The sequence below is a fragment of the Pseudomonas sp. 29 genome, from assembly GCF_002754355.1.
Taxonomy (GTDB): domain Bacteria; phylum Pseudomonadota; class Gammaproteobacteria; order Pseudomonadales; family Pseudomonadaceae; genus Aquipseudomonas; species Aquipseudomonas neuropathica.
In genome coordinates this window covers 3722501-3953186 of record NZ_PEEY01000001.1, presented here as the reverse complement: position 1 = coordinate 3953186, position 230686 = coordinate 3722501, and the positions used below count along the sequence as shown (strand labels likewise).

Genomic DNA, 230686 nt, shown 5'->3' with positions numbered 1-230686 from the left:
GCGTAAGCCAGCGTGCTCTTGCCCGCGCCCGACAGGCCGCTGAACAGCACGGTCGCCGGTTGCTGGCCGAAGCGCTGGGCACGTTCTTCAGTGGCCACGTGCGCCAGTTTGCCGTGATGCGTGGCAGTGCCATGCGTCACCGGTTGCGCGACGATCATGCCGGCGCCGACGGTGCCGTTGGTCAAGCGATCAATGACGATGAACGCGCCGGTGGTGCGGTTGCTTTCGTAACCGTCGAGGGCGATCGGCGCGTCCAGCGCGATCTTCACCTTGCCGATTTCGTTGAGCTGCAACGCGCTCGCCGGGCCTTCTTCCAACGTGTTCACGTCGACCTTGTTGACGATGCTGGCAATCGAACCCGGCACGTAACTGGTGGCGCGTTTGATGTCGTATTTCTTGCCCGGCAGCATCGGCTCTTCAGCCATCCACACCAGCATCGCTTCGAAGCTGTCGGTGACCGGCGGCACGTTGTCGGCATGCACCAACAGGTCGCCACGGGAGATGTCGATTTCGTCTTCCATGGTCAGCGTCACCGCTTGACCTGGACCGGCGTGCTCCAGCTCACCTTCGAAGGTGACGATGGATTTCACCCGGCTGCTTTTGCCCGACGGCAGCACCACGACTTCGTCACCCTTGTGCACGATGCCGCTGGCCAGGGTGCCGGCGAAACCACGGAAGTTCAGGTTCGGACGGTTGACGTACTGCACCGGGAAACGCAGATCGGTGAAGTTGCGATCGCCCGCGACTTCCACGGTCTCGAGGATTTCCATCAGCGACTGGCCGGTGTACCACGGCGAGCGCTCGGACTTGTTCACCACGTTGTCGCCCTTGAGGGCAGACATCGGCACGAAGTGCATGCTGGTCGGCTTCATCTTCAAGCCTTCGGCGAACTTCAGGTAGTCAGCCTTGATCGACTCGAACACGCCTTCATCGAAGTCTTTCAGGTCCATCTTGTTGATGGCGACGACGATGTGTTTGATCCCCAGCAAGGACGCAATGAAGCTGTGGCGACGGGTCTGGGTCTGCACGCCGTAACGCGCGTCGACCAGAATGATCGCCAGGTCACAGGTGGACGCACCGGTGGCCATGTTGCGGGTGTACTGCTCATGGCCGGGGGTGTCGGCGATGATGAATTTGCGTTTGGCGGTGGAGAAATAGCGGTAGGCGACATCGATGGTGATGCCCTGCTCACGCTCGGCCTGCAGACCGTCGACCAGCAATGCCAGATCGATGTCGTCACCGGTGGTGCCGACTTTCTTCGAGTCGCGGGTGATCGCTTCGAGGTGATCTTCGTAGATCATCTTCGAGTCGTGCAGCAGGCGCCCGATCAGGGTGCTCTTGCCGTCATCGACGTTACCGCAGGTCAAAAAGCGCAGCAGTTCTTTACGTTCGTGCTGGCCCAGGTAGGCGAGGATGTCCTCGCTGATCAAATCAGATGCGTGCGACATGACAGCCCCTTAGAAATAGCCTTGACGTTTTTTGTCTTCCATCGAGCCGGCGCCATCGTGGTCGATGACACGGCCCTGGCGCTCGGAAGTTCGCGTCAGGAGCATTTCCTGAATGATGTCCGTGAGGCTTTCTGCCTCGGACTCCACCGCGCCCGTCAACGGGTAGCAGCCAAGGGTACGGAAACGCACTTTCTTTTTGACGATGCGAGCCTTGTCCTCATCGGACAGGTGCTCGAGGATGCGCTCGTCGTCGATCATGATCAGCGTGCCGTTCTTCTCGATCACTTCGCGTTCAGCGGCGAAGTACAGCGGCACAATCGGGATGCCTTCGAGGTAGATGTACTGCCAGATGTCCAGTTCGGTCCAGTTCGACAGAGGGAATACGCGAATGGATTCACCCTTGTTGACCTTGCCGTTGTAGACGTTCCACAGCTCCGGGCGCTGGTTTTTCGGGTCCCAGCGGTGCTTGCTGTCGCGGAACGAGTACACGCGCTCTTTGGCGCGGGATTTCTCTTCATCGCGACGGGCGCCGCCGAACGCTGCGTCGAAACCATGTTTGTCGAGCGCCTGTTTCAGGCCTTCGGTTTTCATGATGTCGGTGTGCTTGGCGCTGCCGTGGGTGAACGGGTTGATGTTCTGCGCCACGCCATCGGGGTTGATATGGGTGATCAGGTCCAGGCCCAGTTCTTCGACCATCTTGTCGCGGAACTTGTACATTTCCTGGAATTTCCAGCGGGTGTCGACGTGCATCACCGGAAACGGCAGTTTGCCCGGGAAGAACGCCTTGCGTGCCAGGTGCAGCATCACGGCGGAGTCTTTACCGATGGAGTACAGCATCACCGGGTTATCGAACTCGGCGGCCACCTCGCGGATGATGTGGATGCTTTCCGCCTCCAGCTGTTTCAGATGCGTCAGTTTGTCGACCATGGCTACTCACGAAAACTTTCTTATGAACGGCCAGCGGGCCGTGTTCGAGCGAGGAATCCTAGCACAGCGACCTTCTTCTAATCAGGACGCCAGCTAGAACGAAAGGGCATATGAATATGCCCACCAGTTCGGCCGATGAGGGCCCATGTGGGAGCGAGCTTGCTCGCGAAAGCGGTGTGCCATTCAACAATGAAGGCGACTGATACGGCCTCTTCGCGAGCAAGCTCGCTCCCACAGGGATTTGCGGTGGTTTTCAGATCGGGTTAGGACAGTCGATGAAGATGTGTTCGACAGCAAAGCGCTTCGCCAGATAGTCGCCCAGGGCCTGTACGCCGTAGCGTTCGGTGGCGTGGTGGCCGGCGGCGATGAAGCTGATGTCGTTTTCGCGGGCGCTGTGGAAGGTCTGCTCGGACGCTTCACCGCTCAGGTACAGGTCGACGCCTGCCGCGACGGCCTGATCGATATAGCCCTGACCGCCACCGGTGCACCAGCCTACTCGGCGAATCATCGGGCTGCCCTCGATCAACAGCGGTTCGCGGCCCATGACTTCTTGCACCTTGCGGGCGAAATCGCGCGCGGTCATCGGATCCTTCAAAGACCCGACCAGACCGACAATTTTCAGATTGTCCGGATCCAGCGGACCTTCAACGGTGATGTCCAGTTGGCGAGCAAGCTGCACGTTATTGCCAACATCCGGATGCAGATCCAGCGGCAAATGGTAAGCGAGCAGACTGATGTCGTGCTTGAGCAATGTCTTCAGTCGACGCTGCTTCATGCCTGTGATGCACGGGTTCTCGCCCTTCCAGAAGTAACCGTGGTGCACCAGCACCAGATCCGCCTCGGCTTCGACGGCAGCATCCAGCAACGCCTGACTGGCGGTGACGCCGCTGACGATGCGCATCACTTGCGGCCGGCCTTCGACCTGCAAGCCGTTGGGGCAATAATCGGCAATTTTCGAGCTGCTGAGGTAACGGTCGGCTTCTTCGACGAGGGTGCTGAGGGCAACGGCCATGAAAGACTCCTAAATATCCCGTTCAGAGGCGCGCGCGGCCTCGTATAATGCGCGACATTATGGGCGGTCTGACCCCGCCTGCAACTTTTCCAGGACGTGCTTAATGCTCAAGGCGCTGCGTTTTTTCGGCTGGCCGTTGTTGGCCGGTGTGCTTATCGCTCTGTTGATTATTCAGCGTTACCCGCAGTGGGTCGGGCTTCCGAGCCTCGACGTCAACCTGCAACAGGCCCCGCAAACCACCAGCGTGCAACAGGGCCCGGTGTCCTATGCCGACGCGGTGACCATTGCCGCGCCTTCGGTGGTCAACCTCTACACCACCAAAGTCATCAACAAACCGGCGCATCCGCTGTTTGAGGATCCGCAGTTTCGGCGCTTCTTCGGTGACAACTCGCCAAAGCAGAAACGCATGGAATCGAGCCTCGGTTCAGGCGTGATCATGAGCCCGGAAGGCTACATTCTGACCAACAACCACGTGACCAGCGGCGCGGATCAGATTGTGGTCGCCCTGAAAGATGGCCGCGAAACCCTCGCGCGCGTCATCGGCAGCGACCCGGAAACCGATCTCGCGGTGTTGAAAATCGATCTGAAAACCCTGCCGGCCATCACTGTCGGCCGCTCCGACAACATTCGCATCGGCGACGTTGCATTGGCCATCGGCAACCCGTTCGGCGTTGGCCAGACCGTGACCATGGGCATCATCAGCGCCACCGGGCGTAACCAGTTGGGCCTGAACAACTACGAAGACTTCATCCAGACCGACGCGGCGATTAACCCGGGTAACTCCGGCGGAGCGCTGGTCGATGCCAACGGCAACCTTACCGGCATCAACACGGCGATCTTTTCCAAGTCCGGTGGCTCGCAGGGCATCGGCTTTGCGATTCCGGTGAAACTGGCAATGGAAGTGATGAAGTCGATCATCGAGCACGGTCAGGTAATTCGTGGCTGGCTCGGCATCGAGGTGCAGCCGCTGACCCAGGAACTGGCCGAGTCGTTCGGCTTGTCCGGGCGTCCGGGGATTGTCGTCGCGGGGATCTTCCGCGATGGCCCGGCGCAGAAGGCCGGCCTGCAACTGGGTGACATTATTTTGAGCATCGATGGCGAGCCGGCCGGAGATGGTCGCAAGTCGATGAACCAGGTCGCGCGGATCAAGCCGACTGACAAAGTGACGATCCAAGTGATGCGCAACGGTAAAGAGCTGAAGCTCACCGCGGAAATCGGCCTGCGTCCGCCACCGGCGCCGGTGAAAGAAAAAGAAGAATAAAACTTCGTTCGCGCCAAGCGCGCTAATAAAAGACATTCTCAACAGGCATGTTATATTGTTTCAATTCTAAGAGTTGGAACAACATAACATGTCGTCTCGAACAAAGGCTTCCCTGCTCGGCCTGAGCCTTGGTCTGCTGGTCGATCCAGCCTTCGCCGAAGAACCCAAGCCGCTTGAACTCGACGCCATCAGCGTCATCTCCGACTACGAATCGCCGACCGGCCCGGTCAAAGGCTACCGCGCCACGCGCTCGTCCAGCGCGACCAAAACCGACACGGCGATCCGTGATATCCCGCAGGCGATCAGCGTAGTGCCCGCCAGTGTGCTCAAGGATCTGGGCAGCACCAGTGTCGAGCGCGCGCTGGATTTCGCCGGCGGCGTATCCAAGCAAAACAACTTCGGCGGCCTGACGCTGTACGAATACAGCGTGCGCGGCTTCACCACATCGGAGTTCTACAAGGACGGTTTCAGCGCCAATCGTGGTTATCCGAGCACGCCGGACGCGGCGAATATCGAGCGCATCGAAGTGCTCAAAGGCCCGGCCGCCAGTCTGTATGGTCGAGGCGATCCCGGCGGCACGGTGAACATCGTCACCAAAAAACCGCAGGCCGAAGCCTTCACCACTCTGCAAACCAGCGCCGGCAGTTGGGATCGCTATCGCACCGCGCTGGACGTCAACACACCGCTGGATGATGAGGGTGATGTGCTGTCGCGAATCAACCTCGCGGTTGAGGACAACAACAGTTTTCGCGATCACGTCGACAGCCAGCGCGTATTCGTCGCGCCCTCGATCAGCTGGCAATTGAACCCGGACACGTCGCTGCTGGTGGAAAGCGAAATCGTTCGTCACAGCTCGACCTTTGATCGCGGCATCGTCGCGCCAAACAATAAATGGAGCGGTGTTTCGCGCTCGACTTTCCTTGGCGAACCCAACGACGGCAACATCGATAATCACAACAATCTGCTTCAGGCCACGCTGGAACATCACCTCAACGACAGCTGGAAGCTGCGTCTGGCCAGTCATTACAAGGAAGGAAAACTCTGGGGCGATGCTTCGGAAAGTCGTCCATTGAACGCCAACGGCCACACCATCAACCGCCGCTATCGCGAGCGCGACACCAATTGGCACGACAGCATCACCCAACTGGAACTGCGCGGTCTGTTCGATCTCGGCCCGTGGCAACACGAATTGCTGATTGGCACCGAATACGAAAACTTCCGCAAGAACGAGCGCGTCACCACTATTGCTGGCGGCCCCTACGCCATCGACATCTACAAGCCGATCTACGGCCAGCCGAAACCCAACGGCGCGCGGTCGGGCACTGACTTCTTCGAACAGATCGAAAGTCATGCACTGAACCTGCAGGACCAGATCGTCTTCACCGACAAACTGCGCGGAATGATCGGCGCACGCTTCGAGCATTTCGATCAGCACATCGACGATCACAGCCGCAACGCCACCAGCAACCAACGCCACGACGCGCTCACCCAGCGGGTCGGCCTGCTCTATCAATTGACGCCGGAAACCGGATTGTTCGCCAACGCCTCGACCTCGTTCAAACCGAACAATGGCCTCGACGCCGCCGGCAAATCCTTCGACCCGGAAGAAGGCGTCGGCTACGAAGTCGGGATCAAGAACGAGCTGTTCGACGAACGCCTGAGCAGCACCCTCGCCTTCTTCCACATCGACAAAGAAAACGTTCTCGCCCTCGACCCGGCCACCGACACCAGCCGCGCCATGGGCAAGGCACGCAGTCGCGGCTTCGATTGGCAGGTCACCGGGCAAGTCACCGATGCGGTGCGAGTCATCGGCGCCTTCGCCTACATCGACGCCGAAGTGACCCAGGGCGACGCGGTGATTCCCACCGGCAGCCGCATTCTCGGCGTGGCCAAACGCAGCGGCAGTCTGCTCGGGGTTTATGAGTTTCAGGATGGCCATTTGCGTGGCTCGGACATCGGTGCAGCGTTCACCTACGTCGGCGATCGCTCGGGAGAATCCGGCAGCGACTTCGAATTGCCGGCGTATCACACCGTCGACCTGCTCGCGCATTACAAGGCCAGCGATAACGTCACTGTCGGCCTGAACCTGAACAACCTCTTCGACGAGAAGTATTACGAGCGCTCCTACAGCAACTACTGGGTCAACCCCGGTGAGCCGCGCAATTTCACCGTCAGCCTGACTCTCAACCTGTAAAAGGACGTCACCATGCAATACGGCAAATCCCTTGTACTTATCGCCGCGCTGTTCGCCGGTCAGGTCTCGGCCCATGGCCTGTGGACTGAGCAACGGCGCGGCAATATCGAAGTGGTCTACGGTCATGGCGCTGAGGACAACGCGTTCAAGGCGCAGAAGATCAGCGGCGCGTGGGCTTACGACGCGAGCGGCAAGATGATTCCGGTGAGCGTCGAGCGCCTGACGGATCACGCACGACTGAAACCACTGAAAGCTCCGGCCGTCCTGGCCGTGGCGCTGAACAACGGCATGTGGTCGCAGACTGCTGACAAAAAGTGGGTCAACGAAGGCCGGAGCAAAGTGCCGGGCGCTGTCGAAGCGACGCAGACGTTCAAATACAGCCTGGCGATTTATCAGCCGGGAGCGACGTTGCCCAAGCTTGATCAGATCAAGTTGCTGATTCTTCCGGAGGTTGATCCGCTCACCGTGGGGCCAGGGAAATCATTACCGGTGCGGGTGCTGCTCGATGGCAAACCGGCGGTGGGGGTGAAGTTGATTGGCGATTATCGCAGTGCACCGAACACGTTGAGCACCGAGACTGACAAGGATGGTCGGGCGCAGGTGTTGGTGAGGAATGAAGGGTTGAATGTGATTGCGGCGCAGATTGAAGTGCCGGTGAAGGACAGCGCGGATGTGAACAGTCGCGGCTTGTTTAGCTCACTGACCTTCCTTGGCGAAGCGCATCACGAATAAGAGCAGACCCTCACCCCAGCCCTCTCCCGGAGGGAGAGGGCTGGGGTGAGGTGTGAGACTTCATGCATCGACCTGAAAGACCAGGTCGATTATGGATTCAATACAAATCGTGCACGTCGACGAAACTCTGCAATATCCCCCAATCAATCCCCTCTCCCTCTGGGCGGTCCGACGTTTCGGGAGGGCTAGGGTGAGGGGCTTTTGCTTTTATAGGTCGCCAAGCCCGTCGATCAACGCCTGATTCTGCTCCGGCGTGCCAATCGAAATCCGCAGGAACTGCGCAATCCGCTCCTGCTTGAAGTGCCGCACAATCACGCCCTGCTCACGCAGCTTGGCCGCCAGCCCCGCCGCATCATGCTGCGGGTGCCGAGCGAAAATGAAGTTCGCCGCCGACGGCAGCACTTCAAACCCCTTGGCCTGCAACTGTGCAATCACCCACTCACGGCTCTCGATGACCAGACGGCAAGTCTTGTCGAAATACTCACGATCTTCGAACGCCGCTGCCGCCCCGACAATCGCCAGACGATCCAACGGATAGGAGTTGAAGCTGTTCTTGATCCGCTCCAGCGCCTCGATCAGATCCGGATGCCCGACCGCGAAACCAACGCGCAAACCCGCCAGCGAACGCGACTTGGACAGGGTCTGCGTCACCAGCAGGTTCGGATAACGGTCCACCAGACTGATCGCCGTCTCGCCGCCGAAGTCGATGTACGCCTCATCCACAACCACTACCGAATCCGGGCTGGCCTTGAGTATCTGCTCAACCGCGTCCAGTGCCAGCAGGCAGCCGGTTGGCGCGTTCGGGTTAGGGAAGATGATCCCGCCATTCGGCTTGGCGTAGTCGGCCGGATCGATCTGGAACTGCGCGTCCAGCGGCACCGCATCAAACTCGATGCCGTACAAACCGCAGTAAACCGGATAGAAGCTGTAGCTGATGTCCGGGAACAGCAGTGGCTGATCGTGTTGCAGCAGACCGTGGAAGATGTGCGCGAGCACTTCGTCCGAACCGTTGCCGAGGAAAACCTGATTGCTCTGCACACCGTAATACTGGGCGACGGCGGTTTTCAGCAGGTCGCTGTTCGGGTCCGGGTACAGACGCAGGTTGTCATTCAGTTCGGTCTGCATCGCTGCCAAGGCTTTTGGCGACGGGCCGTACGGGTTTTCATTGGTGTTGAGCTTGACCAGTTTGGTCAGCTTCGGCTGTTCACCCGGCACGTACGGCACCAGATCCTTGACGAACGGGCTCCAGAATTTACTCATCGCTCAGTTCCCCTGCCCTTGTAGAAAGTCTTCGTCTTTGATGCGGTATTCAGCACTGCGCGCGTGGGCGCTCAGCGACTCGCCACGGGCCAATACCGACGCCGTTTTACCCAGCTCGGAAGCACCGGCCTCGGAGCAAAAGATGATCGACGAACGCTTCTGGAAGTCGTACACGCCCAGCGGCGAGGAGAACCGCGCGGTGCCCGAGGTCGGCAGCACGTGGTTCGGGCCTGCGCAGTAATCGCCCAGGGCTTCGGAGGTGTGACGGCCCATGAAGATCGCACCGGCGTGGCGGATCTGCGGCAGCCAGGCTTGCGGATCGGCGACCGACAATTCCAGGTGCTCAGGGGCAATGCGATTGGCGACTTCGATGGCTTGGGCCATGTCCTTCACGTGAATCAATGCACCACGGCCATTGATCGAGGTTTCGATGATGGTCGCGCGGTCCATGGTCGGCAGCAGTTTGTTGATGCTGGCGGCGACCTTGTCGAGGAACTCGGCATCCGGGCTGACCAGAACCGCCTGGGCGTCTTCGTCGTGCTCGGCTTGCGAGAACAGGTCCATGGCGATCCAGTCCGGATCGGTCTGGCCGTCGCACACCACGAGGATTTCCGAAGGCCCGGCGATCATGTCGATGCCGACCTGACCGAACACGTGGCGCTTGGCAGTGGCGACATAGATGTTGCCCGGGCCAACAACCTTGTCGACCTGCGGCACGCTTTCGGTGCCATAGGCCAACGCAGCGACGGCTTGCGCACCACCGATGGTGAACACCCGGTCGACGCCAGCGATGCATGCGGCCGCCAGCACCAGTTCGTTGATTTCACCGCGCGGGGTCGGCACGACCATGACCACTTCGGTCACGCCGGCGACCTTGGCCGGAATCGCGTTCATCAGCACCGACGACGGGTACGACGCCTTGCCACCCGGCACATACAGGCCTGCGCGATCCAGCGGCGTGACCTTCTGGCCCAGCACGGTGCCGTCGGCTTCGGTGTAGCTCCAGGAATCCTGCTTCTGTTTTTCGTGATAGCTGCGCACACGGGCCGCGGCTTTTTCCAGGGCTTCGCGCTGGGGCACGGTGATGCGGGTCAAAGCCAGTTCCAGACGCTCACGCGGCAGGATCAGGTCAGCCATCGAAGCGACTTCAAGGCCATCAAACTTCTGGGTGAACTCGACCAGCGCCGCGTCACCGCGTTCGCGCACAGCCTTGATGATGTCCAGCACGCGCTGATTGACCGAGTCGTCAGACACACTTTCCCAGCTCAGCAGATGATCCAGATGATGCGCGAAATCCGGGTCAGCAGCGTTGAGTCGGCGAATTGCAGTCGGTGCGGTCATAGCGAGAGCCTCATAGGAATGGCAAAAACTCAGGCGCCCTAACTTAGCAGTCGTTTCCGCTTGGGCACCTGAGATTCTGGCTATGAGGCGGATAGACGGGCGCGACTTAACGTCGCGCAGGTGAATCAGCCGCGGTGTCGCGATTCCACTGCGTTGCGCAGGGTATCGATCAACGCCTGGATTCGGGCGTGTTGCATTTTCATCGAAGCCTTGTTGACCACCAGGCGCGAGCTGATCGTGGCGATCAGTTCCTGAGGTTCCAGACCGTTGGCGCGCAGGGTGTTGCCGGTGTCGACCACGTCGATGATCTTGTCAGCGAGACCGATCAGTGGCGCCAGCTCCATCGAGCCGTACAGCTTGATGATGTCGACCTGACGGCCCTGCTCGGCGTAGTAACGCTTGGCCACATTGACGAATTTGGTCGCCACGCGCAGACGGCCTTTTGGCTCCGGCGCGCCGATCTTGCCGGCGGTCATCAGCTTGCACTGGGCGATCTGCAGATCCAGTGGCTCGTAGAGGCCCTGGCCGGTGTATTCCATCAACACGTCTTTGCCGGCAACGCCAAGGTCGGCCGCGCCATGCTCGACATAGGTCGGCACATCGGTGGCGCGCACGATCAGCAGACGAACGTCGTCCTGGGTCGTGGGAATGATCAGCTTGCGGCTCTTGTCCGGATTCTCGGTCGGCACGATGCCCGCTTCGGCAAGAAGCGGCAGGGTGTCGTCAAGGATGCGGCCCTTGGACAGTGCGATGGTCAACATGGGAAACGTCAGTCCTTATCAAGGTACTCATGTCCGGTCGCAATCGGCGCCGGACACACATCGAGCCGGAAACCGGCTCGACTCTTAAAATCAGTGGACACGTCCCTGTGTCCCAATGCAGCAATCAGCCCGGAACGCGACGGATCTTGGCGCCCAGCATCTGCAGTTTTTCTTCGATGCACTCGTAACCACGGTCGATGTGGTAGATGCGGTCGATCAAAGTATCGCCTTCGGCAACCAGTGCCGAGATTACCAGGCTGGCCGAAGCACGCAGGTCGGTCGCCATCACTGGCGCGCCTTTCAGAACTTCAGTACCGGTGACGATGGCGGTGTTGCCTTCGACCTGGATCTTTGCGCCCATGCGGTGCAGTTCGTACACGTGCATGAAACGGTTTTCGAAGATCGTCTCGATCACGGCACCGGTGCCTTCGGCAATGGCGTTGAGCGAGATGAACTGCGCTTGCATGTCAGTCGGGAACGCCGGGTATGGCGCGGTGCGCACGTTGACCGCTTTCGGACGCTTGCCGTGCATGTTCAGCTCGATCCAGTCTTCACCGCAGGTGATTTCTGCGCCGGCTTCACGGAGTTTTTCCAGAACGGCTTCGAGGATGGTCGGATCAGTGTCCTTGACCTTGACGCGACCGCCGGTCACGGCAGCGGCGACCAGATAGGTGCCGGTTTCGATACGGTCAGGCATGACCTTATAGAAAGCCGAACCCAGACGCTCGACGCCATCAATAGTGATGGTGTCAGTACCAGCGCCGGACACCTTGGCACCCATGGCGTTGAGGAAGTTCGCCAGGTCAACCACTTCAGGTTCACGGGCGGCGTTCTGCAACACGCTGCGGCCCTTGGCCAGTGCAGCGGCCATCATGATGTTCTCGGTACCGGTCACACTGACGGTGTCGAAGAAGAAGTGTGCACCGCGCAGGCCACCTTCAGGCGCCTTGGCCTTGATGTAGCCGCCTTCAACGTCGATCACCGCGCCCATGGCTTCGAGGCCACGGATGTGCAGGTCAACCGGACGCGAACCGATAGCGCAACCGCCAGGCAGTGCCACTTCGGCTTCACCGAAACGGGCAACCATCGGGCCCAGTACCAGGATCGACGCACGCATGGTTTTCACCAGTTCGTACGGCGCGATCAGGGTCTTGATGGTGCGCGGGTCGATTTCGACGCTGAGTTTTTCGTCGATCACCGGCTCGATGCCCATGCGACCGAACAGCTCGATCATGGTGGTGATGTCGTGTAGGTGCGGCAGGTTGCCAACGGTCACCGGGCCATCGCACAGCAGGGTGGCGGCCAGGATCGGCAGGGCGGAGTTTTTTGCGCCGGAAATGCGGATCTCGCCATCAAGACGAGCGCCACCGGTAATAATCAATTTATCCATAAGAATCTCGACGCCCTTAGGCTCAGGTGCGCTCGGCCCAGGCCGCGCTGCTGAAAAATTTCATAGTGACCGCATGGATGCTGCCATCGGTGATCCATGGGTTCAAATGGGCATAGACCTGCTGCTGACGCTTCACCGGGCTCAACGCCGCCAGTTCATCGCTAATCACGTTCAGCTGGAAATTGCAGCCTTCGCCCTCAACTTCTACCAACGTTCCGGGCAGCTTTCCTTCAAGGAAGCTCTTCACTTCTACGGCCTGCATGCTCAACCTCAATCGGCGCCCTGTGCGCACGGGTCGGACATCATACAAAAAAGCCCCGCGCCTGCGAACCCCGCATGGCAGGACTCTGACGGGGGGCTTCTTTAGAGATGTGGGTTCAGGGGTGCGCCAACAGTTCGGTCAGTTCACTGACCTGAGCAATTTCGCGCATATCTTCGGGCATCGCACGGATGCTGACAGCCTTGCCGGCCGCATTCGCATCGCGCATGAAGCACAGCAGCAACGATAAACCGACGCTGCTGGACTTCTTCACCGCCGAGCAATCGATCACCAGCGAAGAGGCCTTGCTGGACTTGATCAGCGCCTGGCCTTGCTTGCGCAGGTCAGCGCCGGTGCGATAGTCCAGCACTCCGCTAAGCAGAAGCTCGTCGACATCACTCATACGAACTGCGGCCTCATTCATTGCGCGGGGTTCTTTTCGGTGGCTTCTTTGGCCTTGGCCACTTCCCCGGCCCAACCATTGATGGTCTTGTCCAGATCGTTGCCATTGCGCTGCATCGCGTCGGCGAACTGATCGCGGAACAGTTTGCCGATGTTGATGCCGTTGATGATCACGTTGCGCAGTTTCCACTCGCCGTTGATCTTCTCCAGCGTGTACTGCACAGGATAGATTGCGCCGCTGCTGCCCTTGACGGTCATGTTTACGCTGGTGCGATCGCCCGATTCGTCCTTGGCAGGGTCAACGGTGATGCCCTGGTTGTTGTACTCAAGCAGAGCGTTGCCGTAGAACTGGAACAGGCCTTTCTTGAAGTTTTCCTGGAAGGTCTGCATCTGCGCAGGCGTGGCCTTGCGCGAGTACTTGACCGTCATGATGCTCTTGGAAATGCCTTCGGCATCCACCACGGGCCCGACGATATTGTTGAGCGCCGTGTAGAAATCCGTCGGGTCCTGCTTGTATTTCTCTTTGTTGGCAGCCAGGTCGGCCAGCAACCGGGTGGTGGTGTCCTGCACCAGATCATGTGCCGAAGTCGCAGCAGCCACGGCGTTACCCATCAACGGCAAGGCCGCCAACAGCACCAACAGGCTGCGTCGCAAGATAGAGATCATTCAAAAGCTCCTCATTTGGCGTCTTTGCTAACGGTATTGAGCAGGAATTTACCGATAAGGTCTTCCAGTACCAGTGACGACTGCGTGTCATGGATGGTTCCACCATCCTTCAGCGGTTTGTCTTCTCCGCCTACGCTGATACCGATGTACTTCTCGCCCAGCAGACCAGCGGTCAGGATAGACGCTGTGGAGTCGGTCGGCAGGTTGTCGACCTTTTTATCCACTTGCAGGGTGACCCGACCGGTGAAGCTGTCGCGATCCAGATCGATCGCCGTGACCTTGCCGATGGTCACACCGGCCATGGTCACTTTGGCTCTGACCGTCAAACCGGCGATATTGTCAAAGTAGGCATAAAGTTTATAGGTGTCGGTGGTCGACGTCGGAGACAGACCACTGACCCGCAAAGCAAGCAGCAACAAAGCCAGGATCCCTGCCAGCAGGAACAGGCCGACACCGATTTCCAGGGTGCGGTTTTGCATCAGAAATCTCCAAACATCAAAGCGGTCAGAATAAAGTCCAGGCCGAGCACTGCCAGCGAGGCAAACACCACGGTCTTGGTGGTAGCACGACTGATGCCCTCGGAAGTGGGCTCACAGTCATAGCCTTGGAATACGGCAATCCAGGTCACTACAAAGGCGAAAACAATACTTTTGATCACGCCATTGAGCACATCACTGGTGAAATTCACGCTGTTCTGCATGTTCGCCCAATAAGAGCCTTCATACACACCCAGCCAGTCGACAGCCACCCACGAGCCGCCCCAGATGCCTACCACGCTGAAAATCATCGCCAGCACCGGCAGAGAAATGAAGCCGGCCCACAGGCGCGGAGCAATGATGTACTTGAGCGGATCGACACCGATCATTTCCAGGCTGGACAGCTGTTCGGTGGACTTCATGTTGCCGATCTCGGCGGTCAGTGCCGAACCGGCACGACCGGCGAACAACAGCGCCGTCACCACCGGGCCGAGTTCACGCAGCAGGGTCAGCGCAACCATCTGCCCCACCGCCTGCTCCGAACCGTAGCTCGACAGAATGCTGAAACCCTGCAGCGCCAGCACCATGCCGATGAAGATCCCGGAAACAACAATGATCACCAGCGACATTACGCCGACCGAATGCAGTTGCTTGACCAGCAGGCCGAAGCCACCACTGATGCCACCGCGACCCAACAACGCGTGAAACAGAAACAGCGTCGCACGACCGAACACCGCGACGGCATCGATCGCCGCCTCGCCGAACCGGCGTACGCGTTCTATTAATGAAATTCTGCGCATCAGCGCTTCCCCAGAAGATCTGCGCGGTAATCCGTCGCTGGAAAATGGTACGGCACCGGGCCATCGGGATCGCCGGTCATGAACTGACGGATACGCGGCTCGTCCGAGTTCATCAACTCGTCCGGCGTACCCTGCCCCAGCACCTGACCATCACCGACGACATAGATGTAGTCGGCAATGCTCGCGGTTTCGGCCAGATCGTGGGACACCACGATACTGGTGATCCCCAGTGCATCGTTGAGCAGGCGGATCAGGCGGACCAGCACGCCCATGGCGATCGGGTCCTGCCCGACGAACGGTTCGTCGTACATGAGGATCTGCGGATCGAGCGCAATCGCTCGCGCCAGTGCGACGCGGCGCTTCATGCCACCGGACAGTTCGTCCGGCATCAGCTCGATGGCACCGCGCAGACCGACCGCCTGCAATTTGAGCAGGACGATGTCGCGGATCATTTCTTCCGGCAAATCAGTATGAACACGCAGGGGGAAAGCCACGTTCTCGAAAACATCGAGATCGGTGAACAGTGCGCCGCTTTGAAACAGCACACCCATGTGCTTTCGCGCATCGAACAGATCGCTGCGCGAAAGCGCAGGCAGGTTCTGGCCGTTGACCCAGACTTCGCCGCTGGCAGGGCGCAGTTGTGCCCCCATCAATCGCAGCAGCGTGGTCTTGCCACACCCGGAAGGTCCCATGATGCCGGTGACCTTGCCGCGCGGGATGCGAATATCGACGTTATTGAAAATGCTGCGCGCACCGCGCTTGAAGGAGACTCCCTTCAGCTCGACCGCGTAGGCGTTATCGGCACTCATCTAAACTCCTTGCGATGCAGCCTCTCACTCGGACGCCTGTCTTTACTTAAAAAGTACGTACATCCCGGGCAGGCCGAACTGGCGGCGAACTATATCACTGCAAAGGCTACGCGCCCAAGGCTTGTACCAGCCTGTGTTCGGCGATATGACAGGTGCGCAGGCTCTTTTCCCGGGTTTTGGTAACGAGTAATGACAAAGCACGACGAACTTGCGTGAGGCTTTGCAACATAACCGCTATAATCGCCGCCTTTTCATCGGGCTATACGATTTCTGACATGAGCCAATCCAGCGACCTGATTCAATCGGCACAACGCACCATCCAACTCGAAGTGGAAGCCGTACAAGGCTTGTTGCCCCATATCGACGCCGATTTCGTACGCGCTTGCGAGATGATTCTGGCCAGTAAAGGCCGTGTAGTCGTGGTTGGCATGGGCAAGTCCGGGCACATCGGCAACAAGATTGCAGCCACCCTGGCCAGCACCGGCACCCCGGCCTTTTTTGTCCACCCGGCCGAAGCCAGTCATGGCGACATGGGCATGATCACTCGTGACGATGTGATTCTGGCCCTGTCGAACTCCGGCTCGACCAATGAAATCGTAACCCTGCTGCCGTTGATCAAACGTCTGGGCATCCAGCTGATCAGCGTCACCGGCAACCCGCAATCGCCGCTGGCCAAGGCTGCCGAGGTCAATCTCAATGTTCATGTCGAGCATGAAGCCTGCCCGCTGAACCTGGCACCGACCTCGTCGACGACCGCAGCACTGGTCATGGGCGATGCGCTGGCCGTGGCACTGCTGGAAGCACGCGGCTTCACCGCCGAAGATTTCGCTTTCTCGCACCCGGGTGGCGCCCTCGGCCGTCGCCTGCTGCTGAAAGTGGAAAACGTCATGCACGCCGGACAAGAGTTGCCGCAAGTCCAACGCGGCACGCTGCTCAAGGACGCACTGATGGAAATGACCCGTAAAGGTCTGGGCATGACCGTCATCCTTGAAACCGACGGTAAACTCGCCGGGATCTTCACCGACGGCGACTTGCGCCGCACGCTGGATCGCAGCATCGACATCCGCAGCGCCACCATCGACCAGGTAATGACGGCCCACGGCAAGACTGCCCGCCCGGAAATGCTGGCCGCCGAAGCCCTGAAAATCATGGAAGATCACCGAATCAACGCATTGGTAGTCGTAGACGAGGAAGATCGCCCGGTCGGCGCCTTCAACCTCTCCGACCTGCTGCGCGCAGGAGTCATGTAATGAGCAACGATCTGCTGCAACGCGGCAAAGCGATCAAACTGGCGGTTTTCGACGTCGACGGCGTCCTCACCGACGGGCGCCTGTACTTCCTTGAAGACGGCAGCGAGTTCAAGACCTTCAACACCCTCGACGGTCAAGGCATCAAAATGCTGATGAACGCCGGCGTGCAGACCGCTATCATCAGCGGCCGCAAGACACCCGTCGTTGAACGTCGAGCGAAAAACCTGGGGATTCCCCACCTGTTTCAGGGCCGTGAAGACAAACTGGTCGTGCTCGACGGCCTGCTTGCGCAACTGGGCCTAAGCTATGAAGAAGTCGCCTACCTCGGTGACGACCTGCCTGACCTGCCGGTGATCCGCCGGGTAGGCTTGGGCATGGCCGTGGCCAACGCTGCCGATTTCGTCCGCGAACACGCCCATGGCGTTACCCACGCCCGTGGTGGCGAAGGTGCCGCCCGCGAATTCTGCGAATTGATCCTGCGCGCCCAGGGCCGCCTCGATGCGGCCAACGCCGCGTACCTGTGAGCCAAACCATGTTCAGCAAAAAATTTCGTAACTTCCTGCTGTTCGGCTGCATCGCTGCGATTTTCGCAGCGGTCGGCTATTGGAATATCAGCCCGGAACGCTTTCTCGACAAACCACCGGTCACCTCGGTTGAAACGCCTATCGACTGGTATGCAACCAACACGCATACCCTGCAATACCTGCCGGATGGCAAGGTGCAGTATGAGATGACGTCCGAAAAAGCCGAGCACGTGAAGGCAACCGACGTCACGCTCGTGACCAAACCCGACCTGAACATGTATCGCGGAACAGAATTTCCGTGGCACGTTACCAGTGAGCGCGGTGAAGTGAACTCAGGCGGCACCGAAGTCGAACTGATCGACTCGGTACGCGTTGCGCGCACCGATGAAAAGAAGCGTGACATCCTGATCACGTCCACTCGCATGACCGTGTTCCCGCAGCAGGAATATGCGCAGACCGAGCAACCCGTTAGAATCGACGGCGCTGGCGGTGTATCGACTGGCGTTGGAATGAAAGCGTACCTGAAGGAAAGCAGGATACACCTGCTATCGAACGTAAGAGGACAGTATGAGGCTCGTTAAAACCCTCCCTATTTTGCTCAGTCTGGGCGCAGCACTGGGAAGCGTGAGCGCCTGGGCTCTGCCGAACGATCAGCAGCAACCTATCCGCATTCAGGCCGACGACGCCCAACTGGACGACAAGAACGGCATCGCCACCTATAAAGGTGATGTGATCATCACCCAAGGTTCGATGATCGTTAAAGGCAACACCGTCACCATGACTCGCGCGCCGAATGGAGATATCGACGTGGTGACCTCCGTGGGCAACCTGGCTTATTTCGAGCAGTTGCAAACCCAGGGCGACACCAAACCGGTTCAAGGCTACGGCGTGACGATTCAATACCATGCCCAGCAAAACCGCGTCGTGCTGATCGACAAGGCCAAGGTCGTCGACAAAGACGGCAACGTCACTCAGGGCGAGAAAATCGTCTACGACACCGTGAAGAAACTGGCCAGCGCTGGTCGCGCTACCGGCAGCAAGGTCACCGAAACGCGTCCGCGCATCGACATGGTGATCCAGCCGAAGAAGAAAACCGACGAGAAAACCCAGTAATGGCAACTCTGAAAGCTCAGCACCTGGCCAAGGCCTATAAAAGCCGCCAGGTCGTGCGTGACGTCAGCCTGTCGATCGACAGCGGCCAGATCGTCGGCCTGCTCGGCCCGAACGGTGCCGGCAAGACCACGTGCTTCTACATGATCGTCGGCCTGGTACAGGCCGATCAGGGTCGCGTGCTGATCGACGATCTGGACGTCAGCCACCAGCCGATGCACGGTCGCGCCAAGGCCGGTATCGGCTATCTGCCGCAAGAAGCGTCGATCTTCCGCAAACTGTCGGTGGCCGACAACATCATGGCCATCCTCGAGACCCGTCAGGAGCTCGACAAGGCCGGCCGTCGCAAGGAGCTGGAAAGCCTGCTGCAGGAATTCCACATCAGCCACATCCGCGACAACCTTGGCATGAGCCTGTCCGGTGGTGAACGCCGCCGAGTGGAAATCGCTCGCGCGCTGGCAACGGCACCGAAATTCATCCTGCTCGACGAACCGTTCGCCGGTGTCGACCCGATCTCGGTCGGCGACATCAAGCAGATCATCCACCACCTCAAGGCCAAGGGCATCGGTGTATTGATCACCGACCACAACGTCCGTGAGACGCTGGACATCTGCGAAACCGCTTACATCGTCAACGATGGTCAACTGATCGCCGAAGGCGATGCAGAAACCATCCTGGCCAACGATCTGGTCAAGGAAGTGTATCTGGGCCACGAGTTCCGCTTGTAAGCGTAACAGTGCCCGGTGCGCCGCCCGGGCGCTGTATCGATTCAAGCAGGAATTAATACGCTTTAATTGTTACAGCGCTCTAGGCAAACACTTCAGTTTCAGGCATATAATTTGCTTAAGTTTGGCGCCCCGGCGCCCTGTAGTGGATGGCGCATAGCGCCGGCGAATAAGGTGTTAAGCCCCTGCCATGAAACCATCGCTAGTCTTGAGAATGGGCCAGCAGCTGACGATGACACCGCAGCTGCAACAGGCCATCCGCCTGCTCCAATTGTCGACCCTGGATCTGCAACAGGAAATCCAGGAGGCTCTGGAATCCAATCCGATGCTCGAACGCCAGGAAGAAGGCGAAGACTTCGACAATTCCGACCCTATGGCCGACAACGCCGAACAGAAGCCCAACACCGAGATCCAGGAACCCTCGTATCAGGAAACCGCGCCGACGGTGGACAACCTGGAGGAAGGTGACTGGAGCGAGCGTATCCCCAACGAACTGCCGGTCGATACCGCCTGGGAAGACGTCTATCAGACCAGCGCCAGCAGCCTGCCCAGCAGCGATGACGACGAATGGGACTTCACCACCCGCACGTCCGCCGGCGAGAGCCTGCAAAGCCACCTGCTGTGGCAACTGAACCTGGCACCGATGTCCGACACCGATCGCCTGATCGCCGTCACCCTGATCGATTGCATCAACAATCAGGGCTACCTGGACGAAACCCTCGAAGAAATCCTCGAGGCGTTCGATCCGGAACTCGACATCGAACTCGATGAAATCGAAGCCGTCCTGCACCGCATTCAGCAATTCGAACCTGCTGGTATCGGCGCGCGCAACCTTAGTGAATGCCTGCTGCTGCAATTGCGTCAGCTACCCGCCAAGACGCCTTGGCTGGCTGAAGCGAAACGTTTGGTCAGCGATTACATCGACCTGCTCGGCAGCCGCGATTACAGCCAGTTGATGCGCCGCATGAAGCTCAAGGAAGACGAGCTGCGCCAGGTCATCGAACTGGTGCAAAGCCTCAATCCGCGCCCTGGCTCGCAAATCGAATCCACTGAAGCCGAATACGTTGTCCCTGACGTCATCGTGCGCAAGGACAACGAGCGCTGGCTGGTCGAGCTGAATCAGGAATCGGTGCCGCGTCTGCGCGTCAACGCCCAGTACGCCGGTTTCGTCCGCCGTGCCGACACCAGCGCCGACAACACCTTCATGCGCAATCAGTTGCAGGAAGCCCGCTGGTTCATCAAGAGCCTGCAGAGCCGCAACGAAACCCTGATGAAAGTAGCCACCCAGATCGTCGAGCATCAGCGCGGTTTTCTGGAGTACGGCGACGAGGCCATGAAACCGTTGGTTCTGCACGACATCGCTGAAGCGGTCGGCATGCACGAATCGACCATTTCCCGGGTGACCACACAGAAATTCATGCATACCCCGCGCGGTATTTATGAACTGAAATACTTTTTCTCCAGCCACGTCAGCACCTCCGAAGGCGGCGAATGCTCGTCCACGGCGATCCGCGCGATCATCAAAAAACTGGTTGCCGCGGAAAATCAGAAAAAGCCGTTGAGTGACAGCAAGATCGCTGGTTTACTGGAGGCACAAGGCATTCAGGTGGCTCGCCGCACCGTCGCCAAGTACCGCGAATCCCTCGGGATCGCGCCTTCGAGCGAACGCAAGCGGTTGATGTAAGCCACGTTACAGCGTTCCAGTGGCAGGCTATCCAGCCTGCCGCTTTATGCACTGGCAACGAAGGAGAAGCTGTATGCAAGTCAACATCAGTGGACACCAACTGGAAGTGACCGAACCTCTGCGCACCTACATCAACGAAAAACTCGACCGATTAGAGCGCCATTTCGACAAGATCACCAACGTGCAAGTCACGATGTGCGTCGAAAAGCTGAAGCAGAAAATCGAAGCCACCTTGCATATTCCCGGCGGAGAAGTGGTTGCCAATGCCGAGCATGACGACATGTATGCCGCCATTGACCTGCTGACCGACAAGCTGGATCGCCAACTCAAAAAGCATAAGGAAAAGACCCAGAGCCTCCTCCAGGGCGCGACCGGTCGATAACCCCCCATTCCATGATCCGACTTGAAAGTATCCTGACCCCCGGCCGTTCCCTCGTGAACGTGCCGGGCGGCAGTAAAAAGAAAGCCCTCGAACAAATTGCCAACCTGATCGCCCGCGAAGTGGCGGATCTGGAGATGCAAGATGTCTACGAGGCACTGATTGCCCGTGAAAAACTCGGTTCCACCGGTTTTGGTAACGGCATCGCCATTCCCCATTGCCGCCTCAAGGGTTGCACAGCACCGATCAGTGCGCTGATGCACCTTGATGCTCCGATTGATTTCGACGCCATTGACGGCGCACCGGTTGACCTGCTGTTTGTTTTGCTGGTCCCGGAGGCTGCCACCGATGCGCACCTGGAGCTGCTGCGCCAGATCGCCAGCATGCTCGATCGCAAGGAAGTGCGTGAAAAACTGCGCAGCGCTCCAAGCAATGAAGCGTTGTATCAGGTTGTCCTGGACGAGCAGAACGGGCACTAATCATGCGCTTGATCATCGTCAGTGGCCGTTCCGGCTCGGGTAAAAGTACGGCTCTGGATGTCCTTGAGGACAACGGCTATTACTGCATCGACAACCTGCCCGCAGGCTTGCTGCCGGAACTGGCCGAACGCGCGCTGATTCACACGGAACTGGCGCAGCCGCTGGTAGCCGTGTCCATCGATGCGCGCAACCTGCCGAGCCACCTGACACGCTTTCCCGAACTGCTTGAAGATGTCCGGGCCAAACACATCCAGTGCGACGTCCTGTATCTGGACGCCGACGAAGAAACCCTGCTCAAGCGTTTCTCCGAAACCCGCCGTCGTCACCCGCTGAGCAACGCCAACCGCTCACTGGCCGAGGCGATCCAGGATGAAACCGCCCTGCTCGGCCCGATTGCCGACCTCGCGGACCTGAAGATCAACACCACCAATTTGAACCTGTACCAGTTGCGCGACTCCATCAAGCTGCGTCTGCTGAACCAGCCGGAGCCGGGGACCGCATTTCTGGTCGAGTCCTTCGGCTTCAAGCGCGGCATGCCGGTGGATGCGGATCTGGTGTTCGATGTGCGCTGCCTGCCCAATCCGTACTGGAAGCCGGAACTGCGCGCGCAATCGGGTCTCGATGCGCCGGTGGCTGAATACCTGGCGGCACAGCCGGAGGTCGAAGAAATGTTTCAGGACATCTTCACCTACCTGCACAAGTGGCTGCCGCGCTTCGCCGCGAGCAACCGCGCTTACGTCACCATTGCCATTGGCTGCACCGGCGGGCATCACCGCTCCGTCTACCTGACCGAACGTCTGGGTCAGGCCCTGCAGAAAACCCTGAAGAACGTCCAGGTTCGCCACCGCGACCTCACTTAAAGGATTCACACCGCGATGCCTGCTCTGGAAATCGAAATCATCAACAAGCTGGGCCTGCATGCCCGCGCATCGGCCAAGTTTGTCGGGGTGGCCGGGCAGTATCCGGATTGCACGATCAGAGTGGGCCGTACACCAGAGACCACGGTTGATGGCAAAAGCATCATGGCGATGATGATGCTAGCGGCTGGCAAGGGCACCAAGATCTATCTGAGCACCGAAGGGCATCAGGAACAGGAAGCGCTGGATGCGCTGGTGGCGTTGATCAACAACTACTTCGACGAAGGCGGCTGACAGCCAAAGTCAAAAGATCGCAGCCTGCGGCAGCTCCTGCATTGGAATACGTTCCCTGCAGGAACTGCCGCAGGCTGCGGTCTTTTGCTCTGCTTCAACCCAACGCCGTATCCATCACCATCATCAGACAAAACCCGATCAACAGGCCAAGACTGGCCAGTTTGTCATGACCATTGCGTCGCGACTCGGGAATCACTTCATGGGTCACCACCAGCAACATCGCCCCCGCCGCCAGAGCTAGTCCTAATGGCAACAACACCTGCGCCAGACTGACCAGCCACGCACATAACAACGCAAACACCGGTTCGACCAGACCTGACGCCGCACCGATCAGGAACGCCCTGACCCGCGACATCCCCGCCCCGGCCAACACCAACGCGATCACCAGACCTTCCGGGACATCCTGCAAAGCGATACCCATGGCCAGGCTGTCCGCATCCGGCATGCCGCCGCCAGCAGAAACGCCGACAGCCATGCCTTCAGGGATGTTATGGGCAATGATGGCGAACACGAACAGCCAGATCCGTGGTGGAATCACCGGATGCTCGACGGTGCCGACGAGCATTTCCGGGGACGCGCCGGAAACCTTGCGATCGACCAGATACAGCCCGAACGCACCCAGCATGATGCCGAAGCAGGTCAGGCCGCTGGCACCCCACGGTGTCAGTCCGAGGCTTTCGGCGGCAGCAATGCCCGGCACGATCAGCGAAAACGCCGTCGCCGCCAGCATCACCCCGGCACCAAAACCCAGCAAGGTATCACTGAGCGTCTGCGGCATCCGCCGGATCACCAGCACTGGCACAGCCCCGAGCGCCGTGCCGAGGGCGCAGATCGCGCCGCCCTGCAACGCGCGCAACAGCCTCGGCTCGAGATTCAGCCATTCCAGTCCGTGGGCGACCAGCAAAGTCATGCCCGCCAACAGCAACAGCGATCCCACTGCGTAACGAAACATACGCCCACTTCCGATCGCCAGCGTTTCAGTGCCCATAGTCAGCCTTGGATTGTTTTTATAGAAGACTTAAACCAGCGCAGCCTGATAACGCGCAGCGACTTCAGGCCAATTGATCACGCTGTAAAAGGCGTTGATGTATTCCGGCCGACGGTTCTGGTAGCGCAGGTAGTAGGCGTGCTCCCAGACATCGAGGCCGAGAATCGGCGTGTTGCCGTTCATCAAGGGGCTGTCCTGGTTGCCGCTGCTTTCCACCAGCAGTTTTTTCTCCGGGGTCACGCTCAGCCAGGCCCAGCCGCTGCCGAAACGGGTCAACGCGGCTTTGGTGAAGGCTTCCTTGAAGCTGTCGAGACCGCCCAATTGCTCATCGATGGCTTTGGCCAGCGCGCCGTCCGGTTTGCCGCCGCCGCTTGGCACCATCACTTCCCAGAACAGCGAGTGATTGGCGTGACCGCCGCCCTGATTGATCACTGCCGCACGAAGTTTTTCCGGCAGATCCTTGACGCTGGCGACCAGTTTTTCTACCGGCCATTCGGCGTATTCAGTGCCTTCTACGGCGGCGTTGAGGTTGTTGATGTAGGTCTGGTGATGCTTGGTGTAGTGGATCTCCATAGTCTGCGCATCGATGTGCGGTTCGAGCGCGTCGTAGGCGTAAGGCAAGGCAGGCAAGGTAAAAGCCATTTCAATGGACTCCATGGTGATGGGGGGCAGGTGCGCGGCGCGCATTGCCGGTATCCGGATGCAGCAGGCGTTGGGTGCGCGGGTATTCACCGTGCTCGCTGATGAAATTCAACAGCTCGACGTAAGTCTTGCTGCTCTGGCGCAGCGCCGCTTCACGCAAGGCGAGGCGCTGACGTTCGTCCTGCATGGTCTGCAACAAGCGTTGATGGATGGCGCAGAGGTATTCGGCGCTCTCCTCCGGCTGATTCAGGCGCAAGTGCAGATCGGCCAGGTTGTGGTGGGAGATGACGCAAGCCGCCACCGCTTCGTCGGCATCCGCCCAGCGTTCGAACAACACTTGCGCCAGGGCCAGGGCTTGCAGGTAAGCCTCACGGGCGTCGATCAGTTCGCCGAGCATGAAGCAGCGATTGGCCCGTTCGATCGTGCGTTTCCAGTGCTCCATGGTGAGCCTCCAAAGCGGTTGCGGGGTTTACACGCCGCCGGCGGTGAGTTTCTCGGGGTTGAGCAACTCTTCCAGTTGGCTGCGCGACAGGTCGGTGTGTTCCAGGGCGACGTCGATTACCGCACGGCCTTCCTTGTAGGCCTGCTTGGCGATTTCGGCGGCTTTCTGGTAACCGATGATCGGGTTGAGCGCGGTCACCAGAATCGGGTTGCGCGACAACGCTTCTTTAAGGCGCGACTCGTTCACCTTGAAGCTGGCGATGGCTTTGTCGCCGAGCAAGCGGCTGGAATTGGCCAGCAGCTCGATGCTGCTCAGCAGGTTCTGCGCGATGATCGGCAGCATCACGTTCAGTTCGAAATTGCCCGACTGACCGGCAATGGTGATCACCGAATCGTTGCCGATCACCTGCGCGGCAACCATGGCGGTGGCTTCCGGGATCACCGGATTGACTTTGCCCGGCATGATCGACGAGCCCGGTTGCAGGGCTTCGAGTTCGATTTCACCGAGGCCGGCAAGCGGGCCTGAGTTCATCCAGCGCAGGTCGTTGGCGATTTTCATCAGCGACACCGCAGTGGCCTTGAGCTGGCCGGAGACGGCGACGGCGGTGTCCTGCGAGCCGATCAGCGCGAACAGATCCTTGCCCGGGGTGAATTCCACGTCGGTCAATTGACTCAACTGGCGGCTGAAACGCGCGGCGAATTCAGGATGCGCGTTGATCCCGGTGCCGACCGCCGTGCCACCCTGCGCCAGGGATTGCAGGCTTGGCAGCAAATCCTGCAGATGACTGATGTTGGCCTTGAGCTGCTGCGCCCAACCGTTCAGCACCTGGCTCATGCGCACCGGCATCGCGTCCATCAAATGCGTGCGGCCGGTTTTGACGTGGTGATGTACGTGCGTGGCTTTGTGCTCGATCACTTGCACCAGGTGCAGCAGCGCCGGCAGCAGTTGTTCGTGCAGGGCCAGCGCAGCACTGACGTGAATGGTGGTCGGGATGATGTCGTTGCTGCTCTGGCCGCAGTTGACGTGATCGTTGGCGTTGACCGGCTCGCCGAGCAGACGGCTGGCCAGGGTGGCGATCACTTCGTTGGCGTTCATGTTGGAACTGGTGCCGGAACCGGTCTGGAAGATGTCCACCGGGAAATGCGGCATGAAGTCGCCTTCGAGCAAGCCTTGCGCGGCGTCGCTGATGGCTTTGCCCTGCGCGGCGCTGATCTGGTTGAGTTCAACGTTGGCGCGGGCGGCGGCGGCTTTGGCGAGGATCAGCGCGCGGATGAATTGCGTCGGCATCGGTTTGCCGCTAATCGGGAAGTTATCCACCGCGCGCTGGGTTTGCGCGCCGTAGAGAGCGTCCACCGGCACCTGCAGTTCGCCCATGCTGTCGCGCTCAATACGTGTCTTGGTCATCTGAAAATCCTTGCACCAGTTCAATAAGAGGAATCGAGGGCAGCAGTTCGCAGGTGGCGAGCTGCCAGGTATAGCGTTGCCAACGCTGGAGCCGGCATTTGCACAGGGACAGGCGCTCCATTTCACGCAGTGGACGCCAGGCTTGATCGAGACAGAAGCTGCGCCAATGCCACGGCAAGGCGATGTCGGTGGCCGTGTCGAGCAGCAGATGGAAGGAGGTTTCAGCGATGGTCCAGGGAGAAGTCGCCGTACAACAGGCCAGATACCGGCCCTCGGCCAGATAGTGTTCGATCAGGCGCGGTTCGTCGGGATCCATCGCGCAACGGATCTGGCGACTCATCCAGCGCCAGCTTTCGAGGTACGGCTGCTCGTGCAAGGCAGAACTCATGATCCGGGGCTCATCCGATAATGAGATTTATTATTAGATGATAATGAGAACCAAAACAAGAGCGTCGAACCATGCAGATCTCATTGTGAGAGCGAGCCTGCTCGCGAAGGCGTCGTGCCGGTCACCACTGCGGTCGGCCGTGAAATCGCTTTCGCGAGCAGGCTCGCTCCCACATTGGTTTTGTATGGAGCCAATAAAAAAGGCGCGCCACCCGATGAGGTGGCGCGCCTTTTGTGTGTGACGGCCGGGGTTTAGCTGCCCGCGACAGTCATCCGTTCGATCAACACCGAACCGGTCCGAATGTTGCTGCGCAGCTCCAGATCATTACCGACCGCGACGATCTGCTTGAACATGTCGCGCATGTTGCCGGCGATGGTCACCTCCTGCACGGCGAACTGGATTTCGCCATTCTCGACCCAGAAACCCGCCGCCCCGCGCGAATAGTCGCCGGTGACCATGTTCAAGCCATGGCCCATCAATTCGGTGACCAGCAAGCCACGGCCCATGCGCTTCAACAGTGCAGCCTGGTCTTCATCGCCATGGGTGACGAACAGGTTGTGTACGCCGCCTGCGTTGGCCGTGCTCGGCATACCGAGTTTACGTCCGGAGTACGTGCCAAGGATGTACGACACCAACTCGCCCTTTTCGACGAACGGTTTGGCATACGTCGCCAGACCATCACCGTCGTAGGAAGCACTGCCCATCGCGCGCATCAGGTGCGGACGCTCGTCGATGGTCAGCCATTCCGGGAACAGCTTCTGCCCCAGGGTGCCTTCAAGGAAGGACGACTTGCGATACAGGCTGCCACCGGACACCGCCGAGAGGAAACTGCCAAACAGACCACCCGCCAGTTCTGCGGAAAACAGCACCGGCACTTCGCAAGTCGGCACCGGACGTGCGCCCAGACGGCTCGCCGCCCGCTGCGCAGCACGCTGGCCGATGCTTACCGGATCCGCGAGCAAAGTGCCCTGACGGTTTACGTCATACCAGTAATCGCGCTGCATCTGGCCATTGGCCTCGGCAATCATCACGCAACTCAGGCTGTGCCGCGTCGATGCGTAGCCACCAATGAAACCGTGGCTGTTGCCGTACACGCGGCAGCCCTGATGAGTGCTGAGGGTGGTGCCGTCGGCATTCTTGATCCGCGCATCGGCGTCGAATGCTGCCGCTTCACAGAGCAAGGCCTTCTCGATGGCCTGCTCCGGGGTGATGTCCCACTCGTGGAACAGGTCGAAATCGTGCTGTTCCTTGGCCATCAACGCCGCATCGGCCAGGCCCGAGGCTTCGTCTTCGGAAGTGTGTTTGGCGATTGCCAGTGCGGCAGCGACGGTTTCGCGAATCGCATCCGGACCGGTCGCCGACGTGCTGGCCGAGCCTTTGCGCTGGCCCACATACAGGGTGATGCCAAAGCCCTGATCGCGGTTGAATTCGACCGTTTCGACTTCGCGCTGACGCACCGACGTCGACAGTCCCTGCTCCAGCGACACCGCGACTTCGCAGGCACTGGCGCCCTGACGCTTGGCTTCGGCGATGATCTGCTCGACTTGTTCCTGCAGTGCCGGCAATGCCTGCGGGCCGACGCTTTGAACTGCACTCATGCTCATCTCCACTCAAATTCTGCTTTCGGCTGGGGTCATCGAGCGACCGGGCCGGACAAGCGGCCCCCGACTGGTTATCATGGCGGCGTTTCTTTGCGGACTGCCACCATGGTTGATTCTTACGACGACTCCCTCGATACGGGAGAAAAAAGCAAATCTCAGGTCAAACGCGAGCTGCATGCTCTGGTTGACCTCGGCGAGCGCCTGACAACACTCAAGCCAGACTTGATCGCAAAACTGCCGCTGACCGACGCTATGCGCCGGGCGTTGGCCGATGCGCCCAAGCACACCGCGAACATCGCGCGTAAACGGCACTTGCAGTTCATCGGCAAACTGATGCGCGATCAGGACACTGACGCAATTCTGACCTTGCTCGATCAACTCGATGCCTCGACTCGTCAGTACAACGAGCGTTTCCACAATCTCGAACGCTGGCGTGATCGCCTGATCGCGGGCGACGATGCCGTGCTGGAAAAATTCGTCGTCGAGTATCCGGACGCCGATCGCCAGCAACTGCGTTCCCTGATCCGTCAGGCTCAGCACGAGGTTGCGCAAAACAAACCTCCTGCTTCCAGCCGCAAGATCTTCAAGTACATCCGTGAGCTGGACGAGACTCAACGCGGTCTGCGTTGATATTCGCCACCGGGTGGTCGCCCTGCGCGCCACCCGAAGCTCCACCTCCTCTTATGCGCCCGTGCCACCCACGGTGATCGCATCGATTTTCAGCGTCGGCTGACCGACACCTACCGGCACCGATTGCCCATCCTTGCCGCACGTGCCCACACCGCTGTCCAGCGCCAGATCGTTACCGACCATCGACACCCGGCTCATCGCCTCGGGGCCGTTGCCGATCAACGTCGCGCCTTTGACCGGCGCAGTGATCTTGCCGTCTTCGATCAGGTACGCCTCGCTGGTGGAGAACACAAACTTGCCGCTGGTGATATCGACCTGACCGCCGCCGAGGTTGGCGCAGTAGATGCCCTTCTTCACCGACGCGATGATTTCTGCCGGATCGCTTTCGCCACCGAGCATGTAGGTGTTGGTCATTCGCGGCATCGGCAGATGCGCATAGGACTCCCGGCGCCCGTTGCCGGTGCGGGCCACGCCCATCAGACGCGCATTGAGCTTGTCCTGCATGTAGCCCTTGAGTACGCCGTTTTCGATCAGCGTGGTGCACTCGGTCGGGGTGCCCTCGTCGTCGACGCTCAGCGAACCGCGACGGCCGCTCAAGGTGCCGTCATCGACAATGGTGCAAAGTTTCGAGGCAACCATTTCGCCCATGCGGCCGCTGTAGGCCGAACTGCCCTTGCGGTTGAAGTCGCCTTCGAGACCGTGGCCGACGGCTTCGTGCAACAGCACACCGGACCAGCCCGAACCCAACACCACCGGCAACGTACCGGCCGGTGCAGGAATCGCTTCCAGATTTACCAGCGCCTGACGCAGCGCTTCACGGGCATAGCCCATGGCGCGATCTTCGGCGAGGAAATAGCGGTAATCCGTACGCCCGCCGCCGCCATGCCCGCCACGCTCGCGACGGCCATTCTGTTCGACGATCACACTGACGTTGAAACGCACCAGTGGACGCACATCGGCGGCCAGACCGCCGTCGGTGGACGCCACCAGAATCCGCTCCCACACACCCGCCATGCTGACGCTGACCTGCTGGATACGCGGGTCAAGTGCGCGGGTGGCGACATCGATGCGCTTGAGCAGCTCGACTTTCTCGGCCCGGCTCAACACTTCCAGCGGGTTATCCGGCGCGTATAACTGTGCAACATCTTGAGTGGTAAACGCCTGGACTGTGCCGTTCTGCCCGGCCCGGGAGATCGAACGCGCGGCACGGGCCGCTGCGCCGAGGGCTTCGAGGGTGATCGCGTTGCTGTAGGCAAAACCGGTTTTCTCACCGGACTGCGCGCGCACGCCGACACCCTGATCAAGGTTGAAGCTGCCTTCCTTGACGATGCCGTCTTCCAGCGCCCAGGATTCGGAAATCTGGCCCTGGAAATACAGGTCGGCGGCGTCGATGCCGGGGCCGGCCAGGTCGCCGAGCACGCCTTGCAGGCTCTCGATCGTCACGCCGCCGGGCGCCAACAGGTGATCACTGACTGAGGACAACAACTCGCTCATAGGTTTACGCCTTAAATTCGTGTTCTGAGGCAGGCCGCTGTGCGCCCTGCGAGAAAAACCGCCGATGACGCGTCACCGGCATTCGCGCCCTGATGGACGCTTGTTCATTGCTATCGCGCTCGGCCAACAACACCGCTTCGCCTTGATCCTGACTCGCCAGCACCCGGCCCCACGGGTCGATGATTGCCGCATGGCCGAAGGTTTCTCGCGGTCCCGGATGGGTTCCGCCTTGTGCTGCGGCAAGCACATAACACTGTGTCTCGATGGCGCGTGCGCGAATCAGCACATCCCAATGCGCTGCGCCGGTCACCGCAGTAAAAGCTGACGGTGCGGTAATCAACTCTGCACCGGCGGCACGTAATTCGCTGTACAGCTCGGGAAAGCGCAAGTCATAACACACGGTCAGACCGACTCGCCCCACGGGCGTATCGGCAACGACAACGCCACTGCCATAAGCATAGTCATCGGATTCGCGATAACGGCCGCGATTGTCCGCCACATCCACATCGAACAGATGCAACTTGTCATAGCGTGCAACGATTTCGCCATGCTCATTGACCAGCAGCGAGCAGGCGTTGGCTTTGGCCGTCGGCTGATCCACTGGAGGCAACGGCAAGGTGCCGGCCACTATCCATAACTTGAGGTCGCGGGCGGTCTGTTTCAACCACGGCAGGATCGGCCCTTCGCCCAATGCTTCGGCGCGGCCGATATCAGCGATGTCGCGACGGCCCATGGCGGCGAAGTTTTCCGGCAGCACCGCCAGCTTCGCGCCACCGGCCGCTGCCTGTTCGAGCAGGCGCCGGGCCTGGGCCAGATTGGCCAGCACGTCGCTCTGGCTGACCATTTGAATCACCGCTAAAGACATGGCGAACTCCGCAAGAGATATGCGGCCATGCTACTCCATCGGTTCAGTGGCTGGCTGTTCAAAAAGGCTTGTCGAAGGTGATTTTCGGCTCTTTCCATGGGCCTTTGACGGTGTATTTCACACTGGCAAAGCGCGCCACGCGGTCACCGATCAGCTTGTCGATCAGGAACAACGCGCCGCCGACCGCCGGTGCGCCGACGATCAGCGCCGCAATCGGCAGGTTGTTGGTCACCGGCAAGGTCACCAGCAACTTGGCGTCCACCTGATCACCGACCAGATCCAGCGTACCGTCCAGCTCAATGTTGCTCGAAGGACCGGTCAGGCGAATCGGTTCACGGGTGACATACACACCGTTATTTGCCACCAACAGGCCTTTGACCCGGTCGTAGCTCAAGCCTTTGCCGAACAGATCGGAGAAGTCCAGACGCAGACGCCGGCCGATGGAGTTGAAGTTAAGCAGGCCAAACACTCGCAACGCCTGCGCACCGCCCTCCACTTCAACAAACTGACCTTTGTTCAACGACGCATCAAGAGTGCCGGAGAAGCGCTTGGTCGCCAGCCAGGCCGGCGAGCCCGGCCAACGGCCGTCGACGTCCATATGAAATTCTTCGCTGGTCACGCTCGGCGCAAAGCCCCAACCCTTGAGGACATCGGCGAGATTCTTGCCGCCAATCCGGCCCTTGAACCAGCTATTGGTCGCCCCCGGCGCACCTTCCCAGCCGCCGTTGCCCTGCAACAGGATGCCTTTGAGGCCCATATCGAGGTTGTTCAGGGCGATGCCTTTCGCGGTCGGTCGCACTTTGAGCGACCAGCCGCCGACCAGATCCGGCCCGAGAAACAGTTGATTGATGGTGATGTCCAGCGCCGGAATCTTCGTCGGATCGACCGACGCCAACGGGTCTGGCGAATTTTCGTCAGCCTGTACCGTCGGGTCCGGCGCTGGCAGTTTCACGTACTGCAAATTCACCGCAATCGGCACGCCCTTGGCGTCCGGCAGGCTCGCCGAGCCCTTGGCCTGCTGGCTGTCGAGAGCCAGATTCCATGCGCCCGGTTTGCGATTGACCTGCACTGAGGCCTGATCCAGCGTGGTCCCGAGTGCCGTGAGCTTGCCGACTTTGAAATCAGCACTGTTGAGCAATTGCTTGGCGCTGCCGCCCGGATCCTGCCCGGCGTATTTGTTCACCAGATCCTGCCACGGCGCGACGTCCAGTTCCGAGAGCACCCCGCGAACCCGCAAGCCTTTGGCGCCCGGCAGCACCGCTTCGCCGGCACCGAGAAACAATTCGCCACGGCCCTCGGCAAAATTGCTCGGAGGTGCCGCGAAGGTGAAATTGGCCAGTTGGTCGTAGTTGACCCAATAACGCCGCTCCTGCCCCTGCAAAGTCATGCGGAACACGGTATCGCGTCCGACATCTGCCGCCATACCGAACGGTGCCGGCAGATCCACCGCCACACCTTTCATGCTGGAGCTGACCATCAACTGGCTGTCGGCGCCGTCCAGATTCAATTGCAACTGATAAGGAATGGTCCCGGAAACCGGCAATGGTTGCGTCACGCCCAGCCAGTCGGTGAGTTTCTTCACTTCGACCTGACCGGATGCGGCAACCCGGGTCTTGAGCTTGCCGGGGCTGCCATCAGCGAAGATCTGCGCGGTCACCGGTTTGTCGAACGCCCGCGCGGCGATGTTCTGCCCGCTGAGTCCTTTGGCGCTGTCGAAGCGGAAATCACCCTTGAGTTGAGTCAGCTCAAGCTTCGGCTCGGCGAGTTTCAGGCGCGCATTGGCGGTTTTGAAGTCGACCAGAATCTTCGGCAGGTCGCCGCCCTTGTCCAGCGGGATGTCCAGTTTGAGCTTGCCTTGCAGATCACCCGCCCCTTCCCATCCGGCAAAGGTCTCACCGGTGCCGATCGGCGCTTCCTGAAGAATCTTCAAGCCATCCCCCAACCCACCGGCAAAGGCGCCATCGAGGAACATATGCGTATGTTGTCCGGCCGGCACATGGGGAATATTGACGAAGACATCGCTGACTTGAGTGTCGAGCAACTGGCCCTTGTCGGCCACGATCCGCACACCACTGTCTTCGATAAACACATCGCCACTGACCTTGCTTACGTGCGGCCAGCCCGGCTGGAACGCCAGTTCAGCGTCGTGCACTTTGAAGAACAGACTGATACTGCGATCGGCCTCCCCGGCATTTTTGCTCAGCGAACCCTGATACTGAAAGAAACCCTGATCGACTGCACCTTTGAGGATGGCCGTACGCAGCCACTCGTCGAGCGCCGGGCTGAGCACTTGAGGCAGGTACTTGGCCGTGTAGCGACCGTCGCCATCGACCAGACCGACCCGCAGGTCCATATAGTCTTCCTGACTATGGTCGAAATGCAGGCGTATCAGGAAATCGCCGGCAATCTTGCCTTCCTCGCCAAGCACCTTCAGGTACGGAGCGATCAGGGTGAAGCCGTCTTTGTCGAGCTTCCAGGTCAGCCGCGCATTGGCCTGAATGTACTGCCATGGCTTGGCGAAAATCGGGTCGAGGTGCAGGACAAAATCCTTGCTGTCCATGCGCAACTCGCCACCGTCCAGGTTGCCGCTGAGGCTACCACTGACGTTTCGTGCTGCCGGAGCGCCGTGATAGGCATCGAAACCAACATTGTCCAGATTGGTGGCGAAACTGAATTTGTTGCCATCGGTGGCATTGGGGCGAAAATCCAGCAGCACGTTGCGCAGCCCACCGGTGACTTTCAGATGGTCAACGGCCGTGGCGAAACCTTGCGGCAACGGCCCCAACGCATTGAGCAACGGAGTGATCGGAGTCAGATCGAGACGATCCGCCTGCAAGTGCCAGAGCTCGTCCACCTTGTCGGTCGCGCGCGTCTGCTTCAGTTGGACATGAGACTCCCAACGGTTTTCGCCAAAACTCATCGCCAGTGAATCGAGGGTAATGGTCGCACCCTCATCACTGTTCTCGTAGTAGGCATTAAGCGCCAGATTATTGATCTGGATCGGCTTGCGATCGGCATAGGCGCCGGTCAGTTGCGGAGCATTCAAGCGTAACGCGGCACTCTGCAGTGTGCCCTTGGCCCAATTGACCCAAAGTTCGCCACCGGCTTTGATCTCGGAAAAATTCCATTGTTGGGTAAGACGCTCTGGCAGCCACTTCGACCAGTCGCTTTGCGGCAGGCTGGCATAACCGTCCACCACACTGTCCTGCCATTGCTCCGGGCGAATCCGCGTGCGCAGGCTCAGTGCAACGGGCTGGCCATCCGGCAAGGTCAAACGCGCATCGAGCCGTTGACGGCTGGCGCCGGTTTTCAGATTGAGGCCGACATAGGTGAGGGTCAGCGGCGCGTGATCCAGCGGTTGCAGGGTCACCTGACTGTCGAGCACCGACAGTTGCTGAATCATTTGCGAGCGATTAAACAGTTGCTGCGGGTCGAGCGGCTGATCGTTCTGCACCGGCAGACCTTCCAGCGCCCAACTGCCGTCCTCGGCCTCCTTGAGGCTGATTTTCAGGCCGTTGAGTTCAAGATGGGCAATGCGCACTTCGCGCGCCAACAGGCTGGCCCAAAGATCCGGTACCGCGCGCACTCGATCCAGACGCAACGCATTGGCGCCAGCGCCGACCATTACATCATGGGCCAGCAGGATCGGCGCAAAACCGCTCCAGTTACCTTCAAGTTCGCCGATCTGCAACGGCATGCCAAGGGCGGCACTCGCCTTGTCTTCGATGTCGGCGCGATATTCGGCCACCAGCGGGGTCAGCTCACGACCGAGACTGACGTACAACGCCATCAACACCAGAACCAACGCGCACAGGCCCAGCCCCCAGCGGGTGAGTGTGGCCAGAATGCGTGTCAGACGCTCCATGTCAGTTGGCTCCCATGGCAAAAATACTGCGAAAAGCTGAGGCCAGCCGCGGTGGAATAAAAGTGACGCAGGGGATCAGAGCAGCACCACGTCATATTGTTCCTGGGAATACATGGTTTCCACCTGGAAGCGTATGGTGCGACCGATAAACCCTTCAAGCTCGGCGACGTTACCGGATTCTTCGTCAAGCAAGCGATCCACCACTTTCTGGTTTGCCAACACCCGGTAACCCTCAGCCTGATAGGCTCGCGCTTCACGGAGGATCTCGCGGAAGATCTCGTAACAGATGGTTTCCGCAGTCTTGAGTTTGCCGCGCCCCTGACAACTGCTGCACGGCTCGCACAGCACCTGTTCGAGACTTTCGCGGGTACGCTTGCGGGTCATCTGCACCAGGCCCAACTCGGTGATGCCGATGATGTTGGTCTTGGCGTGATCACGCTCCAGCTGTTTTTCCAGGGTGCGCAACACTTGGCGTTGATGCTCTTCATCTTCCATGTCGATGAAGTCGATGATGATGATCCCGCCCAGATTGCGCAGGCGCATTTGCCGGGCGATCGCGGTGGCCGCTTCGAGATTGGTCTTGAAGATGGTTTCTTCGAGGTTGCGATGGCCGACGAAAGCTCCGGTGTTCACGTCGATGGTGGTCATGGCTTCCGCCGGATCCACCACCAGATAGCCACCGGATTTCAGCGGCACCTTGCGTTCGAGGGCTTTCTGGATTTCGTCTTCGACGCCATACAGGTCGAAAATCGGTCGTTCACCCGGGTAGTGTTCCAGACGATCGGCGATTTCCGGCATCAGTTCGGCGACGAACTGCGTGGTTTTCTGGAAGGTTTCCCGGGAATCGATGCGAATCTTCTCGATCTTCGGGTTGACCAGGTCACGCAGCGTACGCAACGCCAGACCGAGGTCCTCGTAAATCACGCTAGGCGCGGAGATGGTTTTGATCTGCTCGTTGATCTGGTCCCACAGGCGCCGCAGGTAACGGATGTCCATGAGGATTTCATCGGCGCCAGCGCCTTCGGCGGCGGTGCGCAGAATGAAACCACCGGCCTCCTTGATGCCTTCTTTGGCCACGCAATCGCTGACCACCTGCTTGAGGCGTTCGCGCTCGGCTTCGTCTTCGATCTTCAACGAGATGCCGACGTGGGCGGTGCGCGGCATGTACACCAGATAACGCGAAGGTATCGACAGCTGCGTGGTCAAGCGCGCGCCTTTGGAACCAATCGGGTCCTTGGTGACTTGCACCACCAGGCTTTGACCTTCGTGCACCAGCGCGCTGATACTTTCGACCGCAGGACCTTCACGTAGAGAGATTTCGGCGGCGTGAATGAATGCCGCGCGGTCCAGGCCGATGTCGACAAACGCTGCCTGCATACCCGGCAGCACGCGGACGATCTTGCCTTTATAGATGTTGCCGACAATCCCGCGCTTTTGTGTGCGCTCAACGTGGACTTCTTGCAGCACACCGTTTTCGACCACCGCCACGCGCGACTCCATCGGCGTGATGTTGATCAGAATCTCTTCACTCATGGCAGGATCTCGTTCAGGCGTGTTCACGATAATGGCCGCATCTGGATTCGTACGACGCTTATTGCGCGTTCAGGTTTTGCCAACAGGGTATGCCGAAATGGCCTAACAGTTCTGCGGTTTCGCAAATCGGCAACCCGACCACCGCCGAGTAACTGCCATTGAGGCCCGCGACAAACACCGCGCCGAGCCCCTGAATGCCATAACCACCGGCCTTGTCCCGTGGCTCGCCACTGGCCCAGTAAGCGGCCGCTTCCTCAATGCTGATCGCGCGAAACCGCACCAGACTGCGCACCACCCGCGACTCGCAGCGCTCGTCTTCAAGCACGGCGATGGCGGTCAGCACTTCATGCTCCTTGCCGGACAACATCATCAGCATGGCGCATGCATCGGCTTCGTCCACCGGTTTGCCCAGAATTTTGCCGTCCAGCACCACGGCAGTGTCAGCACCCAGCACGCAGAATGGCTGAGTGGACACGACCGTGCGGCGTCCGGCCTCGGCTTTGCCGCGCGCCAAGCGATCGACATAGGCCGAGGGCGACTCTTCGGGTGATGGGGTTTCGTCGATATCCGCACTGATGGCGGAGAACGCAACGCCGATCTGCGTGAGCAATTCACGGCGACGCGGCGATCCGGAGGCGAGGTAAAGCGGCTTCATCAAAACATCTCCCTGTTCAGTGCCCAACTTCACCGGTTCAATTGATTTTGTAGCGTCGGCGCAATCCGCGTAGGGCAAAGCTGACCCAAGGCCAGAGCAAGGCGCTGACCAGCGCCGGAAGTACCAGCGCCAGGGTTGGTTGACGGTTACCGGTCAAGGCACTGAGCCACAGTTGCACCAGTTGCGCGAGGCCGAAGATCACCAGAATTACCAGGCATTGCTGCCACATCGGGAACATCCGCAGGCGTTGTTGCAATGACAATACGAGGAAGGTGATCAGTGTCAGGATCAGCGCGTTCTGACCGAGCAGATCGCCCTGCAGCACGTCTTCGGCCAGGCCCAGGCAAAACGCCGTGACCATGCCCACTGTGTGCGGCATATACAAAGCCCAGAATGTCAGGAGCAAGGCCAGCCATAGCGGGCGCAGGATTTCCATGAAAATCGGCAATGGCGACACGCTCAGGAGTATGCCGACAACAAACGTCAGCCAGACAATCCAGCCGTTACGCGATGCGGTAGCCCCGACCATTATTCTTGTCTCCCGGTTGTCGCTGGTGCGTTGACTGGCGGTTTGGCCGCAGGTCGCGCAGCCGGCTGGGCAGCTGGAGGTTTGGCAGCCGCTGGCGGTTTGCTTGCCGCGGGTTTGGCCGGTGTGGCGCTAGCGGCGGCGGTCGGTGCGGCAGGCGTCGCGGGCGTCGTAGCCGCTGCGGCAGGCGGGGTCACGGTTTTCGGTACAGTGGCCGGAATAATCGGGCCGCCGCCAAAAGCATCAAGATTTTCCTGCGCTTGCGCCGCATCGTTGGCACGCTCTTCGGCGGTGCGGTTGTCGCTGAACACCAGCAACATGTAACGGCTGCGATTCAGCGCGGCGGTCGGCACGGCGCGGACGATGGCGAACGGCTGACCGGAATCGTGGATCACTTCCTTCACGGTCGCGACCGGATAGCCTGCCGGGAAACGCTGGCCAAGGCCGGAACTGACCAACAGGTCGCCTTCCTTGATATCGGCAGTGTCGGCGACGTGGCGCAATTCCAGGCGTTCAGGGTTGCCGGTGCCGCTGGCAATGGCCCGCAGCCCGTTGCGATTGACCTGTACCGGAATGCTGTGTGTGCTGTCAGTGAGCAGCAAGACACGCGAGGTGTAAGGCATCAACTCGACCACCTGGCCCATCAGGCCACGCGCATCGAGCACCGGCTGACCGAGCACCACGCCGTCGCGCTCACCTTTATTGATGATGATGCGATGGGTGAACGGGTTGGGGTCCATACCGATCAACTCGGCCACTTCGACCTTTTCGTTGACCAGTGCAGAAGAATTGAGCAACTCGCGCAGCCGAACGTTCTGCTCGGTAAGGGCGGCAAGCTTTTGCATGCGGCCCTGCAACAGCAGGTTTTCGGTCTTGAGTTTTTCGTTTTCGGCGACAAGCTCGGTGCGGCTGCCGAACTGGCTGGCGACACCTTCCCACAAGCGACCCGGCAGGTCTGTGATCCAGTAGGCATCCATCAGCACCAGCGACGCTTGCTTGCGCGCAGGCTTGAGCAGGTCAAAGCGGGCATCGACCACCATCAGCGCGATCGATAGCACGGCCAGCACCAACAGGCGCACGCCCAACGAAGGGCCCTTGGCGAAAAGCGGTTTAATAAGCCGCTCCTCCCAAGCAAATGTTCTGTTTATTCATACGGCATCAAACCGGCCTGGATGAAGACTGACAGAAGATAAACGCCAACAGGCAGCACTGCAAAGTGCTGCCTGCGCGCTCACCCACGTATTGCACTCGGCGACTTATTCGCTCGAGAGCAGGTCCATGGTGTGCTTATCCATCATTTCCAATGCACGGCCACCGCCGCGAGCCACACAGGTCAGCGGATCTTCGGCAACGATCACTGGCAGACCGGTTTCCTGGGCCAGCAACTTGTCGAGATCACGCAGCAGCGCGCCACCACCGGTCAGCACCAGGCCACGCTCGGCGATGTCGGAAGCCAGTTCCGGCGGCGATTGCTCCAGAGCACTTTTCACAGCCTGAACGATGGTTGCCAGGGACTCTTGCAGAGCTTCCAGCACTTCGTTGGAGTTCAGGGTGAATGCGCGTGGAACGCCTTCGGCCAGGTTGCGACCGCGAACGTCGACTTCGCGAACTTCGCCGCCCGGGTAGGCCGTGCCGATTTCCTGTTTGATGCGCTCAGCGGTGGATTCACCGATCAGGCTGCCGTAGTTGCGACGCACGTAAGTGATGATCGCTTCGTCGAAGCGGTCGCCGCCAACGCGGACGGATTCGGCATACACCACACCGTTCAGGGAGATCAGCGCGATTTCAGTGGTACCACCACCGATATCCACGACCATCGAGCCGCGCGCTTCTTCTACCGGCAGGCCGGCACCGATCGCAGCGGCCATTGGCTCTTCGATCAGGAATACTTCACGGGCACCGGCACCAAGGGCCGATTCACGGATGGCGCGACGCTCAACCTGGGTGGATTTGCATGGAACGCAGATCAGCACACGAGGGCTAGGCTGCAGAAAGCTGTTTTCGTGAACCTTGTTAATAAAGTATTGCAGCATCTTTTCGCAGACGCTGAAGTCGGCGATCACGCCGTCTTTCATCGGACGAATGGCAGCAATGTTGCCCGGCGTACGGCCGAGCATGCGCTTGGCCTCGGTGCCGACAGCAACGACACTTTTCTGGTTACCGTGTGTCCGAATGGCCACAACCGATGGCTCATTCAGGACGATACCGCGCTCGCGCACGTAAATAAGGGTGTTGGCAGTGCCCAGGTCAATGGAAAGATCGCTGGAAAACATGCCACGCAGTTTCTTGAACATGGGAAAGGGACCCTAGGCAACGCGTGGGTAAAAAAGTGCGGCAAACTCTAACAACGACAGGGATTTTGGGCAAGGCGCCAATATGTTAAATTGGCCGCTTTTCTGTGCACCAAGCCCCACAATCGCGGCCTTATGACCGTAGAAGTGCGGTAGTGTTCCGACAATCTAACACACGGACGCCGTCCGTTCTGTTTTCCACAGGAGAATCCCGATGGCGCTAGAACGCTCCGACGTGGAAAAAATCGCTCATCTGGCCTGCCTTGGCCTCAATGATGCCGATCTTCCACACATTACTTCCGCTCTCAACAGCATTCTCGGTCTGGTCGACGAAATGCAGGCTGTTAATACCGACGGAATCGAGCCTCTGGCCCACCCGCTGGAAGCCAGTCAGCGCCTGCGCGCCGATGTTGTGACCGAGACCAATCACCGCGAGGCCTACCAGTCCATCGCACCAGCGGTCGAAAACGGCCTGTATCTGGTTCCGAAAGTCATCGACTAAAGGGAAAGAGCCTGCAATGCATCAAATGACTCTGGCCGAGATCGCCCGCGGTCTCGCCGATAAAAAGTTTTCCTCCGAAGAGCTGACCAAAGTCCTGCTGGCGCGCATCACCCAGCTCGATCCGCAGCTCAACAGTTTCATCAGCCTCACCGAAGAGCTGGCGCTCGAGCAGGCGAAAGCCGCCGATGCACGCCGCGCCAACGGTGAGAGCGGCGCCCTGCTCGGTGCGCCGATCGCTCACAAAGACCTGTTCTGCACCCAGGGCATTCGCACCAGCTGCGGCTCGAAGATGCTCGACAACTTCAAAGCCCCGTACGACGCCACCGTGGTCGCGAAGCTGGCGGCTGCCGGCGCGGTGACCCTGGGCAAGACCAACATGGACGAATTCGCCATGGGTTCGGCCAACGAGTCGAGCTGGTACGGCGCGGTGAAAAACCCGTGGAACCTGGAACACGTGCCGGGCGGTTCGTCCGGCGGTTCGGCGGCGGCAGTAGCCGCTCGTCTGTTGCCTGCGGCCACGGCCACCGACACTGGCGGTTCGATCCGTCAGCCGGCAGCCTTCACCAACCTCACCGGCCTGAAACCGACCTACGGTCGTGTTTCGCGCTGGGGCATGATCGCTTACGCCTCGAGCCTCGATCAGGGCGGGCCGTTGGCGCGCACCGCCGAAGACTGCGCAATTTTGTTGCAAGGTATGGCTGGCTTCGATCAGAACGACTCCACCAGCATCGATGAGCCGGTTCCGGATTACTCCGCCAGCCTGGGCGACTCGCTGCAAGGCCTGCGCATCGGCGTGCCGAAGGAATACTTCAGCGCCGGTCTCGACCCACGCATCGCCGAGCTGATCCAGAACAGCATCAAAGAGCTGCAGAAGCTCGGTGCGGTGATCAAGGAAATCAGCCTGCCGAACATGCAGCACGCAATTCCTGCGTACTACGTGATCGCCCCGGCAGAGGCTTCCTCGAACCTGTCGCGTTTCGACGGCGTGCGCTTCGGCCATCGCTGCGAGAACCCGGAAAACCTGATCGACCTGTACAAGCGTTCCCGTGGCGAAGGCTTCGGCGCGGAAGTGCAGCGCCGGATCATGGTCGGTGCCTACGCGCTGTCCGCCGGTTACTACGACGCCTACTACCTGAAAGCGCAGAAGATCCGTCGCCTGGTGAAGAACGACTTCATGGCTGCCTTTAATGAGGTCGACATCATCCTCGGCCCAACCACGCCGAACCCGGCCTGGAAACTCGGCGCCAAGAACAGCGACCCGGTCGCTGCCTATCTGGAAGACGTCTACACCATCACCGCCAACCTCGCGGGCCTGCCGGGCCTGTCGATGCCGGCCGGTTTTGTCGACGGTCTGCCGGTGGGCGTGCAGTTGCTCGCGCCGTATTTCCAGGAAGGTCGCCTGTTGAACGTTGCCCACCAGTATCAGCTCAACACTGACTGGCACACCCGCACCCCAACCGGCTTCTGAGGAGACACACATGCAATGGGAAGTCGTGATCGGGCTGGAGATTCACACTCAGCTCACTACCCGGTCGAAAATCTTTTCCGGTAGTTCCACCACGTTCGGTTCCGAGCCGAACACTCAGGCCAGCCTGATCGACCTGGGCATGCCCGGCGTTCTGCCGGTGCTGAACCAGGAAGCGGTGCGTATGGCGGTGATGTTCGGTCTGGCGATTGACGCCGAGATCGGTCAGCACAACGTGTTCGCCCGTAAAAACTACTTCTACCCGGACCTGCCGAAGGGCTACCAGATCAGCCAGATGGAGTTGCCGATCGTCGGCAAGGGCCACCTGGACATCGCCCTGGAAGACGGCACGGTCAAGCGTGTTGGCATCACCCGCGCGCACCTGGAAGAAGACGCCGGCAAGAGCCTGCACGAAGAATTCAACGGTGCCACCGGCATCGACCTGAACCGTGCCGGCACACCGCTGCTGGAAATCGTCTCCGAGCCGGACATGCGCAGCGCCAAGGAAGCCGTGGCTTACGTCAAGGCGATCCACGCACTGGTGCGTTACCTGGGTATTTGCGACGGCAACATGGCCGAAGGTTCGCTGCGTTGCGACTGCAACGTATCGGTACGCCCGAAAGGTCAGGTTGAGTTCGGCACGCGCTGCGAGATCAAGAACGTCAACTCGTTCCGCTTCATCGAGAAGGCGATCAACACCGAGATCCAGCGTCAGATCGAGCTGATCGAAGACGGCGGCAAAGTGATCCAGCAGACCCGTCTGTACGATCCAAACAAGGACGAGACCCGTCCGATGCGTTCGAAAGAGGAAGCCAACGACTACCGTTACTTCCCCGATCCGGACCTGCTACCCGTAGTCATCGAAGAGTCGTTCCTCGGCGAGGTGCGCGCCACCCTGCCGGAACTGCCACCGCAGAAACGCGAGCGCTTCCAGAGCCAGTTCGGTCTGTCGGCCTACGACGCCAACGTGCTGGCCACCAGCCGTGAGCAAGCGGACTACTTCGAGAAAGTTGCAGCTATCGGCGGCGACGCGAAACTGGCGGCGAACTGGGTGATGGTCGAGTTGGGCAGCCTGCTCAACAAGCAAGGCGTGGACATCGACGAGTCGCCGGTTTCCGCTGAACTGCTGGGCGGCATGCTGCAGCGCATCAAGGACAACACCATCTCCGGCAAGATCGCCAAAGTGGTGTTCGAAGCGATGGCCAACGGTGAAGGCAGCGCGGACGAAATCATCGAGAAACGTGGCCTGAAACAGGTTACCGACAGCGGCGCGATCTCTGCAGTGCTGGACGAAATGCTCGCGGCCAACGCCGAGCAGGTTGAACAGTATCGTGCGGCGGATGAAGCCAAACGCGGCAAGATGTTCGGCTTCTTTGTCGGTCAGGCGATGAAAGCGTCGAAAGGCAAAGCCAACCCGCAGCAAGTGAACGAACTGCTGAAAAGCAAGCTCGAAGGCTGATGAAAATGGAGCCAGACAAACAGCCTGGCTCCATCCCCTGTAGGAGTGAGCCTGCTCGCGATAGCGATTTGACAGTCACTTTTCCGGTGTCTGACATTGCGCTATCGCGAGCAGGCTCACTCCTACATTTGTTTTTGGGAAACCTTGAATGAAGCGTCTGCTCAGCCTTTTCGCCCTGCTCTCCTTGCTGGCCGGTTGCGCCAGTACCGATATCATCGACCCGCACGGTTACGACCAGACCGGTGTCGCCTCTTATTACGGTGCCAAGCACCACGGTAAACGGACCGCCAGTGGCGAGCCGTTCAACCAGAATTCCCTGACCGCCGCCCACCGCCAGCTACCCTTCGGCACACGGGTGAAGGTCACCAACCTGAAAAACGATGAATCCGTTGTGGTCCGCATCAACGACCGTGGCCCGCATACCCGTGGACGCCTGATCGATGTGTCCCGCGAGGCCGCCGAACAACTCGGCATGCTGCGCAGCGGCACCGCGCGGGTTCGCGTGCAGGCCCTCGACGACTGATGGAGCGCTGACCATTTTCGGATTAGCCGATTTACCCCTGATCAGCGTGATCGAACTGCTCGCTGGCCTGTGCCTGCTGATCTTCGGCGCCGAACTGATGGTGCGCGCAGCGGTACGTCTGGCAGCACGCCTGCATGTGCGACCGCTGATCATCGGCCTGACCATCGTCGCCCTCGGCAGCAGCGCACCGCAAATGGCCGTCAGCCTGCAAGCGGCGCTGGCGCATAACCCGGACATCGCCGTCGGCAGTGTGGTCGGCAGCAGCATCTTCAACATCCTTGTCACCCTAGGGCTTTCCGCGCTGATCATTCCTCTGCGCGTCTCGCGGCAACTGGTGCGCCTGGATATTCCGCTGATGATCGGTGCCAGCCTGCTGGTATTCGTGCTGGCATGGAATGAAGAGATCGGGCGCTTCGACGGCATCCTGTTGTTGGCGGCTTTGGCGCTGTATCTCGGTTTACTGCTGCGCCAGTCACGGCATTCGACGCGACCGCATTCGGAACATCCTGAAACGGCGCATGCCTCGTGGTTCAGCAGCCTGTTGATGATCGTTATCGGTCTGGCGATGCTGGTGTTTGCCGGGCATCTGCTGCTGGGCGCCGCTGTCGTGGTGGCCACCGACCTGGGATTCTCCGAGCGAGTGATTGGCCTGACTGTGGTCGCCGTCGGCACGTCGCTGCCGGAACTGGCTACGTCATTGATCGCAGCCTTGCGCGGACAACGCGACATCGCCGTCGGCAACGTGATCGGCGCCAACCTGTTCAACCTGCTCGGGGTGCTCGGCCTGACCGCATTGATCGCACCGACGCCGCTGTCGGTGTCCCCGAACGCGCTGGATTTCGACCTGCCGGTGATGCTCGGCGTCGCCGCACTGTGCCTGCCGGTGTTCTATTCCGGCTACCGCGTGACGCGCGCCGAAGGTTTGCTGTTGCTCGGTTTGTACCTGGCGTACGGGCTGCACGTGGTGTCGTTCACCACCGGCATGCCGCTGGCCGGCAAGCTTGAGCGGCTGATGCTGTTTTATGTCTTGCCGACGCTGTTGACGTTTCTGCTGTTCACGTCGATCCGCGCCTGGCGCCGCCAACACCACAAGAGTGATACGCCATGACCGAATCGAAGAAGTCCGGGGTAGAAGTACGTCGCCAGGTAATGGGCGATGCGTTTGTTGATCGCGCGCTGGGCAACGCCACCGAGTTCACCCAGCCGTTGCAGGATTTCGTCAATGAACATGCCTGGGGTGGCGTCTGGAATCGCGAAGGTCTGCCGCTGAAAACCCGCAGCCTGATCACCCTCGCCGCGCTGACCGCATTGAAGTGCCCGCAAGAGTTGAAAGGCCACGTGCGCGGCGCGCTGAACAATGGCTGCACGGTCGACGAGATTCGTGAGGCGCTGCTGCATTGCGCAGTGTATGCCGGCGTGCCGGCGGCGATCGATGCGTTTCGTGCAGCTCAGGAAGTGATCGATACCTACCAGAAGCCTGTGTGATTGAACTGACGCCTTCGCGAGCAAGCTCGCTCCCACATTGGAATGCATTTCAAATGTGGGAGCGAGCTTGCTCGCGAAGAGGCCCGGGAGAGCAACCCAAGATTCAGGCTAGATCCACCCACCCCATTGCAAAACAAAGATCCCGATATTGGTGGTAATCGCCGCCATCAACGTGGTCAACACAATGATCGCCGCCGCCAGCTCATGATTGCCCTGCGCCGCCCGGGCCATGACAAAACTCGCCGCCGCCGTCGGGCTGCCGAAGTACAGAAACAGAATCCCCAACTCCGCCCCACGAAAGCCCCACAACCACGCCCCCAGCGTCGCCAGCACCGGTAGACCGATCATCTTCACCAGGCTGGAACTGAGCGCCATGCTACCGCTCTTGCGCAATGCCGCCAGCGACAACGTGCCGCCAATGCAGATCAGCGCCAATGGCAAGGTGGTCTGCGCCAGATACTGGCCGGAAGTCTCCAGCCAGCCCGGCAAACCGATCTTGAAATAGGCAAACGGCGCCGCCGCAATCACGCTGATGATCAACGGATTGCTGAACACGCTTTTGCAGATGCTCCACGGATCGGATTTGATCACCGGGCTGTACACCGCCAGCACGATGGTCGACAGGGTGTTGTAGAAAAGGATCACCAGCGCCGCGAGAATCGCCCCGAGGGAAATCCCGTAATCGCCGTACATGCTTGCCGCCAACGCGAGACCAATCACGCCGTTGTTGCCGCGAAACGCGCCCTGGGTGTAGATGCCGCGATCTTCACGCGGGCATTTGAAAATCGCCCAGCCCCAGGCCACGGCGAAGCTCACCAGGGTGGCGAGGGAGAAGTAGATCAACAGGGACGGTTGCAACGCGGCGTGCAGGTCGGCGTGCAGAATGCCGAGGAACAGCAGCGCCGGCATGGTGACGTTGAACACCAGCGACGAGGCCGTGTGGATGAAGTTGTCGTTGATCCAGTCGATGCGCTTGAGCAGCACACCGAGAAACAGCATGGCAAACACCGGCGCGGTGATGTTCAGGGTTTCGAGGAAGATTGCCAGCATGCCGGGGAGCCTTGGGTGAGCGTCGTTAGGGGGCTAATGATAAGCCAAAAGCTTGAAAAGCCCCTCACCCTAACCCTCTCCCCGAGGGAGAGGGGACTGACCGAGGTGTCTTGTGTCATACATCGACCTGCAAGACCGAGTCGATTATGGATTCGGCAAAGCACTTTCAGGTCGATGTACTTCTTAAATATTCCCGGATCGGCCCCCTCTCCCTCCGGGAGAGGGCTGGGGTGAGGGTAACTTTTGCCCCCCCCAAAACCATCAAGTAATCGGCGCCGGATTGAACAACGTAATGTCGTTATGCAACTTGTGCTTCTCCGCCCACGTCTGCTGCTTGCCGCTCGCCACATCCAGGTAAAAGTGGAACAACTCCCAACCCAACTCCTCGATGGTCGCCCGCCCGGTAGCAATTCGCCCGGCGTCGATATCGATCAAATCAGGCCAACGCTGCGCCAGCTCCGTACGCGTAGAGACCTTCACCACTGGCGCCATCGCCAACCCATACGGCGTACCCCGCCCGGTGGTGAACACATGTAGGTTCATCCCCGCCGCCAACTGCAACGTCCCGCAGACAAAATCACTGGCCGGCGTCGCACAGAAAATCAAACCCTTCTGCTTGAACCGCTCGCCAGGGCCAAGCACGCCATTGATCGCGCTGCTGCCGGATTTGACGATCGACCCCAGCGACTTCTCGACAATGTTCGACAGCCCACCCTTCTTGTTACCGGGCGTGGTATTGGCGCTACGATCCGCTTCACCCTTGGCCAGATAACGGTCGTACCAGTCCATCTCACGCACCAATTCCTCGGCGACGGTTTTGCTATCGGCGCGCGATGTCAGCAGGTAAATCGCATCGCGCACTTCGGTGACTTCGGAAAACATCACCGTCGCCCCCGCCCGCAACAGCAAATCCGAGGCGTAGCCCAGCGCCGGGTTGGCGGTGATCCCGGAAAACGCATCGCTGCCGCCGCACTGCATGCCGAGGATCAACTCGGAGGCCGGCACGGTTTCGCGGCGGCGCTGGTCGAGTTTCTTCAAACGGACTTCGGCCAGCGCCATGATCTGCTCGATCATCTCGGTAAAACCGTGACTGGAATCCTGCAAGCGATACAGCCACGGATCGCTGAGATCCACCGACGCATCGTCCTCATGCATCACCTGCCCGGCCTGAAGTTTCTCGCAGCCCAGACTGATCACCAGCGCTTCACCACCGAGGTTCGGGTTGCGCGCCAGGTTGCGCACGGTACGAATCGGGATGTAGGCGTCAGTGGCAGTGATCGCCACGCCGCAGCCATAACTGTGAGTCAGCGCCACCACGTCATCGACATGCGGGTACTTCGGCAGCAGTTCTTCCTTGATGCGTTTCACCGCGTGATCGAGCACGCCGGTGACGCACTGCACCGTGGTGGTAATGCCGAGAATATTGCGCGTGCCGACGGTACCGTCAGCGTTGCGATAACCCTCGAACGTGAAGCCTTCCAGCGGTGCCTGCGCGTCCGGCACCTCGGTGGACAGCGGCAGGCTGTCCAGCGGCGGCGCGGTCGGCATGCGCAGTTGATCTTCCTTGACCCAACTGCCACGGCGAATCGGCTGCAACGCGTAGCCAATCACCTGACCGTAGCGAATCACCTGGCCGCCCTCGGGAATATCTTCGAGGGTGACCTTGTGGCTCTGCGGCACAAATTCCAGCGTCACCAGGCCATCGGCAAACTCAGTGCCGGCCGGTGCGCCCTGGTCGTTGACCACGACCACCACATTGTCCCGCTCGTGCAGGCGGATGTGGCGCGGCGAGTCGGAATGTTCAATCAACTGCATGACGCCGCTCCTCAGGAATGCGCTTGAGACAATTTACCGGTGGCTTCAGTACCGCCATTGGTTGGCGGCTCTTTGAGGACCACGCGTTTGATCGGGCCAACGATGACCAAGTAGCTGAACACCGCCACCAGTGCGTTGGCACCGACAAACACCAGCGCCCATTTGAACGAGCCAGTGGAGCTGATGATGTAGCCAATCACGATCGGCGTGGTGATCGATGCGATGTTGCCAAAGGTGTTGAACAGGCCTCCGCTCAGGCCGGCGATCTGTTTTGGCGAAGTGTCGGAGACCACTGCCCAACCGAGTGCGCCAACGCCTTTGCCGAAGAAGGCCAGAGCCATGAAGCCAACCACCATCCATTCCACATCAACATAGTTGCAGGCGACGATACTGCTGGAAACCAGCAGGCCAGCGATGATCGGTGCCTTGCGGGCGAAGGTCAGCGAGTGGCCTTTGCGCAACAAGTAATCGGAAATCACCCCGCCGAGCACGCCGCCGATGAAACCGCAGATCGCCGGTAGCGAGGCAATGAAACCGGCCTTGAGAATGGTCATCCCACGCTCTTGTACCAGGTACACCGGAAACCAGGTCAGGAAGAAATAGGTGATGCCGTTGATGCAGTATTGACCCAGATACACACCGAGCATCATGCGGTTGGTCAGCAACTGACGGATGTAATCCCATTTCGGACCATCAGCCTTTTTGCCTTGCTTGACGTCCATGTCGACCATGCCGCCGTTGTCGGCAATGAACTGCACTTCCGCTTCGTTGGCCAGCGGGTGTTGACGTGGGCTGTGGATAACCTTCAGCCAGATGCCAGAGAAGACGATGCCGAACACGCCCATGACGATAAACACGTGTTCCCAGCCGAAGGAGTAAACGATCCAGCCCATGAGCGGAGCGAACAACACGGTGGCAAAGTATTGCGCCGAGTTGAAGATCGCCGAAGCCGTACCGCGCTCGGCGGTCGGGAACCATGCCGCCACGATGCGCGCATTACCGGGGAACGACGGCGCTTCAGCCAGACCGACCAGAAAGCGCAGCATGAACAGCGCAACGATCGCCGTGGACATGCCGAACTCACCGACAAAGCCTTGCAGCACGGTGAACAGCGACCAGGTGAAAATGCTCAGGGCATAGACTTTTTTCGAGCCGAAGCGATCGAGCAGCCAGCCACCGGGGATTTGCCCGGCCACATAGGCCCAACCGAATGCGGAGAAGATATAGCCGAGGGTAACCGCGTCAATGCCCAGATCTTTTTGCAGGCTGGAGCCGGCGATGGCGATCGTGGCGCGGTCGGCGTAGTTGATCGTGGTCACCAGAAACAGCATGAGCAGGATCAAATAGCGGACGTGAGTCGGCTTGGACGATTGCATGTAGATGTACTCCCACTGATTATTTTTATGCGCGGGTGAATCTTCTTTGGTCTTCCCTGTAGGAGCTGCCGAAGACTGCTCCTACAGGGGTATTGCCTTATCAGGAACCGATGTAACTGGTCTTCACGACCGTGTAGAACTCTTGCGCATAACGGCCTTGCTCACGTGAGCCATAGGATGAACCTTTACGGCCACCGAACGGAACGTGGTAATCGACGCCAGCGGTCGGCAGGTTGACCATCACCATCCCGGCCTGCGAATGACGTTTGAAGTGGTTGGCGTACTTCAGCGAGGTGGTCGCAATACCCGCCGACAGACCGAACTCGGTGTCGTTGGCCATCGCCAGCGCCGCGTCGTAATCGGCCACGCGAACGATGTTGGCCACCGGGCCAAAGATTTCTTCGCGGCTGATGCGCATCGACGCTTCACTGTCGGCAAACAGCGTTGGCGCGAGGAAGTAGCCTTCGGTGTCGCAGGTCACCAGACCGCCGCCGCTGACCAGACGCGCACCTTCGGACTGGCCGATGTCGATGTACTTCATGTCCTGTTCCAGCTGCGCTTGCGAAACCACTGGACCAATATCGGTACCGGATTTCAGCGCGTGGCCGACCTTGATCGACTTCATGCGCTCGGCCATGGCTTCGACGAATTTGTCGTGGATCCCGGCAGTGACGATCAAGCGGCTGGAAGCCGTGCAACGCTGACCGGTGGAGTAGAACGCGCTCTGCACCGACAGCTCGACCGCTTGTTTGAGGTCGGCGTCGTCAAGAATGATCTGCGGGTTCTTGCCGCCCATTTCCAGCTGCACTTTCGCCTGACGCGACACGCAGTTAACGGCGATCTGACGACCCACGCCCACCGAACCGGTGAAGCTGATGCCGTCGACTTTCGGGCTCTGCACCAACGCATCGCCAACCACGCGACCGCTGCCCATCACCAGGTTGAACACGCCAGCCGGGAAGCCGGCGCGGGAGATGATTTCCGCCAATGCCCAGGCACAGCCCGGAACCAGATCGGCGGGTTTCAATACCACGCAGTTGCCGTAGGCCAGGGCTGGGGCGATTTTCCACGCAGGAATCGCGATCGGGAAGTTCCACGGGGTGATCAGACCGACCACGCCCAGCGCTTCGCGAGTCACTTCAACGTTGACGCCCGGGCGCACCGACGGCACGTAGTCGCCGGACAAGCGCAGGCATTCACCGGCGAAGAATTTGAAGATGTTGCCGGCGCGGGTCACTTCACCGATGGCTTCGGGCAGGGTCTTGCCCTCTTCCCGGGCCAGCAGGGTGCCGAGCTCTTCGCGACGGGCGAGAATTTCGCTGCCGACTTTATCCAGCGAATCGTGGCGGGCCTGAATGCCCGAAGTCGAGTACGCCGGGAACGCGGCGCGGGCGGCGTCGATGGCGGCGTGAACCTGAGTCAGATCAGCCTTGGCGTAGTCGCCGATGGTGTCACTCAGTTCCGAAGGGTTGATGTTGGCCGAGTAGTCGGCACCGGCAATCCATTCACCGTTGATGTAGTTGTCGTAGCGTTTTGCAGTTGTCACAGGGGCAGCCCTCACATCTCAAAGCCTTCACGCAAAAAGCCGCTGATTGCTCAGCGGCCTCGCTTTTATCGGGTGTTACTGCGCACCTTGCTTGTCGATCAGCGCGGCGAGCATTTCGTACTCTTCGCCAGTCAGATCGGTCAGCGGCGCCCGCACCGGGCCTGCGTCATAGCCGGCGATTTTCGCGCCTGCCTTGACGATGCTCACGGCGTAACCGGCCTTGCGGTTGCGGATGTCGAGGTAAGGCAGGAAGAAGTCGTCGATGATCTTACCGACAGTGGCGTGATCTTCACGGGCGATCGCGTGGTAGAAGTCCATCGCGGTTTTCGGGATGAAGTTGAACACCGCCGAGGAGTAAACCGGCACGCCCAGCGCCTTGTAGGCCGCGGCGTAGACTTCGGCGGTCGGCAGACCACCCAAGTAGCTGAAGCGATCACCGAGGCGGCGACGGATCGACACCATCAACTCGATATCGCCCAAGCCATCCTTGTAACCGATCAGGTTCGGGCAGCGCTCGGCCAGACGTTCCAGCAGCGGCGCGTTGAGGCGGCAAACGTTGCGGTTGTAGACGACCACGCCGATGTTGACCGATTTACACACGGCTTCAACGTGAGCGGCAACGCCGTCCTGGCTGGCTTCGGTCAGGTAGTGCGGCAGCAGCAACAAGCCTTTGGCGCCCAGACGCTCGGCTTCCTGAGCGTATTCGATGGCCTGGCGAGTCGAACCGCCGACGCCGGCCAGAATCGGCACGCTGGTTTCGCAGGTGTCGACGGCAGTCTTGATGATTTCCGAGTATTCGCTGGCGGCCAGGGAGAAGAACTCACCGGTGCCACCGGCGGCGAACAAGGCTGAAGCGCCATACGGAGCCAGCCATTCCAGGCGTTTGATGTAGCCCGCGCGGTTGAAATCGCCCTGCGCGTTGAAATCGGTCACCGGGAAGGACAGCAGGCCGGCAGAGAGGATGGACTTCAGTTCTTGTGGATTCATTATTCGAACACCCTGGTAGCAACGTTTTTTGTGAGTGGACCGTTCAGCCTTCGCTGAAGTTGTAGGTCATCGTACAACTTAAAAGATAACCGTCAACTGCATTTCATCGTTGTGGGTGGTTTTTTGTCGGACAAAAGTGTTTAAGCCAAATGGCGAATCAGCGTAAAGGCCCGTTTTTACTGGGCTACATTGCAGAAATGTCTGGTCAAGATTCGTTTACTGAGCGCAGCTACCACGCCGGGTAAGGTGCGACGACTGCCACGAAGGATCGTGGCGGACCACCGAAGGAAACCGAAATGTCCACGAATTACGCTGCCCCGACCCTTTCGCAAATCGCCGCTTCGTCCTCCGACATCCTCACGCTTCAGCTATCGACACTGCCCGATGTGTTGACCGCACTCGTCCCGGATTCCAGCGACTTCCCGGCGAACTGGAGCGTTTACCCGATTCTCGGCGACGACCCGGAAACGCCCCTGTGGGCAGGCGAAGAAGTGGATACCGGCACCTGGGACGATGCTGAAGACGAGATGGAGAAACTAATGGGGATCGAATTGCAGATCCCCAAAGAGGCACTGCGTCCGTACCTGAACACGGACGTCGAATTGCGCTACAAGTTTGTCGATGAGTCGAGTATGGAGCCGTTTTCGCAGGCGTTGACGTTGCGGATCGAGGCCTGACGGCTTAACCCCGCTGCGCCTGTGCCTCTTCATGAGCCTGGCGCAGTCTTTCACGGCTGTTGGTCAGGTGCAGACGCATCGCCGCACGCGCGGCATCTGAATCCTGGCGGGCAATCGCGTCGTAGATTTCTTCGTGCTCACGGCTCAGGCGGCTCATGTAGTGCTGCTGATCATCATGGGCCAGTCGTGCCGAATTCAGCCGCGTACGCGGAATGATGCTGGTGCCCAGGTGGGTCATGATGTCGGTGAAGTAACGGTTGCCGGTGGACAGGGCGATTTCCAGGTGGAAGGCAAAGTCCGAAGCAACAGCATCACTGGCATGGGCAGCGCTTTCGTTGAGCGCATCAAGGGCGGCGCGCATGGTCGCCAGTTGCTCGGCGCTGCGACGTTGCGCGGCAAGGCCGGCAGATTCGACTTCGAGGCTGATGCGCAATTCGAGAATCGCCAACACGTCACGCAGGGTGACGACGGTGGCCGGGTCGATACGGAAACCACTCGGGCTTGGCGTGTCGAGCACAAACGTGCCGATGCCGTGGCGGGTCTCCACTTGACCGGCCGCCTGCAAACGGGAAATCGCCTCGCGCACCACGGTGCGGCTGACGCCATGGGCTTCCATGATCGCCGACTCGGTAGGCAGTTTGTCACCGCGCTTGAGCAGGCCATCGCGGATCTGCTCGCTCAGCACCGTCACCAATTCCTGGGCCAGGCTGCGGCGCTTGCGCGGGAGACGCGGGGTGTCGATCAGGTTTTCCATGGTGTGCATCTTGTCTCGAAAATTCGGCTTGGGGGCATCATAGCTCAAGCGGGTTGTACGATCACTTTCCGGTTTACATCGCTTTATGTAGGAGTGAGCCTGCTCGCGATGACGTCCGCACATTCAGCATCAATGTGACTGACCCAACGCTATCGCGAGCAGGCTCACTCCTACAGGGGTTTAACGGTGATCAGGCAGTCACGGTCTGTTCAACCAAATGGCCGCTGTCGATCCGCACGTGCCGTGGATGGAAGCGTTTCAAGCTGCTGCGATGGCCAACGCTGACAATGCTCAGCCCCGGCAACTGATCGATCAGCGCCTGATAAAGCGTCGCTTCATCCTCTTCATCCATCGCCGAAGTCGCCTCATCCATGTACAGCCACTGCGGTGCGTAAAGCAACGCACGGGCGAAAGCCAGTCGTTGCTGCTCACCCGGCGAGAGCATGCGTTGCCAGTGATTGGCCTCGTCCAGTCGCCCAATCAGATGCGGCAAGCGGCAGGTTTCCAGCACTTGTGCATAACGCTCCGGCGCGTAACTGTCGCCCGGCTGTGGATAACTCAACGCCTCGCGCAGAGTGCCGATCGGCAGATACGGTTTCTGCGGCAGGAACAGATACCGCGCCGCCGGCAAACGAATGTTGCCGTGCCCCGCCGGCCACAAATGCCCCATCGCCCGCAGCAGCGTCGACTTGCCGCTGCCAGAACGGCCGCTGAGCATAACCCGCTCGCCGGGTTCCACAGTCATGTCGGCACTGGTCAACAGATGGCGACCATCGGCCAGATCCAGACCGAGGTTGTGCACCTTCAATTCGCTGCCCTGATTCTGCACATCGATGGCCGGGGTGCGTTCTTCGTTGTTGCTCATCGCATTGCGGAAACTCAGCAACCGGTCACACGTAGCGCGCCACTCTGCCAGTCCCTGATAAGCACTGATGAACCAGCTGAAGTTCTCTTGCACATTGCCGAAGGCCGAGTTGATTTGCATCAGCTCACCGAGTTCGATTTTGCCGCTGAAGTACCGTGGGGCAGCCACCATGAACGGAAAAATGATCGCGATCTGCTCATAACCCGAGGTAAAAAACGTCAGCCGCTTGGACACTCGCATGATGTCCCAGAAATTGTGCCAGACCAGCCCGAAACGGTTACTCAGGCGCCGGTTTTCATTCGGTTCGCCGTTGTACAAGGCGATACTCTCTGCATTCTCGCGAACCCGCACCATCGAGAAACGCAGGTCGGCTTCAAAACGTTGCTGGTTGTTGTTCAAACCGATCAGACGCCTGCCAATCAAATGCGTCAGCCAACTACCAATCACCGCGTACACCAATGCACACCAGAACATGTAACCGGGAACCGTGAAACCGAACACCTCAATGCTTCCGGAAACGCCCCACAGGATGATCGAGAACGACACCAGACTGACGACTGTGCGGATCAGACCCAAGCCAAGGGCCAGTGTGTTGGCCGTGAATTTATTAAGGTCTTCGGAGATCCGCTGGTCCGGGTTATCGGTATAGCCACCCTGCTCCAGTTGGTAGTAGTTCTTGTGCTCCAACCACCGGGTGAAATGCTTTTCGGTGAGCCAGGAACGCCAGCGGATGGTCAGCATTTGCGTCAGATACTGGCGATACACGGAGCCGAGAATCGCCACCGCCGCGATACCGCAGAAATACAGGATCAACTGCCAGAAGGCCGCCTCGTCCTTCTTCTGCAAGGCGTTGTAAAAATCCTTGTACCAACTGTTGAGCCACACCGCGATCCATACGCTGAACAGCGTAAGCGCGATCACGGCAATCAGCAGCGTCCAGGCCTTGCCCTTCTCTTCGCTGCGCCAGTAAGGCGTGATCATCGCCCAAACCTTGCGAAAAAACTGCCCGCGCACAGCATCGTTGACCGCGGAATATTCAGCGTTCTGATTCATGGATAAGGCTCGAAATAGGAAAGAACAGACACGCACCGATCATAGATGATCGGTGCGTTTTATCGCGAGGGCTGGCGATAGTCGTTCAGCGCAGGTTCAGCGACGAACCGGGCGCTTCTGCAGTTTGCGCTGCAGGGTGCGGCGGTGCATGCCCAAGGCGCGGGCAGTGGCGGAGATGTTGCCTTCGTGCTCGGTGAGCACGCGCTGGATGTGTTCCCACTGCAGGCGGTCGACCGACATCGGGTTTTCCGGCACCAGACTGTCGAGGTCGGCGTGTTCGGACAGCAGCGCGGCCAGCACGTCGTCGGCATCGGCGGGTTTGCACAGGTAATTGCAGGCGCCGCGCTTGATCGCTTCGACCGCGGTGGCAATGCTCGAGTAACCGGTGAGGATCACCACGCGCATTTCCGGGTCCAGCTCCAGCAGCTTGGGCAGCAGCACCAGACCGGAATCGCCGTCCATTTTCAGGTCGAGCGCGGCGTAATCAGGCAGATCGGCCTGGGCGATGGTCAGGCCTTCTTCGGCAGAACCTGCGGTGCTGACGCGAAAGCCACGGCGAGCCATGGCACGGGCCATTACTCGGGTGAACGTTGCGTCGTCATCGACCAGCAGCAAATGCGGCAGCTCTTCGCCTTCGACTTGGATTTCGTCACTCATGTTGGTCTCCTCGGGCGCCGTGGGGCAGGCGCAGCTCGGTGAGCGTGCCGCCTTCCTCATGACTATAGAGTTTCACTGAGCCGCCGGCGCGTGTCACGCTGGCCTTGCTCAAAAACAGGCCCAGGCCGAAACCTTTGCCCTTGGTGGTAAAAAACGGTTTGCCGATCTGTTCGGCGATGGCCAGCGGCACACCGGCGCCGTGGTCACGAATGCTGATGGTCACGGTTTCCGCGTCCCAGTCCAGGGTCACCTTGAGGTTTTCCGGGCAGGCGTCGGCGGCGTTGTTGAGCAGATTCAGCAAGGCCTGGGTCAGATCCGGCGGCGGCGCCATGCGCGGCACGGTGCCTTGGCCGAGACGGTGGAAGCGATAACTGGCCTCCGGACGCATCAGGTGCCAGCGGTTCAGCGCTTCGTCGAGCCAGTCGGTGACGTCCTGCATCTCGACAGCCAGACGCCGGTTGGCCTCGGCGGCCCGCACCAGTTGCTGCAAGGTCTCCTTGCAGAGTTTGACCTGATCCTGCAGCACCTTCAGATCATCCTGCAGCATCGGGTCGGGATGGTCCTGCTGCATTTCCTTGAGCAACACGCTCATGGTCGCCAACGGCGTGCCGAGTTCATGGGCAGCGCCAGCGGCTTGGGTGGCGACGGCGAGCAGTTGCTGATCGCGCAGGCCTTCTTCACGGCGAATCGCGCGTAATTCTTCCTGACGGCGCAGCTCCTCAGCCATGCGCGCGGCGAAGAAGGTGATCACCGCAGCGGCCAGCGCAAAGCTCAGCCACATGCCGTAGATCTGCAGGTTTTCACGGGCGACCGGCAAGGTTTCCAGCGGATAGAAACGCGTCAGCATCACGGTGTACAGCGCCAGCGCGATGCCGGACAGGATCACCGAATAGCGCCATGGCAGCGTCACGGCGGCGATGGTCAGCGGCACCAGGTAGTAGGAAACAAACGGATTGGTCGAACCGCCGGAGAAATACAGCAGCGCACTGTGGATCACCAGATCACAGGCCAGTTGCAGCGCATATTCGAGTTCGGTCACCGGCCACGAAGTGCGCAAACGCACGGCAGTGAACACGCAGAGCAGCGTCGAGCAGCCAAGGGTCATCGCCAGTTGCACCCACGGCAACGGCAACAATTGCAGCCAGTAGGCCAGGCCTACGGAGCCAGCCTGCGCGGCGAGCACCAGGGTGCGGATGAAAGTCAGCCGCCAGAGGTTCTGGCGAGTGGCGGAAGTCAGTTGTACGGGGGCGAGCATGAGCTCTCCTGATGAGCGCTCCAGGCGGATCGCACGGAGTATAACCAACGCGCGGCCTTGAGAGGCGAAAGTGCGGCAAACGACCACATGGCGGAAACATCTTCGGCGGCTATAAGGACGCCTTCGCGAGCAGGCTCGCTCCCACCTTTGAAATGCATTCCCCTGTGGGAGCGAGCCTGCTCGCGAAGGGCTGCGCAGCAGCCCCGGCCATCTGTATAGAAGTTGTAACTGGGCGAACCGGATCATAAAAGCTAGAGTCTGATGGTTTCACGCAGGCCCCCGAACCATCACCTGCGCCCTCATCAAGGAGCTTTCATGCACACATTTCGCCGCAGCGCCGCCCTTCTCGCCCTGACCGTCGGCAGCATCGCCAGCCTTCCGGCCCTGGCCGCCGATGAGCTGCACTACAACCAGATTTCCCTGCGCGCCGAAGTCAGCACGGAAGTCGCCCGCGACCTGATGATCGTCACCCTCTACACCGAAGAACAAAACACCGACCCGGCCAAACTCGCCGCCGACGTCAGCACCACCATGAACAAGGCCCTGGCCCAGGCCAAGCAAGTCAAAGACATCACCCTGCGCCAGGGTAGCCGCAACAGTTACCCGATCTACGACACCAAAGGCCAGAAAATCACCGGCTGGCGTGAGCGCGCGGAACTGCGTCTGGAAAGCGCCGACTTCGCCGCCCTGTCCAAACTCACCGGCGAACTGCTGGGCGACCTGAAAATGGGCGGCATGGACTTCGCCATCGCCGACCCGACCCGCAAATCCAGTGAAGACCAGTTGCTCAAAGAAGCAGTGACCGCCTTCAAGGCCCGCGCCCAACTGGCCACCGACGCACTGGGCGGCAAGGGCTACAAAATCGTCAACCTGAACCTCAACAGCAACGGTTATCCACAACCGTACCTGCGCGCACCGATGATGATGAAAGCGGCGGCGATGGATTCGGCGCCAGTGACGCCGGAAGTTGAAGCGGGCACTAGCCAGGTGAGCATGACGGCAGATGGCTCGATTGAAGTGTTGATGCAGTGATTTGATTTGCGCTGAATGAAAAACCGCCGATCGGTGAATGATCGGCGGTTTTTTTGTGCCTGGGATTTGCTGTGGATGAACCACCGTCTTCGCGAGCAAGCTCGCTCCCACAGTTTGAAATGCATTCCACCTGTGGGAGCGAGCTTGCTCGCGAAGAACGATAACGCGGTCTCAGGTCTGCGGGTCAACCCGATCCAGCGCCCGATTCACCGCCAGCTCGGCCAGCATGATGATCTGCTGAATCGCCAACGCCGTATTGCGCTCGGGCCGGCCCAGTTGATCGGCAAAGTTACCGGTTAACGTGTTCGCCGACGCCAGTGACTCACAGGCATGCGCCAGCAGGCTTTCGGTGTCGATGTTCGGCTGGATCAGGAACATCGTGCTGGGCTGCCGGGGTTTGACCGGGTCGGGGCTGAGGTAGAAATCCAGGGCGCGTTTGATGGCTTCGCGGGTTTTGATCTGGTCTTCGGCGCGGATGGCGTCTTCGAGTGGGGTATCGAGGGGTGGGTCAGGTATCAATTTATCCATGGAAAATTTCCTTATGAACTGACGCCATTCATTTCCGATCTCACTCGAGAAATGAGGTGGCAACTATGCACGGAGTGAGATTACCGGTAAGGAAACCAACCCGGCCGGACAAAAGTCCGCCCGTACATAGCCGCCATAAAAACTGCTGACAGCATGAGCTGGCGGCGATTATGGAGGGGCTTGTGCAGGTTTCCAAATTCAATAACCGGGAATCTCACCTCCCGATCGCTGAGTTTTCAGCGACACCCAGAGCCTAAAGAGCGCACGTCCGACGGACAACCTGAAAACCTTGTGGGAAGGTTCTGGTTATTTGCATCAGATTTAAACAGCCAAAAGCCAACCCTCACCCTAGCCCTCTCCCAGAGGGAGAGGGGGACTGACCGTGGTGTTTGGGAGAGTTACGCCGACGTGCAATACCGCGTCGAACTGAGGCTTTGAAAAACACACAAATCGGCCCCCTCTCCCTCCGGGAGAGGGCTGGGGTGAGGGGCAAATCCACCACAAAACCAAAGCCGAACACCCGCTTTTCACCACTCAATAGGCCGAGTGTCAGCTCGCCTGCTTTTGATCTTGACCCACCGGCGACGTCGGAAGGCTGAGCGGAGGGATTGATCCGGGCGTGGGAGCGCAGCGACCGTTTGGCGCAGCCAAACACAGCGGGAGTAGGTGCAGCGAAGCAAACCGGAGACGCTGCGCCCGGATCGATCCCGCAGCGAAGGAACCCCGAGCCCCAGCGAGCGGGCCGAACGTAGGAGCAAGCGTTTTTTGCTTACTTTTTTTGGCGTTTGAAAAAAAGTGAGTCGCCGTCAGGGCGAAACCCTAAGCAGCCGTTACCGCAGCAACGGATATGTACCCAAAAAAGCCCCTACATATACCGAGATAGACACTCCAACAGGAAAAACGATATTTCCGAACACCCCCAAATCCCCGCTACCCTCAAAAAACCACCACCTCCAATCTCCGCGGGGACTCCATGCCAAGATTCACTCTAAAACCACTATTAATCACCCTCGCACTAACAACCATAGCCCCGCTGGCAAACGCCGCCACAACCCTGGTCTACTGCTCCGAAGCCAGCCCCGCAGGCTTCGACCCCAGCCAATACACCAGCGGCACCGACTTCGACGCCTCCGCCGAAACCGTCTTCAACCGCCTCACCCAATTCAAACGCGGCGGCACCGACATCGAACCCGGCCTGGCGACAAAATGGGACGTCTCCAGCGACGGCCTGCAATACACCTTCCACCTACGCCAAAACGTAAAATTCCACACCACCGACTACTTCAAACCGACCCGAGACTTCAACGCCGACGACGTGCTCTTCACCTTCCAGCGCCTCCTCGACCCGGATAACGCCTTCCGCAAGGCCTACCCCGCCGAATCCCCCTACTTCACCGACATGGGCCTCAACACCACAATCAAATCGGTAGAAAAACTCGACGAGCAAACCGTGCGCTTCAACCTCAACAACGTCGACGCCGCGTTCGTGCAAAACCTCGCCATGAGCTTCGCCTCGGTGCAATCAGCCGAATACGCCGCGCAACTGTTGAAGGAAGGCAAAGCCGCCGACCTCAACCAGAAACCGATCGGCACCGGCCCGTTCGTGTTCAAGCGCTACCAAAAGGACTCGCAAATCCGCTACGCCGCCAACACGGCCTACTGGAAACCCGAAGACGTGAAAATCGACAACCTGATTTTCTCGATCACCCCGGACGCCGCCGTGCGCCTGCAAAAACTCAAGGCCGGCGAATGCCAGGTCAGCGGCTACCCACGCCCGGCCGACATCGAAGTGATGGAAAAAGACCCGAATCTGCGCGTGCTCAAACAGGCCGGTTTCAACCTCGGCTTCCTCGCCTACAACACCACCCACGCGCCACTCGACCAGCTCAAGGTGCGGCAGGCGCTGGACATGGCCATCGACAAACCGGCAATCATCAAAGCTGTCTACCAAAGCGCCGGCCAGTTGGCGCAAAACGCCTTGCCGCCGGCGCAATGGTCGTATGACCCGAATATCAAGGACGCTCCCTACGACCCGGTAAAAGCGCGGGTGCTACTGAAAGAAGCAGGGGTTGCGCCGGGTACAACCATCAACCTTTGGGCGATGACAGTGCAACGCGCCTCAAACCCGAATGCGCGGATGTCGGCGCAGATGATCCAGCAGGATTGGGAGAAAATCGGCATCAAGGCCAACATCGTCAGCTACGAATGGGGCGAGTACATCAAACGCGCGAAAAATGGCGAACACGACGCCATGATTTATGGTTGGACGGGTGACAACGGTGACCCGGACAACTGGCTGGGCGTGCTCTACAGCTGCGCGGCGGTAAAAGGCAGCAACTACGCCAAATGGTGCGATCCGGCCTACGACAAACTGGTGCAACAGGCCAAGTTGGCCACCGACAAAGATCAACGGGTAAAACTGTATCAACAGGCGCAACTGATCCTGAAACAGCAGGTGCCGATCACACCGATTGCCAACTCCACGGTGTTCCAGCCGCTGCGCAAGGAGGTCACTGACTTCCGGATCAGCCCGTTCGGTCTTACCCCCTTCTATGGCGTGGGTATAAATAAGTAACACCAAGCCCCAAGGCGGCGCGCACAACGTGACCAACGCACCGTTTTGGGGCTTCATTTGCACCGTAAAAACCACCCGCAAACGGTCAAATGCGTCAGAAGTTACACAGATGCGACATTAAGGTACGTTCGTGCCACGCTTTGTGGCCGGCAGTCGTTCTGGATCTTGCAATGGGTATGGCCCCTGCATAAGTATCCGCAGGCACGACTCACGAGGTCGTACCTCACAACTAAAAAATGACAACAAATCATGAGGCCAACATGCTTAAACACGCGGTCATTCCGTTTTTAGTCGGCGCAGGCTTGTTAGCCTCCGCACCTTTCGCATCCGCTGCGACTAACCTGGTGTTCTGCTCCGAAGGCAGCCCGGCCGGTTTCGACCCAGGCCAGTACACCACCGGAACCGACTTCGACGCCTCAGCCGAAACCATGTTCAACCGCCTGACCCAGTTCGAGCGCGGCGGCACCGCCGTGATTCCTGGTCTGGCGACCAAGTGGGACATCTCCGATGACGGCCTGACTTACACCTTCCACCTGCGTGAAGGCGTCAAGTTCCACACCACCCCGTATTTCAAGCCGACTCGTGAGTTCAACGCCGACGACGTGCTGTTCACCTTCAATCGCATGATTAACAAGGATGACCCGTTCCGTAGGGCGTACCCGACCGAATTCCCGTACTTCACCGACATGGGGATGGACACCAACATCACCAAGATCGATAAAGTCGACGACCACACCGTCAAGTTCACTCTGAAAGAAGTCGACGCGGCGTTCATCCAGAACATGGCCATGAGCTTCGCCTCGGTACAGTCCGCCGAGTACGCAGCGCAGCTGCTGAAAGAAGGCAAGGCTGCCGACATCAACCAGAAGCCGATCGGCACTGGTCCGTTCGTGTTCAAGAGCTATCAGAAAGACTCCAACATCCGTTACACCGGCAACAAGGATTACTGGAAGCCTGAGGATGTGAAGATCGACAACCTGATCTTCGCCATCACCACCGACCCGTCGGTGCGTATTCAGAAGCTGAAAAAGAACGAGTGCCAGGTCACCCTGTTCCCGCGTCCGGCCGATCTGAAAGCGCTGAAAGAAGACAAGACCCTGAAGATGCCTGACCAGGCCGGTTTCAACCTGGGTTACATCGCCTACAACGTGATGGACAAGGTCAAGGGCAGCAACGAAGCCAACCCGCTGGCCGACCTGCGCGTACGTCAGGCGCTGGACATGGCCGTCAACAAGCCACAGATCATCGACTCGGTTTACCAGGGCGCCGGCCAACTGGCTGTCAACGCCATGCCGCCGACCCAATGGTCTTACGACACCACCATCAAGGACGCCAAGTACGATCCTGAGAAAGCCAAGCAACTGCTGAAGGAAGCTGGCGTCAAGGAAGGTACCGAAATCGTTCTGTGGGCGATGCCGGTGCAGCGTCCGTACAACCCGAACGCCAAACTGATGGCTGAAATGCTCCAGTCCGACTGGGCCAAGATCGGCTTGAAAGTGAAGATCACCAGCTACGAATGGGGCGAGTACATCAAGCGTTCCAAAGGTGGCGAGAACCAGGCCATGATCATTGGCTGGAGCGGTGACAATGGTGATCCGGACAACTGGCTGAATGTGCTGTTCGGCTGCGACTCGCTCAGCGGCAACAACTTCTCCAAGTGGTGCGACAAGAAGTTCGACGGCCTCGTCAAAGAAGCCAAGCGTACAACCGACCAGGCCAAGCGCACCGAACTGTACAAAGAGGCGCAACACGTCCTGAAAGATGCAGTCCCGATGACACCTATCGCTCACTCGACGGTGTACCAACCCATGCGCGCCAACGTGCAGGATTTCAAGATCAGCCCATTCGGCTTGAACTCCTTCTACGGCGTCAGCGTCAGCAAATAAGGCACTGCAGCGGCGACGTTTATAACGTCGCCGTTGTTTTACCTGCCGAGAAGTTAGGAAATTACCTACAACCAATTCCGCTGCGGATTACCGCAGAGGTATAGGACGCGTCGCCTTTTCCTACGAGATTTAAGGCATTTACGCATTTACTGCCAGAACCGCGGCCCCTACCGTCGGGTACTGACCAGTGTCTGCGTGGGCCACCGGTTTGCCGTACGTACTGGATTGAGCTCGATGCAACCAAAACGTCTCTGGATGAGGTGACGGTGCATTGAACAACACTAAAAAAAGAGGGAGCGTCATGCGCCATACCTTGATTTATTCCGCATTGCTGGGTGCCGGCCTGTTGGCCGCCTCGTCCGCCAGTTTCGCCGCCAGCAAAAGCCTGGTGTTCTGCTCTGAAGGCAGCCCGGCCGGTTTCGATACCGCGCAGTACACAACAGCGACCGATAACGACGCCGCCGAACCGATCTACAACCGTCTCGTCGAGTTCGAAAAAGGCGCGACCAATGTCGTACCCGGTCTGGCGACCAAGTGGGACATTTCCGAGGATGGTCTCAAGTACACCTTTCACCTGCGTGAAGGTGTGAAATTTCATACAACGCCGTACTTCAAGCCAACTCGCGATTTCAACGCCGACGACGTGCTGTTCACGTTTAATCGCATGCTCGATGCGCAACAACCTTTCCGTAAGGCTTATCCAACCGAGTTCCCGTATTTCAACGGGATGAGCCTGAACAAGAACATCGCCAAGGTCGAGAAGACCGGGCCGCTGACCGTGGAGTTCACGCTCAACAGCGTCGACGCCGCGTTCATCCAGAACATCGCCATGAGCTTCGCCGCCATCCTGTCCGCCGAATACGCCGACAAGCTGCTGGCCGAAGGCAAGCCAAGCGACATCAACCAGAAACCGATCGGCACCGGGCCGTTCGTGTTCAAGAGTTATCAGAAAGACTCGAACATTCGTTACACCGGTAATCAACATTACTGGGATCCGAGCCGGGTCAAACTCGATAACCTGATCTTTGCGATCAACACCGACGCCTCGGTGCGCGTTCAGAAGCTCAAGGCTGGCGAATGCCAGATCACCCTGCACCCGCGCCCTGCCGATGTTGAAGCGCTGAAGGCCGATCCGAAACTGCAATTGATCTCCAAGCCGGGTTTCAACCTCGGCTACATCGCCTACAACGTTCGCCACAAGCCATTCGACCAGCTCGAAGTGCGCCAGGCGCTGGACATGGCGGTGAATAAACAAGGGATTCTCAACGCTGTTTATCAAGGCGCCGGCCAACTGGCCGTGAACGCCATGCCGCCGACCCAGTGGTCCTACGACGACAGCATCAAAGACGCCGCCTACAACCCGGAAAAAGCCAAAGAGCTGCTCAAGGCTGCCGGTGTCAAAGAGGGCACCGAGATCACCCTGTGGGCGATGCCGGTGCAGCGCCCGTACAACCCGAACGCCAAACTGATGGCCGAAATGCTCCAGGCGGACTGGGCCAAGATCGGTCTGAAAGTGAAAATCGTCAGCTACGAATGGGGCGAGTACATCAAGCGCACCAAGAACGGCGAGCACGACGTCAGCCTGATCGGCTGGACCGGTGACAACGGGGATCCGGACAACTGGCTCGGCACGCTGTACAGCTGCGATGCCATCGGCGGCAACAACTACTCCATGTGGTGCGATCCGGCTTACGACAAGCTGATCAAAGAGGCCAAGGTCGTCACCGACCGCGACCAACGCACCGTGCTCTACAAACAGGCTCAGCAATTGCTTAAACAGCAAGTGCCAATCACGCCTGTCGCCCACTCGACGGTCAACCAACCGTTAAGCGCCAGGATCGAGGGCTTCAAAGTCAGCCCGTTCGGTCGCAACGTGTTCTCGGGTGTCGGTATCGATTAAACCAAATGATTAGCCGCAATGCTGGGGGGCGCTGTCTAGCCCCTCACGCAAGCGCTTTGCCGAAATTCGCCAATCCGGCTTTTGGCAAACGTTTGCGATGTGTGAACGAGTTCTAAACCAATAACCGGCATACCAAAAAAAAGCCGGCATAAAAAGAAAGTAAAGGAGCTTCACCCATGAAACTGAGCAGCACCGCGATACTGGCCCTGGCCATTAGCAGCATCACCGCCACGGCGTACGCAGAACCTGCAAGTCAGGAGTTCGTCCCTACCACATTGGCCGGCAGTAGCGCCCAAAGCGAGGCCAAAGGCTTTATCGATGGACAAAGCCTGGGCGGCACAACCCGTAACTGGTACGCCAATGAACTGCGTCGTCGTGACGACAGCTTCAGCTACGTGAAAAACAGCGACAAATACACCTCGCCAACGGTAAGAACAAAGACCCCGCGTCGTATCAACTGGGTTCAGGGCACCATCGTCAACTACACCTCGGGCTTCACCCAAGGCACCGTTGGCGTGAGCACCGAAGTTGCCGCTTACAACGCCATCGTTCTCGACCGTGACCGCAAGGATATTGCTGGCGGCTCCAACCGCACCCTCGCCCATTCCGACGGTGATGCGGTCGACCAGTGGAGCAAACTGGGTCTGGCCAACGTCAAGTTCCGCGTGTCCAACACCACGTTGACCGCAGGTCGCCAGAACTTCAGCACGCCGATTGTCGATGTTATCGGCAACCGTCCGCTGCCTTCGAGCTTTGAAGGGATCAGTCTGCATAGCGAAGAGTTGAACAACCTGTCGTTCGACCTCGCCGGTTTCGACCGCGTCTCGCCACGTACCGAGCAGAGCCTGTCGAAATTCCGTTCCGAATACGGCGCCAACGGCGAAGAAACCGACAAGGTCTACACCGCGGGCGTGAACTATCAGCCGCTCAAAAGCCTGAAAACCAGCCTGTACGTCGCCAACGTCGAAGACTTCTGGAACCAGTACTACTTCGGCGGAACCCACGAATTGGGTGACAGCCAGGTATTGAGCCTGACCACCGGCCTGAACTACTACAAGACCGTCGACGAAGGCAAAAAGTTGATGGGCAACATCGACAACGATACCTACTCGCTGTCCTTGGGACTGACCCACCAGGCCCACAGCCTGACCTTCTCGTATCAGCAAGTGAACGGTAACGAGTACTTCGACTACCTGCACGAAACCAACGGCATCTACCTGGCCAACTCCCTGCTGTCGGACTTCAACGGCCCGAACGAGAAATCCTTCCAGATCGCCTACGGCATCAACATGGCCGAGTATGGCGTGCCAGGTCTGAAGTTCAACATCTACCAGGCTCGCGGCTGGGGCATCGACGGTACTCACTACCGTGGCACCGCTTACACCATTCCAGATGACAAGCGCGGCGATCTGAGTCTGATGGACGGCGAATCCCACTACGAATACGGCATCGGTGCTTCCTACGCCGTGCAGAGCGGTCCGCTCAAAGCCACCGCGATTCGCGCGACGTACACCACGCACCGCGCCAGCGAGCATCAGGCTGACGGCAACATCAACGAGTTCCGTCTCGTGACCACGATTCCATTCAACATCCTGTAAAAACGCCAGCCGACGGCTGACTCATGATGAGTCGGCCGTTCGGCTTTTTGTCTTCAACCGATTGCAGAGGGTTATCGATGAAAATGCTTCCCCTACGTGCGGCCATCGCGGCTGCGTTGCTGAGTGTCGCTGTCGGCGTCTCGGCCAAACCCTTGGTGGTCTGCACCGAAGCCAGTCCGGAAGGCTTCGATATGGTCCAGTACACAACTGCAGTCACGGCGGACGCTGTGGCCGAAACCATCTTCAACCGCCTGGCCGACTTCAAGCCCGGCACCACTGAAGTGATCCCGGCTCTCGCCGAGTCCTGGGACATCAGCGAAGACGGCCTGACCTACACGTTCCACCTGCGCAAAGGCGTCAAGTTTCACACCACCGAATATTTCAAGCCGACCCGCGACATGAACGCCGACGACGTGGTCTGGAGCTTCCAGCGTCAGCTGGACCCGAATCACCCATGGCACAAACTGTCGAGCGTGGGCTTCCCGTACTTTGAAAGCATGGGCTTCAAGGAACTGCTGAAAAACGTCGAAAAAGTCGACGACAACACCGTCAAGTTCACCCTGACCCGCCGCGAAGCGCCGTTCCTGGCCGACATCGCGATGGCGTTCTCCTCGATCTACCCGGCCGAATACGCCGACCAATTGCTCAAGGCCAACAAGACAGGTGACTTGAACAACAAGCCGATCGGCACCGGCCCGTTCATCTTCCAGCGTTATGCAAAAGACGCGCAGGTGCGTTTCAAGGCCAACCCAGATTACTTCCGTGGCAAGGCGCCGGCTGATGCGCTGATCCTGGCGATCGCCACCGACAACAACGTGCGCCTGCAGAAGCTCAAGGCCAACGAGTGCCAGATCGCCCTGTATCCGAAACCGGATGACATCCCGAGCATCAAGAAAGACAGCAACCTGAAAGTCGATGAGCTCGACGCGATGACCGTCTCGTACATCGCCATGAACACCCAGCACAAGTACATGAGTGACGTACGCGTGCGTAAGGCGATCGATATCGCCTTCGACAAAGAAGCCTATGTCAACGCGCTGTTCGGCAAAGGCAATGCGTCGGTCGCGGTCAACCCGTACCCGCCGACCCTGCTCGGCTACAACCACGACATGAAGAACCCGCCACGTGACCTCGACGCCGCCCGCAAGCTGCTCAAGGAAGCCGGGGTTCCGGAAGGCACCGTGTTTACCCTGTTCACCCGCAACGGTGGCGGTCCGACCAACCCCAACCCGATGCTCGGCGCGCAAATGATGCAGGCTGACCTGGCGAAAGTCGGGATCAAGATCGACATTCGCGTGATGGAATGGGGCGAAATGCTTAAACGCGCCAAGGCCGGCGAACACGATATGGTCTCGGCCGGATGGGCGGGCGACAACGGCGACCCGGATAACTTCCTGACGCCTATGCTCAGTTGCGAAGCGGCAAAAAATGGCGAGAACTACGCTCGCTGGTGCAACGAGAAATTCCAGGCACTGCTGGATGAAGCACGGGCTAAAGTAGATCCGGCCGAACGCGCAAAGCTCTACGAACAGGCGCAAGTGCTGTTTAATCAGGATCAGCCATGGATCAGCATGGCCCACACCAGGATGTTTACTGCAATGCGTAACAACGTAGAGGGCTATCACATCAGCCCTCTCACCACTAATAACTTCGCCACTACCCAGGTGAAGTAGATAAGAAACTCCCGGCGTCCCTGACCCCAGGGATGCCGGGCACGCCTAACCGGCTGATGAGGTACCACACACGATGTTTAGTTTTATTGCCCGCCGACTGGGGTTGTTGATCCCCACGTTTTTCGGCATCACCTTGCTGACTTTCGCGTTGATTCGCATGATTCCGGGCGACCCCGTGGAAGTGATGATGGGCGAACGTCGGGTCGACCCCGAAATGCACGCTCAGGCAATGGAACGCCTAGGTCTGAACAAGCCGCTGTATGCCCAGTATCTGGACTACATCGGCAAACTGGCTCACGGCGATCTCGGCGAATCCCTGCGCACACGTGAAAGCGTATGGACCGAGTTCACCTCCCTTTTCCCGGCGACCCTGGAACTGTCCATGGCCGCCCTGCTGTTCGCCGGCATTCTCGGGCTTCTGGCCGGGGTAATTGCGGCACTCAAGCGAGGATCCCTGTTCGACCACGGGGTGATGGGCATCTCCCTCGCGGGGTATTCGATGCCGATCTTCTGGTGGGGCCTGATCCTGATCATGTTCTTCTCGGTGAGCCTGGGCTGGACCCCGGTTTCCGGGCGCATCGACCTGCTCTATGACATCGAGCCGCGCACTGGTTTCATGCTGATCGACACGCTGCTGGCCGATGACGTCGGCGCCTTCTTCGATGCCCTGCATCACCTGATCCTGCCGGCCATCGTCCTCGGCACCATTCCGCTGGCGGTGATCGCGCGAATGACCCGTTCGTCGATGCTCGAAGTGCTGCGTGAAGACTACATCCGCACCGCCAGGGCCAAAGGCCTGTCGCCGTCGCGCGTGGTGTTCGTGCACGGTCTGCGTAACGCACTGATTCCGGTACTCACCGTGGTCGGCCTGCAAGTCGGCACCCTGCTCGCTGGTGCGGTTCTGACCGAAACGATTTTCTCCTGGCCCGGCATCGGTAAATGGCTGATCGAAGCCATCGGCGCCCGGGACTACCCGGTTGTGCAAAACGGCATCCTGTTAATCGCCTGCCTGGTGATTCTGGTCAACTTCGTAGTGGACATCCTCTACGGCTTTGCCAACCCACGCATCCGTCATCAGCGCTGAGGTCCATACCATGAGCACTCCAACATCCTCAGTAGACACGTCCGCCCCAAACGCGGATCAAAGCCTGCTGTACCCGTCTCCGTACAAAGAATTCTGGCAAGCCTTCTCGAAGAACAAGGGCGCAGTTGCCGGCCTCATGTTCATGCTGCTGATCATCTTCTGCGCGCTGTTCGCGCCGTGGGTTGCGCCGCATAACCCGAGCGAGCAATACCGCGACTTCCTGCTGACGCCGCCGGCGTGGCTGGAAGGCGGGCAGATGCAATTCCTGCTCGGCACCGATGAACTGGGGCGTGACCTGCTGTCGCGTCTGATCCAGGGCTCGCGTCTGTCGCTGCTGATCGGCTTGTCGTCGGTAGTGATGTCGCTGATTCCGGGGATCCTGCTCGGTCTGTTCGCCGGTTTCTTCCCGAAGATGATCGGCCCGACCATCATGCGTCTGATGGACATCATGCTGGCCCTGCCGTCGCTGCTGCTGGCGGTGGCGATTGTCGCCATCCTCGGCCCTGGCCTGATCAACACCGTGATCGCTATCGCTGTGGTTTCGCTGCCGTCCTATGTGCGTCTGACCCGTGCCGCGGTGATGGGCGAACTGAACCGCGACTACGTGACCGCCGCGCGCCTGGCCGGTGCCGGTCTGCCACGTCTGATGTTCATCACCGTGTTGCCCAACTGCATGGCGCCGCTGATCGTGCAGGCGACCCTGAGCTTCTCGTCGGCGATTCTCGATGCCGCAGCGTTGGGCTTCCTCGGCCTTGGCGTACAACCGCCAACCCCTGAGTGGGGCACCATGCTGGCCTCGGCCCGTGACTACATCGAACGCGCCTGGTGGGTGGTGAGCCTGCCTGGTTTGACCATTTTGCTCAGCGTGCTGGCAATCAACTTGATGGGCGACGGTCTGCGCGATGCGCTGGACCCGAAACTCAAGAACGCCGCCTGAGGAGATTCCCATGTCACTGCTAGAAATCAAGAATCTCAACGTTCGCTTCGGCGACAAGACCGCTACACCCGTGGTCGATGGCCTCGACCTGAAAGTCGACAAAGGCGAAGTACTGGCCATGGTTGGCGAGTCGGGTTCGGGTAAATCCGTGACCATGATGGCGCTGATGGGCCTGATCGAGCATCCCGGCATCGTCACCGCCGACTCGCTAAGCTTTGACGGCAAAGACATGCTCAAGCTGAGCAATCGTCAGCGTCGGCAAATTGTCGGCAAAGACCTGTCGATGGTCTTTCAGGACCCGATGACCGCACTGAACCCGAGCTACACCGTCGGTTTCCAGATCGAAGAAGTGCTGCGTCTGCACCTGAAAATGTCCGGCAAGCAAGCGCGCAAACGTGCGATCGAACTGCTGGAAAAAGTCGAAATCCCGGGCGCTGCCAGCCGTATGGACGCCTACCCGCATCAACTGTCCGGCGGTATGAGCCAGCGAGTTGCGATCGCCATGGCGATTGCCGGCGAGCCGAAACTGCTGATCGCCGACGAACCGACCACTGCTCTGGACGTAACGATTCAGGCGCAGATCATGGATCTGCTATTGGCGTTGCAGAAAGAACAGAACATGGGCCTGGTGCTGATCACCCACGACCTCGCGGTCGTGGCCGAAACAGCCCAGCGCGTCTGCGTGATGTACGCCGGCCAAGCCGTTGAAGTCGGTCAGGTGCCGCAACTGTTCGACATCCCGGCGCACCCGTACAGCGAAGCGCTGCTCAAGGCGATTCCCGAGCACAGCCTCGGCGCCGCACGCCTGTCGACCCTGCCGGGCATTGTCCCGGGCCGCTACGACCGTCCGCAGGGCTGCCTGCTGTCGCCGCGCTGCCCGTACGTGCAGGACAGCTGCCGCGCGCAGCGTCCAGGCCTTGATCCGAAAAGCCACAGCCTCGCCCGCTGCTTCTTCCCGCTGAACCAGGAGGTGGCGTAATGGCCGTCGTACTTACCGCCCGCGACCTGACCCGTCACTACGAAGTTTCCCGTGGCCTGTTCAAGGGCCATGCGACCGTGCGCGCCCTGAACGGCGTGTCGTTCGAACTGGAAGCCGGCAAGACCCTCGCCGTAGTAGGCGAGTCGGGCTGCGGCAAATCCACCCTCGCCCGCGCGTTGACGCTGATTGAAGACCCTTCTTCCGGCTCGCTGAAAATCGCCGGCCAGGAAGTCGCCGGCGCCGACAAGGCCCAGCGCAAGCAACTGCGCAAAGACGTGCAGATGGTCTTCCAAAGCCCATACGCGTCGTTGAACCCACGGCAGAAAGTCGGTGACCAGCTCGGCGAGCCGCTGCTGATCAACACCAACCTCTCCGCCGCTGAGCGTCGCGAGAAAGTCCAGGCGATGATGAAGCAGGTCGGCTTGCGCCCTGAGCACTATCAGCGCTATCCGCACATGTTCTCCGGCGGTCAGCGTCAGCGTATCGCCCTGGCTCGCGCCATGATGCTGCAACCGAAAGTGCTGGTGGCGGATGAGCCGACCTCGGCACTGGACGTGTCGATTCAGGCGCAGGTGCTGAACCTGTTCATGGATCTGCAGCAGGAGTTCAACACCGCTTACGTGTTCATCTCGCACAACCTTGCGGTGGTGCAGCATGTGGCCGATGACGTGATGGTGATGTACCTCGGTCGCCCGGTAGAACTGGGGCCGAAGAACGACATCTACGAGCGTCCGTTGCACCCATATACCCAGGCGCTGCTGTCGGCGACCCCGACCATTCACCCGGATCCGAACAAGCCGAAAATCAAGATCGTCGGCGAACTGCCTAACCCGCTGAACCCGCCGCCAGGTTGCGCTTTCCACAAGCGCTGCCCGTACGCGACCGAGCGTTGCAGCACCGAAGAGCCAGCGTTGCGCCAGCTCGACAGCCGGCAGGTGGCTTGCCACTACGCCGAGCAGTTCCTCGACGGCGCGGCGTAAGCAAATCTGGAGAGCGATACAAAACACTGTGGGAGCGAGCAAGCTCGCTCCCACAGTGATCGCATTTCAAAGAGAGTGACGTGTTAACCAAACCCCTCCCACCTCAATTGCGCATCAGTCGAGGCGGAAGGGGTTTTCTTTTGTCTGCAACTTACGTCTGGCTGTCGCCGTCGTCGTCATCAGTGTCCGGCTCGTCGGTGGTCGAGTCGTCATCGTCTTTACTGCCGCCCTGGTCCTGATCGCCCGGCTCGGACTCAGACTTGGCGAGCATCAAGCCGCTATGCCCGACCTGGCCGTTGAAGGCCTGGGAATCGTGATCCTCGCACTCGGCCCAGGCCGTCGCGGTGCCGAGGGACAGCATGACCATCACTTTCAACAGCAATAAAACCCGTAGCAACCTGCTTTTCATAGCTGACTCCATCCATTTTCAGGTGAGACATTCGTGCCTGACTGGCGCTGTGTGAAATCTAGTTCCGATCCATCGGGTTCACCAGATAGGACGCTAAGGAGCAGGCAGAAATGCCCCTCATGGAAAGACAGTTTTCGAATAATGCTCATAGCCGCAACAGCTAAGCGCCGCCGCGTGATCGCGTGGCCTGCCACGTCAACGGCATGGAAATCAACACCATCAGCGCACTCGCCAGCCACACACTGTGGCCGCCGAAATGACCGTACAACTGGCCACTGAGTACCGGTGACAACAGCGCACTGGCGCTCCAGCTCATAAAGAACAGGCCGAAGTACTGACCGCTTTTACCGCCTTGGGCAAAACGCATGGCCAGCACATTCAGCGGCGGCATGAAAAACGCCTCGCCCAGGGTCCAGATCAGCGTCGACAGGCAGACGTAAAACAGCCCGGAACCGAACGGCAGCATGCCCAACCCGCACGCCAGCAACACACTGCCGAGCAGCATTTGCCGACGCATGCCCCAACGTTCGCCCCAGTGCGACAGCGGAATCTGCAGGGCGATCACCAGCAACGCATTGAGGCCGAACTGCCAGCCGATCGCCTCGGTGCTCAAGTGATAGTAATCACGCAGGTAATTGCCCAGCGTGCTGTAGACCGTGTCGAACGCGATGCCGAGCACGGCCGTCGCTGCCAGCAACCAGAGAAACGGTTTGTCGCGATACGGCACACCCGGACCACCGGCGCCGACTATCGATGACTCTTCATTGATCAGCACCGGACGCTGCCACGTGGTGCGAACAAACCAGAGCAGCGCCAACAACGTCATCGCCGCACTGCCGAAAAACACCCAGCGAAAATCGGTCTGCGCCAACACCCCGCCCGCCACACCGGCGGCGGCCATCCCAAGGTTGCGCGCAACCCGACTCAACGCCTGCGCACGTGAGCGCTGTGTCACCTCGCAATACTCCATGATCAGCCGCTGATGCAGCGTGCGAATAGCCCCATCGATGGCCCCACTGAGCAACAACAATGCAGCGAGCAACGGCACCTGCGTCACCAGTCCCAGCAGAATCAGCACCCACACCGAAACAAAGAACAGCGCCGCCGTCAGCCGCGCCGTGCGCACATGATCACTGAGCCAGCCACCGAGCATCGACCCCAGCAGCAAACCCGCGCCGTACGCCGACAGCAACCAGCCAACCGTCTCGATCGCCAGCCCCAGTTCCTGACGCAGGTACAACGCCATGAACAGCTTGACCATGCTGCTCAAGCGATTGATGAACAACAGCGCCGCGAGCACCCAGGCCATCACGCCGAAATAGCCGTTCAGCCGTAGCAGGTGAGTCAGCCGACTCGTCATTCCATTGACCTCTCAAAGCGACGTGCGTGGAGCTGGAACACTAACGGTCAGCAGGCGGGTTGTCGCGTTCAAGAACATCGAGACCACAAAAAACCGAGTCGTCCTACAGCCATTGCGCGCGATAAAACCGTACCGAAGATCAAAAGCCCCTCACCCTAACCCTCCCGAAACGTCGGACCGCCCGGAGGGAGAGGGGACTGACCGCAGTGTTTGGGAGAGCTACGCCGACGTGCAATACCGAGTCGAATTCAGATTCTGAAACAGATCAAAAGCCCCTCACCCTAGCCCTCCCGAAACGTCGGACCGCCCGGAGGGAGAGGGGACTGACCGCAGTGTTTGGGAGAGCTACGCCGACGTGCAATACCGAGTCGAGCTCAGATTCTGAAACAGATCAAAAGCCCCTCACCCTAGCCCTCCCGAAACGTCGGACCGCCCGGAGGGAGAGGGGACTGACTGCAGTGTTTGGGAGAGCTACGCCGACGTGCGATACCGCGTCGAACTGAGGCTTTGAAAAACACACAAATCGGCCCCCTCTCCCTCGGGAGAGGGCTGGGGTGAGGGGCAAATCCAACACAAATCCAAAGCCGACCACGCCCCGCTCTTCACCACTCAACAGGATGAGCGTTAGCTCGGCTGCAGCTCTTGATCTGTAGGGCGACGTCGGAAGGCTGAGCGGAGGGATTGATCCGGGCGTGGGAGCGCAGCGACCGTTTGGCGCAGCCAAACACAGCGGGAGTAGGTGCAGCGAAGCAAACCGGAGACGCTGCGCCCGGATCGATCCCGGAGCGAAGGAACCCCGAGCCCCAGCGAGCGGGCCGTACGTAGGAGCAAGCGTTTTTGGTTACTTTTTAGGCGTTTGTAAAAAGTGACCCGCCGTAAGGGCGGAACCCTAAGCCGCCATCACCCAAAAACGGATATACCCCCAAAACCAAAGCAAAAAAAAGCCCCCTAGGCATACACCTAGAGGGCTTCGGACAAACCAATTCAGAACTTAATGATGCTCACGCGTCGCCCGGAATTTCACATCCGGCCAACGCTCTTCCATCAACGCCAGGTTAACCCGCGTCGGCGCAAGGTAAGTCAGGTGACCACCGCCATCGACCGCCAGGTTCTCCACAGCCTTGTTGGAAAACTCCTCAAGCTTCTTCTTGTCGCTGCAATCGATCCAGCGCGCGGAATACACAGTAATCGGCTCGTACGAGCACTCAACCTTGTATTCCTCCTTCAAACGGCTGGCGACCACATCAAACTGCAGCACACCGACGGCGCCCAGAATGATGTCGTTGCTGCGCTCCGGGAAAAACACCTGCGTCGCGCCCTCTTCAGCCAGTTGCTGCAGACCCTGACGCAACTGCTTGGACTTCAGCGGATCACGCAGACGCACACGACGGAACAGCTCCGGCGCAAAGTGCGGAATACCGGTAAAACCGAGGGTTTCACCTTCACTGAAGGTGTCGCCGATCTGGATCGTGCCGTGGTTGTGCAGACCGATGATGTCGCCGGCAAAAGCTTCTTCAAGCTGTTCACGCTCGGAGGAGAAAAACGTCAGGGCATCGCCGATGCGCACGTCCTTGCCGGTGCGCACGTGGCGCATCTTCATGCCTTTCTCGTACTTGCCGGAGCAAATGCGCATGAAGGCGATACGGTCGCGGTGTTTCGGGTCCATGTTCGCCTGGATCTTGAAGATGAAGCCCGAGAACTTCTCTTCCACCGGCTCAACGGTACGCTCGTTAGCGACACGGGCCAGCGGACGCGGCGCCCAATCAACAACGGCGTCAAGTACGTGGTCAACACCGAAGTTGCCCAGTGCCGTACCGAAGAACACCGGGGTCAGTTGACCGTCGAGGAATTCCTGCTGGTTGAATTCGTGGCAGGCGCCTTGAACCAGTTCCAGCTGTTCGATGAAGCGGTCGTACTCGTCGCCCAGATGCGCGCGGGCTTCGTCGGAATCGAGCTTCTCGATGATTTTGGTTTCGGTGCGTTCGTGACCGTGACCGGCGGTGTAGACAATGATGTAGTCGTCAGCCAGGTGGTACACGCCCTTGAAGTCACGGTAGCAACCGATCGGCCAGGTGATCGGCGCAGCCTTGATCTTCAGAACGGCTTCGATCTCGTCGAGCAGTTCGATCGGGTCGCGGATGTCACGGTCGAGTTTGTTGATGAAGCTGACGATCGGCGTGTCACGCAGACGGCAGACGTCCATCAGCGCAATGGTCCGTGGCTCGACACCTTTACCGCCGTCGAGGACCATCAATGCCGAGTCCACCGCCGTCAAGGTGCGGTAGGTATCTTCGGAGAAGTCTTCGTGGCCCGGGGTGTCGAGCAGGTTGATCATGTGCTCGCGATACGGGAACTGCATGACCGACGTGGTAATGGAAATACCCCGTTGCTTCTCCATCTCCATCCAGTCGGATGTCGCATGGCGATCGGATTTACGGGATTTCACCGTACCGGCCACTGCAATCGCCTTGCCCATCAACAGGAGCTTTTCGGTGATCGTGGTTTTACCGGCATCGGGGTGGGAAATAATGGCGAAAGTGCGGCGTTTCGCGACTTCGGCGGCCTGGTTGGTCATGGGAAATCGCCTGGCGGTGATTCAAAAAAGGGCCGCGATTATAGCCCAACTCGCCGCAATAACCGAACCGTTGAGCACATTAAGGGTGGCCAAATGCTGCCGCAGATGGGAACCTTTTAAAGCCCGGAGACGTCCATCCCCTGTTACGAATTTTCGTCAGGGGCTGAAAAATCAGCAAGTTAGCCTGACGAGGCTGCGCTCATGGCTCGCTTTCAGACCGCTTTTTTCCGGTGCTGAGGGAGCTGCTTCTCGCGAACGTTTATTCCCGGCAGCCATGTATGGCATGCCACACGGGAGGGCGTTCGCCGACTACAAAAAAAGGAGTCCGCCTGTGGCTATCCGCTATGGCAAAGGGCTGATGGGAGGTGCGGTGGTGATCGCGCTCCTGGCCCTGCTGGTCCACTGGATCGGCATCAACACGATCGAACACTACCGCGACGATTTGTTGTTTTACCTGCAAGCTCATCTGATTCTCGTCCTCGCTTCAATGCTGGCCGCCCTTGTCGTGGGCATCCCCGCCGGCATCTTCCTCAGTCGTCCGACCATGGTCGGCCGTGCTGAACGCTTCATGCAAATCTTCAATATCGGCAACACCGTGCCGCCGCTGGCCGTGCTCGCGATTGCTCTGGGCGTCCTCGGCATTGGCAGTGGCCCGGCGATCTTTGCTTTATTCCTCGCTTCGTTGCTGCCGATTGTGCGCAACACCTACGAAGGCCTGAAAAATGTCCAGGGCTCGCTGAAAGAAGCAGCCGTCGGCATCGGCATGACCCCGCGCCAGGTGCTGTGGAAAGTCGAATTGCCCAACGCCGTGCCGATCATTGTCGGCGGTGTGCGCGTGGCTTTGGCGATCAACGTCGGCACCGCGCCGCTGGCCTTCCTGATCGGTGCCAACAGCCTCGGCAGCCTGATCTTCCCTGGCATCGCCCTGAACAATCAGCCGCAACTGCTGCTCGGCGCCGCGTGCACCGCGCTGCTGGCCTTGCTGCTCGATGGCGTCGTCACCCTCGCCAGCCGTCTCTGGCTGGAACGCGGTTTGCGCCCGTCTTAAGGCTTTTGCGAAGGAATGAATATGAAACGACTTAGCTTGATGTTAGGCCTGATGTTGAGCAGTGCCCTGCTGTTTGCAGGCATCGCCCAAGCCGCTGAAAAACCGGTTATCCGCCTCGGCGCCCGAGTCTTCACTGAGCAAACCCTGCTCGCCGAAATCACCGCGCAATACCTGCGCAGCAAAGGTTACGACGCGCAGATTACCGGCGGTCTGGGCAGCAACCTCGCCCGCAGCGCCCACGAAAGCGGACAACTGGACATGCTTTGGGAATACACCGGCGTGTCGCTGGTGGCCTACAACCATGTCACTGAAAAACTCGACAGCGCCCAGTCCTACGCCCGGGTAAAAGAACTCGACGCGAAAAAAGGCCTGGTCTGGCTGACCCCGTCGAAATTCAGCAACACCTACGCCCTCGCCCTCCCTGAAAAGGTCGCCGAGGAATATCCGCAGATCAACAACATCAGCCAGTTGAACGAAGTGCTGCGCGCCGAGGCCAAGACCAATCATCTGGTGGCGCTGGACACCGAGTTTGCCAACCGCTCCGACGGTCTGATCGGCATGGTCGATCTCTACGGCATGAACCTGACCCGCAAAAATATCCGCCAGATGGATGCCGGGCTGGTTTACACGGCATTGCGCAACGGTCAGGTGTTCGCCGGTCTGGTCTACACCACCGACGGTCGCCTCAACGCCTTCGGCCTGAAACTGCTGGAAGACGACAAGCATTACTTCCCCGACTACACCGCCGCACCGGTGGTGCGTCAGGCTTACCTCGACGCGCACCCGCAACTGGCCGAGCAACTCAAGCCATTAGCCGAACTGTTCGATGACGAAACCATGCGCCAGCTCAACGCGCGGGTCGACGTCGATCACGAGAGCCCATCGAAAGTTGCCGCCGATTTTCTGCGCCAGCACCCACTTGATTAAGGAGGAAAAGTCATGGAATTTCTGAACGCCTTTTCCCACCTCGACTGGCAGCAGGTGATGCACCTGACCTGGCAGCACATCACCCTGGTCGGCATCGCCGTGACCCTGGCGATTGTCGTTGGCGTGCCGCTGGGCATTCTGATGACCCGCTTTCCGACCCTTGCCGGGCCGTTGCAGGCCAGCGCCACGGTGCTGCTGACCGTGCCGTCGATTGCCCTGTTCGGTCTGCTGTTGCCGTTCTACTCCAAGTTCGGCCAGGGCCTCGGGCCGATGCCGGCGATCACCGCCGTGTTCCTTTATTCACTGCTGCCGATCATGCGCAACACCTACCTCGCCCTCACTGGCGTGGAACCGGGCATCCGTGAAGCCGCACGCGGCATCGGCATGACCTTCGGCCAGCGCCTGCGCATGGTCGAATTGCCGATCGCCGTGCCCGTCATCCTCGCTGGCGTGCGCACCGCCGTGGTGATGAACATCGGCGTGATGACCATCGCCGCGACCATCGGCGCCGGCGGCCTCGGTGTGTTGATCCTCGCTTCCATCAGCCGCAGTGACATGTCGATGCTGATCGTCGGCGCGCTGCTGGTCAGTCTTCTGGCGATCTTCGCCGACCTGTTTTTGCAGTGGCTGCAACGCTCTTTGACTCCAAAAGGATTACTCAAATGATCGAACTTCAAAACCTCAGCAAAACTTTCCAAAGCAACGGCAAAGACGTCAAAGCCGTGGACTCGGTAAGCCTGACCGTCAATGAAGGCGAAATCTGTGTGTTCCTCGGGCCATCGGGTTGTGGCAAAAGCACCACGCTGAAGATGATCAACCGCCTGATCAAACCGACTTCGGGCAAGATACTCATCAACGGCGAAGACACCACCGATCTCGACGAAGTAACCCTGCGTCGCAACATCGGTTACGTGATCCAGCAGATCGGCCTGTTCCCGAACATGACCATCGAAGAAAACATTGTCGTCGTGCCGAAACTGCTCGGCTGGGACAAACAGAAATGCCACGACCGCGCCCGCGAGTTGATGAGCATGATCAAGCTGGAGCCCAAGCAGTATCTGCATCGTTATCCGCGCGAACTGTCTGGTGGCCAGCAACAGCGCATCGGCGTGATCCGCGCGCTGGCGGCGGATGCGCCGCTGCTGCTGATGGACGAGCCGTTCGGTGCGGTCGACCCGATCAACCGCGAGATGATCCAGAACGAGTTCTTCGAGATGCAGCGCGCGCTGAACAAGACCGTGATCATGGTCAGCCACGACATCGACGAAGCGATCAAACTCGGCGACAAGATCGCGATCTTCCGCGCCGGCAAACTGCTGCAGATCGATCACCCGGACACGCTGCTGGCGCATCCGGCGGACGATTTTGTCAGCAACTTCGTCGGCCAGGACAGCACGCTCAAGCGCCTGCTGTTGGTGAAGGCTGAAGATGCAGCGGACAACGCGCCATCGGTGAGCCCGGAAACCCCGGTGGCCGATGCGCTGGAATTGATGGATGAGCATGACCGTCGCTACGTGGTGGTCACCTGTGCCGAGAACAAGGCGCTGGGTTATGTGCGTCGTCGCGATCTGCACCGTCAGACCGGCACGTGCGCGCAGTTCCTGCGTGAGTTCAACGCCACCGCCGCGTACGACGAGCATTTGCGCATCCTCCTGTCGCGGATGTACGAGTTCAACCGTTCGTGGCTGCCGGTGATGGATGCCGAGCGGGTATTCCTTGGCGAGGTGACGCAGGAGTCGATTGCGGCTTATCTGAGTTCGGGTCGTTCGCGCGGGATGAAGACCAACATCGTCTCGCCGGCTGAAGCGGTAGTCGCCTAAAAATACACAACCTGTGGGAGCGAGCTTGCTCGCGAAAGCGCAATATCAGTCAACAACGATGTCGACTGTGAAAATGCCTTCGCGAGCAAGCTCGCTCCCACAGGATCCGGGTGATTTTTTCTTCACTCATCAGGCGGAAAAGAATCTCAACACCTGAGAACCAGGCAGCATGCTCTGGACAGCCTTCCAAACAACCAAAATCCCCCTCACTCCTTCCTCTCGCGGCCAACGTCGCCGAAGTTGCCGCCATCACACTTACCCACGACTTCGCCGACAAAATCCACGAACGTGCAGGTATTTTTAACACTGGAAAATTCCCGGGGAACATCTGCCCGTCATCTCGGTCGGCTACAAAGAGTGATGAACGCGACGTACGTCAGAAGCGTGCAAAAACGCGACATTTTTAGTTGATCTCAGGCCCCTCACGCCCTAAAGTTCGCGCCGAACGTCCATGCTGGAAACGATCCATCCGGCTCAAGTACTGACGACGAGACAGCAAGGCCAAGGGTAAAACCACCCGTGGCCTTTTTGCTTTCGGCGACATGCCTTGGGAAGTAGGCGAACCAAAGTGGGGATACGGAGGGCGTTCATTTGCACCCATTGTTTAACTTAGTTTGCCAGTAGGAGTTCCCAGCATGTCGATCCAGGTCGAAGACTATTTCGCGCGCGCTACATTCGACAAAATGAAGGCGTTCGCCGACAAACAGGAAACCCCGTTCGTGGTGATCGACACCGCGATGATCGCCCAGGCCTACGATGACCTGCGCGCCGGTTTCGAATTCGCCAAGGTCTACTACGCGGTCAAGGCCAACCCGGCCGTCGAGATCATCGACCTGCTCAAAGAAAAAGGTTCGAGCTTCGACATCGCCTCGATCTACGAGCTGGACAAGGTGATGGATCGTGGCGTCAGCCCGGACCGTATCAGCTACGGCAACACCATCAAGAAATCCAAGGACATCCGCTACTTCTACGAGAAGGGCGTGCGTCTGTTCTCCACCGACTCCGAAGCTGACCTGCGCAACATCGCCAAGGCGGCCCCGGGTTCGAAAGTCTATGTGCGCATCCTCACCGAAGGCTCGACCACGGCTGACTGGCCACTGTCGCGCAAATTCGGCTGCCAGACCGACATGGCCATGGACCTGCTGATCCTCGCTCGCGACCTCGGCTTGGTGCCTTACGGCATCTCCTTCCACGTCGGCTCGCAGCAACGCGATATCAGCGTTTGGGACGCCGCGATTGCCAAGGTCAAAGTGATCTTCGAACGCCTGAAAGAAGAAGACGGCATCCACCTGAAGCTGATCAACATGGGCGGTGGCTTCCCGGCCAACTACATCACCCGCACCAACAGCCTGGAAACCTACGCCGAAGAAATCATCCGCTTCCTGAAAGAAGACTTCGGTGATGACCTGCCGGAAATCATTCTCGAGCCGGGCCGTTCGCTGATTGCCAACGCCGGTATTCTGGTCAGCGAAGTGGTACTGGTTGCACGCAAGTCGCGCACCGCCGTCGAGCGTTGGGTGTATACCGATGTGGGCAAGTTCTCCGGCCTGATCGAAACCATGGACGAAGCGATCAAGTTCCCGATCTGGACCGAGAAAAAAGGCGAGATGGAAGAAGTGGTCATCGCCGGCCCGACTTGCGACAGCGCCGACATCATGTACGAGAACTACAAGTACGGTCTGCCGTTGAACCTGGCGATCGGTGATCGTCTGTACTGGCTGTCGACTGGTGCGTACACCACCAGTTACAGCGCGGTTGAGTTCAATGGCTTCCCGCCGCTGAAGTCGTTTTACGTGTAAGAGCAACTGCGAGTTTCAAGCTGCTAGCTGCAAGTGAAAAGCCCATGACGTGTCATGGGCTTTTTTGTGTCTGTGCGTTCGGCTTGAAGTTTTGCCGGGTACTTGAGACCGAGGCCCCTCACCCCAGCCCTCTCCCGAGGGAGAGGGAGCCGATGTGTAAGCTTTCAAAATTGAGTTCGACTGGATATCTCAGGTCGATGTATAGCGCCAGAACGACGCGGTCAGTCCCCTCTCCCCCAGGGAGAGGGTTAGGGTGAGGGCTTTGCGAATTCAGACGCGCTGCAAGTCTGTGCATCGAAGCGCGAACTGAGCAGCCATCCCCTGAATCCTGGGATCTGTCGCACCTGACAACGTCTGACTAGCCACCCGCAGAAAATTCAGATTGCCGCCGGCCAAAGCTTTCTCAAGCCAATCGACCGCCTCATCAATCCGCCCCTCATCCGCTAAAACTGCAGCGAAACTGAACTGCCCACGAAAATCCCCACCCTCAGCCGAGCGCCGATACCACTCACGCGCCGCAACTGGATCCGCCGGGCACACCCGCCCTTCTTCCAGATACCGCCCCAGCAGATTCATCGATTTCGCATGGCCCAGTTCAGCCGCGCGGCGATACAGCGCCAGCGCCTGCAGATGATCCACCTCCACTCCCCGCCCGGTCGCCAGCAGATTGGCGAGGTTGTACATCGCCCAATCCAGTCCAGCCTCCGCTGCAATCCGATAATGCTGCGCAGCAACCGACGCATCCGCCGCGCAACCCCAACCATGCTCATGACAACGCCCGAGCATGTTGCGCGCCATCAGATGACCTTGCCCGGCGGCGATACCGAACCAACGCAGTGCCAGCGTTTGATCCTGCGCGATCCCTTGGCCGTCGAGCAAAATCTGCCCAAGCAAGGCCTGCGCTTCAACCTCACCCTCACCGGCCGCGAGCAAAATCGCCTGCGCCGCACGGGCCGGGCTTTCTTCGAGCATGGCACTGAGTTGTTCGCCGCTGAGGGCCTCCTCGCGACGTATTTGAAAAGTCATACCTCGACCCAGCGCCGCAGCAAGTTGTGATACGTACCGGTGAGGCGGATCAGCGAAGGGTGCTCAGGCATGTCCTGGGTCAGTTGCTGAATCGCCCCGTCCATCTCGAACAACAGCGCGCGCTGGCTATCTTCACGCACCAGACTCTGTGTCCAGAAAAACGACGCATAGCGTGTGCCGCGAGTGACCGCGTTGACCTTGTGCAAACTGGTGCCGGGGTACAAGACCATGTCGCCGGCCGGCAACTTCACCCGCTGCGTACCGTAGGTGTCCTGGATTTCCAGTTCGCCGCCGTCGTAATCCTCAGGCTCGCTGAAGAACAGCGTCGCCGACAGATCGGTGCGCACCCGCTCGATGCTGCCCTTGGGCTGGCGCACGGCGTTGTCGATGTGGAAATCGAAGCTGCCACCGGCCGTGTAACAGTTCACTAACGGCGGGAAGACTTTGTGCGGCAGCGCGGCGGACATGAACAGCGGGTTTTTCCACAACCGTTCCAGCATCGCTGCGCCGATTTCCTTGGCCAGCGGATGACCTTCTGGCAGTTGCAGATTGTGCTTGGCCTTGGCCGATTGAAAGCCGGCGGTGATTTTGCCATCGGCCCAATCGGCCTGCTCCAGCGCCTCACGAATGCGCTGCACTTCGTCTTTTGCGAACAGTCCGGGGATGTGCAGCAGCATGGCGATGTCACCTGTTGGCAAAGAGGTGGTAATGGTATTGATTCTTATTGACCGTGTAAAACCCGAGAGACGAATGAACTGGCAAAAACCGTAAGGTTAAATTGTAAAGAATGTAAATTCAGTACGAATAACAATATTTCGCAATTGATACGAATACTTGTTTAACCTATATTCCGCGGCCTCAAATCCTTGGGGAGGGGAATAAAAATGGCACGTCAACACGCACAATTACCGGTCAGTTCACCACGTCTGCTCGCCTCTGCAATCGGTGTGGCAATCACCGCCGGTTCCGCTGGCCAGATGGTGTTCGCCGCTGAAAAAACCGACAGCAAAGCCTCCGGCAATGCCATCGCCCTGGACGCCACCGCCATCACCGGCGAAGCCCAGGATTCGACGTCCTATCAGGTCGAAAAAGCCTCCTCGCCCAAGTACACCGCGCCGCTGGTCGATACACCGCGCTCGGTCACCGTTATTCCGCAACAAGTGCTCAAAGACACCGGCGCCCTGAACATGCAGGACGCGCTGCGCACCGTGCCGGGCATCACCTTCGGCGCCGGTGAAGGCGGCAATCCACAGGGCGACCGTCCGTTCATTCGTGGTTTCGACGCGCAGGGCGACACCTACCTCGACGGCGTGCGCGACACCGGTTCGCAAAGCCGCGAAATCTTCGCCGTGGAAAACATTGAAGTCAGCAAGGGCCCGAACTCCGCCATCGGCGGTCGTGGCGCAGCGGGCGGCAGCATCAACCTGGTGAGCAAGAAAGCGCACCTGGGCAATTCGTTCGACGGCGGCTTCACCTGGGGCTCCGACCAGACTCAGCGCTATACCCTCGACGGCAACTACCAGTTCAGCGACACCGCCGCCGGCCGTCTGAACCTGATGAGCCACGAGAGCAATGTCGCCGGTCGCGACAAAGTCGATTACGACCGCTGGGGTATCGCCCCGTCCCTGGCGTTTGGCCTGGGCACCGACACCCGCGTCAACCTCGACTACTACCATCTCGAAAGCAACGACACCCCGGACTCGGGCGTGCCGTACACCATTCCGGCCGGCGGCTCCGCTGCACGCACCAAGTCCAATCCGGACAAGCCTTACGCTGGCGGTGACCACAGCAATTTCTACGGTCTGGATCGCGACTTCCGCAAGGGCCGCACCGACACCGCGACCTTCGCCATCGAGCATGACCTGAGCGATTCGCTGACGATCAAGAACACCCTGCGTCACGGCACCAGCATGCAGGATTACATCCTGACCCAACCTGACGACAGCAAGGGCAACGTCAACAACGGCACGGTCTGGCGTCGTGCCAACACTCGGGTGAGCAACACCGAGACCACCACCAACCAGACTGACCTGTTCGGCAATTTCTACGTCGCCGGCTTCAAGAACAGCTTCTCCACCGGCGTTGAATACACCCGTGAGGAAAGCCAGAAGTCTTCGTACAACGTCAACACCGACACCACGCCGCGCACCAGCGCAGTGACCACTAACTGCAACCCGGGCCTGATCGGCGCCGCCAGTGGCTACAACTGCACCTCGCTGTCGAACCCGAACCCGAACGATCCGTGGAACGGCGCGATTTCGCGTAACTACGCCGGCACCGACACCCAGGCCAACACCTACGCGCTGTATGTGTTCGATACCCTGGAGTTGAACGAGCAGTGGCTGGTGAACATGGGCCTGCGTTACGACCACTTCGACACCGACTACAAGACCTACAACGCCGCTGGCACCACCACGTCCAAGGGCGATGACACCAGCGAGTTCGTCACCGGTCAGTTCGGCGTCGTCTACAAGCCTGCGGAAAACGGCAGCATCTACGCCTCCTACGCCACCTCGGCCACGCCACCGGGCAACACCTTGGGCGAGGGTCAGGAAGGCAACCCGTTGGGCGGCACCCCGGATCGCAGCGGCAACCTGCTGAGCAGCGACATGGAGCCGGAAACCACCAAGAACTATGAAATCGGCACCAAGTGGGATCTGCTCAACGATCGCCTGTCGCTGACCGCTGACATCTTCCGCACCGAGAAAGAAAACGCTCGTGTGCAAGTCGACACCACGTCGTACGAAAACGCCGGTAAGACCCGTGTGCAAGGTGTCGAGCTCTCGGCCAGCGGCAAGATCACTGACAAGTGGCAAGTGTTCGCCGGTTACGCCTTCATGGACAGCGAACAAGTCGACGGCGGCCCGCTGGGCAAGGCCAACGACGGCAACGAACTGCCTAACACGCCGAAAAACAGCGCCAGCCTGTGGACCACTTACCAGGTCACGCCGAAGCTGACCATCGGTGGCGGCGCGTTCTACGTCGACGACGTGTACGGCAGCGTGGCCAACACCACCATGGTTGACTCGTATGTTCGCTACGACGCGATGGCTGCGTACAAACTGACCAAGAACGTCGACCTGCAACTCAACGTGCAGAACCTGACCAACGAAACCTACTACGACAAAGCCTTCTCGACCCACTTCGCCAACCAGGCGGCGGGCCGTACGGCACTGTTGAGCACCAACTTCCACTTCTGACCGATGTGGAAACCTGTGGGAGCGAGCTTGCTCGCGAAAGCGCTGGGTCAGTTAAGTCGAGGCTGACTGACACGACGCCTTCGCGAGCAGGCTCACTCCTACAGGGAATGCGCCGCCAGGCTTGGCCCCGTTCATTCCATTGAACGGGGCTTTTGTGCGTAATAAAGAACGCTTCTCGATAACCCACGGCATAATGCGCGCCGTGAAGACAATTTCCGAATGGACGGCGAGTGACGTGTTGAAGAAAACCCTGTTCCAGTTGCACTGGTTTTTTGGCATCAGCGCAGGCCTGGTGCTGGCGTTGATGGGCATCACCGGCGCGGCCTATTCGTTTCAGGACGAGATCCTGCGGGCGCTGAATCCGTCCGTCCTGCAAGTAGAGAAACAGGTGGCCGGTGTGCTGCCGCCCGTGGAACTGGTCGAGCGCATCGAAGCCACGTCCGGCAAAAAGGTTTCGATGCTCTGGGTCGAAACCGACAGCGGCAACGCGGCGAAAGTGTTCTTCACCCCGCCCAAGGGTGAACGTCGCGGCGAGATGCGCTACTTCAATCCGTACACCGCCGAGTTCATGGGCGACGCGGTCGGCCAGGATTTCTTCGGCCTGATGCTGCAACTGCACCGTTTCCTCGCCATGGGCGATACCGGGCGCAACATCACTGGCGCCTGCACGCTGACCCTGCTGTTTTTCTGCCTCTCTGGTTTGTATCTGCGCTGGCCACGGCAGTGGCACAGCTGGCGCGTGTGGCTAACGCTGGACTGGAAGAAAAAGGGCCGCGCCTTCAACTGGGACCTGCATTCGGTAGCCGGTACATGGTGCTTGTTGGTGTATCTGCTGCTGGCACTGACCGGGTTGTCGTGGTCGTACGAGTGGTACAACAAAGGCCTGACCAAATTGCTCTCCGATGCCCCGCAAAACGAACGCGTGCGCGGCGGTCGTGGCCCGGCACCGGAAGGCCCTGCGCCGACAGCCGATTACGCGGCGATGTGGAGCAGCATCTACAGCGCCGCCGGCCCGGGTCTGGCCGCCTACAACATCCGCATGCCGGCCGTCGCAGGCCAACCGGCGACCGTGTTTTACCTGCTCGACAGCTCGCCGCATGATCGCGCGTTGAACCAGATCACTCTCGACCCGGCCACGGGCGTGGTCAAACGCGTCGACCGTTACGCCGACAAGAGCTTCAAGGCGCAACTGCTGACCAGCATTTATGCGCTGCACGTCGGCAGCTATTTCGGCCTGGTCGGGCGGATCATCATTACCCTCGCGGCAGTGTGCATGCCGCTGTTCTTCATCACCGGCTGGCTGCTGTACCTCGACCGCCGCCGCAAGAAAAAGCAGATCAAGGATGCACGTAAAGGCCTCGTTCAACCGGCCGGCGATGCGTCGGCATGGCTGATCGGCTTCGCCAGCCAGAGCGGTTTCGCCGAGCAACTGGCATGGCAGACCGCCGGCCAATTGCAGGCTGCCGGACTGCCGGTGAAAGTGCAGCCGCTGGCGAATGTCAGCGAGCAGGATCTGCGTGAATCGAACAACGCGCTGTTTGTGGTGAGCACGTTCGGCGACGGCGAAGCGCCGGACAGCGCGCGCGGATTCGAGCGCAAAGTGCTGGGCAAAGCGGCAACGCTCGACAGTCTGAATTACTCGGTGCTCGGTCTCGGCGATCGTCAATATCAGCACTTCTGTGGTTTCGCCAAACGCCTGCACCAATGGTTGGCGGAGCACGGCGGCAAGACATTGTTCGCGCCGGTCGAAGTCGACAGCGGTGATCCCTATGCCCTGCGCCATTGGCAAACCCAACTTGGCCTGCTCACCGGGCAAGCGCCCGTGGATACCTGGCAAGCACCGAGTTACGACAACTGGACGCTGGTACGCCGCGAACTGATGAACCCGGACAGCAGCGGTGCGCCGGTTTACTTGTTGGGCCTGAGCGCACCGAACACCAGCAGTTGGCTGGCCGGTGATCTGGTCGAAGTGCTGCCGCGCAACTGCCCGTGGGCCATCGAACACTTCCTCGACGGCCTCGGCATTCGTGGCGAAACCACCGTGAAAATCAACGGCCTCGACGAGCCGCTGGAAGTCGCGCTGGCCTCGCGGCAATTGCCCGAGCACCGTGCACATCTGGTCGGTCTGCATGCGCAATCGCTGGTCGACGCGATGGTGCCGCTGGCCATGCGCGAATACTCAATCGCCTCGATTGCCGCCGACGGCGTGCTGGAGTTGATCGTGCGCCAGGAACAGCATGCCGACGGCACCCTTGGCATCGGTTCCGGCTGGCTGACTGAGCACGCGCCCGTGGGCGGAAGTATCAGTTTGCGGGTGCGACGCAACAGTGGTTTCCATCTGCCGAACGAACCGCTGCCGATGATTCTACTGGGCAACGGTACGGGTCTGGCCGGGTTGCGCAGCTTGCTCAAGGCGCGGATTGCCGATGGTCAGCAGCGCCAGTGGTTGCTGTTTGGCGAGCGCAATCGTGAGCACGATTTCCTCTGCCGCGCGGAGCTGGAAGAGTGGTTGATCAATGGTGATCTGGAACGGCTGGACCTGGCGTTTTCGCGGGATCAGGCTGAGAAGGTTTATGTGCAGGATCGCTTGCGTGAGTCGGCTGCAGAGTTGAAGAAATGGCTGGCGGACGGGGCGGTGATTTATATCTGCGGCAGCTTGCAGGGGATGGCTTCGGGGGTTGATCAGGTGCTTAACGACATTCTCGGCAGCGCCGAAGTCGAACGCCTGATCGAACAGGGCCGCTATCGCCGCGACGTCTATTAAAAGCCCCTCACCCTAACCCTCTCCCGGAGGGAGAGGGGACTGATTGGGGGAGATTCACGCAATACGCCGACCTGAACGTGCTTCACCGAATCCATAATCGAGAAAGGCTTTGTATCCAATCTCATAATCGATACGGTCTTTCAGGTCGACGTACCTCTTCAGACACCACGGTCGGCCCCCTCTCCCTCTGGGAGAGGGCTGGGCGGGCGGCGTTCCGATGAGGGTTAGCTTTTGATCTTCAAACCGGCTGCAACTTCTGTTCAAAAACCGCCACCCCATTCAAATCCCGCAACACCACGCTCATCTCCCCACTCCCCCCTTCAATATTCACCTCGCCAAAAAACTGAAACCCGGCAAACGGCGAAGTGTTTTGCGCCGGCGGCGCCTTCTCGAAAACAACCTCCGGGCCAAAGGTTTTATCCAGTGGATTAGGCCCGAAACTCCCGGCGTTCAGCGGCCCGGCGACAAACTCCCAGAACGGTTCGAAATCCTGAAACGCCGCGCGATCCGGGTGATAGTGATGCGCCGCGCAGTAATGCACATCTGCCGTGAGGAAGACAAAATTGCGCACCTGCTGCGCACGCAGATAGCCGAGCAATTCGGCAACTTCCAGCTCGCGCCCCTGCGCTGGTCCCGGATCACCGTTAGCCACCGCTTCCCAACGCGCCACACCCGGACTGACCTCACCATCCGGCACGCCCAGACCGATCGGCATGTCGGCGGCAATGACCTTCCACTGGGCTTTGGATTTCTTCAAGCCGCGCTTGAGCCAGTTCAGTTGCTCACGCCCCAGGAACGGTTTCGCCGCGCCGAGGTTGTCGTCATTGGCGCCGCGATAACTGCGCATGTCGAGCACGAACACATCGAGCATCGGCCCATAACTCAACTTGCGATAAATCCGCCCGCCACCGTCAGCGGCCTGCAAACGCATCGGTGAATATTCCAGCCACGCCTTGCGTGCACGCCCGACCAGGGTGTGGATATCTTTCTCCTGGTAGCGCTCATCAAGCTGCTTGCCCGGCGACCAGTTGTTGACCACTTCATGGTCGTCCCACTGCCAGATCTGCGGCACCTCGGCGTTGAAGCGGCGAATGTTTTCGTCCATCAGGTTGTAGCGGTAGTTGCCGCGATAATCGTCGAGGGTCTGCGCGACTTTGCTCTTGGCTTCGGTGGTGAGGTTGCGCCAGATGCGACCGTTTTCGGTGGTGAGCTGAGCGGGCACCGGGCCGTCGGCGTAGATGGTGTCGCCGCTGTGGATAAAGAAGTCCGGCAGGCGCAGACGCATGGCTTCATAGATGCGCATGCCGCCGATGTCCGGGTTGATGCCGAAGCCCTGGCCAACGGTGTCGCCGCTCCAGACGAAACGAATATTGCGCCGCGCCGTCGGAGCGCTGCGCAGGTGGCCGAGCCACGGTTCGCTGGCGACGCCGGTGCGCGCGTCCTTGAAATATACGCGATAGAAAATCGCCTGATCGGCGGGCAGCCCGGTGAGCTCAACGCGGGCGGTGAAGTCGCTGCGGGCATCGGCCAGCGCCGAGACCACCCGGCGCGGGTGGCGAAACTGGCTGCGGGTGTCCCACTCGACCACCATATGCGCGGGGCGATCGCTGCGGCTCCAGATCATCGCGCGGTCGCCTTGCAGGTCGCCGGACTGCACGCCGTCGGTCAACTGCGGGCGATCCTTGACCGACGCAATCACCGCCGGCGCCAGGCTTGGCATCAGCAGACCGGCACCAACGACTTGCATGACACGCCGGCGACCGGGGTTGAAATCGCTCATGGTGTTCTCCCTGAAAAAAGGAAAACTTAAGCACGCGATCATGAAACACACATGACACCAGACACACCGCAGAACCAATTGTAGGAGTGAGCCTGCTCGCGATATCGGTATATCTGCCAACATTCATGTCACTGACAGACCGCTATCGCGAGCAGGCTCACTCCTACAAGGGATTTGTGTTTTCAGTTAAGCCTTGGCGGGTTCCAGCGCCAGCTCGACGGCTTCCGGGCGTTTGACCGTCGCATAGACAACGGCGGTCAAGAGGCTCCCCGCGACAATCGCCAGCAAATACAGCAACGCATGATTGATCGCATTCGGAATCGCCAGCACAAACAAGCCACCGTGCGGCGCCATCAGTTTGCAGCCGAAGTACATCGACAACGCACCGGTCAGCGCGCCACCGGCGATGCTCGCCGGGATCACCCGCAACGGATCTTTCGCGGCAAACGGAATCGCCCCTTCGGAGATAAAGCACAGCCCCAGCACGAAGGCAGCCTTGCCGGCCTCGCGTTCAGTCTGGGCAAATTTGCGCCGCGCGATAAATGTGGCGATGCCCAGACCAATCGGCGGCACCATCCCTGCGGCCATGGTCGCGGCCATCGGTGCATAACTCTGCGACGCCAACAGACCTACCGAGAACGCGTACGCGGCTTTGTTGATCGGCCCGCCGAGGTCGACGCACATCATGCCACCGAGCAACACACCGAGCAGAATCGCGTTGGTGGTGCCCATGCTGTCGAGGAAATGCGTGAGCGCCCCGAGCATGCCGGCGACCGGTTTACCGACCACGTAAATCATCACCAGACCGGTGATCAGGCTGGCGAACAACGGGATGATCAGAATCGGTTTCAGCGCTTCGAGACTTTGCGGCAAGGCGACATATCGACTGATAGCCTTGGCCGCATAACCGGCGATAAACCCGGCGATGATGCCGCCGATAAACCCGGCGCCCAGCGTACTGGCAAGCAAACCACCAATCATCCCCGGCGCCAGGCCCGGACGGTCGGCGATCGAATAAGCGATGTAACCGGCCAACAACGGCACCATCAACTTGAACGCCGTCTCACCGCCGATCTGCATCAGCGCAGCGGCCAACGTGCCTTCTTCCTTGAACGCGGTGATGCCGAAGACGAACGACAGCGCGATCATCAAACCGCCGGCCACGACCATCGGCAACATGAATGACACGCCGGTCAGCAGGTGTTTATAGATGCCGGTTTTCTCTTGCCTGGCCGGTGCCTTGCCGTCACTCGCGGCGCTTTCCACTGCACCTTCGGCCAAGGCTTTTTTCAGCGTGGCTTCGGACTGCTTCAAGGCGATCCCGGTGCTGCAGCGATAGATCTTCTTGCCGGCAAAACGCTCGGTGGCGACTTCGATATCCGCCGCCAGCAACACCACGTCTGCGTCGGAAATCGCCGCTGCGCTCAACGGGGTTTTCGCGCCCACCGAGCCTTGGGTTTCGACTTGCAAGTCATAGCCCAGGCGCTTAGCGGTTTGCTGCAAGGCTTCGGCGGCCATGAAGGTGTGGGCGACACCGGTCGGGCAGGCAGTGATGGCGACGATGCGTGGTGCTCGCGGCGCATCAGTTACCGGTTCAGCCTCGCTGGCGACGTAAACGGCAGCCTCTTCAGCGCCCCGACGCAGCACCGCTTCGACATCTTGCAACGCCTGCGCCGGGGCGATCTGGAACACCCGTTTGCCGACAAAGCGGCTCATGTCCACCGTGCCGGTGGTGACCAGCAACACCCATTCCGCCGCCGCAATCGTCGCTGCCGACAATTCGCGTTCCGGGTGCGCCGCATCGACCACTTCCACGCTGGTGCTCCAGCCCTGACGCTGCGCCGCCGCATCGAGCAGACGCGCGCACAGCACACTGGTGACCATGCCGTTCGGGCAAGCCGTAACAATGGCTAATTTCATGACAAACCCTCTTATTGTTCTGTCAGGGGACGCACGCGCACGCCCTGTTCGAGCTGCGCCAGTTGCGCCGCATCGTTGATGCCAAAACCGATCTGGGTCACCGCCATCGCCGCAATTGCGGTGGCCGTGTGCAGGGTTTGTTCAGGTGTGTCGGCGCTGAGCAAACCGTGGAGCATGCCGGCCAACAGCGAATCACCAGCACCGACCGTGCTGGCAACGCTGACCTTCGGTGGCGTGGCGTGCAGTGCCGAACCGACGCTGAACCAGTTCACGCCATCAGCACCGTGAGAAATCACCACGTGCTCGATACCTTGCGCATGCAAGCGCGCCGCTGCTTGCGCTTCCGCCGCGTGGGAAACCACGTCGCAACCGAGCGCGTCGGCGAGTTCTTCGGTGTTCGGTTTGATCAGCCATGGACTGGCTTTCAAAGCTTCGCGCAATGCTGCGCCGCTGCTGTCGAGAGCGACTTTCAGACCGAGCTGATTGAGCCGTTCGATCAACTCGCGCAACCACTGCGCCGTCACGCCACGCGGCAAACTGCCAGCTACCACCACCGCATCGTGACCCGGTGCAATCTGCACCAGTCGATCGAGCAACGCTTGCTGCGCGGCGGTATCGACCACCGGTCCAGGGCCGTTGATGTCGGTGATGCGGCCACTCTGTTCAGCGACTTTGATGTTGCTGCGCGTCTCGCCCGGCACGCGGATAAACGCGTCGACAAAACCACGCTTGGCGAACAGGGTTTCGAACGCTTGCAGATTGTCTTCGCCGAGAAAGCCGCTGACCGTCAGTTGATGGCCGAGGTCGGCCAGCACTTGCGCAACATTCACGCCTTTGCCGGCAGCATGGGTGTGCATCTCGTCGCTGCGATTGACCTGACCCGCCTCCAGGCGTGGCAGTTCGACGGTGAGGTCGAGCGCCGGATTGAGGGTCAGGGTAAGAATCTTGGCCATTACAGGGCCTCCACTAATGCGCGCACTTCGTTCGCGCTGCCCACGGCCAGGGCGTGTTGAGCAAGGGTTTGCGCCTGGGTCAGGCTGAGTTCGCGGATGCGTGCCTTGACTTCGGCAATGCTGCGTCCGGAGACGCTGAGTTCATCGACACCGAGGCCGACCAGCACCGGCACCGCCAGCGGATCTGCCGCCAGCTCACCGCAGACGCCGACCCATTTGCCGTGGGCATGGGCCGCGCGCACGGTGATGTCGATCAGTTGCAGCACCGCCGGGTGCAAGCCATCCGCCTGCGCCGACAGGGTCGGGTGACCACGGTCGATGGCCAGTGTGTACTGGGTCAGGTCGTTGGTGCCGACACTGAAGAAGTCGACTTCCTTGGCCAGTACCGGCGCGAGCAGAGCGGCGGACGGCACTTCAATCATGATCCCCAGTTGCAGATCAGCAACCGGGATTTCCAGGCGCAGACGTTCGGTCATATCGCGGGCCTGACGCCACTCTTCGACGCTGCCAACCATAGGGAACATGATCCGCAGCGGACGGTTGTCCGCCGAACGCAGCAGGGCGCGCAACTGCGCTTCCATGATCTGCGGACGTTGCAGGGTCAGGCGAATACCGCGCACACCGAGGAACGGGTTTTCTTCTTTGGCAATCGGCCAATACGGCAGCGGTTTGTCGCCGCCGACATCCAGCGTGCGCACCACCAGCGGACGACCGGCGAGGCCATCGAGGACGCGGCGGTATTCGGCTTCTTGCGTGGCTTCGTCGGGCGCTTGCGGATGGGCCATGAAAATCAGTTCGGTACGCAGCAGGCCAATGCCTTCGGCGCCCTGCTCCACCGCACTGATCACGCCCGCGCTTTCGCCGATGTTGGCGAACACTTCGACCGCGTGACCGTCGGTGGTGTGTGCCGGTTGATGGCGTTGTTCGGCGGCAATCTTCAAGCGTTGCTCACGGGTGTCGCGTTCTTCGGTGGCGCGTTGCAGGGTCGCCGCATCGGCGTCGACGTGCAGGCGACCGCGTTGGCCGTCGAGCAGCAACGGTGTGCCCGGCGCCAGCAACAACACCGCTGCGCCAGCGCCGACCAGCGCTGGAATCCCGAGAGCACGCGCAACGATTGCACTGTGCGCCGTGGCGCCGCCGCGCGCGGTGAGAATCCCCGCCACGCGCGCCGGATCCAGCCGTGCGACATCGGACGGACCGACCTCGTCCATCACCAGAATGTACGGTTGATCAGGCTCGCTCGGAGTTTGCACGCCACACAGTTGCGCCAACACGCGACGACCGACGTCACGCAGGTCCGCCGCCCGTTCGGCGAGCAACGCGTCGTGTAGCGATTCCTGTTGTTTGGCCGCCGCTTCGATCACCGCCATCCACGCCGCTTCGGCGCTTTCGCCTTGCTTGAGGCGGGTGTCGACTTCATCGGTGAGTTCCGGATCGTCGAGCATTTCCTGATGGGTGATAAAGATCTCGCGGATGGCTTTGGCTTTGCTGCGTTCGATCAGGCCCTGAATGTCACCGCGCACGTCGCTGAGCGCTTGCTTGAGACGTTCGCGCTCAACGGCGGCGGACTCGCCGCGCAGCGGGTAATCGATGGTTTGCTGCACCTGAATATGCGCAGGCCCGATGGCAATGCCAGGGGCTGCCGGGATCGCCTGCAACTGAGCGCCGGACGCCGGGGCGATCAGCACTTCGGCGATGTCGGCAATGACCTCGCGCTGCTGGCTTACGGCTGGCAGCGGCTCGACTTCTTCGCCAAGGCCTTCTTCGATCGCGGCCAAGAGTGCCGGCAAGGCGTCAGCGGCGATGCTCGGTTCCGCGATCAACTCCAACACCTGACCGCGACGGGCGCCGAGGCTGAGCAGTTTGCTCAAGCTCTTCACCGACACGGCGCTGTCCTGGCCGTCGACGATGCGCACACGAATTTCGCCATCAAAACTCTTCGCCAGTTGCGCAAGGATCTTCGCCGGGCGCGCGTGTAAACCATGGGCGTTGGCCAGGGCAATGCGTGCGCTCGGCCAATCGGCGGGCAATTCACCGCCGAGCACTTCAAGGACTTTACGGCTGCTGGTGGCGCGGCCCAGCTCATGGCCGCGACCTTCAATCAGCAACGCGCAAAGACGTTCAAGCAACGCCTGATGCGCTTCGCCAAGGCTGGCCAGACAGAACAGACCGCTGAGCGGTTGACCGAGGTAGCGCATCGGTTTGTCCGGCGTCACGAACGCCAGGCCCGGACGCTTCACGGTCTGCTCGCTGTGCAGCCACCACAGGCCATCGCCCAGCGGCAGCGCTTCGACCTGCTGCAACACACCGGCAAAACCGTTGCTCACACAATCGGCCTGCCGTAACAGACGTGCGCCACGCCAAACCAGTTCTTCGAAATCGTCAGCCGACACGCCGAGGCCGATCATCTGTGCATCCAGCGCCAGCTCTTGCGGTGCGCCTTGCAGCAATTTCAGCAGCGCTTCGGGGGAACTGGCACGACGCAGAGCCTGGCCCAGATCGGTCTCGCCGAGGGCGCGGGTCAGCAGTTGCAGCAGGCGCAGGTGTTCGTCGGATTTGGCGGCGATGCCGATCGCCAGATAAACGATCTGGCCATCGCCCCAATCCACGCCTTCCGGGAACTGCATCAGGCGCACGCCAGTGGCGAACACCTGATCACGGGTTTGCGGCGTTCCGTGGGGAATGGCAATACCTTGACCGAGAAAGGTCGAGCCCTGGGCTTCCCGTGCCTGCAATCCAGCGAGGTAACCGTCAGCAACCAGACCATCGGCCACCAGGTGATTGGCGAGTAGTTGCAGGGCAGCGGGTTTATCCACAGCCGATTGGCCCATGGATATCTGCTCTATAGTGAGCTCGAGCATGCGATCTCCTTTTTGGCGCTTTATGAGTGCCAGGTATTGTTTTGGATGGTTTGCAGCTTAGGCGCTTTACCGCTTTGCTTTTCAGCGGCAGTTTTGGCGGTTTCACGGCAGAACCGGCCAAAGACGTCTAAAACGTAGAAAATACGCTTGCTGAAACGTTTAATCTAGATTGATCGGCACGTTACTCGATAATGTCCCATCCTTGAAGTCCAACTTGTCGGATGCGCTGCGACAATAGTCGCCTGCCCTAATCGGGTAGGATTGGCGAAAATGTCGCGGCAAGCTCGAAAAAACAAGGAAATCCCGGGTTGAAACTCAGTGATATCGCGCGGTTGGCCGGAGTGTCCGTGACCACCGCCAGCTACGTCATCAACGGCAAGGCCGAACAGCAACGCATCAGCACCGCCACCGTCGAGCGGGTGCGCGCAGTGGTCGATCTGCACGGCTTCACGCCAAACCCACAAGCGGCCGGGCTGCGCAGTCGGCACACGCGCACGCTGGGCTTTATTCTGCCGGATCTGGAAAACCCCAGTTACGCGCGGATCGCCAAGCTACTTGAGCAAGGTGCGCGGGCGCGCGGCTATCAATTGCTGATCGCCAGTTCCGACGATGCGCCAGACAGCGAACGGCAGTTGCTGCAACTGTTCAAGGCGCGCCGCTGTGATGCGCTGATCGTCGCCAGTTGCCTTCCGACTGGGGATGACAGTTACCGCCAGTTGCAGGCCAAAGGCCTACCGATCATCGCCATCGACCGGGTCATGGAACCCGAGCATTTCTGCTCGGTGATCAGTGACGACCGCGAAGCCAGCCTGCACCTGACCCAGAGTCTGCTTGACCCGCAACCGAAGCAGATCGTACTGCTCGGCGCGCGTCCGGAACTGAGCATCAGTCAGGAACGTGCCGCCGGTTTCAAAGAGGCACTGGTCGACTTCAAAGGCGAAGTGCTGGTCGAACACGCCGAATCCTTCAGTCGCGAATGCGGCAAGCAATTGATGGAAGAACTCCTGCAGCGTCTGGGACATTTGCCGGATGCGCTGGTGACAACGTCCTACGTGCTGCTGCAAGGCGTGTTCGATGCGCTGCATGACTTCCCGCTGAAATCGCGGCCGCTGCGCCTCGGCACCTTCGGTGATACGCAGTTGCTGGATTTCCTGCCGCTGCCGGTCAATGCCATGGCCCAGCAGCACCAGTTGATCGCCGACAAGGCGCTGGAACTGGCGCTGGCCGCTGTCGAGCAGTCGGAGTACAAGCCTGGCGTGCAGGCCATTGCGCGGACCTTCAAGCAACGTATTCACCGGGACTGAACCGTGGAGCTGATCGACAGCCACACCCACCTCGACTTCCCCGACTTCGACGCCGATCGCTTAGCGTTGCTCGCCGAAAGCCGCGCCCTCGGGGTGCGGCGGATGGTGGTTTTGGGCGTCTATGAGGGCAATTGGCAACGGGTGTGGGATCTGGTGCAGAGCGATGTCGATTTGTACGCGGCATTCGGCCTGCACCCGGTGTATCTCGATCAGCATCGACCCGAAGATTTATCGGCGCTCGGTGATTGGCTGACGCGATTGCGCGGTCATCGGCAATTGTGTGCGGTGGGCGAGATCGGTCTGGATTACTTCATCGAAACCCTCGACCGCGAGCGGCAACAGGCGCTGTTCGAGGCGCAACTGCAACTGGCCGCAGACTTTCAGTTGCCGGCGCTGATCCATGTGCGACGCAGCCACGCGGCGGTGATCGCGACGCTCAAGCGCTTCAAGCTCAAACGCGCGGGGATCATCCACGCCTTTGCCGGCAGCCGTGAAGAGGCGCGGGAATACATCAAACTCGGTTTCAAACTGGGCCTCGGCGGCGCACCGACCTGGCCACAAGCGTTGCGCATGCATCGGGTGCTGGCGGAACTGCCACTGGATTCGATTGTGCTGGAAACCGATTCACCGGACATGGCACCTGCGATGTTTCCCGGTCAGCGCAACAGCCCGGCGCACTTGCCGGCGATCTGCGAGGCGCTGGCCGGACTGATGAATATCAGCCCGCAACAACTGGCCACGGCCAGTACCGCCAACAGCTGCGAAGTATTCGGCTGGTAATCAGTCGGCGTGCGCCTTGGCCGCCTCCAGAATCAGCGTCAGGTGTTGCCGCTGGCGCGCGTAACGGACGACCACGAAGTACACAAAGATCGTGATCAGTGACGCGTTCAGTTGCTCAGTGACGCTAAGCAGTCCCACCCATTCCATCACCAGCGCCACCAGCAGCGCGGTGCACACCGTCAACGAAGCACTGAAACGCAGCAGCGCCAGTGAGTCGAGCGACTTGAAGCGCTTGATCTGTTGCGGGCATCGCAGCTCGAGCGCTTTCTGGCAATGCTCGCAGGTAAACGGTTCATTGATCGAGATGGCATTGAGCTGCCAGGGTTTGAGCAGCAGCGTGGTCTGGCAATGAGCGCAACGGCCCAGAACCCCCAAGGTTGCGGCAGACATGAGCGACATCCTCTATGCGAACGATTAGGTATGGATACTGGCTCATTGATGGGGAAATGCCAGAGCCTGGAGGGAAACAGGATTGGGCTTACGGCCGGAAGTGAAGAAGTACTACAAAGGGTTCTGACAAAACCCAAAACCCTGTGGGAGCGAGCCTGCTCGCGAAGGCGGTGTATCAGGTGACAGAGATGTCACTGACAGATTGCATTCGCGAGCAGGCTCGCTCCCACAGTTTTTCGTGCGTGCCTCAGACGCGGAACGCGCTGATCAGCTGTTTAAGCTCCACCACTTGGGCTGACAGCGCCCGGCTGGCATCTTCGGTCTGATGCGCACCTTGCGCCGTGCGCTCGCCGGCGCTGTTGATCTCGACGATGTTCTGATCGATGTCGTGGGCCACCGCAGTTTGCTGTTCAACCGCAGCGGCGATCTGCTGGTTCTGATCGACGATCATTCCGACCGCACCAAGGATGTTTTCCAGCGCCTGCTGGACCTTTTCCGACTGCCCGACCGTGCCATTGGCCATCTGATGGCTGACGCCCATGGCCTTCACGGCCGCGCCGACACCGCCGTGCAGTTTGGCGATCATCTGTTCGATTTCTTCAGTTGATTGCTGAGTGCGTTTGGCCAGCGTGCGCACTTCGTCGGCGACCACGGCAAAACCTCGTCCCTGCTCGCCGGCACGGGCGGCTTCGATCGCGGCGTTGAGCGCCAGCAGGTTGGTTTGTTCGGCAATACTCTTGATCACTTCCAGTACACGACTGATCGCCTGGCTGTCGCTGGCTAACTGGTTGATCACCAACACCGACTGGTCGATTTCGCTGGCCAGCGCAGCAATGCTGCCCTGCTGCGACTCGACCAGGCCACGGCCACTGATGGTCTCGTCATTGACGCTATGGGCGCTGCTCACCGCTGCCGCCGCACTGCGCGCCACCTCCAGTGAAGTCGCCGACATCTGGTTCATCGCCGTTGCCACTTGCTCGATCTGCGTGCGTTGCCCGGCGACCGCCTGATTGCTCTGCGCAGAGACGTTTTCAACCTGCCCGGCCTGGCGCTCGACCTCAGCGACAGTCTGACCTACGCGCTCGATCAGGTCGTGAATCTTCCTCACCGTGCCATTGAAGACTTCGCCCAACTCGCCCAGCTCATCGCGGCTATTGGCTTTGAAGTTGACCGTCATGTCGCCGGCCGCGACCTTGTCCATCATCGCCCCGAGGCGCTTCAGTGTGGTGCGGGTCGAGGCGTAGAAACCGCCGTAGAGATAGAAAATCAGCACGAACACCACCGACAGCGCCACCGCCTGCAAGACCATATGTGTGCGGTTCTGCGCCAGACGCTGCTGCAATTGGGTGTCGAGAAATTTCAACGTGGCGTCGTTGAGCTGGTAAGTCCTGTCGATCAGCGCGGTGACCTGATCGTAAAACGCCTGCCAAGGCGCATCGAGGGTGTCGGCCATCACCACCTGTTCCTCAAACAATTCGATGGCCTGTTTCAGCGAGGCCTTGCTGCTGTCGGCCGCCGTGCTGAGGGTGTCCCGCGCGGCTTTGCTCGAGCCGAGAGCGTCCTGCAGTTTCAGCGCGTACTCGGCCTGGAGTTTTTCGATCTGCACCAGCAACTCATCGAAACGCGTACTCGAAGAACTGTTGAGAAAACCCTGGCCCAATGAATACGAGCCCATGGCCCGACCTTCGCCAAGGGTTTGCGTGACGGTCGGGGTGATCAGGGTGACCAGTTCGCTGAGCTGACGGATATCGCTCTGGTTGTCGCGGCTCAGGCCGGCCTGACTGGTGATGATCTGGCTGAAAATCTGCGCACTGGCGAGCACTTTGCTGATCAACGCGCTTTTGCTCTGCAGTGAGTTTTCCGCTTGCTGGGCCTTGAACGCGGCAATCATTTCGTCGCGTTTACCATCGAAGACCTGAATCTGCTCGGGATCGTCGGTCATCGCCGTCAGCCCTTGCAGGCGTGCCATAACCGCTTGTTCGAGCGTAGTGATCTGCGCCTCGATATTCCCGGCCTTGCCGGACTGGCCGAGGGTGACGTTGATCTGTACCAGATTGTTGAGCGTTTCCAGATCCCGACGCAGGGCCAGGCTACTGCCCAGCAGATCAAGGCTTTGCAGCTCGACCCGAGTGCCCTGGAATTCGCGATAGGAATCGCGCACCAGATAAAAATTGGTCACCAGCATCGGCACCAGAAACAGCACGCTGATCAGGCTGAACTTCATGCCGAAGCTCAGACGGTTCATCAGCGAGACGGCGGGATAGAGCAAGCTCTTCACTGGAAGTCTCCCTTGGTTTTTCTTGTTTTTATTGGCAGGCGCGGGGCGACAGCAGATAGCCACTATCGAGCGCCATCTCTGTATAGCTCAAATCGGAGGGAGGTTTTGTAACTTAAGGTTAACGAAAAAACCTCGCAGCCTGCGGCAGCTCCTTCAGGAAATACACAATCCCTGTGTAGGAGCGGCCGCAGGCTGCGATCTTCGGATCTTTGTTTAAATCAATGAAATCAGTGGATCAAGACGGTCCACAAGGCAAACCCGGCGTACCACAGCACCGCCGCGCGCAAGAGCAATTCCCACAGGCAATCGAGGGTGTTGATGCCGTCCGGACCGACCACGGGAGGTGGAATCTCCCCCGCCGCCAGACCGACCCGGTTGATCAATTGTGCAGCGCTGATGTTCCAGTTCAGCAGTTCATGCAGCATTACCCGGCTGACCGCGACAAAGTTGCCGACCAGCGCCAGACTCGCCGCCAGCAAGCGTACCGGCAGCCAGTCAAAGGCATGCCGCAGTTGCGCGGCGCGCTCGACCAGCGCCGGGTTCTGGCCGTGCTCCTGCGCCAGCGCCAACAGGCGATACGCCAAAGCCGCCACCGGGCCGAGCACGAAATACCAGAATATCACCGCAAAAAAGCTCTGATAGGCCTGCCACAGCAGATGCCCCTGCACGCTTTCAAGCAACTGCTCGCCGCTGTCGGCGCAGATATCCAGATCGCGCTTGGCCACATGCGCTGCGGCTTGCAGATCTTCACGCCGCCAGGCATCACGGAATGGCCCGAGACCGCCGAGCAAATCGCCGCGCCCCAGGCTGTAAATCACCACCAGCAAATGCACCGGCAACGCCAGCAAGCCGTAGGCCACAGGCTCCAGTACCAATAGCAACAACGCCAACAGCGCCACCGGGAACAGCACCAGAATCGTCAGCACCAGCCAAGGCTGTCTGGCCAGGCGCGTGCTGGTTTCGAGTTTGTTCAGTTCGCGGATCCATCCGCCATCGCGTTGAACCCGATGACGCAGGGCCGAAAACTTCTCGATCCACAACGCCAGCAGTAACACCAGAAAACTCATTGTCCTTCCTCTTGTGCCAGGGCCGCGCGGTAACGCGCCCAGTCGAATGCCGGGCCAGGATCGGTCTTACGCCCGGGTGCTATGTCGCTGTGCCCACAAATGCGGGCGCCGGTGATGGCCGGAAATGCGCTTTGCAACTGGCGGGTCAACGCCGTCAACACCTGATACTGCGCGTCGGTGAACGGCAGATCATCGGTGCCTTCGAGCTCGATGCCCACGGAAAAATCGTTACAGGTTTCTCGTCCATCGAAGACCGAGACGCCGGCATGCCACGCTCGCTCAAGACAGGAGACAAACTGGGTGACCTTGCCGTCACGTTCAATCAGAAAGTGCGCCGAGACGCGCAGGTCAGCAATCCCTGCAAAATAGGGATGTTCGGTGACATCCAGACGATTCTGGAAAAATTCCTGCACCTTGCCCGTGGCGAACTGCGCCGGCGGCAGGCTGATGTTGTGGATGACCAACAGGGAAATTTCGCCCGCTGGGCGCTCATTGAAGTTGGGCGATGGGCAGACCTGCACCCCGTGACACCACCCGCTAGCGGGATCCAACTGCATACCGATTCCTTCAACGCCGACTGTGTTGGCGCCCAGTATGCCGTGATCGGCCCCCGACGCGCGATCACTTGCCGCGATTGAGTCGTCGCAGATTGCCCAGCACCGACTCCAGCGCGCGATCGAACAACAAGGTGTCGTCCAGCGCACGCACCGCTCCGCGCTCGAATTCCAAGGCCAGTGCAATGCGGCTGCGCTCCAGCACCTTCATCCCGGTGCGATCGACAAATACATACTTGCCGGTGACTTCGATGATGGCCGCGAGTTTGCAGCGCAGACTGTTTTCATCGTCTTCCTGAAACGCCACCCAACTGCCAAGACGCAGTTGCTCGACCTGGCGCAGACCGGCGGCGTCGTGAGGCAAACGTACCGAGGTCAACGCCGCGCTGCCTTCATCAGCGGTTTGCAGGATGATCTGTTGCGACACCTCGACCATGGGCAAAGCCTGCTCGGCCTGCTCGGAGCGCTCCAGCACCCGCACATGCAAGGCTTCCAGCTCACTGAAAAACTCGCTGGTGGCGAACGGATCGAACGCCGAACTGCTCAGACCATCACGCAGTGCCTTGAGCAAGCCCGGCACCAGCGCCAGCAAGCGCAGGCTGGATTCAGCGTCGTCATGGCGCTGCACACTCCAGACCAACTGCTCCATGGTCTGCACATCGGCCTGCCATTCAGCGGACTGATCGCCATGCTTGAGACAGGTCAGCAGCAATACTTTGCTCCAGGCGTCCTGGACGAAGGTGACCACGGTCGGCGGCAGGGTCTTGCCCAGCAGCGCTTGATTCAACGCGCGCTCGACCCGACGCCGCGCCAGTTCGGTTTTCGCTCGCCCCTCTTCGGCGTCACGCAGGCGCTGTTCAAGCAGTTCGCTGCGGCGGCGTTCATCGCTGGTGAAGGCGAGAAAGTCAGCCAGCAACTCGGAGAAAATCGCCGGGTCGTCGACGAAATCGTTGAGCAGGCGCTGCACCACTTGTTCGATACGCAGGTACAAGCTGTCGCGTGCCTCACCGTCGCAATCGCCCCAGCCCATGGCCGCCTCGGCGATTTCGTTGAGCAGGCGCCGCGCCGGGTGGGTGCTGCGGCTGAAGAAACTCTTGTCGAGTACCGCGACCTTGAGCATCGGGATCTGCAGACGGGCGATCAGCGCCTTGAGCGAATCCGGCACATTACGGTCTTCAAGAATGCAGTCAAAGACCATCGCGATCAGATTGATCACGTCTTCGTCCGCATCGCCGACGATCCGCGATTTGCCGCTTCTGACACTGACTCGGGGCAACAGTTGTTCGAGCTGATTGCGCAGATCAAAGTCATCCTGCGCCGCCAGCGCCGGCACGTATTGTTGCAAATGCGAGAGCAGGCGCAGCAGGTCGCGGGTGGAAATCGGTTGCGCCGCGACGCTGGGTTCCAGCGTCGGCGCGACACTGCCGCGCACCTGCGCGAGCAACTTCTGCAACGCGGCGAAAACCTCCTGCACGCCTTCGTCGACGGGCGGCGTGTCGTCGCGTTCCTCGCTGTGCACATTGGCGATCGCACGATCAATTGCGCGACGTGCAGGGGCCGCTTTCAACTCGGGCAACACACCGGTGGCGAGCAACAATTGATTGGCTTCGGCGTAAAGCTGCTCGGTGTCGGCCAATACATAGCGCTCGAACAGTTTGAGCAGGATCAGCTTGACCTTGATTTCCACGCCCAGATTACGCCCGGCCTGGAGGAAAAACTCGCAGAGCCGCGCCGGGCCGAGCGGGTTGTGCTGATCGTCGAGGGTGTTGCCGAGCAGCGCGTTAAGGCGCGCGGTCAGTTGATCGAGGGCGAAGCCGTCACGCTTGAGCACGCGACCGACCATGGTCTCGACCGCCACGCTGCGCTCCATGTCGTCGCTGCGCGGTGCCAGCTCGTCGTAGATCAGGGCGTGCGGCAGCGTGTTGTGCGTGGGATCGTATTGCGTCAGGCCGACGAAGGCTTCGAAAAATTGCTCAAGGAAGCCACGCTCGATGTTTTTGCGCTTGAGGCGCAAGTCGCGCATGGCTTCGAAAAAGATATTCTGCTCGACATCGTTGCGCGCACGGTCGGCCATTTCGAACAGCGTGTCGTCAGCGTTATCGAACAGCTCCTGTAAACCGTGGCGCAGTTGCTGGGCAGCCTTGTCGCGAACCTGAAGCAGAATCACAGGCAGGCGGGCGAGCGGCGAGTGATTCGCCTGATCGGTAGCGCCCTTGTGCAAAGGCACCACTTTCCCGTCGTTGTGCATCCAAGCCTCCTGAAACGGTGATTCGTTCGGTCACTTGCAACATAAGCCTCCTGTGGGAGCGAGCTTGCTCGCGAAGGCGATCTGTCAGTGACATGGTTGGTGACTGACACTGCGCTTTCGCGAGCAAGCTCGCTCCCACAGGTCTCAACAACTTCGGCCGCATTACACGTCAAAGCTATGACGTCAAATGCAAGGCGGATTATCTTTCATAACTTGCCCACGGCGCCATAGTCGTCAGGGTTTCCCCTATGCCCTCTCAATGACCCTGTCCGGGCGCGTTTTGCTCAAAGAAAATCGACCGGATGCAGGCAAGCACGCGCGTTCTCGCCTTGGGTTGGCTCGCGCCATGCCCCTATAATCGAACCACTTTGTTTGTGGAGCCCGTTATGCCGAATCTACGTCTCGCCGATTTGACCGCCGAAATCGAAGCCAACGTGCGCCGTGCGTTGCTCGAAGACATCGGCAGCGGCGACATCACCGCGCAACTGATCCCGGCCGAACGTCTGGCCAAAGCCACCATCATCACGCGCGATGCCGCCGTCATCTGCGGCACGGCGTGGGTCGATGCCGTGTTTCGTCAGCTCGATCCACGGGTCGCGGTGCACTGGCAAGTGGTCGATGGCGAGCGGGTGAAACCCAATCAGCCGCTGTTTCATCTGGAAGGGCCGGCCCGTTCGCTGCTGACCGGGGAACGCAGTGCGCTGAACTTCTTGCAACTGCTGTCGGGTGTGGCGACTCGCGCGCAGTACCTGGCCGATTTCGTCGGTACTACCCAGGTCAAACTGCTCGACACCCGCAAAACCCTGCCAGGCCTGCGTCTGGCGCAGAAATACGCGGTGACCTGCGGTGGCTGCCACAACCATCGCATCGGTCTGTACGACGCGTTCCTGATCAAGGAAAACCACATCGCCGCCAGCGGTGGCATTCCACAAGCCATTGCCGCCGCGCACAAGATCGCGCCGGGCAAACCGGTGGAAGTCGAAGTGGAAAGTCTGGGGGAGCTGAAGGAGGCACTGGCCGCCGGCGCCGACATCATCATGCTCGACGAGCTGAGCCTGGATGACATGCGCGAAGCCGTGCGCCTGAACGGCGGCAAGGCGAAGCTGGAAGCCAGCGGTGGCATCAACGAAAGCACGTTGCTGCCGATTGCCGAGACCGGCGTGGATTACATCTCGATCGGTGCGATGACCAAGGATGTGAAAGCGGTGGATCTGTCGATGCGCTTGAGCCTCTGAAGGTTTCACGCAATAAAAAACGCCAGCCCGGTTGAGGCTGGCGTTTTTGTTTCAGACCACCAGATTATTCATCTCGCAGTATTCTTCCCACTCCACACCCAGCACTTCCGCCGCCTCTTTGTGCAGCACAAGGCGCTGCGCCTCGAACTCTTCCGGCGTGCTCGTGTACTTGAGCGTCAGTTCCCACGGCTGCAAGCCCTGGGCTTCGGCTTCATCTTCGAAGGCCCACTGAATCTGATCTTTCTGATCATCGGGACTGAGATCCTTGATCTCTTCCAACAGCTGCGGGGCGTCGAGTTTGTACTTTTCCAGCGCCTGTACGTGACGTTGCTCTTGAGTTAATTCGGTCATGGCGTTCTCGCTGATCTTAGGAATGGAGGATGGATCTGGATCATCAAGGATCTCTCTGACGCGGATTGACCGGCCTTCGGAACCATTCGGGATCATCTGAAAACTGCTAAGCGATGCTCATGCAGGCACCGAATATAGGACGTTTGCATGACGAATTACACGGGTCTTTACATCTCTCCCACAAAAAGCTGACCTGCGGAACATAAATCCACATGGGGATAAGTGAGAGTGATGAAGAAGGTGGTGCCCGAGACAGGAATCGAACCTGCGACCTTCGCGTTACGAGTGCGCTGCTCTACCGGCTGAGCTACACGGGCGGTGGGCTAAACCTAGCACCGGTCTCGGGCTCCGGCAACTTTGTACCTTGACCTTTTCTGGCAGACAAAAAAATGCCCCGCCGTTTTCACGGCGGGGCATTTTCATTGCGCTAAAGCCTGGGGGTGATTAAACGCCCGAAGCCTTGGCCGCTGCCACGTCTTTGATGGACAGCTTGATACGGCCGCGGTTGTCCACGTCCAGTACCAGCACTTCCACTTCCTGGCCTTCTTTCAGGATGTCGGTCACTTTCTCTACGCGAGCGTCGCTCAGCATCGAGATGTGCACCAGACCATCCTTGCCCGGCAGGATGTTGACGAATGCGCCGAAGTCGACGATGCGCTCAACCTTGCCGACGTAGATCTTGCCGATCTCGGCTTCAGCGGTGATACCCAGAACGCGCTGACGTGCTGCTTCAGCCGCTTCCTTGGTTTCGCCGAAGATCTTGATCGAACCGTCGTCTTCGATGTCGATCGAAGCCTTGGTTTCTTCGCAGATCGCACGGATGGTCGCGCCACCTTTACCGATAACATCACGGATCTTGTCGGTGTCGATTTTCATCGCGATCATGGTCGGAGCGTTGGCCGACAGTTCGGTACGCGACTGGCCGATGATCTGGTTCATCTGACCGAGGATGTTCAGGCGCGCTTCCAGGGCTTGGCCCAGAGCGATTTCCATGATCTCTTCGGTGATGCCCTTGATCTTGATGTCCATCTGCAGCGCAGTAACGCCTTTGGCGGTACCGGCTACTTTGAAGTCCATGTCGCCCAGGTGGTCTTCGTCACCAAGGATGTCGGTCAGGACGGCGAACTTCTCGCCTTCTTTAACCAGACCCATGGCGATACCGGCAACCGGCGCCTTCATCGGCACACCAGCATCCATCAGGGCCAGGGAAGCGCCGCAAACGGAAGCCATCGAGCTCGAACCGTTGGATTCGGTGATTTCCGAAACTACACGGATGGTGTACGGGAACACGTCAGCGGCTGGCAGCATGGCCGAAACCGAACGACGGGCCAGACGGCCGTGACCGATTTCACGACGACCAGCACCACCCATGCGACCACACTCGCCCACCGAGAACGGAGGGAAGTTGTAGTGCAGCATGAACGGGTCTTTTTTCTCGCCTTCCAGGGTGTCCAGCAGTTGTGCGTCACGGGCAGTACCCAGTGTTGCAACGACCAGAGCCTGGGTTTCACCACGGGTGAACAGCGCCGAACCGTGAGTCTTCGGCAGAACGCCGACTTCGATGTTCAGCGGACGTACGGTTTTGGTGTCGCGACCGTCGATACGTGGCTTGCCGTTAACGATGTTTTCGCGAACGGTGCGGTATTCGATTTCGCCGAAAGCGGCTTTGACTTCGCTGGACGAAGGCTGGCCTTCTTCACCGGACAGCTTGGCAACGACTTGATCCTTCAGCTCGCCCAGACGCGCGTAACGGTCGGCCTTGACGGTGATGGTGTAAGCCTGGGAGATCGCTTCGCCGAACTCGGCACGGATAGCGCCCAGCAGTTCGGTGGCTTCTGGCGCAGGCGCCCAGGTCCAGGTCGGCTTGGCAGCTTCGGCAGCCAGTTCTTTAACGGCGTTGATCACCACCTGGAACTCGTCGTGAGCAAACAGTACCGCGCCCAGCATCTGGTCTTCGGTCAGCTCTTTGGCTTCCGATTCAACCATCAGTACGGCGTCGGAAGTACCGGCAACGACCATGTCCAGGCTCGAAGCAGCTTGCTGCTCGTAAGTCGGGTTCAGCAGGTAGCCGGTGCTTTCGTGGAAAGCTACACGAGCGGCGCCGATCGGGCCGTCGAACGGAATGCCCGAGATGGCCAGGGCAGCCGAGGTACCGATCATCGCAGCGATGTCCGGATCGGTTTTTTTGCTGGTGGAAACGACGGTGCAGACAACCTGCACTTCGTTCATGAAGCCTTCAGGGAACAGTGGACGGATCGGACGGTCGATCAGTCGGGAAGTCAGGGTTTCTTTCTCGGAAGGACGGCCTTCACGCTTGAAGAAACCACCAGGGATCTTACCGGCAGCGTAAGTCTTTTCCTGGTAGTGAACGGACAGAGGGAAGAAGCCCTTGCCCGGATCGGCTTGTTTTGCGCCGACTACAGTCACCAATACGCTGACGTCGTCGTCAACGGTGACCAATACTGCCCCGGAGGCCTGACGGGCGATACGGCCAGTCTCGAGGGTAACGGTCGATTGACCGAACTGGAATTTTTTGATTACCGGGTTCACGGTGTCCTACCTTCTTTGTGGCTCTTGGGGGAACTGGTTTCTTGCGAATTCTTGGGCAATGTCGGGAATCGGCCCAACCGTTGTCCGGGGTAAAACGTGTATCCAGATAAAACTTGAGGCTGGGAGCCTGCAAGCCGCCAGCGGTAAACCGCAGACGTCCGACAGACAACCAACCTCATAGCGCAATCGCTGATTAGCGACGCAGACCCAGGCGACCGATCAGAGTCTGATAACGACCCAGATCCTTGCCTTTCAGGTAGTCCAGCAGCTTGCGACGCTGGTTTACCATGCGGATCAGACCACGACGGGAGTGGTGATCTTTACCGTTGGCCTTGAAGTGACCTTGCAGCTTGTTGATGTTGTGGGTCAGCAGTGCAACTTGCACTTCTGGCGAACCAGTGTCACCAACAGCTTGCTGGTAGTCAGCAACGATTTGAGCTTTTTCTTGAACGTCGAGAGCCATGAGGCAATCCTTTTTATCAGGAAACTGTTTCAGGGAAACAGCTTCAACAGGCCAGGGACAAATCCCTGTATCTATAAATGAGTAGTGACCGTGCCTGTTAACAGCCACCCTCGCCAGCCTGCTTTGACACAGACCGGTTTCGGTCATTCCGACCGAATCAGTCGACGTGGTGCAATGCGCCCGTCTTCGCTCACTTCACCGATACCGATGAAGCGACCATTGTGATCCTGTACCCGTACCATGCCGAACTTCGGAGCATCCGGGGCACGTACCGGCTGGCCGTTGAGCCAGTAGAACGCACTCGCTTCCGAGAAGTGCAGCAACGGCCAATCCAGCAGGCCGCTGTCTGATGGCATCAGGAAGCGATCAACCGCTTCGTTGCCGCCTTCGGCATGTACTGCTTCAAGCTCTTCGAGGGTAACCGTCTGCGCCAGGGTGAAAGGCCCGGCCTGGGTACGACGCAATTCAGCGACGTACGCACCACAACCGAGTTGCTCACCGATATCCTCCACCAGGGTGCGAATATAGGTGCCCTTGCTGCAATCCACCGCAAGACGCGCAGTATCGCCTTCGAAGGCCAGTAATTCCAAGCGCGCAATAGTAACAGAACGCGGTTCGCGCTCCACTACTTCGCCTGCACGAGCCAGCTTATACAGCGGCTGGCCATCACGCTTGAGCGCCGAGTACATCGGCGGTATCTGACTGATTTGCCCGCGAAATTTCGGCAGAACCGCTTCGACATCGGCGCGACCAACGGTCACCGGGCGCTCCTGCAAAACCTCACCTTCGGCGTCTGCCGTGGTGGTGGTCTTGCCCAGTTGCGCCAGGGTTTCATAACCCTTGTCGGAATCGAGCAGGTATTGCGAGAACTTGGTGGCCTCACCGAAGCACAACGGCAAAACGCCGGTGGCCAGTGGGTCTAGGCTACCGGTGTGACCGGCCTTCTCGGCATTGAGCAGCCAGCGGACCTTCTGCAACGCAGCGTTGGAGGTGAACCCCAACGGTTTGTCGAGCAAGATGATGCCGCTGACATTACGACGGATACGTTTGACCTGAGCCACCGAATTACTCCTTGGTGTCTTCAGGTGCAGCGACGACCGGATGCTGATTGTCTTCAGCCACGGCGCGCTCGATCAGGGCCGACAGGTGCGCGCCACGCACGACGGATTCATCGTAGTGGAAGTGCAATTGCGGCACGCTGCGCAGTTTCATTTCACGGGCCAGCTGCATGCGCAGGAAACCTGCGGCGGCGTTGAGCACCTTGATGCTTTGCGCGATATCTTCAGCGTTGTCCTGGCCCATCACGGTAATGAAAATCTTGGCGTGACCGACGTCACGGCTGACTTCCACAGCGGTAATGGTGACCAGACCCACGCGTGGATCTTTGACTTCGCGACGGATCAGTTGGGCCAGCTCACGCTGCATCTGATCGCCGATACGTTGGGTACGGCTGTATTCTTTTGCCATGATTTGTTACCTGTTACTGCCCTGCGGTGAAACCCGCAAGGTCTGAAAGCGGCAAACGCCCGGCCTGACAAAAGCCAGACCGGGCGTTGCGTTTAGAGTCCGGGTGATGCGCCGCACCGTTGAGTACGGCAGCCCATCACGGCTCCTGAAGTGCGCGAGTTAGAGGCTGCGAGCAACCTGAACCTTCTCGAAGACTTCGATCTTGTCGCCGACTTTGACGTCGTTGTAGCTCTTCACGCCGATACCGCATTCCATGCCGGCACGTACTTCGGAAGCGTCATCCTTGAAGCGGCGCAGGGATTCCAGCTCGCCTTCGAAGATAACGATGTCTTCACGCAGTACACGGATCGGACGGTTACGGTGCACAACACCTTCGATCACCATGCAGCCTGCGATCGCGCCAAACTTCGGCGAACGGAACACGTCACGCACTTCGGCCACACCCAGGATGTTCTCGCGAACATCGCTGCCGAGCATGCCGGTCAGGGCTTTCTTGACGTCTTCGATGATGTCGTAGATCACGTTGTAGTAACGCATGTCCAGACCTTCCTGCTCGACGATCTTCCGTGCGCCAGCATCGGCACGCACGTTGAAGCCGAACAGTACAGCGTTGGAAGCCAGTGCCAGGTTAGCGTCGGACTCGGTGATACCACCGACGCCGCCGCCGACTACACGCACTTGTACTTCGTCGTTGCCCAGGCCATTCAAGGCACCGTTCAACGCTTCCAGCGAACCACGGACGTCGGATTTGAGGACGATGTTGAGCGTCTTCTTCTCGGCCTGACCCATGTTTTCGAAGATGTTTTCCAGCTTGCCGGCGTGAGCGCGAGCCAGTTTGACTTCGCGGAACTTGCCTTGACGGAACAGAGCCACTTCACGGGCTTTCTTCTCGTCAGCAACCACGCTCATCTCGTCGCCAGCGTCCGGGGTACCGTCCAGGCCGAGGATCTCGACAGGGATGGATGGACCGGCTTCTTTGATTGGTTTGCCGTTCTCGTCGAGCATGGCACGCACGCGGCCATAGTTCGAACCGACCAGAACCATGTCGCCTTGGCGCAGGGTACCGTCTTGAACCAGAACGGTTGCCACCGGGCCACGACCTTTGTCGAGACGCGATTCAACCACAACGCCACGGCCAGGAGCCGATGGAGTTGCTTTCAGTTCGAGAACTTCAGCTTGCAGCAGAACGGCTTCAAGCAACTCGTCCACGCCAGTACCGACTTTCGCCGAAACCGGAACGAACGGCGTATCACCGCCCCACTCTTCGGAAGTCACGCCGTGAACCGACAGTTCGCTACGGATGCGATCGAGATCGGCGCCCGGCTTGTCGATTTTGTTCACTGCTACAACCAGTGGAACGCAAGCCGCTACAGCGTGCTGAACAGCTTCAATGGTCTGCGGCATCACGCCGTCGTCCGCTGCAACCACCAGGATCACGATGTCGGTCGCCTTGGCACCACGAGCACGCATTGCGGTAAACGCGGCGTGACCCGGGGTGTCGAGGAAAGTGACCATGCCGCGTTCGGTTTCAACGTGGTATGCACCGATGTGCTGAGTAATACCGCCGGCTTCGCCAGCAGCTACCTTGGCACGACGGATGTAGTCGAGCAGGGACGTTTTACCGTGGTCAACGTGGCCCATTACGGTCACGACTGGCGCACGGGAGAACGACTCACCTTCAAACTTCAGGGACTCGGCCAGGGAATCTTCCAGGGCGGTGTCGCTGACCAGGGTCACTTTGTGGCCCAGTTCTTCGGCTACCAGTTGAGCAGTTTCCTGATCAAGCACCTGGTTGATGGTCGCTGGAGTACCCAGTTTGAACATGAACTTGATGATTTCAGCAGCCTTGACCGACATCTGATTGGCAAGATCGCCAACAGTGATGGTCTCGCCGATCTGCACATCACGCACGACAGGGCCGGTTGGGCTCTGGAAACCGTGTGCGTTGCGCTTCTTCAGCTTGGCCTTGCCGCGACCACCACGACGGAAGCCATCGCTTTCTTCGTCGGTAGTGCGTGGTGCCACGCGTGGAGCCGGCGCTTTTTCTTTGACCGAGGCGCGATGCGGAGCGTTTTTGCGCTCGCCATCACCGCCACCGCTGCGACGATTGTTATCGTCAGCACGTGGCTTGTCCGGACGGCGCTGTTCGTTCTGCTTGTTGCGAACGTCAGCAGACGGAGCTGGAGCAGCGGCAACCACCGGTGCGCTTTCGCGAACAGGTTCGGCAACTGCAGCCGGCGCCGCAACGGCGTCGCTGGTAGCGTTCTGCGCAGCAGCAGGCTGATTACGCGCTTCTACTTCGGCGCGTTGCTTGGCTTCTTCTTCAGCCTTCTGACGGGCAGCATTTTCTACTGCGCGACGCTCATCCAGTTCACGCTTGCGCTCGGCTTCGATTTCTTCCGGGCTGCGCTGTACGAAAACTTTCTTCTTGCGGACTTCAACGCTGATGCTTTTGCTGCCAGCAACACGCAGGGTGCTGGTGGTTTTACGCTGCAGCGTGATCTTGCGTGGTTCTTCCACTTTCGCCTTGTGGCTGCTTTTCAAGTGAGTCAGCAGGGACTGCTTCTCACTGTCAGTCACATTTTCTTCGGCGGCGGTGTGCGGCAGACCTGCCTCACGCATCTGCTGCAACAGGCGCTCTACCGGTGTTTTGACCTCATCGGCCAGTTGTTTCACCGTGACTTGCGTCATGCACTTCTCTCCTCAGGCCGCGCCTAATTACTCGAACCAGTGGGCTCGGGCGGCCATGATCAACTTGCCGGCACGATCATCGTCAATGCCGTCGATGTCGAGCAGGTCGTCAATAGACTGCTCGGCCAGGTCTTCGCGGGTAATTACGCCGCGCACCGCCAGTTCCATCGCCAAATCCTTGTCCATACCCTCAAGCGAGAGCAGGTCTTCGGCCGGATGGGCGTCTGCCAGCTTTTCCTCAGTAGCGATGGCTTTGGTCAACAAACGATCCTTGGCACGAGCGCGAAGCTCGTTGACGATATCTTCGTCAAAGCCGTCGATGTTGAGCATTTCTTCCAACGGTACGTAGGCAATCTCTTCCAGGCTGGTGAAGCCTTCATCTACCAGCACCTGAGCCAGTTCTTCGTCGACTTCCAGCTCGTCGATGAAGTTGCGCAGGATGTCGCCGGTTTCTGCTTGCTGCTTAGCCTGGATGTCCGATTCGGTCATCACGTTCAGGGTCCAGCCAGTCAACTGGCTCGCCAGACGCACGTTCTGACCACCTCGACCGATGGCCTGAGCCAGATTGTCTGCGCCAACGGCGATGTCCATTGCATGGGCATCTTCGTCAACGATAATTGCCGCAACCTCAGCCGGGGACATGGCGTTGATCACGAACTGAGCCGGGTTGTCATCCCACAGGACGATATCAACACGCTCACCGCCCAACTCGCCCGACACTGCCTGGACGCGCGAACCGCGCATACCAATGCAAGCGCCCTGCGGGTCGATGCGTTTGTCCTTGGAGCGGACGGCGATCTTGGCGCGCGAACCCGGATCACGGGACGCTGCCATTACTTCGATCAGGCCTTCGGCAATTTCCGGCACTTCGATGCGGAACAGCTCGATCAGCATTTCCGGCGCGGTACGCGACAGGATCAGCTGCGGGCCGCGGTTCTCGGTGCGGATTTCCTTGAGCAGCGCACGCAGGCGCACGCCGACACGGAAAGTTTCGCGAGAAATGATGTCTTCACGGGCCAGCAACGCTTCAGCGTTGTTACCCAGATCGACGATCACGTTGTCGCGGGTGACTTTTTTCACGGTGCCGGAGATGATTTCTCCCAGGCGCTCGCGATAGGCGTCGACCACTTGAGCGCGCTCGGCTTCGCGAACTTTCTGCACGATGACCTGCTTGGCAGTCTGTGCAGCGATGCGGCCGAACTCGATGGATTCGATCTTTTCTTCAACGACGTCGCCAACCTTGGCGCCAGGATGCGTTTCAGCAACCTTGGTTGGCCAGGTTTCGATGGCCGGATCGTCGAGATCATTCTCTTCAACGACCGTCCAGCGACGGAAAGTTTCGTAAGAACCGGTGTGGCGATTAATCTCCACACGCAGGTCTACTTCGTCTTCAAAACGCTTTTTGGTAGCAGTGGCCAGAGCCAGCTCCAGCGCTTCAAAAATTACGCTTGCCGGTACGCCCTTTTCATTGGATACCGACTCAACAACCAGCAGTACTTCTTTGCTCATCGTACGCCTCGCCTTTCGCAAGCCATTGGATCCGCGGGATCCGCGTCTCAGTCAAAACTGGGAATAATGTTGGCCTTGTCGATCATATCGATCGGCAACAGGAACTCATGGTCGTCTACCTGCACCACGACATCCTGTTCTTCTACACCGCGCAGAAGGCCCTGAAAGTTGCGTCGACCTTCAAAAGGCGAGCGCAGCTTGATCTTCACTTGTTCACCGGCAAATTTTGCAAACTGCTCAAGAGTGAACAGTGGGCGCTCCATGCCAGGCGAGGAAACTTCGAGGGTGTATTCAACGGAAATTGGATCTTCAACATCCAGTACACCGCTGATCTGACGGCTGACAATGGCGCAATCGTCCACCAGCACGCCACCCTCTTTATCGATATAAACGCGCAACATCGAGTGACGACCCTGAGCCGAAAACTCGATACCCCAGCATTCATAGCCCAGGGCCACGACCACCGGGGCCAGCAAGGCCTGCAACTCTTCTAGCTTGCTCGACACCTGAACCCCCTAGTGCATGATATGTGCATGCTTTGCAAAATAAAAAAATGGGCTTAACGCCCATCCTTGAAACGCCGTCGAACAGCGGCGTTGAAAGTGTCCAGCTAACAAAAAGCCCCTTAAAAGGGGCTCCTTAAACTGGTTGCGGGGGCCGGATTTGAACCGACGACCTTCGGGTTATGAGCCCGACGAGCTACCAGACTGCTCCACCCCGCGACAAAGCTGGGGCGGAAGTATACGACCGATCCCTTATAGGGTCAATGTAACCTTCCACCTGCAAGAAAGCCCGCAACAGCGGGCTCTCCTGACTAATTGGTACCGAGAAGGGGACTCGAACCCCTACACCCTATGGGCACAACCACCTCAAGGTTGCGTGTCTACCAATTCCACCACCTCGGCAAAACTACGTTGAAACCCTTCTTACTTCTGCTCTTGAGCTGGAGGTACGTCAGTCGCTGGAGTAGCCGACTTTTGCTCTTGAAGCACCGGGACATCATCAGAAGCCGGTTGTTGTTGCTTAGGTACTTCCAACACTGCTGGATTTGGGAGACCTGCCTGAGTCAGCTGATGAGCCTTCTCTTTAGCAAAGTAACCTAACCCCAAGCTGGTTATGAAGAAACCGGCGGCAAGTATAGCAGTAAACTTACTAAGAAAGGTAGAGGAACCTTGGCTTCCGAACACAGTATTTGAAGCACCTGCTCCGAAAGACGCGCCAGCGTCCGCACCCTTACCCTGCTGCAGCAAAACCAGAGCAACTACGCCCAATGCACCCAGCAGATGAAAAACGACTACGACTGTTTCCAGCATTTTTTCAGTTTCCCGCGGCGCGACAGATCGCACCGAACTCATCTGCATTCAGGGAAGCTCCACCAATGAGCCCCCCATCGATATCCGGCATGCCGAACAGTTCGACCGCATTGGCCGCCTTCACGCTGCCGCCGTATAGAAGGCGCACACCTCGTGCGACTTCAGAATTCTCTGCCGCCAACTGCTCGCGAATGGCTTTATGCACATCCTGAGCCTGTTGCGGCGTTGCAGTCAGTCCGGTACCAATGGCCCAGACAGGCTCGTAAGCGATGACTGCCTTGGCAAAAGCACCTACACCCAGCTCCTCGATGATGCTGCCCAGCTGACGCCCGACAACCTCAAGAGTTTTTCCAGCTTCGCGTTGCTCAAGGGTTTCCCCTATACATAACACCGGAACCAAGCCACATGCCTGTGCCGCTGCAAACTTGCGATTCAGCATCCCGTCTCGCTCGCCCATTATCTGGCGGCGTTCGGAGTGCCCGACAAGCACAAGGGAACAACCTGCATCCACCAACTGACTCGGCGCAATCTCACCGGTCAATGCACCTTGCATGGATTCCACCGCAGAATTCTGCGCACCGACCGAAATCGATTTGCCTTTCAAGCCATCAATCACTTGATTGATATACAAGCAAGGCGGGAATACCGCGACATCAACACCGCTTGGCAAGGCCAGATGACGAAGGCCGTTGATCAGCTCAGCGACGCTGGCGCGGGTACCGTGCATCTTCCAGTTACCAGCTACCATAGGGCGACGCATGCTGTACCTCGTCGGTCAAAGTGGGCGCAGATGTTACCCAACACAATCATGGCTTGCAAGCCGTATCAGGCAGAAACTTCAGTTACCAGTTTTGCCAGCTCTTCGGCGTAGTTGCGAACCTGGGTTTCATCCTCGCCTTCGACCATTACCCGCACCAGAGGCTCTGTCCCGGACTTGCGCAAAAGCACGCGCCCGCGTCCCGCCATTGCCTGGGTGACGCGCGCACTGGCCTCCTTGACAGCCGGGTGCTCCAGCGGACTTTCGCCACCACCAAAACGCACATTGATCAGTACCTGAGGGCACTTGCGCAATGCCTGGCGGGTTTGCGCCAAACCTTCATTACGGGTCTTCAGCGCCATCAGCACCTGCAACGCAGCGATGATCGCATCACCGGTCGTGGTGTGATTGAAGCAAACGATATGCCCCGAGTTTTCTCCGCCGACCAGCCAGTTGCGTTCAAGCAACTCGGCAATCACGTAACGGTCGCCGACATTGGCACGAATAAATGGAATCGAAAGATCCGCCAGCGCGAGTTCCAGCCCCAGATTACTCATCAGGGTACCAACGACACCGCCCTGCAATTTGCCCCGCTCATGCAGATCACGAGCGATGATAAACAGCAATTCATCACCATCGACGATGGCGCCAGTGTGATCGACCATCAGCACCCGATCACCATCACCATCGAAAGCGATACCCAGGTCGGCATGCTCGGCGAGCACCGCAGCCTGCAACTGACCCATATGGGTCGAGCCGCAGTTTTCATTGATATTCAGACCGTTTGGCTGCGCTGACAGCACGACGACTTCTGCCCCCAACTCGCGGAAGACACTCGGAGCCACCTTATAGGTCGCACCGTGCGCACAGTCGATAACGATCTTGAGACCGGAAAAACTGGTTCCGGTTGGCACACTGCTTTTGCAGAACTCAATGTAGCGACCTGATGCATCGTTGATTCGCGACACTTTGCCGATCTTGCTCGACTCGACCACAGTCATCGGGGTATCGAGCAGCTCTTCAATCATCAGCTCCAGCTCATCCGGCAGCTTGGTGCCTTTACCGGAGAAGAACTTGATGCCGTTATCGTCATGCGGATTGTGCGAGGCACTGATCACGATACCGGCCTCAGCCTGAAACGTACGCGACAGATAGGCAATGGCCGGCGTCGGCATAGGACCCAGCAACATCACATCAGCCCCCGCCGATGTCAGACCAGCCTCAAGTGCCGACTCGAACATATAACCGGAAATCCGCGTGTCCTTGCCGACCAGCACCTTGCAAGCGCCCATTTTGCGGAACGCCATGCCGGCAGCCCAGCCGAGCTTGAGCATGAAGTCAGGAGTAATCGGGTATTCACCGACTCGACCACGAATGCCGTCAGTACCAAAGTATTTCTTGCTCATAACTGCTCCATCATTCTTATTCGGCTGATTCCACGGCCGCGATCATGCGCACCACGTCTACCGTTTCCGCTACATCATGGACGCGCAATATACGCGCCCCCTTCACCGATGCCAGCGCCGCCAGTGCCAGACCACCATGCAGCCGCTCGCCGACAGGACGATTCAAGGCCTGTCCGATCATGCTTTTTCGGGAAACACCGACAAGCAGTGGCCGACCCAACGCATGGAGGGCTTCCATGTGCTTGAACAAGCTTAGGTTGTGCTGCAGGGTTTTGGCGAAACCGAAACCCGGGTCAAGAATGATCCGCTCCTCAGGAATACCGGCCGCCGCACACTGCGCCATGCGCTCGGCTAGAAAATCACCGACTTCGCGCGTGACATCCTGATACTGCGGATTGTCCTGCATGTCTCCAGGCTCACCGAGCATATGCATGAGACACACCGGCAAACCCGTAGCCGCCGCCGCATCCAGCGCGCCATCGCGCCGCAGTGACCGCACATCGTTGATCAACCCGGCACCCAATCGTGCGGTTTCGCGCATAACGGCTGGCGTAGAAGTGTCCACCGAAATGATCACATCCAACTCGCGATTGATCAGCTCGACGATCGGCGCCACACGCTCAAGCTCTTCGAGCGGTGACACTGCGCGCGCGCCTGGGCGAGTGGACTCGCCACCGACATCAATCAGCGTCGCACCCGCTGCAACCATAGCCTCGGCGTGGCGCAAAGCCGCATCGAGCTGGCTGTATTGGCCGCCGTCGGAGAAAGAATCAGGGGTGACATTGAGAATACCCATGACATGCGTCTGGGCCAAATCAAGAACCCGGTTGCCGCAAGGCAACCGGGTCAGGGACTGTACAGAAGTCATTTCAAACCTTAAACGTCAGCAGCCGGACCGCCAATCGGTGTTTCCGGACGCTCGTCACGAACCACCGGAGGTGGTGGTGTACCAGTGCCCCCCGACCAATCACGTGGCTCGCGTGGTGTACGTCCCGCCATGATGTCGTCGATCTGTTCAGCATCGATCGTTTCATACTTCATCAACGCATCAGCCATCGCATCAAGCTTGTCACGGTTGTCCGTGAGAATCTGTTTGGCCGTGCCGTAGCACTGATCAATGATGCTGCGCACTTCGGAGTCGATCAGCTTGGCTGTCTCACCGGAGAAGCTGGCAGCTTGACCGCCACCGCCGCGACCGAGGAACACTTCACCCTCTTCTTCGGCGTACATCAACGGACCGAGTTTTTCCGACAGGCCCCACTTGGTGACCATGTTCCGCGCAATCTGACTAGCACGCATAATGTCGTTGGAAGCGCCGGTGGTCACACCGTCGAAACCGAGGGTCATTTCCTCAGCGATACGGCCACCGTACAGCGAGCAGATCTGGCTGATCAGCGCACGCTTGGACAGACTGTAACGATCTTCTTCCGGCAGGAACATGGTCACACCCAGCGCACGACCGCGCGGAATGATCGATACCTTGTAGACCGGATCATGCTCAGGCACGACGCGACCGACAATGGCGTGGCCAGCTTCGTGATAAGCGGTGTTCTGTTTCTCTTTCTCGGACATGACCATGGATTTGCGCTCGGCGCCCATCATGATCTTGTCTTTGGCCAGTTCGAACTCTTTCATTTCGACGATGCGCTTGCCGCTACGTGCAGCGAACAAAGACGCTTCGTTGACCAGGTTGGCCAGGTCAGCACCGGAGAACCCCGGAGTACCACGCGCGATAACGGCCGGAGCGACGTCGTCACCCATTGGCACTTTGCGCATGTGTACTTTGAGGATTTGCTCACGACCACGGATATCTGGCAGACCAACGACAACCTGACGGTCGAAACGGCCCGGACGCAGCAGCGCAGGGTCGAGGACGTCTGGGCGGTTGGTTGCAGCGATAACAATGATGCCATCGTTCATTTCGAAGCCGTCCATCTCAACCAGCAACTGGTTGAGGGTCTGCTCACGCTCATCGTGACCGCCACCCATGCCGGCGCCACGATGGCGACCGACGGCGTCGATTTCGTCGATGAAGATGATGCAAGGAGCGTGCTTCTTGGCCTGCTCGAACATGTCGCGAACACGGCTGGCACCGACACCGACGAACATCTCGACGAAGTCAGAACCGGAAATGGTGAAGAACGGAACCTTGGCTTCGCCGGCAATCGCCTTGGCCAGCAAGGTTTTACCGGTACCCGGAGGACCGACCATCAGCACACCGCGAGGAATACGACCGCCCAGGCGCTGGAACTTGCCCGGGTCACGGAGGAATTCAACCAGCTCGCCGACTTCTTCCTTGGCTTCGTCGCAACCGGCAACGTCAGCCAGAGTGGTTTTCACCTGATCTTCGGAGAGCAGGCGCGCCTTGCTCTTGCCGAAGCTCATCGGTCCGCCCTTGCCGCCGGCACCGCCCTGCATCTGGCGCATGAAGAACATGAACACCGCGATGATCACCAGGATCGGGAAGCTGGCTACCAGCAATTGAGTCCAGATGCTTTGCTGCTCAGGCTGCTTGCCTTCAACCACAACGTGGTTGTCGACCAGGTCGCCGATCAGGCCATTGTCCTGGATTGCCGGACGAATGGTCTTGAAGCTATCGCCATCATTGCGCTTGCCGGTAATCACATAACCATCAACGGCTACGCGCTCGACCTTGCCATCCTTGACCTGCTGGATGAAGTCGGAATAGTTGAGGGTCTGCGGCTCGTTAGGGCTGGAGAAGTTGTTCATCACCGTCACCAGGACAGCCGCGATGATCAACCACAGGATCAGATTCTTTGCCATATCGTTCAATTAACTACCCTCTGAAGCAAGCTCCGCTACTGGCGCGCGCTTCGCATGATATTCACCGGCTTAACTTACTACATTACCTACAACTCTGGCAGGCGCCGTCTGTAACCCTTTGTGAAACACTTTCTACACAATATTCGCTTATGCACGCGGAGCGAAATACGAAAAACCTATCACCCCACCAAAAAACCTCGTTTTACTCGCTACGACCGCGGTAACCCCAAGCCAGCATGTATTGCTCACGTGAGCTGCCACGAGAGGAGTCTGGTTTGATCATCTGGATCTTGTCGAACTTTTTGCGAGCGTCCTTCAGGTAAACATCAAACCCTTCGCCCTGAAAAATCTTGATCACAAAATTTCCACCCGGCTTGAGGATCCGTTCCGCCAGATCAAGCGCCAACTCGCAAAGGAACATGGCTTTCGGCATATCCACTTCAGGCGTACCACTCATATTGGGGGCCATATCGGAAATCACAAGGTCCACCTGCGAATTACCCACGGCTTCGAGAATCCGCCCGAGCACTTCGTCCTCGGTGAAATCGCCCTGAATGAAAGTCACGTCCGGAATGCTGTCCATTTCCAGGATGTCCGAGGCGATCAGACGCCCCTGACCACCGATCAGCCGGCTAGTCACCTGCGACCAGCCACCGGGCGCCGCACCCAGGTCGACAACGCTCATACCGGGACGAATCAGCTTGTATTTCTCCTGGATCTCCAGAAGTTTGTAGCTCGCACGCGAGCGGTAGCCATCCTTCTGTGCTTGCTTCACATAGGGATCGTTGACATGTCGTTTCAGCCAACCAAGGCTTGTCTTGGAACGCGCCATTGGGCACCTCGATGATTAGGGTCGTGATTAATTGGGCGGATCCACGAGCCCTCGGGTAAAATGGCCGCCATTTTACAGAATCCAGACGAAAGGGTCAGATTATGCCGCTCACTCCAGAGCAGAAGAAACAGTACAAATCCATTGGCCACCACCTGAAACCGGTTTTGACGGTGGCTGACAACGGTTTGACTGAAGGTGTTTTAGCCGAACTTGAACGCGCTTTGGCGGACCACGAGCTGATCAAGATCAAGCTCAACATCCTCGATCGCGAGTCGCGCCTGGCGCATATCGCAGAACTGTGCAAGGTCGGCAAAGCGGACCTGGTACAGGTCATCGGCAAGATGGCACTGGTTTACCGCAAGAACTTCAGCGTCAACAAGCAGCTGTCGAACGTTCATCGCTTCAAGTGATGACAAGGGTCAAGGGTGTGCTTCGCGCACCCTGCCACTCCATCCTGGCACCGGCTGCATCACCAGCACCAGCCCGGAAAAACCCAGAACCAGATAACTGAAGACCTGCCAGCGCTGCGCATCCGGCCAGCCGACACGCACTGCGACAAACATCGCACACGCATACAACGCCATCAGCAGCACCTGACCGCGAAAATCTCGCCATAGACTGACAAGGCCCTCGGCCTGTACCAGCACCAAAGCCTGAAAAATAAGGCATACGGCGGCAAAACCTACCACCAGCACTTCAAATGCACTGGCCACCTCATCGATCAGCAGCGGTGCCAGGCCAATCTTGCCCAACGCCGGCTGCAAACCGAGATGAATCAGCCATAGACCGCCAACCCAAAGCATCTGGGTCAGCTGCCAAAGCATGGCGCCCGCATGCAGCGGGCGCCCTTTTTCAGATGTGACGGACTTCGACAATCTCGTACTCGATCACGCCGCTTGGCGTTTTCACGGCGACCACATCGCCCTCTTCCTTGCCAATCAAGGCACGGGCCAAAGGCGAGCCGACCGAAATCTTGCCAAGTTTGAAGTCAGCCTCATCCTCACCCACGATGTGGTAAGTGACGCTTTCGTCAGTCTCGACATTGGCGATTTCGACGGTGGTACCGAAAATCACTTTGCCAGTGTGCGGAATGGTCGTGACATCGATGATGACCTGATTCTGAATCCGGCCTTCGATATCACGAATCCGCGCCTCGACCATGCCTTGCTGTTCGCGGGCAGCATGGTATTCAGCGTTTTCCTTCAAGTCACCCAACTCGCGAGCCGTACCAATGTCCTGGCTGAGCTTCGGACGGACGACCTTGGTCAGGTGAGCGTGTTCTTCTTCAAGGGCTTTGGCGCCCTGGACGGTCATTGGGTATTTGATCATGCCTTCAATCCTGCGTGTAGATCCTGCAAGCGGCGCACGGTTTTTTCAGGACCGAACTTCAGCGCTTCACAGATAGCTTCGCCAGCAGCAATAGTGGTTGTGCAGTAAATCTTGTGCTGCAAGGCATTACGACGAATGGAGTACGAATCAGCGATCGACTGACGACCTTCAGTGGTGTTGATGATCAGGGTGACTTCGTCATTCTTGATCATGTCGACCACGTGCGGACGACCCTCGGTCACCTTGTTCACACGGCGCACTTTCAGACCTGCGGCTTCGATCAGCTTGGCAGTGCCGGCAGTGGCTACCACTTCGAAGCCCAAGTTGATCAGATCGCGGGCCACGCCTGCAACCAGTGGCTTGTCGTCGTCACGCACGCTGATGAATGCTGTACCGCCAGTCGGCAGCACTTCGCTGGCGCCCATCTGGGCTTTGGCGAATGCTTCACCGAAGGTGTCGCCGACGCCCATCACTTCACCGGTCGACTTCATCTCTGGGCCGAGAATCGGGTCAACGCCAGGGAACTTGGCGAACGGGAACACCGCCTCTTTCACGCTATAGAAGTTCGGGATGATTTCTTTGGTGAAGCCGATTTCTTTCAGGGTCTTACCGGCCATCACGCGGGCAGCGATCATCGCCAGGGAGACACCGATGCACTTCGACACGAACGGTACGGTACGGGAAGCGCGCGGGTTGACTTCGATGACGTAGATGTCTTCGCCTTGCAGCGCCAACTGCACGTTCATCAGGCCGACAACGCCCAGTTCCAAAGCCATTTTCTTGACCTGTTCGCGCATCTCGTCCTGGATGTGCGCCGGCAGCGAGTACGGCGGCAGCGAGCACGCGGAGTCACCGGAGTGAACGCCAGCCTGTTCGATGTGCTGCATGATCGCGCCGATCACCACGTCTTTGCCGTCACAGACCGCATCCACGTCCATTTCGATGGCGCAGTTGAGGAAGTGGTCGAGCAGCACAGGGCTGTCGTTGGACACTTGCACCGCGTCACGCAGGTAACGCTTGAGCTCGTCTTCCTTGTAAACGATTTCCATCGCACGGCCGCCCAGTACATAGGACGGGCGCACCACCAGCGGATAACCGATCTTCGCGGCAGCACGAACAGCTTCGTCTTCGCTGCGCACGGTGGCGTTTGGCGGCTGACGCAGGTTCAGGCGCTCAACCATTTGCTGGAAACGCTCACGGTCTTCAGCGCGGTCGATGGCGTCCGGGCTGGTGCCGATGATCGGCACGCCAGCGGCTTCCAAGGCACGAGCCAGTTTCAGCGGAGTCTGACCGCCGTACTGAACGATCACGCCTTTCGGCTTCTCGACGCGGCAGATTTCCAGCACGTCTTCCAGAGTTACCGGTTCGAAGTACAGACGGTCGGAAGTGTCGTAGTCGGTGGAAACGGTTTCCGGGTTGCAGTTGACCATGATGGTTTCGTAGCCGTCTTCGCGCAGGGCGAGAGCAGCGTGAACGCAGCAGTAGTCGAACTCGATGCCTTGGCCGATACGGTTCGGACCACCGCCCAGAATCATGATCTTGTCGCGACCCGACGGCGCAGCTTCACACTCTTCCTCGTAGGTGGAGTAGAGGTAAGCGGTGTCAGTGGCGAACTCGGCGGCGCAGGTGTCAACGCGCTTGTAGACCGGGAACACTTCCAGCTTCTGGCGATGAGTGCGCAGGTTCTTCTCGGTCACGCCCAACAGTTTGGCCAGACGCTGATCGGAGAAGCCTTTACGCTTGAGCTTGAACATCAGGTCGCGGTCGATAGCGGACAGACCGAGGGTCTTGACCTTCTCTTCTTCCTTGATCAGATCTTCGATCTGCACCAGGAACCACGGGTCGATCATGTTCATGCCGAAGATGTCTTCGACCGACAGGCCAGCGCGGAAAGCATCTGCCACGTACCAGATACGCTCGGCGCCCGGCACGGTCAGTTCGCGCTTGAGCACGCTCATGCTTTCCGGGTTGCTCAGGTCGAGCTTCTCGTCCAGACCGCAAACGCCGACTTCCAGACCGCGCAGGGCTTTCTGCAGGGATTCCTGGAAGGTACGGCCGATGGCCATGACTTCACCGACCGACTTCATTTGCGTGGTCAGGCGTGCGTCAGCCTTGGCGAACTTCTCGAAGGCGAAGCGTGGCAGCTTGGTGACGACGTAGTCGATCGACGGCTCGAAGGACGCCGGGGTCTTGCCACCGGTGATGTCGTTCGACAGTTCGTCGAGGGTGTAACCCACAGCCAGTTTGGCCGCGACTTTGGCGATCGGGAAACCGGTGGCTTTCGAAGCCAGTGCCGAGGAACGCGATACACGCGGGTTCATTTCGATCACGACCATACGGCCGGTGTTCGGGCAGATACCGAATTGAACGTTGGAACCGCCAGTCTCGACGCCGATCTCACGCAGTACCGCCAGCGAGGCGTTACGCAGGATCTGGTATTCCTTGTCGGTCAGGGTTTGCGCAGGAGCTACGGTGATCGAGTCACCGGTGTGCACGCCCATCGGGTCGAAGTTTTCGATCGAGCAGACGATGATGCAGTTGTCCTTTTTGTCGCGGACAACTTCCATTTCATATTCTTTCCAGCCGATCAGCGATTCGTCGATCAGCAGCTCTTTGGTCGGCGACAGGTCCAGACCACGGGCGCAGATTTCTTCGAACTCTTCACGGTTGTACGCGATACCGCCACCGGTGCCGCCCATGGTGAAGGACGGACGGATGATGCACGGGAAGCCCAGGGTTTCGAGAACCGCGTTGGCTTCTTCCATGCTGTGGGCGATACCGGAACGCGGGCACGCCAGGCCGATGGACTTCATCGCCTTGTCGAAACGCGAACGGTCTTCAGCCTTGTCGATGGTGTCAGCGTTGGCGCCGATCATTTCCACGCCGAACTTCTCCAGAACGCCTTCGCGCTCCAGATCCAGGGCGCAGTTCAGAGCAGTCTGGCCGCCCATGGTTGGCAGCACGGCGTCCGGGCGTTCTTTTTCGATGATCTTGGCAACGGTCTGCCACTTGATCGGCTCGATGTAGGTCGCGTCGGCCATGTCCGGGTCGGTCATGATGGTGGCCGGGTTGGAGTTCACCAGGATGACGCGGTAACCCTCTTCGCGCAGGGCTTTACAGGCCTGGGCGCCGGAGTAGTCGAATTCGCATGCCTGGCCGATAACGATCGGGCCAGCGCCGAGAATCAGGATGCTTTTAATGTCTGTACGTTTTGGCATGGGTTTGTCACTCAAATCCGCAGGTCAGTCGGCAAGCCGTCTTGATCGATTTCTGAAGTCTCAAGGGGGCCACCGGTGTCGGGGCCGCCCTCGAGGGCTTCTCTCTACAGTCTCAAGGCGAACGCTTAGCGTCGCTTGGCCATCTCGTTGATGAAGCGGTCGAACAGTGGCGCGACGTCGTTCGGGCCCGGGCTCGCTTCAGGGTGACCCTGGAAGCTGAACGCGCTCTTGTCGGTGCGCTCGATGCCTTGCAGGGTGCCGTCGAACAGCGATTTGTGGATCGCACGCACGTTGGCTGGCAGGGTTTCTTCGTCTACCGCGAAACCGTGGTTCTGGCTGGTGATCATCACGACGCCAGTGTCCAGATCCTGCACTGGGTGGTTAGCACCGTGGTGGCCGTGGCCCATTTTCAGGGTCTTGGCGCCGGAGGCCAGAGCCAGCAGTTGGTGACCGAGGCAGATACCGAATACCGGAATTTCGGTTTCCAGGACTTCCTTGATCGCCTTGATCGCGTAGTCGCATGGCTCCGGATCACCAGGGCCGTTGGACAGGAACACGCCGTCCGGCTTCAGTGCCAGCACATCAGCGGCTGGAGTCTGGGCAGGCACCACGGTGACGCGGCAGCCGCGCTCGACCAACATGCGCAGGATGTTGACCTTGACGCCGTAGTCGTAGGCAACCACGTGGTAAGGCAGCTCGGAAGCGTCGATGGTCGCGTGGCTGTCGGTTTTCAGATCCCAGACAGTCGAGCGCCACTCGTATTGAGTCTTGGTGCTGACGACTTTCGCCAGATCCATGCCTTTCAGGCCCGGGAAGCCTTGCGCAGCGGCGATGGCCGCTTCTTCGGAGATGTTGTCGCCGGCCATGATGCAGCCGTTCTGTGCGCCTTTTTCACGCAGGATGCGGGTCAGGCGACGGGTGTCGATACCGGCGATTGCCACAACGTTGTTGGCTTTCAGGTAATCGGACAGGGACATCGTGTTACGCCAGTTGCTCGCTACCAGCGGCAGGTCGCGAATAACCAGGCCAGCGGACCAGACGCGGTCGGACTCGGCATCTTCCGGCGTGGTGCCGGTGTTGCCGATGTGCGGGTAAGTCAGGGTAACGATCTGTTGGGCGTAGGAAGGATCGGTAAGGATTTCCTGATAGCCGGTCATTGCGGTGTTGAACACCACCTCACCAACGGTTTGACCGTCGGCACCAATGGCTTCGCCGCGAAAAATGCTGCCATCAGCAAGGGCAAGTATGGCTGGCTTAGTCAAGAAGACCTCCCGTAAATAACGCATGAAAGGGCGATCGCAGGTTGTAAAAAAGCGGAGTGACGTATGGACACGTCACCCCGCTTCTTCACTGAATTATTCTGCGCGCTTTTAGTGGACACACTAAAGCTGTAGCTTACAGAAAAAGGCTTTTTTGGTCCACCGCTAAAGAGCCGAAAAGGCCGGAGAATGCGACAGGTCGTCGCCGAGCGGAGAAAAACCAGCGCAAACAGGGCGTTTGCGCCGGGTTCAGCAGTGTATCAACGCAGGTCGAGCACGTCTTGCATGTCGTACAGACCCGGCTCGCGACCATCCAGCCACAGCGCCGCACGCACCGCGCCCTTGGCGAACGTCATACGGCTAGACGCCTTGTGCGTGATCTCCAGGCGCTCACCTTCGCAGGCGAACAACACGGTGTGATCACCGACCACATCACCACCACGCACAGTGGCAAAACCGATGGTTTCACGCTCACGAGCGCCGGTATGACCCTCACGACCGTACACCGCGACTTTCTGTAAATCACGATCAAGCGCACTGGCAATCACTTCACCCATGCGCAACGCCGTACCCGACGGCGCATCGATCTTGTGCCGGTGATGGGCTTCGATGATTTCGATATCCGCATCATCACCCAGCACGCGCGCCGCCATGTCGAGCAGCTTCAGCGACAGATTGACACCGACACTGAAGTTGGCCGCGAACACGATCGGAATATCTTTGCCCGCGTCGGCCAGCAACTGCTTCTGCGCCGCATCCAGCCCGGTGGTGCCAATGACCATGGCCTTGCCGGCCTTGCGGCAGAACACGAGGTTTTTCAGCATCACTTCCGGCAGCGTGAAGTCGATCAACACATCGAACTCTTCAGCCACGGCTTCGATATGCCCGGACAGCGGCACACCGATACGCCCCAGCGAGGCCAGCTCCCCCGCATCGACGCCGATCAGCGTGCTGCCAGGACGAACCACGGCGGCGGTCAAACCGGTCAGCGGCGCGCGCTGCTGCACGGCCTCGACCAGAATCTTACCCATGCGCCCAGCAGCGCCCATCACAGCTATACGTCGCATGCCGACTCCTTACAGATCGCCGAAGAAGCGCTTCACGCCGTCGAACCAACCGGTGGTTTTCGGCGAGTGGCTATTGTCGTCGGCCAGCGAGCTGCGGAATTCTTCCAGCAGTTCGCGCTGACGACGGTTCAGATTGACCGGCGTTTCGACCGCAACGCGGCACATCAGATCGCCTGCACCGCCGCCACGCACCGGCGCCACGCCTTTGCCGCGTACACGGAACTGCTTGCCGGTCTGAGTGCCTTCAGGGATTTTCAGTTTGACGCGACCGTCGAGGGTCGGGATTTCCAGTTCGCCGCCCAGTGCTGCGTCGACGAAGCTGATCGGCACTTCGCAGAACAGATGCTTGCCATCGCGCTGGAAGATGTCGTGCTCGCGGACATTGATAACCACATACAGGTCGCCCGTCGGGCCGCCCTGCGTACCCGCTTCGCCTTCGCCGGACAGACGAATGCGGTCACCGGTATCGACGCCGGCCGGCACTTTGACCGATAGGGTTTTGTACTCTTCAACGCGACCGTCACCGTGGCAGGAATCGCACGGATCGGAAATGATCTTGCCCTGACCATGGCAACGCGGGCAGGTTTGCTGCACCGAGAAGAAGCCCTGCTGCATGCGCACCTGGCCGATGCCGCCGCAAGTCGGGCACGTCGATGGCGACGAGCCTTTCTTGGCACCCGAACCGTCGCACGGCTTGCAGTTGACCAGTGTCGGAACACGGATATTCACCGACGTGCCGCGCACCGCTTCTTCCAGATTCAGCTCGAGGGTGTAGCGCAAGTCACTGCCACGCTGAGCGCCGCCACGGGAACCGCCGCGACCGCCACCGAAGAAATCACTGAAGACATCACCGAAGATGTCCGAGAAGTTCTGACCGCCGAAACCGGCGCCACCGCCACCCATGCTCGGGTCGACGCCGGCATGACCGTACTGATCGTACGCCGCACGCTTGCTCGAGTCGGACAGCACTTCATAGGCCTCGTTGGCCTCTTTGAACATTTCTTCCGACGCTTTGTCATCGGGATTACGGTCCGGGTGGTGCTTCATCGCCAGACGACGGTAAGCCTTCTTCAGGTCCGCATCGCTTGAGCCGCGCTCAACACCCAACACTTCGTAATAGTCACGCTTTGCCATAAGTCTTCTGCACTCTTGAGGACGTTCGGCAAACCCCTCCTGAGGATGGCCAAACTCGTTGAGCCCCAATACAGGCCCGGACCCAACTCACGTCAATTCAACGATCCTGGTCTTTGTTTCTTGCGGTACTTGCGGCGCGAAAAGCAGGAGCATTCCCGGCCATACCGCCAACATCCGAACCTTGTCGCATGCTGTAAAAATTCGCGTATTCCAGATACGCCAACGCGGGAGCTAGCTCCCGCGCGGCGACATCCTACCAGTCACTGCCTAAAGGCAGTCAACCGGCCGACCAACAACTTACTTGTGGTCTTTGACTTCTTCGAACTCTGCATCGACAACGTCGTCAGCCTTCTCAGCCGATTCGCCTTGCGGGGCTGCGCCATCAGCTGGCTGAGCCTGTTCGGCGTACATCTTCTGAGCAACCGGAGCGGAGACTTTCGACAGCTCTTCAACCTTGGCTTCGATGGCAGCCTTGTCGTCGCCTTTGACAGCGGCTTCCAGAGCAACCACAGCAGCTTCGATCGCAGTCTTCTCTTCGGCGGTGACTTTGTCGCCCGCATCAGCAATCATTTTGCGAGTCGAGTGAACCAGTGCGTCACCCTGGTTACGGGCAGCGGCCAGCTCTTCGAACTTGCGGTCTTCCTCAGCGTTGGCTTCGGCGTCACGCACCATGCGCTCGATTTCTTCGTCGGACAGACCGGAGTTGGCCTTGATCACGATCGACTGGGTCTTGCCGGTGGCCTTGTCTTTCGCACCAACGTGCAGGATGCCGTTAGCGTCGATGTCGAAGGTCACTTCGATCTGCGGCACGCCACGTGGAGCTGGTGGAATGTCGGCCAGGTCGAACTTGCCCAGGGACTTGTTCTGAGTGGCTTGCTTACGCTCGCCCTGCAGAACGTGAATGGTCACAGCGCCCTGGTTGTCGTCAGCAGTCGAGAACACTTGCGATTTCTTGGTAGGAATCGTGGTGTTTTTCTCGATCAGCGCGGTCATCACGCCACCCATGGTTTCGATACCCAGGGTCAGCGGGCTAACGTCGAGCAGCAGAACGTCTTTCACGTCACCGGCCAGCACGGCGCCCTGAATCGCAGCACCCATGGCAACAGCTTCGTCCGGGTTAACGTCTTTACGAGCTTCTTTACCGAAGAAATCGGTAACCAGCTTCTGTACCAGCGGCATACGGGTCTGACCACCGACCAGAATCACGTCGTTGATCGCGCCAACGTCCAGACCGGCGTCTTTCATAGCGATGCGGCAAGGTTCGATGGTGCGCTGAACCAGGTCTTCAACCAGCGCTTCGAGCTTGGCACGCGAGATCTTCACGTTCAGGTGCTTAGGACCGGTCGCGTCTGCAGTGATGTACGGCAGGTTGACGTCGGTCGACTGAGCGGACGACAGCTCGATCTTGGCTTTCTCAGCGGCTTCTTTCAGGCGCTGCATGGCCAGCGGGTCACCTTTGAGGTTCATGCCGCTTTCTTTCTTGAATTCGTCAACGAGGTAGTCGATCAGACGAATGTCAAAGTCTTCACCGCCGAGGAACGTGTCACCGTTGGTGGCCAGAACTTCGAACTGGTGCTCGCCATCAACTTCAGCGATCTCGATCACGGAAACGTCGAAAGTACCGCCACCCAGGTCATAAACGATCACGGTGTGATCGCCCTTGGCCTTGTCCATACCGTAAGCCAGAGCAGCTGCGGTCGGTTCGTTGATGATGCGTTTTACGTCCAGACCTGCGATGCGGCCGGCGTCTTTGGTCGCCTGACGCTGGCTGTCGTTGAAGTAGGCCGGAACGGTGATTACCGCTTCGGTCACGGTCTCGCCGAGGTAGTCTTCGGCGGTCTTCTTCATCTTCTTCAGAATTTCAGCCGAGATTTGTGGCGGTGCCATTTTCTGGCCGTTCACTTCAACCCAGGCGTCGTTGTTGTCAGCCTTGACGATCTTGTAAGGGACCATCTGGATGTCTTTCTGCACAACTTCTTCGTCGAAACGACGACCGATCAGACGCTTCACCGCGTACAGAGTGTTGTGCGGGTTGGTCACAGCCTGACGCTTTGCCGACTGACCTACCAGAATTTCGCCATCGTTGGCGTAAGCGATGATCGACGGCGTGGTACGCGCGCCTTCAGCGTTTTCAATAACTTTTGCTTTGCCGTTTTCCAGCACGGAGACGCAGGAGTTGGTGGTCCCCAGGTCGATACCGATAATTTTGCCCATGTTAACTCTCCCGAAACTTTGGATTTTTTTGCCGCAGCAGTGGTGGCTGACTGCGGTAATACTTAAACGCTTGACTTCTAAATGGGGGCCTTGCGGCTAATTTCAAGCCTTCTCGTCAATCGAAGGCGAAATTGGCGCAGGCGCCTTGCTGACCACAACCATGGCCGGACGCAACAGGCGACCGTTGAGCTGGTAGCCCTTCTGGAACACCTTCAGAACGCTGTTCGGCTCTACGTCGGCGCTTTCTTGCATGGCCATCGCCTGATGCTGAACGGCGTTGAACGGTTCGCCGTGCGGATCGATCGCTTCCAACTGATAACGCTTGAGGGTGTCATGGAACATTTTCAGCGTCAGCTCGATGCCTTCGCGCATCGGACGAATGCTTTCATCGTCCGGGTTCGACAGCTCGAGGCCGCGCTCCAGGCTGTCGACGATCGGCAACAGGTCGCCGGCGAATTTTTCCAGGGCAAACTTGTGCGCCTTCTCGACGTCCTGCTCGGCACGACGACGGACGTTCTGCAGATCGGCAGCAACACGCAGAGATTGATCCTGCGCGGCGGCCAATTGCTCTTCGAGCACTTGTACACGGGTCGCCAGGTCATCACCCGAACCTTCGGGCGCCTGATTGGCTTCTGGGTTTTGCGTATCTACTGTCTGTTCGTCAGCCATAGAATTCTCCTTTCAATTTCGTCCGCGAGCCTGACTCGCGCTTCTGCCCCGATATATGGGGCCGCAAAATCAGGCTTCAAGGGCCTTCAAACATTAACCCTACAAAAAAGTGTCGAATCTTCATTCCTCAATGCGCTAAGCAGATTTTCGGCTCAAGCAAATCGACCTAAGGGAGGGCATTGTCAGGGCGAAACAAAACACTGTATAAATAACCAGACCTTTAGCTTGGGAGCGGCCTTTATGCTGGTGCACCTGTCCGTACATAACTACGCCATCGTTGAACATCTCGATCTCGAACTTGATCGCGGGATGAGCGTGATCACGGGTGAAACCGGCGCCGGCAAGTCGATCATGCTCGACGCGCTGGGCCTGACCCTCGGCGATCGTGCCGACAGCGGCGTGGTGCGCCCCGGCGCCGACAAGGCCGACATCCTCGCGACCTTCGATCTGGCGGACATCCCTGAAGCCAGCGCATGGCTGGCGGAGCGTGACCTGGAGACCGACGGCCCGTGCATTCTGCGCCGGGTGATCACCTCCGAAGGTCGTTCACGCGGCTACATCAACGGCACACCCTGCCCGCTCGGCGACCTCAAGTCATTGGGCGAGTTGTTGATCGATATCCACAGCCAGCATGAACACCAGTCCCTGCTGAAAACCGATACTCACCGCCGCTTGCTGGACGAGTACGCCGGCGCTACCGACCTGGCCCGCCAGGTTCAGCTCGCCGCCCAGCGCTGGCGCCAGACTCGCCAGGAGCTGGAACGCCTTTCCAATTCCGGCGACGAACAACGCGCACGCCATCAATTGCTGAGCTATCAGCTTGAAGAGCTGGAAAACCTCGGCCTCGGTGATAACGAGCTGGAGCAACTGGAGCAGGAACACAAAAACCTGACCAACGCCGAAACCTTGCTGGGCATTTGTCGGCAAGTGGTCGAACAATGCAGCGAAAGCGATTCCGGCAATGTATTGAATGCACTGACTGCCAGCCTCAATCGCCTGTCGAGCGTGAACAATTCCGTTGGCGCACTGGGCGAAGCGAGCAGTTTGCTCACCAGCGCACAGATTCAGGTCGAAGAAGCCGTTGGCGAACTTAATCGCTTCCTCGATAACTTCGATGCCGATCCTGCACGCCTGCAATATCTGGAAGAACGCCTCGACGCGATCTACACTCTGGCGCGCAAACACCGGATTCAACCCACCGAAGTCGGCGAAATGCAGCAGAAACTGCTGGATGAGATCGAAACCCTCAACGCCAATGACGAATCCATTGAGCGCCTGGGTGAAGAACTGGCCTCCTACGCCCGCCACTATCAGGAGAAAGCCCGAGAACTGAGCGATTTGCGTCATCAGGCTGCCGGCAGTCTCGCCAGTGCTGTTGAGCAGGAAATTCAGCGACTGGGCATGCCGGGTGGTCGCTTCACCATCGAATTGAAGGCCAACAGCAGCGACGAGTTATTGCCCAACGGGCTGGAGCAGGTCGAATTGCTGGTCAGCGCCAACCCGGGCCAGCCGCTGAAGGCGCTGGCGAAAGTCGCTTCCGGCGGTGAGCTGTCACGGATCAGCCTGGCAATTCAGGTCATCACCGCACAGACATCCCGTGTTCCGACGCTGGTATTCGACGAAGTGGACGTCGGCATCGGTGGCCCGACCGCAGAAATTGTCGGCCAACTGTTGCGCCGTCTCGGCGATCGCGGCCAGGTACTGACTGTCACGCACTTGCCGCAAGTGGCCGCGCAAGGCCATCAGCATCTGTTCGTGCACAAGGTGCGCGGTGAAGAGGCGACGCACACTGCCGTTTCCAAACTGAGCAAGAATGACCGTATAGAAGAAGTGGCACGGATGCTCGGCGGCATCGATCTGACCAAGGAATCCCTGGCCCACGCGAAAAAAATGGTGGTCACTGCCAAGGTTTAGCAATGACAGAAAGCACGAAGGCGACCCTTGGGTCGCCTTCGTTCGTTTCGCGAATGTGAAATTCGCGCGACATGCTTACTTTTTCTTGCGCACGTACAGCACCAGATTGTGATCTACCAGATCAACACCGTGCTCCTCGGCAATTGCCTTCTGGAGCTTTTCGATTTCCGGGCTGACGAATTCGACGACTTCACCGGTTTCCACGTTGACCATATGGTCGTGGTGGCCACCGTCGGCCAATTCGAATACCGCATGGCCGCCGTCGAAGTTGTGACGGACAACGAGGCCAGCCGCTTCGAACTGGGTCAGAACACGGTAAACCGTGGCCAGACCGACGTCCTCACCAGCCTCCATCAACGCCTTGTAGACGTCCTCGGCACTCATGTGACGCTGCTCTGTAGAGTCGAGCATTTGCAGGATCTTGACCCGTGGCAGGGTCACTTTGAGGCCGGCTTTGCGTAGTTCGCTATTTTCAACCATGGTCAGCTTTCTCGCGATGCTGCTTCGCAGCTTCTCTTAATGCGGGTATGATCGGCGTTTACGTTGTCCCAGCCAAGATAGTGGAAGTCGCCCACCGATGCAAAACACCAAGCTCTTGCTAACCAGTTTCACCTTTGTGGGACTGCTCGCACTCGCCGGTTGTTCATTCCCCGGGGTTTACAAAATCGACATCCAGCAGGGCAATGTCGTCACGCAGGACATGATAGACCAGTTACGCCCGGGAATGACCCGGCCGCAAGTACGGTTTATCATGGGTAACCCTCTGCTTGTCGACACGTTCCATGCCGATCGCTGGGATTATCTGTACAGCCTGCAACCGGGTGGCGGTGAACGCCAACAGGAACGCATCAGCGTTATTTTCAACTCAAACGACCAGCTTGTCAGCCTGTCCGGTGACTTTATGCCGGGCGTAAGCCGTGACGAAGCCATTCTCGGCAAGGACAATGGCACGACCGTGACCGCTCCTGCTGAAAACGCCGAGAAGCCAAAACCGGAAAAACCGGTCAAGCCAGGTTCCTTGCTGGATCAGATCCAGAAGGACGTCGATGGTGTGGAAACCGTTCCGGTTCCAACACCAGAGCCGCTGGACACCTCGCCGCAATAATTTGCGACGCAATAAAAAACCCGGAAATTCCGGGTTTTTTATTGCCTGCGATTTGGCTTTTTACGCGTTTCGCGCTTTGGCCTCGGCAGCCTTGGCCGCTCGCAAGCGCCGAACCTCTTTCGGATCGGCAAGCAATGGGCGATAAATCTCGATGCGCTCCCCTGCCTGAATAACCCGCGAGTCCGGGTCAGCAACCACTTTGCCAAAGATGCCCAGCGGGCACTCCGCCAGATTCAACTCGGGAAACTCGCTAGCGATACCCGATGCAAGCACCGCAGCCCGCACCGTCGCGCCTTCATTGACGTTGAACGAGCGCAATACCTGACGATCCACCGCCGCGTATACCACCTCTATCTCGATCACCGGCTCAACCATGCATCTGCTTGGCGCGCTGGCAGAACGCGTCCACTAGCGTATTCGCAGCCTGATTGAACAGCGGCCCCAGCGTCGCGCGTACCAGCGGTCCGGCGTAATCGAACGACAGATCCAGACTGATCTTGCAGGCCTTCTCGTTCAAGACCTTGAACACCCACACACCGTGCAACTGATTGAACGGGCCTTCTTCCAGGTTCATTTCAATCGACTGCCCCGGCACCAGCGTATTACGCGTCACGAAATGCTGACTGAGGCCGCCCTTGGCCACGCCAACACTGGCGCGCATATGCTCCGGCGAGCTTTCCAGCACTTCCGCCGAGGAGCACCACGGCAGAAATTCCGGGTAGCGCGCCACGTCGTTGACCAGGTCATAGAGAAATTGCGCCGGGTACGGCAGCAACGCCGATCGTTGAATATGTGTCGTCATGTGAGCGTTACTTCCAGAGCTGAGCGGCAAACACTACAAGAATGCCGATGGGCGCCACGTAGCGCATCAAGAACAAAGACAGGGCGAACAGTAGCGGATTGCGGATCGACAACTCGTCGCGTACCGCTTCACGCCCCATCACCCATCCGGCAAACAGCACGAAACACAGGCCGCCGAGCGGCAGCATGATCCGTGAGGTGAAGAAATCGATCACACCAAAGAAGTCCAGACCGCTCTGCGCACCCCATTGGTAGAGATGGAACATCCCGCCTTCGTTCACGAAAAATTTGGCTTCCTTCCAGATATTGAAGGAGAACACCGTGCCCAGACCGACGAACCAGCAAGTGAAGGCAAGCCAGAAAGTCACCCACGCGCGGCTGACTTTGGTGCGCTCAACCAAGTAGGCAACCATCGGTTCCAGAAGGGAGATCGCCGAACTCCAGGCAGCGATCGCCACCAGCACAAAGAACACCACGCCCATCAACTGCCCGAACGCCACGTTACCAAAGGCAAATGGCAGACTGACGAACATCAGCCCCGGCCCTTCGCTAGGGTTCAGGCCTCCGGCAAATACAATCGGGAACAAGGCCAGACCGGCGATCAGCGAAACAAAGGTATCGAGCAGTGCCACGCCGACAACGGTGCCCGACAACGATGAACTCTTCGGCATATAAGCACCGTAGATCATGATCGAACCGACACCGACGCTCAGCGAGAAGAACGCGTGCCCCATGGCCGGCAACAAGCCGTCGAGGACTTTTTCCGGGTGGAAGTCGAACATGAAATGCACGCCCTCCATGAAATGCCCGGTGGTCATGCTGTAACCCAGCAACACCAGAATCATCACGAACAGCAGCGGCATCATGATGCGCAGGCTGCGCTCAAGCCCGGCGACCACGCCCTTGGCGATGACGAAGGCCGACAGCAGCATGAAAATCGTATGCCAAAGTGTCAGACGCCATGGATTGGAGATGACATTGCCGAAATAGGCGCCGACCTGATCGGCTGTGGCGCCCTGGAAGTCGCCGCGGCCCATGTCGACAATGTAGTCCAGCGACCAGCCGCCGACCACACTATAGAAAGACAGGATCAACAATGCCGTGATCATCCCGGCAAATGCGCCCCACGACCATTTGCCCGAGTGCCCGGCTTCCAGTGCCAGCACCTTCAAGGCGTTCGCCGGACTTTGCCGGGCGCGCCGGCCGATCAGGGTTTCAGCGAGCATGACCGGGATGCCGATCAGCGCGATGCACGCCAGAAACATCAGCACAAAGGCGCCGCCGCCGTAGACCCCGACCATGTAGGGGAACTTCCAGATACTACCCAGTCCCACGGCCGAACCGGTCGCGGCGAGTATGAATACCCAGCGGCTAGCCCAACTGCCGTGGACAGAAACCTTGTCTGTCGACATCGTTTATCACGCCCAAGCGTTAGAAAAAGAGGCCGCATTGTCCGGGATTCACTCAACCTGCTCAAGCACGCAGCATCACCGTAGCCGACGGCGGTTTATCTCCATATAATGCCGCCCCTATGGCTAAACAGAAGAAACACCCAACAGGGACCATCGCGCAGAATAAAAAGGCGCGACACGATTACTTCATCGAGCACAAGTTCGAGGCTGGTCTGGTCCTGGCCGGCTGGGAAGTAAAAAGTCTGCGGGCAAGCAAGCTACAGCTGGTCGACAGCTATGTCCTGCTCAAGGATGGCGAAGCATGGTTGCTCGGCAGCCACATCACGCCTCTGATGACCGCAAGTACCCACGTCATCGCTGACCCGGTGCGCACACGCAAATTGCTGCTCAACCGCCGCGAGCTGGAAAAGCTCGCCGCCGCTGTGCAGCAAAAGGGTTACGCCTGCGTCTGCCTGTCCTGGTACTGGAGCAAGCACATGGTCAAGTGCGAAATTGCTCTGGGCAAGGGCAAGAAGGAATACGACAAGCGTGATACCGAGCGCGAGCGCGATGCCGGTCGCGAACTGCAGCGTGCGGTGCGCAACAAGGGCAAGGAAGACTGACTTCTTCTGTCTTTAGAGCGTATTCGCGAGCAAGCTCGCTCCCACCTTGGAATGCATTTCAATGTGGGAGCGAGCCTGCTCGCGAAAGCTATTGCAGCATCAACACAAAAACAACTGATCACATCCCCTTGCGCCGCTCCGCCCGGGCCATGCGCTGAACCTCTTGCCGCACCTCTTCCAGCACTTCCTGCACATACAAGATATGTCGGCTGGAGACTTCTCGCGCCTGCTCCGCGCGACCTTCAATAATCGCCAGATACAATTCCCGATGCTGGGTGATCAGCATGTCGCGGGTTTCCGTGCGCTGCTTGTACATGCCGCCGATGTTGGTGACGACGTTACGCTTGAGCAGATCGAAGAGCCCGCGAATGGTGTGCAACAGCACGGCGTTATGGCTGGCTTCGGCAATCGCCAAGTGGAATTTCGCATCCGCCGCGCCCTCCTCCGCCCGACTGACTTCATCGTGACGCGAATAGCAGTCCTGCAGCTCTTCGAACGCGGCGGTCAGCCGCTCACGATCGACATCGGTGGCGCGCAATGCGGCGTAATAGGCGCACGATGCCTCCAAAGTATGCCGAAACTCCAGTAGATCGCGCTGTGCTTCAGGATTGCTTTCGAGCAACTGCAGCAGCGGATCACTGAACGTCGAGCCGAGGCTTTCCACGACATAGTTGCCGCCGCCCTGACGACTGACCAGCAGACCTTTGGCCGCCAGTTTCTGGATCGCTTCACGCAGCGACGGCCGTGATACGCCAAATTGTTCTGCCAGCGTGCGCTCCGCCGGCAACCGCTCACCGGACTTCAGCGTGCCCTCAAGGATCATCCCCTCAAGTCGCTCGACAATATCGTCAGACAAACGGCGCTGACGTATCTGATCAAACCCCATAACTCATTTCTCCACGATCCCGACCGCTCGCCGGGCTCTCTATTCTGGCCTATCGGCGCCTTGCCGACACCTACCAGACACCACTTGCCCAAACCAGATCAGATGCGATCTGCACCGCTTGTTCGACAAAAGTTTCAGGGCGACAAATTGACACACCGACACCAAGGCTTTTACCCTAGCCAACAGCGATTGTAAATTGGTATTACCAATTATCCAAGAACGCTGACAGTGCCTGACCAACAACAATTAGGGGCCACCCCATATGCAAACCTGGCAACAGCTCTACAGCCCGCTCGGCAGTCTCGGCGTGTCCGCACTCGCGGCCGTCATTCCCATCGTGTTCTTTTTCCTCGCATTGGCGGTGTTCCGTCTCAAGGGCCACGTGGCCGGGAGCATCACCCTCGGCCTGTCGATTGCCGTAGCGATCTTCGCGTTCCACATGCCGGTCGACATGGCCTTCGCCGCTGCCGGGTATGGCTTCGCCTACGGCCTGTGGCCGATTGCCTGGATCATTGTCGCGGCGGTGTTCCTTTACAAACTGACGGTCAAAAGTGGTCAGTTCGAGGTCATTCGCAGCTCGGTGTTATCGATTACTGACGACCAGCGCCTGCAAGTGCTGCTGATCGGTTTCTGCTTCGGAGCGTTCCTGGAAGGTGCCGCCGGTTTCGGCGCACCCGTGGCGATTACTGCCGCGTTGCTGGTCGGACTCGGCTTCAACCCCCTGTACGCCGCTGGCTTGTGCCTGATCGCCAACACCGCACCGGTAGCGTTCGGTGCACTGGGGATCCCGATCATCGTCGCCGGCCAAGTCACCGGTATCGACGCGTTCAAGATCGGCGCCATGACCGGTCGCCAACTGCCGTTGCTGTCGCTGTTCGTGCCGTTCTGGCTGGTGTTCATGATGGACGGCCTGCGCGGCGTACGTGAAACCTGGCCGGCTGCGCTGGTTGCAGGCCTGAGCTTCGCCATCACCCAATACTTCACCTCGAACTTCATTGGGCCAGAATTGCCGGACATCACCTCGGCGCTGGCCAGCCTGATATCGCTGACCCTGTTCCTGAAAATCTGGCAGCCAAAACGCACCGCAGGCGCGCAAATCGCCGGCGCCACGTCGAGCGCAGCGATCACCGCCAGCGTCGGCGGTTTCGGCCAGAAGCGCACCACTGTGGCTTCGCCTTACAGCCTCGGGGAAATTTTCAAAGCCTGGTCGCCGTTCCTGATCCTCACCGTACTGGTGACCATCTGGACGCTGAAGCCTTTCAAAGCGATGTTCGCCGCTGGCGGTTCGATGTACAGCTGGGTGTTCAACTTCGCGATTCCGCACCTTGATCAATTAGTGATCAAAACCGCGCCCATCGTGGCCACCCCTACCGCCATTCCAGCGGTGTTCAAACTCGACCCGATTTCCGCGACCGGCACGGCGATTTTCTTCTCCGCGCTGATCTCGATGCTGGTCTTGAAGATCAACTTCAAAACTGGTCTGACCACTTTGAAAGAGACCTTCTACGAACTGCGCTGGCCCATCCTGTCGATCGGCATGGTGCTGGCGTTCGCCTTCGTCACCAACTACTCCGGCATGTCTTCGACCATGGCGCTGGTATTGGCAGCGACCGGCGCGGCATTCCCGTTCTTCTCGCCATTCCTCGGCTGGCTGGGCGTATTCCTCACCGGTTCGGATACTTCATCCAACGCCCTGTTCAGCTCGCTGCAAGCGACCACCGCTCACCAGATAGGCGTCAACGACACCTTGTTGGTGGCGGCGAACACCAGCGGCGGCGTGACCGGAAAAATGATCTCGCCACAATCGATCGCCGTGGCCTGCGCCGCGACCGGTCTGGTGGGCAAGGAGTCGGATCTGTTCCGCTTCACCCTCAAGCACAGCCTATTCTTTGCAACGATTGTCGGTTTGATCACCCTGGCTCAGGCCTACTGGTTCACCGGCATGCTGGTGCACTAAACCTACAAGAAACACAGAAAAAACCGACGCCGGTTCGTGATGCCGGCGTCAGCAATTCACAACCCGGTCTGTAAGGCTGCTGAAAGCAACGCTCTTTATATTCAGCAGCCGCCACAGACGGATAACCGGGCCCACCCGGAGACACGCCTGATGAGCGAGCTTTTTTACAACGCTGTGCCAAACGCGACCCGCGTGGCACCGCCACTGCCCGAACCTCGGCAATACCCCAGCGAGAAACCGTCGCGGGTCTACCTGTTCGGCACGTGTGTGGTCGACCTGTTCTACCCCGAAGCCGGGATGGACGCGATCCACTTGCTGGAGCGCGAAGGGATCCGGGTCGAGTATCCGCAAGGGCAGAGTTGCTGCGGCCAACCGGCCTACACCTCGGGTTACACCGAGCAGGCGCGGACGGTAGCGCGCTCGCAACTGGCGCTGTTTGCCGGGGATTATCCGGTGGTGGTGCCGTCGGGTTCCTGCGCCGGCATGCTGCGTGAGCATTACGCCGACTTGTTCAAGGACGAGCCGGAGACGTTGAAACAGGTTCAGGCCCTCGCGGCCCGCACCTATGAACTGGCCGAGTTTCTGCTGTTCGTCTGCAAGGTGCAGCTCAAGGACAGCGGCGAACCGGTCAAAGTCGCGCTGCACACTTCGTGTTCGGCACGGCGGGAAATGAACACCCACCTGCACGGCCGCGAGTTGTTGGCGCAGTTGAGCAACGTGGAACGGGTCAACCACGACCACGAAAGCGAATGCTGTGGCTTCGGCGGGACATTCAGCGTCCGTATGCCAGACATTTCCGGCGCGATGGTGGCTGACAAGACCCAAGCGCTGAAGGATTCCGGCGCGCACAAGGTGTTGAGCGCCGACTGTGGCTGTTTGATGAACATCAACGGCGCATTGGAGAAACAAAAAGAAGCGCTGCGCGGGCAACATCTCGCGAGCTTCTTGTGGCAACGAACCGGAGGTGCGCAATGAGCACTTCCGCGATTATTCCTACGGTCGCCGTAGAAGAAGATTTCCGTACCCGGGCACACAATGCCTTGGGCGATCAGCAGCTACGGAACAACTTCCGCACTGCCATGGACTCACTGATGGTCAAGCGGGCAGCCGCTTTCAGTGATGCCCACGAAAGAGAACATTTGCGCGCACTGGGCAATTCGATCAAGGCCCGCGCGCTGTCCAAGTTGCCCGACCTCCTCGAGCAACTGGAACAGAACCTGACCCGCAACGGTGTGACAGTGCACTGGGCGGAAACGGTGGACGAGGCCAATGGCATCGTCTTATCGATCATCCGCGCTCACGAGGCGCGGCAAGTGATCAAGGGCAAATCGATGGTCAGCGAAGAGATGGAGATGAACCATTTCCTCGAGGCTCGGGACATTGAATGTCTGGAGTCCGATATGGGGGAATACATCGTCCAGCTCGACCACGAGAAGCCTTCACACATCATTATGCCGGCGATCCACAAGAATGCCGGTCAGGTCGCGTCCTTGTTCCACGACAAACTTGGCGTGGAATACACCAAGGACGTTGACCAACTCATTCAGATCGGTCGCAGGGTCCTGCGGCAGAAATTCTTTGAAGCGGACATCGGCGTCTCCGGTGTCAACTTCGCCGTCGCCGAAACCGGCACCCTGCTGCTGGTGGAAAACGAAGGCAACGGGCGCATGACCACCACCGTGCCGCCGGTGCACATCGCCGTCACCGGCATCGAAAAAGTCGTGGAAAACCTGCGTGACGTGGTGCCGCTGCTGTCACTGCTGACGCGTTCGGCGCTGGGCATTCCGATCACCACTTACGTCAACATGATCTCCGGCCCGCGCAAGGAACACGAACTCGACGGCCCGCAGGAAGTGCACCTGGTGCTGCTCGACAACGGTCGCAGCCAAGCCTTCGCCGACAGTGAACTGCGTCAGACCTTGAACTGCATCCGCTGCGGCGCCTGCATGAATCATTGCCCGGTCTACACCCGCGTCGGTGGCCACACCTATGGCGAGGTGTACCCGGGACCGATCGGCAAAATCATCACCCCGCACATGGTCGGTCTGGCCAAAGTCCCCGATCACCCGAGCGCTTCGTCGCTGTGCGGTGCCTGCGGCGAAGTCTGCCCGGTAAAAATTCCGATCCCGGCGATCCTGCGACGCCTGCGCGAAGAGAACGTCAAAGCCCCGGACAGCCCGAATCAAGTGATGCGCGGTCAGGGCAGCAAGTATTCGCGCAAGGAACGTTTCATCTGGAACGCCTGGGCCAGGCTCAACAGCTCTCCGACCTTGTATCGATTGTTCGGCTTCTTCGCCACGCGCCTGCGTGCCCTGACCCCGAACAATGTCGGCCCATGGACACAAAACCACAGCGCGCCGAAACCCGCTGCCCGCTCACTGCACGACATGGCCCGTGAGCATCTGGCCAAACAGGGAGACCGCTGATGAGCGCCAAGCACAATATCCTCGCCAAGCTGCGGAAAAGTCTGACTGGCGCCACGCCGATTGCCGACAACTTCGATGTCGATCTGGTGACGCAGCCTTACACCTACAGCGCCGAACAACGCATCCCGCAACTGCGCAAATTGATGGAAGCGGTGCACACCGAAATCCACCTGACCTCCAACGCAGAATGGCCGGCGTTGCTCGCACAATTGTTGCGCGACCGCCAGTTGCCGAGTTTGTTGATCGCGCCGACGACAGCGCACGGGCAGAAAATCACACAGCATTGGGCGAACAATCCTGATCTGCCGACACTGAAATCCTACGACCGGCCAATGGAAGAGTGGAAAGCCGAACTGTTCAACGACACCCCGGCCAGCCTCACCGGCACCCTCGGTGCCATCGCCGCCACCGGCAGCCTGATTCTCTGGCCAACCCGCGAAGAACCGCGTTTGATGAGCCTGGTACCGCCGGTACATTTCGCCCTGCTCAAGGCCAGCGAAATCCGTGACAACTTCTATCAGGTGCAAGAGGAATTCGTGTGGGCCCAGAGCATGCCGACCAATGCGTTGCTGGTGTCCGGCCCGTCGAAAACAGCGGACATCGAGCAAGTGCTGGCTTACGGCGCCCACGGCCCGAAAGACCTCGTGGTGCTGATCCTGGAGGACCAATGACGCTTCCGGTGAATTTCCTGCGTGATGCGCAACAACTGATTCCAGCCGAGCGCCGTTTTGATGACCCGTTATCGACTCTGGCCTTTGGTACGGATGCCAGTTTTTATCGACTGATCCCGAAGCTGGTAATCCGCGTCGAGTCCGAAGATGAAGTGGTGGCGCTGCTAAAACTGGCTCAGCGCGACCATGTTCCAGTGACCTTCCGTGCGGCGGGCACCAGCCTCTCCGGTCAGGCGATCAGCGATTCCGTTTTGATCGTCCTTGGGGATAACTGGAACGCCCGCGAGATTCGCGGCCAAGGCATGCAGATTCGCCTGCAACCGGGAGTGATTGGCGCACAAGCCAACGCTTGGCTGGCACCGTTCGGGCGCAAGATCGGCCCGGATCCGGCGTCGATCAACGCCTGCAAGATTGGCGGCATCGTCGCTAACAATGCCAGCGGCATGTGCTGCGGCACCGCGCAAAACACCTACCACACACTGGCCGGGATTCGCCTGGTGCTGGCCGACGGCACACGTCTGGATACCGAAGACGCTACAAGTGTCGCGGCATTTCGCGTAAGCCACGGCGATCTGCTCGAACGCTTGGCGACATTGGGCCGCGAGACCCGCGCCAACGCCGAACTGGCTGCGCGAATCCGCCACAAATACCGTCTGAAAAATACCACCGGCCTGTCGCTCAACGCCCTGGTGGATTTCGATGAGCCTGTGGATATCTTGAGCCACTTGCTGGTCGGCTCCGAAGGCACCCTCGGCTTTATCAGCGCGGTGACTTACGACACGGTGATCGATCACCCAAACAAGGCTTCGGCGCTGATCGTATTCCCGGATGTGGAAACCTGCTGCAACGCGGTCACCGTGTTGAAAAGCCAACCGGTGTCCGCCGTAGAGCTGCTCGATCGGCGTAGCCTGCGCTCGGTGCAAGACAAACCGGGCATGCCTGCTTTCGTACAACAGCTGTCGAACAATGCCTGCGCACTGCTGATCGAATCCCGCGCCGCATCGTCCACTTTGCTGCAGGAGCAGCTGGGGCAGATCATGGCGTCGCTCAGCGACTTCCCAGTGGAGAAGCAGGTCGACTTTACCGAAGACCCTGCCGAGAACGCCAAGCTCTGGGCGATCCGCAAGGACACCTTCCCCGCCGTGGGCGCAGTGCGCAAAACCGGCACCACGGTGATCATCGAAGACGTGACCTTCCCGGTCGAACAACTGGCGATCGGCGTCAATCGCCTGATCGATCTGTTCGACAAACATGCCTACGATGAAGCGATCCTTTTCGGACACGCACTGGAAGGCAATCTGCACTTTGTCTTCACCCAAGGCTTCAACAACCCGGAAGAAGTCGCACGCTATCAAGCGTTCATGGACGACGTCGCGCAACTGGTGGCGGTGGAGTTCGGCGGCTCGTTAAAGGCTGAACACGGCACCGGGCGCAACATGGCGCCATTCGTGGAACTGGAATGGGGCAGCGACGCCTATCAACTGATGTGGCAGCTCAAACGTCTGCTCGACCCGAACGGCATTCTCAATCCCGACGTGGTGCTCAGCGAAGATCCGCAGATCCACCTCAAGCACCTGAAGCCGCTGCCAGCAGCCGACGAGATTGTCGATAAGTGCATCGAGTGCGGCTTCTGCGAACCGGTCTGCCCGTCGAAAGGCCTGACCCTGAGCCCACGCCAGCGCATTGTGATCTGGCGCGATATTCAGGCGAAAAAACGTGCAGGTGTCGACACCACCGAACTGGAAAAAGCCTACGAGTACCAAGGCATCGACACCTGCGCCGCCACCGGTCTGTGCGCGCAACGTTGCCCTGTAGGCATCAATACCGGTGAGTTGGTGAAAAAACTCCGAGCCCGACACGCGACGCATCAGAAAACCGCTGACTGGATCGAAGGAAATTTCGCCAAGACCCTGCAAGGCGCGCGCTTCACCCTGCATGTGGCCAACGGCGCACGAATGATGCTCGGCGCACCGCGTCTGGCGAAACTTTCGGCAACCATTACGCGCCTGTCCAAAGGCCAGGTGCCGTTGTGGACGAATGCGATGCCGCAACCGGAGAAAGCCATTCGCTTCAGCCCCAGCGTGTCGGACGAGCGCCCGCGTGTGGTCTATCTAGCCGCGTGTGTGTCGCGAGTGATGGGCCCGGCAGCCGGTGATAAAGAGCAAATGTCGCTGTACGACAAAACCCGTGGCTTGCTGGAAAAGGCCGGTTACCAAGTGGTGTTCCCGGACAATCAGGACAACCTCTGCTGCGGCCAGCCCTTCGCCTCAAAAGGCTACGCCGAACAGGCCGAACACAAACGCCAAGAGCTGATCAGCGCCCTGTTGCATGCGAGTCGCGGCGGACTCGATCCGATCTACTGCGACACCAGTCCGTGCACGTTGCGCCTGGTTCAGGACGTAGGAGAAATCCGTCTGGATCTGTACGACCCGGTGCGCTTCATCCGTACGCACCTTCTCGATCGACTCGACTTCACCCCGCAAGACGCACCGATTGCCGTACACGTGACCTGCAGCACGCAGCATCTGGGCGAAAGCCAGGCGTTGATCGATCTGGCGCGCAAGTGCAGCAATAAAGTGGTGATCCCGGAAGGCATTCACTGCTGCGGATTTGCCGGCGACAAGGGCTTCACCACGCCGGAGCTGAACAGCCACTCGCTGCGCACGCTCAAGGATGCCGTACAGCATTGCAGCGAGGGGATTTCCACCAGTCGCACCTGTGAAATCGGTCTGACGCAACATGGCGGAATTGACTACCACGGGCTGGTCTATCTGGTGGATCGCGTGACCCGGGCGAAGGCCAGCTGAAGAAAAATAGAACCCTTGAGTTCGACTGTAGTCCACAGAATAACCCCGACTGATCGGGGTTTTTCTTCCATACGGTTGCCCGTCCTGACGGCCAGCGAAGTCTGGACCCACTCGGTTCAAGGAGATACACATGAAACGTTCTGTACTGTTAGGTCTGTTCGTTACTGCATCGATGATGGCGTCCACTTCGTTTGCTGACGGCAAGCCTGCTGACCTGTGTGATGCCAATATTCAGACCATCAACAATGCCAAGGGCCAGCTGTCAGCGAACCCGGAACTGAGTCAGCGTGCTAACGCCAGTGTGAGCAAGGCCGAGGCGCTTAAGGCTCAAGGCAAAATCGACGATTGCATTGCGGAAACGTCGCAAACCATCGTGGAATTGCGCAAGTCCACCGGTACCAACAACTGATCAGCGTCCCGGCCAACCTTCGGGTTGGCCTTGTGGGCCGATTGGCGTACACTGCACACGCTTGTTGCTCAAACAGATGTACTGAGCAATGAGTTCGGGGCCGTTTAGGATTCGACGCCGGTTGCGAAACTTTAGGTGCATGCCGACTTGGTAACAGAAGTCGTAAATCCACTGTTGCAACTACTTATAGTTGCCAATGACGACCAATACGGTGTTGCTCTCGCTGCTTAATTGCAGCTGACAATGCTCCTGGTACCTTCGGGTCCAGCAATCATCAGGGGATGTCTGTAAACCCAAAATGATTGTCATATAGAACAGAATCGCCGTGCAGTACGTTGTGGACGAAGCGGCTAAAACTTACACAACTCGCCCAAAGCACCCTGCCCTTCGGGTCGCTGAGGGTTAACTTAATAGAAACGGCTACGCATGTAGTACCGACAGCGGAGTACTGGCGGACGGGGGTTCAAATCCCCCCGGCTCCACCATTTAGTCTTCCCAGGAAGACCCAAAAAAGCCGTAAAGCCTTGAGAAATCAAAGCTTTACGGCTTTTTTCTTGCCCGCGTTTTCCCATTTAATCCCAGGCCATCCCATGGCGGGGGCATAGGGCATAAAACGCTCATCAGCTCGCTCGGAGAGGATGTGCCCCCAATGCCCTTGAAAGATAGCAACTGCCGCAACGCCAAGCCTCAGGACAAGCCATACCGCCTGTACGACGAACAGGGTTTGTATCTTGAAGTACAGCCCAATGGAGGCCGGTACTGGCGCTTGAGTACCGCTTTCAGGGAAAGAAAAAACGCCTGGCTCTTGGTATCTACACAGAGGTCGGCTTGCAGGAGGCCCGGCGCATACGTGATGACGCTCGTGTTCAGCTTGCCGGCGGACAAGACCCTTTGCTGCAAAGGCGTATCGCCAAGGTTGTCAGTAGTCAGCTCGATCATCAGCACACCTTTGAAGCGGTCGCGAGGCAATGGCTCCTATTCGCGAGTCATCCTGGGATCCGAAGTACACCCGCACTGTGCGGCAACGCCTTGAGCTCAATGTCTATCGCTCCAGTACTGAATGAATTGCTAAACTGCGCCGATTTGGTGCCTGTAATGCGCCAGACGTAATCCAAAAGGAATTCCTACCGATGTCAGCCTTATCAGCTTTGTTGAATACCTACCGCAGCGCTTCTGTCACCGAACGCGAAAAAGGTACTTACTTCGAAGAGCTGATTTGCACTTACCTCCGCAACGAAGCCACCTACCGCGACCTTTACGACAAAGTATGGACGTATGCGGAGTGGGCGAAGGAACAAAGCCTCAGTGGCAAGGATGCGGGCATTGATTTAGTGGCTCGCACCCAGGGCACCGGCGAGTACCACGCCATCCAGTGCAAACTGTACGCCGAGGACTACAAAGTCCAGAAGAAGGACATAGACAGTTTTTTCACCGCCTCAGGCAAGGCGCCGTTCTCGCACCGCGTAATCGTAGCCACCACCAACAACTGGGGCGAGCACGCTGAGGACGCGTTGCAGGGCCAGCAGCCTCCAGTCAGTAAAATCGACCTGCAAGCCCTGGAAGACAGCCAGATAGACTGGGCCAAGTACCAGCCCCATCAAGCCGTCGCGCTCAAGGCCAAGAAGCAGCTGCGCGAGCACCAGCAAACCGCGTTGAATGCCGTGGCCGCTGGCCTCAAGGACGCCGAACGCGGCAAGCTGATCATGGCCTGCGGCACTGGCAAGACCTTCACCAGCCTGAAAATTGCCGAGCAGCAGGCCGGCAAGGGTAAGCGTGTACTGTTCCTGGTGCCTAGCCTGTCGCTGCTATCGCAGACCCTTACCGAATGGACGCAGGAAAGCGCCACCCCGCTCCACAGCTTTGCCGTCTGCTCCGACAGTGACGTAGGCAAGAAGCGAAAAGCAGAGGATGACGCGGTTCAGGTGTTCACCCATGAACTGCGATACCCGGCCACTACCAAAGCAGATCGCCTCGCGGCAGAAATGCTCAAGCGTCACGATGCCGAACACATGAGCGTGGTGTTCTCCACCTATCACTCCATCGATGTGATCAGCCGCGCCCAGGCTGATCATGGCTTGGCCGCTTTCGATCTGGTGATCTGCGACGAAGCGCACCGCACCACCGGTGCTACCTTTGGCGACGATGACGAAAGCAACTTTGTGCGCGTTCATGATGCCGACTACATCCGCGCCACCAAACGTCTGTACATGACCGCTACGCCGCGCATTTACGGTGACAACGCCAAACTCAAGGCCGAGTCCGGCGAAGTCACCCTGTGCTCGATGGACGACGAAGCGCTCTACGGCAAAGAGCTGTTCGTCATCAACTTCTCCGAGGCCGTTCAGCGCGGCCTGCTCACCGATTACAAGGTGCTGGTACTCACCGTCGAGGAGAGCACCATCAGCCGCCGCCTTCAGGAAATGCTGAAGGACGAGAACAACCAGCTCAAGGTAGACGACGCCGCCAAGATAGTCGGTTGCTGGAAGGCACTGGCCAAGCAGGGATTGGCCGAAAACTTGGTGGGTGATGATCAGCCCATGAGACGCGCTGTAGCTTTCTGCCAGGTCATCTCGCCCAACTACAAGGGCACCAAGCACAAGGTTAGCTCGATCAACATCGCCAGCATGTTCCAGTCGGTGGTGGAAGCTTATCAAGACTCCGAAAATATCGATGAGGACTCACGCATCATCTGCGAAGCCGCACACGTCGATGGCGGCATGAATGCTAGTGCCAAAGAAGCCAAGCTCAACTGGCTCAAAGAAGAACCGCCAACCAATACCTGCCGCATCCTCAGCAACGTGCGCTGCCTGTCTGAAGGCGTGGACGTACCGGCGCTTGACGCCGTGCTCTTCCTCACCCCGCGTAATTCCCAGGTGGACGTGGTGCAATCGGTGGGCCGGGTGATGCGCAACGCACCGGGTAAGAAGCGCGGCTATGTGGTGCTGCCCGTGGTCATTCCGGCCGGCATGGAGCCTCACGAAGCGCTCAATGACAACCAGACCTACAAAGTGGTCTGGCAGGTGCTTCAGGCACTGCGCTCGCACGACGACAGCTTCGACGCCATGGTCAACAAGCTTGACCTGATCGGCTCTGACCCGCGCAAGATGGAAGTCATCGCCATCACCGACAAGGCCGACAAAAAGGCAAAAAAAACCAGCGGCACCAGTAACGGCAAGGCCGGCAAAGGCCAGTACGGCATTGGTGAGAAACGCGCTAAGTACGATGTCGAGGGCCAGATGACCCAGCAGGCCGAGCTGGCCTATGAGGTGGGTGAAATCGAGAAGGCCATCTATGCCAAGATCGTTGACAAGTGCGGCAACCGCCATCACTGGGAAGACTGGGCTAACGACATCGCCAAGATCGCACGCACCCACATCGACCGCATCCAGGGCATTTTGGAGAACCCTGAATACACCCAGGAGAGAGCAACTTTCAAGGCCTTCGCCGCTGAGCTGCGCGATGATCTCAACGACAGCATCAGTGATGGCGAGATTGTCGAAATGCTCGCCCAGCACCTGGTAACCAAGCCAGTGTTCGACGCACTGTTCGATGAATACAGCTTCGCCAGCCACAACCCCATGTCCAAGGCAATGCAAGGCGTGCTGGACGCGCTTCATGAGCACCACCTGGCCAAGGAAGCCGATACCCTGGAGAAGTTCTACGCCAGCGTACGTCAGCGTGCTGCCGGCATCGACAACGCCCAGGGCAAGCAGAAGATAATCGTCGAGCTGTATGACAAATTCTTCCGCAACGCCTTCCCCAAGATGACCGAGCGCTTGGGTATCGTTTACACCCCAGTCGAAGTGGTGGACTTCATCCTCCACAGCGTCAACCACCTGCTGCAACAGGAGTTCGGCCAAACCCTGGGCAGTAAGGGCGTTCACATCATCGACCCCTTCACGGGCACAGGCACTTTCATCACGCGACTGATTCAATCAGGCCTGATTAAGCCGGAAGAGCTACCACACAAATACAAACACGAGATCCACGCCAACGAGCTGGTGCTGCTGGCCTACTACATTGCCGCCATCAATATCGAAGCGGCCTATCACGGCGAAGTTATTGACGAGTACGCCCCGTTTGAAGGCATCTGCCTGACCGATACCTTCCAGATGTATGAGAAGGACGACCTGGTAGACACACTGCTTGAGGACAACAGCGCCCGGCGCAAACGGCAGAAAAACTTGGATATTCGAGTAATTGTGGGTAATCCGCCGTATTCGGTTGGCCAAGGAGATGCCAATGCCAACAATGCTAATGTGCCCTATCCTTCGTTGGACGCACGCATCCGCGATACCTATGCCGCACGCTCCGACGCCACCAATCGAAATGCGCTGTACGACAGCTATATCCGAGCCATTCGGTGGGCCAGTGACCGTATTGGAGATGCCGGTATTATCGGTTTTGTTACCAACGCAGGCTTTGTAGAAGCAAACACCGCCGATGGCCTGCGTAAATGTCTAGTGGATGAATTCTCCAGCCTCTATGTGTTTCACCTGCGAGGAAATCAGCGCACCAGTGGCGAAACCTCTCGCAAGGAAGGCGGCAAGATCTTCGGTAGCGGCAGCCGTGCTCCCATCGCCATCTCGCTGCTGATAAAGAACCCCGATGCACATGCTCACGGACAGATTTACTTCCATGACATTGGTGACTACCTCAATCGTGAAGAAAAGCTGGAAAAGATCTCCGACTACGCCAGTGTCGCCGGTATTGGGCAGTGGCAGCAGATCACTCCAGATGAACATGGCGACTGGCTGAAGCAGCGAGATGCCGGGTTTGAGGCTTTCGTTCCGATCGGGGACAAGGATACAGCTACAAGTCTTGCTCTATTCGAGAACTACTCACGTGGCGTTGCAACCAGCCGGGATGCTTGGTGCTTCAACTACAGTAGCTCGAAAGTTACTGAAAACATCACTCGAATGGCCGCTTTTTATAATCAGGAGCTGGTCAGGTTTGGTGATGGTCACGGAAACGACGAAAAGACCAAGAAGGCAGCAATTTTGGACTCCTTCGTCAACAACGATCCAAGCTTGATCAGCTGGAACAGGAGCCTTAAGCAAGATCTGTTGAAAGGGAAATCCCATCAATTTGAACCACGCTGCATGACTATCAGCCTCTACAGACCATACACAAAGCAGTGGCTCTATTTCAGTCGCCAACTGAACGATATGGTCTACCAAATGCCGCGCATCTTCCCGGATAGCGCAGCAGAAAACCGTCTGATCATGATCAAGCAACGTTGGTCAGGTCAGGGTCAGCTCGCGCTGATGGTCAATCGCATTCCTGACTTGCAGAGCGATGGCGGCAGCCAATGCTTCCCGCTCTACTTGTACGACGATGCCCCCGCAACCAGCGAGCAACCTCAGCAAACCGGCCTGTTCGACGCCCCGACCAAGCCGCAGCGCCAGCGCCGTGAAGCAATCACTGACCAAGGGCTGGCGCACTTCCTAACTGCCTATCCCGGCGAGCAGATCCGCAAGGAAGACCTGTTCTACTACGTCTACGGCATCCTCCATTCCCCGGAATACCGCGAACGCTTTGCCGACAACCTCAGCAAGGAGCTGCCGCGCATTCCGGCAGTGAAGAAGGCTGCCGACTTCTGGGCCTTCAGCAAGGCTGGCCGCGCTCTGGCTGACCACCACCTGAACTACGAAACCGTCGAGCCGTACCCGCTGACCATCGAAGCCAAGGGCCCGCTCACCGACGCGGATTACCGCGTAGAGAAGATGAAGTTCGCCAAGAAGGGCGACAAGAGCATCGTCATCTACAACCACCGCATCACTCTCAAGGGCATCCCCGAGGCGGCCTGGGATTACGTGGTAAACGGCAAGGCCGCCCTAGATTGGGTCATGGAGCGCCAGGCCATACGCCCCGACAAAGCCAGCAGCATCGTCAACGACGCCAACGACTGGGCCGTGGAAACCATGGGCAACCCCAAGTACCCCCTGGAACTGTTCCAGCGCGTGGTCACCGTGAGCTTGGAAACCCAGAAAATTGTCAAGTCGCTGCCCAAACTCGATATCGGTACAGATGATTAGTCGAGTCCGATAAAACGCTGAGCATTCAGTCAACTACTGCCTTGGTTGGGCCAACCTTTCCCAACCAAGGCAGAGCGCCTACTGATTGCCAGCCCGGCACTCTCATGTTAAATAGCGTCCGTCCCAAGCGATCCCTATCGATCCGCCCCGGACCGTCACGTCGCTCTGGTAACGACGTTAAAAACTTTCGCCTCGTTCGCATCCGCTGAACGGGCCGCATCAGCTGCCATTGGCTGATTTGCGTATCTGGTCAGAACACTCGCAGTCCGTTCTGCCCCTAGAAGCCTTAGTGCCCTAGAACTTCTGTAGCCCACAACGACCTCCGACGCTACCGATCATAAATCTCGGAAACGCGCATATACCCTATGCGTGTGGCAAATGCCCATGCTCGTTATATAGCCAGCCGATATCCGTCTTTTACCCTTTTTAGCAGTAGTGCCGGAGGACGCTGCCCCACGCTTCAGAACCTAGGACTCAAACCTATGGAAATGCACGTTAGCAACTCTGACGACGTCGGCGACGATGACAACATTCTTCGTTTGCGCGATGTCGAGGCAAGCGTCGGCCTAAAACGCTCAACGATCTATCGCAAAATATCGGAAGGCATTTTCCCGCGACAGCGCGTTTTGTGCGGCTCCAGCGTCGGTTAATCATTGGCGCTCGCTGCAAAGTTCAATGGAGGCCGCGCCTCCCTCAAAGGTATGCGAGCCTCATAAATAAACCTGGCCTTCAGTCGCCAATACCCAACCAGCGCACAACGAAGGCACTCCCACAATGCTGGAGACTGTGGTTGCCGATCATCGCGACGCAGAACTCACGCACCGTCTTCGGCAGTGTCATCGCCATTACGACAACTGCGGCAAGAACGGCAATGAAGCCAAAGGCGCCCAGCTTGTACAGTGCAATACCACCAGCGGCGGTGAGTGGACCGGGTTCGGACATATTGGTGACGCTCATAGGCCACTCCCGGCCGAGGCCTGGTGGTGTCGGGAATAGATCCGGCGCCAGCAGCACTCACAGCTCGGAGCGATGAGCATGGTGGAACCAAAACCAAAAACGCCCCGGCAACTGCCGAGGCTCAGAAAGTTGCTGGACTACCGTGACCGTCACGGCAACCATGCGAAACGCTGCTTTTTCAGTCATGACAAAATAGCGCCTCAATTATCTGGAGTGCGCTATGAACGAAGGACGAAAAATCACTGTGGGTGAATTGCTCGATGCACTGAATAGAGAGTCAAGGGACACCGAGGTCATCTTTCAGGGCGGTTTGAATTTCTACCGTTTGAAGCAGCGAGGCGAAGACTTGATTCAGGTTGAGTTCAACGAACCCGTATCTGACGCAATGAACTACTTCTTCAAGCATCACAAGTAGAATCACGACCACAAAAAGCCCAGCTCGATGGCTGGGCTTTCATACTCAAGAAACCTGGCGACTGTTGTGCCAGTAAAGATACGCCAGGCCAATCGGTGCAATGAAAATTGCAAACGACCAGCACATCGCCATCGTGAACCCTTTCACCATCAGCATAAGAATGGCGTTGACGAAGAATACGTTCCCGCCCATCACGTAGCCTACAACGCTCTCATATACGAACCGAGAGTATGGGTAGAGCAGCGTGCAGATGACCGACATCACAATCAGCCCAGGCTTACCCATCAGGCCAGTTGGGCTATTGGCCGCGACCGACAAAATCAGAACCGTAAACAACGACCCAAAAATGAGCTGCCGGATGTAGTAGCTGCGGGTCAGTCCGCCAAAAGTCTTCGACAAAAACGTCTGCATAAGATCCCTCTAAAACGCTGATTTAAAAGATGGCCATCATAACAGCATCACTACTCAGAATAAGAACTGGCGATCTGAGCATGGCGCATCTATAGCGCCACGAATTGAAACTACAGAAAGCGTGGCGCGGATCAATCCAGGATTACTTATCGAGCTTTCGAACGGAGACACCCGGCACATAGTCGTGGCTTAGCATCGAATGCTCCAGAAACGGAAAGGCCCCACCGATATGGCTAGCTTTGGAGGTTTTGTGCAGCCACCACTCCATCGGTCTAGACGACCTTCGGCGAATGGATCCAATCCTGAATTAGTGGTATCAAAAAGCGTGGCAATACGCCACTTAATGAAGGTGTTTGTAATGGTCTGGAAAAGCGACGACAACAAAAAGTACCGCGGGAAGATCGATCGAATTTACGTATCCATGACCGAGACATGGGAGGTGGAATACTTCATCGACCGATATCTAAGCACTCGCGGATGCGCCCTCACCGATGAAAATCGTAGCAAAGTTGCTCACAAGCTAGAGGCTGCTCCAGGCAATGCCCCACATAAGCGTGACGAGCTAAATGCTTGGCTTGATAAAGAGTGGGGGCTGAAAGCTAAATAAAAAAAAGCCCGACTAAGTGGTCGGGCTTTTTCTTTGGTGTCACGCTTGAAAAGCTGACCACGTTTCTATGAAAACAGGTGTTTATCCGCATGGAAAGACTTTTTACGCAGCCTCACGAATCAGTTCCAGTGCGCAGTCAACCGAGGCTAAACCAGCCTTGATCACTTCCCGGGCCTTGGCCTCACCGATGCCAGCCCCCCCCGCAATTCGCAGGACAGGCCACTTTGCCCCGAAGTAGAGCCAAATGAAGTCGCCCATCTGCGTATACCGGTTGATCAGACGTGCTACCGCACTAGCGATCACCAGTGCCAGGTCATCGATCAGGCTGTATTCCTTGATCCCGCCTGTACAGGGGCCCACACACTCCTCGCAGACGCAGAAGTGTCTCAGAACCCGCGCGCACTTGAATGCTGGGCGGATGACGGCCCCATCCGCAAGACGATGTGGGTGCCGGCGATGAAGATAGCTGGCGTTCGGTACCGCCGGCCATACCAGACTCGCCACACCTATGCTTTGATGATGTTACCCGCCGGGGAGCATCCGATGTGGGTTGCAAAGCAGATGGGCCATACCGATTGGACAATGATCGCCAGAGTCTACGGACGCTGGATGCCAAAAGATGATGACGTCGCTGGCGGCAAAGCGGAACTTGCATTTGCCGCTCCACCTAATAATGCAGGCAATAAAAAAGAGGGCTCATAGCCCCCTTTTTTATTCGCGACGATCATGCCGCTGCAAGACGACGACGCTTCATCGCGATAGCGATCGAACGGAGCACATCATCCGCAGCGTTCACTATTTTGACATGCGTAACCACGAAGTCGAACCCTCGCTCCAACACCAACACACCGAACAACTCATCTGCGAAGGATTCGGAAATGGACTCTACAGCCGCCAGGTCGACCACCACGTGATCGTGATCGTGCAACTGTCGATACAATGCGCTCCGTTCCTTCGAGGCGAGGCTTCGGGAAGCTAGGTCACTGTGCCTTAAGGCAAATGTTTCCATCATTACCCCCTTAGTAATTTCATAATATCTTCAACATCATCAGCCACATCAGCCTTAGCGGCCATTAGGCTGGACTCTTTAAGCGACAACGAAATCGCTACGCCCTTCCAAGGCTGTCGCAGAATCCTAAACTGAGCGTTATAGCCAAGGCGCATAGTCATAAGACAATTGCCTGACGCTATCTGCAAAACGCCCCGATAGGTTTCAGCCAGTTCTACAAGCTTAGCCAGTCCCAGACCTTGGTGGTGGTTTCCGTTTTCGCCGGTAACCATTGCAACATTTCCAAAAGGATTACCACCAATGAAATCATTTGGAACAGATTGAGCCCAATCATCCTGCGCAGCAGCAAGCTTCGAAGAATTGCCCTCTTGGATGCACCATGCGATCGCATCCCTATCAGACTGGATCCCATTTTTTGCAGCAATCCTTGCCCGTTTCAGCTCCTCAAAGAATCCCATTCCGCAATCGGCTAGCGAAAACTCCACCGCATGATCATCTCCACGCCGGATGCATTGACGCTGGGCGACGGAATAGCCGGTATTCAGACCATGAGACCACACATTATCGTGTAGTTCACCAACAACATGTGTCAACTCTTTGAAGGCTGGGCTGCGGCTATAGTCCACAGCACCGTTAGAAGCATAGGCTCTCAAACAACCGTTGATCTGAGCTGTTGCTGTCTCCACGGCGTCTTGGGATGCCAATGGAGTGAGAGTAGCGTAATTTACCCCTGCGTTCCGCCTCTGGAACGGGTAATCGTCAATACCCCAGACGGCTAGAGCAAGCCCCACGGCAGAAAAGTAGTCCCGATTAGCATCACTGTCGAACACGACGGACTCACGGTGAACCCTCTTATTCGTCAAGTAAGCTGCAAAGGCGGCAATAAATCCTGGCGAATAATACCTATCAGGGATGCGGTGCTCCGCATCCGCTGCTAGGTGACCGAAACGAAGGGGAAGCCAATCGAGCGCATCAACGAGAGTAGCCAAAACCATTCCTTGGAATTTTTGTATGAGGAATTATATTGCCATTACGAGTGTGCGCCTTCAAAACATTCCGATAGCTGGCTCAGCGCGGATTGACATCGGAATGACAGAAAAATGGCAGCTTCGAGACTGGAAGGCCTGTTGCGTCGGGGTTAGACGGGGGTTCAAATCCCCCCGGCCCTACTCTCAACGACAAAGCCCGCCAAGTGCGGGCTTTGTCGCATCTGGGCATCTACCACGCTGCGCACTAAAGACCGCAGCCTGCAATCGATCAGGCTCGATACCCCGGCAATGTTTTACCCACCCAAAAAAAAGGACGACCTAATGTCGTCCTTTTCCATACCCGCACTCATAAACAATCAACGAGCAACACTAACCAAATCCGGACGACTAGACTGAAGCATCGCCTCATTAACCTTGCCCTGAATCGAGCAAGTAAACATCCCCTTACTCCCACCGCTCAGCTCTTCCGGAGCCGGTTCAATCAAGAACACCCGCTCGGCACTGTCGACCACCAGCTTACCGGCAGTGGCGGCAGGATCTTCCGGCTGCCAGCTGGATTTGCCATGGGACCAGATTTCCGCGCGAGCGTAGAGTCCCTGCGACATGTCCAGGCGTGGGCCGCCCGCTTTTTCCAGTTGAGTGTGAAGTTCGTTCGGCGTCTGCTTGGCGTAGAAGCCCCAACTGATGATGCGCGTGCCCATCAGGTCCATGTCTTCGGCGTAAAAACCGGTCAACGACATGCCATCGATCTCGACTGGCTTGGCAAACATCCAGCGCTGGCCCATGTCGCTCTTGGTGCCGCCGGACAATTTGATCTGGCCATTTTCGACAGAGTTCGGCACCAGATCCTTGATCAAAGGTGATTGCACAACGGCCAGTGAGTGATCGTCACAAGCGGCAAACGACGCCACCGGTGAGGGTGCAGCGGCAACGCTGAAAGCCGAAAACAGGGTGACAAGGGGCAGCAGGAAAAAGGGTTTCATGGAATGACTCGAATGAAAGACTGAAGACAAAAAATGATATCACAATGACATCAGTTACCAGTCTTCAGACATTCAATCAATGCTCATGCCGATGATGCACATCCGGAAAATGCGCATGGCTATGCCGCATCGGCGTATGCACATGCGGATGACTGTGCGGCTCCGCTCCATCCCATTCAAACCCATGCGTATGCTGGTGATGCTCATCGTGTATGTGGCGATGATCATGCTCAAGCCGTTCGTGCTGATGTTCATGAATATGATTCTCCATCAAGTGAATCCATACCCCCACGGCCATTAACGCTGCTGCGAGCAGGAACATCAGCGATACCGACTCGCCCAGCAGCAGAATCGATATAGCTGCGCCCAGAAACGGCGCGGTGGAAAAGTATGCGCCGGTGCGTGCACTGCCCAGCCCGCGCAGGGCGAGGACGAACATCACCAGGCTGACGCCGTAGCCGAGAAATCCGACCAGCAGGATGGGCACCAGCGTGGTGGCCGCAGGCATTTGCATGCCGATGAACAAGGCCAGGCCGCAGTTGACCAGACCGGCGACCAGGCCTTTGCTGCCGGCGATGAACAGTGCGTCCGAGGCAGAGACTTTCCGCGTGAGGTTATTGTCGATGGCCCAGCAAAAGCAGGCGAAGGCGACGGCCAGCGGGCCTGTCCAGTCCTGCGCCGACACGGTCTCTTGCGGCCAGGACAACACGACACCGCCGGCCACGATGGCGAGCATGCCGATCACGATTCGCCGATCGGCATTTTCCTTGAACACTACCCACGCTAGCAGCGCCGTGAGCACTGATTCCAGATTGAGCATCAGTGACGCGCTCGCACCGGACGTTCTGGTCAAACCGAACATCAATGCCACTGGCGCCAGCACGCCGCCGAAGCCGATGGCTCCGACCAGCCACGGCCATTCGCCGGCTCCGAGTCCGGACCGCTGCCAGCCTCGATCGCGGGCGAAACGCAGGACGGTCAAGCCCAGACCGCTACCCAGATAGAGCAATCCGGCCAGTAGAATCGGTGAAATCTGTACCCCCAGCAGCTTGGCGAGTGGCGTGCTGGCGCCAAACAACGCTGCTGCAACCAACGCGTAGAGCACGCTCACATTCATGAAGGGATCACTCGCTCGGGCCGATGGAATACCGGTAATGATCATGGCAAAACTCAGGTGAGAATTATGTGAACAGCTGATTCGTGTCAGAAACATCACCTCAAGCACGTGCTCAAATCCAGCAACATTTAATCCGCGTAATCACTGGGTGCCTGCTCGACGCAGCCTCTATGCTGGGTACATCGAGATGCAATGGAGTTGAAGATGAAAACCTGGATTGCCGCCGTGCTGGCCGCACTGATTTCTCTGCCAGTACTCGCAGCAGACACTGGCGCTGTGCGCGTCGAACCGATCGATTTCACAACCAGCGCCGACAGTGTTCAGCGCAAACAGTCGATCAAGGGCGACCATACGACGGAGTACAGATTCAACGCCAAGGCCGGCCAGTTGCTCACCGTCGATTTCAAACCGTCCAACACCTCCGCCTACTTCAACATCACCGCCAAGGGCGCGGATTACGCGCTGTTCAACGGTTCGATCATGGGCAATCATTTCCTCGGAACATTGCCGGCCTATGGTGAGTACACGGTTCAGGTCTATCTCATGCGCAATGCCGCACGGCGCAACGAAGTGGCCAACTACGAGCTGTCTCTGCGACGGGTCAATGGCGACGCCACCAGCGGGAAACAGCCATTCGAGCAGACGCTGGAATGGCAGGGCATTGCCTTTCACGTCAGCACCGAACAGGTCGATGGCAAACCGACGCTGCGCATCACCCCCAAAGGTCTGCAGATCGATAACGCGGTCATCAGCCGGGCGCTCACCGGTGAGGTCGTGCGTGCCGAGGTTGCTGACCTCAATAACGACGGCTCCCCCGAACTCTACGTGTTTACCCGCTCGCCCGGACGCGGCATGCCGGGCGAGCTGATCGCCTATTCCGCCAACAACAAGAAATCCCTGAGCGAAATCTACCTGCCGCCGGTCAGCGACAATCCGAAAATCGCCGAGGGTTATCAGGGCGAGGATTCGTTTGCAGTGGTGGAAAACGCGCTGGTGCAGCGCTTCCCGGTGTATGACAGCACTGACGCAGGCGCAGGCCGCACGGGGAAGATGCGCCAGGTTCAATACACGTTGATGGCGGGCGAGGCCGGGTGGGTTCTGCGCGAAGATAAGGTGGCGGAGTATTGAGTTGACGTCACCGGGCTCACGCCAGCGGATAAACCCCAAAAGCGCTTCTACACTCACAGCGCCCCCTCCGCCACACCGAGCCCCCATGACCTCTCTCAAAGACCGCATGCAACAAGGCAAGGACGCCCGCAAGCAGTGCTCGCGCAGCGCTCAGGCGGCCACCGGCAAGATGAACCGTGACCCGATTCCGTTGATCAAGGCCTCCAGCCAGGGCCGCGTCGCGTCGCTGGTCGAACTGCGTTACGGGCGCATGCTGGTGTCGCCGTTCACGTTCTTTCGCGGCAATGCCTTGTTGCAGGCGCACGATCTGGCGGGCACGGCGAACATGGGCCTGAACTTGCCCATCTGTGGTGACTGCCACCTGATGAATTTCGGCGGTTTCGCCACGCCTGAGCGAAATCTGCTGTTCAGCGTCAACGATTTCGACGAAGCACATCCCGGGCCGTGGGAGTGGGATCTGAAGCGTCTCGCGGCAAGTTTCGTGGTGGCCGCCCGTGACTTGCGCCACGGCGAATCGGTCGAGGAACAGGTGTGCCGTGAAATGGTCGGTGCCTATCAGACCACGCTGCTGGAGTGCGCCGAGCAGAGCGTGCTGGAAAACTGGTACGAGTCGATCAGCTACAACGACCTGCTGGCGCAGGCACGCAAAAGTACCCTTGAACATGTGGAGCGCGCCATCGAGAAGGCCGAACGGCGCACACACGCCGAGCTGCTGCCGAAAATCAGCGAGCGCGATGCCCACGGGCGTCTGATCATTCGCGATGACCTGCCGGAAATTTTTCACCTGCACAAAAACACCACGCTGCTGGATGCCGAGGATGACTGGCTGCGGCTCGCGGACTGGCGGCCGCTCTTCGACACTTTCATGCGCGAGTATCGCAGCACGTTGCAACCCGACCGCCGCGAGTTGTTGTCGCGGTTTCACGTGCAGGATCTGGCGTTCAAAGTGGTGGGCGTCGGCAGTGTCGGCACGCGTTGTCTGGTGGCGCTGCTGACGGACGATCAGGAGTTCCCGCTGTTCCTGCAATTCAAGGAAGCCCGGCGTTCGGTGCTCGCCGACTACGTCAAAAGCAAAGCGCGGGTGCGCCATGAAGGGCAGCGCGTGGTCGAGGGGCAGCGCCTGATGCAGGCGGCCAGTGACTTGTTTCTGGGCTGGACGACCGGCCCCAGCGGTCGGCAATTCTACGTGCGGCAATTACGCGACATGAAGATCTCCGCCGAACTGGAAAACTTCGACGCTGAAACCTTTGCCGCTTATGGTCGCGTTTGCGGCCGCGCCCTCGCCCGGGCACATGCCAAGGCCTCCGGCCTCGCTGCGCAGATCAGTGGCTACATCGGCAAAGGCGATGCGCTGGCGGATGCGCTGTTGAAGTACGCGCAACATTACACCGCGCAAAACGAACGTGACTTCGAACGCTTCCAGACGGCGTGTCGCAAGGGGCAGTTGCGCGCGCGGTCAGAGGCTGACTTTGCTGCTGATCACCTGCCTTGAAATGACGTCCGTGATCACCGTGATTGCCATTGGTTTTGCCGCCACGCCCTCCTTCCCACATCGAACGTCCTAGGAAAATTCCCGCAACACGCGTCGACTTTGATGAACTGGTGCACAGTTCCTCAGGGCGTTACGCTCCACGACCACTGCCATCCAGCGGACGGTTTGGCAGCCGCAATTGCAGTGAATGTTCACTCCACGGAGCTACGTCATGAAGAAAATCCCCCGCCTTTCGCTGGTTGGCCCGGCACCGTCCGATGCGCCAGCGTCCAGCACCCAACCGCAATCGAATACCAGCGCACGCAGCGAAGCGCACAAGCGGCGCCGTAGCATCCCGCTCAATCAGCTCATCAGGGTGCGCGACGATGTCGACACCCTGACCCTGCTCACCCACGCCAGTGAGATCCTCGATTCCCTAGCGGCCATCAGCGCAACCTTTGCCGATGAGTTCGACGGCTCGAAACGTCATGTGGCGGTGGCCATGAAGCAATTGAGCGCACTGGCCGAGATCCTGATTTGTCGGGCACGGGACAATCTGGATCCGCAGAAACCGCTGAACACTACCGGGCCTGAAACCCGCCATTGACGGGCGAAACCCCGGCGCTCGGTTGCGCATCGGACTGCATTGGCGCCGCCCATCGAGATGAATTTTTCTTCACTGCAGCTGCGCGGCCAACCCTTGTACAGTCCGCTCGCTCATTCAAGAAACTACGGTTCGCCCGCGCTCCTGCGGGCTTTTTTTTGCCTGAAACAAAGCCCCTGCGTCGCCACGACTTGCCGTAACCCGGCGGATTGCGCGACTCTGCCGGAAGATCCCCCATTCCGGAGCGCCCGATGCCGCTGTTGACCCTGCCCTGCCAACGCCTGACGCTCGCGATACTTGCACCGGAGCAGGCCGAGCTTGAAAGCGAGTTCTACCGACGCAACCTGCGCCACCTGGCGCCATGGTCGCCGATCCGCACCACTGAATATTTTTCCACCGAGCAAATTCGCCGGCGCCTTGACGTGCAGGCCAGCGCATTCGAGGCCGGGCTGGCCATGCACTTCGCCTTGCTGACCCCGGACGGCCAGCAGATGATCGGCGCCTGCAACTTCAGCGGCATCATTCGTGGTGCCTTTCAGGCGTGTTATCTGGGTTATCACATCGATGAGGCCCAACAGGGTCAAGGTTTGATGCAGGAAGCGCTGGAGGCTGGCATCGCTTACATGTTCGATACCCAGAACCTGCACCGGATCATGGCCAACTACATTCCCGGCAACGAACGCAGTGCGCGCTTGCTGGAGCGCCTGGGCTTCGAACGTGAGGGTTACGCCAAGGCGTATCTGAACATTGCCGGGCGCTGGCAGGATCACGTGCTGACGGCGCGGGTCAATTCAAGGTTCGAGACACCGGAAAAGCGCTGGTCGAAACCTTTGGCGTGAGTTTCACAATTTGTTAAGGATTGCCGACGTATGCTCAGGCCTCCCGCCCCTTTCGGTTGCCTGAACCCTATGTCGCGTGCCGTCACTTCGCTGTTTCTGCTTGCCGCCCTGCTGTTTTTCTTCGCACTGGGCAACCATCAATTGCAAGGTTCCACCGAGGCCCGCGTCGCCGGCATCGCTATGGAGATGCACCTGGACGACGACTGGGTGACACCTCGTTTGTTCGGCGAACCGTTTCTGGAAAAACCACCGCTGAGCCTGTGGCTGGATGCTGGCGCCATGCGTGTGTTTGGCGTTTCACCGTGGGCCGTGCGGCTAGCGTCGGCGGTGGCTGGCTTGCTCAGCGTGATGCTGCTGTACGGCATGTTGCGGCGTTTCGAGCGGCCGAAAATGATTGCCTGGACCGCAGGCATTCTGCTCGCGACCATGGCCAGTTATTGGAGCAATGTGCGCGGCGTCGGCGAGGATGCATTACTCGCCCTCGGCGTGACCACCGCACTGCTGGCCTTTTATCAGGCGCAGCGGGCCTCGACTCTGGGCAACTCGCTGCTGTTTGTCGTCGGGATCGCCATCGCCACGTTGAGCAAAGGTGTGCTGGGGCTGGCGATGCCGGGAGTGGTGATTTTTGCCTATCTGCTGGCCGACAACCTGATGGACAAGCGCCTGAAACTTGCGGACTGGCTGCGACCGGGTTTCCTGACCCTGCTCGGTTTGATCCCGCTGCTGATCTGGCTCGTCATCCTCTTCCAGCACGGCGGCGCACAAGCCGTCAAAGAGGTGCTGGTGACCAACAGCGTCGGGCGCTTCAGCGGATCATTCGCCGAGGCCGGGCACTACGAACCGTTCTACTACTACCTCGCCAAACTGCCGGAAGCCTTTCTGCCGTGGAACATTCTGGTGTACCTGGGGCTCTGGCATTTCCGCAAACACCTGAAGGCCAACCGTTACCTGCTGTTCTTCAGCCTGTGGATCGTGGCGCAGTTCATCATGCTGACGTTGGCGTCGAGCAAACGCACGGTGTACCTGATGTCGATGACACCGGCCGCCGCGGTGATCGCAGCGGAGTATGCAGGCGTGCTGTTCGAGCGCTTGAAGCAGAATGAATCCGGTAATGGATTCGTAGGCCGAATCGCCCGACAGCGTCAGACACTGGCAGTCGGTGTGCTCACGCTGGTGATCGGCAGTTACCTCGCCGCCGCGCAGTGGGCGCTGCCTCATGCCGACAAAAAGCTTTCGTTCCTGCCGTTGAGTGCAGAGATTCAGACGCTGCAAACCGCCGGGCATCAAGTCGCACTGTTTCAGGCCAACGAGCGGCTCGGTGGCGCCACGGTCTTCTATACCCAGCAAGTGCTCAAAGGGCTGGATACCGAAGCGCAGTTGCGAGATTTCCTCACGGCCTCGCCCTCGCATGTCGTGGTGATGGCTGGTGACAGTGAGCCCGCGCCGCTACTGAAAGTGCTCAAAGCCATGATGGTCGGGAGCCAGGCGTATTACTTCGTCGGCTATTGAGACCTGCGCAGCCGCATAAAAAAACCCGCCGGTGAATGGCGGGTTTTTCATTTCATCCGAACGGGTTCAGAGGGATACCTCTGGCTGAGCACCGAAAGCTTTCTGCTCACGCTTGCCCAGCACCGGCACATCCAGCCGCGCCCGTCCGTAGAAGGCCAGCGCCGTCAGCAAACACGCCAGCCAGACGAAGATTCCGGCCCAGAAGGTGTGGGACATGTAGTGCCAGCCTTGCAGGACGCGAGTAGTGCCATAAACGAATCCCAGCAACAGTGAGCCCCACAAGATGGCACTGGAAAAACGCCATTGATAACGTCTCGCCACGAAATACAGCGCCAGCATGGTGAAGCCGCCCGACGCATGGCCACCCGGCCAGCAACGGCCACTGCCGGCTTCATGGAACAGTTGAAAGTTGCTGTACCACTCGATGTGGGCCATTTTCCCGCCGTACAGCGTGGTCTCGATCGGGCAGTAAACGCTGGTGTGGGACTTGAGGAAGTGAATCACCCCGGTGCAAACGGCAAATGCGACCACCACAAACAGAAAATCCCTACGGTGATCAGCGGCAAATCGCAGCACTGGCGCGACTTTGCTGCGCTCCAGCATCGCACCAAGGCGCGGACGTTTCTGCGGATTGACCAACGGCCAGACCACCGATAGCAGCGCGCCGATCAGGGCGATTTCCGCCGTCCAGTTGGGAATGATCCGCGCCCACTTGTGCGTGAGCTTTTCAAAGAAGTGGATTTTGTCGAGCGGGAAGCTCTGGGTCAGCGGATCGAACAGCAGGTTGCTGAAGGCGATGTCGATTTTGGTCATGTCGAACATCAGGAACACCAGCGCCGCACAAGCGAGCGGAATACCAAAGTTGTATGCGTAGAAGCGGGATTTCATCGGGTATTCACCGTGCGCCAGTCGGAGGCTTCAATAAAGCCGAGCATCTTGGGAGCCGCCGGGCTGGCAGCGGAAACAAACAATGACGAGCCGTAACCCATGTCCGAGGCCGAAACTTTGAGGTCTTTCTCGATTTGCGCCATGCATTCGCTGTGGGTCACCAGTACCAGGTTGCGACCGGGAACCTTGTGGGCCAACGCGTCCTGCAACATGCGGCCCCGGCAGTTGATCAGCCAGTCGTCACCGCTGGCGGCATGGTTGAACATGTAACCAGCCGTCTGCACCGTGCGCATCGACGGGCTGTTATAGATGTCGGCGTTGTTCAGGCCCAGTTGTTCAAACCTTGCACCGACCGCCACCGCGACACTGCGTGAGCGATCGGTGATGCCGTCATTGCCACTCAGGCACGCGGCTTTGGAGTGATCGCAACGCTCGACATGACGCACCAGCACGATCATCTCGCCCTTGGCCCAACCTGTCGCCAACGCTTGCGCACCGGCGACATTGCCGTGGGCCAGGTCCGGCACCGCCGCCGGCGCCAGCAACCACAGGGTCAGTGGGATCACCAATACCGATGCCGCCAACACCACCCAAGTGTTGCGAAAACGCGCCAAAAAGCTCAAATCGATCGAGCGTTTGACGCCGAACAAACTCAGTCTCAATTCCACAAAAACCGCCTCGCCACTGTGCATCTCGGGTTCATTCGATGCGGCGAAGGTACAGAGGCGCGCGTGGGCAGCCAGTGAAACCCATGTGAAAAAAGTCTTGGGATCCGTTGTTACAAACTCCGTAGGACAAAATCCTTTCAGCTCTGGGAAATGCGGCCGATACAAACCTGCTAACACCCTTGCTGGCTCAAAAAAACAACAATCTTCCAGCCTAACCGACGACAAGAAACCCAACGTTTCTGGAGGATTTTTGATGAATAGCTGGTTCGGCAACATCAGCGTGAACATGAAACTGGGCCTGGGCTTCGGCCTGGTGCTGGCCCTGACCTGCGTACTGGCCCTGACAGGCTGGACCAGCCTCGGTGGCCTGATCGACCGCAGCAACTGGATGAGTGACATCACCCAGCTCAACGCCGGTCTGACCAAACTGCGCGTAGTGCGCCTGCAGTACATGCTGACCAATGGCGATGAAACCGCCGCACAGAACGTGCAGACCACCCTTGAAAGTTTTGCCGCGCAACAACAGAAGCTGATCAACAGCTTCAAGAGCCCGGAAAACGTCAAACTGCTCAAAGAGCAGGCAGCGACCATCGCTGAATACCAGACCTCGCTGAACAAAATGCGCAACGCTTACCGCACCGGCAACAGCGCGCGCGACAGCATGAGCGTGAGTGCCGAGACCGCGTACAACCAGATCGAGTCGATCAGCAAACGCGTACAGCAGATGGACATGAGTGAACAGCGTTTCGAACAGTTCCAGGCGATCACCGCCGCCAAGGAAGCGTTCATCCTCGCGCGCTACGAAGTGCGCGGCTATACCGCCACCACCAACGCCGAAACCGAGCAGAAAGCCGTCGGCCAACTGGATGTCGCAATCGCCAGCCTCAAGCAACTGAACGTGCATTTCGCCGACTCTCAGCAAGACGCCCTGCGTCAACTGGAAACCGCACTGGTCAACTATCGCAGCGCATTGATGGCGTACAAAAACGCCAACACAGACGCCGTGCAGGCCCGTAAGGAAATGACCGATCAAGGCACCGCGATCGTCAACACCAGCGAGCAGCTGTACCAGATTCAACTCGACCGCCGCGATGTCGAAAGCGCCCAGGCGCGCACCTTCCAGTTGATCAGCACCCTGCTGGCGCTGTTGGTTGGCGTGATTGCTGCGGTGATCATCACCCGTCAGATCACCCGTCCGCTGCAAGAAACCCTCGCCGTGGTCGAGCGCATCGCCAGCGGCGACCTAACCCAGAACGTCACCGTCACCCGCCGTGACGAGCTTGGCGTGCTGCAACAAGGCATCGCGCGCATGGGCGTGACCCTGCGTGACTTGATCAGCGGCATCCGCGACGGCGTCACCCAGATCGCCAGCGCCGCTGAAGAGCTCTCGGCCGTGACCGAGCAGACCAGCGCCGGTGTGAACAGCCAGAAAGTCGAGACCGATCAGGTCGCCACCGCCATGCACGAGATGACCGCCACCGTGCAGGAAGTCGCGCGCAACGCCGAAGAAGCCTCGCAAGCCGCTGCCGCCGCTGACGGCGAAGCCCGTGAAGGTGACAAAGTGGTCAACGAAGCCATCGCGCAGATCGAGCGTCTGGCCAGCGAAGTAGTGCGTTCCACCGAAGCCATGAGCGTGCTGCAACAGGAAAGCGACAAGATCGGCAGCGTCATGGACGTGATCAAGGCCGTTGCCGAACAAACCAACCTGCTAGCCCTCAACGCTGCAATCGAAGCCGCGCGTGCCGGTGAAGCCGGTCGTGGTTTTGCCGTGGTCGCCGATGAAGTTCGTGGTCTGGCTCAGCGTACGCAGAAATCCACCGAAGAAATCGAAGGCCTGGTCGCCGGGCTGCAGAACGGCACCCAGCAAGTCTCCGCCGTGATGAGCAACAGCCGCGCCCTGACCGACAGCAGCGTCGCCCTGACCCGCAAGGCTGGCGCATCGCTGGAAAACATCACCCGCACGGTGTCGAACATCCAGTCGATGAACCAGCAGATCGCTGCTGCTGCCGAACAGCAGAGCGCCGTGGCTGAAGAGATCAGCCGCAGCATCATCAACGTACGCGACGTGTCGGAACAGACCGCAGCGGCGAGTGATGAGACGGCAGCGTCGAGTGTTGAACTGGCGCGCCTGGGTGGTCAATTGCAGCAGATGGTCAGCCACTTCCGCGTTTGATCCTGATTCCGCGCTGAAGCTACAACCGCATCGCGAGCAGGCGAAGGCCTACAAGAAATGGTGTTGATCACAGACTATGTGAACTACACCAATCCCCTGTAGGAGTGAGCCTGCTCGCGATTGCGTCCGCCCCATCACCCCGATGTCCCGAAAAAAACTCCGCCTAATGTAGGAGCTGCCGCAGGCTGCGATCTTTTGATCTTCGCTTTTGAACAAATCAGAAGCCAGATCAAAAGATCGCAGCCTTCGGCAGCTCCTTGAAGGTATTCTTCAGCGCGTGCGCATTTCGAGCATCAGCAATCTGGAAAATCCATAACCCTGGCTTTTTCCTGCCGTGAAGGCAAAGCAAGGTCGATCCCTCCGACCGAGGAAAAGCGCTGGCGAATCCGGCTACCCAAGCCTCCAGCGCTATCCCTTCTAATCAATGCTCGCCCCAGAATCATGCGAGCTTCCTCCTCGATGGAATTTCCGTTCTGGGCCGCGTTAATCCGTAACTGATCCATGAGCGGACCATCAATATTTCGAATTGTGATGCTGGCCATGATGACTCCTGCTATCAACTAAAAATCATTGATCGAGACTAACATCCATCCGCCCAAGAACAGCCAGCGCAATCACTTACCGCGTCCCACGCTGCCGCAACGCCGACGGCATAAAATACGCATCCTCCGGCACTGGCTGCACGAAATCCACCGTCTCCGCTTCTTCGTTATCAAGGTTCTGCACGTAGTAACGACGCGCCTGCAAATCGTGGAAAACATCCAGCGCACTCCACGTCGTCGGCAGGTCGTAGAAGTTTTTCAGGTAGGCCATCGATACGCGCCACAACTCCCCTCGCCCATCGTACTGATCGACCAGTGCCGCGCCCCAGCTATCCTCATCGAGGAACAGCACGCGTTTGGAGTAGATGTGCCGCGAGCCCGGTTTCAGGTTGCCTTCCACCACCCACACGCGGTGCAGTTCGTAGCGGGTGTATTGCGGGTTGAGGTGGCCGGGGGTGAGCAGTTGCGCGTATTTCACCTCGGGGCTGGCGACTTTGTAGTTGTTGTAGGGGATGTAGATTTCCTGTTTGCCCTTGAGCTTCCATTCGTAGCGGTCCGGCGAGCCGTTGAACAGGTCGGTGTCGTCGGCAGTGCGCAAGCCATCGGAGGATGCGATCGGCGTGTCGTAGGCGAGGTTCGGTGCGCGGCGCACGCGACGTTGGCCGGCGTCGTAGATCCAGGCTTGGCGTGCGTCTTTGAGTTGGTCGAGGGTTTCGTGCACGAGGGCGGCGCCACCGGCCAGTCGCGCCGGGCTTTTCACGAAGGCGAGGTAGTAGAACAGGATGTTTTTCAGGTCGGCGAACTGGCCGTTCGGGCGGTAGTAGTTGAACAGCGCTTCCTGCTGCGAGGTCACCAACGCGAAGCTGCCGTTGCGCTGGACCGGCGCTTCGGACGCGCGGCGCACGACGTAGATACCGCGATAGCGAGTGATGTGGTTCCACAGCACTTCAACGCCATCCTTGGGCACCGGGAATGGCACGCCGCCGTAAGCATCGGAGAAACCGCTGCCGCCTTCGAGCAGCTTGGCCGAGGTGGCGTTTTTCAGGGTGTTGTCGTACAGCCATTGCGGCGCTGAACCGGAGCGGCGGGACGGGTAGATCGGCATCTGGAAGGTGTCGGGGTAGCTGTTGAACAGGGCGATCTGACCGGGGCTGAGGTGGGCTTTGTATTGGTCGAGATTCGCTTTGGTGATGGTGAACAGCGGTTTGTCTGCGGCAAAAGGATCCGGGTGATGCTGTCCCGGTTTGTAACCGGCCGGGGCTTGAGTGATACCACCGGTCCACGCGGGGATGGTGCCGGCGGCGTTGCCGGCACGCTCGGCGCCCATGGGGGTCAGGGTGGTTTTCAGTTGTTCGGCTTGTTGTGGGGTGATGGCGGCCAGAGCGGTGCTGGCAGCCAGGCTCAGAAACAGCGCTAGCGATGTTTTTGTCAGTCTTGAAGTGTGAATCATGACTTTCTCCAGAATGCGAAACCTGTGGGAGCGAGCTTGCTCGCGAAAGCGGTGGCTCAGTCGACATTGATGTTGAATGTGCCGGCCTCTTCGCGAGCAAGCTCGCTCCCACAGGGGCTGTGTGTAGCCTTTAAAGGAAATACTTGAGGTTGAACCCGACGTTGTCGCGGTCGCGAATGCCGTTGTTTTGCCCGCCGCCATAGAACTCGGTGTATTGCAGTTCGGCTTCGAGCTTGTTCTGGTAGTTGGCCTTGATCCCCAGCGTGTAAGCCTTGCGACCTTCGATGGTGTTGCCGGCCTGATAGCTGTTGCCCTCGAAGTCGTCCTTGTAAACGATGTACGGCGAGACGTTGACCCCGGCGTATACGTCGTTCCAGGTGCCGTTGAGCATCGCCGTGTAGCTGTAGGAATTGCGATTGACCTGATCGTCGCGATCACCGCCCGACACATAGGAATAGTTGCCCGTGCCGGCGTAGTAACGACGACTACCGTCGTAAGCGGTGTATTGCAGACTGCTGCCGCGCAGGTGTTCGGAGGCCAGTTCGAAGATGCCGAACAGCGAGTCGAACGAAGCCGTGGGGCCGAAGTTGTAGATGGTCCCCAGCGAGGTGTTGAACGCTTCGACGCGCTCGGCGTTATTGATCTGGCTGTCGAGGGTGACCATCTGCCCGCCGACGTTGATCGACTTGCCCGTCACTGCCGCCGCCGCGCCGTTGGCCAGGTCGCCAATCAAATCGTTGGTCGCCGCAACGCCGATCGGCAGATTCGGCCGATAAGCAACTTCACCAAACACCGACGCCTCGCCCAATGTGGTGTTGAAGCTGAAACCGTACATGCGGATGTCTTCGGCATAACGCCGATGCGCCTGGATATTGCCCATCACGTCGGCAGTCGCCAACCCATTGGCCAGCGCCCCGGCCTGACTGCCCGCAACGCCGGACAACAGGTTGGTCAGCGCATCCATGTCGATGCCTTTATACCCGCCCAGATCCGCCGCGATGGTCGGTTCCTTGGCGTGGTAATTGACCATGTACAACCCGAACTCGGTGCTATTGAGCTGCTCGGCGATGTAGCGAAAGGCAAAACCGAACTGGCCATCGTTGCGCGCGTTGTAGTCCTTGCCGATGCTAGCCACTTTCAGTGTGTTGCCGTAGGCCGGTGTCACGCCGTTGGCGTACAGGCCTGTGGTTTGCAGGGCGGAGTTGAGCAACGGGTTGTTACCCAGCGCGCTGTACAAACCGATGACGTTGCCGAACCCCGGAACCGGCGTGTCGAGCGCCGTGCCGCTGAAGTTGTTGTAACCGGTGTTGCCACCGTCGGCGAACAGGTCAGTCTGCGAGTAGAAGGTGCCGACCGGGTCGATGCGGGTTTCCTTCCAGTTGGTCTGGTAGAAACTCTCCATGGTCAGCGAGTCGGTCAGGCCGATGTTGAAGCTCAGCGCCTCGACCGGCACCAGCACTTCCTTGACTTCGGCGCCGGGCAAGCGGTACTTGGCGGCATCCACCGGGTTGGTGGTGTTGATCCCGCCGCGATAGAAAATCCCCTCGCCCCAGTTGAATACCTGCCGACCGACGCGCGCTGTCACCGGCATCTGCGCGACGTCCCAGCTGCCGTGCACGTAGGCGTCGAGCATCTCGATGCGGCTGCCGGCGATGTCGCGAGTCTGGCTGGTGAAATGGTTGTCCTGCGGGTAGCTCTGGCTCGGTTGCGAGGGGCTGTTGTTGTCGTAGTAGTCGTTGCGCTTGTCCATCAGTTGCGTGTCGTAGAACGCGGTGCCGCGCACGAACACGCCGTAGTTCTGATAGTTGGCCTCAAGCTCGGAGGTGATCTTGTACACCTCGGAAACCAGCCCGGTATCGAAGTTGCGATTGCCGTCGTTGGTGTTGACGTCATCGTTAGTCTTGTCGCGGCCCTGCACCCGCCACAAACGACCGTAAGACAAGGTCGTGTCGAGGGAGCCGGTGACCTGTTTGTCCATCAGGCTGAACTCCACCGCGTGCGCCGCATCGACTGCGCACAACTGCAGCAGCCCTGCCAGGCCGACACCGGGGAGCGCGGCGCCCGTCAGGCGCAATCGAGTGTTGATCATCTGTTCCTCCTTGCCTGTTTTTTATTGTTGTGGTGTGCGTTGCGGCGCACTACGGCGCCAAACCCGCGCTGACGTAAATCCGGCTGTGAGCGCCGAAATGTCCGAGCAACCTGAACAACTGCTGGTTGAGTGCCGGGTGGTCGAAGTCTTCTCGTTGCAGCTGATTGCCGCTGCTGAAATCACTGCTGACCGGCGCCGTTGCAAGCCACTGGTCGATGGCTTCGTCGAAGGCGGCGGAGTCGTTGACGGCTTCGGCGCTGACCACTTCGCGCAGGTAGTCGACCGAGTACGGCGGGTAGGTTTTGTCCTGGGCCACATCGGCGTAAGCCGCGAGCATCGGATGCGGCTGACCGGCACGCAGCACGCGGCGTAGCCAGGTCGACTGATATTTCTCCACTTCCATGTGCCGTGTGGCGACGCGCTCGATGGAGGCTTGTTTGTCGGCGGCGAAACCGGCCAGCGCCTTGCCTTCCAGCAGCAGAAGACTGGCGAGGTCGACGCCCGGCAGCGGCTTGGCGTGATACGGCTGGGTCAGGTCCTGAATGTGGTGCAGGCCCCAGCCGAGAAAGCGATACCCCCAATACGGATGACCGCTGGCAAATGCCAGTCGCGCCAGACCCATGTACTGATACGCACGCCAGTCCGGCCAGCTGCGCTCGAGGAAACCGGCAGCCGCATACACCACCGCGCTTTCATGGAAGAAGCCCATGTGGAACGGCGCCTGTGAGCTGTACTGGAAACGCGCATCGCCGAACGGTTGCGGGCCGAAGCCGTACAGCGCGCCGACGTTGCCGGGGTTGTCGCTGAACAGATTGATGTCGTGGCCGTAATCCGGCTCGTCGGCAGCGCTGGCGAGCACGGCCAGGGCTGCGACTTTTTCATGATCGGTGACCACGATGAAACGCTGACGATTCCACGGTGACAGGGTTTGTTCGACCATGACCTGGTTAGCTTGCAGATGCTCGCGCTCGGGCAGGTCTTTGCCGGATAATGGCTGGATGACCATTGCCAAGTGAATCTCGGGATTGATGCGCAGCGCAGTGAGAAAGTCGTGGCGTAAATTGTCACTCGGCACTGCGGGCAATTTCAGGTTGTCAGGTCGTGGCGGGTACTGAGTGAAGTGCGCGCGGGCGAAGCTTTCCTGTTGCTCCAACAGCGCCAGCACGGCCGGATATTGCTCGGTGAGAAACTGCTCCAGTGGCTCGACTGCAACCGCTGGCGCGTCGCGCAACGCTGGCAGGTCCTGCAACGCCAGATAGCTGCCGACCGTATGGTTCGACCAGCCCCAGGCGCTCGGGGCCGTTGCACAAAGCAGCAACAGGAGGAAGGTCAGCTTCATTGCTTTTCGTTCTTATTGGCGGTGCCGTGGGGGATGAGCCTAACAACCGACCCCGCCGCTGACACTGTCCGATCTCACCAGAAAAACTCTCCGATGGCGCCACATAAGAGGATCCGATTCCACCGCATGACCTTGTGGGAGCGAGCTTGCTCGCGAAAGCGGTGGGTCAGACAAGACAATAGTGACTGACACTCCGCATTCGCGAGCAAGCTCGCTCCCACAGGGATTGGCGGCGTTCTTTCAGGCGGGGTAACCGGTGATTTTGCGGATGCTCTGATACAGCGGTTTGAGTTGGCGATACATGCGCAGGTAGACCTCTTTGTACAGTTGCTCGTAGATTTTTTGCGCATCGGGTTGTGGGGTGAAGACAGCCCCTACTCTGGTCATTGAAGCGATCGCCGTGGGGAAATCCGCATGCAGCCCCAACCCCACCGCACAACAAATCGCCGCGCCCAAACCCGACGCCTCATACACATGCGGACGCTCCGCCGGCAGGCCGAAAATGTTCGCCGTGAGCTGCATCGCCGCATCACTCTGCGAGCCGCCACCGGCCACGCGCAACCGCTTGATCGAGACCTTCGAACGCCGCTCGATATTCTCCATGCCCTGGCGCAACGCATACGCCAGCCCTTCCAGAATCGCCCGATAAATATGCGCACGGGTGTGCACATCACCGAAGCCGATCATCGCGCCTTTCGCCTCGACACCCGGCTCGCGAATCCCCGGCGACCAGTACGGTTGCAGCATCAAACCCATCGAGCCGGGCGGCACCGCATCAACCAGTGCATCGAACAACTGCTCAGGCTCGATACCCTGCTCTTTCGCCTGCAGCATCTCGCGCAATCCGAACTCGTTCTTGAACCAGCTGACCATCCAGTAACCGCGATAAATCATCACCTCGCAGTTGTACTGATCCGGCACCGCCGATGGATATGGCGGGATCAACGGGACGATTTCCAGATAGCGCGAGCGGGTGCTGGTGATCGTCGCCGTGGTGCCGTAGGACAAGCACACCGTGCTCGCATCGACCACGCCGGACCCGACCACTTCGCAAGCCTTGTCGGCGCCTGCAGCAATCAGCGGCAAGCCTTCGGGAATACCCGTATGGCGAGCGGCCTCGGCGCTAATGTGGCCGAGGGTTTCTCCGGGTTTGTGCAGGGTCGGCAATTGCTCGGGGCGCACCGCCAGCGCCTGCCATTTCCAGTCACTCGGTGCGGCCCATTTCAGGCGTTTGAAGTCGAACGGCAGGTAGCCGACGCAGCAACCCACAGAGTCGACAAAACGCCCGCACAGGCGATGGGTGAGAAAACCGGACAGCAGCAAAAACTTGTCTGTTGCCGCCCAGACTTCCGGCTGATGCTGAGCGATCCAGTTCGCCTCAGCCTGAGCACGAAAATAATCCACAGTCGCCTGGGCGCCGACCAGTTTGAACAGCCAGCCCCACGGCCCTTTGATGCCGCCCTCGACCTCGCTCTGACGCTGATCGAGCCACAGAATCGCCGGACGCAATGGCTTGCCCTCGGCATCGACGTTAATCACCGTGCCGCGCTGCGTGGTCAGGGAAACGCCGGCAATCTGCGCGCGATCAATGCCCGTTTGCTGCCAGACCTGCTGACACGCCTCGCCGAGTTTCGCCCAGTAATACTCAGGATCCTGCTCGGCCCAGCCCGGTTGCGTCGAGTAGTACGCCTGCAACTCGACCTTGCCTTTGCCAAGCAGATTGCCCTGCAAATCGAAGAGCAGCGCGCGCACGCTCTGGGTGCCGTTGTCGATGGCCAGCAGGTAACGCTTGTTCGGGTGGTTATCCATGGAGCTCTCTTCAAGGGGCATCAAGGCGTGGCATCCGGCAAACCGTGATGGCGTTGCCACAACGCCCGATAACGCTGTTCTTCCTGCTGCCAGTGTTCGTCGCTCCAGCCCAGTCGTGGCTGGCAGAGTTGGCGAATGGCGGCGAAATACGCTTCGCCACCGCGCGGCAACAGCAGGCCCAGACGCGTGCGGCGCAGGAGCAGATCGTCGAGGTGCAAGACCATTTCCGCTTCGCTGGCGAAGGCCAGTTCTGCCCACAGAGTATCCGTAGCACCGACCGTTTCGTGGCTGACTTCTTTGATCAGTTGCGCCAGCCTCGGCAGGTCGCGGCCATGCCGTCCGGCCAAGCGTCGCCACTGATGGTTGCTCAATTCAGGGATCGCCAGCGCAGGCACAGCGGCAAACACTGGCGCGGCGTCGTCAACGAAAGGACGCTCGAGCATCGCCGCGCAGGCCTTAAGCACTTCGATGGCTTGCGGGCGAAACGTGGTCAGTTTGCCGCCAGCCAGGGTCACGCAACCGGGCTCCTGCCACAGCACATGCTCGCGGGTTTCGTTCGACGGTTTGTCTTGATGATTGCCCGCCGCACTGCCGACTACCGGACGTACGCCCGACCATGTCGACAGCACGTCCGAAGCGTTCACTTGCGCTCCGGGAAACTGTTGCGTGCAAGCCGCCAGCAGATAGTCGAGTTCTTCGCCGCTGATGCTCGCGCTCTGATCAAGATCCTCACGGTGATCGAGGTCCGTGGTGCCGACCACCGTCGCGCCTTCCCACGGGAAAACGAACACCGGACGCCGGTCGCGCTCATGCATGAAAGTGAACGCCTGCGCCACCGGCAGACGCCAGCCCGGCAACAATAAATGACTGCCGCGCAACGGCCGCAATTGCCGTGGCGCCTCTGCCGGGCGCAGGCGTTCGGCCCATGCGCCGGTGGCCACAGCGAGTACGTCGCAGCGCAATCGCAGTGACGAACCGGCCTCGCAATCCTCGACCTGAACGCCACACACTCGGCCGTTTTCCCGCAACAGATGTTCGACGCGCACGCCATTGACCACGACCGCACCCTCGGCCCGCGCCTCGCTCAACACACGCATCACCAGCCGCGCATCATCGGTCAGCGCATCGACAAAACAGGTGCCGCCGAGCAAGTCGTTTTCCCTCACGCCCGGCGCCAGATAACGCAGTTGTTGTGCATCATGAAAGCGATGGCTGCGCCGTCCCGCCAAGGCGTCGTACACGCTCAGCAAACCACCCAGCACCCGCGGTCCGGGAAAACCGCCGCGATAGTGCGGCATCAGGAAACTCATCGGCTCGACCAACCCCGGCGCTTCGTCGAGCAGGCGTTGGCGCTCGCGCACCGAATCGCGGGTCAGGCGCCATTGCCCTTTGGCGATGTAACGCAAACCGCCATGAACCATTTTCGACGATCGACTGGACGTGCCCCAGGCAAAATCGCGCTGTTCCAGCAACAGACAGCGCCAACCTCGACGCGCGGCTTCCCGCAGGATGCCGGCGCCGCTGATGCCGCCGCCAATCACGATCAGGTCCCAGGTTTCCTCGGCCAGCGTCGGCAGAATCTGCTGGCGCCACGCGGCGTTCCAGTCCTGACTCATGGCCGTCACTCCGGCAGCAGCGTGCCGGGGTTGAGGCGCCCGGCCGGATCGAAGTGTTTGCTCAGCGCCTGCAAGGTATCCATCGCCAATGCGCCCTTCTCGCGCAGCAGGTACGGCGCGTGATCCTTGCCGACACCGTGCTGGTGGCTGATGGTGCCGTGGTTGTCGACGATGGTCTGGCTGGCCGCGTATTTCAGCGCTTTCCAGCGTGCCAGCGTCGCGGGGTAATCCGCTGCTGGGCGAAACACGTAGGTGGTGTAGATGCTCGAACCTTCGCCGTAGACGTGGGACAGGTGGGTGAACACGTGCACGCGCTCGCCTTCGGCGGCCAAGGCCTCGCGCAGGCTGTTTTCAACGAGGTTGAGCAGGTGGTCGACATTGCTCCAGTCGGTGGCGGTTTCGAGCGTGTCGACCACGTAACCGGCGTTCCACAGGTTCTCGCGCAGATAGGGGAAACGGAAGCGGTTCTGCGCCCATTTCTTGCCGAGCAAGGTACCGGTGAACACGCCGCCGAAGGCCTTGAGGTGTTGTCGCGCCTGTTTCAGCGACAGCGCGTTTTGCCGACGATTGCCGGTCACGCCGAAGGTCAGCAAGCACTTGCCCGCACCGGCGCCGCGCAGTTTCAGATACTTTTCCAGCCAAGCGATTTGTTGCGGATGACCGGCCAGCGCCAGTTGCGTTTCGGTTTCCACGGCGTTGGACAGGCGCAGCATCGACAGCGGCACGCGCGCCTGAGCCAATTGGCGGATCGCCCTTATCGCTTGCGGCCAGTCGGGCAGAAATACACCGTAGAAACGCTCATCGGCGGGCAGCGCGCTGACCCGCACTTTAACCTCGGAAATGATCCCGAAACGGCCCTCGCAACCGAGCACCACTTCGCGCAGATCAGGCCCGGCGGCAGAGGCCGGGAAGGTTGGAATCTCCAGCGGCCCGGCGAAGGTTTCCAGGGTTCCGCCAGCGAATAACTGCTCGATCCGGCCATAGCGCAGCGACTGCTGACCGCTGGAACGGCTGGCGACCCAACCGCCCAGCGTCGACAGCTCCCACGACTGCGGAAAATGCCCAAGCGTGTAGCCTTTCGCACGCAACTGACTTTCGACCTGCGGCCCACTCGCGCCGGGGCCGAACGTCGCCAGCAGGCTCTGTTCATCGAGGTCGATCAGGCGGTTCATCCGCGCCAGCGACACCGTCACCACCGGCCGCAACGACTGCGGCGGATTGATGTGCCCGGCCACCGACGTGCCGCCGCCATAAGGAATCAGGCACACGTCTTGTTCATGGGCGAGCGCCAGCAACTGGCGGATGTGCTCAGCGGTCTCGGGAAAGGCCACCGCATCGGGATAATGGCCCAGCGCACCTTCGCGCAACGCCAGCCAGTCCGGCAGGCTTTGTCCCCGCGCATGCAGTAAACGGTCATGGGCATCGACGCTGTACAAAGTGTGCGCCTGCAACCGCGAATTCGGCACACGCGCCAGCGCCGCCTCTAGCGTCGCATCGGGCAGCGCGCACCCCTCGCCCAGGCGCTCATGAAGAAACTCCGCGCCCTGGGCCGGCAGTTCGACCACCGTGGTTGCATCTCCCCAGCCGTTCCAGCGTCGCATGCGTGTGTCCTTCTTACCGTCAGATCAGTGATATTTCAGGCCTCCATACTAGCCAGCGGCCGCCAAGTGTCACGGTCGCATCCGGCCAGTTCGTGTAGCCAATTGAGTCAAACGTCGCGCAAGCGTCAGCCATTTACTTTAGTCGGGGTTTCAAATTACCTTTCAGGCTATTCGTCCGCCTCCGCTGCCGTTGATCAAAGGAATGGGATCATGCAATCGCTCGGCTACACCTCGGTTCCGCCCCTGCTCAAGTACCTGCGCCATGCCGAACAACTAGGCATGGATATCGAGCCGGCGTTGGCGGCGGCGGGTTTGCAAGCGCAGCAGTTGAGCGACAACACCCTGCGTTTGCCCGGTGAAGCGCATGAACGCTTGCTGGATTATTTCTGCGAGCACTCGGGCGATCCGTTGTTCGGGCTCAACGCGGCGAATTTCGTCCTGCCCAATTCGTGGAGCGTGCTCGGTTACATCACCATGAACTGCGCGACGTTGGGCGATGCGATGAGCCGGATCATGCCGTTCGAGAAACTGGTCGGCGACATGGGCGTCAGCCGTGCCGAGGTGCAGGACGGCCATGTACATTTGATCTGGACCTGCCGCTATCAGCGTCCACGGATTCGTCGGCATCTGGTGGAAAACGTCCTCGGTTCGTGGCTGCACTATGCGCGCTGGATCGCCGACACGCAGATGTCGCCGGCCGGAGTTTGGCTCGAACATCCATGCCCGGCCGAGGCCACGCCAGCGCAGTACGAAGCGTTTTTCGATTGCCCGGTGTTGTTCGATCAGCCGTATTCGGCGCTGGTCGTGCCGCTGGCGTATTTGCAGCTGCCGTTGCGACAGGCCGATGCGCAGTTGCTGCGAACGCTGGAAGAACATGCGCTGGGCTTGATGGCGACGCTGGAGGATGCGTCGCTTGAGCAGCAGGTGAAAAACATCCTGCGGCAGTTGCTCAAGGAGGGGTTGCCGCGCAAGGAACAGGTTGCCGAACAGTTGAGCGTTTCGGTGCGGACGTTGCAGCGGCAGTTGCACCAGGCGGGAACGTCGTATCAGCAGATTCTCGATGATTTGCGTCAGGAGCTGGCTGAGCATTATTTGCTCAATAGCACGCTGCCGATTCAGGACATTGCGCAGTATCTGGGGTTTACCGAACCCCGCTCGTTTCACCGCACGTTCAAGAGCCGACGCGGGATGCCGCCGGGGGAGTTTCGGCAGATGCATCGCGGGTGATTGTTCGGGCCTCTTCGCGAGCAAGCTCGCTCCCACAGTAGATCTCGGCGGCCCACAAATTCGATGTTCACTGCAGATCCATTGTGGGAGCGAGCTTGCTCGCGAATGCGCCAACTGCAGCACCCAATTCCTACAGGCAAATCCTCGATACTTGAGCGCAATAAACATCCCGCATCACAGGTGTTTAAAGACACTCAGCGTTACGCGAAACAGCCCACAAATCCTTGCGCCGTAACCTACGCCTGCGCCAGAATCCGCCGGCTTGTGCGCCCGGAGCATGCTGCGTAACTTGATTGCGTCACTGATTCCCAGTGATCGGGTTTAGTAGCCCGGCGGTAATTCTGCTGGTCGTACATTCATCACAGGTACTCGCGTACCTGAGCTTGATGGTGGCTGTACGCAGGGCGCTTCGGCGCGCCGGCTTTTAGCTGAGTTCCCCGGTCTACTAACCTGCGTACAGCTGCCACCCTTTCGTTTAGTAGCCAAAGGGTTGCCGCTCAACAAAGGGAACACAGCTATGTTCAAGATAACGCCAAACCCGCCGGTCACCGACCCGGCCTCCCCCTACGAATCCGCCGATTCAAAGAAATTCCACGAAGCCGCCGAGCGCGCGCTCGACCACTACCTCGGTCCGACGAACGCCGACCTCATGGCAACGCCCTACTCCCCCAACACGCTGTACATGGCCAACCCCGAGGCAGGCACCGAATCCCTGCTGGCCGACGCCAGCGAAACGCTTGGCTCGGCGACCGTCATGCTCAACAACCATGCCGCGCAGGTTGAAGGCACACACCGCAAGACGCTGCAGGGTATTGCGCAAGTGGTGATGGTGGCGGAAATGGCCGTCAATCGCGTGTTGGACAGGTTAGTGCCGACCGAGTAACGAAAAAGCCCGCTGCCCCAACTGTGATGGTTAGGTGGCGGGCTTCTTTTTGCGGTGGGCCATTTTCCCCTCACCCCAGCCCTCTCCCATAGGGAGAGGGGGCCGACCGAGTTGTCTGGCGCTAGACATCGACCTGAATGACCGAGTTGATTATGGATGCAGTGGTCAACTAATTCCGGACACCTCGATAGGTGGTTTTGACGCCATCGCCCGCTCGTAAGCGGTCGGTGGCAGATATCCCAGTTTCGAGTGCAACCGTTCGTTGTTGTAAAACCCAACGATGTACTCGGTGATGTCGCGGATTGCTTCAGCATGGTTCGCGTAGTCACGGCGCCATACCCGCTCCATTTTCAAACTCAAAAAGAAGCGCTCCATCACTGCGTTGTCCCAGCAATTACCTTTGCGGCTCATGCTCTGCTGCATGCCGTTTCTTGCCAGTAATTCTCTGTAAGTTGCACTCGCATATTGGCTACCCCGATCTGAGTGGGCAATCAAGCCTGGCGGCGGTTGACGCTGCGCGATAGCCAGTTGCATCGCGGTGCACACCAGCTCTGCCGGCATATTCGGAGCCATCGACCAGCCCACTATCTTGCGTGAAAACAAGTCCAATACCACGGCCAGATACAGCCAGCCACTGCGGGTGCGGATATAGGTGATGTCAGCCACCCAAGCCTTGTTTGGCGCCACTTGATCAAATTTTCTGCCCAGTACATTCTCTGCAATCGGCAGGTCATGATTGCTATCGGTCGTGTGTACAAACTTGCGCTTCCAAGCCGAACGCAGCCCATGAGCTCGCATCAAACGACGGATTTTATACAGCCCGACAAGCATGCCCTTGGCACGCAAAGCGTCGCGCAAAGGGCGGCTGCCGTAGCAGCCTCCACTCTCGGCAAAAGACGCCTTGAGTTGCACAACAACAGGACAACTCTGCCGAACAGGTGCATCAGCACGCTTCTGAGACTCATAGAAGCCCGAACGACTGATGCTCAGCAACCGACAGACATGTGCCACTGAGTAAGCCTTCTGTTGCAGCTGCCGAACCAGTCGATACGTTACTTCAGCTCGCGGGCAAAGAAGGCGGTAGCCTTTTTTAAGATGTCGTTGTCCATCTTGAGCTGCCGATTTTCCTGCTCCAACTGCCGGATGCGCTGCTGTTCCGCCGTCAATGGCTTGCCGATTCCGGCCTGTCCCAGTTGCTCTGCCTCGTATTGCTGAACCCAGCGTCGAACGGCTGTCTCACCAATGTTCAGATCCTGGCAAACCTGCGTAACGGTCAGTCCCTGGTCCTTGATCATCTTCACGACTTGCAGCTTGAAGCTGTCGTCGAATGCCCTGCGTTTTTTAGTCATGAATAACTCCTCGATAGATGTATTTTCCACCTATCGGGGTGTCCGGGGAAATTAGACCACTGCAGGATTCGACCGAGCAGGTTCAGGTCGGTGCATCTCTCAAGCATCCCCGAATCGGTCCCCTCTCCCTCCGGGAGAGGGCTAGGGTGAGGGGCTGTTCAGTTCAGAGACAAATCGCGTTGGTAAACACCAACCGATTACCAAACGGATCAACGATCGTCATGTCCTGGCTCCCCCACGGCATCGCCTGAATACCCGGATGCGAAAACTTGTAATCCTTGGCCTCCAACTGCTGCTGAAACGCCTCCAGCTCATCCGTCTCGATCCGCAGCGCCGAACCCGGACACGCGTCGCCATGATGCTCGGACAAATGCAGCACACACTCGCCACGCGACACCTGCAGATACAGCGGAAAATTCGCCTCGAAGCGATGCTGCCAGTCGATCTTGAAACCCAGAAAATCGACGTAGAACTCGACAGCTTTGGCTTCATCGAAGATCCGCAGGATCGGGGTGGTTTTGCCGAAGCTCATGGGGTGCTCCCTGACTGGTTGGCCCGACAGTGTAGACGGGGTGGATGTCAGCAATTCGGCCTGTTGATGGCTTTCTTTAATCGCAATGTGCCATCACCGTGATCCAGTCCGCGAAACCTCAGTGAAAGTTGTCGCGCAGATCGCCCTGTCGAGCCAGAAAGCGCCCTTCCCTGCGACCATTCGCCTGTCCATAGCGGTAACTCAACACGCCATTGATCCAAACCCCATCAATCCCCTGCGCAGCCCGCTGCGGATCACTGAAGTCCGCGACATCACGCACGGTCGCCGGATCGAACAGCACCAGATCCGCCCAATAGCCTTCACGAATCTCACCGCGTTCCTTCAAACCAAATCGCGCCGCCGACAATCCGGTCATCTTGTGCACGGCGGTGTGCAGCGGGAAAAGCCCGACGTCACGACTGAAATGTCCGAGCACCCGTGGGAAAGCGCCCCACAGGCGCGGATGCGGGAACGGGTCTTCCGGCAGTCCGTCAGACCCGACCATCGACAACGGGTGGGCGAGGATTCTTCGTACATCCGCCTCGTCCATGCCGTAGTACACCGCGCCGGCCGGTTGCAGGCGTTTGGCGGCATCGAGCAGCGGCAGATTCCATTCGGCGGCGATGTCGATCAGGTCGCGGCCGCTGACTTCCGGGTGCGGCGTCGACCAGGTGATGGTGATGCGATGCGCGTCGGTGACTTGTTTCAAGTCCAGCGTCGATGAACTCGCCGCATAGGGATAGCAGTCGCACCCCACGTGCTGGGTTTTAGCGGCCTCTTCCAATGAGGCGAGCAATTGCGGACTGCGCCCCCAGTTGCCGACGCCAGCACACTTGAGGTGGGAAATAATCACCGGTGAACGCGAGTGACGACCGATGCTGAACGCTTCTTCCATCGCCTCCAGCACCGGTTCGAATTCACTGCGCAGGTGCGTGGTGTACACCGCGCCGAATGCCGTCAGTTCTTCGGTCAGTTGCATCACTTCATCGGTGGAGGCGTTGTAGGCGCTGGCGTACGCCAGACCTGTGGATAAACCCAACGCACCGGCCTCAAGGCTTTCGCGTAACTGTTCGCGCATCGCCGCGATTTCTTCTGGCGTCGCGGTACGGAACAAATCATCCAGATGATTGCTGCGCAGCGCCGTGTGGCCGATCAGTGCCGCCACGTTCAGCGTGGTATTCGCCGCTTCCACCGCCGCGCGGTAATCGCTGAAGCGTGGATAAACGAATGCCGCCGCTGTGCCGAGCAGGTTCATCGGGTCGGGCGGATTGCCCTTCAATGTCACGGGCGAAGCGCTGATCCCGCAGTTGCCGACAATCACCGTGGTCACGCCCTGGCTGAGCTTGGGCAGCATCTCTGGCTGACGAATCACCACCGTGTCGTCGTGGGTGTGCACGTCGATGAAGCCCGGCGCCAGCACGCGCCCGGCGGCGTCGATTTCTTCGGTTGCCGTGGCGTCGTGCAAGTCACCGATACGCTCGATGCGGCCCTCACGAATCGCCACGTCGGCGCGGTAACCGGGCATGTTGCTGCCATCGATGATCAGGGCGTTGCGAATCAGCGTGTCGTACAGCATGTCAGTCTCCCAGCGGCAGGTGATCGTCGCCGCCACGGTATTCGTCGAGGGCGAGTTTGATCCGCCGCAGACGCTCTTGATTGTCTTCAGGATTGGCCAGTGCCAGCTCGGTCGCCAGCACATCGATGGCGAGCAGCATGCCGTAGCGGGCCGCCGTCGGTTTGTAGATGAACGAGGTTTCTGCGCCTTGCAGCGGCAGGACGATGTCGGCCAGTTCTGCCAGTGGCGAGTCGGCGCGGGTGATCGCCAGAATGCGCGCGCCGTAGTTGCGCGCCAGCTCGACAGTCTCGAGCAATTCCGGGGTGATGCCGGTCAGCGAGCAGACGATGAGCACTTGCTCGGCGTTCAGGCTGGCGGCGGTGACGCGCATCATCACCGCGTCATGGCACACGGCAATCGGGTAGCCGAGGCGCACCAGGCGTACCTGCAATTCGTCGCTGCACAGGGTCGAGCAACCGCCCATGCCGAAGGCGTGAATCATCCGTGCCTGACCGAGCATTTTCACCGCATCGGCAAAGCGCGATTCGTCGAATCCGGCCAGGTGCTGGCGCAGCGTGGTTTCAATGTCGCCGACGATCTGCCCGTAAAACGCCGACTGCTCAGGCGTGCCCGCCGGGTCGAGAAAACGGCTGCCGACGCCGCTGGCCTGAGCCAGTTGCAGGCGCAGATCACGCAGGTCGCGGCAGCCGACAGTGCGGGCAAAACGCGACAGCGTGGCGGTGCTGACTTCGGCGCGTTGCGCGAGGTCTTCGAGGCTGGCGCTGGCGGCAAAACCGACGTCGTCGAGCATCAGCCGGGCGATGCGACCTTCGCCGGCGCTGAAGGAATCCTGGCGGGCGCGGATCTGATAAAGGATGTCCATGGCGGCAGGCTCCGGTTACAGCAGGTAAGAGAGGCCGACGGTCAGGCCGAACGCGACCAGCGAGATCAGCGTCTCGAGCACGGTCCAGGTCTTGAACGTCTGCGCGACCGTCATGTTGAAGTATTCCTTGATCAACCAGAAGCCGCCGTCGTTGACGTGGGAAAAGATAACCGAGCCCGCGCCGGTCGCCAGCACCAACAGTTCAGGGTGTGGATAACCCAGACCAATGGCCACTGGTGCGACCACGCCGGACGCGGTGGTCATGGCCACGGTCGCGGAACCGGTGGCGACGCGCATCAACGCCGCGAACAACCAGCCCATGATCAGCGGCGACAGGTGGAATTCGTGGGCGAGACCGACAATCTGATCGGTGACGCCCGCGTCGACCAGAATGCGGTTCAAGCCACCGCCAGCACCGACCAGCAGGGTGATACTGGCGGTCGGTGCCAGACATTCGTTGGTGAATTTTAGAATCGATTCACGGTTGAAACCCTGGGCGATGCCCAGCGTCCAGAAGCTCAGCAAGGTCGCCAGCAGCAGCGCAATCACCGAGTTGCCGATGAACAACAGGAACTGATTGAAACCGCTGCCCGGGGTGGAAATCAGGTTGGCCCAGCCGCCGATCAGCATCAGCACCACCGGCAATAGAATGGTCGCCATGGTGATGCCGAAACCCGGCAGTTTGTCGCGCGGTTCGCGGTCGAGAAATTGTTTTTCCAGCGGGTTATCTGCCGGCAATTGAATGCGCGGCACGATGAATTTGGCGTACAGCGGACCGGCAATGATTGCGGTCGGAATGCCGATGGCGATCGCATACAGCAACGTCTGCCCGACCGATGCCTGATAAGCCTGCACCGCGAGCATCGCCGCCGGGTGCGGCGGCACCAGCGCATGCACCACCGACAGGCCGGCGACCATCGGCAGGCCGACCATCAGAATCGACACGCCGACGCGCCGTGCCACGGTAAAGGCAATCGGCACCAGCAAGACAAAACCGACTTCGAAGAACAGCGGCAGCCCGACCAAAAAGGCGATGCAGACCATCGCCCAGTGCGCGTTCTTCTCGCCAAACTTGTCGATCAGCGTACGCGCCATCTGCTCGGCGCCACCAGACTCGGCCATCATCTTGCCAAGCATCGTCCCCAGCGCGACCACCAGCGCAATATGCCCCAGCGTCTTGCCTACCCCGGCCTCATACGCCCCTACCACACCCGACGGCGGCATCCCCGCGACCAGCGCAAGACCAATGGAAATCAGGGTGATTACGATGAACGGGTTGAGCCGGTAACGGGCGATCAACACGATCAGCGCAATGATGGCGACGGCGGCATAGACCAGCAGCCAATAGCCGAAGGAAGGCGTCATGCGGTACTCCTCGAAAGGGTCACGTTCGAATGGGTTGTGAAACTCATAAATCATTTCGAGATCGAGATTTCAAACCGCATGAAAGTAATTTTCGTGGAGAGGCAAGACGTGTCGCTAATGGATATGTCTTGTCGTGTCTAATGAAAATTTCGGGGCGGGATTTACATACTTTTACAGCCAACACAGCCCCCTGTAGGAGTGAGCCTGCTCGCGATTGCGTCGTAACAGTCAATATCATCATTGGCTGAATGACCGCTTTCGCGAGCAGGCTCACTCCTACAGTTTGATCGCATTCTTCCAGACAGAATGCGCAAAACCTGTGGGACGTAGCGTACGGATCACACCATTTCGTTACGAATCCATTCAACCACCGACGTACGTTTCGGTGCCCAGCCCAGCAGTTCGCGGGCGTGTTTGCCGCGTACGCGGCTGTTGGAGCCGAGGCCGTAGTTGGCCATTTCGTAGCCCCATTCGGCTTCGGCGTCTTGCAACGGCCAGTCTTGCGGTTGACCCAGGTTCAGGGCTTCGGCCATGGCGGTGGTCATGTCGATGAACGATGCTTCGCCGCTTTCGACGAAGTAGAAAGTACCCGGTACGTTCTTGGTCAGCGCCAGCAGGTACAGGGCGACGACGTCTTCGATGTGCACGTTGGACCAGATGTTCTGGCCAGTGCCAACGTGGCGCACCACACCGCTTTTACGCGCCTGTTTGAGCAGACGCGGCAATTGCACGCTGTCGCGGATAACGCCCAGGCTGTGGCCGTAGATCAGCGTGTTGCAGATCACCGCCGAGTTCACGCCGTCGTTCGCCGCTGCGAGGATCAGGTTATCGATTGCCACGCGCGCAGCTTTGTCGACAGTCGGCTCTGGCAAGTTGTCTTCGTAGTAGATGACATCGCTGGACTTGCCGCCCGATGCATCGCCGACGATGCTCGAACCGCTGGTGTGCAGGAACACTTTGCTGGAACCGCGCAAAGCATCGAGCAACGCTTCGACGGCGCCGCGATGGTCGCTGCTGGCGGCGTTGATTACTGCGTCGGCAGCACGGGCCTGTTCGGCGAGCAATGCTTTGTCGTCGAGGGTGCCGATGACCGGAGTCATGCCCAGTGCCTTGAGCTCAGCCGCTTGTTCAGGGTTGCGCACCAGACCGGTGACTTGATGCCCGGCCTTGACCAGACCGCTAGCGATGGAGCCGCCGATAAAACCGGCAGCGCCGGTGACGAATACGTTCATGGAGAAACTCCCTGCGTGAATAAGTGATGGGTCGAGTATCGGCCTGTGGGTCCGAGGGAAAAACCCGCCCTCGACCAATTCACTCTTGCGCAGAGGTCACGAATCAGCCCTTGAAATCGGCGCTGGCGTAAGCGGCGAGTTTGCTCTGGATAAAGTCGAGGAAACACTGAATGCGCAACGCCAGTTGCGAGTTCCGGTAGTACACGGCGTTGATCGGCTGGCGATAACCGCTGTTGAATTCAGCGAGCAAGACTTTCAGGCGCCCGGCCCGAATGTCATCGATGGTCATGAAGTGCGACAGGCAGGCGATGCCCTGCCCTTCCAGCGCCAGATGGCGCACGGTCTCGCCGCTGGAGGCGCCGATCGCCGGGTTGATTGGCCAGCGGTCACCGTGCACGTAGCGCAGCGGCCATTGGTTGAGGCCTTCGTTCTGAGTGAAGCCGAGCAAGGTGTGTTCGCTCAAGTCCGCGACTTGCTGCGGCGCGCCATGTTTTTTCAGGTAAGCGGGACTGGCGACGATCAGCAGCGGACTGCAACCGAGCGAGCGCGCATGCAGCGTCGAGTCAGCGAGGGTGCCGATACGGATGGCGATGTCGGTGCTTTGTTCCAGCAGGTCAATGATCAGGTCATTGCTGTTGAGTTCGAGCTGGATGTCCGGATAGAGGCGGCGGAATTCGTCGATGTACGGGACCACTGCGTGGAGCATGAACGGTGACGCGGCGTTGATCCGCAGGCGCCCGGACGGCGTTTGCTGGCGCGAGGACAGGCGTTCTTCGAGTTGTTCCATCTGATCGAGAATCAGCTTGGCCTGCTCGAAGAAATATTTGCCCTCTTCGGTCAGATCCATGCGCCGCGTGGTGCGGTTGATCAGCGTGGTGTCGAGTTTGGCTTCCAGCTTCGACAGCGTGCGGCTGACCGCCGACGGCGTTTGCCCGACCTGTTCGGCGGCGGCGGAAATCGAACCGCATTCGATCACGCAGACGAAAATCTGCAACTCATCGGATCTGGCTTTCACGGGTGTCCTCTTTGAAATCGCCAAGATCGCAGATGACTGCAACTCTCTGTAGGAGCTGCCGCAGGCTGCGATCTTTCGCTTTTACCACCGATAGTAGCCCGAAACCATTCAGGCCTTCAGACCAAACACCTCGCTCAGATGCTGCTCGTAACGCGCCACATCAGCCTCGATGTTCGGCCGCTTCATCACGTCCACACAAAGGAACGTCGGCAACCCGGTCATACCGAGAAACTCGTTGGCCTTGTGGAATGGGAAGTACACCGCGTCGACGCCTTTAGCCTCAAAGAAATCCGTCGGGTCATCGAAGGCTTGCTGCGGTGCGTTCCAGGTCAGCGACAGCATGTATTGCTTGCCCTGAATCAGACCGCCGCTGCCGTACTTCTGCGACGCATCGGAACGGGTGCGGCCATCGCTGGCGTAGAGGCTGCCGTGACCTTCGGTGAAGACTTCGTCGAGGTACTTTTTCACCGTCCATGGCGCGCCCATCCACCAGCCCGGCATCTGATAAATGATCACGTCGGCCCAGAGAAATTTCGCCACTTCTTCGGCAACGTCGTAGCCCTCGTCGATGAAGGTGGTTTTCACATCGAAGCCGCCGCGATCCAGCACGCTCAACGCGGCTTCATGCAGGGTGGCGTTGTAGCGACCGTCAGAGTGAGCGAATTTTTTACCGCCATTGAGCAACAGCACTTTTTTCATGAGAAAGCCTCGGCGCAGCCATTGGGCTGGATGGAGAAGGGAAACTGGAATGGCGGCAGATTAATGATGTGTCGCGCGCGGAATAAGGCCTGATTGCGCAAAATACATTTGATCAAAAGGCACGAATCTATCGTCGATTGTTGCAATAACATCCGCGGCATTCTGAATTTGAGGAGTCGTTGTGATGAGTGAACGCTTGGGTTTTATCCTGCACGCCAAGACCCGCCCGGAAAAAGCCGAAGCTTTCGAGGCGTTGTTCCGCGCTTACGTTGAGCCGAGTCGCGCTGAGCCAGGTTGTATCGAGTACCACATGCTGCGCGACAAGGAAGATCCGACGCTGTTTATCTTCTACGAGATCTGGGCGTCGCAAGCGCACCTGGATGTGCATTCGAATCTGCCGCACATGAAGGCATTCTTTGAACAGCGCATGGATTATCTGCAGCGCGATTTCGATATCCGCCAGATCGAAATGCTCAGTGAAGCCTCGGCTAACCGCTGATCAACAAGTGCGCGCCGAGCGCGCCCATACCGACAAAGAACACCCGTTTGAACAACACGGCGCTGATCCGTTCGCGCAGCCATTGGCCCAGCAACATACCGAGAATGGCCGGGATCAGCGCCAGCAGCGAAGCACTCAGTTCGCCGCCACCGAGGGCGCCACGCCAGAGCAATCCTGCGGCCAATGCCAGCGTCGAAACGGTGAATGACAGGCCCAGTGCCTGCACCAGTTGATCGCGATTCAAGCCCAGCGCTTGCAGGTACGGCACCGCCGGAATCACGAAGACGCCGGTGGCCGAGGTGATTACGCCAGTGATCAAACCGCACGCCGGACCCAGCCAACCTTCATGGCGCGGATTGACGCTCAGCGTTGGCAGAAACAAACCACTCAACGCATAGAGCAACAACGCCGCGCCCAACCCGCGCACCACCCAATGCCCGCCCGCCATGCCGATCGATAACGTGCCTATTCCGGTGCCGAGGAAAATCATCAGCAGCATCGGCCAGAGGCGTTTGCTCAGTCCTTTCAAGTGCCCGCCGAATGCCAGTTGCCAGACATTGGTCAGTGTTGCCGGGATGATCAGCAACGCGGCTGCCTGCGACGGTGCCATAGCCAGACCGAGCAAGCCCATGGCGACGGTGGGCAGGCCGAGGCCGATCACGCCTTTGATCAGGCCGGCGAGGATGAACGTCAGGATGACCAGTAAGGACAGGGCCAGACCGAGGTTTTGATAGAATTCCGCGAGTGTGTTCATGGCGCTACTGTGCGCCAGTCGGGGTTGGCTGAAAATCTGCCATATACTGAGGGTGCCTCTCTTTTAGCAAGAGGCTGATTATTCCATTGAGGCTTCTGGCCCATTCGCGAGCAGGCTCGCTCCCACATTGGATGTGTGTCGTACGCAACTCCCTGTGGGAGCGAGCTTGCTCGCGAAGGGGCCAGCCCGCCCCCCCTAAAACCAGAGGCCACCCTCATGCACTTCGACCTCACCGACCTGCGCCTCTACCTGCACATCCTCGACACCGGCAACATCACCGCCGGCGCCGTCCGCAGCCATTTATCCCTGGCCGCCGCCAGCGCCAGAATCCGCGCAATGGAAGCCTCGCTCGGCATCGATTTCCTCGAACGCGGCCGTCGTGGCGTCACCCCGACGCCGGCCGGTAAAGCGTTGGCCCAACACGCACGCATCCTCCTGCAACAAGCCGAACGCCTGCAGCAGGATCTGGCCGACTATGCCCAAGGCGTCAAAGGTCAGGTGCGTTTGCTGTGCAACACCACGGCGATCACCGAATACCTGCCGGAAGTACTCGCGGACTTCCTGCGCGATCATCCCAATCTCGACATCGACTTGCAGGAGTTGCCCAGCGCGCGCATCACCCATGCCTTGCGCCAAGGCGCGGCGGACCTCGGGATCGTCTCCGATGCGGTCGACACCCACGGTCTGCAGACCCGGCCCTTTCGCGACGATCCATTGGTGCTGATCCTGCCCCCTGAGCATGTTTTGGCGAGTCAGGCGTCGCTGACGTTTGGTGAAACCCTGGCGCACGACTACGTAGCGCTTGGCAGCCACAGCGCGTTGGCGATTCACCTGGAGGAACAGGCGCTGCACATCGGCCAGCGCATGTCGATCCGGATCCGTGCCGATGGCTTCGAGGGCGTCATGCGCATGGTGGCGCGAGGTGCGGGGCTGGCTATCGTGCCCAAGGTGGCCATCGAACGCTGGGCGGCGGTGCACTCGGTAACGTGCCGGCCGCTGGACGAAGTCTGGGCGCATCGCACCTTGCAACTGTGCGCACGGGACTTCGACCACCTGCCCGGTTACGCCCGGGCCTTGTTTGATGCGCTGGTGCCTTGACTCTACCGCTAGGGGCAGACTCTATCCTGTGAGCTTCATTTCAGGAGTACACACAATGAGCAAACGAATGCTCGTGATACTGGGTCACCCCTCCACCGACAGCTTTTGCGGGGCATTGAGTGAGACTTACGTTCAGGCCGCCAAGGACGCCGGGCATGAAGTGCGGCTGCTGCGTCTGGATGCGCTGGAGTTCGACCCGGTCCTGCACGAAGGCTACAACAAGGTGCAGCCACTGGAGCCGGACCTGCTGCAAGCCCAGGCCGATATCACCTGGGCTGAACATCTGACATTCGTCTATCCGATCTGGTGGGGCGGGATTCCGGCACTGTTGAAAGGCTTCGTCGACCGGATTTTCCTGCCGGGTTTCGCCTTCAAATACCGCGAAGGCAAAGCCTTCCCCGACAAGCTGCTCAAAGGCCGCACCGCGCATTTGCTGGTGACCATGGACACGCCGTACTGGTACTACAAATGGATCTACGGCATGCCGGGGCTGAATCAGATGCGCAAGACCACGCTGGAATTCTGCGGCATCAAGCCACTGAAGACGCTGACCTTCGGGCCGATCCTTGGCTCCAAGCCAAACCAGCGCGATGCCTGGCTGGAAAAGGCGCGCGTGACCGCCGCCGTCTAAGGCTTTCCAGCCGCCTCAACTGACGGCGCACAAGCCGCCGTCAGTGCCTCTTCGGGCTCCCTTCTCGAGCCCGTCCGTCGCCTGTGCACGTCATTTACGCGCAGTTGCCATTTTCAGATGGTATTGGACATATAATCGCCGCCGATCCGGCATGACGCCCGATCGCGCTACGCTATGTTTGACCATCGAGACGGACCTTATGTATATCGGCAAAGCCGCCCAGCTGTCGGGCACCACAGTCAAAAGCATTCGCCATTACGAAGAAATCGGCCTGTTGCCCGAGCCCAAGCGTGAAGGCAAATACCGTATCTACAGCCAGCAAAGTGTCGAAGTGTTGACGTTCATCAAGTGCGCCCAGCAACTGGGCTTCAAGCTCAAAGAGCTGCAGGTGATCCTCAACAACTACCGCGGCGACGAATTCCCGTGGGACATGGCGCAACGAGCCATTGCCGAAAAAAAAGCCGAACTGGTGACCCAGATCGGCGATTTGCAGCAATTGCATGATGGCCTCGAGGCGTTTGAACACAACCTCAACGACGCCCGCCAGGAATGTCAGTTCGAGCGCATCGCCCGCTATGGCGAAAAAAACCCGGTCAATACACTGAACTGAAAACCCTGCTGCGCCGCATGAGCAGACTCGCCTGCCGTCTCAGGGCAGGCGCGCACGCACGTTGGCGAATCAGCCCGGCACCGGCTCCCCCTCTGTGCGCAGTGCTGGGGCCGGCGCATGCACCGGCGCAATCGCCGCAAAGAACCACGGCGATACCAGTGTTACCAGGACAATGGTCATGACCCCGCTGGAAAACAGCGCCATCGCCACCAGTGCGCCGAGATCGACAATCGGCTTGAAGTCGGAAAACAGCAGCGCCATGAAGCCCACGGAGAAGATCACCACGTTGATCACCGTCGAACGGCCGACGCTGTGCATCGCCTGCAAAATAGCCGCGTCGATCTCAATGCCCTGCTGCACCAGCAACTTGATGCGCGACAGCAGGTGCACCGCGTAATCCACCACGCCGACCACCAGGAACGTCACCAGCGTCGTGCCGATGTTCAGCTCAATGCCGAACAGGAACATGAAGCCATAGACCGTCACCGACGTGGTCAGCAAGGTCAGCATGCCGAGCACACCGAGGCGCACCGACTTGAGCCAGTACATCATCATCAGCGTGACGACCAGCAAGGCCAGGGAAAAACTCAGCACCTGGCCCTGAGTGATTTCCTGCAGGACGCCCGTCCAGATCAACGGCGTGCCGGCGTGGGTCACCTCCAGGTTGGCCGGTTTGTTGACCAGCAACCAGGCATCGAGGCGGTCGAGCATGCCCTGATAGTCGCTGGCGACCGACGAGGTCATGGTGTACAGGGTCAAGGCCTTGGAAAAATCGGCGTTGAGCACGTTGTTCAGGTCCGAACCGCCACCGTTCTCGAACAGCATCACGTGCTGCTCGATCAGCGAATTGCCCGGCACTTCAAACTGCTCGACCTGCCCGTCGTCATTGACCGAGGTGACCTTCTCCACGGCATTCGGCACCCGCAGATACTCCGGGTTCATGTCGTTGAGCACCAGGTTCATGCGCTTGACGTACGTGGCCAGCGAGTAGCCGTAACTGACGTTCGGTTGCTGCTTGATGAAGTGGTCGAGCTTGTCGATGAACTGCACCACTTCGGTGGTCAGCACGCCGCGCGGCTCTTTGCTGTCGATCGCGATCCAGCCCGGCGCCGTGCCCGCTACTTTGGCGTGGTTGATGAACTGATCCGACACGCGAATGTGGCTTTCCGGCTTGAAGTAAGCGATGCCGGAGTCTTCGATATCGACGCGGAAGGTGAACACGGTGGCCAGTGCCAGCAGCGGCAGAATGACCATCAGGATCGGTTTGCGAAAGCGGATCATCCAGGCACAGAACGCCACCAGGTACCGCGAGATGATCGATTCCTTGTGTACTTCAGCCTTGGCCTGCTGCGGCTGATCCTTGCCCCAGATCGCGATCCACGCCGGAATCAGCAGCAGCGAAATGATTAACGCTGCCGTCAGACCGATCGACATGAACACGCCGAAATTGCGGATGCTGACAATGTTGTTGGTGGTGGAAATCATGAACGTGGCGATGGTCGTCACGGTCGTCAACACCACCGGCACCACCATCAGACGCTGGGTTTCACGGTTGGCCTCACGATTGCTCTTGCCCGCGTTTTTCTGCTCGTAATATTCAGCCATCACGTGGATCGCATCGGAGCAGCAAATGGTGAAGAGGAACACCGGCAGCACACTGGTCAACAGGTCGAACGGCACCCGCAACAGCGCCATCAGGCCCAAGGTCCAGATGGTGCAGAACAGAATGTTGAACAGCGGCAGCAGCACGCCCAGTGGTTTGCGGAAGAAGAAAGTCAGCAGCAAGGTAATCAGCAAAAACACGATCGGAAACAGCACGGCCAGGTCATGATCGATGATCTCCTGCTGCGCGGCGATGAAGATCGGCATGCCGGCAATGAAGATTTCGTCCTTGTACTCGGGGTGCTCGGCCTGATATTGCGCGACGATGCCGCGCACGATCTGATAGGCGCGCAATTGCGCCTGAGCGTCGTCCTGCTTGGTGCCAAGTTCGGCCACCAGCATCGCGACTTTCTTGTCCTTGGACACCACCCCGTCGACCATCAATTCGTTGCCCATGATCTGCGACTCGACCAGCGCCGGGTCCATGTCATAGGCATTCAGGGTTTTGTGGATCAACAGCTCGCCGTCGTCGGTCAGGACGATGTTTTCCAGGTCGCCCATCGAGGCCATTTCGCGGATCGGGTTGATCCGCTCGGCGAGAAAGGTCAGGAACAGCTGATCATGGGAATCCCAGTTTTGACTCTGGGCATGATCACGCAAGGCCTTGGCGTTAGCGTAATCGTTCTGCGAAAAGCCACCCTCGAGAATGTCCCGGGTCAACAACTGCGCACGGCTGTCGCCTGCATGCCGGGCGACGATTTGCGCCAACTGCTCCTTGTCGGCATCGTTGGCCAGAATCATCTTGCGCACCGATTGCGACATCGAAAACAGCGCGTTGAGCGTCGATTTGTTGAACACCGTTTGCGGGTTGTTCAGCGCCACCATGACCGAGTCGAACGTGCCGGTGAACTCACCCTGCAAATCGATGATGGTCTTGCGCGCCGGGTGGCTTTCCTTGAGCAGATAAGGGTTGGTGTCGGACACCAGCGCGCCCAGCGTATAAGTGAAATACGCCGTAATCGCCACCAGCAGGAAAACAATCGCCCGCGCATAGCGCTCGACGAAATTCAGATATCTTTCCATGATCATGCGGTTCCAGGTCGTCGGGGTCGGCGCTTAGCGGGCAGACACGGCAAAGTCCGGCAGGTCACCGGTTTTCAGCCCGCGTTTGATGGCGGTCTGGGTGAAGAGGCGGTCTTCCAGAGAAACGTTGTACTGCAACTGGTTGAAGCGCATTTCCGAACGCGTACCGTCGATGAAGTGCTCGGTTTCACTGAGCACGATGCTGTCGATCGAATCGATGGTCGCGACTTTCTGCGTGCGCATCTGCTTGATCAACACGCCTTTGACGTCGAAGAAATCCTGACGCATGACCAGGAAATTCTGCTTGTCGATCCACACCTTCAGCTTGTTGTAACCGGTCTTGGCCAGCACCTCGGGAGACGCCGGTTCGCGCTCGATCACGTAGCAGTCGCGGCCCTTGATCTGTTCTTCGCCGACGAGTTTCTGCGAGTAGTCTTTAACGCGGATCTTGTCCAGATCGGCGTACGAGTACTCGCTGCCCATGAACGAGCCGCGCTTGTCGGTGGTGGAGATGCGGCGGGTCTGGCGGCTGACCGGCAAGTACATCCACTGGCTGTCTTCCAGGCCAAGGGTTTCGTGCGGGTTTTCGATGTGGAAGGCCACGTCACGCACGTCAGTCGGCGCAGAAAAGTACATGCTGAACTTGTCGCTGTCCGGGTAATCCTTTTGCAGATAGGTGAACTCGCGAACGCGGGTATTGCCTTTCTTGTCATGCAGGATCAGCGAGACCTGGGACATGAAGCTGTTCCCGTCATTGCGATCGCGTACCTGACGGATGATTTCATCGGCATTGCCAGCCTCGGCGGCACTGGCGCAGGCGCTACCGAGGATCAGTGCGGCGGTGGTCAGACTTTTCAAAAACGGCAACATAACAACTTCCTTTTCGTTGGATGAGTGCACCTGCGCGAGAGCGGCAGGCGTGATGGGTCAGAACAGATAACCGGCCGACAGCCGTACTTGATCGCGCTTGCTGTACTCGCCGAAAGTCTTCTCGGGCTTGCCGAAGAACACATCCACTTCCAGCCCGAGCTTGATGTAGTCGACCGGTTTGTAGGTGAAGATGCCTTGCAGCAAGGCGTCATCCTGAAACGGCGGTGAGCCAGCGACCACCAGACGACTCTTGAGGCGGTCTTGCCAATGAGTGCCTTCGGCCGACAGGGTGAACAGCGGTTCGTGTTTGTCCTGCAACATGCCGTCCTGCCAGTCGAGCAGCACTTGTTCCTGCCATTGCGCGGAGATCAGCCAGTCGCGCAACAGGTAGTCGACACCCAGCAGCGACTTGACCATCGGCGTACTGTCGGCACCGTAGGCGCGGGTCGGATTGGTCACGCGCCAGTTGTCGAAATACGCCACCTCGCTGCGCACCACGATGCTGTGCCCGGCGTCGATCGCCAGCCCGGCACCGCCCATGGTGTAACGGGGAAACTGCCGTTCCAGCCGCGTGCGGCCGTCGTCGGCGAGGCCTTCGACCGCGTACACCGGGTCTTGCTGACGGGCGCTCAAGGCGACAAAACTGGTGTCCACCGCACCGATCCGGCCGTTGGCGCTCAGGCCATAGGAATAGCCTTTGTCGCCGTCATAGCCGGGCTTGGAGTCGAGCAGGAAATACTGCGGGTCCGGCGTAGCAAACAGTGGCGCGGCAAATTCACTGCCCTCAACCGGCGTCTGGTTTTTCACGAAGTCAGTGATCCACAGCGCCTCCAGCTCCCACTCGCCCACCGGTTGCGCAAAACGAACCATCGGCACAGCGATGCGGCTGTCTTCGAGCAACGGCGTCAGACCGTCGCGATAGTCCAGCGGGTTGATCTGATCGAGCACGCGCAATTCATCCGCGCGGCCCCAGACCACTTGCTGCCAGCCCACTGTCACCTCTCCGTCACCCAGCGAATGGCCGACGTAGAGGTGCCGCCAATCGGCGTCGAAACGGTATTTGTCGCGTGCCCGTTCGCTGTACGGATTGTTGCCGTCGTAGCGCGCGTCGTAACGCACGCGGCCCTTGGCCTTGTAGTAACCGCCCTCCCAGTTGTCTTCCAGGTTGGCTTTGAAATACACGGCTTTTTGCGTGATCTGGTCGTCGCCGTGCAGACGCATGGCCGTGGCCACGCCGACTTCACCGTCGGCGTAATCGGGCTTCAGATCAGCGACGGTAAATTCGGCCATCGCGGTGGGCGCAGCCATGCACGCCCATACCGCACACACGATGTGACTGTTGTGAAATCGAGGCATCGCTACATTCCCAACCCGACACCGCCATCGATCACCAGACTCTGCGCGGTCACCCCGCCAGCCTCGGGGCTGGCCAGGTAACGCACCATCGCCGCCACCTCCTCGCTCTGGATGAAACGGCGCATCGGCAGTTTCTTCTTCGCGTTGCGTACGATCTGTTCCTGGGTCAGCCCGGCAATCGCCGCTTGCGTCGCCAGTTCACCCTGCAACATCGGCGTGTCGATCCACGCTGGCAGAATCGCGTTGACGGTGATCTGCCGCGAAGCGAGATCCAGCGCCAGCGCCTTGGTCATGCCGACGATGCCGTGCTTGGAGGCGCAGTACGCGGTGTTGCGCACCTTGCCGGCACGGCCGAGGATCGACGACATGTTGATAATCCGCCCACGGTCAGGCATCAGCGCCAGACACAACGAGGTCACGTAGAACGTGCCATTGAGGTTGACCGAAATCACCTTGTGCCAGTTGTGCAGATCTTCCGGTTCGTTCTCGTTGCAGATGCCGGCGCTGTTGACCAGCACATCAACGTATTCGACTTGCGAACCGAGGGTCTTGAACAACGCCTCCATGGCCGGCAGGTCAGCAATGTTCGCCGCATGGGTTTCGACCCGCGCCTTGATCTGCTCCTGCTGCTCGTCGACCCAGCGCTGCAGTTCGGCCAGATCGAGATCCAGCAGGATTAGGCGATTGCCGGCGTCGGCGGCAAAATTTTCGGCGACCGCGCGACCGATGCCTTTCGCCGCTCCGGTAATCAGAATCGTCCGGCTCATGGCATTTTCAACCCGCCGTTAACCGACAGGACCTCCCCGGTCAGGTACAAACCGCGATCGGCGAGGTACAGCACCGCTTCGGCGATTTCTTCCGGTTCGGCGTAGCGTTTGATCAACAGACGCGACTGGATTTCTTCCTCCTGACTGCCAATCAGCGCCGTACTCATCTCGGTCTTGACGATGCCCGGGGCGACCGCGTTGACGCGAATGTTGCGCGGCGCCAGCTCCACCGCCAAGGCTCGGGTCAACGATTCGACTCCGCCCTTGGCGGCGGCATAGTTGCTTTGGCCTTTACCGGGTTTCTGCGCCGCCACCGAACTGATGTTGACGATGCAACCGCTGCGCTGGCGCAACATGCCCGGCACCACCTGCTGACAGCACAGCATCGTGCCGATCAGGTTGGTCTGGATCACCTCGACCAGGTCGCGCGCCGACATCGTCGCCAGCAAGCCATCACGGGTGATGCCGGCGTTATTGACCAACAGATCGATACGCTGGAAATGCTCCTCGACCCGTTCGAAAAACGCCTTGATGCTGTCGCCGCTGCTGACATCGCACTGCAACGCCAGGCAATCGATGCCCGACGCCTGAACCTCATCGCGCAAAGCCATCGCCGCGACTTCATCGCGCACGTAACTGAACGCGATCTGATAACCCGCCCCGGCCAGGGTCTGGACAATCGCCCGACCGATGCCGCGACTGCCACCGGTCACTACTGCTACTTTATTCGGCATGACCGTTCCTTAAAGCGAGTTGTCGGTTTTGAACTGCGCGAGGCTGAAGCCGTGAGTCGCCGCCAGTGCACGAATCTGCTGCACTTGCTCGCGGCTGATGTCGCCGTAGGAGTAGTGCTGTTTCATACCGGACAGGCCCATCAGCACCGACTCGGCCATGCACGCGTACAACTGACCTTGCTTGAGATAGGCGCGAACGTTTTTCACCAGGCCATCGCCCAGCGGCGTCTGCACGATGCCGCCGTGCATGTAGAGCACGTCGGAGCGCTGACTGGCGAGGTTCTGGTCGACGTTCAGCGGCACGGCGATGTCGCAGATCACGCTGTTTTCGGCGAAGTGCTCGGCAAAGAGAAACGGCTGCGGTGCGTTCGCCGCGCAGAGCACGATGCGTGCCTGTTTCAGCACATCAAGATCGTTGCTGACGGTGATGAAGGCGTTCGCGCCCAAGCGTTCTTCGACCAGTTTCGCTACGCGCAGCCCCAGATCGGCACTGCTGCCGTGGGCCTGCAAGAGTCCATCGATTCCATCAATTTGCTGCAGGCGACGGGCGAGGCGATCGTGTTCGGCGACACCCTTGAGAATCGCGCGGGCGGCTTCGGCGTAAATCTGTTGCGCGGTTTTTTCCAGACGGCGCAGCGAACCGTCGCGACCGCTGCCGATGAGGATCAGGTGCTCGACACTGGTCGACAACAACGAGGCATAGGTCGAAGCGATGTTGCCGGCAGCGCCGACTACCGCTGCAGTCTGCTCGCCCAGCTCAAGGCCCTGTTGCTTGCAGCCCTGTTCGATGGCTTCCAGGCCCATGCCGATGGTCAGTGCATTACCGGAAGTCAGCGCCATGTCAGGAATCTGCAGGGCCTGGCAGTTGTTGGTGACGATCGAGGTGTACATGCCCAGCCCGGCGACGGTGTAGCCATCGGCGCGGGCATCCTTGATGCGGTTGCCGACTTCTTCGCGGATGGTTTGCAGATCACCGCTGGCGATGTACGCCGCCATCGCATCGGAATCCATGCACAGCGGGTACAGGGTGAATTCCACGGCGGTGCCGAGTTTCGAGCGAATCTGCACCGGTCCGATTGGCGCGGCACGGCGCTCGGGGGCCATGCGTTTGATGAACTCGCGTTTCTGTTCAGCGCTCAGGGTCGACAGTGAAGGATCGACGTCGCTGAGCATGTCCGAATCAATCAGATGGTTGATGAACGCCACGCGCGCCACCACGCGCACGTTCTCATCAGACTTTGGGAGGCTTTCATCCTCCTTGAAGCTGACCTCGCGGGCCGGCACTTGCGCGATGCTGTCGGCACACACACCAGCCGCCAGCGGGAAGGCATCGCGGCGGCGCAACATGTCGCAGACTTTCTGCAAAGAACCGATCAAGCCGTCGATTTCTTCGAAGGTGATGCACACCGGCGGTTCCAGACGAATCACATTGGCGTTGCTGCCCGACGGCGCCACGCGCAGGGATTCGAATTGCAGCAGGTAGCCGGCGATGATGTAGCCCAGCGCATCGTTGTACTGCGCCGATGCCTGAACCAGTGAGCTGGTGCCGGTCAGGTCGTGCAGTTCGAAGCCCAGCAGCAAGCCACGCCCACGCACATCGGCGATGACGTCCGGATAGGCCGCCTTGAGTTCCAGCAGCGAAGCCTTGAGGTACTCGCCCTTCTTGTTCACGTCCTTGAGCATCGCGCTGTCGTTCTCGAACAGACGGCGCAGGGCCGACAGGGCGATATGACAGGACGCATCATCTTCGGCAAAGGTCGAACTGTGGATGTAGCTGAAATCGTTCTCGTAGTGGCTGGCGCGAATCACCGTCGCGGCGATTTTCATCAGGCCACCGCCCAGCGCTTTCGAAAGGCAGTAGTAATCACCCTGCAAGTTGAAATGGCTGGCGCCAAGCAAGGTGCCGGTGCGGCCGAAACCGGATTGCACTTCATCGATGATCAGCGGGCATTGCTGCTCGTTGCACAGGCGCCGCAGGCCCAGATAGAACTCATTGGCGAACTCGTTGATGCCACCCTCGCCCTGGATCGGCTCCAGCAATACAGCGGTGATCGCACTGAACGCCTCACGGCGAACCTGCAGGGTTTCGCCGCTCCATTCCAGGCTCAACCAATGACGGATATGACGGGCCGGCAGCTCTTGCAATTGCTGGGGTTGCTGCGGGTCGATGAACTCGACGTTGAGGCCGAAACGGGCGAACGGCTTGCGGTACTGCTTGCCATAGGTCAACTGAACGGTGTTCACCAGTTTGCCGTGGAAGCTGCCGCGCACAGCGAGGAACACCGGCTCGACATGCAACTGCGCCAGGTTGTGCTGACGCACCGCTTCGGCCACTTGGCGCACGGTGACGCAGGATAGATTCTGCGGCAGCAGACCGGCGGGCAAATCGAGATCGTCGATGTCCAGTTCGACGTAAGCCTTGTCGCTGGCAACCAGATTGGCGAGGGCGAAATCACGCTCGTCGAATTGCTTCTGCAGGTTTTTCTGACGACGGTATTCGGCGTGCTTGACGGCGATTTCCACCGACTCGGCACCGCTGTTGGAGAAGGTCGAAATGTAGCGTTCGCTGTTGTTCAGCTCACGGTTGAACGCTTCACTGAGTTCACGCCCCAACTGACCAGCCGCACCGCGCACCGACATCTGCGCGTTGAACGGCACATCGGCGCGCAACAGGTCGACGAGTTGATCGACAAATTGCGGATCGTTGTGGCCGTACAGCGCGGCGCCGTAACCGCCGAGGAAGTCGGTAACCGTCACCTCTTCGCCCTGGCGGTCGCGGTAAAACAGTTTGCTGCCCAGCGCTCTGTGGAATTGGCATTCCAGGCCCAGGGCCTGCATCAATTCAACGAATTTCGGCCGTACGTAATCGCGGTAATCCATGACAGTTCTATCCCTTGAGTAAAAAATCAGCTGCGTTTCGTTGCGTGCCGACGGTCAGTCAGCCGCGTGAAATTCGAGTTGGTAACCGGCGCTAAAACCGTTGTCGTCGCGGTTGATGACCAGGCAATCGTGGAGCACGGCATCGCGCGGCCCGCCGATAACGAACGGCAGATGCGCATCCAGCGGTTGCTCCAGGCCACTGACCGGCGGGATGCTCTGCGCATGCAAAGCCTGCCGGGCAAAGATCAGGTCAACCAGGCTCGGTGCACCACTGAGCATGCCGGTCAGCGGCGTGCTGCTGGTGATGTGCGCGGCGCCGGTTCGCGCCAGCGTGCGGGCCAGATCGGCATCCTTGTGCGGATCGCCAGTGGCGCTGCTGATCAGCAGATCCACCTGTTTGTCGGGCAAGCTCAGCGAGTCCAGACGCGGATGGGCGAACAGTGCTGTCAGGCAAGTTTGCGGCCCTGCCGGCAGGTCATCGGCGCGGCGCAGTACCAGCGCCGCCGCACCTTCGCCAGCAATGCCGCCACGGCCCTGGCGATCAAAGGCACGCAGGCTTGGCGAACCGTCGGTGCTGATCACCCCCGCCTCGGCCAGTGCGGCGAGGGCCAGCGGATCCAGTTCACTGCCCGCGCCCACCACAATGGCCGCATCGATCCGCCCGCTCTGCAACGCCGCGCAGGCTTCGCGCAGCGCCGCCAGATTGCCGGCCACGCCTTGCATGTAGGCGTTGCATTCGCACTCAAGCTTCAAGGCCAGACTGACGACGCCGAGCAAACCGTTGCTCAGGCTCTTGAGCACCAGGAACGGATCGAGTGCACGTTCCTGCAACACGCGTTTGGCCAGACGCTGCATGTCGGCACCGCTCTCGGTCTGACACTCGTGCAACAGTTCGCCGTAAGACGCGAGCGACGGATGGGTGTAACCGCCCTGGCAGCAATAGAGACCAAAACGCACGTTGTCGCGGCCCGGTTCAAGCTCGGCCTCGGCCAACGCCTGACGCACGGCACTGACGCCCCAGATCACTGCCGGTGGGCAATATCGCTGGAGGTTTTGCGCAACGTCCTGACGGCTACGTTGATGATCTCGATCAGCGATGTGCCCGAACGCAATGACCCGCTCGCTGTGGAACAACGACGAGTTCAGGGGCGAGATCGCGCTACGCCCTCCGCGGGCCGACGACCAGAAACCCTCAACGCCCCAGCCGGTGGGCAAGACACAGCCGCTGCCGGCGATCGCGACACGTACAGTGGTGTCAGTCATTGTCCCTGCTCCCGATATTTGCCAAGGGCCAGCGAAGTATTGAGGCCACCGAAACCGAAGGAATTGCTCAGCGCGTAATCCACTCGGCGACTGACGGCTTGCCCGGCGCAGTAATCCAGATCGCACTGTTCGTCGGCGTCATGCAGGTTCACTGTTGGCGTGACCAGATCGTTGAGGCAGGCCAACGCGGTGACGATGCATTCCGGTGCGCCAGCGGCTGCGATCAGGTGACCGAACTGTGATTTGTTGGCGCTGACAGCCAAGGCTTGATAGTGCTTGTGTTCGGCGAACACGCTTTTAATCGCCAGGGTTTCGGCCACGTCGTTGAGCGGCGTAGAGGTGCCGTGGGCGTTGATCAGATCGATCTGCTGCGGCCGTAGCCCGGCGTCGTCGAGCGCGGCCTGCATAGCCAGTGCCGCGCCGCGTCCTTCCGGCTGCGGTGCGGTGACTTTGTAGGCGTCCAGACTGCTGCCGAAACCCAACACCTCGGCATACGGCGTGGCGCCACGGGCCAAGGCATGTTCGAGGCTTTCCAGCACGACAAAACCACCGCCCTCGCCGGCAATCAGACCGCTGCGGTCACGATCGAACGGACGGCACAGATCCGCGCCCCAGCGCTGCTCGCCCGACGCGGCACCGAGTAGATACAACGCGGCCATGGTGTCGAGGTTGAGCACCGAGTCGGCGCCACCCGCCAGCGCAACGCTGACTTCTCCGCGACGAATCATCTGGAAGGCATTGCCAATGGCTTGTGAAGCACCGGCACAGGCACTGCTGATATTGATCACCGGTCCTTCACAGCCCAGGTCGTCGGCGATTACCCGCGCCAGACGATCGTTGCTCTGGCGCAGTGAGCCATCGGCATTCACTTGCCCGGCCCGTGGCATCAGGTACGACCAGCTCGGGGTGCCACCATTCGGGGCTTCGGTCAGCAGCATGTCGGCGAGCATGTGCTGCGGTGCTCCCGAGGCACACAGCACCGCCGCGCCACGCAACTGTTCTGGCTGCAAGCCGCTGTCACCGACTGCCTGCGTGGCAGCCACCCAGCCAAACCGACTGCGCTTTTCCAGCGGCATCGTCCAGGCCGGATGGCTGTGCAGTTTTTCCGGCAACAGGCGCATGTCGACAGGCGCGGCATAACGCACCGCGAACGACGCCTCTTGCAAGTCGTCCGGCTGCCATGGCCGCACGCAATGTTCGGCGCCGAGCATTTTTTCCCAGAGGGTCTGCCATTCGAAACCGAAACCGGTGACGGCGCCCATGCCGGTGATCACAATCCGTGTCGCACTCATGCGTGCTTCTCCATGGTTTCACTGGCCAACAGCAATGCGCCCCAGTGACCGGCGCGAGTGTGGCTGACGAGCAGCGTGTAACCCGGTGCCGCCGCCGTATCACCGCTGAGATGCAAAGTCAGTGCGGCCTCTGTCAGCAAGCCGCTGGCGCCCAGTTCGCCGGTCATGGCGCGGGTACTGCGAATCTCGCGCGGGAAAGCTTCGAGCAACTTCATCACTTGCCCGTCAGCGCAATTGCCGACGATATGCTCGACGTCGCCGACCCGCAGTTTTTCGACGCTCAGGACCTGATCGATGACGCGCCGACCCACCGCCACAGAGCGTTGCGGATCGTTGCTATAACCGCGGGCAAATCCGGCAATGCGCACGGCGTGTGCCGCACCCGGCGGCGGTGTCGACGCCAGCAACAGCGCGGCGGCGCCCTCACCGAAAATCGCTTCGTTCGCCTGATCGGGCTCGCGCAGATACAGGGCCGGGGTCAGGTTCGGGCTGCTGCTGACCACCAACGCGGCGTCGGCATGTCGCTCGCCAATCTGCTGGCAAGCTTCGATCAGCGCATCCAGCCCGGCGTTGTCCTGAGAACAAAATCCACCCATTGGCCCATGGCAATTCAATGCTTCAGCCACATAGGCCATGACGCTGCTGTTGAGCAGGGTCAGCGCATGCAGGGGCGGTGTGTTGGCCAATAACTGCGCCAGTTGTTTTTGCGGCTGTTCGATGATCGCCTGCACCGCATCCCAGCAAGGACTCGGCGCGTCGACTTCAGGAATGGCCGCTGTCAGGGCAATGCGTGACGCGGGCAATTGCAGCGCCGCCAGCGCTGGCGCCAGCCGTGCGGCGCAATGCAACAGCCGTAAGCCCTGCGGTTCGACGCTGCGCTGGATCTTGCGATCAAACAGATCACTGGCCAGTCGCGGCGTCGGCAAGGCAAACGCCTGACGCTGTGCGTCAAAGGCCAGCGGTTGCGCCGCGCAGGGTGTGCCGAGCAAGTCAGCGCATTCACTGCCCGCCACATTCAGCACCGCAGCGGCATTCAGGTAGATGGCTCGGTTCATGTCATGCCCTCCCCAGAACCAGCGAGCTGTTGATGCCGCCAAAGCCGAACGAGTTGGACATCACCACGCTGATCGGCTGTCGCACCGGCTCGCTCAAGAACTTCAGCGAAGGGTATTCGGCACGCTCGGGGTCGTAATTCAGGGTGGGCAACAGCACACCGTCACGCAGGCTCATCAGCGACAGCACCGCTTCGATCGCGCCACTGCCTGCCAGGGAATGCCCGATGGCGGACTTGTTGGCGGTGAAGGTCATGAAGTCCTGGCAGCCGCCGAACAGACGCTGCAGCGCCAACGCTTCACAACTGTCATTGGCCTGCGTGGAGGTCCCGTGGGTGTTGACGTGTTGCACGGCGCTGCGCAGCAGCCCGGCGTCTTCGATTGCTGCTTCCATGCATTCCTCGTATTTACTGCCGTCGCGACTGCTGGAGGTCATTTTCTGCGCCTCGCAAACATTCGCGTAACCCAACACCCGGCCCAGTGGCGCAGCCTTGCGCCGTTGGGCGTGTTCAGCGGATTCGAGAATGACCATCGCCGAGCCTTCGCTGAGGACAAAACCGCTACGGTCAGGCATAAACGGGCGGCTTTGTTCGCTCGCCGGCAAGTCAGCCTGACAGAGCGCGCCGAGGCTGTTGAACATGTAATAAGGCAGTTCGTTGGCCATCAGTTCGACGGCGCCGCAGATAGCCAGATCGATCTCTCCGCGCTCGATCGCCCGGTAAGCACTGCCGATGGCCATGGTGCCGGCGGCACAGGCATCGGAATGGGTCGAGATGTGATCGCGGATGCCGAGCCGATCGGCCAGGTGCTGCGTCTGTTGATCGACCCGCCGGGTGAAAGTCGCGCTGGACGCTGCCGGACTGTCCAGCAGACGGTCGAGGTCGACGCGTCCGGCCTCATCCATGCACCGGCTGAGCCGCTGCAGGTCGTGGCTGTCGGCACAGTACTTGTTGGCGCCCAGAAACAGACCGCTGCGACTGTGGGCAAAGTCTGCCGGTGTCAGACCGGCATGCTCCAGCGCCTGCCGGGCAACGTATTCGGCCAGCACACTTTGCCGTGGGTGCAGCGCCGCGTTGCCACCGAAACCGGCCCCGATGCGCTGCCACTGCGTATCGTCGATAAAACCGGCGGCGCTGTTGTTGAATCCCAGCGCCTTGAACCGAGGATGTTCGCGGACACAGGATTGCTTCCGGCAAATCCGCTCGAACAACGTGGCAGCGTCCAGCGCCATGGGCGCTACCAGACCGAACCCGCTCACATAGACTTCTCGTGCCCGCATAAGAACTCCTACACCGCTTCTTTGGTGTGAGTGGTGACAAACTGCTCAACCAATTGACGCGACACTTCATCGCCATCCGCCGGCACCAGACGTGCACTGCACGCGCCGCAGACCACTTGTTGGCGCTCGTTCAGAACCGCTTGGTGAGCGTTGCAATCCGGGCACGCTGCCGGCAGATAGTTGAAAAGATTGCGGCACTGGTTGGCCCAGTTACGCACGGTGGTCGCCGCGAAGACCTGAGCCGGTTGCATGCCTGCCTTCAGTTGATCCGGGGTGTAGGCGCTGAGGCTTTGCTCAAGCAGGTGCTTGCCACTTTCGGTAATGCGACCGTTGGCGAGAAACTCGCTGGCATCCCCGCAAACCGCCACCGCATGGTCAAGCACGCTGGTTTTCGGCAGTGTGCAGCCATATTGGCGGCCCAGCTGGAAGCTCAGGTCGACGATGTCCAGCGAGTCGGCACCGAGGTCTTCGACGATGCTGCTGTTTTCTTCGATGTCATTCGCATCCATCACCAACAACTGTGCGAGGATTTCGCGAGTGCTGGCAACGACATGTTCCAAGTCCAATGGATTGTTCATTTCTATCTCCCTATATGTCGTGACTACTTCATGAATTCGACTTATGAAAAGTAACTTTTCCCACAGCAACTTCTCACGCGGCGGGAATCTAAACTCTGCCCTTAAGGGGAGAGTCAACGAACTATTCAAGGTTTTTTTACAACTCGAAAAAAGTCTGCAACCCCCCACTGAAACCGCACCTCCTTGGTGCGGTGAGCGACTTATTTACTTAACAAAGACGGGGTATGGTGGGGCGCCCGCGGTATCAGGCAGGTTGACTATCGAAAGCAACTAAGGACGCAACGGAACAGACGTACTAAAAGTAAAAACCAGACAAGTAAAATAGTTATAACTTCATAGCCTTTGTTTTAGATCAATACTGCCGTTAATTGATTTTGCTGGAAGGTTTACGTCTCCATCCATAAATCTGGCAGCGTTTATGGATATCTGCATGTCGAGCACAGACATCTGGGCAGAAGCACGGCGCTATAGGGTGCAGCTTCCGTTTGATCGCCTTGTCTGGAGCCGACACATGACCGCCCCTATTACCGTTCTACGCGACACTCATCCGCTGCCGGTACTCGATGCCTGCAAATGGGAAAAACTCGAAGGCGACCCGCACACCGTTAACCTCAACGCCTACACCAGCGAAGACGGCAGCAAGATCATGGGTACGTGGATCTGCACCCCGGGCAAATGGCGCGTCGATTATGTGAAGTGGGAGTACTGCCATTTCCAGGAAGGCTACTGCGTGATTACTCCGGACGGCATGGCGCCGATCCACCTGCGTGCTGGCGATATTTTCGTGGTTGAGCCGGGGATGAAAGGCACGTGGGAAGTGGTCGAGACCGTGCGTAAATATTTCGTGTTTGCCTGATGCAAAAAAGCCGGGAGATCACCCGACGTGATTTCCCGGCAAACAATTTCTGATATACGCAATTCCCCTGTGGGAGCGAGCCTGCTCGCGAAAGCGGACCGTCAGTCACTTCCTTGTTGAAGCAACCGCCGTCATCGCGAGCAGGCTCGCTCCCACAGTTTGTTCAGCGCTGCCCTTCAATTGCAGGCTTGCGATAGCTGTTGATGATCGCCGAGAAGTCTTTCCCGCCGTCACCGCGCTGGCTCATCGCCTGATACAACTGCTGCGCCACCGCGCCGAGCACCACCGGTTGGTGCGCCTGACGCGCCGCTTCGGTCGCCAGCCCCAGATCCTTGAGCATCAGTTCCGCACCGAACCCACCGGTATAACCACGCGAGGCCGGCGCCGTTTCGACGATGCCCGGCCACGGGTTGTACATCTCCGAACTCCAGCAACGCCCGGTCGAGCTGTTGATGATCCCGGCCAGCACCGAGGTGTCGATGCCCAACGCATCGCCCAGCGCCATCGCTTCGCTGACACCGACCATCGAGATCGCCAGTAGCAGGTTGTTGCAGATCTTGGCGATCTGCCCGGTGCCGACTTCGCCGCAATGCACAATGTTGCGGCCCATTTGCGCCAGCACCGGTTGCAGGGTGGCGAACAGTTGCGGGGTGGCGCCAACCATAAAGGTCAGCGTGCCGGCAGTCGCACCGCCAGTACCACCGGACACCGGCGCATCGGCCATGGCCACGCCTTGTTTCGCCGCAGCGGCAGCCACATCGCGAGCGGTCTGCGGATCGATGGTGCTGCAATCCACCGCTGGCACACCTTGGCGGATGCCAGCCAGCACACCGTCCTCACCGAGCCAGACACTGCGCACATGCACCGCCGCCGGCAGCATGGTGATCACCAGTTCGGCATCTTCAGCAGCTTCACGGGCCGAAGCACGAATGCTGCCGCCCAGTTGCTCCAGTTCCGCCAGCACGGTTTTGTTCAGGTCGACCAGACTCAGCGAGTGGCCGGCCTTGATCAGGTTGCGTGCCATTGGCGCGCCCATATTGCCCAGACCGATAAATGCGATTTTCATGGTCGATTCCTCAGCGCAGGTTAATGGTGGTGTTTACACCGTCGTTGACGCTGTCGTCATCGAACCAGCGCGCCGTGACTGTTTTGGTCTGCGTGTAAAACTGCACCACTTGCTTGCCGTACGGACCAAGGTCGCCGAGTTTCGAACCGCGCGAACCGGTAAAGCTGAAGAATGGCACCGGCACTGGAATCGGGATGTTGATGCCGACCTGGCCGACGTCGATTTCCGTCTGGAATTTACGCGCCGCCGCACCGCTCTGGGTGAACAGGCCAGTGCCATTGCCGAACGGGTTGGCGTTGACCAGCGCAATCGCCTGATCAAGGGTGTCGACTTCCAGCACCACCAGTACCGGGCCGAAGATTTCCTGGGTGTAGATCTGCATGTCGGTGGTCACGCCCGAGAACAGGGTCGGGCCGACAAAGTTGCCTTGCTCGTAGCCCGGCACCTTGATGTCGCGGCCGTCCAGTTCCAGCTTGGCGCCTTCCTTGATGCCGCTTTCGATCAGATCGAGAATTCGTGCTTTGGCTTTTTTCGAGATCACCGGGCCGACGTCAGTGCCCGGCTCGCTGCCGGCGTTGACGGTGAGTTTCTGCGCCAGCGCTTTCAGATCCGGCAGCCATTGTTTCGCCGCGCCGACCAGCACTACCACGGAGGTGGCCATGCAACGTTGCCCGGCCGCACCGAAACCGGCGCCGACCAAGGCATTCAGCGCTTGTTCGCGATTGGCATCGGCCAGCACCACAGCGTGGTTCTTCGCGCCCATCATTGATTGCACGCGCTTGCCGTGTTTGCCGGCCAAGTCGTAAACGTGGGTGCCGACAGCGGTCGAACCGACGAAGGACACGGCTTTAATGTCCTTGTGCGTGCACAGGCCATCGACCACATCTTTACCGCCGTGAACCACGTTCAACACGCCCGCCGGTACACCGGCCTCGATTGCCAGCTCGACCAACAGCATGGTCGACAGCGGATCCTGCTCCGAAGGCTTCAAGACAAAGGTGTTGCCGCAGGCGATGGCCATCGGGAACATCCACAGCGGAATCATCGCCGGGAAGTTGAACGGGGTGATGCCGGCGCATACACCGATCGGCTGACGCAGGGTGTAGGTATCGACGCCGCCGGCGACGTTTTCGGCGAACTCGCCCATTTGCAGCGTGCCGATAGAGCACGCGTGCTCGACCACTTCCAGGCCACGGAAAATATCGCCCTCGGCGTCGGCAATGGTTTTGCCCTGCTCGGCACTCAGGACGACGGCAATACGTTTGGAGTGCTCGCGGATCAGCGCTTGCAGCTTGAGCATGATGCGCATGCGCGCACCGATCGGAGTCAGTTTCCAAGTCTGGAAAGCGCGCTGGGCGGCGCTGACGGCGGCATCGACTTCAGCGGCGGTGGCAAACGGCACTTTGGCCAGCACCTGTTGGGTGGCCGGGTTGACGATGTCGTGCCATTCGGTGGTCTGCGACTCGACCCACTCGCCGTCGATCAGCAGTTTGACCTTCTGCAGCGTGGTGTCGTTGGGCGTAAGCGATGCGTTCATGCTGGTCTCCAGAACTTGTTTTTATCGTAGGAGCCAAGGCGAAAGGTTCGCCTTGAAATGAGGCGTGTGTCACGAATTGGTTGTCGGACTGTTTTTGGAGTATAGATGTGCAAACTTCTAATAAGAACGCACATATAAGCCCGTCCATCATGCAAAAAAACATCACCTCCCTCGGTTCGCTGAACTGGGACGACCTCAAGTTTTTCCTCGAAGTCGCCCGCACCCGCAAGGCCAGTACCGCCGCCAAACGGCTGGCTGTCGACTACACCACCGTGTCGCGGCGGATCAGTTCGCTGGAAGCGGCATTGGGCACTTTGCTCTTCGAGAAGTCGCGGACCAGCGGCTTCGTCCTGACCACCGAAGGCCAGCGTTTGCTCGGTTATGCCGAGTCGATTGAAAGCACATTGCACATGGCCTGCGAGCAGGTATCCGGCTCTGGCGTGGCACTCTCCGGGCACGTGCGCATGGGTTGCACTGAAGGCTTCGGCAGTTTTTTCATCACCCCGCAGCTGAGCCATTTCGTCGACGCCTACCCGGCGATCTCGGTGGACATCCTGCCACTGCCGCACTTCATCAGCCTGTCCAAGCGCGAGGCCGATATCGTCATTGCCCTGGAACGCCCGGAGCATGGACCGTACGTCTGCTGCAAATTATGCGACTACCGTTTGCAGCTCTACGCAACCCAGGACTATCTGGACCAACACCCACCGATCCGCCGCCCGGCCGATTTGAGCAAGCATCAATTCATCAGTTATGTGGATGACCTGGCGTTCAGCTCGGAGCTGCTGTACCTGGCGAACGTGCTGCCAGGCGCCAGTGCGCATTTGCGCAGCACCAGCGTGATTGCGCAGTTCGTCGCCGCACAGCAGGGGCGTTCTCTGGCGATTCTGCCGTGCTTCCTCGCCGCGCAGGACCCGCGCCTGCTGCCGGTGTTGCCGGAGGACATCGACATCACCCGGCAGTTCTGGATGTACTGCCGGGAGGACCTGCGCAAGCTCAAGCGGATCACCCTGTTGTGGGATTACATCCGCGAGGTGACCGAGCGTAATCAGGGCCTGCTGATGGGGCAAACCCGCGACATGAAGTTCGCCGATTAGTCGGCGCTGACCACAATCGAGACCCGGCGGTTTTCCGTGCGACCCGCTGCCGTATCGTTGGACGCCACCGGCTCTTTGCTGCCCAGGCCCTGCAGCTGGATGTTCTCGTCCTTCATGCCGACTGTGCGCAGGACGTTGGCGACACTTTTCGCACGGCGCAGGGACAGTTGCTGGTTGTAGGTTTCCTTGCCCGATGCATCGGTGTGACCATCGACGCGCACGCGCTCGATACCGACGCCCAGCAATGCCTTGCCGATGCGTTCAACGATCTCGGTGCTTTGCGTGTTCAGGCTTTCGACGTCGCTGCCAAACAGCACTTTGCCGGACAGGCCAAACTCCCAGCCCTCGTCAGTCAATTCAAAGCCCTGTTGTTTGAGGACCGCAACTTGCGCCGGGGTCAGGCCTTTTTGCGGCGCTGTCTGGCAACCGGTCAGGGCCAGTACGGCCATCAACAGCACAGCGTAAAAAGATCGAATGGTCAGTGTGGACACGAGAGTCAGCTCCTGGTTTGCACGGAATCGACCGGGTGCTCCGCCCCGGCCGTGAATTGGGCGCCGCGCGACAGGCGCTTGGCTTGATACATCGCCGCATCGGCGGCATCGAGCAAGGCCCCCGGCGTGGCACCATGATCGGGAAAAACCGCAATGCCGATACTGAGCGAGGTCACCACACTGGTGTCGCCCGGCAACGCGATGGGCATGTCCATGCTGGCGAGGATCTTGTCGGCAATTCGCTCGGCATCTTCGACCTTGTGCAGCGGCGTGAGCAGAACCGCGAACTCGTCACCGCCCAGTCGCGCCACCAGATCCTCTTCACGCAATTGCGCACGGACGCGGTTGGCCACGGCCACCAACACCGCATCACCGGCGGCGTGGCCGAAGTTGTCGTTGATGCCTTTGAAACGGTCACTGTCGAGAAACAACACGGCCACGCGCTCATCGTGTTTGCCGGCATTGCGCAACGCGCGGATCAACCGCCCTTCGAAAAAGGCGCGGTTTGGCAAACCGGTCAGGCTGTCGTGACTGGCTTGGTGAGCGAGGGTTTCATTTTCGTTTTGCAGATGGGTTTGCCACGATTCCAGTTCGTCGAGCAAGGCGTTGAAGTCATTGCCGAGGTTGTCGAGTTCGGCGATCTTCGCCGGCGGCACACGGCGGTCCAGCGCGCGTTCACTGCGTGCGGCGTGGGCGACGGCGGCCAGGCTGCGCAGGGGGCCGGTGATGCCGCGTAACTGGCGCCGCGCCAGGTAGAGCGCGACCCAGGCGCTAATCGCGGTACAGAGGATGATCCCCGCCAGACCACTGAGCAGAAAGCGCATCAGGCTACCGCCATGACCCGTGAGCAATACGCGACCGATTTCACGGTCCTGATGCTCGATCGGCAGGCTGATGGGTTTCTCCAGGACGGCGCGGGTGATCTGCATTTCCAGCTCAGAGAACAAGCCGTTTTCCGGTCGCTGCCAATGCGCGAGCAGTTGTCCCTGGCTGTCCAGCACCTGGGCATCAGCGACCTCTTCGGCGGAAGCAATCAGCGCCAGCGATTCGTTGGCGGCCGTCTTGTCGTTGAACACCACCGCAGCTTCCACGGTGTAGCTGATCGAACGGGCGATCAAGTGCAGGTTGTGATCGGCGTACACCCGTAAAGCCAGTACGCCGAGCAACGTCAGCGAAACACTGGCCATCGCCACGCCCACCAGCGCAACAATCAAATGCCCTCGGCCGATGACCGACCCCAACGTCGGGCGTTTTTCCGCTCGGAACAGTTTCATGGCGCCGCCGGTTTGCGACGCGACAATTGCAGCACGCTTGGATGAATACGCACGCCGCTGCGGGCAACAGAGTCGAGGTTGACCTCGAAAGACACCTGTTCATCGCCAACGCGTAGACAGAACAGACTGCCGACCGTGCACTGATCGCCGCCTTCGCTGATGCTCAGCACCGGATGACCGATCAGTGAAGCGAACAAGCGAGCGCGTTCATCCACCGTGAGTTTGCCGATGTACACCGCATCGCAGTCGCTGACGATGGCCGGGTTGTCGGCCAGCAGGCGACGTACGGTCACCGGCCGGCCGGTGGCTTGAGTGGTGCCTTTGACCAGATCATCGGTGTATTCGGTGGGGCCGACGATGCACAAGCGCAATTGCGCCGGTTCCACCGGCCAGCGCGCGTAGCTGAGAATGCCAAGAACAACCTGAGTGACAGATTTGGCCCGTTGTTCGGCCATGCCCGTCGGCGCTTGCGACTGTGCGACAGCCGCACCCGTCAACAACCAGAGCAGACCGACAAGCAACGCGTGCTTGCAGACAACTACGCGCTCTGTCGCCCAGACAGACACCTTCATGCAGGGATTCTCTTGGATCGTAGCGAAATGATGCCGCAACGATAGCACAGCACTGGAACGCCAGCGAGACAGCGACCCCTGACCGGTCGGTCAGTAATCGCCGTCAATCGTCTGGATTTTCACCCCCGAGGCACGGCGCCCTCTTCCAGTTCCAGCATCAGCCCACTCAGGCGTTTGACCTTGCGCTGCACTGCTTCCTCGAACACCCCCGGGCGGGATTCGATCAGGGTGAACCAGTGCTTGGCGCGGGTGATACCGGTGTAGATCAATTCTTTGGTCAGCACCGGGTTCAAGGCATCCGGCAGGATCAGCGCCGTGTGGGCAAACTCCGAGCCCTGGGACTTGTGTACCGTCATGGCGTAGACGGTTTCAACGTCGTTCAGGCGGCTGGGCAGTACAAAGCGCACGCCGCCCTGGCCGTCGTTGCGCGGGAACGCCACGCGCAATACCGGTTTTCCCGCGTCCGGCCCTTCGCGCTCGGGCAGCTTGAGGGCGATCCCGATGTCGCCGTTCATCAAGCCCAGACCGTAATCGTTGCGAGTCATCAGAACCGGACGGCCTTCGTACCATTGCTGATCGTTTTCAATCAGACGTGCTTTGAGCAATGCGGCGGTGATGCGCTGATTCAGACCTTCGACGCCCCACGGCCCTTTGCGCACGGCGCACAGCAACTGGAAAGTGTCGAAAGCTTGCAAGACTTCGCGGGCCCAAACGACCCAGTCCGGATGTTCGAGGGGCCGAGCCGAGGGTGGGCGCTGGTCACGCAGCACACTCAGATAATGGCGGTAACCCTGCGGGCCGTTGCCGTGCCCCTCCAGCAACAGACGCTCCAGCTTGTGATCCTGTTCGCCCTTGAGCGGCAACGAATACACGTCGTCATAGTGTCCGGCGGTGAGCAACTGACGCGCTTCATCCGGCAACTGTTGATTGACCCGACGCGCGAGCTGACCGATCCCGCTGCCCTCGCCGAAGCGCCGGGAGTGGCGCAGCATGACCACTTGCTGGGCCAGCGGGTGGGCGCCTTCGACGTCTTCATGCAAGCCGCTGTCCTGCAACGACTCACCGCTGACCGACTCCAGCCACTGTCGGGTCTGCGGGCTGTACCAGCCACCCTCGGCGTCACGGCACAAATCCCCCAGCACAGCGCCGGCCTCCACAGAGGCCAGTTGGTCCTTGTCACCCAACAAAACCAGGCGTGCATGGGGTGGCAAGGCATCGAGCAGATTGGCCATCATTTCCAGGTCGATCATCGAGGCTTCGTCGACCACCAGCACATCCAGTGGCAAACGATTGCCGGCGTGGTGGCGGAAATGGCGGGTGCCGGGACGGCTGCCCAGCAGACGATGCACGGTGGTGACGTCACAAGGAATCTTCGCCCGCACCTCTTCGGTGACTTTCAGCGACTGCACCTGTTGGCTGATGGACTCGGTCAACCGCGCCGCGGCCTTGCCTGTCGGTGCCGCCAGACGAATCCGCAGCGGATGACCGGTAGCGACTGCGGGTGCTTGCAGCAGGGCCAGCAAACGCACGACCGTAGTGGTTTTGCCGGTCCCCGGCCCCCCGGTGACGATGCTGAAGGCACCACGAGTCGCAATGGCGCAGGCGAGTTTCTGCCAGTCGATCACCTCACCCGTTCTCGCTGATCCGAACAGTTCGTTCAAGCGCTGCGGCAGATCGTCCGGTGTTGGTTCGACTTGCTGCAGGCGCTCGCGCAACGCCGTATCAATGCGCCGTTCGTAGGTCCAGTAGCGTCGCAGATACAGACGTTTGCCCGACAATACCAGCGGGCGTTGCTGTGCGAAATCGCTGGTATCCGCCGCCAGCGCGACCAAAGAGCTGCCGGCCAAAACCTTGCACCAGTGAGCACCGTCGAGCGCCTCAAGCAATTGCGACGGCAGCAACAGCACACCGCCTTGCACGTCGCCTTCGGGGGGCAGCGACAGCGCGAAGTCAGGAGCCTTCAGGGTTTCGTACAGATCAAGACAGACATGACCGTGGCCCAGTTGATGGCTGGTCAGGGCGGCAGCCAGCAGCACCAGCGGATCGGTGTCGCGCTCAAGTTCGTGCAGGAACGCGACGAACGCTTTGTCCAGCGCACGCAGCCAGCCACGCTCGACCCAACGAGTCAGCAATATCAACAGGTCATCGGCGCGAGTCAGCGGCGAAAGCCTCGACAGGCTGTCGGCTGCCAACGGCGTGGGGAGCAAATCGGCAAAGGTGCGGCTCATAGCAGGACTCCCTGTTCCCAGGCGGGTTCGGACTTGGGTTCAGGTTTTCCTTGAAACATACGGTCGAGACGCTCGATCAGTTCACGGGGTGGACGGGCGAAATACACACCACGACTATCAGCACGCGTGCCACGCAGGAACAGATACAACGCGCCGCCGACATGTCGGTCGTAATCGTAATCAGGCAGCCGCGCCTTGAGCTGGCGATGCAACGCCAGCAGGTACAACACGTATTGCAGGTCATAGCGGTTGTCGAGGATCGACTGTTCCATGGCCTGCTCGGTGTAGGCCTGATCATCCACACCTAGCCAGTTGGATTTGTAGTCCGCCACGTAATAACGGCCATCGTGTTCAAAGGTCAGGTCGATGAAGCCTTTGAACATGCCGTTGAGTTGCACCGGTTCGGCTGCCACGCGGGCCACGCCCCGATGCGTATGCTGACGCACCAGTTCGTCGAGTTTGACTACATCGACTTTATGGCTGGCGAACCAGAACTCCATCTCGACCCGATACTGCTTCAGTTGTTCGAGTACAACCGGTGGCTGCCCGCCGGCAATCGGCAGTGGCGATTTGAGCAAATGCTGCAACCAGTCACTCAAGGTGGTGATCCAACCCTCCCAACCGCGCAGGTTGCAGCGTCGGGCAATCGCATCCTCCAGCGCCTCGCGGGAAACGGCAAAGCCGTCATCTCCGGCCCATTCCAGCAAACCGTGGAGAAACGTTCCGGGATTGGGGCCGCGCGGAAAGCGGTGAATATCGGCACCGCCGGCAATGATTTCCCGTGGAGCATCGGGGTCGAGGCGTTCGTCATCAAACAGCTTTTGCGCTTGCGGGCTGTCCGGTGCTTCATCGCTGCCGCCACTCAACACGTCGCTGATGCGCAGAGCGCTGTAGGAGGCGATCCACCAGTTTTCGCTGGCCTTGCGCTTGGGCAACAGTGTGGCACTCAGCACGGCGTCATTGCGTGGCGGCTGGTAATGCTCGTCAGTGGGTTGGGGCATTTCATCGATATGGATATCCGGGCAATCCTGTTGCAGATCTTGCAGCCAGCGTTTCAGTTCGCTGGACTCGCCAAGCGATGCGCCACCACCAAGCAGATAACCCAGCGCCGAGAGGTGCAGCACCGAGCTGTTGTTATTGCCCCGCTTGAGATCCGTCACGCCCAACCAGCAGGCATGTTGTGCGCGAGTCAACGCAACGTAGAGCAAGCGCAAGTCTTCGGCCAGACGCTCATCGTCCGCTTGCGCTACCAACTCGGCAGTTGGTTTCAAACTCATCTGAGCCTTGCCCTCTGCATCGTGGTAATGCAGTGGCAGGCGACTGCCATCCACGGGTTTTGCCGAACAAATGAACGGCAAGAACACCAATGGATATTCCAGGCCTTTGGACTTGTGGATGGTCACGACCTTGACCAATTGCTCATCACTTTCCAGACGCAGAATCTGCTCTTCGCCGGCCTGGCCAGACACTGCCAGCAGTTCAGCCAGATGGCGAATCAGCGCTTGTTCACCGTCCAGCTCCGCTGCTGCTTGCTGCATCAATTCCGACAGGTGCAAAAGGTTGGTCAGGACACGCTCGCCATCGGTGCGCGTCATCAAGGTTTGCGGCAGATGGAAGTCGTGCAGCAGGCGGCGCAACATCGGCAGCACGCCTTGCTTGCGCCATAGCTCGCGATAGCCACGGAACTGCATGACCCGGGTTTCCCAGACCAGTTCGTCCTGGTTCAGACGTTCCAGTTCGGCCAATGGCAGGTTCAGAGTGATGCAGGCCAATGCGGCTTTCAGGGAGCGTTCGACATCCGGCTCGGCACAGGCCTTGAGCCAGGACAACAGGTCGTGGGCTTCTTGTGCCGCGAATACCGAATCCTTGTCCGACAGATAAACGCTGCGCACGCCACGGGCGGCGAGTTCTCCGCGCACGGCCTGGGCTTCTTTGCCGTCGCGCACGAGAATCGCGATGTCGGACGGCCTCAGGCCTCTGAAGTCTTTGCCGTCCTGAATGAACCCTGCGCTAGCGTTTTGCCCACCATTGAGCAGCGAGGTGATTTCGCTGGCGCACGCTGCCGCCAACTGCTGACGATAGACCGCACCCGACAGTGGCTGGTCGGTGGACAAGTGCCAGACATTCAACGCCGCGACAGCTTGCCCGGCAACTTGCAGCTGTTCCTTGCGACCTTGAGATTCGACGGGGAGGAACGGCACCGGGTTGTCGCCGTTTTTCTCGCGGAACAAAAACGCCCCGCGGCCCTGCTCTCGGGACTCGGCGCGTGCGAAAACATGATTGACCGCGTTGACCATGCCGTGGCTGGAACGGAAGTTGGTGCCCAGCGTATGCAGCCGGCCAGTGGTGGCCTGACGCGCACGCAGGTAGGTATAGATGTCTGCACCGCGGAAAGCGTAGATCGCCTGCTTCGGATCACCAATCAGGAACAGGCCGGTTTCAGGACTATTGTCTTCGATGCGATAGATGCTTTCGAAGATTCGATACTGCACCGGGTCGGTGTCCTGAAACTCATCGATCAGCGCGACCGGGAACTGCTCGCGAATCAACGTCGCAAGACGTTCGCCTCCGTCGGATTGCAGAGCGGCATCCAGGCGCAACAACATGTCGTCGAAGCCCATCTCGGCGCGACGCCGCTTCTCTTCTTCAAAGCGCGCGCCTACCCATTTGGCGGCATGTTGCAACACTGCGGCATCAGGGGTTGGCAATGCATCGAGGCTCGACTTGAGCTTTGGCATCGCGTCCAGGCCGGGGTGACTGGGAGCTTGGCCTTTCCACGCTTCGGCCATCCCGTCGGGAGTCAGTCGGGTGAAACCGGTGCCGATATCCAGTTGCTCCAGGGACTCATCTTCGGCCCATGCCTTGAGCTTTTCGAACCACGGTTCGAAGTAACGCGCCTGCATCTTGCGACCGTCGACAGTTTTGCTCGCAACACCTTGATGACAGATGGCGAGCAATTCGTCTGCCCACTGACGCCATGGCATTTTCAGCTCGATCAGCGCGGCACGGCGTTCTTGCAGACATTCATCGATCAGCTCCGCAGGCGCCTTGCCCTCGTCGCTGTCACGCTCGCTGGCGAACAGGCCGCGCACGCGAGGCAACAACGCCGCCGGCCCACCCCAATTGCTGCGAACCCAATTCAAGGCATCGCCCTGCATCGGGTAACAGAACAGCCGCCAGTAATCGCGCAGCACTTCGCCGAGCAACTCGCTGTGATCGGTTTCCAGGGATTGGGTGAACAAGCTGCCGCTGTCGAACGCATGCTCACGCAGCATGCGCTGACACCAACTGTGGATCGTCGAGACAGCTGCCTCGTCCATCCATTGCGCGGCGACATCGAGGCGGTTGGCGCAACCGGGCCATTGTGGGGAGTCGAATTGATCACGCAATTCGGCGATCAGCGCGTCGGGCGCAGGCGTTTCGTCACGAAAGAATCGAGCGGCCTCAGCCAGACGCGTGCGTATGCGCTCCCGCAGTTCCTTGGTCGCGGCATCGGTGAAGGTCACCACCAGAATCTGTGGTGGCAACAATTCTCGGCCGAATCCACACGCCTCGTCACCATGCCCGAGGATAAGCCGCAGATACAAAGCCGAAATGGTAAAGGTTTTACCGGTACCGGCACTGGCTTCGATCAACTGGCTGCCCTGTAGCGGGAATGCCAGTGCGAGGGGTGTCTTGGTACTCATGCGCGAGCCCCTTCGGTGGACAGCGAACGCCAGGGCGCTTCAAACAACGGGCGATACAAGGCGTCACACCAACCGGAGAACGTCTCATCGGCAAGCAATGCCTCAAAATCGGCAAATTGCCGTGACAACGCCGGGCTCTCGCGGCGCTCGCCTTCGCTGGTCTGCCCGTCACCTTCATAGGCTTTACGCGCGGCCGCTTCGGCCTTCAGCGGGTCGCTCTGAGCGAGCCACGCGAAGGCAGTTTTTACCGCGATCGGCAGTGGCTGACGCATCCCGGCCTGCCAGGCGAGGAGCAAATCACCGAGGAAACGTACCGCTCGATCCGGCTCCATCGGTTCAAGCAGCAGCGTGTCATCGCTGGCCACCAATGCGGTGCTCAGGGAAAGTCCACTGGCGCAGGCCACCAGATGATTGACCCAGGGTTTGGTCAGGCGATGCCATTTTCGGCTTTTGATCGAGCCAATGCTGTTGGGAATGGTCGTGACCGACAACAGGCCACTGTCGGCGCGCTGATGCAAACCGGCGAGCCAGCCTTCGAGTCGCAAGCCCTGCAATTCAAGGTTGACCGGCGTGGCACTGCTCAACGGGGTCGGCCACAATGTCAGCAGTTGCTGATAACGCTGCAGTAGATCCGGCAGAGGTTCGATCAGCTCTCGCTGCAGGCACTCGCCAAACCCGGCCATTGGCAACAGACCGCTGTCTTGCAGACGTCGTGCCTGGGCAGTCAGCGCCTGTTCGACATTGTCCGGTTGCCTGAGAGCAGCTTCGAGCAGGCTGTCGCTGAGCGTGTAACGCTGCAATGCGTCCAGCACGAAGGGTTCTTCATCGGCCAGGGGGGCTTCGGCCGCTTCGAAATACACCTTGAGGCGTTGCGTGAAAAAATGCCGGACCGGGTTGCGCAAAAAGTCCTGCAACAACGCTAGGCTCAACGGGTCTTCTTGCACATAAGGAGTGAGTAACTGCGCTTCGTTTTGAGGCTCATGCTGTTGATGCAGAACCTGCCATTCGCTGGCATAGCTGAAGAGTTGGTCGCCCTCATGAAAATAGCGCGCACTGAACGGTTGCAGCGGGTGCTCTTGCGTCATGGCACTCAACAGATCGCGATTTTCGTCGAGCAATCGCCAACCGCTGGCGAGGTGATCGCGCAGTTGGCCAATCAACACGGAGGCCGGTCGTTCACTGTTGTCGCGGATGCTGCGCCCCACCCAACTGATGTACAGCTGATTGCGCGCCGACAAAAGCGCCTCAAGCAAAAGATAACGGTCATCTTCACGTCGTGAGCGATCTCCCGGACGGTAGTCGCTGCCCATGAGGTCGAAGTCCAGCGGCGGCTGCGCGCGGGGATAGTCGCCGTCGTTCATCCCCAGCAGGCAGACCAGTTTGAATGGAATGGCGCGCATGGGCATCAGCGTACAAAAATTCACGGCACCGGCCAGAAACCGCTGAGACAAACGCCCTTGGTCCAGGCCGGCGAGCCAGGCTTCACGAACCACGGTCAGTGGTAGCTCATCCGCCAGACCTACAGCCTCACAGGTTTCCAGCCAGGTTTCGCGCAGCTCTTCGAGTTGGGTCAACAAGTAGTCGTCATGCTCGTTACTGGCCTTGAAGAACAGTTGCATCAGCGCTTGCAAACGGTATCCCCACTCCTTGGGTTGAGCGGGTTGGGTGAGCTGCTGGTGGGCCAGTTCCAGCGCATCGAGCAGAGCCACCAACGGCCCGATCAGTGCGGCGTCGAGTCCGCCGATCTCATCGTAGGGTTCAATCCCTTCGCATGCATTGGCACTGCCGACGGCGTAGCCCAGAAGCATGCGACGCAGACCGAAATGCCAGCTGTTTTGCTCAAGCTCGTCGGGTAAACCCAGACCCGCTCGCTGCTCGGCATTCATGCCCCAACGCACGCCCGCGCCTTCGATCCAGCGATGCAGTGTCGGCAGGTCGCGCTCTTCTACACCAAAGCGAGCGCGGAGTGCAGGAACGTCGAGCAGGTCGAGAATTTCACTGACCGGGAAACGACTGTCGGGAAGCTTGAGCAGGTGTTCGACCGCGATCAGCAGTGGATCACGGCCACGTTGCCCCTGATCCGCCAACGTGAAGGGAATAAACCGCGAATCATGCCGGTCAAGCTGACCAAATACTGCGCGGATATGCGGGGCATAGCTATCGACGTCAGGCACCATGACGATCACATCGCGCGGACGCAGATCCGGGTTGGCACTGAAGCGTGCGAGGAGCTGGTCATGCAGTATTTCGACTTCACGTTGTGCGCTGTGGGCAATATGAAAGCGGATCGACTCGTCCTGTGCCAGATCGACAGCAGGCCAGTGCTCACGGGTTTCGTTGAGTGGGCGCAACTCCAGGATATCGTCCTGGAGTTGATTGAGCAGATTGTGCGGCTGAGTTTCGCTGAACAGGTCTATGCGGCCGTCGCGAAAAGCCGCCCGATAGCTATTGGGATCGTCATAACTGTCGAGCAGGTTGATGTAGTCCCGGCCCTGTTTGCCCCACGCAGCCAATAGTGGATGGGCGTGTTGATGCAGTGTTTCAGGATCCAGCACTGCTGGCATTCCGGTCTTGCGCGATTGCCGTTTGTATTGATGGCGCAGCAGATCCTTGTCGGCGACAATGTCGGCCCAATGGTGCCGGCACGGGTTGTGTACACACAGCAGAACCTGACTGAAACGCGCGAGCCCGGCCAGCGCTTCAAGTACTTGGGCTGGCAGCGAAGAAATCCCGAAAACGATCACTCGCGAAGGCAATCCCGCAGGTGCTTCGTTGAGGTTGTTGATGCGCTCAATAAACCGTTGATGAACGCCGGCACGACTCTGCGCCATACCTTGCTCACCCACGTCATCCAGCAGCGCACGCCACAGTTCTGCCTGCCAGCAACTGGTCGGGGGCAGTGGTTTTACTTCACCTCTGACAGTGCGCAATTGATGCCGGCCTTCGGCCCAGTCTTCCAGCCAGTCGGCCCGGTACACCTGATATTGGTCGAACAGATCCGCCAAGCGTTCGGACAATTGATAGCGCTTGCGCAGGTCGGTGTCATGGGTAAGGAAGCGTTGCAACGGCTCGAAATGCGGGCGATCAATGACCTGTGGCAGCAGACGCATAAGGCGCCAGGTCAGCGGGGCCTTATCGAGCAGGGATTTGGGAGGAATTTCATCTCGACCCAATACCATGCGGTAAAGCTGCCACATGAAACTGCCCGGCAGTTGCACATCTATCGCGGCAGCAATACCGCAACCTCCGAGATCGTCGTCCTCTGGATCTTCAGCCAAGGCCAATTTGAGCCACTGGGCAATACCGTTGCTCTGCACCAGAGCGATTTCGTTTTCCAGCGGGGCCAGTGGATAGCGCCGCATTATGCTGATCACAAGGCTGCGCAGTTCGTCCAGACTATTGCTCTGGACCACCATGAATGCAGCGTTGAGGGACTGGGCGTCCGGCATAAGGGTTTCCTTGGAGAAGTACAAAAGCCAGGGCAGAACCTTAGCATTGTCGACAGGGTATGACAGCCGGACGACATCCTTGAATGCTGTACGAACTTTCCTGCGGGCAAAACAAAACCCCAACTGCTTTCGCAATTGGGGTTTCGGAATTTAATCTTGACGATGACCTACTCTCACATGGGGAAACCCCACACTACCATCGGCGATGCATCGTTTCACTGCTGAGTTCGGGATGGGATCAGGTGGTTCCAACGCTCTATGGTCGTCAAGAAATTCGGGTACTGACTCGTGACCTTGTGGTCTCGCTTCAGCAAATTGGGTATGTGACAGCTTTCGGCGTTTGTGAACATCGAACTTTCGGTTCGTTTCGTCTTCACACACCGCAATCTGGTCTCTTCGACGCAAATTGCTTGGGTGTTATATGGTCAAGCCTCACGGGCAATTAGTATTGGTTAGCTCAACGCCTCACAGCGCTTACACACCCAACCTATCAACGTCGTAGTCTTCGACGGCCCTTCAGGGAACTCAAGGTTCCAGTGAGATCTCATCTTGAGGCAAGTTTCCCGCTTAGATGCTTTCAGCGGTTATCTTTCCCGAACATAGCTACCCGGCAATGCCACTGGCGTGACAACCGGAACACCAGAGGTTCGTCCACTCCGGTCCTCTCGTACTAGGAGCAGCCCCTCTCAAATCTCAAACGTCCACGGCAGATAGGGACCGAACTGTCTCACGACGTTCTAAACCCAGCTCGCGTACCACTTTAAATGGCGAACAGCCATACCCTTGGGACCGGCTTCAGCCCCAGGATGTGATGAGCCGACATCGAGGTGCCAAACACCGCCGTCGATATGAACTCTTGGGCGGTATCAGCCTGTTATCCCCGGAGTACCTTTTATCCGTTGAGCGATGGCCCTTCCATACAGAACCACCGGATCACTAAGACCTACTTTCGTACCTGCTCGACGTGTCTGTCTCGCAGTCAAGCGCGCTTTTGCCTTTATACTCTACGACCGATTTCCGACCGGTCTGAGCGCACCTTCGTACTCCTCCGTTACTCTTTAGGAGGAGACCGCCCCAGTCAAACTACCCACCATACACTGTCCTCGATCCGGATAACGGACCTGAGTTAGAACCTCAAAGTTGCCAGGGTGGTATTTCAAGGATGGCTCCACGCGAACTGGCGTCCACGCTTCAAAGCCTCCCACCTATCCTACACAAGCAAATTCAAAGTCCAGTGCAAAGCTATAGTAAAGGTTCACGGGGTCTTTCCGTCTAGCCGCGGATACACTGCATCTTCACAGCGATTTCAATTTCACTGAGTCTCGGGTGGAGACAGCGCCGCCATCGTTACGCCATTCGTGCAGGTCGGAACTTACCCGACAAGGAATTTCGCTACCTTAGGACCGTTATAGTTACGGCCGCCGTTTACCGGGGCTTCGATCAAGAGCTTCGCGTTAGCTAACCCCATCAATTAACCTTCCGGCACCGGGCAGGCGTCACACCCTATACGTCCACTTTCGTGTTTGCAGAGTGCTGTGTTTTTAATAAACAGTCGCAGCGGCCTGGTATCTTCGACCGGCATGAGCTTACGGAGCAAGTCCTTCACCCTCACCGGCGCACCTTCTCCCGAAGTTACGGTGCCATTTTGCCTAGTTCCTTCACCCGAGTTCTCTCAAGCGCCTTGGTATTCTCTACCCAACCACCTGTGTCGGTTTGGGGTACGGTTCCTGGTTACCTGAAGCTTAGAAGCTTTTCTTGGAAGCATGGCATCAACCACTTCGTGTTCTAAAAGAACACTCGTCATCAGCTCTCGGCCTTAAGATCCCGGATTTACCTAAGATCTCAGCCTACCACCTTAAACTTGGACAACCAACGCCAAGCTGGCCTAGCCTTCTCCGTCCCTCCATCGCAATAACCAGAAGTACAGGAATATTAACCTGTTTTCCATCGACTACGCTTTTCAGCCTCGCCTTAGGGACCGACTAACCCTGCGTCGATTAACGTTGCGCAGGAAACCTTGGTCTTTCGGCGTGGGTGTTTTTCACACCCATTGTCGTTACTCATGTCAGCATTCGCACTTCTGATACCTCCAGCAAGCTTCTCAACTCACCTTCACAGGCTTACAGAACGCTCCTCTACCGCATCATCCGAAGATGATACCCGTAGCTTCGGTGTATGGTTTGAGCCCCGTTACATCTTCCGCGCAGGCCGACTCGACTAGTGAGCTATTACGCTTTCTTTAAAGGGTGGCTGCTTCTAAGCCAACCTCCTAGCTGTCTAAGCCTTCCCACATCGTTTCCCACTTAACCATAACTTTGGGACCTTAGCTGACGGTCTGGGTTGTTTCCCTTTTCACGACGGACGTTAGCACCCGCCGTGTGTCTCCCATGCTCGGCACTTGTAGGTATTCGGAGTTTGCATCGGTTTGGTAAGTCGGGATGACCCCCTAGCCGAAACAGTGCTCTACCCCCTACAGTGATACATGAGGCGCTACCTAAATAGCTTTCGAGGAGAACCAGCTATCTCCGAGCTTGATTAGCCTTTCACTCCGATCCACAGGTCATCCGCTAACTTTTCAACGGTAGTCGGTTCGGTCCTCCAGTTAGTGTTACCCAACCTTCAACCTGCCCATGGATAGATCGCCCGGTTTCGGGTCTATTCCCAGCGACTAGACGCCCTATTAAGACTCGCTTTCGCTACGCCTCCCCTATTCGGTTAAGCTCGCCACTGAAAATAAGTCGCTGACCCATTATACAAAAGGTACGCAGTCACAGAACAAAGTCTGCTCCCACTGCTTGTACGCATACGGTTTCAGGATCTATTTCACTCCCCTCTCCGGGGTTCTTTTCGCCTTTCCCTCACGGTACTAGTTCACTATCGGTCAGTCAGTAGTATTTAGCCTTGGAGGATGGTCCCCCCATATTCAGACAAAGTTTCTCGTGCTCCGTCCTACTCGATTTCATGACTAAGAGATTTTCGCGTACAGGGCTATCACCCACTATGGCCGCACTTTCCAGAGCGTTCCGCTAATCTCAAAGCCACTTAAGGGCTAGTCCCCGTTCGCTCGCCACTACTAAGGGAATCTCGGTTGATTTCTTTTCCTCAGGGTACTTAGATGTTTCAGTTCCCCTGGTTCGCCTCTTGCACCTATGTATTCAGTACAAGATAACCATCTTATGATGGCTGGGTTCCCCCATTCAGACATCTCCGGATCAAAGTCTGTTTGCCGACTCCCCGAAGCTTTTCGCAGGCTACCACGTCTTTCATCGCCTCTGACTGCCAAGGCATCCACCGTATGCGCTTCTTCACTTGACCATATAACCCCAAGCAATCTGGTTATACTGTGAAGACGACATTCGCCGAAAATTCGAATTTCTCAATTAAGAGAACTCACAAATTTTACCTTAGCCTGATCCGTTACCAGTGAAAGTAACGTTCAGTCTATCTTTCTATCACATACCCAAATTTTTAAAGAACGAACTAGTCAAAGACTAGAAATCAACATTCACCATCATCATGATGGAATGCTCATTTCTAAGCTTTATACAAGAGAAGCAGTAGTGGTGGAGCCAAACGGGATCGAACCGTTGACCTCCTGCGTGCAAGGCAGGCGCTCTCCCAGCTGAGCTATGGCCCCGTATTTCTACAGGCGTTTCCCACACAAAATTGGTGGGTCTGGGCAGATTCGAACTGCCGACCTCACCCTTATCAGGGGTGCGCTCTAACCAACTGAGCTACAGACCCAATTTCGGGCTGCTTCTTTCGTCTTCTTCAATGAATCAAG

Annotated in this window: 191 protein-coding genes, 5 tRNA genes, 2 rRNA genes, 1 other RNA gene and 3 pseudogenes (1 of these 202 only partly in view); 73 read left to right on the top strand and 129 right to left on the bottom strand. The window is 59.2% G+C overall.

Translation table 11 applies throughout. The features are described 5' to 3' along the window. From cysN to CLU80_RS18160, 3 genes are all read right to left on the bottom strand, one after another. Positions 1–1448: the 5' portion of a sulfate adenylyltransferase subunit CysN gene (gene cysN, locus CLU80_RS18175; RefSeq protein ID WP_099758012.1), read on the bottom strand. Its footprint begins 451 nt before the window's first position; only the first 1448 of its 1899 coding nucleotides appear in the window; its start codon is at positions 1446–1448; the stop codon falls past the left edge of the window. Positions 1449–1457: 9 nt separating this feature from the next. Continuing rightward, complete coding sequence (gene cysD / locus CLU80_RS18170; protein WP_007912374.1) at positions 1458–2375, bottom strand: sulfate adenylyltransferase subunit CysD; 918 nt, start codon at positions 2373–2375, stop codon at positions 1458–1460. Between the two features lie 253 nt (positions 2376–2628). Then, complete coding sequence (locus CLU80_RS18160) at positions 2629–3387, bottom strand: Nif3-like dinuclear metal center hexameric protein (protein ID WP_099758011.1); 759 nt, start codon at positions 3385–3387, stop codon at positions 2629–2631. Positions 3388–3490: 103 nt separating this feature from the next. Between CLU80_RS18160 and algW the strand changes: the two genes are divergently transcribed. From algW to CLU80_RS18145, 3 genes are all read left to right on the top strand, one after another. Further along, positions 3491–4648 (top strand): Do family serine endopeptidase AlgW, encoded by a 1158-nt coding sequence (gene algW / locus CLU80_RS18155; RefSeq protein WP_099758010.1) that lies wholly within the window; start codon positions 3491–3493, stop codon positions 4646–4648. 88 nt (positions 4649–4736) lie between these two features. Then, on the top strand, positions 4737–6842 hold the full coding sequence (locus tag CLU80_RS18150; protein ID WP_099758009.1) for a TonB-dependent siderophore receptor: 2106 nt from the start codon (positions 4737–4739) through the stop codon (positions 6840–6842). A gap of 12 nt (positions 6843–6854) precedes the next feature. Further along, complete coding sequence (locus CLU80_RS18145) at positions 6855–7574, top strand: DUF4198 domain-containing protein (protein WP_099758008.1); 720 nt, start codon at positions 6855–6857, stop codon at positions 7572–7574. 207 nt (positions 7575–7781) lie between these two features. Here CLU80_RS18145 and hisC read toward each other — a convergent pair whose 3' ends face one another. The 10 genes from hisC to CLU80_RS18095 form a co-directional block, all read right to left on the bottom strand. Further along, on the bottom strand, positions 7782–8834 hold the full coding sequence (gene hisC, locus CLU80_RS18140) for a histidinol-phosphate transaminase (RefSeq protein ID WP_095049757.1): 1053 nt from the start codon (positions 8832–8834) through the stop codon (positions 7782–7784). A 3-nt stretch (positions 8835–8837) separates the two neighbouring features. Further along, positions 8838–10175 carry a histidinol dehydrogenase gene (gene hisD, locus CLU80_RS18135; RefSeq protein ID WP_099758007.1) on the bottom strand — a complete coding sequence of 446 codons (1338 nt, stop codon included), beginning with the start codon at positions 10173–10175 and terminating at the stop codon, positions 8838–8840. 125 nt (positions 10176–10300) lie between these two features. After that, entirely contained in the window at positions 10301–10936 is a 636-nt protein-coding gene (hisG, locus tag CLU80_RS18130) for an ATP phosphoribosyltransferase (protein WP_007912384.1), read from the bottom strand. Positions 10937–11060: 124 nt separating this feature from the next. Then, entirely contained in the window at positions 11061–12326 is a 1266-nt protein-coding gene (murA, locus tag CLU80_RS18125; protein ID WP_007912385.1) for a UDP-N-acetylglucosamine 1-carboxyvinyltransferase, read from the bottom strand. Positions 12327–12348: 22 nt separating this feature from the next. After that, on the bottom strand, positions 12349–12588 hold the full coding sequence (locus CLU80_RS18120) for a BolA family protein (protein WP_008085051.1): 240 nt from the start codon (positions 12586–12588) through the stop codon (positions 12349–12351). Between the two features lie 115 nt (positions 12589–12703). Then, a complete protein-coding gene (locus CLU80_RS18115) occupies positions 12704–13009 on the bottom strand; it encodes an STAS domain-containing protein (RefSeq protein ID WP_034154488.1) in 306 nt (101 codons plus the stop codon). Beyond that, positions 13006–13653 (bottom strand): MlaC/ttg2D family ABC transporter substrate-binding protein, encoded by a 648-nt coding sequence (locus CLU80_RS18110; protein WP_007912390.1) that lies wholly within the window; start codon positions 13651–13653, stop codon positions 13006–13008. The genes CLU80_RS18115 and CLU80_RS18110 overlap by 4 nt, the downstream gene beginning before the upstream one ends. 11 nt (positions 13654–13664) lie before the next feature. Next, positions 13665–14132, bottom strand: coding sequence for an outer membrane lipid asymmetry maintenance protein MlaD (gene mlaD / locus CLU80_RS18105; protein WP_007912400.1), 468 nt, complete (start codon positions 14130–14132; stop codon positions 13665–13667). Continuing rightward, positions 14132–14929 carry a lipid asymmetry maintenance ABC transporter permease subunit MlaE gene (gene mlaE / locus CLU80_RS18100; RefSeq protein ID WP_003221704.1) on the bottom strand — a complete coding sequence of 266 codons (798 nt, stop codon included), beginning with the start codon at positions 14927–14929 and terminating at the stop codon, positions 14132–14134. The genes mlaD and mlaE overlap by 1 nt, the downstream gene beginning before the upstream one ends. After that, positions 14929–15738 carry an ATP-binding cassette domain-containing protein gene (locus CLU80_RS18095; protein WP_007912403.1) on the bottom strand — a complete coding sequence of 270 codons (810 nt, stop codon included), beginning with the start codon at positions 15736–15738 and terminating at the stop codon, positions 14929–14931. The genes mlaE and CLU80_RS18095 overlap by 1 nt, the downstream gene beginning before the upstream one ends. A gap of 275 nt (positions 15739–16013) precedes the next feature. Between CLU80_RS18095 and CLU80_RS18090 the strand changes: the two genes are divergently transcribed. The 10 genes from CLU80_RS18090 to CLU80_RS18045 all read left to right on the top strand — a co-directional run bounded on the left by CLU80_RS18090 (position 16014) and on the right by CLU80_RS18045 (position 23040). Next, entirely contained in the window at positions 16014–16988 is a 975-nt protein-coding gene (locus CLU80_RS18090) for a KpsF/GutQ family sugar-phosphate isomerase (protein ID WP_007912405.1), read from the top strand. After that, on the top strand, positions 16988–17512 hold the full coding sequence (locus CLU80_RS18085) for a KdsC family phosphatase (RefSeq protein ID WP_093435982.1): 525 nt from the start codon (positions 16988–16990) through the stop codon (positions 17510–17512). Before CLU80_RS18090 ends, CLU80_RS18085 begins: the two co-directional genes overlap by 1 nt. Positions 17513–17520: 8 nt before the next feature. Next, positions 17521–18093: an LPS export ABC transporter periplasmic protein LptC gene (lptC, locus tag CLU80_RS18080; RefSeq protein ID WP_038357537.1), complete on the top strand. Its 573-nt coding sequence runs from the start codon at positions 17521–17523 to the stop codon at positions 18091–18093. Continuing rightward, the gene (gene lptA, locus CLU80_RS18075) at positions 18080–18625 is read left to right on the top strand and encodes a lipopolysaccharide transport periplasmic protein LptA (protein WP_016984154.1); all 546 of its coding nucleotides are present in this window, start codon (positions 18080–18082) and stop codon (positions 18623–18625) included. The genes lptC and lptA overlap by 14 nt, the downstream gene beginning before the upstream one ends. After that, on the top strand, positions 18625–19350 hold the full coding sequence (gene lptB, locus CLU80_RS18070) for an LPS export ABC transporter ATP-binding protein (protein ID WP_008085069.1): 726 nt from the start codon (positions 18625–18627) through the stop codon (positions 19348–19350). The genes lptA and lptB overlap by 1 nt, the downstream gene beginning before the upstream one ends. A gap of 187 nt (positions 19351–19537) precedes the next feature. Further along, positions 19538–21031 (top strand): RNA polymerase factor sigma-54, encoded by a 1494-nt coding sequence (locus CLU80_RS18065; RefSeq protein WP_093435977.1) that lies wholly within the window; start codon positions 19538–19540, stop codon positions 21029–21031. A gap of 73 nt (positions 21032–21104) precedes the next feature. Continuing rightward, entirely contained in the window at positions 21105–21413 is a 309-nt protein-coding gene (gene hpf, locus CLU80_RS18060; protein WP_093435973.1) for a ribosome hibernation-promoting factor, HPF/YfiA family, read from the top strand. Between the two features lie 11 nt (positions 21414–21424). Further along, positions 21425–21889 carry a PTS IIA-like nitrogen regulatory protein PtsN gene (gene ptsN / locus CLU80_RS18055; RefSeq protein WP_093435969.1) on the top strand — a complete coding sequence of 155 codons (465 nt, stop codon included), beginning with the start codon at positions 21425–21427 and terminating at the stop codon, positions 21887–21889. Positions 21890–21891: 2 nt separating this feature from the next. Then, positions 21892–22749 carry an RNase adapter RapZ gene (rapZ, locus tag CLU80_RS18050; protein WP_038357533.1) on the top strand — a complete coding sequence of 286 codons (858 nt, stop codon included), beginning with the start codon at positions 21892–21894 and terminating at the stop codon, positions 22747–22749. A 15-nt stretch (positions 22750–22764) separates the two neighbouring features. Beyond that, positions 22765–23040 carry an HPr family phosphocarrier protein gene (locus CLU80_RS18045; RefSeq protein WP_008085079.1) on the top strand — a complete coding sequence of 92 codons (276 nt, stop codon included), beginning with the start codon at positions 22765–22767 and terminating at the stop codon, positions 23038–23040. A 94-nt stretch (positions 23041–23134) separates the two neighbouring features. On the opposite strand, the gene CLU80_RS18040 is transcribed toward CLU80_RS18045, so the two are convergent. From CLU80_RS18040 to pmbA, 6 genes are all read right to left on the bottom strand, one after another. Then, entirely contained in the window at positions 23135–24028 is an 894-nt protein-coding gene (locus CLU80_RS18040) for a ZIP family metal transporter (RefSeq protein WP_099758006.1), read from the bottom strand. A gap of 30 nt (positions 24029–24058) precedes the next feature. Next, the gene (locus CLU80_RS18035; protein WP_099758005.1) at positions 24059–24670 is read right to left on the bottom strand and encodes a superoxide dismutase; all 612 of its coding nucleotides are present in this window, start codon (positions 24668–24670) and stop codon (positions 24059–24061) included. A 1-nt stretch (position 24671) separates the two neighbouring features. Then, complete coding sequence (locus CLU80_RS18030; protein ID WP_016984162.1) at positions 24672–25112, bottom strand: DUF2753 family protein; 441 nt, start codon at positions 25110–25112, stop codon at positions 24672–24674. 27 nt (positions 25113–25139) lie between these two features. After that, the gene (locus tag CLU80_RS18025; protein ID WP_099758004.1) at positions 25140–26516 is read right to left on the bottom strand and encodes a class II fumarate hydratase; all 1377 of its coding nucleotides are present in this window, start codon (positions 26514–26516) and stop codon (positions 25140–25142) included. Further along, the gene (locus CLU80_RS18020) at positions 26497–26904 is read right to left on the bottom strand and encodes a FagA protein (RefSeq protein WP_099758003.1); all 408 of its coding nucleotides are present in this window, start codon (positions 26902–26904) and stop codon (positions 26497–26499) included. Before CLU80_RS18020 ends, CLU80_RS18025 begins: the two co-directional genes overlap by 20 nt. Positions 26905–27155: 251 nt before the next feature. Beyond that, positions 27156–28502, bottom strand: coding sequence for a metalloprotease PmbA (gene pmbA, locus CLU80_RS18015; RefSeq protein ID WP_099758002.1), 1347 nt, complete (start codon positions 28500–28502; stop codon positions 27156–27158). A 108-nt stretch (positions 28503–28610) separates the two neighbouring features. On the opposite strand from pmbA, the gene yjgA reads away from it, so the two are divergent. Continuing rightward, positions 28611–29135 carry a ribosome biogenesis factor YjgA gene (yjgA, locus tag CLU80_RS18010; RefSeq protein ID WP_007915377.1) on the top strand — a complete coding sequence of 175 codons (525 nt, stop codon included), beginning with the start codon at positions 28611–28613 and terminating at the stop codon, positions 29133–29135. A gap of 51 nt (positions 29136–29186) precedes the next feature. On the opposite strand, the gene tldD is transcribed toward yjgA, so the two are convergent. From tldD to mreB, 8 genes are all read right to left on the bottom strand, one after another. Next, entirely contained in the window at positions 29187–30629 is a 1443-nt protein-coding gene (tldD, locus tag CLU80_RS18005; RefSeq protein ID WP_034154473.1) for a metalloprotease TldD, read from the bottom strand. A gap of 4 nt (positions 30630–30633) precedes the next feature. After that, entirely contained in the window at positions 30634–31494 is an 861-nt protein-coding gene (locus tag CLU80_RS18000; protein WP_099758001.1) for a carbon-nitrogen hydrolase family protein, read from the bottom strand. Between the two features lie 58 nt (positions 31495–31552). Continuing rightward, the gene (locus CLU80_RS17995) at positions 31553–35359 is read right to left on the bottom strand and encodes a YhdP family protein (protein WP_099758000.1); all 3807 of its coding nucleotides are present in this window, start codon (positions 35357–35359) and stop codon (positions 31553–31555) included. Between the two features lie 75 nt (positions 35360–35434). Beyond that, entirely contained in the window at positions 35435–36892 is a 1458-nt protein-coding gene (gene rng / locus CLU80_RS17990) for a ribonuclease G (protein ID WP_034154470.1), read from the bottom strand. A 58-nt stretch (positions 36893–36950) separates the two neighbouring features. After that, entirely contained in the window at positions 36951–37547 is a 597-nt protein-coding gene (locus CLU80_RS17985; RefSeq protein WP_099757999.1) for a Maf family protein, read from the bottom strand. A 37-nt stretch (positions 37548–37584) separates the two neighbouring features. Further along, complete coding sequence (gene mreD / locus CLU80_RS17980; RefSeq protein WP_034154468.1) at positions 37585–38076, bottom strand: rod shape-determining protein MreD; 492 nt, start codon at positions 38074–38076, stop codon at positions 37585–37587. Then, complete coding sequence (gene mreC / locus CLU80_RS17975; protein ID WP_099757998.1) at positions 38076–39188, bottom strand: rod shape-determining protein MreC; 1113 nt, start codon at positions 39186–39188, stop codon at positions 38076–38078. Before mreC ends, mreD begins: the two co-directional genes overlap by 1 nt. Before the next feature lie 141 nt (positions 39189–39329). After that, entirely contained in the window at positions 39330–40367 is a 1038-nt protein-coding gene (gene mreB, locus CLU80_RS17970; RefSeq protein ID WP_002555108.1) for a rod shape-determining protein MreB, read from the bottom strand. Between the two features lie 211 nt (positions 40368–40578). On the opposite strand from mreB, the gene gatC reads away from it, so the two are divergent. From gatC to CLU80_RS17940, 6 genes are all read left to right on the top strand, one after another. Next, positions 40579–40866, top strand: a complete 288-nt coding sequence (gene gatC, locus CLU80_RS17965; protein ID WP_007901429.1) for an Asp-tRNA(Asn)/Glu-tRNA(Gln) amidotransferase subunit GatC — start codon at positions 40579–40581, stop codon at positions 40864–40866. A gap of 16 nt (positions 40867–40882) precedes the next feature. Beyond that, positions 40883–42334: an Asp-tRNA(Asn)/Glu-tRNA(Gln) amidotransferase subunit GatA gene (gene gatA / locus CLU80_RS17960; RefSeq protein ID WP_093435926.1), complete on the top strand. Its 1452-nt coding sequence runs from the start codon at positions 40883–40885 to the stop codon at positions 42332–42334. A gap of 10 nt (positions 42335–42344) precedes the next feature. Then, complete coding sequence (gene gatB, locus CLU80_RS17955; RefSeq protein WP_099757997.1) at positions 42345–43790, top strand: Asp-tRNA(Asn)/Glu-tRNA(Gln) amidotransferase subunit GatB; 1446 nt, start codon at positions 42345–42347, stop codon at positions 43788–43790. A 148-nt stretch (positions 43791–43938) separates the two neighbouring features. Further along, on the top strand, positions 43939–44313 hold the full coding sequence (locus CLU80_RS17950; RefSeq protein ID WP_093435918.1) for a septal ring lytic transglycosylase RlpA family protein: 375 nt from the start codon (positions 43939–43941) through the stop codon (positions 44311–44313). Between the two features lie 46 nt (positions 44314–44359). Further along, positions 44360–45421 (top strand): calcium/sodium antiporter, encoded by a 1062-nt coding sequence (locus CLU80_RS17945; RefSeq protein ID WP_093435915.1) that lies wholly within the window; start codon positions 44360–44362, stop codon positions 45419–45421. Continuing rightward, positions 45418–45798 carry a carboxymuconolactone decarboxylase family protein gene (locus CLU80_RS17940; protein ID WP_093435910.1) on the top strand — a complete coding sequence of 127 codons (381 nt, stop codon included), beginning with the start codon at positions 45418–45420 and terminating at the stop codon, positions 45796–45798. The genes CLU80_RS17945 and CLU80_RS17940 overlap by 4 nt, the downstream gene beginning before the upstream one ends. Positions 45799–45906: 108 nt before the next feature. Here CLU80_RS17940 and CLU80_RS17935 read toward each other — a convergent pair whose 3' ends face one another. The 5 genes from CLU80_RS17935 to kdgD all read right to left on the bottom strand — a co-directional run bounded on the left by CLU80_RS17935 (position 45907) and on the right by kdgD (position 52572). Further along, a complete protein-coding gene (locus tag CLU80_RS17935; RefSeq protein WP_099757996.1) occupies positions 45907–46848 on the bottom strand; it encodes an AEC family transporter in 942 nt (313 codons plus the stop codon). 261 nt (positions 46849–47109) lie between these two features. After that, positions 47110–48663 carry a galactarate dehydratase gene (garD, locus tag CLU80_RS17930; RefSeq protein ID WP_099757995.1) on the bottom strand — a complete coding sequence of 518 codons (1554 nt, stop codon included), beginning with the start codon at positions 48661–48663 and terminating at the stop codon, positions 47110–47112. Positions 48664–48674: 11 nt separating this feature from the next. Next, entirely contained in the window at positions 48675–50039 is a 1365-nt protein-coding gene (locus CLU80_RS17925) for an MFS transporter (protein ID WP_034154459.1), read from the bottom strand. A gap of 100 nt (positions 50040–50139) precedes the next feature. Then, on the bottom strand, positions 50140–51585 hold the full coding sequence (locus CLU80_RS17920) for an aldehyde dehydrogenase family protein (protein ID WP_099757994.1): 1446 nt from the start codon (positions 51583–51585) through the stop codon (positions 50140–50142). A 75-nt stretch (positions 51586–51660) separates the two neighbouring features. Then, a complete protein-coding gene (gene kdgD, locus CLU80_RS17915) occupies positions 51661–52572 on the bottom strand; it encodes a 5-dehydro-4-deoxyglucarate dehydratase (protein ID WP_093435890.1) in 912 nt (303 codons plus the stop codon). A 296-nt stretch (positions 52573–52868) separates the two neighbouring features. On the opposite strand from kdgD, the gene CLU80_RS17910 reads away from it, so the two are divergent. Then, positions 52869–53249, top strand: a complete 381-nt coding sequence (locus tag CLU80_RS17910; protein WP_099757993.1) for a hypothetical protein — start codon at positions 52869–52871, stop codon at positions 53247–53249. A gap of 4 nt (positions 53250–53253) precedes the next feature. On the opposite strand, the gene CLU80_RS17905 is transcribed toward CLU80_RS17910, so the two are convergent. The 4 genes from CLU80_RS17905 to CLU80_RS17890 all read right to left on the bottom strand — a co-directional run bounded on the left by CLU80_RS17905 (position 53254) and on the right by CLU80_RS17890 (position 57833). Beyond that, on the bottom strand, positions 53254–54003 hold the full coding sequence (locus CLU80_RS17905) for a FadR/GntR family transcriptional regulator (protein ID WP_175559635.1): 750 nt from the start codon (positions 54001–54003) through the stop codon (positions 53254–53256). A gap of 190 nt (positions 54004–54193) precedes the next feature. Beyond that, positions 54194–55921 (bottom strand): ABC transporter ATP-binding protein/permease, encoded by a 1728-nt coding sequence (locus CLU80_RS17900; protein WP_099757992.1) that lies wholly within the window; start codon positions 55919–55921, stop codon positions 54194–54196. A gap of 96 nt (positions 55922–56017) precedes the next feature. Continuing rightward, positions 56018–56578 (bottom strand): response regulator transcription factor, encoded by a 561-nt coding sequence (locus tag CLU80_RS17895; RefSeq protein ID WP_003221630.1) that lies wholly within the window; start codon positions 56576–56578, stop codon positions 56018–56020. Then, positions 56571–57833, bottom strand: a complete 1263-nt coding sequence (locus CLU80_RS17890; RefSeq protein ID WP_038357512.1) for an ATP-binding protein — start codon at positions 57831–57833, stop codon at positions 56571–56573. The genes CLU80_RS17895 and CLU80_RS17890 overlap by 8 nt, the downstream gene beginning before the upstream one ends. A 315-nt stretch (positions 57834–58148) precedes the next feature. On the opposite strand from CLU80_RS17890, the gene CLU80_RS17885 reads away from it, so the two are divergent. Beyond that, positions 58149–58865, top strand: coding sequence for an SIMPL domain-containing protein (locus CLU80_RS17885; RefSeq protein ID WP_016984326.1), 717 nt, complete (start codon positions 58149–58151; stop codon positions 58863–58865). A 171-nt stretch (positions 58866–59036) separates the two neighbouring features. On the opposite strand, the gene CLU80_RS17880 is transcribed toward CLU80_RS17885, so the two are convergent. Beyond that, positions 59037–59393, bottom strand: coding sequence for a DUF6124 family protein (locus CLU80_RS17880; RefSeq protein WP_099757991.1), 357 nt, complete (start codon positions 59391–59393; stop codon positions 59037–59039). Between the two features lie 973 nt (positions 59394–60366). On the opposite strand from CLU80_RS17880, the gene CLU80_RS17875 reads away from it, so the two are divergent. From CLU80_RS17875 to CLU80_RS17835, 9 genes are all read left to right on the top strand, one after another. Continuing rightward, on the top strand, positions 60367–61968 hold the full coding sequence (locus CLU80_RS17875; protein WP_099757990.1) for an ABC transporter substrate-binding protein: 1602 nt from the start codon (positions 60367–60369) through the stop codon (positions 61966–61968). 260 nt (positions 61969–62228) lie between these two features. Then, positions 62229–63854 (top strand): ABC transporter substrate-binding protein, encoded by a 1626-nt coding sequence (locus CLU80_RS17870; RefSeq protein ID WP_099757989.1) that lies wholly within the window; start codon positions 62229–62231, stop codon positions 63852–63854. 301 nt (positions 63855–64155) lie between these two features. Continuing rightward, positions 64156–65754, top strand: coding sequence for an ABC transporter substrate-binding protein (locus CLU80_RS17865; protein WP_093435865.1), 1599 nt, complete (start codon positions 64156–64158; stop codon positions 65752–65754). 176 nt (positions 65755–65930) lie between these two features. Then, entirely contained in the window at positions 65931–67352 is a 1422-nt protein-coding gene (locus tag CLU80_RS17860) for an OprD family porin (RefSeq protein WP_093435862.1), read from the top strand. A gap of 77 nt (positions 67353–67429) precedes the next feature. Next, entirely contained in the window at positions 67430–69025 is a 1596-nt protein-coding gene (locus CLU80_RS17855) for an ABC transporter substrate-binding protein (protein ID WP_095125387.1), read from the top strand. A 73-nt stretch (positions 69026–69098) separates the two neighbouring features. Beyond that, positions 69099–70109 carry an ABC transporter permease subunit gene (locus tag CLU80_RS17850; protein WP_075947650.1) on the top strand — a complete coding sequence of 337 codons (1011 nt, stop codon included), beginning with the start codon at positions 69099–69101 and terminating at the stop codon, positions 70107–70109. A 10-nt stretch (positions 70110–70119) separates the two neighbouring features. Continuing rightward, the gene (locus CLU80_RS17845) at positions 70120–71046 is read left to right on the top strand and encodes an ABC transporter permease subunit (RefSeq protein ID WP_093435855.1); all 927 of its coding nucleotides are present in this window, start codon (positions 70120–70122) and stop codon (positions 71044–71046) included. A gap of 10 nt (positions 71047–71056) precedes the next feature. Next, positions 71057–72025 (top strand): ABC transporter ATP-binding protein, encoded by a 969-nt coding sequence (locus tag CLU80_RS17840; RefSeq protein WP_099757988.1) that lies wholly within the window; start codon positions 71057–71059, stop codon positions 72023–72025. Next, on the top strand, positions 72025–73005 hold the full coding sequence (locus CLU80_RS17835; RefSeq protein ID WP_007917625.1) for a peptide ABC transporter ATP-binding protein: 981 nt from the start codon (positions 72025–72027) through the stop codon (positions 73003–73005). The genes CLU80_RS17840 and CLU80_RS17835 overlap by 1 nt, the downstream gene beginning before the upstream one ends. Positions 73006–73156: 151 nt before the next feature. On the opposite strand, the gene CLU80_RS17830 is transcribed toward CLU80_RS17835, so the two are convergent. The 3 genes from CLU80_RS17830 to CLU80_RS17815 form a co-directional block, all read right to left on the bottom strand. Beyond that, entirely contained in the window at positions 73157–73414 is a 258-nt protein-coding gene (locus tag CLU80_RS17830) for a hypothetical protein (RefSeq protein ID WP_064119438.1), read from the bottom strand. 160 nt (positions 73415–73574) lie between these two features. After that, entirely contained in the window at positions 73575–74774 is a 1200-nt protein-coding gene (locus tag CLU80_RS17825; RefSeq protein WP_099757987.1) for an MFS transporter, read from the bottom strand. Between the two features lie 991 nt (positions 74775–75765). After that, positions 75766–77349 (bottom strand): peptide chain release factor 3, encoded by a 1584-nt coding sequence (locus CLU80_RS17815; RefSeq protein WP_093435841.1) that lies wholly within the window; start codon positions 77347–77349, stop codon positions 75766–75768. 358 nt (positions 77350–77707) lie between these two features. On the opposite strand from CLU80_RS17815, the gene CLU80_RS17810 reads away from it, so the two are divergent. From CLU80_RS17810 to CLU80_RS17790, 5 genes are all read left to right on the top strand, one after another. Beyond that, positions 77708–78397 carry an ABC transporter permease gene (locus tag CLU80_RS17810; protein ID WP_169844036.1) on the top strand — a complete coding sequence of 230 codons (690 nt, stop codon included), beginning with the start codon at positions 77708–77710 and terminating at the stop codon, positions 78395–78397. A 21-nt stretch (positions 78398–78418) separates the two neighbouring features. Continuing rightward, the gene (locus CLU80_RS17805; RefSeq protein WP_099757985.1) at positions 78419–79324 is read left to right on the top strand and encodes a glycine betaine ABC transporter substrate-binding protein; all 906 of its coding nucleotides are present in this window, start codon (positions 78419–78421) and stop codon (positions 79322–79324) included. Between the two features lie 12 nt (positions 79325–79336). Then, on the top strand, positions 79337–79990 hold the full coding sequence (locus tag CLU80_RS17800) for an ABC transporter permease (protein ID WP_007915307.1): 654 nt from the start codon (positions 79337–79339) through the stop codon (positions 79988–79990). Beyond that, positions 79987–81144 carry an osmoprotectant ABC transporter ATP-binding protein OsmV gene (locus CLU80_RS17795; RefSeq protein WP_047291222.1) on the top strand — a complete coding sequence of 386 codons (1158 nt, stop codon included), beginning with the start codon at positions 79987–79989 and terminating at the stop codon, positions 81142–81144. Before CLU80_RS17800 ends, CLU80_RS17795 begins: the two co-directional genes overlap by 4 nt. A gap of 635 nt (positions 81145–81779) precedes the next feature. Next, positions 81780–82943, top strand: a complete 1164-nt coding sequence (locus tag CLU80_RS17790; protein ID WP_007915304.1) for a type III PLP-dependent enzyme — start codon at positions 81780–81782, stop codon at positions 82941–82943. Between the two features lie 270 nt (positions 82944–83213). On the opposite strand, the gene CLU80_RS17785 is transcribed toward CLU80_RS17790, so the two are convergent. Next, on the bottom strand, positions 83214–83969 hold the full coding sequence (locus tag CLU80_RS17785) for a tetratricopeptide repeat protein (RefSeq protein ID WP_099757984.1): 756 nt from the start codon (positions 83967–83969) through the stop codon (positions 83214–83216). Further along, positions 83966–84646: a Fe2+-dependent dioxygenase gene (locus tag CLU80_RS17780; RefSeq protein WP_099757983.1), complete on the bottom strand. Its 681-nt coding sequence runs from the start codon at positions 84644–84646 to the stop codon at positions 83966–83968. The genes CLU80_RS17785 and CLU80_RS17780 overlap by 4 nt, the downstream gene beginning before the upstream one ends. Positions 84647–84853: 207 nt before the next feature. Between CLU80_RS17780 and CLU80_RS17775 the strand changes: the two genes are divergently transcribed. Together CLU80_RS17775 and CLU80_RS17770 are read left to right on the top strand one after the other, a co-directional pair. Continuing rightward, positions 84854–87169 carry a TonB-dependent receptor gene (locus CLU80_RS17775; RefSeq protein ID WP_099757982.1) on the top strand — a complete coding sequence of 772 codons (2316 nt, stop codon included), beginning with the start codon at positions 84854–84856 and terminating at the stop codon, positions 87167–87169. A gap of 235 nt (positions 87170–87404) precedes the next feature. After that, positions 87405–89933 (top strand): PepSY domain-containing protein, encoded by a 2529-nt coding sequence (locus tag CLU80_RS17770; RefSeq protein WP_099759389.1) that lies wholly within the window; start codon positions 87405–87407, stop codon positions 89931–89933. A 238-nt stretch (positions 89934–90171) separates the two neighbouring features. Here CLU80_RS17770 and CLU80_RS17765 read toward each other — a convergent pair whose 3' ends face one another. The 4 genes from CLU80_RS17765 to ptsP all read right to left on the bottom strand — a co-directional run bounded on the left by CLU80_RS17765 (position 90172) and on the right by ptsP (position 97447). Further along, on the bottom strand, positions 90172–91713 hold the full coding sequence (locus CLU80_RS17765) for an alkaline phosphatase D family protein (protein ID WP_099757981.1): 1542 nt from the start codon (positions 91711–91713) through the stop codon (positions 90172–90174). A 186-nt stretch (positions 91714–91899) separates the two neighbouring features. Then, complete coding sequence (locus CLU80_RS17755) at positions 91900–93633, bottom strand: PTS fructose-like transporter subunit IIB (protein WP_099757980.1); 1734 nt, start codon at positions 93631–93633, stop codon at positions 91900–91902. A gap of 11 nt (positions 93634–93644) precedes the next feature. Beyond that, on the bottom strand, positions 93645–94586 hold the full coding sequence (gene pfkB, locus CLU80_RS17750; RefSeq protein WP_099757979.1) for a 1-phosphofructokinase: 942 nt from the start codon (positions 94584–94586) through the stop codon (positions 93645–93647). Continuing rightward, complete coding sequence (gene ptsP / locus CLU80_RS17745; RefSeq protein WP_099757978.1) at positions 94586–97447, bottom strand: phosphoenolpyruvate--protein phosphotransferase; 2862 nt, start codon at positions 97445–97447, stop codon at positions 94586–94588. The genes pfkB and ptsP overlap by 1 nt, the downstream gene beginning before the upstream one ends. A 308-nt stretch (positions 97448–97755) precedes the next feature. Here ptsP and cra point away from each other — a divergent pair, with 308 nt between their 5' ends. Further along, positions 97756–98751 (top strand): catabolite repressor/activator, encoded by a 996-nt coding sequence (gene cra / locus CLU80_RS17740; protein ID WP_099757977.1) that lies wholly within the window; start codon positions 97756–97758, stop codon positions 98749–98751. A 3-nt stretch (positions 98752–98754) separates the two neighbouring features. Further along, the gene (locus tag CLU80_RS17735) at positions 98755–99531 is read left to right on the top strand and encodes a TatD family hydrolase (RefSeq protein ID WP_099757976.1); all 777 of its coding nucleotides are present in this window, start codon (positions 98755–98757) and stop codon (positions 99529–99531) included. Here CLU80_RS17735 and CLU80_RS17730 read toward each other — a convergent pair whose 3' ends face one another. The 5 genes from CLU80_RS17730 to CLU80_RS17710 form a co-directional block, all read right to left on the bottom strand. Next, positions 99532–99921 (bottom strand): hypothetical protein, encoded by a 390-nt coding sequence (locus CLU80_RS17730; protein ID WP_093435799.1) that lies wholly within the window; start codon positions 99919–99921, stop codon positions 99532–99534. Between the two features lie 247 nt (positions 99922–100168). Then, positions 100169–102199, bottom strand: coding sequence for a methyl-accepting chemotaxis protein (locus CLU80_RS17725; protein WP_099757975.1), 2031 nt, complete (start codon positions 102197–102199; stop codon positions 100169–100171). A 227-nt stretch (positions 102200–102426) separates the two neighbouring features. Beyond that, positions 102427–103266, bottom strand: a complete 840-nt coding sequence (ampE, locus tag CLU80_RS17720; protein ID WP_093435791.1) for a regulatory signaling modulator protein AmpE — start codon at positions 103264–103266, stop codon at positions 102427–102429. Continuing rightward, on the bottom strand, positions 103263–103823 hold the full coding sequence (gene ampD / locus CLU80_RS17715) for a 1,6-anhydro-N-acetylmuramyl-L-alanine amidase AmpD (protein WP_093435788.1): 561 nt from the start codon (positions 103821–103823) through the stop codon (positions 103263–103265). The genes ampE and ampD overlap by 4 nt, the downstream gene beginning before the upstream one ends. A gap of 64 nt (positions 103824–103887) precedes the next feature. After that, positions 103888–106068, bottom strand: a complete 2181-nt coding sequence (locus CLU80_RS17710; protein ID WP_099757974.1) for a DUF1631 domain-containing protein — start codon at positions 106066–106068, stop codon at positions 103888–103890. 386 nt (positions 106069–106454) lie between these two features. On the opposite strand from CLU80_RS17710, the gene nadC reads away from it, so the two are divergent. Then, positions 106455–107303 (top strand): carboxylating nicotinate-nucleotide diphosphorylase, encoded by an 849-nt coding sequence (nadC, locus tag CLU80_RS17705; protein WP_099757973.1) that lies wholly within the window; start codon positions 106455–106457, stop codon positions 107301–107303. Between the two features lie 51 nt (positions 107304–107354). Here the strand turns inward: nadC and CLU80_RS17700 are convergent, their stop codons facing one another. The 17 genes from CLU80_RS17700 to rlmE all read right to left on the bottom strand — a co-directional run bounded on the left by CLU80_RS17700 (position 107355) and on the right by rlmE (position 123426). After that, entirely contained in the window at positions 107355–107654 is a 300-nt protein-coding gene (locus tag CLU80_RS17700; protein ID WP_093435776.1) for a DUF6388 family protein, read from the bottom strand. 241 nt (positions 107655–107895) lie between these two features. Further along, a tRNA-Thr gene (locus CLU80_RS17695) sits at positions 107896–107971 on the bottom strand. Between the two features lie 127 nt (positions 107972–108098). Further along, positions 108099–110204, bottom strand: a complete 2106-nt coding sequence (gene pnp / locus CLU80_RS17690) for a polyribonucleotide nucleotidyltransferase (RefSeq protein ID WP_007915263.1) — start codon at positions 110202–110204, stop codon at positions 108099–108101. Positions 110205–110397: 193 nt separating this feature from the next. Then, positions 110398–110667, bottom strand: coding sequence for a 30S ribosomal protein S15 (rpsO, locus tag CLU80_RS17685; RefSeq protein ID WP_003177875.1), 270 nt, complete (start codon positions 110665–110667; stop codon positions 110398–110400). A gap of 143 nt (positions 110668–110810) precedes the next feature. Then, the gene (gene truB / locus CLU80_RS17680; RefSeq protein WP_093435771.1) at positions 110811–111728 is read right to left on the bottom strand and encodes a tRNA pseudouridine(55) synthase TruB; all 918 of its coding nucleotides are present in this window, start codon (positions 111726–111728) and stop codon (positions 110811–110813) included. Between the two features lie 4 nt (positions 111729–111732). Further along, positions 111733–112134: a 30S ribosome-binding factor RbfA gene (rbfA, locus tag CLU80_RS17675; protein ID WP_099757972.1), complete on the bottom strand. Its 402-nt coding sequence runs from the start codon at positions 112132–112134 to the stop codon at positions 111733–111735. Positions 112135–112293: 159 nt separating this feature from the next. Continuing rightward, positions 112294–114825: a translation initiation factor IF-2 gene (infB, locus tag CLU80_RS17670; protein WP_099757971.1), complete on the bottom strand. Its 2532-nt coding sequence runs from the start codon at positions 114823–114825 to the stop codon at positions 112294–112296. Between the two features lie 27 nt (positions 114826–114852). Then, positions 114853–116334, bottom strand: a complete 1482-nt coding sequence (gene nusA, locus CLU80_RS17665) for a transcription termination factor NusA (protein WP_093435760.1) — start codon at positions 116332–116334, stop codon at positions 114853–114855. Positions 116335–116381: 47 nt separating this feature from the next. Next, positions 116382–116840, bottom strand: a complete 459-nt coding sequence (gene rimP / locus CLU80_RS17660; RefSeq protein WP_007915250.1) for a ribosome maturation factor RimP — start codon at positions 116838–116840, stop codon at positions 116382–116384. Positions 116841–116979: 139 nt separating this feature from the next. Beyond that, positions 116980–117056, bottom strand: a tRNA-Met gene (locus CLU80_RS17655). 97 nt (positions 117057–117153) lie between these two features. Continuing rightward, positions 117154–117239: transfer RNA gene (locus CLU80_RS17650), tRNA-Leu, on the bottom strand. 21 nt (positions 117240–117260) lie between these two features. Further along, positions 117261–117647, bottom strand: coding sequence for a preprotein translocase subunit SecG (gene secG / locus CLU80_RS17645; RefSeq protein WP_016986497.1), 387 nt, complete (start codon positions 117645–117647; stop codon positions 117261–117263). A 4-nt stretch (positions 117648–117651) separates the two neighbouring features. Continuing rightward, positions 117652–118407, bottom strand: a complete 756-nt coding sequence (gene tpiA / locus CLU80_RS17640) for a triose-phosphate isomerase (protein WP_099757970.1) — start codon at positions 118405–118407, stop codon at positions 117652–117654. Positions 118408–118472: 65 nt separating this feature from the next. Beyond that, complete coding sequence (gene glmM / locus CLU80_RS17635) at positions 118473–119810, bottom strand: phosphoglucosamine mutase (RefSeq protein WP_064119464.1); 1338 nt, start codon at positions 119808–119810, stop codon at positions 118473–118475. A gap of 16 nt (positions 119811–119826) precedes the next feature. After that, complete coding sequence (folP, locus tag CLU80_RS17630; protein WP_095049712.1) at positions 119827–120678, bottom strand: dihydropteroate synthase; 852 nt, start codon at positions 120676–120678, stop codon at positions 119827–119829. 8 nt (positions 120679–120686) lie between these two features. Beyond that, positions 120687–122594 carry an ATP-dependent zinc metalloprotease FtsH gene (ftsH, locus tag CLU80_RS17625; protein ID WP_016986501.1) on the bottom strand — a complete coding sequence of 636 codons (1908 nt, stop codon included), beginning with the start codon at positions 122592–122594 and terminating at the stop codon, positions 120687–120689. Positions 122595–122796: 202 nt separating this feature from the next. Then, positions 122797–123426: a 23S rRNA (uridine(2552)-2'-O)-methyltransferase RlmE gene (gene rlmE, locus CLU80_RS17620; RefSeq protein WP_007915237.1), complete on the bottom strand. Its 630-nt coding sequence runs from the start codon at positions 123424–123426 to the stop codon at positions 122797–122799. A gap of 101 nt (positions 123427–123527) precedes the next feature. Here rlmE and CLU80_RS17615 point away from each other — a divergent pair, with 101 nt between their 5' ends. Continuing rightward, complete coding sequence (locus CLU80_RS17615) at positions 123528–123836, top strand: YhbY family RNA-binding protein (RefSeq protein WP_003221534.1); 309 nt, start codon at positions 123528–123530, stop codon at positions 123834–123836. Between the two features lie 9 nt (positions 123837–123845). Here CLU80_RS17615 and CLU80_RS17610 read toward each other — a convergent pair whose 3' ends face one another. The 8 genes from CLU80_RS17610 to grpE form a co-directional block, all read right to left on the bottom strand. Then, a complete protein-coding gene (locus CLU80_RS17610) occupies positions 123846–124250 on the bottom strand; it encodes an MFS transporter (RefSeq protein ID WP_099757969.1) in 405 nt (134 codons plus the stop codon). 28 nt (positions 124251–124278) lie between these two features. Then, on the bottom strand, positions 124279–124755 hold the full coding sequence (gene greA / locus CLU80_RS17605; protein WP_003221530.1) for a transcription elongation factor GreA: 477 nt from the start codon (positions 124753–124755) through the stop codon (positions 124279–124281). Then, a complete protein-coding gene (gene carB / locus CLU80_RS17600; protein WP_007915231.1) occupies positions 124752–127973 on the bottom strand; it encodes a carbamoyl-phosphate synthase large subunit in 3222 nt (1073 codons plus the stop codon). The genes greA and carB overlap by 4 nt, the downstream gene beginning before the upstream one ends. A gap of 125 nt (positions 127974–128098) precedes the next feature. Next, on the bottom strand, positions 128099–129235 hold the full coding sequence (carA, locus tag CLU80_RS17595; protein WP_007915228.1) for a glutamine-hydrolyzing carbamoyl-phosphate synthase small subunit: 1137 nt from the start codon (positions 129233–129235) through the stop codon (positions 128099–128101). Positions 129236–129492: 257 nt separating this feature from the next. Beyond that, complete coding sequence (gene dapB, locus CLU80_RS17590) at positions 129493–130299, bottom strand: 4-hydroxy-tetrahydrodipicolinate reductase (RefSeq protein ID WP_093435744.1); 807 nt, start codon at positions 130297–130299, stop codon at positions 129493–129495. Positions 130300–130308: 9 nt separating this feature from the next. Further along, complete coding sequence (gene dnaJ, locus CLU80_RS17585) at positions 130309–131433, bottom strand: molecular chaperone DnaJ (RefSeq protein ID WP_016986506.1); 1125 nt, start codon at positions 131431–131433, stop codon at positions 130309–130311. A 297-nt stretch (positions 131434–131730) separates the two neighbouring features. Next, positions 131731–133647, bottom strand: coding sequence for a molecular chaperone DnaK (gene dnaK, locus CLU80_RS17580; RefSeq protein ID WP_007915221.1), 1917 nt, complete (start codon positions 133645–133647; stop codon positions 131731–131733). Positions 133648–133749: 102 nt separating this feature from the next. Further along, positions 133750–134316: a nucleotide exchange factor GrpE gene (gene grpE / locus CLU80_RS17575; protein ID WP_007915219.1), complete on the bottom strand. Its 567-nt coding sequence runs from the start codon at positions 134314–134316 to the stop codon at positions 133750–133752. Between the two features lie 240 nt (positions 134317–134556). On the opposite strand from grpE, the gene recN reads away from it, so the two are divergent. Next, entirely contained in the window at positions 134557–136230 is a 1674-nt protein-coding gene (recN, locus tag CLU80_RS17570; RefSeq protein WP_007915217.1) for a DNA repair protein RecN, read from the top strand. A 75-nt stretch (positions 136231–136305) separates the two neighbouring features. On the opposite strand, the gene fur is transcribed toward recN, so the two are convergent. Next, entirely contained in the window at positions 136306–136710 is a 405-nt protein-coding gene (fur, locus tag CLU80_RS17565) for a ferric iron uptake transcriptional regulator (RefSeq protein ID WP_003221515.1), read from the bottom strand. Between the two features lie 97 nt (positions 136711–136807). Here fur and CLU80_RS17560 point away from each other — a divergent pair, with 97 nt between their 5' ends. Then, entirely contained in the window at positions 136808–137335 is a 528-nt protein-coding gene (locus CLU80_RS17560) for an outer membrane protein assembly factor BamE (RefSeq protein WP_093435741.1), read from the top strand. A gap of 60 nt (positions 137336–137395) precedes the next feature. Here CLU80_RS17560 and CLU80_RS17555 read toward each other — a convergent pair whose 3' ends face one another. The 3 genes from CLU80_RS17555 to CLU80_RS17545 are packed head-to-tail and all read right to left on the bottom strand — an operon-like array spanning position 137396 to position 139548. Beyond that, the gene (locus CLU80_RS17555) at positions 137396–137710 is read right to left on the bottom strand and encodes an RnfH family protein (protein ID WP_099757968.1); all 315 of its coding nucleotides are present in this window, start codon (positions 137708–137710) and stop codon (positions 137396–137398) included. Continuing rightward, positions 137703–138137: a type II toxin-antitoxin system RatA family toxin gene (locus tag CLU80_RS17550; RefSeq protein WP_016986510.1), complete on the bottom strand. Its 435-nt coding sequence runs from the start codon at positions 138135–138137 to the stop codon at positions 137703–137705. The genes CLU80_RS17555 and CLU80_RS17550 overlap by 8 nt, the downstream gene beginning before the upstream one ends. A 7-nt stretch (positions 138138–138144) precedes the next feature. Next, positions 138145–139548: a sodium-dependent transporter gene (locus CLU80_RS17545; RefSeq protein ID WP_093435729.1), complete on the bottom strand. Its 1404-nt coding sequence runs from the start codon at positions 139546–139548 to the stop codon at positions 138145–138147. 119 nt (positions 139549–139667) lie between these two features. Here CLU80_RS17545 and smpB point away from each other — a divergent pair, with 119 nt between their 5' ends. Continuing rightward, entirely contained in the window at positions 139668–140150 is a 483-nt protein-coding gene (gene smpB / locus CLU80_RS17540) for an SsrA-binding protein SmpB (RefSeq protein ID WP_007915208.1), read from the top strand. Positions 140151–140268: 118 nt separating this feature from the next. Here smpB and CLU80_RS17535 read toward each other — a convergent pair whose 3' ends face one another. Continuing rightward, positions 140269–141036 (bottom strand): FCD domain-containing protein, encoded by a 768-nt coding sequence (locus CLU80_RS17535; RefSeq protein WP_007915207.1) that lies wholly within the window; start codon positions 141034–141036, stop codon positions 140269–140271. 262 nt (positions 141037–141298) lie between these two features. Here CLU80_RS17535 and CLU80_RS17530 point away from each other — a divergent pair, with 262 nt between their 5' ends. The 10 genes and pseudogenes from CLU80_RS17530 to CLU80_RS30510 all read left to right on the top strand — a co-directional run bounded on the left by CLU80_RS17530 (position 141299) and on the right by CLU80_RS30510 (position 155994). Next, positions 141299–142993 carry a lactate permease LctP family transporter gene (locus CLU80_RS17530; RefSeq protein WP_099757967.1) on the top strand — a complete coding sequence of 565 codons (1695 nt, stop codon included), beginning with the start codon at positions 141299–141301 and terminating at the stop codon, positions 142991–142993. 150 nt (positions 142994–143143) lie between these two features. Then, entirely contained in the window at positions 143144–143968 is an 825-nt protein-coding gene (locus CLU80_RS17525) for a (Fe-S)-binding protein (RefSeq protein WP_099757966.1), read from the top strand. Next, positions 143965–145419: a LutB/LldF family L-lactate oxidation iron-sulfur protein gene (locus CLU80_RS17520; protein ID WP_099757965.1), complete on the top strand. Its 1455-nt coding sequence runs from the start codon at positions 143965–143967 to the stop codon at positions 145417–145419. Before CLU80_RS17525 ends, CLU80_RS17520 begins: the two co-directional genes overlap by 4 nt. Continuing rightward, positions 145419–146090: a LutC/YkgG family protein gene (locus tag CLU80_RS17515; RefSeq protein WP_099757964.1), complete on the top strand. Its 672-nt coding sequence runs from the start codon at positions 145419–145421 to the stop codon at positions 146088–146090. Before CLU80_RS17520 ends, CLU80_RS17515 begins: the two co-directional genes overlap by 1 nt. After that, on the top strand, positions 146087–148897 hold the full coding sequence (locus tag CLU80_RS17510) for an FAD-binding and (Fe-S)-binding domain-containing protein (protein ID WP_099757963.1): 2811 nt from the start codon (positions 146087–146089) through the stop codon (positions 148895–148897). Before CLU80_RS17515 ends, CLU80_RS17510 begins: the two co-directional genes overlap by 4 nt. Before the next feature lie 130 nt (positions 148898–149027). After that, the gene (locus CLU80_RS17505) at positions 149028–149306 is read left to right on the top strand and encodes a PA2433 domain-containing protein (RefSeq protein WP_095049699.1); all 279 of its coding nucleotides are present in this window, start codon (positions 149028–149030) and stop codon (positions 149304–149306) included. A gap of 96 nt (positions 149307–149402) precedes the next feature. Beyond that, positions 149403–149791: a transfer-messenger RNA gene (gene ssrA / locus CLU80_RS17500) on the top strand. A 164-nt stretch (positions 149792–149955) separates the two neighbouring features. Then, positions 149956–150416, top strand: a pseudogene (locus tag CLU80_RS17495) (Arm DNA-binding domain-containing protein). 20 nt (positions 150417–150436) lie between these two features. Then, positions 150437–155344 (top strand): DEAD/DEAH box helicase, encoded by a 4908-nt coding sequence (locus tag CLU80_RS17490; RefSeq protein ID WP_099757962.1) that lies wholly within the window; start codon positions 150437–150439, stop codon positions 155342–155344. Between the two features lie 365 nt (positions 155345–155709). Then, positions 155710–155994, top strand: coding sequence for an AlpA family phage regulatory protein (locus tag CLU80_RS30510; protein ID WP_353616990.1), 285 nt, complete (start codon positions 155710–155712; stop codon positions 155992–155994). 79 nt (positions 155995–156073) lie between these two features. On the opposite strand, the gene CLU80_RS17480 is transcribed toward CLU80_RS30510, so the two are convergent. Continuing rightward, the gene (locus CLU80_RS17480; RefSeq protein WP_099757960.1) at positions 156074–156301 is read right to left on the bottom strand and encodes a hypothetical protein; all 228 of its coding nucleotides are present in this window, start codon (positions 156299–156301) and stop codon (positions 156074–156076) included. A 220-nt stretch (positions 156302–156521) separates the two neighbouring features. Here CLU80_RS17480 and CLU80_RS17475 point away from each other — a divergent pair, with 220 nt between their 5' ends. Beyond that, the gene (locus CLU80_RS17475) at positions 156522–156716 is read left to right on the top strand and encodes a hypothetical protein (RefSeq protein ID WP_099757959.1); all 195 of its coding nucleotides are present in this window, start codon (positions 156522–156524) and stop codon (positions 156714–156716) included. A 45-nt stretch (positions 156717–156761) separates the two neighbouring features. On the opposite strand, the gene CLU80_RS17470 is transcribed toward CLU80_RS17475, so the two are convergent. Further along, entirely contained in the window at positions 156762–157127 is a 366-nt protein-coding gene (locus CLU80_RS17470) for a hypothetical protein (protein WP_099757958.1), read from the bottom strand. Positions 157128–157485: 358 nt separating this feature from the next. On the opposite strand from CLU80_RS17470, the gene CLU80_RS17465 reads away from it, so the two are divergent. Further along, the gene (locus CLU80_RS17465) at positions 157486–157734 is read left to right on the top strand and encodes a hypothetical protein (protein ID WP_099757957.1); all 249 of its coding nucleotides are present in this window, start codon (positions 157486–157488) and stop codon (positions 157732–157734) included. Between the two features lie 102 nt (positions 157735–157836). On the opposite strand, the gene CLU80_RS17460 is transcribed toward CLU80_RS17465, so the two are convergent. Further along, positions 157837–158094: a hypothetical protein gene (locus CLU80_RS17460; protein WP_286079750.1), complete on the bottom strand. Its 258-nt coding sequence runs from the start codon at positions 158092–158094 to the stop codon at positions 157837–157839. Between CLU80_RS17460 and CLU80_RS17455 the strand changes: the two are divergent. Beyond that, positions 158089–158436, top strand: a pseudogene (locus tag CLU80_RS17455) (site-specific integrase); the annotation flags it as partial. The gene CLU80_RS17460 and the pseudogene CLU80_RS17455 sit on opposite strands and share 6 nt — an antisense overlap. 22 nt (positions 158437–158458) lie before the next feature. Here the strand turns inward: CLU80_RS17455 and CLU80_RS17450 are convergent. The 4 genes from CLU80_RS17450 to CLU80_RS17435 form a co-directional block, all read right to left on the bottom strand. After that, positions 158459–158743, bottom strand: a complete 285-nt coding sequence (locus CLU80_RS17450; RefSeq protein WP_099757956.1) for an STAS-like domain-containing protein — start codon at positions 158741–158743, stop codon at positions 158459–158461. A gap of 2 nt (positions 158744–158745) precedes the next feature. After that, complete coding sequence (locus tag CLU80_RS17445) at positions 158746–159732, bottom strand: hypothetical protein (RefSeq protein ID WP_099757955.1); 987 nt, start codon at positions 159730–159732, stop codon at positions 158746–158748. A 356-nt stretch (positions 159733–160088) separates the two neighbouring features. Continuing rightward, positions 160089–160715 (bottom strand): hypothetical protein, encoded by a 627-nt coding sequence (locus CLU80_RS17440; RefSeq protein WP_099757954.1) that lies wholly within the window; start codon positions 160713–160715, stop codon positions 160089–160091. 76 nt (positions 160716–160791) lie between these two features. After that, positions 160792–161832 carry a DMT family transporter gene (locus CLU80_RS17435; RefSeq protein ID WP_099759388.1) on the bottom strand — a complete coding sequence of 347 codons (1041 nt, stop codon included), beginning with the start codon at positions 161830–161832 and terminating at the stop codon, positions 160792–160794. A gap of 204 nt (positions 161833–162036) precedes the next feature. Between CLU80_RS17435 and CLU80_RS17430 the strand changes: the two genes are divergently transcribed. From CLU80_RS17430 to CLU80_RS17410, 5 genes are all read left to right on the top strand, one after another. Further along, positions 162037–162960 (top strand): PliI family lysozyme inhibitor of I-type lysozyme, encoded by a 924-nt coding sequence (locus CLU80_RS17430; protein ID WP_099757953.1) that lies wholly within the window; start codon positions 162037–162039, stop codon positions 162958–162960. A gap of 85 nt (positions 162961–163045) precedes the next feature. Beyond that, complete coding sequence (locus tag CLU80_RS17425) at positions 163046–164452, top strand: DUF2252 domain-containing protein (RefSeq protein WP_099757952.1); 1407 nt, start codon at positions 163046–163048, stop codon at positions 164450–164452. Positions 164453–164663: 211 nt separating this feature from the next. Continuing rightward, positions 164664–165038, top strand: coding sequence for a DUF6124 family protein (locus CLU80_RS17420; protein ID WP_099757951.1), 375 nt, complete (start codon positions 164664–164666; stop codon positions 165036–165038). 248 nt (positions 165039–165286) lie between these two features. Continuing rightward, positions 165287–165874, top strand: a complete 588-nt coding sequence (gene rimJ / locus CLU80_RS17415; protein WP_099757950.1) for a ribosomal protein S5-alanine N-acetyltransferase — start codon at positions 165287–165289, stop codon at positions 165872–165874. A 30-nt stretch (positions 165875–165904) separates the two neighbouring features. After that, positions 165905–167383: an ArnT family glycosyltransferase gene (locus CLU80_RS17410; RefSeq protein WP_099757949.1), complete on the top strand. Its 1479-nt coding sequence runs from the start codon at positions 165905–165907 to the stop codon at positions 167381–167383. A gap of 66 nt (positions 167384–167449) precedes the next feature. Here CLU80_RS17410 and CLU80_RS17405 read toward each other — a convergent pair whose 3' ends face one another. After that, positions 167450–168271 (bottom strand): phosphatase PAP2 family protein, encoded by an 822-nt coding sequence (locus CLU80_RS17405; protein WP_099757948.1) that lies wholly within the window; start codon positions 168269–168271, stop codon positions 167450–167452. Continuing rightward, positions 168268–168939 (bottom strand): lipopolysaccharide core heptose(II)-phosphate phosphatase PmrG, encoded by a 672-nt coding sequence (gene pmrG, locus CLU80_RS17400; protein WP_286079749.1) that lies wholly within the window; start codon positions 168937–168939, stop codon positions 168268–168270. The genes CLU80_RS17405 and pmrG overlap by 4 nt, the downstream gene beginning before the upstream one ends. Before the next feature lie 253 nt (positions 168940–169192). Here pmrG and CLU80_RS30710 point away from each other — a divergent pair. Further along, positions 169193–170254, top strand: a pseudogene (locus tag CLU80_RS30710) (methyl-accepting chemotaxis protein); the annotation flags it as partial. After that, complete coding sequence (locus CLU80_RS30705) at positions 170249–171112, top strand: methyl-accepting chemotaxis protein (RefSeq protein ID WP_371748303.1); 864 nt, start codon at positions 170249–170251, stop codon at positions 171110–171112. The pseudogene CLU80_RS30710 and the gene CLU80_RS30705, both read left to right, overlap by 6 nt. Positions 171113–171405: 293 nt before the next feature. Here the strand turns inward: CLU80_RS30705 and CLU80_RS17390 are convergent, their stop codons facing one another. From CLU80_RS17390 to CLU80_RS17355, 7 genes are all read right to left on the bottom strand, one after another. After that, the gene (locus CLU80_RS17390) at positions 171406–171654 is read right to left on the bottom strand and encodes a FitA-like ribbon-helix-helix domain-containing protein (RefSeq protein ID WP_093435583.1); all 249 of its coding nucleotides are present in this window, start codon (positions 171652–171654) and stop codon (positions 171406–171408) included. Positions 171655–171730: 76 nt separating this feature from the next. Beyond that, positions 171731–173104, bottom strand: coding sequence for a DUF1329 domain-containing protein (locus CLU80_RS17385; RefSeq protein WP_099757946.1), 1374 nt, complete (start codon positions 173102–173104; stop codon positions 171731–171733). Between the two features lie 130 nt (positions 173105–173234). Beyond that, complete coding sequence (locus CLU80_RS17375; protein ID WP_099757945.1) at positions 173235–175193, bottom strand: DUF1302 domain-containing protein; 1959 nt, start codon at positions 175191–175193, stop codon at positions 173235–173237. Between the two features lie 49 nt (positions 175194–175242). Beyond that, a complete protein-coding gene (locus tag CLU80_RS17370; RefSeq protein WP_099757944.1) occupies positions 175243–176532 on the bottom strand; it encodes a phospholipase C/P1 nuclease family protein in 1290 nt (429 codons plus the stop codon). Between the two features lie 240 nt (positions 176533–176772). Further along, entirely contained in the window at positions 176773–178341 is a 1569-nt protein-coding gene (locus tag CLU80_RS17365; RefSeq protein ID WP_099757943.1) for an FGGY-family carbohydrate kinase, read from the bottom strand. A 20-nt stretch (positions 178342–178361) separates the two neighbouring features. Then, positions 178362–179957: a glycerol-3-phosphate dehydrogenase/oxidase gene (locus tag CLU80_RS17360; RefSeq protein WP_099757942.1), complete on the bottom strand. Its 1596-nt coding sequence runs from the start codon at positions 179955–179957 to the stop codon at positions 178362–178364. 5 nt (positions 179958–179962) lie between these two features. After that, a complete protein-coding gene (locus tag CLU80_RS17355) occupies positions 179963–181558 on the bottom strand; it encodes an FAD-binding oxidoreductase (RefSeq protein ID WP_099757941.1) in 1596 nt (531 codons plus the stop codon). 210 nt (positions 181559–181768) lie between these two features. Here CLU80_RS17355 and gliR point away from each other — a divergent pair, with 210 nt between their 5' ends. Further along, positions 181769–182785: an AraC family transcriptional regulator GliR gene (gene gliR / locus CLU80_RS17350; RefSeq protein ID WP_099757940.1), complete on the top strand. Its 1017-nt coding sequence runs from the start codon at positions 181769–181771 to the stop codon at positions 182783–182785. A 517-nt stretch (positions 182786–183302) separates the two neighbouring features. After that, positions 183303–183668, top strand: coding sequence for a DUF6124 family protein (locus CLU80_RS17340; protein ID WP_099757938.1), 366 nt, complete (start codon positions 183303–183305; stop codon positions 183666–183668). A 165-nt stretch (positions 183669–183833) separates the two neighbouring features. Here CLU80_RS17340 and CLU80_RS17335 read toward each other — a convergent pair. The 8 genes from CLU80_RS17335 to mdaB all read right to left on the bottom strand — a co-directional run bounded on the left by CLU80_RS17335 (position 183834) and on the right by mdaB (position 192298). Beyond that, a protein-coding gene (locus CLU80_RS17335) for an IS3 family transposase (RefSeq protein ID WP_286079706.1) occupies positions 183834–185017 on the bottom strand; the annotation gives its coding sequence in 2 pieces (ribosomal slippage) (positions 183834–184753 and positions 184753–185017; 1185 coding nt in all). 163 nt (positions 185018–185180) lie between these two features. Beyond that, positions 185181–185549, bottom strand: a complete 369-nt coding sequence (locus CLU80_RS17330; protein ID WP_038357449.1) for a glyoxalase superfamily protein — start codon at positions 185547–185549, stop codon at positions 185181–185183. Positions 185550–185667: 118 nt separating this feature from the next. Beyond that, positions 185668–187125 (bottom strand): N-acyl-D-amino-acid deacylase family protein, encoded by a 1458-nt coding sequence (locus CLU80_RS17325; protein ID WP_099757937.1) that lies wholly within the window; start codon positions 187123–187125, stop codon positions 185668–185670. A gap of 1 nt (position 187126) precedes the next feature. Continuing rightward, positions 187127–187987 (bottom strand): MurR/RpiR family transcriptional regulator, encoded by an 861-nt coding sequence (locus CLU80_RS17320; protein WP_093442302.1) that lies wholly within the window; start codon positions 187985–187987, stop codon positions 187127–187129. 15 nt (positions 187988–188002) lie between these two features. Beyond that, positions 188003–189352, bottom strand: a complete 1350-nt coding sequence (locus CLU80_RS17315) for a GntP family permease (RefSeq protein WP_095051052.1) — start codon at positions 189350–189352, stop codon at positions 188003–188005. Positions 189353–189690: 338 nt separating this feature from the next. Then, complete coding sequence (locus CLU80_RS17310; protein ID WP_099757936.1) at positions 189691–190584, bottom strand: NAD-dependent epimerase/dehydratase family protein; 894 nt, start codon at positions 190582–190584, stop codon at positions 189691–189693. A 103-nt stretch (positions 190585–190687) separates the two neighbouring features. Beyond that, on the bottom strand, positions 190688–191599 hold the full coding sequence (locus CLU80_RS17305; protein ID WP_093442312.1) for a LysR family transcriptional regulator: 912 nt from the start codon (positions 191597–191599) through the stop codon (positions 190688–190690). A 108-nt stretch (positions 191600–191707) separates the two neighbouring features. Next, entirely contained in the window at positions 191708–192298 is a 591-nt protein-coding gene (gene mdaB / locus CLU80_RS17300) for an NADPH:quinone oxidoreductase MdaB (RefSeq protein ID WP_099757935.1), read from the bottom strand. A 184-nt stretch (positions 192299–192482) separates the two neighbouring features. Between mdaB and CLU80_RS17295 the strand changes: the two genes are divergently transcribed. Then, positions 192483–192797, top strand: coding sequence for a putative quinol monooxygenase (locus CLU80_RS17295; RefSeq protein WP_099757934.1), 315 nt, complete (start codon positions 192483–192485; stop codon positions 192795–192797). Here the strand turns inward: CLU80_RS17295 and CLU80_RS17290 are convergent. After that, positions 192787–193551 (bottom strand): sulfite exporter TauE/SafE family protein, encoded by a 765-nt coding sequence (locus CLU80_RS17290; RefSeq protein WP_099757933.1) that lies wholly within the window; start codon positions 193549–193551, stop codon positions 192787–192789. The two genes, CLU80_RS17295 and CLU80_RS17290, sit on opposite strands and share 11 nt — an antisense overlap. 216 nt (positions 193552–193767) lie before the next feature. On the opposite strand from CLU80_RS17290, the gene CLU80_RS17285 reads away from it, so the two are divergent. The 3 genes from CLU80_RS17285 to CLU80_RS17275 all read left to right on the top strand — a co-directional run bounded on the left by CLU80_RS17285 (position 193768) and on the right by CLU80_RS17275 (position 195890). Next, positions 193768–194649: a LysR substrate-binding domain-containing protein gene (locus CLU80_RS17285; RefSeq protein ID WP_093442329.1), complete on the top strand. Its 882-nt coding sequence runs from the start codon at positions 193768–193770 to the stop codon at positions 194647–194649. Between the two features lie 55 nt (positions 194650–194704). Then, on the top strand, positions 194705–195280 hold the full coding sequence (locus tag CLU80_RS17280; RefSeq protein ID WP_034154374.1) for an NAD(P)H-dependent oxidoreductase: 576 nt from the start codon (positions 194705–194707) through the stop codon (positions 195278–195280). A 199-nt stretch (positions 195281–195479) separates the two neighbouring features. Beyond that, positions 195480–195890 carry a MerR family transcriptional regulator gene (locus CLU80_RS17275; RefSeq protein ID WP_034154373.1) on the top strand — a complete coding sequence of 137 codons (411 nt, stop codon included), beginning with the start codon at positions 195480–195482 and terminating at the stop codon, positions 195888–195890. 69 nt (positions 195891–195959) lie between these two features. Here CLU80_RS17275 and CLU80_RS17270 read toward each other — a convergent pair whose 3' ends face one another. The 11 genes from CLU80_RS17270 to CLU80_RS17220 all read right to left on the bottom strand — a co-directional run bounded on the left by CLU80_RS17270 (position 195960) and on the right by CLU80_RS17220 (position 210646). Beyond that, entirely contained in the window at positions 195960–198575 is a 2616-nt protein-coding gene (locus CLU80_RS17270) for an efflux RND transporter permease subunit (protein WP_099759387.1), read from the bottom strand. A 33-nt stretch (positions 198576–198608) separates the two neighbouring features. Then, positions 198609–199445 carry an outer membrane lipoprotein-sorting protein gene (locus CLU80_RS17265; protein ID WP_093442334.1) on the bottom strand — a complete coding sequence of 279 codons (837 nt, stop codon included), beginning with the start codon at positions 199443–199445 and terminating at the stop codon, positions 198609–198611. A gap of 57 nt (positions 199446–199502) precedes the next feature. Continuing rightward, positions 199503–200735 (bottom strand): DUF1302 family protein, encoded by a 1233-nt coding sequence (locus tag CLU80_RS17260; RefSeq protein ID WP_414926722.1) that lies wholly within the window; start codon positions 200733–200735, stop codon positions 199503–199505. 68 nt (positions 200736–200803) lie between these two features. After that, positions 200804–201568 carry an SDR family NAD(P)-dependent oxidoreductase gene (locus CLU80_RS17255; RefSeq protein ID WP_095126599.1) on the bottom strand — a complete coding sequence of 255 codons (765 nt, stop codon included), beginning with the start codon at positions 201566–201568 and terminating at the stop codon, positions 200804–200806. Further along, positions 201565–202302, bottom strand: coding sequence for a 3-oxoacyl-ACP reductase family protein (locus CLU80_RS17250; protein WP_099757931.1), 738 nt, complete (start codon positions 202300–202302; stop codon positions 201565–201567). Before CLU80_RS17250 ends, CLU80_RS17255 begins: the two co-directional genes overlap by 4 nt. A gap of 9 nt (positions 202303–202311) precedes the next feature. Beyond that, entirely contained in the window at positions 202312–205182 is a 2871-nt protein-coding gene (locus tag CLU80_RS17245) for an aminotransferase class III-fold pyridoxal phosphate-dependent enzyme (protein WP_099757930.1), read from the bottom strand. Positions 205183–205236: 54 nt separating this feature from the next. Next, positions 205237–206445, bottom strand: a complete 1209-nt coding sequence (locus CLU80_RS17240; protein ID WP_099757929.1) for a beta-ketoacyl synthase N-terminal-like domain-containing protein — start codon at positions 206443–206445, stop codon at positions 205237–205239. After that, the gene (locus tag CLU80_RS17235) at positions 206442–207737 is read right to left on the bottom strand and encodes a beta-ketoacyl-[acyl-carrier-protein] synthase family protein (protein WP_095051040.1); all 1296 of its coding nucleotides are present in this window, start codon (positions 207735–207737) and stop codon (positions 206442–206444) included. The genes CLU80_RS17240 and CLU80_RS17235 overlap by 4 nt, the downstream gene beginning before the upstream one ends. Next, entirely contained in the window at positions 207734–208792 is a 1059-nt protein-coding gene (locus CLU80_RS17230) for a beta-ketoacyl-[acyl-carrier-protein] synthase family protein (protein ID WP_095051041.1), read from the bottom strand. Before CLU80_RS17230 ends, CLU80_RS17235 begins: the two co-directional genes overlap by 4 nt. Before the next feature lies 1 nt (position 208793). Beyond that, the gene (locus tag CLU80_RS17225; protein ID WP_093442363.1) at positions 208794–210068 is read right to left on the bottom strand and encodes a beta-ketoacyl-[acyl-carrier-protein] synthase family protein; all 1275 of its coding nucleotides are present in this window, start codon (positions 210066–210068) and stop codon (positions 208794–208796) included. Between the two features lie 8 nt (positions 210069–210076). Then, positions 210077–210646 carry an acyl carrier protein gene (locus tag CLU80_RS17220; RefSeq protein ID WP_099757928.1) on the bottom strand — a complete coding sequence of 190 codons (570 nt, stop codon included), beginning with the start codon at positions 210644–210646 and terminating at the stop codon, positions 210077–210079. Positions 210647–211157: 511 nt separating this feature from the next. On the opposite strand from CLU80_RS17220, the gene CLU80_RS17215 reads away from it, so the two are divergent. Continuing rightward, complete coding sequence (locus CLU80_RS17215; protein WP_003177747.1) at positions 211158–211502, top strand: cupin domain-containing protein; 345 nt, start codon at positions 211158–211160, stop codon at positions 211500–211502. Positions 211503–211665: 163 nt separating this feature from the next. Here the strand turns inward: CLU80_RS17215 and mmsB are convergent, their stop codons facing one another. Then, positions 211666–212568: a 3-hydroxyisobutyrate dehydrogenase gene (gene mmsB, locus CLU80_RS17210; protein ID WP_093442369.1), complete on the bottom strand. Its 903-nt coding sequence runs from the start codon at positions 212566–212568 to the stop codon at positions 211666–211668. Between the two features lie 10 nt (positions 212569–212578). Then, a complete protein-coding gene (locus CLU80_RS17205; protein WP_099757927.1) occupies positions 212579–214105 on the bottom strand; it encodes a CoA-acylating methylmalonate-semialdehyde dehydrogenase in 1527 nt (508 codons plus the stop codon). A 149-nt stretch (positions 214106–214254) separates the two neighbouring features. Between CLU80_RS17205 and CLU80_RS17200 the strand changes: the two genes are divergently transcribed. Then, complete coding sequence (locus CLU80_RS17200; RefSeq protein ID WP_099757926.1) at positions 214255–215202, top strand: LysR family transcriptional regulator; 948 nt, start codon at positions 214255–214257, stop codon at positions 215200–215202. Here CLU80_RS17200 and yfiB read toward each other — a convergent pair. From yfiB to CLU80_RS17150, 10 genes are all read right to left on the bottom strand, one after another. Next, complete coding sequence (gene yfiB, locus CLU80_RS17195; RefSeq protein WP_485064257.1) at positions 215199–215684, bottom strand: outer membrane lipoprotein YfiB; 486 nt, start codon at positions 215682–215684, stop codon at positions 215199–215201. The genes CLU80_RS17200 and yfiB overlap by 4 nt on opposite strands. 14 nt (positions 215685–215698) lie before the next feature. Next, positions 215699–216967: a diguanylate cyclase DgcN/YfiN gene (gene dgcN, locus CLU80_RS17190; RefSeq protein ID WP_095051047.1), complete on the bottom strand. Its 1269-nt coding sequence runs from the start codon at positions 216965–216967 to the stop codon at positions 215699–215701. Then, the gene (gene yfiR / locus CLU80_RS17185) at positions 216964–217539 is read right to left on the bottom strand and encodes a regulatory sequestration protein YfiR (RefSeq protein ID WP_093442386.1); all 576 of its coding nucleotides are present in this window, start codon (positions 217537–217539) and stop codon (positions 216964–216966) included. Before yfiR ends, dgcN begins: the two co-directional genes overlap by 4 nt. Before the next feature lie 119 nt (positions 217540–217658). Beyond that, complete coding sequence (gene recD, locus CLU80_RS17180) at positions 217659–219767, bottom strand: exodeoxyribonuclease V subunit alpha (protein ID WP_099757925.1); 2109 nt, start codon at positions 219765–219767, stop codon at positions 217659–217661. Continuing rightward, entirely contained in the window at positions 219764–223453 is a 3690-nt protein-coding gene (recB, locus tag CLU80_RS17175) for an exodeoxyribonuclease V subunit beta (RefSeq protein ID WP_099757924.1), read from the bottom strand. Before recB ends, recD begins: the two co-directional genes overlap by 4 nt. Then, on the bottom strand, positions 223450–226902 hold the full coding sequence (recC, locus tag CLU80_RS17170; RefSeq protein WP_095126608.1) for an exodeoxyribonuclease V subunit gamma: 3453 nt from the start codon (positions 226900–226902) through the stop codon (positions 223450–223452). Before recC ends, recB begins: the two co-directional genes overlap by 4 nt. Before the next feature lie 154 nt (positions 226903–227056). Then, a 5S ribosomal RNA gene (rrf, locus tag CLU80_RS17165) occupies positions 227057–227172 on the bottom strand. Positions 227173–227323: 151 nt separating this feature from the next. Further along, positions 227324–230217, bottom strand: a 23S ribosomal RNA gene (locus tag CLU80_RS17160). A gap of 246 nt (positions 230218–230463) precedes the next feature. Beyond that, a tRNA-Ala gene (locus CLU80_RS17155) sits at positions 230464–230539 on the bottom strand. A 30-nt stretch (positions 230540–230569) separates the two neighbouring features. Further along, positions 230570–230646 (bottom strand) — tRNA-Ile (locus CLU80_RS17150). Between the last annotated feature and the right edge of the window lie 40 nt (positions 230647–230686).

Excerpts from the sequence above, each read along its gene's own strand:
- dnaK (WP_007915221.1), bottom strand. The coding sequence starts at position 133,647 with ATGGGCAAAATTATCGGTATCGACCTGGGGACCACCAACTCCTGCGTC.
- CLU80_RS17530 (WP_099757967.1), top strand. The coding sequence starts at position 141,299 with ATGCAAACCTGGCAACAGCTCTACAGCCCGCTCGGCAGTCTCGGCGTG.
- CLU80_RS18020 (WP_099758003.1), bottom strand. The coding sequence starts at position 26,904 with ATGAGTTCTGCCTTGCACGAGCAGCCGTACCTCGAAAGCTGGCGCTGG.
- CLU80_RS18095 (WP_007912403.1), bottom strand. The coding sequence starts at position 15,738 with ATGAGTGCCGATAACGCCTACGCGGTCGAGCTGAAGGGAGTCTCCTTC.
- ptsP (WP_099757978.1), bottom strand. The coding sequence starts at position 97,447 with ATGCTCGAGCTCACTATAGAGCAGATATCCATGGGCCAATCGGCTGTG.
- CLU80_RS17360 (WP_099757942.1), bottom strand. The coding sequence starts at position 179,957 with ATGAGTCAGGACTGGAACGCCGCGTGGCGCCAGCAGATTCTGCCGACG.
- CLU80_RS17935 (WP_099757996.1), bottom strand. The coding sequence starts at position 46,848 with ATGCTGGCAATCTTCCTCGAAACCCTGAACATCACCGCGCCGGTGTTT.
- CLU80_RS17775 (WP_099757982.1), top strand. The coding sequence starts at position 84,854 with ATGGCACGTCAACACGCACAATTACCGGTCAGTTCACCACGTCTGCTC.
- mlaE (WP_003221704.1), bottom strand. The coding sequence starts at position 14,929 with ATGCGCAGAATTTCATTAATAGAACGCGTACGCCGGTTCGGCGAGGCG.
- infB (WP_099757971.1), bottom strand. The coding sequence starts at position 114,825 with ATGACGCAAGTCACGGTGAAACAACTGGCCGATGAGGTCAAAACACCG.
- CLU80_RS17710 (WP_099757974.1), bottom strand. The coding sequence starts at position 106,068 with ATGCACAACGACGGGAAAGTGGTGCCTTTGCACAAGGGCGCTACCGAT.
- CLU80_RS17320 (WP_093442302.1), bottom strand. The coding sequence starts at position 187,987 with ATGGACATCCTTTATCAGATCCGCGCCCGCCAGGATTCCTTCAGCGCC.
- CLU80_RS17260 (WP_414926722.1), bottom strand. The coding sequence starts at position 200,735 with ATGGCCGAATTTACCGTCGCTGATCTGAAGCCCGATTACGCCGACGGT.
- CLU80_RS17505 (WP_095049699.1), top strand. The coding sequence starts at position 149,028 with ATGAAACGTTCTGTACTGTTAGGTCTGTTCGTTACTGCATCGATGATG.
- recB (WP_099757924.1), bottom strand. The coding sequence starts at position 223,453 with ATGAGTACCAAGACACCCCTCGCACTGGCATTCCCGCTACAGGGCAGC.
- CLU80_RS17555 (WP_099757968.1), bottom strand. The coding sequence starts at position 137,710 with ATGGTTGAGCCGGTGATCGAGATAGAGGTGGTATACGCGGCGGTGGAT.
- nusA (WP_093435760.1), bottom strand. The coding sequence starts at position 116,334 with ATGAGCAAAGAAGTACTGCTGGTTGTTGAGTCGGTATCCAATGAAAAG.
- carB (WP_007915231.1), bottom strand. The coding sequence starts at position 127,973 with ATGCCAAAACGTACAGACATTAAAAGCATCCTGATTCTCGGCGCTGGC.
- yfiR (WP_093442386.1), bottom strand. The coding sequence starts at position 217,539 with ATGAAGGTGTCTGTCTGGGCGACAGAGCGCGTAGTTGTCTGCAAGCAC.
- CLU80_RS17515 (WP_099757964.1), top strand. The coding sequence starts at position 145,419 with ATGAGCGCCAAGCACAATATCCTCGCCAAGCTGCGGAAAAGTCTGACT.
- CLU80_RS18025 (WP_099758004.1), bottom strand. The coding sequence starts at position 26,516 with ATGACCAAGACACGTATTGAGCGCGACAGCATGGGCGAACTGCAGGTG.
- recD (WP_099757925.1), bottom strand. The coding sequence starts at position 219,767 with ATGAGCCGCACCTTTGCCGATTTGCTCCCCACGCCGTTGGCAGCCGAC.
- CLU80_RS18085 (WP_093435982.1), top strand. The coding sequence starts at position 16,988 with ATGAGCAACGATCTGCTGCAACGCGGCAAAGCGATCAAACTGGCGGTT.
- gatA (WP_093435926.1), top strand. The coding sequence starts at position 40,883 with ATGCATCAAATGACTCTGGCCGAGATCGCCCGCGGTCTCGCCGATAAA.
- CLU80_RS17325 (WP_099757937.1), bottom strand. The coding sequence starts at position 187,125 with ATGCTGTACGACACGCTGATTCGCAACGCCCTGATCATCGATGGCAGC.
- CLU80_RS17560 (WP_093435741.1), top strand. The coding sequence starts at position 136,808 with ATGCAAAACACCAAGCTCTTGCTAACCAGTTTCACCTTTGTGGGACTG.
- CLU80_RS17230 (WP_095051041.1), bottom strand. The coding sequence starts at position 208,792 with ATGAACCGAGCCATCTACCTGAATGCCGCTGCGGTGCTGAATGTGGCG.
- nadC (WP_099757973.1), top strand. The coding sequence starts at position 106,455 with ATGCCGAATCTACGTCTCGCCGATTTGACCGCCGAAATCGAAGCCAAC.
- CLU80_RS17940 (WP_093435910.1), top strand. The coding sequence starts at position 45,418 with ATGACCGAATCGAAGAAGTCCGGGGTAGAAGTACGTCGCCAGGTAATG.
- CLU80_RS17730 (WP_093435799.1), bottom strand. The coding sequence starts at position 99,921 with ATGTCTGCCGCAACCTTGGGGGTTCTGGGCCGTTGCGCTCATTGCCAG.
- hisD (WP_099758007.1), bottom strand. The coding sequence starts at position 10,175 with ATGACCGCACCGACTGCAATTCGCCGACTCAACGCTGCTGACCCGGAT.
- CLU80_RS17795 (WP_047291222.1), top strand. The coding sequence starts at position 79,987 with ATGATCGAACTTCAAAACCTCAGCAAAACTTTCCAAAGCAACGGCAAA.
- greA (WP_003221530.1), bottom strand. The coding sequence starts at position 124,755 with ATGATCAAATACCCAATGACCGTCCAGGGCGCCAAAGCCCTTGAAGAA.
- CLU80_RS17805 (WP_099757985.1), top strand. The coding sequence starts at position 78,419 with ATGAAACGACTTAGCTTGATGTTAGGCCTGATGTTGAGCAGTGCCCTG.
- garD (WP_099757995.1), bottom strand. The coding sequence starts at position 48,663 with ATGCAGTTGATTGAACATTCCGACTCGCCGCGCCACATCCGCCTGCAC.
- CLU80_RS17860 (WP_093435862.1), top strand. The coding sequence starts at position 65,931 with ATGAAACTGAGCAGCACCGCGATACTGGCCCTGGCCATTAGCAGCATC.
- CLU80_RS17865 (WP_093435865.1), top strand. The coding sequence starts at position 64,156 with ATGCGCCATACCTTGATTTATTCCGCATTGCTGGGTGCCGGCCTGTTG.
- CLU80_RS17480 (WP_099757960.1), bottom strand. The coding sequence starts at position 156,301 with ATGAGCGTCACCAATATGTCCGAACCCGGTCCACTCACCGCCGCTGGT.
- CLU80_RS17475 (WP_099757959.1), top strand. The coding sequence starts at position 156,522 with ATGAACGAAGGACGAAAAATCACTGTGGGTGAATTGCTCGATGCACTG.
- tpiA (WP_099757970.1), bottom strand. The coding sequence starts at position 118,407 with ATGCGTCGCCCTATGGTAGCTGGTAACTGGAAGATGCACGGTACCCGC.
- hisC (WP_095049757.1), bottom strand. The coding sequence starts at position 8,834 with ATGAGTAAATTCTGGAGCCCGTTCGTCAAGGATCTGGTGCCGTACGTG.
- pfkB (WP_099757979.1), bottom strand. The coding sequence starts at position 94,586 with ATGGCCAAGATTCTTACCCTGACCCTCAATCCGGCGCTCGACCTCACC.
- CLU80_RS17995 (WP_099758000.1), bottom strand. The coding sequence starts at position 35,359 with ATGGAGCGTCTGACACGCATTCTGGCCACACTCACCCGCTGGGGGCTG.
- rapZ (WP_038357533.1), top strand. The coding sequence starts at position 21,892 with ATGCGCTTGATCATCGTCAGTGGCCGTTCCGGCTCGGGTAAAAGTACG.
- CLU80_RS17420 (WP_099757951.1), top strand. The coding sequence starts at position 164,664 with ATGAAGAAAATCCCCCGCCTTTCGCTGGTTGGCCCGGCACCGTCCGAT.
- folP (WP_095049712.1), bottom strand. The coding sequence starts at position 120,678 with ATGACTTCTGTACAGTCCCTGACCCGGTTGCCTTGCGGCAACCGGGTT.
- CLU80_RS17825 (WP_099757987.1), bottom strand. The coding sequence starts at position 74,774 with ATGACGAGTCGGCTGACTCACCTGCTACGGCTGAACGGCTATTTCGGC.
- hisG (WP_007912384.1), bottom strand. The coding sequence starts at position 10,936 with ATGTTGACCATCGCACTGTCCAAGGGCCGCATCCTTGACGACACCCTG.
- gliR (WP_099757940.1), top strand. The coding sequence starts at position 181,769 with ATGCAATCGCTCGGCTACACCTCGGTTCCGCCCCTGCTCAAGTACCTG.
- CLU80_RS17250 (WP_099757931.1), bottom strand. The coding sequence starts at position 202,302 with ATGCCGAATAAAGTAGCAGTAGTGACCGGTGGCAGTCGCGGCATCGGT.
- smpB (WP_007915208.1), top strand. The coding sequence starts at position 139,668 with ATGGCTAAACAGAAGAAACACCCAACAGGGACCATCGCGCAGAATAAA.
- CLU80_RS17835 (WP_007917625.1), top strand. The coding sequence starts at position 72,025 with ATGGCCGTCGTACTTACCGCCCGCGACCTGACCCGTCACTACGAAGTT.
- CLU80_RS17950 (WP_093435918.1), top strand. The coding sequence starts at position 43,939 with ATGAAGCGTCTGCTCAGCCTTTTCGCCCTGCTCTCCTTGCTGGCCGGT.
- dapB (WP_093435744.1), bottom strand. The coding sequence starts at position 130,299 with ATGCGACGTATAGCTGTGATGGGCGCTGCTGGGCGCATGGGTAAGATT.
- CLU80_RS17270 (WP_099759387.1), bottom strand. The coding sequence starts at position 198,575 with ATGGAAAGATATCTGAATTTCGTCGAGCGCTATGCGCGGGCGATTGTT.
- lptA (WP_016984154.1), top strand. The coding sequence starts at position 18,080 with ATGAGGCTCGTTAAAACCCTCCCTATTTTGCTCAGTCTGGGCGCAGCA.
- mdaB (WP_099757935.1), bottom strand. The coding sequence starts at position 192,298 with ATGAAAAAAGTGCTGTTGCTCAATGGCGGTAAAAAATTCGCTCACTCT.
- CLU80_RS17615 (WP_003221534.1), top strand. The coding sequence starts at position 123,528 with ATGCCGCTCACTCCAGAGCAGAAGAAACAGTACAAATCCATTGGCCAC.
- CLU80_RS17800 (WP_007915307.1), top strand. The coding sequence starts at position 79,337 with ATGGAATTTCTGAACGCCTTTTCCCACCTCGACTGGCAGCAGGTGATG.
- CLU80_RS17245 (WP_099757930.1), bottom strand. The coding sequence starts at position 205,182 with ATGGATTACCGCGATTACGTACGGCCGAAATTCGTTGAATTGATGCAG.
- CLU80_RS17365 (WP_099757943.1), bottom strand. The coding sequence starts at position 178,341 with ATGGATAACCACCCGAACAAGCGTTACCTGCTGGCCATCGACAACGGC.
- CLU80_RS18160 (WP_099758011.1), bottom strand. The coding sequence starts at position 3,387 with ATGGCCGTTGCCCTCAGCACCCTCGTCGAAGAAGCCGACCGTTACCTC.
- fur (WP_003221515.1), bottom strand. The coding sequence starts at position 136,710 with ATGGTTGAAAATAGCGAACTACGCAAAGCCGGCCTCAAAGTGACCCTG.
- CLU80_RS17450 (WP_099757956.1), bottom strand. The coding sequence starts at position 158,743 with ATGGAAACATTTGCCTTAAGGCACAGTGACCTAGCTTCCCGAAGCCTC.
- secG (WP_016986497.1), bottom strand. The coding sequence starts at position 117,647 with ATGCTGGAAACAGTCGTAGTCGTTTTTCATCTGCTGGGTGCATTGGGC.
- CLU80_RS18065 (WP_093435977.1), top strand. The coding sequence starts at position 19,538 with ATGAAACCATCGCTAGTCTTGAGAATGGGCCAGCAGCTGACGATGACA.
- CLU80_RS17875 (WP_099757990.1), top strand. The coding sequence starts at position 60,367 with ATGCCAAGATTCACTCTAAAACCACTATTAATCACCCTCGCACTAACA.
- kdgD (WP_093435890.1), bottom strand. The coding sequence starts at position 52,572 with ATGAATCCACAAGAACTGAAGTCCATCCTCTCTGCCGGCCTGCTGTCC.
- CLU80_RS17295 (WP_099757934.1), top strand. The coding sequence starts at position 192,483 with ATGAGTGAACGCTTGGGTTTTATCCTGCACGCCAAGACCCGCCCGGAA.
- CLU80_RS17440 (WP_099757954.1), bottom strand. The coding sequence starts at position 160,715 with ATGAAACCCTTTTTCCTGCTGCCCCTTGTCACCCTGTTTTCGGCTTTC.
- CLU80_RS18150 (WP_099758009.1), top strand. The coding sequence starts at position 4,737 with ATGTCGTCTCGAACAAAGGCTTCCCTGCTCGGCCTGAGCCTTGGTCTG.
- CLU80_RS17470 (WP_099757958.1), bottom strand. The coding sequence starts at position 157,127 with ATGCAGACGTTTTTGTCGAAGACTTTTGGCGGACTGACCCGCAGCTAC.
- ptsN (WP_093435969.1), top strand. The coding sequence starts at position 21,425 with ATGATCCGACTTGAAAGTATCCTGACCCCCGGCCGTTCCCTCGTGAAC.
- glmM (WP_064119464.1), bottom strand. The coding sequence starts at position 119,810 with ATGAGCAAGAAATACTTTGGTACTGACGGCATTCGTGGTCGAGTCGGT.
- CLU80_RS18000 (WP_099758001.1), bottom strand. The coding sequence starts at position 31,494 with ATGTCTTTAGCGGTGATTCAAATGGTCAGCCAGAGCGACGTGCTGGCC.
- CLU80_RS17510 (WP_099757963.1), top strand. The coding sequence starts at position 146,087 with ATGACGCTTCCGGTGAATTTCCTGCGTGATGCGCAACAACTGATTCCA.
- CLU80_RS18090 (WP_007912405.1), top strand. The coding sequence starts at position 16,014 with ATGAGCCAATCCAGCGACCTGATTCAATCGGCACAACGCACCATCCAA.
- CLU80_RS17425 (WP_099757952.1), top strand. The coding sequence starts at position 163,046 with ATGACCTCTCTCAAAGACCGCATGCAACAAGGCAAGGACGCCCGCAAG.
- mmsB (WP_093442369.1), bottom strand. The coding sequence starts at position 212,568 with ATGAAAATCGCATTTATCGGTCTGGGCAATATGGGCGCGCCAATGGCA.
- CLU80_RS17265 (WP_093442334.1), bottom strand. The coding sequence starts at position 199,445 with ATGTTGCCGTTTTTGAAAAGTCTGACCACCGCCGCACTGATCCTCGGT.
- rbfA (WP_099757972.1), bottom strand. The coding sequence starts at position 112,134 with ATGGCAAAAGAATACAGCCGTACCCAACGTATCGGCGATCAGATGCAG.
- CLU80_RS17435 (WP_099759388.1), bottom strand. The coding sequence starts at position 161,832 with ATGAATGTGAGCGTGCTCTACGCGTTGGTTGCAGCAGCGTTGTTTGGC.
- CLU80_RS17290 (WP_099757933.1), bottom strand. The coding sequence starts at position 193,551 with ATGAACACACTCGCGGAATTCTATCAAAACCTCGGTCTGGCCCTGTCC.
- CLU80_RS17465 (WP_099757957.1), top strand. The coding sequence starts at position 157,486 with ATGGTCTGGAAAAGCGACGACAACAAAAAGTACCGCGGGAAGATCGAT.
- CLU80_RS17405 (WP_099757948.1), bottom strand. The coding sequence starts at position 168,271 with ATGAAATCCCGCTTCTACGCATACAACTTTGGTATTCCGCTCGCTTGT.
- lptC (WP_038357537.1), top strand. The coding sequence starts at position 17,521 with ATGTTCAGCAAAAAATTTCGTAACTTCCTGCTGTTCGGCTGCATCGCT.
- CLU80_RS17780 (WP_099757983.1), bottom strand. The coding sequence starts at position 84,646 with ATGCTGCTGCACATCCCCGGACTGTTCGCAAAAGACGAAGTGCAGCGC.
- CLU80_RS17755 (WP_099757980.1), bottom strand. The coding sequence starts at position 93,633 with ATGAAATTAGCCATTGTTACGGCTTGCCCGAACGGCATGGTCACCAGT.
- tldD (WP_034154473.1), bottom strand. The coding sequence starts at position 30,629 with ATGAGCGAGTTGTTGTCCTCAGTCAGTGATCACCTGTTGGCGCCCGGC.
- CLU80_RS18115 (WP_034154488.1), bottom strand. The coding sequence starts at position 13,009 with ATGAATGAGGCCGCAGTTCGTATGAGTGATGTCGACGAGCTTCTGCTT.
- CLU80_RS17900 (WP_099757992.1), bottom strand. The coding sequence starts at position 55,921 with ATGAATCAGAACGCTGAATATTCCGCGGTCAACGATGCTGTGCGCGGG.
- CLU80_RS17275 (WP_034154373.1), top strand. The coding sequence starts at position 195,480 with ATGTATATCGGCAAAGCCGCCCAGCTGTCGGGCACCACAGTCAAAAGC.
- CLU80_RS17850 (WP_075947650.1), top strand. The coding sequence starts at position 69,099 with ATGTTTAGTTTTATTGCCCGCCGACTGGGGTTGTTGATCCCCACGTTT.
- CLU80_RS30510 (WP_353616990.1), top strand. The coding sequence starts at position 155,710 with ATGCGTGTGGCAAATGCCCATGCTCGTTATATAGCCAGCCGATATCCG.
- CLU80_RS17885 (WP_016984326.1), top strand. The coding sequence starts at position 58,149 with ATGCACACATTTCGCCGCAGCGCCGCCCTTCTCGCCCTGACCGTCGGC.
- CLU80_RS17255 (WP_095126599.1), bottom strand. The coding sequence starts at position 201,568 with ATGAGCCGGACGATTCTGATTACCGGAGCGGCGAAAGGCATCGGTCGC.
- CLU80_RS17830 (WP_064119438.1), bottom strand. The coding sequence starts at position 73,414 with ATGAAAAGCAGGTTGCTACGGGTTTTATTGCTGTTGAAAGTGATGGTC.
- CLU80_RS17355 (WP_099757941.1), bottom strand. The coding sequence starts at position 181,558 with ATGCGACGCTGGAACGGCTGGGGAGATGCAACCACGGTGGTCGAACTG.
- recN (WP_007915217.1), top strand. The coding sequence starts at position 134,557 with ATGCTGGTGCACCTGTCCGTACATAACTACGCCATCGTTGAACATCTC.
- CLU80_RS17280 (WP_034154374.1), top strand. The coding sequence starts at position 194,705 with ATGAGCAAACGAATGCTCGTGATACTGGGTCACCCCTCCACCGACAGC.
- dgcN (WP_095051047.1), bottom strand. The coding sequence starts at position 216,967 with ATGAAACTGTTCCGAGCGGAAAAACGCCCGACGTTGGGGTCGGTCATC.
- CLU80_RS18035 (WP_099758005.1), bottom strand. The coding sequence starts at position 24,670 with ATGGCTTTTACCTTGCCTGCCTTGCCTTACGCCTACGACGCGCTCGAA.
- lptB (WP_008085069.1), top strand. The coding sequence starts at position 18,625 with ATGGCAACTCTGAAAGCTCAGCACCTGGCCAAGGCCTATAAAAGCCGC.
- CLU80_RS30705 (WP_371748303.1), top strand. The coding sequence starts at position 170,249 with ATGGGCGTGACCCTGCGTGACTTGATCAGCGGCATCCGCGACGGCGTC.
- CLU80_RS18120 (WP_008085051.1), bottom strand. The coding sequence starts at position 12,588 with ATGCAGGCCGTAGAAGTGAAGAGCTTCCTTGAAGGAAAGCTGCCCGGA.
- CLU80_RS17385 (WP_099757946.1), bottom strand. The coding sequence starts at position 173,104 with ATGATTCACACTTCAAGACTGACAAAAACATCGCTAGCGCTGTTTCTG.
- CLU80_RS17340 (WP_099757938.1), top strand. The coding sequence starts at position 183,303 with ATGTTCAAGATAACGCCAAACCCGCCGGTCACCGACCCGGCCTCCCCC.
- murA (WP_007912385.1), bottom strand. The coding sequence starts at position 12,326 with ATGGATAAATTGATTATTACCGGTGGCGCTCGTCTTGATGGCGAGATC.
- CLU80_RS17240 (WP_099757929.1), bottom strand. The coding sequence starts at position 206,445 with ATGACTGACACCACTGTACGTGTCGCGATCGCCGGCAGCGGCTGTGTC.
- gatB (WP_099757997.1), top strand. The coding sequence starts at position 42,345 with ATGCAATGGGAAGTCGTGATCGGGCTGGAGATTCACACTCAGCTCACT.
- mlaD (WP_007912400.1), bottom strand. The coding sequence starts at position 14,132 with ATGCAAAACCGCACCCTGGAAATCGGTGTCGGCCTGTTCCTGCTGGCA.
- rng (WP_034154470.1), bottom strand. The coding sequence starts at position 36,892 with ATGAGTGAAGAGATTCTGATCAACATCACGCCGATGGAGTCGCGCGTG.
- hpf (WP_093435973.1), top strand. The coding sequence starts at position 21,105 with ATGCAAGTCAACATCAGTGGACACCAACTGGAAGTGACCGAACCTCTG.
- CLU80_RS17215 (WP_003177747.1), top strand. The coding sequence starts at position 211,158 with ATGACCGCCCCTATTACCGTTCTACGCGACACTCATCCGCTGCCGGTA.
- rpsO (WP_003177875.1), bottom strand. The coding sequence starts at position 110,667 with ATGGCTCTCGACGTTCAAGAAAAAGCTCAAATCGTTGCTGACTACCAG.
- rimJ (WP_099757950.1), top strand. The coding sequence starts at position 165,287 with ATGCCGCTGTTGACCCTGCCCTGCCAACGCCTGACGCTCGCGATACTT.
- CLU80_RS17810 (WP_169844036.1), top strand. The coding sequence starts at position 77,708 with ATGGGAGGTGCGGTGGTGATCGCGCTCCTGGCCCTGCTGGTCCACTGG.
- CLU80_RS17700 (WP_093435776.1), bottom strand. The coding sequence starts at position 107,654 with ATGACCGAATTAACTCAAGAGCAACGTCACGTACAGGCGCTGGAAAAG.
- CLU80_RS17520 (WP_099757965.1), top strand. The coding sequence starts at position 143,965 with ATGAGCACTTCCGCGATTATTCCTACGGTCGCCGTAGAAGAAGATTTC.
- CLU80_RS18045 (WP_008085079.1), top strand. The coding sequence starts at position 22,765 with ATGCCTGCTCTGGAAATCGAAATCATCAACAAGCTGGGCCTGCATGCC.
- CLU80_RS17285 (WP_093442329.1), top strand. The coding sequence starts at position 193,768 with ATGCACTTCGACCTCACCGACCTGCGCCTCTACCTGCACATCCTCGAC.
- CLU80_RS18040 (WP_099758006.1), bottom strand. The coding sequence starts at position 24,028 with ATGGGCACTGAAACGCTGGCGATCGGAAGTGGGCGTATGTTTCGTTAC.
- grpE (WP_007915219.1), bottom strand. The coding sequence starts at position 134,316 with ATGGCTGACGAACAGACAGTAGATACGCAAAACCCAGAAGCCAATCAG.
- CLU80_RS17430 (WP_099757953.1), top strand. The coding sequence starts at position 162,037 with ATGAAAACCTGGATTGCCGCCGTGCTGGCCGCACTGATTTCTCTGCCA.
- ampE (WP_093435791.1), bottom strand. The coding sequence starts at position 103,266 with ATGAGTTTTCTGGTGTTACTGCTGGCGTTGTGGATCGAGAAGTTTTCG.
- rlmE (WP_007915237.1), bottom strand. The coding sequence starts at position 123,426 with ATGGCGCGTTCCAAGACAAGCCTTGGTTGGCTGAAACGACATGTCAAC.
- CLU80_RS17815 (WP_093435841.1), bottom strand. The coding sequence starts at position 77,349 with ATGACCAACCAGGCCGCCGAAGTCGCGAAACGCCGCACTTTCGCCATT.
- mreD (WP_034154468.1), bottom strand. The coding sequence starts at position 38,076 with ATGGTCGGGGCTACCGCATCGCGTAACGGCTGGATTGTCTGGCTGACG.
- CLU80_RS17785 (WP_099757984.1), bottom strand. The coding sequence starts at position 83,969 with ATGACTTTTCAAATACGTCGCGAGGAGGCCCTCAGCGGCGAACAACTC.
- gatC (WP_007901429.1), top strand. The coding sequence starts at position 40,579 with ATGGCGCTAGAACGCTCCGACGTGGAAAAAATCGCTCATCTGGCCTGC.
- CLU80_RS17390 (WP_093435583.1), bottom strand. The coding sequence starts at position 171,654 with ATGGCCAGCATCACAATTCGAAATATTGATGGTCCGCTCATGGATCAG.
- CLU80_RS18110 (WP_007912390.1), bottom strand. The coding sequence starts at position 13,653 with ATGATCTCTATCTTGCGACGCAGCCTGTTGGTGCTGTTGGCGGCCTTG.
- cysD (WP_007912374.1), bottom strand. The coding sequence starts at position 2,375 with ATGGTCGACAAACTGACGCATCTGAAACAGCTGGAGGCGGAAAGCATC.
- CLU80_RS17895 (WP_003221630.1), bottom strand. The coding sequence starts at position 56,578 with ATGAGTGACGAAATCCAAGTCGAAGGCGAAGAGCTGCCGCATTTGCTG.
- CLU80_RS18030 (WP_016984162.1), bottom strand. The coding sequence starts at position 25,112 with ATGGAGCACTGGAAACGCACGATCGAACGGGCCAATCGCTGCTTCATG.
- dnaJ (WP_016986506.1), bottom strand. The coding sequence starts at position 131,433 with ATGGCAAAGCGTGACTATTACGAAGTGTTGGGTGTTGAGCGCGGCTCA.
- CLU80_RS17880 (WP_099757991.1), bottom strand. The coding sequence starts at position 59,393 with ATGGATAAATTGATACCTGACCCACCCCTCGATACCCCACTCGAAGAC.
- CLU80_RS17610 (WP_099757969.1), bottom strand. The coding sequence starts at position 124,250 with ATGCTTTGGCAGCTGACCCAGATGCTTTGGGTTGGCGGTCTATGGCTG.
- mreB (WP_002555108.1), bottom strand. The coding sequence starts at position 40,367 with ATGTTCAAGAAACTGCGTGGCATGTTTTCCAGCGATCTTTCCATTGAC.
- CLU80_RS17205 (WP_099757927.1), bottom strand. The coding sequence starts at position 214,105 with ATGAACGCATCGCTTACGCCCAACGACACCACGCTGCAGAAGGTCAAA.
- CLU80_RS17870 (WP_099757989.1), top strand. The coding sequence starts at position 62,229 with ATGCTTAAACACGCGGTCATTCCGTTTTTAGTCGGCGCAGGCTTGTTA.
- yjgA (WP_007915377.1), top strand. The coding sequence starts at position 28,611 with ATGGTTGATTCTTACGACGACTCCCTCGATACGGGAGAAAAAAGCAAA.
- CLU80_RS18145 (WP_099758008.1), top strand. The coding sequence starts at position 6,855 with ATGCAATACGGCAAATCCCTTGTACTTATCGCCGCGCTGTTCGCCGGT.
- CLU80_RS17985 (WP_099757999.1), bottom strand. The coding sequence starts at position 37,547 with ATGAAGCCGCTTTACCTCGCCTCCGGATCGCCGCGTCGCCGTGAATTG.
- CLU80_RS17845 (WP_093435855.1), top strand. The coding sequence starts at position 70,120 with ATGAGCACTCCAACATCCTCAGTAGACACGTCCGCCCCAAACGCGGAT.
- CLU80_RS17545 (WP_093435729.1), bottom strand. The coding sequence starts at position 139,548 with ATGTCGACAGACAAGGTTTCTGTCCACGGCAGTTGGGCTAGCCGCTGG.
- CLU80_RS17375 (WP_099757945.1), bottom strand. The coding sequence starts at position 175,193 with ATGATCAACACTCGATTGCGCCTGACGGGCGCCGCGCTCCCCGGTGTC.
- CLU80_RS17905 (WP_175559635.1), bottom strand. The coding sequence starts at position 54,003 with ATGGAAAACCTGATCGACACCCCGCGTCTCCCGCGCAAGCGCCGCAGC.
- CLU80_RS17790 (WP_007915304.1), top strand. The coding sequence starts at position 81,780 with ATGTCGATCCAGGTCGAAGACTATTTCGCGCGCGCTACATTCGACAAA.
- CLU80_RS17225 (WP_093442363.1), bottom strand. The coding sequence starts at position 210,068 with ATGCGGGCACGAGAAGTCTATGTGAGCGGGTTCGGTCTGGTAGCGCCC.
- CLU80_RS17370 (WP_099757944.1), bottom strand. The coding sequence starts at position 176,532 with ATGAAGCTGACCTTCCTCCTGTTGCTGCTTTGTGCAACGGCCCCGAGC.
- CLU80_RS17890 (WP_038357512.1), bottom strand. The coding sequence starts at position 57,833 with ATGCTCGCCCCCGTACAACTGACTTCCGCCACTCGCCAGAACCTCTGG.
- algW (WP_099758010.1), top strand. The coding sequence starts at position 3,491 with ATGCTCAAGGCGCTGCGTTTTTTCGGCTGGCCGTTGTTGGCCGGTGTG.
- ampD (WP_093435788.1), bottom strand. The coding sequence starts at position 103,823 with ATGCAGTTGGATCCCGCTAGCGGGTGGTGTCACGGGGTGCAGGTCTGC.
- CLU80_RS17550 (WP_016986510.1), bottom strand. The coding sequence starts at position 138,137 with ATGACGACACATATTCAACGATCGGCGTTGCTGCCGTACCCGGCGCAA.
- CLU80_RS17235 (WP_095051040.1), bottom strand. The coding sequence starts at position 207,737 with ATGAGTGCGACACGGATTGTGATCACCGGCATGGGCGCCGTCACCGGT.
- CLU80_RS17315 (WP_095051052.1), bottom strand. The coding sequence starts at position 189,352 with ATGACGCCTTCCTTCGGCTATTGGCTGCTGGTCTATGCCGCCGTCGCC.
- CLU80_RS17200 (WP_099757926.1), top strand. The coding sequence starts at position 214,255 with ATGCAAAAAAACATCACCTCCCTCGGTTCGCTGAACTGGGACGACCTC.
- CLU80_RS17330 (WP_038357449.1), bottom strand. The coding sequence starts at position 185,549 with ATGAGCTTCGGCAAAACCACCCCGATCCTGCGGATCTTCGATGAAGCC.
- ftsH (WP_016986501.1), bottom strand. The coding sequence starts at position 122,594 with ATGGCAAAGAATCTGATCCTGTGGTTGATCATCGCGGCTGTCCTGGTG.
- CLU80_RS17910 (WP_099757993.1), top strand. The coding sequence starts at position 52,869 with ATGTCCACGAATTACGCTGCCCCGACCCTTTCGCAAATCGCCGCTTCG.
- CLU80_RS17925 (WP_034154459.1), bottom strand. The coding sequence starts at position 50,039 with ATGCAATCGTCCAAGCCGACTCACGTCCGCTATTTGATCCTGCTCATG.
- CLU80_RS17220 (WP_099757928.1), bottom strand. The coding sequence starts at position 210,646 with ATGAACAATCCATTGGACTTGGAACATGTCGTTGCCAGCACTCGCGAA.
- CLU80_RS17410 (WP_099757949.1), top strand. The coding sequence starts at position 165,905 with ATGCTCAGGCCTCCCGCCCCTTTCGGTTGCCTGAACCCTATGTCGCGT.
- recC (WP_095126608.1), bottom strand. The coding sequence starts at position 226,902 with ATGCCGGACGCCCAGTCCCTCAACGCTGCATTCATGGTGGTCCAGAGC.
- CLU80_RS17490 (WP_099757962.1), top strand. The coding sequence starts at position 150,437 with ATGTCAGCCTTATCAGCTTTGTTGAATACCTACCGCAGCGCTTCTGTC.
- CLU80_RS17855 (WP_095125387.1), top strand. The coding sequence starts at position 67,430 with ATGAAAATGCTTCCCCTACGTGCGGCCATCGCGGCTGCGTTGCTGAGT.
- pmbA (WP_099758002.1), bottom strand. The coding sequence starts at position 28,502 with ATGAGTGCAGTTCAAAGCGTCGGCCCGCAGGCATTGCCGGCACTGCAG.
- CLU80_RS17310 (WP_099757936.1), bottom strand. The coding sequence starts at position 190,584 with ATGAACGTATTCGTCACCGGCGCTGCCGGTTTTATCGGCGGCTCCATC.
- CLU80_RS17765 (WP_099757981.1), bottom strand. The coding sequence starts at position 91,713 with ATGAGCGATTTCAACCCCGGTCGCCGGCGTGTCATGCAAGTCGTTGGT.
- CLU80_RS17535 (WP_007915207.1), bottom strand. The coding sequence starts at position 141,036 with ATGGGGTTTGATCAGATACGTCAGCGCCGTTTGTCTGACGATATTGTC.
- CLU80_RS17525 (WP_099757966.1), top strand. The coding sequence starts at position 143,144 with ATGAGCGAGCTTTTTTACAACGCTGTGCCAAACGCGACCCGCGTGGCA.
- CLU80_RS17840 (WP_099757988.1), top strand. The coding sequence starts at position 71,057 with ATGTCACTGCTAGAAATCAAGAATCTCAACGTTCGCTTCGGCGACAAG.